The 230,686-nt window shown below is 36.6% G+C and carries 219 protein-coding genes, 4 pseudogenes, 1 riboswitch and 2 other annotated features; of the genes and pseudogenes, 172 read left to right on the top strand and 51 right to left on the bottom strand.

Translation table 11 applies throughout. The features are described from left to right. Positions 1 to 172: 172 nt before the first annotated feature. Positions 173 to 667: a DUF2798 domain-containing protein gene (locus BM012_RS08620; RefSeq protein WP_061805025.1), complete on the bottom strand. Its 495-nt coding sequence runs from the start codon at positions 665 to 667 to the stop codon at positions 173 to 175. 346 nt (positions 668 to 1,013) lie between these two features. Here BM012_RS08620 and BM012_RS08615 point away from each other — a divergent pair, with 346 nt between their 5' ends. The 6 genes from BM012_RS08615 to BM012_RS08595 all read left to right on the top strand — a co-directional run bounded on the left by BM012_RS08615 (position 1,014) and on the right by BM012_RS08595 (position 7,660). Continuing rightward, positions 1,014 to 2,891, top strand: coding sequence for a glycoside hydrolase family 3 protein (locus tag BM012_RS08615; RefSeq protein WP_061805227.1), 1,878 nt, complete (start codon positions 1,014 to 1,016; stop codon positions 2,889 to 2,891). Positions 2,892 to 2,905: 14 nt separating this feature from the next. Further along, complete coding sequence (locus BM012_RS08610) at positions 2,906 to 4,129, top strand: exo-beta-N-acetylmuramidase NamZ family protein (protein ID WP_061805026.1); 1,224 nt, start codon at positions 2,906 to 2,908, stop codon at positions 4,127 to 4,129. Between the two features lie 444 nt (positions 4,130 to 4,573). Further along, the gene (locus tag BM012_RS26350; protein WP_161939319.1) at positions 4,574 to 4,747 is read left to right on the top strand and encodes a hypothetical protein; all 174 of its coding nucleotides are present in this window, start codon (positions 4,574 to 4,576) and stop codon (positions 4,745 to 4,747) included. Between the two features lie 220 nt (positions 4,748 to 4,967). After that, entirely contained in the window at positions 4,968 to 6,218 is a 1,251-nt protein-coding gene (locus BM012_RS08605; RefSeq protein WP_061805027.1) for a M20 family metallo-hydrolase, read from the top strand. Positions 6,219 to 6,317: 99 nt separating this feature from the next. Continuing rightward, positions 6,318 to 6,842, top strand: a complete 525-nt coding sequence (locus tag BM012_RS08600) for a type 1 glutamine amidotransferase domain-containing protein (protein WP_061805028.1) — start codon at positions 6,318 to 6,320, stop codon at positions 6,840 to 6,842. Positions 6,843 to 7,042: 200 nt separating this feature from the next. Beyond that, positions 7,043 to 7,660 (top strand): cell wall hydrolase, encoded by a 618-nt coding sequence (locus BM012_RS08595; protein WP_061805029.1) that lies wholly within the window; start codon positions 7,043 to 7,045, stop codon positions 7,658 to 7,660. A 53-nt stretch (positions 7,661 to 7,713) separates the two neighbouring features. Here BM012_RS08595 and BM012_RS26345 read toward each other — a convergent pair whose 3' ends face one another. Further along, entirely contained in the window at positions 7,714 to 7,881 is a 168-nt protein-coding gene (locus BM012_RS26345; RefSeq protein WP_019395305.1) for a hypothetical protein, read from the bottom strand. Positions 7,882 to 8,319: 438 nt separating this feature from the next. After that, entirely contained in the window at positions 8,320 to 8,952 is a 633-nt protein-coding gene (locus BM012_RS08590) for a DUF1796 family putative cysteine peptidase (RefSeq protein ID WP_061805030.1), read from the bottom strand. A gap of 197 nt (positions 8,953 to 9,149) precedes the next feature. Between BM012_RS08590 and BM012_RS08585 the strand changes: the two genes are divergently transcribed. Then, positions 9,150 to 9,926 (top strand): class I SAM-dependent methyltransferase, encoded by a 777-nt coding sequence (locus BM012_RS08585; protein ID WP_061805031.1) that lies wholly within the window; start codon positions 9,150 to 9,152, stop codon positions 9,924 to 9,926. A gap of 4 nt (positions 9,927 to 9,930) precedes the next feature. Here the strand turns inward: BM012_RS08585 and BM012_RS08580 are convergent, their stop codons facing one another. Together BM012_RS08580 and BM012_RS08575 are read right to left on the bottom strand one after the other, a co-directional pair. After that, positions 9,931 to 11,046 (bottom strand): DUF418 domain-containing protein, encoded by a 1,116-nt coding sequence (locus tag BM012_RS08580; protein WP_061805032.1) that lies wholly within the window; start codon positions 11,044 to 11,046, stop codon positions 9,931 to 9,933. Further along, positions 11,043 to 11,597: a hypothetical protein gene (locus BM012_RS08575; RefSeq protein WP_061805033.1), complete on the bottom strand. Its 555-nt coding sequence runs from the start codon at positions 11,595 to 11,597 to the stop codon at positions 11,043 to 11,045. Before BM012_RS08575 ends, BM012_RS08580 begins: the two co-directional genes overlap by 4 nt. 86 nt (positions 11,598 to 11,683) lie before the next feature. On the opposite strand from BM012_RS08575, the gene BM012_RS08570 reads away from it, so the two are divergent. The 3 genes from BM012_RS08570 to BM012_RS08560 all read left to right on the top strand — a co-directional run bounded on the left by BM012_RS08570 (position 11,684) and on the right by BM012_RS08560 (position 13,118). Further along, the gene (locus tag BM012_RS08570; protein ID WP_061805034.1) at positions 11,684 to 12,274 is read left to right on the top strand and encodes a TetR/AcrR family transcriptional regulator; all 591 of its coding nucleotides are present in this window, start codon (positions 11,684 to 11,686) and stop codon (positions 12,272 to 12,274) included. A gap of 112 nt (positions 12,275 to 12,386) precedes the next feature. Next, entirely contained in the window at positions 12,387 to 12,674 is a 288-nt protein-coding gene (locus tag BM012_RS08565; protein ID WP_061805035.1) for a lipoprotein, read from the top strand. Between the two features lie 75 nt (positions 12,675 to 12,749). Continuing rightward, complete coding sequence (locus BM012_RS08560) at positions 12,750 to 13,118, top strand: VOC family protein (RefSeq protein WP_061805036.1); 369 nt, start codon at positions 12,750 to 12,752, stop codon at positions 13,116 to 13,118. A 26-nt stretch (positions 13,119 to 13,144) separates the two neighbouring features. On the opposite strand, the gene BM012_RS08555 is transcribed toward BM012_RS08560, so the two are convergent. Both BM012_RS08555 and BM012_RS08550 read right to left on the bottom strand, forming a co-directional pair. After that, positions 13,145 to 13,543 (bottom strand): hypothetical protein, encoded by a 399-nt coding sequence (locus BM012_RS08555; protein WP_061805037.1) that lies wholly within the window; start codon positions 13,541 to 13,543, stop codon positions 13,145 to 13,147. Between the two features lie 69 nt (positions 13,544 to 13,612). After that, positions 13,613 to 14,218, bottom strand: coding sequence for a LysE/ArgO family amino acid transporter (locus BM012_RS08550; RefSeq protein WP_061805038.1), 606 nt, complete (start codon positions 14,216 to 14,218; stop codon positions 13,613 to 13,615). A gap of 125 nt (positions 14,219 to 14,343) precedes the next feature. Between BM012_RS08550 and BM012_RS08545 the strand changes: the two genes are divergently transcribed. The 3 genes and pseudogenes from BM012_RS08545 to BM012_RS08535 all read left to right on the top strand — a co-directional run bounded on the left by BM012_RS08545 (position 14,344) and on the right by BM012_RS08535 (position 18,244). Then, positions 14,344 to 15,795, top strand: a complete 1,452-nt coding sequence (locus BM012_RS08545; RefSeq protein WP_061805039.1) for an aminotransferase-like domain-containing protein — start codon at positions 14,344 to 14,346, stop codon at positions 15,793 to 15,795. Positions 15,796 to 15,865: 70 nt separating this feature from the next. After that, positions 15,866 to 16,379, top strand: a pseudogene (locus BM012_RS08540) (YfiT family bacillithiol transferase). 65 nt (positions 16,380 to 16,444) lie between these two features. Then, complete coding sequence (locus BM012_RS08535; protein ID WP_061805040.1) at positions 16,445 to 18,244, top strand: right-handed parallel beta-helix repeat-containing protein; 1,800 nt, start codon at positions 16,445 to 16,447, stop codon at positions 18,242 to 18,244. Between the two features lie 55 nt (positions 18,245 to 18,299). Here the strand turns inward: BM012_RS08535 and BM012_RS08530 are convergent, their stop codons facing one another. Next, positions 18,300 to 19,349 (bottom strand): NAD(P)/FAD-dependent oxidoreductase, encoded by a 1,050-nt coding sequence (locus tag BM012_RS08530; RefSeq protein ID WP_061805041.1) that lies wholly within the window; start codon positions 19,347 to 19,349, stop codon positions 18,300 to 18,302. A 200-nt stretch (positions 19,350 to 19,549) separates the two neighbouring features. Here BM012_RS08530 and BM012_RS08525 point away from each other — a divergent pair, with 200 nt between their 5' ends. The 3 genes from BM012_RS08525 (at position 19,550) to BM012_RS08515 (ending at position 22,556) form a co-directional block, all read left to right on the top strand. After that, entirely contained in the window at positions 19,550 to 20,557 is a 1,008-nt protein-coding gene (locus BM012_RS08525; RefSeq protein WP_061805042.1) for a FecCD family ABC transporter permease, read from the top strand. After that, positions 20,554 to 21,567, top strand: a complete 1,014-nt coding sequence (locus BM012_RS08520) for a FecCD family ABC transporter permease (protein WP_061805043.1) — start codon at positions 20,554 to 20,556, stop codon at positions 21,565 to 21,567. The genes BM012_RS08525 and BM012_RS08520 overlap by 4 nt, the downstream gene beginning before the upstream one ends. Before the next feature lie 92 nt (positions 21,568 to 21,659). Continuing rightward, a complete protein-coding gene (locus tag BM012_RS08515) occupies positions 21,660 to 22,556 on the top strand; it encodes an NAD(P)/FAD-dependent oxidoreductase (RefSeq protein ID WP_061805044.1) in 897 nt (298 codons plus the stop codon). 44 nt (positions 22,557 to 22,600) lie between these two features. On the opposite strand, the gene BM012_RS08510 is transcribed toward BM012_RS08515, so the two are convergent. Further along, positions 22,601 to 23,119 carry a GNAT family N-acetyltransferase gene (locus BM012_RS08510; RefSeq protein ID WP_161939320.1) on the bottom strand — a complete coding sequence of 173 codons (519 nt, stop codon included), beginning with the start codon at positions 23,117 to 23,119 and terminating at the stop codon, positions 22,601 to 22,603. A gap of 147 nt (positions 23,120 to 23,266) precedes the next feature. Then, a complete protein-coding gene (locus tag BM012_RS08505) occupies positions 23,267 to 23,470 on the bottom strand; it encodes an alpha/beta-type small acid-soluble spore protein (RefSeq protein WP_061805046.1) in 204 nt (67 codons plus the stop codon). A gap of 144 nt (positions 23,471 to 23,614) precedes the next feature. Here BM012_RS08505 and gloA2 point away from each other — a divergent pair, with 144 nt between their 5' ends. Further along, entirely contained in the window at positions 23,615 to 24,007 is a 393-nt protein-coding gene (gloA2, locus tag BM012_RS08500; protein WP_061805047.1) for an SMU1112c/YaeR family gloxylase I-like metalloprotein, read from the top strand. On the opposite strand, the gene BM012_RS08495 is transcribed toward gloA2, so the two are convergent. Both BM012_RS08495 and BM012_RS08490 read right to left on the bottom strand, forming a co-directional pair. Further along, positions 24,002 to 24,454 (bottom strand): 2-thiouracil desulfurase family protein, encoded by a 453-nt coding sequence (locus BM012_RS08495; RefSeq protein WP_061805228.1) that lies wholly within the window; start codon positions 24,452 to 24,454, stop codon positions 24,002 to 24,004. The genes gloA2 and BM012_RS08495 overlap by 6 nt on opposite strands. A 141-nt stretch (positions 24,455 to 24,595) precedes the next feature. Beyond that, the gene (locus BM012_RS08490) at positions 24,596 to 25,000 is read right to left on the bottom strand and encodes a hypothetical protein (RefSeq protein ID WP_019395326.1); all 405 of its coding nucleotides are present in this window, start codon (positions 24,998 to 25,000) and stop codon (positions 24,596 to 24,598) included. Positions 25,001 to 25,169: 169 nt separating this feature from the next. Here BM012_RS08490 and BM012_RS08485 point away from each other — a divergent pair, with 169 nt between their 5' ends. Genes BM012_RS08485 through BM012_RS08475 form a run of 3 tightly spaced genes read left to right on the top strand, consistent with a single transcriptional unit; the run spans position 25,170 to position 26,476 of the window. Further along, positions 25,170 to 25,715, top strand: coding sequence for a TetR/AcrR family transcriptional regulator (locus BM012_RS08485; RefSeq protein ID WP_061805048.1), 546 nt, complete (start codon positions 25,170 to 25,172; stop codon positions 25,713 to 25,715). A 12-nt stretch (positions 25,716 to 25,727) separates the two neighbouring features. Further along, positions 25,728 to 26,087 carry a DMT family transporter gene (locus BM012_RS08480; protein WP_061805049.1) on the top strand — a complete coding sequence of 120 codons (360 nt, stop codon included), beginning with the start codon at positions 25,728 to 25,730 and terminating at the stop codon, positions 26,085 to 26,087. After that, positions 26,084 to 26,476 carry a YvaD family protein gene (locus tag BM012_RS08475; RefSeq protein WP_061805050.1) on the top strand — a complete coding sequence of 131 codons (393 nt, stop codon included), beginning with the start codon at positions 26,084 to 26,086 and terminating at the stop codon, positions 26,474 to 26,476. The genes BM012_RS08480 and BM012_RS08475 overlap by 4 nt, the downstream gene beginning before the upstream one ends. Here BM012_RS08475 and BM012_RS08470 read toward each other — a convergent pair. Further along, complete coding sequence (locus BM012_RS08470; protein WP_061805051.1) at positions 26,473 to 26,652, bottom strand: hypothetical protein; 180 nt, start codon at positions 26,650 to 26,652, stop codon at positions 26,473 to 26,475. The two genes, BM012_RS08475 and BM012_RS08470, sit on opposite strands and share 4 nt — an antisense overlap. A gap of 239 nt (positions 26,653 to 26,891) precedes the next feature. Between BM012_RS08470 and BM012_RS08465 the strand changes: the two genes are divergently transcribed. Then, complete coding sequence (locus BM012_RS08465; RefSeq protein ID WP_061805052.1) at positions 26,892 to 28,235, top strand: MATE family efflux transporter; 1,344 nt, start codon at positions 26,892 to 26,894, stop codon at positions 28,233 to 28,235. 30 nt (positions 28,236 to 28,265) lie between these two features. Here BM012_RS08465 and coaA read toward each other — a convergent pair whose 3' ends face one another. After that, entirely contained in the window at positions 28,266 to 29,201 is a 936-nt protein-coding gene (coaA, locus tag BM012_RS08460) for a type I pantothenate kinase (RefSeq protein WP_061805053.1), read from the bottom strand. A 216-nt stretch (positions 29,202 to 29,417) separates the two neighbouring features. Between coaA and BM012_RS08455 the strand changes: the two genes are divergently transcribed. Beyond that, entirely contained in the window at positions 29,418 to 29,642 is a 225-nt protein-coding gene (locus tag BM012_RS08455; RefSeq protein ID WP_061805054.1) for a DUF3951 domain-containing protein, read from the top strand. A 61-nt stretch (positions 29,643 to 29,703) separates the two neighbouring features. Here BM012_RS08455 and BM012_RS08450 read toward each other — a convergent pair whose 3' ends face one another. Next, a complete protein-coding gene (locus tag BM012_RS08450) occupies positions 29,704 to 30,654 on the bottom strand; it encodes a D-2-hydroxyacid dehydrogenase (protein ID WP_061805055.1) in 951 nt (316 codons plus the stop codon). Between the two features lie 117 nt (positions 30,655 to 30,771). On the opposite strand from BM012_RS08450, the gene BM012_RS08445 reads away from it, so the two are divergent. The 3 genes from BM012_RS08445 (at position 30,772) to BM012_RS08435 (ending at position 32,143) form a co-directional block, all read left to right on the top strand. After that, positions 30,772 to 30,948: a CsbD family protein gene (locus BM012_RS08445; protein ID WP_064505017.1), complete on the top strand. Its 177-nt coding sequence runs from the start codon at positions 30,772 to 30,774 to the stop codon at positions 30,946 to 30,948. 174 nt (positions 30,949 to 31,122) lie between these two features. Then, positions 31,123 to 31,521 carry a hypothetical protein gene (locus BM012_RS08440; protein ID WP_061805056.1) on the top strand — a complete coding sequence of 133 codons (399 nt, stop codon included), beginning with the start codon at positions 31,123 to 31,125 and terminating at the stop codon, positions 31,519 to 31,521. 142 nt (positions 31,522 to 31,663) lie between these two features. Next, a complete protein-coding gene (locus BM012_RS08435) occupies positions 31,664 to 32,143 on the top strand; it encodes a site-2 protease family protein (protein ID WP_061805057.1) in 480 nt (159 codons plus the stop codon). Positions 32,144 to 32,252: 109 nt separating this feature from the next. Here the strand turns inward: BM012_RS08435 and BM012_RS08430 are convergent, their stop codons facing one another. After that, positions 32,253 to 33,638, bottom strand: coding sequence for an amino acid permease (locus BM012_RS08430; RefSeq protein WP_372439984.1), 1,386 nt, complete (start codon positions 33,636 to 33,638; stop codon positions 32,253 to 32,255). Positions 33,639 to 34,247: 609 nt separating this feature from the next. Here BM012_RS08430 and pruA point away from each other — a divergent pair. The 3 genes from pruA to BM012_RS08415 all read left to right on the top strand — a co-directional run bounded on the left by pruA (position 34,248) and on the right by BM012_RS08415 (position 38,859). Next, a complete protein-coding gene (gene pruA, locus BM012_RS08425; RefSeq protein ID WP_061805059.1) occupies positions 34,248 to 35,810 on the top strand; it encodes an L-glutamate gamma-semialdehyde dehydrogenase in 1,563 nt (520 codons plus the stop codon). A gap of 73 nt (positions 35,811 to 35,883) precedes the next feature. Next, on the top strand, positions 35,884 to 36,798 hold the full coding sequence (locus tag BM012_RS08420; protein WP_061805060.1) for a proline dehydrogenase family protein: 915 nt from the start codon (positions 35,884 to 35,886) through the stop codon (positions 36,796 to 36,798). A 384-nt stretch (positions 36,799 to 37,182) separates the two neighbouring features. Continuing rightward, positions 37,183 to 38,859 carry a sigma-54 interaction domain-containing protein gene (locus BM012_RS08415; RefSeq protein ID WP_061805061.1) on the top strand — a complete coding sequence of 559 codons (1,677 nt, stop codon included), beginning with the start codon at positions 37,183 to 37,185 and terminating at the stop codon, positions 38,857 to 38,859. A 54-nt stretch (positions 38,860 to 38,913) separates the two neighbouring features. On the opposite strand, the gene BM012_RS08410 is transcribed toward BM012_RS08415, so the two are convergent. The 3 genes from BM012_RS08410 to BM012_RS08400 form a co-directional block, all read right to left on the bottom strand. Beyond that, a complete protein-coding gene (locus BM012_RS08410; RefSeq protein WP_268801488.1) occupies positions 38,914 to 39,456 on the bottom strand; it encodes a YIP1 family protein in 543 nt (180 codons plus the stop codon). Positions 39,457 to 39,559: 103 nt separating this feature from the next. Next, entirely contained in the window at positions 39,560 to 40,243 is a 684-nt protein-coding gene (locus BM012_RS08405; protein WP_061805063.1) for a hypothetical protein, read from the bottom strand. Positions 40,244 to 40,678: 435 nt separating this feature from the next. Next, the gene (locus BM012_RS08400; RefSeq protein WP_061805064.1) at positions 40,679 to 41,665 is read right to left on the bottom strand and encodes a YeiH family protein; all 987 of its coding nucleotides are present in this window, start codon (positions 41,663 to 41,665) and stop codon (positions 40,679 to 40,681) included. A 114-nt stretch (positions 41,666 to 41,779) separates the two neighbouring features. Between BM012_RS08400 and BM012_RS08395 the strand changes: the two genes are divergently transcribed. From BM012_RS08395 to BM012_RS08360, 8 genes are all read left to right on the top strand, one after another. Then, positions 41,780 to 42,658 (top strand): LysR family transcriptional regulator, encoded by an 879-nt coding sequence (locus tag BM012_RS08395; RefSeq protein WP_061805065.1) that lies wholly within the window; start codon positions 41,780 to 41,782, stop codon positions 42,656 to 42,658. 406 nt (positions 42,659 to 43,064) lie between these two features. Then, a complete protein-coding gene (locus BM012_RS08390; protein ID WP_061805066.1) occupies positions 43,065 to 44,390 on the top strand; it encodes an LLM class flavin-dependent oxidoreductase in 1,326 nt (441 codons plus the stop codon). A 25-nt stretch (positions 44,391 to 44,415) separates the two neighbouring features. Beyond that, positions 44,416 to 44,910 carry a GNAT family N-acetyltransferase gene (locus BM012_RS08385; protein WP_061805067.1) on the top strand — a complete coding sequence of 165 codons (495 nt, stop codon included), beginning with the start codon at positions 44,416 to 44,418 and terminating at the stop codon, positions 44,908 to 44,910. Positions 44,911 to 44,971: 61 nt separating this feature from the next. After that, the gene (locus BM012_RS08380) at positions 44,972 to 45,643 is read left to right on the top strand and encodes an amino acid ABC transporter permease (RefSeq protein ID WP_061805068.1); all 672 of its coding nucleotides are present in this window, start codon (positions 44,972 to 44,974) and stop codon (positions 45,641 to 45,643) included. Between the two features lie 12 nt (positions 45,644 to 45,655). Next, positions 45,656 to 46,393, top strand: coding sequence for an amino acid ABC transporter ATP-binding protein (locus BM012_RS08375; RefSeq protein ID WP_061805069.1), 738 nt, complete (start codon positions 45,656 to 45,658; stop codon positions 46,391 to 46,393). Positions 46,394 to 46,468: 75 nt separating this feature from the next. Then, positions 46,469 to 47,575, top strand: coding sequence for a M20 peptidase aminoacylase family protein (locus BM012_RS08370; protein WP_235862810.1), 1,107 nt, complete (start codon positions 46,469 to 46,471; stop codon positions 47,573 to 47,575). Next, a complete protein-coding gene (locus BM012_RS08365) occupies positions 47,566 to 48,909 on the top strand; it encodes an MmgE/PrpD family protein (protein ID WP_061805071.1) in 1,344 nt (447 codons plus the stop codon). The genes BM012_RS08370 and BM012_RS08365 overlap by 10 nt, the downstream gene beginning before the upstream one ends. Positions 48,910 to 48,989: 80 nt before the next feature. Further along, positions 48,990 to 49,787, top strand: a complete 798-nt coding sequence (locus tag BM012_RS08360) for a transporter substrate-binding domain-containing protein (protein WP_061805072.1) — start codon at positions 48,990 to 48,992, stop codon at positions 49,785 to 49,787. A 41-nt stretch (positions 49,788 to 49,828) separates the two neighbouring features. On the opposite strand, the gene BM012_RS08355 is transcribed toward BM012_RS08360, so the two are convergent. Next, positions 49,829 to 50,881 carry a sulfotransferase gene (locus BM012_RS08355; RefSeq protein WP_061805073.1) on the bottom strand — a complete coding sequence of 351 codons (1,053 nt, stop codon included), beginning with the start codon at positions 50,879 to 50,881 and terminating at the stop codon, positions 49,829 to 49,831. A gap of 338 nt (positions 50,882 to 51,219) precedes the next feature. Between BM012_RS08355 and map the strand changes: the two genes are divergently transcribed. The 4 genes and pseudogenes from map to BM012_RS08335 all read left to right on the top strand — a co-directional run. Next, the gene (gene map, locus BM012_RS08350; RefSeq protein ID WP_019395355.1) at positions 51,220 to 51,969 is read left to right on the top strand and encodes a type I methionyl aminopeptidase; all 750 of its coding nucleotides are present in this window, start codon (positions 51,220 to 51,222) and stop codon (positions 51,967 to 51,969) included. 64 nt (positions 51,970 to 52,033) lie between these two features. Further along, positions 52,034 to 52,252 (top strand): PNPOx family protein, encoded by a 219-nt coding sequence (locus BM012_RS08345; protein ID WP_061805074.1) that lies wholly within the window; start codon positions 52,034 to 52,036, stop codon positions 52,250 to 52,252. 605 nt (positions 52,253 to 52,857) lie between these two features. Next, complete coding sequence (locus BM012_RS08340) at positions 52,858 to 54,711, top strand: reverse transcriptase/maturase family protein (RefSeq protein ID WP_061805075.1); 1,854 nt, start codon at positions 52,858 to 52,860, stop codon at positions 54,709 to 54,711. A gap of 111 nt (positions 54,712 to 54,822) precedes the next feature. After that, a pseudogene (locus tag BM012_RS08335) lies at positions 54,823 to 55,248 on the top strand (MSMEG_1061 family FMN-dependent PPOX-type flavoprotein); the annotation flags it as partial. A gap of 40 nt (positions 55,249 to 55,288) precedes the next feature. Here the strand turns inward: BM012_RS08335 and BM012_RS08330 are convergent. Further along, positions 55,289 to 56,587 (bottom strand): MFS transporter, encoded by a 1,299-nt coding sequence (locus BM012_RS08330; RefSeq protein ID WP_061805076.1) that lies wholly within the window; start codon positions 56,585 to 56,587, stop codon positions 55,289 to 55,291. A gap of 555 nt (positions 56,588 to 57,142) precedes the next feature. On the opposite strand from BM012_RS08330, the gene helD reads away from it, so the two are divergent. Further along, complete coding sequence (helD, locus tag BM012_RS08325; protein WP_061805077.1) at positions 57,143 to 59,458, top strand: RNA polymerase recycling motor HelD; 2,316 nt, start codon at positions 57,143 to 57,145, stop codon at positions 59,456 to 59,458. A gap of 55 nt (positions 59,459 to 59,513) precedes the next feature. Here the strand turns inward: helD and BM012_RS08320 are convergent, their stop codons facing one another. Then, positions 59,514 to 59,942: a cell wall hydrolase gene (locus tag BM012_RS08320; protein ID WP_061805078.1), complete on the bottom strand. Its 429-nt coding sequence runs from the start codon at positions 59,940 to 59,942 to the stop codon at positions 59,514 to 59,516. A 322-nt stretch (positions 59,943 to 60,264) separates the two neighbouring features. On the opposite strand from BM012_RS08320, the gene cspD reads away from it, so the two are divergent. Together cspD and BM012_RS08310 are read left to right on the top strand one after the other, a co-directional pair. Then, positions 60,265 to 60,465, top strand: coding sequence for a cold-shock protein CspD (gene cspD, locus BM012_RS08315; protein ID WP_019395360.1), 201 nt, complete (start codon positions 60,265 to 60,267; stop codon positions 60,463 to 60,465). A 277-nt stretch (positions 60,466 to 60,742) separates the two neighbouring features. Further along, the gene (locus BM012_RS08310) at positions 60,743 to 61,114 is read left to right on the top strand and encodes a hypothetical protein (protein ID WP_061805079.1); all 372 of its coding nucleotides are present in this window, start codon (positions 60,743 to 60,745) and stop codon (positions 61,112 to 61,114) included. A 32-nt stretch (positions 61,115 to 61,146) separates the two neighbouring features. On the opposite strand, the gene BM012_RS08305 is transcribed toward BM012_RS08310, so the two are convergent. Then, complete coding sequence (locus BM012_RS08305) at positions 61,147 to 61,773, bottom strand: YitT family protein (protein WP_061805229.1); 627 nt, start codon at positions 61,771 to 61,773, stop codon at positions 61,147 to 61,149. A 177-nt stretch (positions 61,774 to 61,950) separates the two neighbouring features. On the opposite strand from BM012_RS08305, the gene BM012_RS08300 reads away from it, so the two are divergent. After that, positions 61,951 to 62,391 (top strand): Lrp/AsnC family transcriptional regulator, encoded by a 441-nt coding sequence (locus tag BM012_RS08300; RefSeq protein WP_061805080.1) that lies wholly within the window; start codon positions 61,951 to 61,953, stop codon positions 62,389 to 62,391. Positions 62,392 to 62,406: 15 nt separating this feature from the next. Here the strand turns inward: BM012_RS08300 and BM012_RS08295 are convergent, their stop codons facing one another. Beyond that, positions 62,407 to 63,984, bottom strand: a complete 1,578-nt coding sequence (locus BM012_RS08295) for a hypothetical protein (protein ID WP_061805081.1) — start codon at positions 63,982 to 63,984, stop codon at positions 62,407 to 62,409. A gap of 176 nt (positions 63,985 to 64,160) precedes the next feature. Between BM012_RS08295 and BM012_RS26765 the strand changes: the two genes are divergently transcribed. From BM012_RS26765 to BM012_RS08285, 3 genes are all read left to right on the top strand, one after another. Beyond that, on the top strand, positions 64,161 to 64,310 hold the full coding sequence (locus BM012_RS26765) for a hypothetical protein (protein WP_235606175.1): 150 nt from the start codon (positions 64,161 to 64,163) through the stop codon (positions 64,308 to 64,310). A gap of 11 nt (positions 64,311 to 64,321) precedes the next feature. Then, positions 64,322 to 64,465: a hypothetical protein gene (locus BM012_RS26760; RefSeq protein WP_235606176.1), complete on the top strand. Its 144-nt coding sequence runs from the start codon at positions 64,322 to 64,324 to the stop codon at positions 64,463 to 64,465. Between the two features lie 195 nt (positions 64,466 to 64,660). Next, the gene (locus tag BM012_RS08285) at positions 64,661 to 66,100 is read left to right on the top strand and encodes an aldehyde dehydrogenase family protein (RefSeq protein WP_061805082.1); all 1,440 of its coding nucleotides are present in this window, start codon (positions 64,661 to 64,663) and stop codon (positions 66,098 to 66,100) included. 73 nt (positions 66,101 to 66,173) lie between these two features. Here the strand turns inward: BM012_RS08285 and BM012_RS08280 are convergent, their stop codons facing one another. Continuing rightward, positions 66,174 to 67,469: a hypothetical protein gene (locus tag BM012_RS08280; RefSeq protein ID WP_139210315.1), complete on the bottom strand. Its 1,296-nt coding sequence runs from the start codon at positions 67,467 to 67,469 to the stop codon at positions 66,174 to 66,176. Between the two features lie 270 nt (positions 67,470 to 67,739). Here BM012_RS08280 and BM012_RS08275 point away from each other — a divergent pair, with 270 nt between their 5' ends. The 5 genes from BM012_RS08275 (at position 67,740) to BM012_RS08255 (ending at position 74,277) form a co-directional block, all read left to right on the top strand. Then, entirely contained in the window at positions 67,740 to 69,143 is a 1,404-nt protein-coding gene (locus BM012_RS08275) for a M20/M25/M40 family metallo-hydrolase (protein ID WP_061805084.1), read from the top strand. Continuing rightward, on the top strand, positions 69,143 to 70,384 hold the full coding sequence (locus tag BM012_RS08270) for an MFS transporter (protein WP_061805085.1): 1,242 nt from the start codon (positions 69,143 to 69,145) through the stop codon (positions 70,382 to 70,384). The genes BM012_RS08275 and BM012_RS08270 overlap by 1 nt, the downstream gene beginning before the upstream one ends. Positions 70,385 to 70,461: 77 nt before the next feature. Then, positions 70,462 to 71,574: an o-succinylbenzoate synthase gene (gene menC, locus BM012_RS08265; protein ID WP_061805086.1), complete on the top strand. Its 1,113-nt coding sequence runs from the start codon at positions 70,462 to 70,464 to the stop codon at positions 71,572 to 71,574. An 85-nt stretch (positions 71,575 to 71,659) separates the two neighbouring features. After that, positions 71,660 to 72,934: a D-serine ammonia-lyase gene (locus BM012_RS08260; RefSeq protein WP_235606179.1), complete on the top strand. Its 1,275-nt coding sequence runs from the start codon at positions 71,660 to 71,662 to the stop codon at positions 72,932 to 72,934. Positions 72,935 to 73,104: 170 nt separating this feature from the next. After that, positions 73,105 to 74,277 (top strand): iron-containing alcohol dehydrogenase, encoded by a 1,173-nt coding sequence (locus BM012_RS08255; RefSeq protein ID WP_061805087.1) that lies wholly within the window; start codon positions 73,105 to 73,107, stop codon positions 74,275 to 74,277. Positions 74,278 to 74,322: 45 nt separating this feature from the next. On the opposite strand, the gene BM012_RS08250 is transcribed toward BM012_RS08255, so the two are convergent. Further along, the gene (locus BM012_RS08250) at positions 74,323 to 75,519 is read right to left on the bottom strand and encodes a macrolide family glycosyltransferase (protein ID WP_061805088.1); all 1,197 of its coding nucleotides are present in this window, start codon (positions 75,517 to 75,519) and stop codon (positions 74,323 to 74,325) included. A gap of 341 nt (positions 75,520 to 75,860) precedes the next feature. Between BM012_RS08250 and BM012_RS08245 the strand changes: the two genes are divergently transcribed. Further along, the gene (locus BM012_RS08245; RefSeq protein ID WP_061805089.1) at positions 75,861 to 76,643 is read left to right on the top strand and encodes a hypothetical protein; all 783 of its coding nucleotides are present in this window, start codon (positions 75,861 to 75,863) and stop codon (positions 76,641 to 76,643) included. Positions 76,644 to 76,887: 244 nt separating this feature from the next. Here the strand turns inward: BM012_RS08245 and BM012_RS08240 are convergent, their stop codons facing one another. Further along, positions 76,888 to 77,400, bottom strand: coding sequence for a hypothetical protein (locus tag BM012_RS08240; protein WP_061805090.1), 513 nt, complete (start codon positions 77,398 to 77,400; stop codon positions 76,888 to 76,890). A gap of 457 nt (positions 77,401 to 77,857) precedes the next feature. Next, positions 77,858 to 78,089 (top strand) — a binding site (T-box leader). A gap of 43 nt (positions 78,090 to 78,132) precedes the next feature. Here BM012_RS08240 and thrS point away from each other — a divergent pair. After that, a complete protein-coding gene (gene thrS, locus BM012_RS08235; protein WP_061805091.1) occupies positions 78,133 to 79,329 on the top strand; it encodes a threonine--tRNA ligase in 1,197 nt (398 codons plus the stop codon). A 20-nt stretch (positions 79,330 to 79,349) separates the two neighbouring features. Here the strand turns inward: thrS and BM012_RS08230 are convergent, their stop codons facing one another. After that, complete coding sequence (locus BM012_RS08230; RefSeq protein WP_040057914.1) at positions 79,350 to 79,790, bottom strand: DMT family transporter; 441 nt, start codon at positions 79,788 to 79,790, stop codon at positions 79,350 to 79,352. A gap of 127 nt (positions 79,791 to 79,917) precedes the next feature. Here BM012_RS08230 and BM012_RS08225 point away from each other — a divergent pair, with 127 nt between their 5' ends. Beyond that, positions 79,918 to 80,211, top strand: coding sequence for a hypothetical protein (locus BM012_RS08225; RefSeq protein ID WP_061805092.1), 294 nt, complete (start codon positions 79,918 to 79,920; stop codon positions 80,209 to 80,211). Positions 80,212 to 80,386: 175 nt separating this feature from the next. Here the strand turns inward: BM012_RS08225 and BM012_RS08220 are convergent, their stop codons facing one another. Beyond that, positions 80,387 to 80,587 (bottom strand): cold-shock protein, encoded by a 201-nt coding sequence (locus tag BM012_RS08220; protein ID WP_019395379.1) that lies wholly within the window; start codon positions 80,585 to 80,587, stop codon positions 80,387 to 80,389. A gap of 472 nt (positions 80,588 to 81,059) precedes the next feature. On the opposite strand from BM012_RS08220, the gene BM012_RS08215 reads away from it, so the two are divergent. The 27 genes from BM012_RS08215 to BM012_RS08090 all read left to right on the top strand — a co-directional run bounded on the left by BM012_RS08215 (position 81,060) and on the right by BM012_RS08090 (position 112,839). Then, complete coding sequence (locus tag BM012_RS08215) at positions 81,060 to 82,511, top strand: sugar porter family MFS transporter (RefSeq protein ID WP_061805093.1); 1,452 nt, start codon at positions 81,060 to 81,062, stop codon at positions 82,509 to 82,511. Positions 82,512 to 83,079: 568 nt separating this feature from the next. Then, positions 83,080 to 84,030, top strand: coding sequence for an ABC transporter permease (locus tag BM012_RS08210; protein WP_061805094.1), 951 nt, complete (start codon positions 83,080 to 83,082; stop codon positions 84,028 to 84,030). Next, a complete protein-coding gene (locus tag BM012_RS08205; protein ID WP_061805095.1) occupies positions 84,023 to 84,973 on the top strand; it encodes an iron chelate uptake ABC transporter family permease subunit in 951 nt (316 codons plus the stop codon). Before BM012_RS08210 ends, BM012_RS08205 begins: the two co-directional genes overlap by 8 nt. Further along, positions 84,970 to 85,731: an iron ABC transporter ATP-binding protein gene (locus BM012_RS08200; RefSeq protein ID WP_061805096.1), complete on the top strand. Its 762-nt coding sequence runs from the start codon at positions 84,970 to 84,972 to the stop codon at positions 85,729 to 85,731. Before BM012_RS08205 ends, BM012_RS08200 begins: the two co-directional genes overlap by 4 nt. Before the next feature lie 86 nt (positions 85,732 to 85,817). Next, on the top strand, positions 85,818 to 86,771 hold the full coding sequence (locus tag BM012_RS08195; protein ID WP_061805097.1) for a siderophore ABC transporter substrate-binding protein: 954 nt from the start codon (positions 85,818 to 85,820) through the stop codon (positions 86,769 to 86,771). Positions 86,772 to 86,866: 95 nt separating this feature from the next. Further along, positions 86,867 to 87,724, top strand: coding sequence for an AraC family transcriptional regulator (locus BM012_RS08190; RefSeq protein WP_061805098.1), 858 nt, complete (start codon positions 86,867 to 86,869; stop codon positions 87,722 to 87,724). Positions 87,725 to 87,952: 228 nt separating this feature from the next. Next, positions 87,953 to 89,239 (top strand): MFS transporter, encoded by a 1,287-nt coding sequence (locus tag BM012_RS08185; protein ID WP_061805231.1) that lies wholly within the window; start codon positions 87,953 to 87,955, stop codon positions 89,237 to 89,239. Between the two features lie 22 nt (positions 89,240 to 89,261). Next, positions 89,262 to 90,185 (top strand): TIM barrel protein, encoded by a 924-nt coding sequence (locus tag BM012_RS08180; RefSeq protein ID WP_061805099.1) that lies wholly within the window; start codon positions 89,262 to 89,264, stop codon positions 90,183 to 90,185. Positions 90,186 to 90,217: 32 nt separating this feature from the next. Continuing rightward, positions 90,218 to 91,384, top strand: coding sequence for a Gfo/Idh/MocA family protein (locus BM012_RS08175; protein WP_061805100.1), 1,167 nt, complete (start codon positions 90,218 to 90,220; stop codon positions 91,382 to 91,384). A 321-nt stretch (positions 91,385 to 91,705) separates the two neighbouring features. Then, the gene (gene iolE, locus BM012_RS08170) at positions 91,706 to 92,605 is read left to right on the top strand and encodes a myo-inosose-2 dehydratase (protein WP_061805101.1); all 900 of its coding nucleotides are present in this window, start codon (positions 91,706 to 91,708) and stop codon (positions 92,603 to 92,605) included. Positions 92,606 to 92,616: 11 nt separating this feature from the next. Then, complete coding sequence (locus BM012_RS08165; RefSeq protein WP_061805102.1) at positions 92,617 to 94,023, top strand: sugar porter family MFS transporter; 1,407 nt, start codon at positions 92,617 to 92,619, stop codon at positions 94,021 to 94,023. Positions 94,024 to 94,287: 264 nt separating this feature from the next. After that, positions 94,288 to 94,419, top strand: a complete 132-nt coding sequence (locus BM012_RS27050) for a hypothetical protein (RefSeq protein ID WP_264158229.1) — start codon at positions 94,288 to 94,290, stop codon at positions 94,417 to 94,419. Next, the gene (locus BM012_RS08160; RefSeq protein ID WP_061805103.1) at positions 94,416 to 95,936 is read left to right on the top strand and encodes a spore germination protein; all 1,521 of its coding nucleotides are present in this window, start codon (positions 94,416 to 94,418) and stop codon (positions 95,934 to 95,936) included. Before BM012_RS27050 ends, BM012_RS08160 begins: the two co-directional genes overlap by 4 nt. 30 nt (positions 95,937 to 95,966) lie before the next feature. Beyond that, the gene (locus BM012_RS08155) at positions 95,967 to 97,073 is read left to right on the top strand and encodes a GerAB/ArcD/ProY family transporter (RefSeq protein ID WP_061805104.1); all 1,107 of its coding nucleotides are present in this window, start codon (positions 95,967 to 95,969) and stop codon (positions 97,071 to 97,073) included. Beyond that, entirely contained in the window at positions 97,051 to 98,277 is a 1,227-nt protein-coding gene (locus BM012_RS08150) for a Ger(x)C family spore germination protein (protein ID WP_061805105.1), read from the top strand. Before BM012_RS08155 ends, BM012_RS08150 begins: the two co-directional genes overlap by 23 nt. Before the next feature lie 291 nt (positions 98,278 to 98,568). After that, the gene (gene fba / locus BM012_RS08145; protein ID WP_061805106.1) at positions 98,569 to 99,438 is read left to right on the top strand and encodes a class II fructose-1,6-bisphosphate aldolase; all 870 of its coding nucleotides are present in this window, start codon (positions 98,569 to 98,571) and stop codon (positions 99,436 to 99,438) included. A gap of 54 nt (positions 99,439 to 99,492) precedes the next feature. Beyond that, positions 99,493 to 100,254 (top strand): DeoR/GlpR family DNA-binding transcription regulator, encoded by a 762-nt coding sequence (locus BM012_RS08140; protein ID WP_061805107.1) that lies wholly within the window; start codon positions 99,493 to 99,495, stop codon positions 100,252 to 100,254. 508 nt (positions 100,255 to 100,762) lie between these two features. Further along, entirely contained in the window at positions 100,763 to 102,697 is a 1,935-nt protein-coding gene (gene iolD / locus BM012_RS08135) for a 3D-(3,5/4)-trihydroxycyclohexane-1,2-dione acylhydrolase (decyclizing) (RefSeq protein ID WP_061805108.1), read from the top strand. 39 nt (positions 102,698 to 102,736) lie between these two features. After that, positions 102,737 to 103,555 (top strand): 5-deoxy-glucuronate isomerase, encoded by an 819-nt coding sequence (iolB, locus tag BM012_RS08130; protein ID WP_061805109.1) that lies wholly within the window; start codon positions 102,737 to 102,739, stop codon positions 103,553 to 103,555. Between the two features lie 12 nt (positions 103,556 to 103,567). Further along, complete coding sequence (iolC, locus tag BM012_RS08125) at positions 103,568 to 104,575, top strand: 5-dehydro-2-deoxygluconokinase (protein WP_061805110.1); 1,008 nt, start codon at positions 103,568 to 103,570, stop codon at positions 104,573 to 104,575. A gap of 40 nt (positions 104,576 to 104,615) precedes the next feature. After that, the gene (locus BM012_RS08120) at positions 104,616 to 106,073 is read left to right on the top strand and encodes a CoA-acylating methylmalonate-semialdehyde dehydrogenase (protein WP_061805111.1); all 1,458 of its coding nucleotides are present in this window, start codon (positions 104,616 to 104,618) and stop codon (positions 106,071 to 106,073) included. Between the two features lie 114 nt (positions 106,074 to 106,187). Continuing rightward, entirely contained in the window at positions 106,188 to 107,375 is a 1,188-nt protein-coding gene (locus BM012_RS08115; protein ID WP_061805112.1) for an MFS transporter, read from the top strand. Between the two features lie 35 nt (positions 107,376 to 107,410). Next, positions 107,411 to 108,448, top strand: a complete 1,038-nt coding sequence (locus BM012_RS08110; protein ID WP_061805113.1) for a bifunctional inositol 2-dehydrogenase/D-chiro-inositol 1-dehydrogenase — start codon at positions 107,411 to 107,413, stop codon at positions 108,446 to 108,448. Positions 108,449 to 109,076: 628 nt separating this feature from the next. Beyond that, positions 109,077 to 110,093, top strand: a complete 1,017-nt coding sequence (locus BM012_RS08105; protein ID WP_061805114.1) for a LacI family DNA-binding transcriptional regulator — start codon at positions 109,077 to 109,079, stop codon at positions 110,091 to 110,093. 106 nt (positions 110,094 to 110,199) lie between these two features. After that, on the top strand, positions 110,200 to 110,751 hold the full coding sequence (locus BM012_RS08100; RefSeq protein WP_061805115.1) for a peptidoglycan-binding domain-containing protein: 552 nt from the start codon (positions 110,200 to 110,202) through the stop codon (positions 110,749 to 110,751). 394 nt (positions 110,752 to 111,145) lie between these two features. Continuing rightward, positions 111,146 to 112,060: an SDR family oxidoreductase gene (locus BM012_RS08095; RefSeq protein ID WP_061805116.1), complete on the top strand. Its 915-nt coding sequence runs from the start codon at positions 111,146 to 111,148 to the stop codon at positions 112,058 to 112,060. A gap of 236 nt (positions 112,061 to 112,296) precedes the next feature. Further along, positions 112,297 to 112,839 carry a histidine phosphatase family protein gene (locus tag BM012_RS08090; protein WP_061805117.1) on the top strand — a complete coding sequence of 181 codons (543 nt, stop codon included), beginning with the start codon at positions 112,297 to 112,299 and terminating at the stop codon, positions 112,837 to 112,839. A gap of 208 nt (positions 112,840 to 113,047) precedes the next feature. On the opposite strand, the gene BM012_RS08085 is transcribed toward BM012_RS08090, so the two are convergent. The 3 genes from BM012_RS08085 to garD form a co-directional block, all read right to left on the bottom strand. Continuing rightward, on the bottom strand, positions 113,048 to 114,238 hold the full coding sequence (locus BM012_RS08085) for an MFS transporter (protein WP_061805118.1): 1,191 nt from the start codon (positions 114,236 to 114,238) through the stop codon (positions 113,048 to 113,050). Positions 114,239 to 114,267: 29 nt separating this feature from the next. Further along, positions 114,268 to 114,696 carry a MarR family winged helix-turn-helix transcriptional regulator gene (locus tag BM012_RS08080; RefSeq protein WP_061805119.1) on the bottom strand — a complete coding sequence of 143 codons (429 nt, stop codon included), beginning with the start codon at positions 114,694 to 114,696 and terminating at the stop codon, positions 114,268 to 114,270. A gap of 149 nt (positions 114,697 to 114,845) precedes the next feature. Continuing rightward, positions 114,846 to 116,381, bottom strand: coding sequence for a galactarate dehydratase (gene garD, locus BM012_RS08075; RefSeq protein WP_061805120.1), 1,536 nt, complete (start codon positions 116,379 to 116,381; stop codon positions 114,846 to 114,848). Between the two features lie 228 nt (positions 116,382 to 116,609). On the opposite strand from garD, the gene BM012_RS08070 reads away from it, so the two are divergent. The 8 genes from BM012_RS08070 to BM012_RS08035 all read left to right on the top strand — a co-directional run bounded on the left by BM012_RS08070 (position 116,610) and on the right by BM012_RS08035 (position 127,134). Continuing rightward, the gene (locus BM012_RS08070) at positions 116,610 to 118,511 is read left to right on the top strand and encodes a sigma-54-dependent Fis family transcriptional regulator (RefSeq protein ID WP_061805121.1); all 1,902 of its coding nucleotides are present in this window, start codon (positions 116,610 to 116,612) and stop codon (positions 118,509 to 118,511) included. A 146-nt stretch (positions 118,512 to 118,657) separates the two neighbouring features. Then, a complete protein-coding gene (gene kdgD, locus BM012_RS08065) occupies positions 118,658 to 119,590 on the top strand; it encodes a 5-dehydro-4-deoxyglucarate dehydratase (RefSeq protein ID WP_061805122.1) in 933 nt (310 codons plus the stop codon). A 40-nt stretch (positions 119,591 to 119,630) separates the two neighbouring features. After that, on the top strand, positions 119,631 to 121,097 hold the full coding sequence (gene gucD / locus BM012_RS08060; RefSeq protein ID WP_061805123.1) for an alpha-ketoglutaric semialdehyde dehydrogenase GucD: 1,467 nt from the start codon (positions 119,631 to 119,633) through the stop codon (positions 121,095 to 121,097). 144 nt (positions 121,098 to 121,241) lie between these two features. Further along, the gene (locus tag BM012_RS08055) at positions 121,242 to 122,627 is read left to right on the top strand and encodes an MFS transporter (protein ID WP_061805124.1); all 1,386 of its coding nucleotides are present in this window, start codon (positions 121,242 to 121,244) and stop codon (positions 122,625 to 122,627) included. Between the two features lie 33 nt (positions 122,628 to 122,660). Then, positions 122,661 to 124,031 (top strand): glucarate dehydratase, encoded by a 1,371-nt coding sequence (gene gudD, locus BM012_RS08050; protein WP_061805232.1) that lies wholly within the window; start codon positions 122,661 to 122,663, stop codon positions 124,029 to 124,031. Positions 124,032 to 124,197: 166 nt separating this feature from the next. Beyond that, positions 124,198 to 124,902 (top strand): FadR/GntR family transcriptional regulator, encoded by a 705-nt coding sequence (locus BM012_RS08045; RefSeq protein WP_061805125.1) that lies wholly within the window; start codon positions 124,198 to 124,200, stop codon positions 124,900 to 124,902. Between the two features lie 150 nt (positions 124,903 to 125,052). Further along, the gene (locus BM012_RS08040; protein ID WP_061805126.1) at positions 125,053 to 125,517 is read left to right on the top strand and encodes a MarR family winged helix-turn-helix transcriptional regulator; all 465 of its coding nucleotides are present in this window, start codon (positions 125,053 to 125,055) and stop codon (positions 125,515 to 125,517) included. Positions 125,518 to 125,532: 15 nt separating this feature from the next. After that, positions 125,533 to 127,134 carry an MDR family MFS transporter gene (locus BM012_RS08035; RefSeq protein WP_061805127.1) on the top strand — a complete coding sequence of 534 codons (1,602 nt, stop codon included), beginning with the start codon at positions 125,533 to 125,535 and terminating at the stop codon, positions 127,132 to 127,134. 26 nt (positions 127,135 to 127,160) lie between these two features. Here BM012_RS08035 and BM012_RS08030 read toward each other — a convergent pair whose 3' ends face one another. Both BM012_RS08030 and purT read right to left on the bottom strand, forming a co-directional pair. Then, positions 127,161 to 127,442, bottom strand: a complete 282-nt coding sequence (locus tag BM012_RS08030) for a hypothetical protein (protein ID WP_061805128.1) — start codon at positions 127,440 to 127,442, stop codon at positions 127,161 to 127,163. 55 nt (positions 127,443 to 127,497) lie between these two features. Then, entirely contained in the window at positions 127,498 to 128,661 is a 1,164-nt protein-coding gene (gene purT, locus BM012_RS08025; RefSeq protein ID WP_061805129.1) for a phosphoribosylglycinamide formyltransferase 2, read from the bottom strand. A gap of 237 nt (positions 128,662 to 128,898) precedes the next feature. On the opposite strand from purT, the gene BM012_RS08020 reads away from it, so the two are divergent. From BM012_RS08020 to BM012_RS07830, 39 genes are all read left to right on the top strand, one after another. Then, positions 128,899 to 130,317, top strand: coding sequence for a spore germination protein (locus BM012_RS08020; RefSeq protein ID WP_061805233.1), 1,419 nt, complete (start codon positions 128,899 to 128,901; stop codon positions 130,315 to 130,317). Between the two features lie 51 nt (positions 130,318 to 130,368). Further along, entirely contained in the window at positions 130,369 to 131,463 is a 1,095-nt protein-coding gene (locus BM012_RS08015; protein ID WP_061805130.1) for a GerAB/ArcD/ProY family transporter, read from the top strand. Further along, positions 131,460 to 132,566, top strand: coding sequence for a Ger(x)C family spore germination protein (locus BM012_RS08010; RefSeq protein WP_061805131.1), 1,107 nt, complete (start codon positions 131,460 to 131,462; stop codon positions 132,564 to 132,566). The genes BM012_RS08015 and BM012_RS08010 overlap by 4 nt, the downstream gene beginning before the upstream one ends. Positions 132,567 to 132,700: 134 nt before the next feature. After that, entirely contained in the window at positions 132,701 to 133,765 is a 1,065-nt protein-coding gene (locus tag BM012_RS08005) for a sensor histidine kinase (RefSeq protein ID WP_061805132.1), read from the top strand. Continuing rightward, on the top strand, positions 133,762 to 134,334 hold the full coding sequence (locus BM012_RS08000) for an ANTAR domain-containing response regulator (protein ID WP_061805133.1): 573 nt from the start codon (positions 133,762 to 133,764) through the stop codon (positions 134,332 to 134,334). The genes BM012_RS08005 and BM012_RS08000 overlap by 4 nt, the downstream gene beginning before the upstream one ends. Positions 134,335 to 134,409: 75 nt before the next feature. Next, positions 134,410 to 135,855 carry an ethanolamine ammonia-lyase reactivating factor EutA gene (locus BM012_RS07995; RefSeq protein ID WP_061805134.1) on the top strand — a complete coding sequence of 482 codons (1,446 nt, stop codon included), beginning with the start codon at positions 134,410 to 134,412 and terminating at the stop codon, positions 135,853 to 135,855. Positions 135,856 to 135,869: 14 nt separating this feature from the next. Beyond that, entirely contained in the window at positions 135,870 to 137,231 is a 1,362-nt protein-coding gene (locus tag BM012_RS07990; protein WP_061805135.1) for an ethanolamine ammonia-lyase subunit EutB, read from the top strand. Between the two features lie 14 nt (positions 137,232 to 137,245). Then, positions 137,246 to 137,953: an ethanolamine ammonia-lyase subunit EutC gene (gene eutC / locus BM012_RS07985; protein WP_061805136.1), complete on the top strand. Its 708-nt coding sequence runs from the start codon at positions 137,246 to 137,248 to the stop codon at positions 137,951 to 137,953. Positions 137,954 to 137,970: 17 nt separating this feature from the next. Further along, a complete protein-coding gene (gene eutH / locus BM012_RS07980; protein ID WP_061805137.1) occupies positions 137,971 to 139,209 on the top strand; it encodes an ethanolamine utilization protein EutH in 1,239 nt (412 codons plus the stop codon). A gap of 102 nt (positions 139,210 to 139,311) precedes the next feature. Next, positions 139,312 to 140,253: an agmatinase family protein gene (locus BM012_RS07975; protein WP_061805138.1), complete on the top strand. Its 942-nt coding sequence runs from the start codon at positions 139,312 to 139,314 to the stop codon at positions 140,251 to 140,253. 213 nt (positions 140,254 to 140,466) lie between these two features. Continuing rightward, positions 140,467 to 142,584: an ArnT family glycosyltransferase gene (locus BM012_RS07970; RefSeq protein WP_061805139.1), complete on the top strand. Its 2,118-nt coding sequence runs from the start codon at positions 140,467 to 140,469 to the stop codon at positions 142,582 to 142,584. A gap of 71 nt (positions 142,585 to 142,655) precedes the next feature. After that, positions 142,656 to 143,627 carry a glycosyltransferase family 2 protein gene (locus BM012_RS07965; protein WP_061805140.1) on the top strand — a complete coding sequence of 324 codons (972 nt, stop codon included), beginning with the start codon at positions 142,656 to 142,658 and terminating at the stop codon, positions 143,625 to 143,627. Further along, positions 143,620 to 144,006: a GtrA family protein gene (locus BM012_RS07960; protein WP_061805141.1), complete on the top strand. Its 387-nt coding sequence runs from the start codon at positions 143,620 to 143,622 to the stop codon at positions 144,004 to 144,006. The genes BM012_RS07965 and BM012_RS07960 overlap by 8 nt, the downstream gene beginning before the upstream one ends. A gap of 33 nt (positions 144,007 to 144,039) precedes the next feature. After that, positions 144,040 to 144,930: a UTP--glucose-1-phosphate uridylyltransferase GalU gene (gene galU, locus BM012_RS07955; protein WP_061805142.1), complete on the top strand. Its 891-nt coding sequence runs from the start codon at positions 144,040 to 144,042 to the stop codon at positions 144,928 to 144,930. Between the two features lie 156 nt (positions 144,931 to 145,086). Next, positions 145,087 to 145,413, top strand: a complete 327-nt coding sequence (locus BM012_RS07950; protein WP_061805143.1) for a DMT family transporter — start codon at positions 145,087 to 145,089, stop codon at positions 145,411 to 145,413. Between the two features lie 422 nt (positions 145,414 to 145,835). Beyond that, on the top strand, positions 145,836 to 146,843 hold the full coding sequence (locus tag BM012_RS07945; RefSeq protein WP_235606177.1) for an ADP-ribosylglycohydrolase family protein: 1,008 nt from the start codon (positions 145,836 to 145,838) through the stop codon (positions 146,841 to 146,843). A gap of 11 nt (positions 146,844 to 146,854) precedes the next feature. Then, positions 146,855 to 148,243, top strand: a complete 1,389-nt coding sequence (locus BM012_RS07940) for a purine-cytosine permease family protein (RefSeq protein ID WP_061805145.1) — start codon at positions 146,855 to 146,857, stop codon at positions 148,241 to 148,243. After that, complete coding sequence (locus BM012_RS07935; protein ID WP_061805146.1) at positions 148,224 to 149,138, top strand: PfkB family carbohydrate kinase; 915 nt, start codon at positions 148,224 to 148,226, stop codon at positions 149,136 to 149,138. Before BM012_RS07940 ends, BM012_RS07935 begins: the two co-directional genes overlap by 20 nt. Positions 149,139 to 149,380: 242 nt before the next feature. Continuing rightward, positions 149,381 to 150,418: an XdhC family protein gene (locus BM012_RS07930; protein WP_061805147.1), complete on the top strand. Its 1,038-nt coding sequence runs from the start codon at positions 149,381 to 149,383 to the stop codon at positions 150,416 to 150,418. Then, entirely contained in the window at positions 150,415 to 151,011 is a 597-nt protein-coding gene (locus tag BM012_RS07925; RefSeq protein WP_061805148.1) for a nucleotidyltransferase family protein, read from the top strand. The genes BM012_RS07930 and BM012_RS07925 overlap by 4 nt, the downstream gene beginning before the upstream one ends. Further along, on the top strand, positions 151,008 to 151,901 hold the full coding sequence (locus BM012_RS07920) for an FAD binding domain-containing protein (RefSeq protein ID WP_061805149.1): 894 nt from the start codon (positions 151,008 to 151,010) through the stop codon (positions 151,899 to 151,901). Before BM012_RS07925 ends, BM012_RS07920 begins: the two co-directional genes overlap by 4 nt. Then, on the top strand, positions 151,901 to 154,153 hold the full coding sequence (gene pucD / locus BM012_RS07915) for a xanthine dehydrogenase subunit D (protein WP_061805150.1): 2,253 nt from the start codon (positions 151,901 to 151,903) through the stop codon (positions 154,151 to 154,153). The genes BM012_RS07920 and pucD overlap by 1 nt, the downstream gene beginning before the upstream one ends. Continuing rightward, a complete protein-coding gene (locus tag BM012_RS07910) occupies positions 154,150 to 154,680 on the top strand; it encodes a (2Fe-2S)-binding protein (RefSeq protein WP_061805151.1) in 531 nt (176 codons plus the stop codon). The genes pucD and BM012_RS07910 overlap by 4 nt, the downstream gene beginning before the upstream one ends. A gap of 185 nt (positions 154,681 to 154,865) precedes the next feature. Further along, on the top strand, positions 154,866 to 155,381 hold the full coding sequence (locus BM012_RS07905; RefSeq protein ID WP_082802615.1) for a BclA C-terminal domain-containing protein: 516 nt from the start codon (positions 154,866 to 154,868) through the stop codon (positions 155,379 to 155,381). 144 nt (positions 155,382 to 155,525) lie between these two features. Next, complete coding sequence (locus tag BM012_RS07900) at positions 155,526 to 156,953, top strand: phospholipase D-like domain-containing protein (RefSeq protein WP_061805152.1); 1,428 nt, start codon at positions 155,526 to 155,528, stop codon at positions 156,951 to 156,953. A gap of 136 nt (positions 156,954 to 157,089) precedes the next feature. Next, a complete protein-coding gene (locus BM012_RS07895; protein ID WP_061805153.1) occupies positions 157,090 to 157,845 on the top strand; it encodes an ABC transporter ATP-binding protein in 756 nt (251 codons plus the stop codon). Beyond that, positions 157,846 to 159,780 (top strand): ABC transporter permease, encoded by a 1,935-nt coding sequence (locus tag BM012_RS07890; protein ID WP_061805154.1) that lies wholly within the window; start codon positions 157,846 to 157,848, stop codon positions 159,778 to 159,780. 15 nt (positions 159,781 to 159,795) lie between these two features. Next, positions 159,796 to 160,155 (top strand): YxeA family protein, encoded by a 360-nt coding sequence (locus BM012_RS07885; RefSeq protein WP_061805155.1) that lies wholly within the window; start codon positions 159,796 to 159,798, stop codon positions 160,153 to 160,155. A 142-nt stretch (positions 160,156 to 160,297) separates the two neighbouring features. After that, on the top strand, positions 160,298 to 161,005 hold the full coding sequence (locus BM012_RS07880) for a response regulator transcription factor (protein ID WP_061805156.1): 708 nt from the start codon (positions 160,298 to 160,300) through the stop codon (positions 161,003 to 161,005). 3 nt (positions 161,006 to 161,008) lie between these two features. Further along, entirely contained in the window at positions 161,009 to 162,418 is a 1,410-nt protein-coding gene (locus BM012_RS07875; protein ID WP_061805157.1) for a sensor histidine kinase, read from the top strand. A gap of 100 nt (positions 162,419 to 162,518) precedes the next feature. Continuing rightward, the gene (locus BM012_RS07870) at positions 162,519 to 163,541 is read left to right on the top strand and encodes a DUF3231 family protein (RefSeq protein ID WP_061805158.1); all 1,023 of its coding nucleotides are present in this window, start codon (positions 162,519 to 162,521) and stop codon (positions 163,539 to 163,541) included. 247 nt (positions 163,542 to 163,788) lie between these two features. Beyond that, a complete protein-coding gene (locus BM012_RS07865; protein ID WP_061805159.1) occupies positions 163,789 to 164,277 on the top strand; it encodes an S-Ena type endospore appendage in 489 nt (162 codons plus the stop codon). Between the two features lie 425 nt (positions 164,278 to 164,702). Beyond that, positions 164,703 to 165,053 (top strand): DUF3992 domain-containing protein, encoded by a 351-nt coding sequence (locus tag BM012_RS07860; protein WP_061805160.1) that lies wholly within the window; start codon positions 164,703 to 164,705, stop codon positions 165,051 to 165,053. Positions 165,054 to 165,198: 145 nt separating this feature from the next. Further along, positions 165,199 to 165,579, top strand: a complete 381-nt coding sequence (locus tag BM012_RS07855) for a hotdog fold thioesterase (protein WP_061805235.1) — start codon at positions 165,199 to 165,201, stop codon at positions 165,577 to 165,579. A 193-nt stretch (positions 165,580 to 165,772) separates the two neighbouring features. Beyond that, entirely contained in the window at positions 165,773 to 166,765 is a 993-nt protein-coding gene (locus BM012_RS07850; RefSeq protein WP_061805161.1) for a thiamine pyrophosphate-dependent dehydrogenase E1 component subunit alpha, read from the top strand. Between the two features lie 15 nt (positions 166,766 to 166,780). Beyond that, the gene (locus BM012_RS07845) at positions 166,781 to 167,815 is read left to right on the top strand and encodes an alpha-ketoacid dehydrogenase subunit beta (protein ID WP_061805162.1); all 1,035 of its coding nucleotides are present in this window, start codon (positions 166,781 to 166,783) and stop codon (positions 167,813 to 167,815) included. A gap of 20 nt (positions 167,816 to 167,835) precedes the next feature. Next, on the top strand, positions 167,836 to 169,044 hold the full coding sequence (locus tag BM012_RS07840) for a dihydrolipoamide acetyltransferase family protein (protein WP_061805163.1): 1,209 nt from the start codon (positions 167,836 to 167,838) through the stop codon (positions 169,042 to 169,044). Positions 169,045 to 169,055: 11 nt separating this feature from the next. Beyond that, positions 169,056 to 170,435: a dihydrolipoyl dehydrogenase gene (gene lpdA, locus BM012_RS07835; RefSeq protein ID WP_061805164.1), complete on the top strand. Its 1,380-nt coding sequence runs from the start codon at positions 169,056 to 169,058 to the stop codon at positions 170,433 to 170,435. 169 nt (positions 170,436 to 170,604) lie between these two features. Next, entirely contained in the window at positions 170,605 to 172,452 is a 1,848-nt protein-coding gene (locus BM012_RS07830) for a sigma-54-dependent Fis family transcriptional regulator (protein WP_064505018.1), read from the top strand. Positions 172,453 to 172,481: 29 nt separating this feature from the next. Here BM012_RS07830 and uraH read toward each other — a convergent pair whose 3' ends face one another. The 4 genes and pseudogenes from uraH to BM012_RS07810 all read right to left on the bottom strand — a co-directional run bounded on the left by uraH (position 172,482) and on the right by BM012_RS07810 (position 177,079). Continuing rightward, entirely contained in the window at positions 172,482 to 172,829 is a 348-nt protein-coding gene (gene uraH, locus BM012_RS07825) for a hydroxyisourate hydrolase (RefSeq protein ID WP_061805165.1), read from the bottom strand. Continuing rightward, a pseudogene (gene pucL / locus BM012_RS07820) lies at positions 172,826 to 173,819 on the bottom strand (factor-independent urate hydroxylase); the annotation flags it as partial. The pseudogene pucL and the gene uraH, both read right to left, overlap by 4 nt. Before the next feature lie 160 nt (positions 173,820 to 173,979). Next, positions 173,980 to 175,293, bottom strand: a complete 1,314-nt coding sequence (locus BM012_RS07815; protein WP_061805166.1) for a nucleobase:cation symporter-2 family protein — start codon at positions 175,291 to 175,293, stop codon at positions 173,980 to 173,982. 175 nt (positions 175,294 to 175,468) lie between these two features. Continuing rightward, complete coding sequence (locus BM012_RS07810; RefSeq protein ID WP_061805237.1) at positions 175,469 to 177,079, bottom strand: PucR family transcriptional regulator; 1,611 nt, start codon at positions 177,077 to 177,079, stop codon at positions 175,469 to 175,471. A gap of 251 nt (positions 177,080 to 177,330) precedes the next feature. Here BM012_RS07810 and BM012_RS07805 point away from each other — a divergent pair, with 251 nt between their 5' ends. Further along, positions 177,331 to 177,834, top strand: coding sequence for a GNAT family N-acetyltransferase (locus tag BM012_RS07805; protein ID WP_061805167.1), 504 nt, complete (start codon positions 177,331 to 177,333; stop codon positions 177,832 to 177,834). Here BM012_RS07805 and BM012_RS07800 read toward each other — a convergent pair. Next, on the bottom strand, positions 177,831 to 178,454 hold the full coding sequence (locus tag BM012_RS07800) for an SIMPL domain-containing protein (protein ID WP_061805168.1): 624 nt from the start codon (positions 178,452 to 178,454) through the stop codon (positions 177,831 to 177,833). The genes BM012_RS07805 and BM012_RS07800 overlap by 4 nt on opposite strands. A 215-nt stretch (positions 178,455 to 178,669) precedes the next feature. Here BM012_RS07800 and BM012_RS07795 point away from each other — a divergent pair, with 215 nt between their 5' ends. From BM012_RS07795 to BM012_RS07740, 12 genes are all read left to right on the top strand, one after another. Beyond that, positions 178,670 to 179,377, top strand: a complete 708-nt coding sequence (locus tag BM012_RS07795) for a DsbA family protein (RefSeq protein WP_061805169.1) — start codon at positions 178,670 to 178,672, stop codon at positions 179,375 to 179,377. Between the two features lie 376 nt (positions 179,378 to 179,753). Beyond that, entirely contained in the window at positions 179,754 to 181,025 is a 1,272-nt protein-coding gene (locus BM012_RS07790; protein WP_061805170.1) for a cation:dicarboxylate symporter family transporter, read from the top strand. A gap of 264 nt (positions 181,026 to 181,289) precedes the next feature. Next, complete coding sequence (locus BM012_RS07785) at positions 181,290 to 181,478, top strand: hypothetical protein (RefSeq protein ID WP_061805171.1); 189 nt, start codon at positions 181,290 to 181,292, stop codon at positions 181,476 to 181,478. 483 nt (positions 181,479 to 181,961) lie between these two features. Beyond that, positions 181,962 to 183,071, top strand: a complete 1,110-nt coding sequence (locus BM012_RS07780; RefSeq protein WP_061805172.1) for an S-layer homology domain-containing protein — start codon at positions 181,962 to 181,964, stop codon at positions 183,069 to 183,071. A 229-nt stretch (positions 183,072 to 183,300) separates the two neighbouring features. Next, a complete protein-coding gene (locus BM012_RS07775; RefSeq protein ID WP_061805173.1) occupies positions 183,301 to 184,683 on the top strand; it encodes a DEAD/DEAH box helicase in 1,383 nt (460 codons plus the stop codon). Positions 184,684 to 184,753: 70 nt separating this feature from the next. Next, positions 184,754 to 185,407: a GntR family transcriptional regulator gene (locus tag BM012_RS07770; RefSeq protein ID WP_061805174.1), complete on the top strand. Its 654-nt coding sequence runs from the start codon at positions 184,754 to 184,756 to the stop codon at positions 185,405 to 185,407. 20 nt (positions 185,408 to 185,427) lie between these two features. Next, entirely contained in the window at positions 185,428 to 186,393 is a 966-nt protein-coding gene (locus BM012_RS07765; RefSeq protein WP_061805175.1) for a DMT family transporter, read from the top strand. 51 nt (positions 186,394 to 186,444) lie between these two features. Further along, positions 186,445 to 187,071, top strand: a complete 627-nt coding sequence (locus BM012_RS07760) for an NAD(P)-dependent oxidoreductase (protein ID WP_061805176.1) — start codon at positions 186,445 to 186,447, stop codon at positions 187,069 to 187,071. An 80-nt stretch (positions 187,072 to 187,151) separates the two neighbouring features. Beyond that, a complete protein-coding gene (locus BM012_RS07755; RefSeq protein ID WP_061805177.1) occupies positions 187,152 to 187,448 on the top strand; it encodes a hypothetical protein in 297 nt (98 codons plus the stop codon). Between the two features lie 263 nt (positions 187,449 to 187,711). Continuing rightward, entirely contained in the window at positions 187,712 to 187,915 is a 204-nt protein-coding gene (locus BM012_RS07750; protein WP_019395464.1) for an IDEAL domain-containing protein, read from the top strand. Between the two features lie 299 nt (positions 187,916 to 188,214). Next, entirely contained in the window at positions 188,215 to 188,976 is a 762-nt protein-coding gene (locus tag BM012_RS07745; protein ID WP_019395466.1) for a threonine/serine exporter family protein, read from the top strand. Between the two features lie 25 nt (positions 188,977 to 189,001). Next, positions 189,002 to 189,433 (top strand): threonine/serine exporter family protein, encoded by a 432-nt coding sequence (locus BM012_RS07740; RefSeq protein ID WP_019395467.1) that lies wholly within the window; start codon positions 189,002 to 189,004, stop codon positions 189,431 to 189,433. Positions 189,434 to 189,464: 31 nt separating this feature from the next. Here the strand turns inward: BM012_RS07740 and BM012_RS07735 are convergent, their stop codons facing one another. Further along, positions 189,465 to 190,280, bottom strand: a complete 816-nt coding sequence (locus tag BM012_RS07735) for a Cof-type HAD-IIB family hydrolase (protein ID WP_061805178.1) — start codon at positions 190,278 to 190,280, stop codon at positions 189,465 to 189,467. Between the two features lie 330 nt (positions 190,281 to 190,610). On the opposite strand from BM012_RS07735, the gene BM012_RS07730 reads away from it, so the two are divergent. Both BM012_RS07730 and BM012_RS07725 read left to right on the top strand, forming a co-directional pair. Continuing rightward, positions 190,611 to 191,003, top strand: a complete 393-nt coding sequence (locus BM012_RS07730) for a hypothetical protein (RefSeq protein WP_061805179.1) — start codon at positions 190,611 to 190,613, stop codon at positions 191,001 to 191,003. Between the two features lie 136 nt (positions 191,004 to 191,139). After that, the gene (locus BM012_RS07725) at positions 191,140 to 191,829 is read left to right on the top strand and encodes an MgtC/SapB family protein (protein WP_061805180.1); all 690 of its coding nucleotides are present in this window, start codon (positions 191,140 to 191,142) and stop codon (positions 191,827 to 191,829) included. A 28-nt stretch (positions 191,830 to 191,857) separates the two neighbouring features. Here the strand turns inward: BM012_RS07725 and BM012_RS07720 are convergent, their stop codons facing one another. After that, positions 191,858 to 192,301: a YndM family protein gene (locus BM012_RS07720; RefSeq protein WP_061805181.1), complete on the bottom strand. Its 444-nt coding sequence runs from the start codon at positions 192,299 to 192,301 to the stop codon at positions 191,858 to 191,860. Between the two features lie 94 nt (positions 192,302 to 192,395). Here BM012_RS07720 and BM012_RS07715 point away from each other — a divergent pair, with 94 nt between their 5' ends. Next, entirely contained in the window at positions 192,396 to 193,388 is a 993-nt protein-coding gene (locus BM012_RS07715; RefSeq protein WP_061805182.1) for an LLM class flavin-dependent oxidoreductase, read from the top strand. 29 nt (positions 193,389 to 193,417) lie between these two features. Here BM012_RS07715 and BM012_RS07710 read toward each other — a convergent pair whose 3' ends face one another. After that, the gene (locus BM012_RS07710; RefSeq protein ID WP_061805183.1) at positions 193,418 to 193,804 is read right to left on the bottom strand and encodes a winged helix-turn-helix transcriptional regulator; all 387 of its coding nucleotides are present in this window, start codon (positions 193,802 to 193,804) and stop codon (positions 193,418 to 193,420) included. Positions 193,805 to 193,990: 186 nt separating this feature from the next. Here BM012_RS07710 and BM012_RS07705 point away from each other — a divergent pair, with 186 nt between their 5' ends. From BM012_RS07705 to BM012_RS07690, 4 genes are all read left to right on the top strand, one after another. Further along, positions 193,991 to 195,193: an MFS transporter gene (locus BM012_RS07705; protein WP_061805184.1), complete on the top strand. Its 1,203-nt coding sequence runs from the start codon at positions 193,991 to 193,993 to the stop codon at positions 195,191 to 195,193. 33 nt (positions 195,194 to 195,226) lie between these two features. Further along, positions 195,227 to 196,069 carry an aldo/keto reductase gene (locus BM012_RS07700; protein ID WP_061805185.1) on the top strand — a complete coding sequence of 281 codons (843 nt, stop codon included), beginning with the start codon at positions 195,227 to 195,229 and terminating at the stop codon, positions 196,067 to 196,069. A 103-nt stretch (positions 196,070 to 196,172) separates the two neighbouring features. Then, positions 196,173 to 197,909 (top strand): serine hydrolase, encoded by a 1,737-nt coding sequence (locus BM012_RS07695; RefSeq protein WP_061805186.1) that lies wholly within the window; start codon positions 196,173 to 196,175, stop codon positions 197,907 to 197,909. Between the two features lie 112 nt (positions 197,910 to 198,021). Further along, positions 198,022 to 199,047 carry an acyltransferase gene (locus BM012_RS07690; RefSeq protein ID WP_061805187.1) on the top strand — a complete coding sequence of 342 codons (1,026 nt, stop codon included), beginning with the start codon at positions 198,022 to 198,024 and terminating at the stop codon, positions 199,045 to 199,047. A 10-nt stretch (positions 199,048 to 199,057) separates the two neighbouring features. On the opposite strand, the gene BM012_RS07685 is transcribed toward BM012_RS07690, so the two are convergent. Beyond that, positions 199,058 to 200,275: a CynX/NimT family MFS transporter gene (locus BM012_RS07685; RefSeq protein WP_061805188.1), complete on the bottom strand. Its 1,218-nt coding sequence runs from the start codon at positions 200,273 to 200,275 to the stop codon at positions 199,058 to 199,060. Positions 200,276 to 200,453: 178 nt separating this feature from the next. Between BM012_RS07685 and BM012_RS07680 the strand changes: the two genes are divergently transcribed. Then, positions 200,454 to 201,200, top strand: a complete 747-nt coding sequence (locus tag BM012_RS07680; RefSeq protein ID WP_061805189.1) for a TraR/DksA C4-type zinc finger protein — start codon at positions 200,454 to 200,456, stop codon at positions 201,198 to 201,200. 19 nt (positions 201,201 to 201,219) lie between these two features. Here BM012_RS07680 and BM012_RS07675 read toward each other — a convergent pair whose 3' ends face one another. Next, entirely contained in the window at positions 201,220 to 202,128 is a 909-nt protein-coding gene (locus BM012_RS07675) for a DMT family transporter (RefSeq protein WP_061805190.1), read from the bottom strand. A gap of 96 nt (positions 202,129 to 202,224) precedes the next feature. Between BM012_RS07675 and BM012_RS07670 the strand changes: the two genes are divergently transcribed. The 4 genes from BM012_RS07670 to BM012_RS07655 all read left to right on the top strand — a co-directional run bounded on the left by BM012_RS07670 (position 202,225) and on the right by BM012_RS07655 (position 205,566). Beyond that, positions 202,225 to 203,631, top strand: a complete 1,407-nt coding sequence (locus BM012_RS07670; protein ID WP_061805191.1) for a Na+/H+ antiporter NhaC family protein — start codon at positions 202,225 to 202,227, stop codon at positions 203,629 to 203,631. A 17-nt stretch (positions 203,632 to 203,648) separates the two neighbouring features. Continuing rightward, positions 203,649 to 203,903: a sigma-G-dependent sporulation-specific acid-soluble spore protein CsgA gene (locus BM012_RS07665; RefSeq protein ID WP_019395482.1), complete on the top strand. Its 255-nt coding sequence runs from the start codon at positions 203,649 to 203,651 to the stop codon at positions 203,901 to 203,903. Positions 203,904 to 204,012: 109 nt separating this feature from the next. Further along, a complete protein-coding gene (locus BM012_RS07660; protein ID WP_061805192.1) occupies positions 204,013 to 205,137 on the top strand; it encodes an NAD(P)/FAD-dependent oxidoreductase in 1,125 nt (374 codons plus the stop codon). 57 nt (positions 205,138 to 205,194) lie between these two features. Beyond that, a complete protein-coding gene (locus BM012_RS07655; protein WP_061805193.1) occupies positions 205,195 to 205,566 on the top strand; it encodes a GIY-YIG nuclease family protein in 372 nt (123 codons plus the stop codon). A 156-nt stretch (positions 205,567 to 205,722) separates the two neighbouring features. Here the strand turns inward: BM012_RS07655 and BM012_RS07650 are convergent, their stop codons facing one another. Further along, complete coding sequence (locus BM012_RS07650) at positions 205,723 to 206,163, bottom strand: Hsp20/alpha crystallin family protein (RefSeq protein WP_061805194.1); 441 nt, start codon at positions 206,161 to 206,163, stop codon at positions 205,723 to 205,725. A gap of 217 nt (positions 206,164 to 206,380) precedes the next feature. On the opposite strand from BM012_RS07650, the gene BM012_RS07645 reads away from it, so the two are divergent. From BM012_RS07645 to BM012_RS07625, 5 genes and pseudogenes are all read left to right on the top strand, one after another. Then, entirely contained in the window at positions 206,381 to 206,842 is a 462-nt protein-coding gene (locus BM012_RS07645; protein WP_061805238.1) for a MarR family transcriptional regulator, read from the top strand. Positions 206,843 to 206,853: 11 nt separating this feature from the next. Further along, positions 206,854 to 207,074: a binding site (T-box leader), on the top strand. Positions 207,075 to 207,113: 39 nt separating this feature from the next. After that, positions 207,114 to 208,364, top strand: coding sequence for a tyrosine--tRNA ligase (tyrS, locus tag BM012_RS07640; protein ID WP_061805195.1), 1,251 nt, complete (start codon positions 207,114 to 207,116; stop codon positions 208,362 to 208,364). 128 nt (positions 208,365 to 208,492) lie between these two features. Next, positions 208,493 to 209,077, top strand: coding sequence for a DJ-1/PfpI family protein (locus BM012_RS07635; RefSeq protein ID WP_061805196.1), 585 nt, complete (start codon positions 208,493 to 208,495; stop codon positions 209,075 to 209,077). Positions 209,078 to 209,174: 97 nt separating this feature from the next. Further along, complete coding sequence (locus BM012_RS07630) at positions 209,175 to 209,903, top strand: hypothetical protein (RefSeq protein ID WP_061805197.1); 729 nt, start codon at positions 209,175 to 209,177, stop codon at positions 209,901 to 209,903. 152 nt (positions 209,904 to 210,055) lie between these two features. Next, positions 210,056 to 210,289, top strand: a pseudogene (locus BM012_RS07625) (alpha/beta hydrolase); the annotation flags it as partial. Positions 210,290 to 210,439: 150 nt separating this feature from the next. Here BM012_RS07625 and BM012_RS07620 read toward each other — a convergent pair. Continuing rightward, positions 210,440 to 210,910, bottom strand: coding sequence for a hypothetical protein (locus BM012_RS07620; RefSeq protein WP_061805199.1), 471 nt, complete (start codon positions 210,908 to 210,910; stop codon positions 210,440 to 210,442). 472 nt (positions 210,911 to 211,382) lie between these two features. Here BM012_RS07620 and BM012_RS07615 point away from each other — a divergent pair, with 472 nt between their 5' ends. Continuing rightward, the gene (locus BM012_RS07615) at positions 211,383 to 212,723 is read left to right on the top strand and encodes an amino acid permease (protein WP_061805239.1); all 1,341 of its coding nucleotides are present in this window, start codon (positions 211,383 to 211,385) and stop codon (positions 212,721 to 212,723) included. Between the two features lie 37 nt (positions 212,724 to 212,760). Here the strand turns inward: BM012_RS07615 and BM012_RS07610 are convergent, their stop codons facing one another. Together BM012_RS07610 and BM012_RS07605 are read right to left on the bottom strand one after the other, a co-directional pair. Then, positions 212,761 to 213,246, bottom strand: coding sequence for a CBO0543 family protein (locus tag BM012_RS07610; protein WP_061805200.1), 486 nt, complete (start codon positions 213,244 to 213,246; stop codon positions 212,761 to 212,763). Between the two features lie 165 nt (positions 213,247 to 213,411). Next, a complete protein-coding gene (locus tag BM012_RS07605) occupies positions 213,412 to 214,617 on the bottom strand; it encodes an MFS transporter (RefSeq protein ID WP_061805201.1) in 1,206 nt (401 codons plus the stop codon). A 296-nt stretch (positions 214,618 to 214,913) separates the two neighbouring features. On the opposite strand from BM012_RS07605, the gene BM012_RS07600 reads away from it, so the two are divergent. The 6 genes from BM012_RS07600 to cysI all read left to right on the top strand — a co-directional run bounded on the left by BM012_RS07600 (position 214,914) and on the right by cysI (position 222,627). Then, positions 214,914 to 215,132 (top strand): hypothetical protein, encoded by a 219-nt coding sequence (locus BM012_RS07600; RefSeq protein WP_061805202.1) that lies wholly within the window; start codon positions 214,914 to 214,916, stop codon positions 215,130 to 215,132. A gap of 299 nt (positions 215,133 to 215,431) precedes the next feature. Beyond that, a complete protein-coding gene (locus BM012_RS07595; RefSeq protein ID WP_061805203.1) occupies positions 215,432 to 216,232 on the top strand; it encodes an NUDIX domain-containing protein in 801 nt (266 codons plus the stop codon). An 80-nt stretch (positions 216,233 to 216,312) separates the two neighbouring features. After that, positions 216,313 to 217,218: a cysteine hydrolase family protein gene (locus BM012_RS07590; protein ID WP_061805204.1), complete on the top strand. Its 906-nt coding sequence runs from the start codon at positions 216,313 to 216,315 to the stop codon at positions 217,216 to 217,218. A 19-nt stretch (positions 217,219 to 217,237) separates the two neighbouring features. After that, positions 217,238 to 218,701, top strand: a complete 1,464-nt coding sequence (locus BM012_RS07585) for a nicotinate phosphoribosyltransferase (RefSeq protein ID WP_061805205.1) — start codon at positions 217,238 to 217,240, stop codon at positions 218,699 to 218,701. A gap of 360 nt (positions 218,702 to 219,061) precedes the next feature. Further along, entirely contained in the window at positions 219,062 to 220,876 is a 1,815-nt protein-coding gene (locus tag BM012_RS07580; protein ID WP_061805206.1) for an assimilatory sulfite reductase (NADPH) flavoprotein subunit, read from the top strand. 26 nt (positions 220,877 to 220,902) lie between these two features. After that, on the top strand, positions 220,903 to 222,627 hold the full coding sequence (gene cysI / locus BM012_RS07575) for an assimilatory sulfite reductase (NADPH) hemoprotein subunit (protein ID WP_061805207.1): 1,725 nt from the start codon (positions 220,903 to 220,905) through the stop codon (positions 222,625 to 222,627). A 12-nt stretch (positions 222,628 to 222,639) separates the two neighbouring features. On the opposite strand, the gene BM012_RS07570 is transcribed toward cysI, so the two are convergent. Both BM012_RS07570 and BM012_RS07565 read right to left on the bottom strand, forming a co-directional pair. Continuing rightward, positions 222,640 to 223,866, bottom strand: coding sequence for an FAD-dependent oxidoreductase (locus BM012_RS07570; RefSeq protein WP_061805208.1), 1,227 nt, complete (start codon positions 223,864 to 223,866; stop codon positions 222,640 to 222,642). 119 nt (positions 223,867 to 223,985) lie between these two features. After that, positions 223,986 to 224,213: a DUF3953 domain-containing protein gene (locus tag BM012_RS07565; RefSeq protein ID WP_019395502.1), complete on the bottom strand. Its 228-nt coding sequence runs from the start codon at positions 224,211 to 224,213 to the stop codon at positions 223,986 to 223,988. A gap of 249 nt (positions 224,214 to 224,462) precedes the next feature. On the opposite strand from BM012_RS07565, the gene BM012_RS26755 reads away from it, so the two are divergent. From BM012_RS26755 to BM012_RS07545, 5 genes are all read left to right on the top strand, one after another. Next, a complete protein-coding gene (locus BM012_RS26755; protein WP_328586486.1) occupies positions 224,463 to 224,822 on the top strand; it encodes a DUF3231 family protein in 360 nt (119 codons plus the stop codon). Positions 224,823 to 224,860: 38 nt separating this feature from the next. Then, positions 224,861 to 225,283, top strand: coding sequence for a DUF3231 family protein (locus BM012_RS26750; protein ID WP_061805210.1), 423 nt, complete (start codon positions 224,861 to 224,863; stop codon positions 225,281 to 225,283). Between the two features lie 88 nt (positions 225,284 to 225,371). Further along, entirely contained in the window at positions 225,372 to 225,824 is a 453-nt protein-coding gene (locus BM012_RS07555; RefSeq protein WP_201030250.1) for a hypothetical protein, read from the top strand. A gap of 419 nt (positions 225,825 to 226,243) precedes the next feature. Continuing rightward, complete coding sequence (locus BM012_RS07550) at positions 226,244 to 226,879, top strand: suppressor of fused domain protein (RefSeq protein ID WP_061805211.1); 636 nt, start codon at positions 226,244 to 226,246, stop codon at positions 226,877 to 226,879. Between the two features lie 116 nt (positions 226,880 to 226,995). Next, positions 226,996 to 227,074, top strand: a riboswitch (ZMP/ZTP riboswitch). A gap of 183 nt (positions 227,075 to 227,257) precedes the next feature. After that, positions 227,258 to 228,457: a phosphoglycerate dehydrogenase gene (locus BM012_RS07545; protein ID WP_019395505.1), complete on the top strand. Its 1,200-nt coding sequence runs from the start codon at positions 227,258 to 227,260 to the stop codon at positions 228,455 to 228,457. A gap of 62 nt (positions 228,458 to 228,519) precedes the next feature. Here the strand turns inward: BM012_RS07545 and BM012_RS07540 are convergent, their stop codons facing one another. Continuing rightward, entirely contained in the window at positions 228,520 to 229,422 is a 903-nt protein-coding gene (locus BM012_RS07540; RefSeq protein ID WP_061805212.1) for a LysR family transcriptional regulator, read from the bottom strand. A 110-nt stretch (positions 229,423 to 229,532) separates the two neighbouring features. Here BM012_RS07540 and BM012_RS07535 point away from each other — a divergent pair, with 110 nt between their 5' ends. Beyond that, positions 229,533 to 230,147: an NAD(P)H-dependent oxidoreductase gene (locus tag BM012_RS07535; protein WP_061805213.1), complete on the top strand. Its 615-nt coding sequence runs from the start codon at positions 229,533 to 229,535 to the stop codon at positions 230,145 to 230,147. Positions 230,148 to 230,686 lie beyond the last annotated feature (539 nt).

Here is a 230,686-nt window from a genome sequence, read left to right as displayed (position 1 = left end):
GAGGAAGTAACGGTTCATAAAGTTGGATTTGCAGATTCAAAACTTTTTTCTCTATCATTTTTTTTGATTTTGCAGAAACATAGTTTAGAGTGCATTGATAAACACGATTAATAACAGAGCCCCTTGTTCCTCAAGGGGCTACTAGTTTTTAATAAAATTCCTAACACTTATGCTAGCTTACCCCATCCGTTTGAATTGATTTCTGTCCTTTCACAAATTTAGCAAATGAAAAGCGAACTAAAGGTCCGATAATGAGAAGTTGAAGCGGAAGAGCAAAAATAAAATTTTTACCTACTGTTAAAAAATAGTGTTTAAGCAATGAACCTTCTCCTAATGAATTGGCAAAATACGCCATTGTTACTCCATAAATAGACATTGAGAGTACCATGCCAATGACCATACAAAAGGCAAGAGATAAAATGACAAAAAGCTTGTTCGATTTGTCATATGGTAATGAGAAAGCCACTTTATGTGCGATAGGTCCGATAATAAATAGTTCTAAAATAAAAGCAATTATGAACCCTAAAATAAGTTGAAGCAGCATTCCTTGTAATGAGATAGTACCAATTAAGTCATTTATAACGAGGTTATAAAAAGTCATACCGATAACCATTCCAATACACATCATCATTCCGAAATAAAAGTTTTCTTTTTTTGTTGTTGGCAATGTTGATCATCCTTTCTTTTCAATCCTTTGCTATTATAGCGAGAGAGGGATACTCTTCATAAGTGAACATTTTGTGAACAATTTAATTTATATAATTTTTGTATCACAGCATTTGGATCTTAAAAAAGAAAAGATAGAAAGAAGTGTTATGAAGTTTATCGGCGTAGGAATAAGGCGATATATACATCTATACCTTATATATGGTAAATTTTATTTAACAGATTTTTTTCTTTATAAAAATAGCAGAACTTGCCAAACTACTCAGTAATGATGTGAGAACGAAAACCGAAAAAGAGGAGGAACAGCCTTGAAAAAAAGAAAGGTAATTAGTGTCTTCATCGTAGGAATGTTAGCGCTCACAACGTTTGGATGTAGTGGAGAAGCTAAAAAAGAAGAAAAAGCGAAAGAGAGAACGGCGAAAGAAATTGTGCAAGATATGACAGTTGAAGAAAAAGTAGGGCAAATGATTATGCTAGACTTTAGAAATTGGAAAGAACAAGGAGCAGAGAAAGCAACAGGCTTTACTGAGATGAACGAAGAAGTAGGAAGTCTTATTGAGAAGTATCATCTTGGTGGGGTTATTTTATTTGCAGAAAACGTTGTAGATACAGAGCAAACAACAAGGCTTGTGAACGGATTAAAAAAGAGCAGCAACGATGTGCCCCTTTTTGTAGCGATTGATCAAGAAGGAGGAATTGTGACAAGGCTTCAATCAGGAACAAATCTTCCAGGAAATATGGCATTAGGAGCAACAAGAAGCGAGAAAAATGCCCATCAAACAGGAGAAATCATTGGACGTGAACTTCATGCGCTTGGGATTAACGTGAACTTTAGTCCTGTCCTTGATGTGAATAACAATCCAAACAATCCTGTTATCGGTGTCCGCTCTTTTAGCTCTAACGAAGAACTTGTTTCAAACCTCGGTGTTCAAACAATGAAAGGACTGCAAGGAGAAAAAGTAGCGACAACTGTCAAACATTTTCCTGGTCATGGAGATACGGCAGTTGATAGTCATTATGGTTTGCCTGTTGTTAATCATTCTAAAGAACGCTTGCGTCAGGTGGAGCTAGCCCCTTTTAAAAAAGCAATTGAAAATGGTACAGATATGATTATGACTGCTCACGTGCAGTTCCCAGCTTTCGATGATACCGTCTATAAGAGCAAAAAAGACGGAGAAGACATTATTGTTCCTGCAACACTATCGAAAAAAGTATTAAATGATTTGCTTCGAGGAGAAATGAATTATGACGGCATTATTGTGACAGATGCGCTTAATATGAAAGCAATTGCTGATAATTTCGGGCAAGAGGAAGCAGTTATTATGGCGATCAATGCAGGGGTTGATATTGCGCTTATGCCTGCTTCTGTTACATCGCTTAAAGAAGAAGAAAATTTAGCGAACGTTTACAATGCAGTTGTTGAAGCTGTTCGGACAGGTGAAATTAAAGAAGAAGAAATTGATGATTCAGTTGAAAGAATCCTTGATTTAAAAATAAAAAGAGGATTGTATGAGGAGAAAAGTGTCTCAGAGGACCAGAAAGTTAAAAATGCACTGAAGGTGGTAGGAAATAAAAAACATAAGAAGCAAGAAATGAAGATGGCCCAAGAAGCGGTAACCGTTGTGAAAAATGAGAAAAAAACGTTGCCATTAAACCCGAAAAAAGGGGAAAAAATTGTTGTATTTACTCCATATGATTATCAAGGGGAAGCGGTAAAGAAAACAGTTCAAAATATGATTAGTGAAAAGAAAATAAAAAATGTTGAAGTTGACGTTGTCCCATTTGAGAAAAAGGTGTTTAACGAAGAGATGAAAAGAAAAATAGATGAAGCAGACTATGTTTTGACAGGTTCATATGTTATACAAAACGACCCCGCTGTAAACGACGGAGTTATTGAGGACGAAATTAATGAACCTTCAGCATGGGCAGTTTCTTTTCCTCGTGCAGCTATGATGTATACCCAAAAGAGTGAGAAGTCTTTCGTGCTCATGAGTCTGAGAAACCCATATGATGTTGCTAATTTTGAAGAAGCTCATGCTGTTTTAGCTCTATATGGTTTTAAAGGCTATAGTAACGGAAGATTTCAACAGCCTAACATTTCAGCAGGAATTCACGTTATCTTTGGTGAAGCAAAACCAAAAGGAAAATTGCCTGTTGCCATCCCTTCTGTAACAGCTAAAGGAGAAACACTTTATCCGTATGGCCATGGAATCAAGCTTAAATAAGGGGAGGAGAAAAGATGAGAAAGAAACTGACGTTGTTAGCCCTTTTTCTACTTGTTTTTTCGTCATGGAATACAGTCGAAGCAAAGCCGGGCCAAAAGAAAGTTGAGCTTGGTGTTGAAACCCTTTTTCGTGAGCATAAAAACCTTTTAAAAGGAAAGCGAGTCGGCCTTATTACAAACCCAACAGGAGTGGATTCAGAATTAAGAAGCAGCGTTGATTTATTTGCTGAAGACCCGGATATTGAGCTAACTGCTCTTTATGGACCTGAGCATGGTGTAAGAGGAGATGCTCAAGCTGGAGATAAAGTTGACTATTATATTGATGAAAAAACAGGGTTACCTGTTTATAGTCTTTATGGAGACACGAGAAAGCCAACACCTGAAATGTTGAAAAACGTAGATATTCTCGTTTTTGATATTCAAGATGTTGGTGCACGTTTCTACACTTACATTTATACAATGGCTTATGCAATGGAAGCTGCAAAAGAACAAGGAATTCCGTTTGTTGTTCTAGATAGACCAAACCCACTAGGTGGAGAAGTTGTGGAAGGACCTGTTCTTGAAGAAAAGTATTCTTCATTTGTTGGGAAATATCCTATTCCACTTCGACATGGAATGACAGTTGGAGAGCTTGCTCAACTTTTTAACAAAGAATTTGGGATTGGTGCAGATTTAACAGTTGTTAAAATGAAAAAATGGAAGCGATCTTTCGACTATGATGAAACAAACCTTCCGTTTGTGATGCCTTCCCCTAATATGCCAACTCTAGAAACGGCGTTTGTTTATCCAGGAACAGGTCTTATTGAAGGAACGAACGTGTCAGAAGGAAGAGGAACAACAAAGCCATTTGAACTGTTAGGAGCGCCGTTTATTAATGGAACAGAGCTCAGTGAGAAGTTAAATAATTTACATTTAGATGGAGTGAAATTCAGAGCTGCTTCATTTACGCCTTCTTTTTCAAAGCACAGCGGACAGCTTAGTCATGGTGTTCAAGTTTATGTAACAGATAGAGAGAAATATCAATCGGTTGAAACAGGTTTGCACATTGTTAAAACGATTCATGATTTGTACGGAGAAGAGTTCTCGTTTAATAAGAGTGGAAACTTTGATTTATTAATCGGAAACAGCTGGGTAAGAGAAGAGTTGGAAAAGGGAACAAATGTAGAGGATATTATAGCAAAGTGGCAGAAGGATACAAAAGCTTTTAAAAAGATCAGAAAACAATATTTACTTTATTAAAATAGAAAAAGCTCTCCTCTTGAAGAGGAGAGCTTTTTACTGGACAAAGGAGCCCATTCGTCTATAATGGGCGATTGTTAATGTAAAACACACATTAGCTTCTTTTCTAGTATATCATTTTGCTGGAATAAAATAAATAAAAAAAGTTTAGTTTATTAAATCTATAATGCGAAGATAACTGTAAAAAGCATGTATAAATTTAACGTAATGTTAAGCTTATACATGCTTTTTATGCCAAGAAAAATATTGTTTATGTAAATCCCTTTGTTTGTCCCCATTTGTTATTCTAGCACATTTCATTAATAAATAAAATATTTTAATTAAAAAAAGTTGATAGATCAATATGTTAGAAAACAAGATCGTGTATATTTCTTTATGTTTACAATAACCTAAAAATATCGTAAGCTAAAGAAAATAAGCTGTATAAAGGGGAGGGAGTTAGCAATGAAAGTGCAGCAGCTTGTACTACTTAGTGTGTTTGTTGGACTTTTATTTGCAAGCGCTATCAATTTTATAAAAGAAGGCTCTATCCCTATTGCTTTTTTAGCAAGCGGAGTTAGTCTTGTTCTTATTGTATCTCTTACATTATGGGCAGCGAAATGGCGCCATGAATCATAGGAAGAGTCTATGCATTTGCATAGGCTCTTTTTTATAAAGAAAGAGTTGCTTCAGAGACGGAAGGATGTTGCATACATATTAAAAATAGTCTCTTTCACATGAAGAGCAATGAGGAGACAGTGTATTCACTTAGTTTCTTCTATTTAACATTATGTCTAATGTGGATGAAGAGAAGCTATGCTATATTTTTTAATAATCTTATCATCTAGGAGGGGTTGTTATTCTTACATCTTCTATTATTAATCATAAAAGGGTAGAAAGCAGAATAAAAGAACTATCAGCTATAGGGAAAATTGAGGAAACTGGGGTTTGTCGCTTAGCTCTATCAAAGGAAGACAGGCAAGCTGTTGAACTTGTTCAATCATGGATGAACGAAGGGGGCTTGAAGACTCATATTGACAATTTTGGAAATCTTGTTGGCCGCTTAGAAGGTCGGGATAAAAGCGCCCCTGTTCTTAGAATTGGCTCACACATTGATTCCCAGCCATATGGTGGAAGATTTGATGGAGTTATTGGCGTTATTGGTGGATTAGAGGTTGCCCAAACGTTACATGAAAAAGGTGTTGTTCCCCCTGTTTCAATTGAAGTTGTTGCCTTTTGTGATGAAGAAGGATCACGGTTCAATAAAGGCTTGTTTGGTGTGCGGGGGATGCACGGAAGATTAGAAGAAGACGAACTCCAGCGGAAAGATCAACATGGAACAACAAGAAAAGAAGCACTCATTGAGTTTGGATGTGACCCTAATCAATTTTCAAAATGGGAGTACAAGGATGAAGAAATAGGGGCATATTTAGAACTTCATATTGAACAAGGCCCTGTTCTTGAAGAAAAAGGACAAGGAGTAGGAATTGTAACCGGCATATCTGGGCCGTTATGGCTGACTGTTGAATTGGCAGGGTTTGCAGGACACGCAGGAAGCGTGCCAATGTCAATGAGACAAGATGCGCTAGTTGGAGCAGCTGCCATTATTACAACTCTTAACAACATAGCTTCTCAAAACATCGAAAACCCTACAGTAGGTACAGTAGGAAATATTGAAGTGTTTCCAAACTCCCGCAACATTATTGCTGAAAAAGTACGGTTTACCATTGATTTACGAGATATGGATATGGAAAGACGAAATGCTTATGAGCGAGATCTTCGTAAAGCAATTGGAGACATTTGTGCAGAACAAGGCTTAACTTATACAATTAAAGAAGATACAAACTCAGAGCCTCGCTACTGTGCCAAATGGATTAAAGATTGTATGAAAGAGGGGGCTGCGCTTATGAATATTTCTCCACCAGAACTTATGAGCGGGCCTTTTCATGATGCATTAGTTATGTCTTATGTTTGTGATTACGGAATGATTTTTGTTCGTTCTAAAGATGGCATAAGTCATAATCCAAAAGAGTATTCTTCATATGAAGATATTGCATTGGGAACAGAGCTTCTTTATCATACAACTGAAAAAGTATTGGAAAAGCTTTAGGAGACGGAGAGCTGGATGCGTTAAAGCCAGCTCTTTTTGTGCGTTCTTCTTTTTCTATTGCAAAAGACAATGTTATACTAAAGCCTGGAGGTGGGAAATGTGAGATTACAAAATAAGAAAGTAATTGCCCTTGTTAGTGATGAATTTGAAGATTTAGAACTTTGGTATCCAATTCTTCGTCTACGTGAAGAAGGAGCAATCGTTCATGTTGTAGGAGAGGAAAGCAATAAAACGTACATAGGAAAATATGGCGTTCCTATTCAGTCTGACTACAGTTTCAAAGAGGTTGCCTCGTCTGACTACGATGCTGTGTTAGTTCCGGGAGGATGGGCTCCTGATAAGCTCCGTCGCTATGACGAAGTTATTACCATTATTAAAGAAATGAATGAAGCGAAAAAGCCAATCGGTCAAATTTGTCATGCTGGATGGGTCCTTATTTCAGCTAAAATTTTACAAGGTGTAAATGTAACAAGTACGCCAGGTATTAAAGATGATATGGAAAATGCCGGAGCTGTTTGGCATGATCAACCTGTTGTAACAGATGGTCATATTGTATCAAGCCGCAGACCTCCTGATCTACCTCCATATGTAAAAGAATTTGCCGACGTTTTAGCAGCTAAATAAAAAGAAAGGGGGAACCCTTTCTTTTTTTATGGGTCAAACTGAGTGAATGACTTACTTTATATAAGGTAGCTTCTTTTTTTTGAGTAGAATTTACCTTTTTTAGATTTCTTTACATTTTAAAGTGTTGCTTTCCATAAAACTGTGTTTTAATAGACAAGAAGACTTCCAATTTCAAAATTAAGTTATAAGGAGGAAAGGTGATGAGACATCTAAAGAAGATTATTCCTCTTTCTATGGGGCTAAGTTTGTTCGCAAGTCCTCTAGGAGCGGATAATACAGTAAGCGCTGCAAGTACAGATACAAATGCTGATATTATGCAGCTTCAACGTAAACTCAGTTTACTTGGCTACTTTAATACAACACCAACGGGATACAATGGAGAGATTACGAGAAATTCTGTAAGTAATTTCCAACGAGACTTTGGACTTGGGATAGATGGAGTTGCAGGTCCATTGACATTGCAGAAGTTAGAAGACGTAGAAAAAATTGCACATGTTGTATATGGTGAGGCACGAGGAGAATCTTTTGAAGGACAAGTTGCTGTTGCGGCTGTTGTGATAAACAGAGTTCATTCTCCAGAGTTTCCAAGCAGTGTCGCATCTGTGATTACCCAACAAAATGCGTTTACAGCTGTGAGTGATGGGCAATATTATCTTTCACCAAATGCAACTGCTTATAAGGCAGTGAAGGCTGCTTACAAGGGATGGGATCCTTCTTATGGAGCGACTTATTATTACAATCCTGTCGATTCAACAAATACGTGGATTTTCTCTAGAAAAGTTATCCGAACAATTGGTAAACACAATTTTGCATACTGAACTTATTGTCTCTTATACATAAAAAACGAATTCCGCATAGGGATTCGTTTTTTTTATATAATCAAATGACAAACAACCAAAAGTCCAGAAATCATGCCTACACCAATCAAACGCATCACCCATTTTTGAATGGAGGACGACGATTTCGGAAAAATAAAAAACAGTTGAAAAGCAACTGTCGCAACTATAATAGCAATAGCTGCCCAAAGAAGATGAATCATAACAATTCCTCCTATTCATGATGGAAAAACCACCGTATTTTTCTAATACAGAATTCGCACTTATTCGTCATTTTTGGTCCGTCTTTGAAAAAAATTTTTTAAAGACGGACAAAAGCAGAAGAGAAGTCCAACCAAAGATGGTGATAAACTTTTGTAAGAAAAACGAAATTATAAAAAGTGGAAAGAGTCTCTAATTAGCTTTTATAATAGAAAAGGTAATAGTCACAATATAAACCCCTTTGTTTGTGACTCCCATCCCCTGAAATAGAAGATAAGAAGCCTTTCAAATTGAAAGGCTTCTTTTTTTTGAAAAAAAAATCTCCAAGAAAACTTGGAGAGGGCGCAATATCTAATATTTTTTAGGGGGAAATATCAGATATATCAATGTTCATTATTTTTATACCCGCTATAATAATATTTAAACCCTTTTAAAAAAAATTACTTTAATGACATTCCATCAAAAAGTTTCGCCCATTTTGCTTCATCCCGAAGCTTATCCATATCAAAAATAGGATACTGAAGAACGCAAGTATGAGCCAAATTCCACTGTAGTTCTGTAAAATCTTCTACCTCTCCATTTATGACTAACAGCACTTTGAAGTTTCCCTTCACTAAACTCGCAAGAACGCTTTCAAGTCGTCTTGCATCTTCATACGTGCCTCCAAGTCTTACAAAGAGAAGATCGTCACTTTTCTCAAGCGTATCTAGAAAACGTTCAGCACGTCGCTTATATTTGGCATATACTTCATCATATTCTGGCCAAGATGTTGGCGTATTGTTTTTCGCTAAAAAATCGTGTGCTGAATCAATACTGTAAAGGTTATCACGAATTTTAAGAGTCAGACCGTTTGCAAAATAAGATTCAAATGTGAGATTTTCTTTCTTGAGAAAGTTAGCAAAACGATTTTCTAAAAGCTTGTTCACCTCGCTTAATGAAAAGCTAATCATCCAGTCTAACACCCCTGCAAAAGGGCGTAGATTATGATTACGTAAGTAGATTGCAGGAAAACAATTATGCCCTAAACTAAATGCAGCGTCATAAGGTTTTTGGATATCTTTTAAAGTAGCCATGTTTTATAATATGAAGTAAAAAAAGAGTGGAAACGGCGCCTGTCCTTATCCTTAGGTCACTTTTCAAAAGAACGAAGAAATGTATGGTGGAGAGGGCGCATAAGATTAAAAGAGATTATGAAACTCGAGTGACCAAGGAACCCTGTACTTTATAGAAGCTTTAGCGTATAACTTTGTGAAAGAATGGAGAGGAGTTTATGGACAATAAAGATGTTGTGCGAAAACAGTTTGGAGAAAATGCTGAACAATACATTAAAAGTCCAACACATGCAAAAGGTCAAGATTTAAACGAAATGGAACAAATTATAAAAAGACAAGACTGTTCTTATCTTCTTGATATTGCAACAGGAGGAGGACATGTCGTGAATAAACTTGCCCCTCTTTTTAAAAAAGTAGTAGCTCTTGATCTTACAGAAGAAATGCTTCAAAAAGCAGAATCATTTTTAAATAAAAACGGACATAGAAATGTTTCATATGTTTGTGGAGATGCTGAGAACCTTCCTTTTGAAGATAGCACGTTCACTGCTGTTACTTGTCGTATTGCCCCACACCATTTTTCTAATGTTGAAGCTTTTATTTCTGAAGTACAGCGAGTACTCACTCCAGGAGGGGCATTTGTCCTTATTGATAATGTGGCACCTGAGCAAGAAGAGTACGATAAGTTTTATAATAAAATCGAAAAATTTCGTGATCCGAGTCATGTTCGAGCTTATAAAAAGAGCGAGTGGTTTTCTCTTATTGAGAAAAATGAGCTAAAAATAGAAAGCGCCACCCTTTTCCCTAAAGAGTTTCAGTTTTATATCTGGTGCAACATGATGAAGTTAGCACCTGAAAAGGTGGATAAATTAGAAGACGAAATGAAGAATGCTTCCCATGATATTAAACGCTATTTCTCTATTGCTATAAAAAAGGAGAAGCTCCATTCATTTAAAGGAGAAGCGCTCTTATTAACAGCTCATAAAAAAACGAACTAGATTTCTAGTTCGTTTTTTTAGTAGGCAAGTATGAAAGCCATCTCCACAAAGATTCAAAAGGTCCTCTAGGAAAGAAGCTAAGCCAGACATTAGAGAAAAGAGCGAGGAGGCATGAAATGATAAGGAGAACTGAAACGGTAAGAAAAGCGTTGTCTCTACCGCCTAAACCGAGTCCCCAGCCATAAAATATATAAGAGGAAAGTATATTTTGTAAAATGTAGCAGCTTAAAGCAGTTCGCCCAATCTCGGAAAGTCTTGTGAAGAAAAAACGGTTTTTCTTTCTTTCATATAACATGATTACAAGGCTAATATAGCCTAACGAAAGAAGAGGAGCAAATAAATAACGCACAGGAAACATAAAAAGCTCGCCTTGCACTATAAGAAGAAAGTTAAGCGGAAGTGCTCCTATTCCAATCTTTAATAGCTTCTTTCTCCATCTTCTTCCACTGTCGTCAAAAGCGAAAACTCCAAGATGTAAAAGCTTTCTGCCAAGCAGAAAAAGAAAAACGTTAAGAGGAATAATGAAAATAGACTCAGATCGATAAATCCAAAAAGAATCAAAACGATACATAATTTGATCGATCCAGCTACCATCTCTGTATAAATTTAGATTAACTTCATCAGAAAGCGCTGGAGAAAGTAATGTGAGGAGGAAGACAGAGACTACCATTAAAAAGTGAAGGCCTCCTGCGCTAATCATTACTGTTTTGGCTGCGCGATCACTTTTTGTAGCAACGAATGAGACAATGATTGCTGTTACGGCATAGCTCATTAAAATGTCATATTCCATCACAAGAAGATAATGGACGTAGCCTTCTATTAAAAGTAGAAAACAAGACCAGAGATAAAGTCCAGGCCAGCGTTCACCTCGTTTCAGTGCTCTTTTTCGTTTTAGTTCCAAACCAGCACCGAAAAGGAGTGTAAGCATTCCAAGAAACTTTCCGTTTACAAGGAAGAGTACCAATGCTTGAAGAATCCCGTTTGCTGTCTTCCAAAACTCTTCATCATTTCCAAAAAGCACGCTCGTATCTCCAAACGAGGAAAAGAGCCAAATATTTGTGCCTAGCGTTCCAATAATGGCTAATCCGCGCAGTATATCAAGTGATTCTAATCGCTTCATTGAGATGCCCTCTTCGAACGAGGTTTTTGACGTGGCCAAATGGTGTAGCTAAAGCTAATGAAGAAATCAATGAGCAGGATGATTCCCCAATATTTTAGGAGAGAAGCAAGCCCAGCTGTTTGACTGTTATTTCCTATAAAAAAGATGAGGGAAAGGATAAAAATAGAGCTAACGAGAAATGAAACAGCATGCTTGTAAAAACCAAGTCTCTCAAATGAAGCATGCTCTTTTCCATAAAGGCGTCTTTTTTCAGGTTTTTGTTTTTTCATAAATCGATAAGAAAACTGTTTATCAGCCCACTGAATCATACTATGACCATAAATAAGACTTACGCCAATGTAAACGGCTGCTAATCCATGTAGAGAAGTAGCGGTAGCACCATTTTTTAAATCAATATAAGTGAAAATAAGTAATAAAAGGTCAATAAGCGGTGTACAGGAAAGAACGATAATACTTAGCTTTTTTTTTCTCCATTTATATCTTAGGAAAAGACCTCCTAAGATAAATATCCAAAAGCTAATCTCACATAAGACAATGAAAAATCCAATCATATACCTGTCTCCCTTTTTTAATACAGTTGTGTTAAAAACAATATAGCACAAGTGTATTAAAAAAGTAAATATGTTATAATAAAGTTATGCCAAAAATCGTCGATCATCAAAAACAACGTGAAAAAATCGCAGCAGCTGCATGGGAAGTAATCCGAACGAAAGGTATGGATCAAGCCTCAATTCGCAATATTGCGAAACAGTCGGGATTTTCTGTTGGCTCTATTCGTCATTATTTTCCTTCTCAAGCTAGCTTGCTGACATTTGCAATGAACTTAGTATCAGAGCGGGTGAATGAACGAATTCACTCTATGTCTTTTGAAGGAGAACCTTTTAAAGTAATGAAAGAATTTCTCCTGCAGTTTCTACCAACTACAAAAGAAAAAGAAGTCGAAATGGAGGTATGGATGGCCTTTATTATTAAATCTTTGTCAGACGATTCGTTGAAAGAAGCGAGTGACGAAGTATATAAAGGAATCAAGTTTGGAGCAGCAAGTGTTATTGATGCTTTAAAAAAACTAAAACTGTTAAGGGACAACCTTGATGAAGAATATGAAGTTGAGCGACTTTTTGCTCTTCTAGATGGACTTGCTCTTCATGCGATCTTACAGAAAACAGAATTTTCAACGGAGAAGCTTGAAGGTATTATTGAGCAGCATTTAAAGTCTCTCTGTAAATAATAGAAGCCCTAGTATGCTAGGGCTTTTGTAATGTTTAAATTAAGAAGAATTAGTATTTCTGCTTCAGTAGGGAAAGCTATTTCATAAATACATTGATTTGGAGAGATGGAAAATGAAAAAATGGTTTTTCTTACTTGTGTTTGTTTTCTCAACTTTAACTTTACAAGCATGTGCTCCTAGTAAAGGGGATCCTTCTACATCAAACCGGAAAGAAGAAAATGAACAAAAAGACGGAAATGGGGAAGAGTCAAAACAGGAAAAAGAAGACGAGAAGAAAGAGGAAAAAGAAAAGAAAAAAGAGGGAGAAGATGAGAAAGAGAACAAAGAAGTAAATATGGACGATTACCAAGGTGACAGTGATGATAGTGACGAGAAGAAAAAGAAAAAAGATGATGATTAATCGTGCATTTTTCTCTAGGCGTTCCTCTTCTTTTTTATTAAAATAAAGAGAACTGAAAAAGAAAGAAGGGTACATATGCTATTTTCATTTTCTCGTATTGACCACGTTCAACTCACAGGGCCAAAAGGGTGTGAAGAAAAAGCAAGGCGCTTTTACAATGGGGTTTTAGGTTTGAAGGAAATTTCAAAGCCGCCAAGTGTTAAAAGTAGTGGAGGATGCTGGTTTGTGATAGGAACACAGGAAATTCATATTGGCATTGAAGATCCGTTTACGCCTCCCGTTAAAGCTCATCCTGCGTTCGTTATTCAAAATATAGAAGAGTTAAGAAATCATCTCAAGGCGTTAGAAATTGAAATACAGGAAGATCGTCCGATTGAAGGAAGAACGCGTTTTTTCGTTCGCGACCCCTTTGGTAACCGCCTTGAATTTCTAGAATATGAATAAGCGCAGGAACCTCCTGCGCTTATATTCTAAAGCGGTAATGAAAAAGCAATATAGTCTAAAGCTAAAGCTTGTTTTTCTTCATCCTCTGAAACATGCTGTTTTTTAACGGCTGCTGAAAGAACATCTCCAACTGTTTCATATTCCTCAAAGTGTTCTTCGACTGTATTGACAAAAGAATCTCGATCAAAAGCAGAACTTAACGCATCTGGCAACTGTTTTACAGTATTGCCAACCGCTTCTAACAGTTCTTTTTTATCAACAGCGAGCTTTGTTGCTGGCTGTATTGTTCCATGACTTTCTCTGTGCTCAAGTGGTGTTTGTTTTTTCGCATTGATGATGCTTTGTTGTTCATCTGTAAATGAAAGATGTGAAATGCCTTCATTAAGCTGTTGTTCTTGTTCATTTGTTAGTTCAGTTGTAGCCATGATATCTCTCCTTCATTTTCAGTGTTACATAAAAAATACCACAATAAGAAAAAACTAAACGTCCTATGCTTAGAAAGAATGTATAATCATATAAATGACAATCCCCCAAATGATAAGTGCAGCACTTTTATTTAAGAGGTATACGGTTTTTCCAGAGGAATCAATGGTTTGTACAAAACGACCTGCAAAAGCCAGAAAGAAAAACCATACCCATGAGACTAAAATCGCAGCAAGAGTAAACCAGATTTTAGTTTCTCCGCTATAAAGAAGCGAGTTAGAACCAATAACGCCGACTGTATCTAAAAGGGCATGAGGGTTAAGAAGAGAAACGGAAAGGGCAAAGCTTATCTGTTTTTTTGAAGATAAAGCTTCTATTTTTTCGTTTTCTTGCTGCTTTGTTTGCCAAATTGTCCATCCCATATAAGCTAAAAATATAATTCCACAGCCATAAAGCACAGTTTTTAAAAAAGGGACTTGCAACAACAGGATAGAAAGGCCCAAAACAGAAGTTAAAATAAGAACTGTATCACATACTGAAGCAGTAATAACAGAAGGAAAGGCTTTTTTTAAAGCAGGTTGACTTCCTCCTTGATTAAAAATAAATACATTTTGAACTCCAAGTGGCAAAATAAGCCCTAAAGCTAAAAGAACTCCATGAATAAATGCTTCAATCATCATTTTCTCACCTTTTCTTTATATTCTTTCTTTAGAATAGTAAAAGAAAAGGATCTTGTCCCCATCCATTTAAGAGAGCATTAACCCAACCAAATGCTAAAATAAAGAAAGAAGGTGGTGAATTTTTGGATTGGAAGCCAAATCGCTATGAAGAGAAACCGCTATATAAGCAAATTACAGACTATATGAAAACGAAAATTGAAAGGGGAGAATGGGGATATGATACAAAAATCCCTTCACAGCGCGATCTTGCATCTCATTTTAATGTAAATAGAAGTACGATTGTCTCAGCTCTTCAGGATCTAATAGCGGAAGGATATGTTGAAGGAGAGCATGGGGGAGGAACAAAGGTCACATACGGAAAATGGGAGAAGCAATCACCGTTGCCAAATTGGAATGCATATATCGAAAAAGGGAGTCACTATCCAAATCAGCCTTTTATTCAGAAGATTAATCAATATGAATTTGAAAAAGATCTGATTCGGTTAGGAACAGGAGAATTAAGCGCGGATTTACTTCCGAAAAAGCTTTTTCAACAGTTGATGAGTTCCGCAGATGAAACAGACTTTCATCTCGGCTATTCTGAGCCTAAAGGGGATTTACAGTTAAGAGAAGCGATTAGCAAACGATTGCGAGAAAAAGAAATTTATACAACACCGTCTTCTATTTTAATTGTCTCAGGAGCCCTTCAAGCTATTCAACTTCTGTCCCTTAGCTTACTAGAAAGATCAGCCCGTATTTTAGTAGAACGTCCTTCTTATTTATATTCAGTAAATGCGCTTCAGTCTGCTGGGATCAAATTAATTGGAATAGAAAGAAGCATTAACAAGCCTTTATCAATTGAAAAAGTTGAAAAGTTAAAAAATCGTTTTGATCTTTCACTGTTTTATGTGAACCCAACGTTTCATAATCCAACAGGAGCTTTAATGGGGGAAGATGAAAGAAAAGCCCTTGTTAAGAACAGCATTCGCATGGGGCTTCCTATCATTGAAGATTCAGCATACGAAGATTTATGGATTGATAAAAAGCCACCTCTTCCGCTTAAGAGCTATGATAAAAGTGGACAAGTTCTTTATTTAGGAACGATGTCCAAGCTAGTAAGTCCAGGGCTAAGGATAGGATGGGTTGTTGGACAAGAGGGAGTTATTGAACGTTTAGCAGATACAAAGATGCAAACAGACTATGGATCAAGTACAGTTTCACAATATGTTGCTAAAAGGTGGATGTTAAGCGAACAATATGAAGAACATAGCGCATATGTAAGAAAGATGTTAAAAAAGAGAAGAGATTTTATGCAATTTCTTCTAGAATGCTATTTTTCACATCTTGCTACATGGAGTATACCAAAAGGCGGATTTTATATATGGATTGTTTTTCACTTTCGTTTGAACTTTGATAAGTTGTTTAAAAAAGGAGTCGAAAAAGGCATTTTAATTGCACCTGGACATATATACGACAGACTAGATCGTACATCGCTGCGTCTTTCGTATTCTTATGCTTCACTAGAGGAAATGGAGAAAGGACTTAGAATACTAGCAGAGCTTATTGAAAAAGAGATGATAAGTAAGAAGATGTAAAGCAGCGAGAACATAAAAATAAATTTTGTCAATGAAGACGTTTACGTATAAGCATTAGGAGGGAAAAGAAATGAAAAGACGTTATCCAATTGGAACATTTGTTAAGCCAAGTACGTTCACTCAAGAAGATAAACATTCTTACATAAATGAAATAAAAAACTTGCCAGAGCGACTAACAAAAGCTGTTGAATCGCTTGAGGAAAGAGCACTTGAGAAAGCATATCGTGATGGAGGTTGGACGGTTCGCCAGGTTGTGCATCATGTGGCTGACAGTCACATGAACAGTTTTATTCGATTTAAGCTAGCGTTAACAGAAGAAAATCCGACAATTCGTCCGTATGATGAAGGAAAGTGGGCGGAACTTTCAGATTATAAAGCAGACGTGCATGAATCTTTGCTTCTTCTACAAGCCCTTCTTAGACGCTGGGTAACCCTTCTAGAAAGGATGACTGAAGAAGATTTATGGGCGAACGTTTAGACATCCTGAAACAGAAGAAACGCTAACATTATACGAAGCTCTTGCTCTATATGCATGGCATGGAAATCACCACCTTGCGCACGTGAATGTAGTTAGAGAGAAGTAAGAGTGTAAAATAAGATCGAAAAAGTAGAAAGTAATTAAAAATTGATGAGTTATGAGGTGGCTTTCATGATTAACGAAAACGTTCTTTTGGTGTCCAAGACATCTTCTGATTCTTTTAAGTCTGTTAGTGAGGCAATTGCCAATGCAGACAATGGAACCAAAATTATCATTGAACCTGGTATATATTATGAAAATGTCCCTCTTAAGATTGACAAAGAAATCTCCCTTGTTGGACGTGGACATCCCTCTGAAGTAATTGTTTGTAATATTTTAACGCCTGTTGCGTCTGTCTATGCGAAAGAAGCAAAAATCCAAAACATAACCTTTTACCGCGGGACAGAAAAGAAACAAAGCGATTTTGGAGTTGTTGTCTTAGCTGGAGAGAGCATTTTTGAAAATTGTCATTTTATATCTGAAACGGCTTATGGTATAAAAGTCGCTGGAATAGAAGCAAACCCACTTTTTAAAAACTGTCAGCTTTATTTCTGTAACGGAGTTGGAGCGCATCTTACAAGCAATGCAAAGAGCCGATTTGAGAATTGTTCCATTTATCACAATAGAGGTTCAAATGTTGTTGCAGATAATGGGGCACATCCTTCCTTTGAAAACTGCCGTATTTGGGGAAGCAAGCAAACAGGTGTGTATGCGAGTGGAGAAAGCATTGTATCTATTCGCTCCTCTAAAATTTTTCAGAATGAGAATACAAATCTTGTTGTAACAGATGAAGCTAGAGGGGACATTTATTCATCCAAAATTTTTGAAGGAAAAACGCGGGGAATTGTTGTAGAAAACAACGGTCATGTTTGGATTGAGCACAGTGATATTTACGAACACCTTCATTCTAATATTGCTGTTCTTTCAGATAGTACATTTCGTGCCACTCGCTGCCGTATTCATCATAGCGTATACGAAGGAATTTTTATTACACAGCGAGGTGAAGCATTTTTAAAAGAATCCTCTGTTTATAGTAATAAAGGTCATAATATTTCTGTTTCGGAGAAAGGCCATATAAGTATGAGTGATTCGCAAATTTATGATAGTAAGCAAAACGGACTTCTCCTTGAAAAAAACGGAGAAGGCACGCTTGAGAGATGTGATATTCATCATAATCACTATGCAAATATTAAAATAAGAGAAAAAGGAAGCATAACGGCAAGTGAATGCTCTGTTTATAATAGTGAACAAAATGGTCTTTGGATTAAGGAAGAAAGCTCGGCTTTTTTCTACCGTTGTCGCTTATTTAAAAACGGTTATTCAAATATTCATTCAAGGTTGAACAGCCATGTTACGCTTTCCCATTCTGAAAGCTATGAAAGTCGGGAAAATGGCATATGGGCAACAAGATCAGCAAATGTACATTTGAAAAAGTGTCATATTTATAAAAATGAAGCTGCAAATGTTCAAGTTGAAAAAAGATCTGTAGTTACAATAGAAGATTGTCATATTTACGATGGCGAGCAAGAAGGAGTTCTCGTTAACGAATCGGCGAAAGTGCTTGTTTCACACTCGAAAATATATGCTCATGAATGGGATGGCGTTGTTATAAGAGAAGGAAGCTACCTTTCAATGGAGCATAGCGCTATCTATGATGGTGCACAGCATGGATTGTTCGTTGAAAGGGAAGGAACGTGTGAAGTGATTCATTGTGAGATTTATAATCATCAAGGTTCAAATACAGGTGTTGCAACAAAGGGCTTTTTATCTCTTAAAAAATCTTTTCTTCACAACGCGAACAAATTTGGTGTTTTTGCTGTCGATGAAGGAGAAGCAACAGTAAGTCAATGTGAAATTCATCATCACCAAGAAGGCGACTTCCGTGCAACTGAAGAAAGTCAAATTTATCGAAACGAAAAAAAACAAGAATAACAAAAAAGGTGAAAAAGCAAGAAGAGCTCTTTTTCACCTTTTTTAAAGGGAAAATCTATTTTACAAGTTGTTTTACAAGTTCTTTGTTTCGTTTTTTAAATATTTCATTATGAGAAGATACCATTGCGCTTTTATGAGCGGTTGGTTCAATAAACAATTTTGCTTTATTAACAGCGTTTGCTGCATCTTGGAATGCTCCAGCAATTAAATGCAGTTTTCCCTCATGGTGGAGAATATCTCCAGCAGCATAAAGTCCTTCAATAGAAGATTCGCTGTTTGAACTTCCTGAAATAAAGTAGTCTTTTGCAATATCAATATTAAGATCGCTATTTTTGAGCAGAGCCTGATCTCGTTCATATCCATGATTAATGATGACTTCGTCAATTGAAACAATAGTCGTTTCACCTGTTTTATGGTCAGTTAACTCAACGCGTTCAACTGTATCTTGTGTATCTGAAGCGATAAGCTTTGTAATAGATGTATTGAAAAAGCAGTGAGCAGAGCTGTTTAGTAGTTGGTTGACTTGTGCTTCATGTCCTGTTAATATCTCTTTTCGGTATGTAACATACACTTTTTTAGCAATTGGCTCAAGCTCATTTGCCCAGTCTACAGCTGAATTTCCGCCTCCAGAAATAATAACGGTTTTATCTTTGAAACGCTGCAGAGATTTTACAGTATAGTTTAAATTTGAAACTTCAAAACGCTCTGCGCCTTGAATGTCTAATTTCTGAGGATTTAAAATACCGCCTCCAACGGCAACGATTACTGTTTTTGAAATATGCTCGTTTCCTGAAGCTGCTTTTAGCACAAAAAATCCTTCTTCATTCTTTGAAATAGAAATAATTTTTTCAGACAGCACAACAGTAGGATCAAACGTTAATCCTTGTTCAACAAGTTGCTCAATTAATTTCGCTCCAGGAATAGGAGTAAGTCCACCAATATCCCAGATCATTTTTTCAGGATAAACATGCACTTTTCCACCTAATACTGGCTGGTATTCAATAATTTTTGTTTTCATTTCGCGAAGTCCGCTATAAAAAGCTGAGTAGAGTCCAGCTGGTCCGCCGCCAATAATTGTTACGTCAAAGAGTTCTTTTTCCCCCATATGTTGTGCACTCCTTTTAAAAAACCGATAGTATTGATTATCATTATCAATTAAATAGTACACCTTTTTTGCTTTTTTTACAATCCTAAATCATATTGACAAGAAAAAAGAACAAGTATAACATTGATAAAGGTTATCAATTAAAAGAGCTTTTCCTAGTTATTGTCATACATAAAATTAAAAAGATATGAGAGGATATCATGAATAAGAAAAGGGGACGTATTGCTTTTACATATAAAATGATTGCCTGTATGATCATTTTAATTGGCATATTTATAGCAGGCTGTGTATTTGGAGCAGCAGAAACGACCATTAAAGACGTTTGGCTTGCTTTTACTTCAGATGTAAAAAATGAGCAAATTACAATGCTTCGTGAAATTAGGTTGCCGCGCGAAGTAGCAGCTGTTCTTGTTGGAAGTGCACTTGCTGTGGCAGGAGCGATTATGCAAGGATTAACGAGAAATCCGCTCGCAGATCCTGGACTTTTAGGATTAACAGCAGGAGCGAACGCGGCCCTTGCTATAGCCGTTGCTTTTATTCCTGGCGCAAGCTATATGGGAACAATGGTTGCTTGCTTTATTGGAGCTGCTGTCGGGTCTATTATTGTATTTGGAATTGGCTCTGTTAAAGGAGGGCGTTTTTCACCTCTTCGTATTGTTTTAGCAGGTGCTGCAGTTTCTGCTTTCTTGTATGCTGTTGCAGAAGGAGTAAGCCTATATTTTAAAACATCAAAAGATGTCTCAATGTGGACTTCAGGAGGAATGATTGGAACAACGTGGACACAGATAAAATTCATGGCCCCCGTTGTGATAATTGGCATTCTTCTTTCTCTTCTTCTATCTAAACAGCTTACGATTTTAAGCCTTAGTGAAGAGGTAGCTGTTGGATTAGGGCAAAAGATTGGGCTTATTAAAGGGCTTCTCTTTATCGTCATTATTTTACTAGCAGGTGCAGCTGTATCACTAGTAGGGAATATGGTGTTCATTGGCCTTATGGTTCCTCACATCGTTCGAACGATTGTTGGAACAGATTACAGGTTTATTTTGCCAGTCTCAGCTGTTGTGGGAGCTGCTTTCCTTGTCCTTGCCGACTTGATTGGGCGGACGATTAGTGCTCCTTATGAAACGCCTGTAACTGCTGTTGTAACTGTAATAGGATTACCCTTCTTTCTATTTATTGTTCGTAAAGGAGGAGGGAAGTACTTATGATTTCACCATCTTTGCAAAAAAAGCAGCGCCTTTTGTTTAGTTTGTTTGTACTTGTTCTTTTGATTACTATTTTTATTTGTCTTGGTATAGGTTCTTCTTCTCTTTCGTACAATCGTCTTCTTCCTGTATTTTTAGGAGATGGAACGTTTAAAGAAGAATTTATCTTATTTTCCATTCGTCTTCCACGCATTTGCATAACCATTTTAGCGGGGATAGCTCTTGCGTTATCAGGTTCTATTTTACAAACGATTACAAGGAATGATTTGGCTGAACCTGGTATTATTGGTATTAATTCAGGCGCAGGTGTAGCTGTAGCTCTTTTCTTTTTATTTTTACCAATTGAAGCTGGCTCATTTATTTATATGCTTCCACTAGCTGCTTTCATTGGAGCGCTTGTTACCGTATTGCTTATTTACTTTTTCTCTTATGATCGTTCGTCTGGCTTACAGCCTGTTCGGCTTGTGCTCGTTGGAGTTGGTTTTTCATTCGCTCTTTCGGGACTGATGATTGTGCTTATTTCATCGGCAGGACGGGAAAAAGTAGACTTTATTGCAAAATGGATTAACGGTAACATTTGGGGAACAGATTGGCCGTTTGTTTTGGCGCTGCTTCCATGGGTTGTTATTCTTATTCCATTTACAATGTACAAAGCAAACAAGCTTGATGTTTTAACATTAAGTGAATCAGTTGCAATAGGAGTGGGACTGAGAATTGAAAAAGAGAGAGTTATTCTGCTGCTAGCTTCTGTAGCACTAGCTGCATCAGCTGTCTCGGTTACAGGGGGAATTTCATTTATTGGCCTCATGGCTCCACATATTGCGAAAACGCTCGTTGGACCGAGAAGCAGAATGTTTATTCCACTTGCAATTGTCTTAGGAGGATGGCTACTTTTTGTAGCAGATACAATTGGTCGAAATATTATCGAACCAAACGGTCTTCCAGCAGGAATTGTCTCTGCACTGATTGGTGCTCCATATTTTGTTTATTTACTTCTAAAACAAAAAAAATAAGTAAAAAAGGCTTCTGTACATAGCAGAGGTCTTTTTTATGTATAATTTGTTCCCTGTTAATGAACGTTAATAAACAATAGAGGAGGGATAATATGATGCTATATGACTGTATCATTGTAGGTGGGGGAATTGCTGGTCTTCAAGCTGCCATTCAGCTTGGAAGATATCGCTATAAAATTCTTGTTCTGGATACAAGTGAAGGTCGTTCAACATTATGCAAAGGATACCATAATTTGTTAGGGTGGCCACAAGGAGTAAGCGGTGAAACGTTAAGGAAGTTAGGACGAAAGCAAGCTTTATCGTATGGAGTTGCTTTTGAAGAGGAAAAGGCTGTTTCTGTTGTAAAAAAGCAATTCTTTGAAGTACAAACAGAGCAAAACACTTTTGTAGGAAAAACACTCCTATTAGCGACAGGGCTTCGCGATCATTTTCCTCCTATTTCTTCTTTAAAGGCTTGTCTAGGAAAAAGCATATATGTTTGTCCAGACTGTGATGGGTACGAAATTATGGGAAAAAAAACAGCCGTATTAGGGGCTGGAAAAGCTGGAGCTTCCCTCTCATTAGAACTTGCATACTTTGATCAACCCATTACATATATTAATCATGGTGAAGAACTCGATCTAGAAATGCAAAAAACTCTCCATGAACATAACATTTCCATTCGTTCTGGTAGTGTAGCCTCTATTAAAGAAGAAAATGGGATAATCAAATCAGCTCTTTTAAAGTCAGGAGAGAAAATAGAAATGGAACGCGCTTTTTTAGCTTTTGGTGGAAATAAAATTCATAATGAGCTCGCTCTTATGCTGGGGGTTGAGCATGAAAAAAAGGGACATGTTATTGTTAATCCACGCACGAAAGAAACAAATATAGAAAACGTATGGGCAATTGGGGATTTAGTTGCTCATTCTCAGCAGGTAGCTATTGCTTTAGGAGACGGAGTGCAGGCAGCTATTTGGATTCATAAACGCTTAAAAAAACAAAACAGCTAATCAAAAACCGTACTCTTCAGAAGACGAAAAGTACGGTTTTGTTGTTAGAATGATTTTACGTTTCTTTTTTGTCTGATAAGCTCCCAGTATGTCCGTTCTCCGCTGTTACTAGTATTACAGAACCCGCATTTTTCAAGTACTCTTGCTGATGCTTTATTTTCTATCACACACTCAGCAACTATTGTATGTATATGTTCATGTGAAAAGAGCCATGAAATAAATGCTTTTACAACCTCACTTCCATATCCGTATCCTCTGTAGTCTGTCACAACTCCGTATCCAATCTCAACATGATCCTTTTGGTCAGGATACTCGTAACAGCTTATTTGTCCAACAAGCAGTCTTTGTTTCTTGTGTACAATGAATCTATTCCACTGTTGTTTAAAAGGATGGTTAAGAACATCTAGAGCAATGATAGGAAGGAGAAGAGAGTAGTTTGCATTTGGCCACTGAGGAGAGATAGCATAAGGAAAAAGTCTTTCTAAATGTGAGCGACCTTTCAAAACTGCTTGGGCATACGAACTTTTAAAGGAGACGAGCTGCAAGCGCTCTGTTTCAATCATAATATTTCCTCCAGCTTGTTCATTCGCGAAATAACGGGAACCAACAGAACAAAAAAGCATTAAGCTCTTCTCTAAATATAAGGAAGAAGGTAAAGGAAAACAATGTTAGATGTTCTAAGAAGAAAAAGAGGGATAAAAAACGTCCCTCTAGTGGTAAGCTGATCCGCCTAATTTTTGTTCAGCCATTTGAACTAAGCGTTTTGTAATTTCTCCACCAACTGAACCGTTAGCGCGAGAAGTAGTGTCAGCACCTAGCGTTACACCAAATTCAGAAGCAATCTCATGCTTCATTTGTTCAATAGCAAGTCTTGCTTCATCACGAAGTAAATCATTTGAACGATTGTTAGCCATAAAGGTCACCTCCTTTTTTATATAATTTCACCATTTTTTAGAAATATGTATAAAAGAAGATTTTTTTTTGTAGATTATGATAAATCTCAATGTAGGATAGGAGATTTACCGTTATAATAAAAGAAAAAAAGAGAGGGGAAACATATGAATATTAAAGGAATTCATCACGCAGCAATTATTTGTTCAGACTATGAAAAATCCAAAGATTTTTATATGAATGTGTTAGGATGTGAAATGATTCATGAAAGCTATCGGGAGGAGAGAGACTCTTTTAAATTAGACTTAGAAATAGGCGGAAAGGATAGAATTGAACTGTTCTCTTTTCAGAATGCGCCAGAGCGTCCAAACTATCCTGAGGCAAGAGGGTTACGTCATCTTGCTTTTGAAGTGGAAAATTTACAAACATGTATAAAACATTTAAACAAACATGGCGTTCAAACAGAACCTATAAGAGTGGATGAAATTACAAATAAGCGATTTACTTTTTTCAAAGATCCAGATGGATTACCGCTTGAGCTTTATGAAGAAGGTTTATAAATAGTAAAGATCTTCTTCACTTAGTACGATAATGCCCGTTTTGCTTAATAGAGCGCTTGTTACACCTTCTCCTTGTATTATCTCGCCGGAGAAAGTTCCGTTATATATAGCTTTGCTTCCACATGATGGGCTAAACTGTTTTAAGACAACATGAGTTACCTGAAGTTTTAAGGCCATTTCTAACGTTTTGTAAGCACCTTTTACATACAGATCTGTCACATCTCTTCCCGATTTTTCAATAACTTTTGCGTTTCCAGCCAAAACGTCTTTACCAGTACCACCAACAATTTCTGCAGATTGTCGGGGTGTGAAAAATCCACCTAGGAGTTCAGGACAGACGGTAACCGCTTTTTTTTCTTCCACTAAACAACGTATTTTCTCTTTCAAACGATGAGTGCCGTCATACCGGCACTCTATACCTGCTAAACATGAACTAACTAAAATCAAGAACAACACCTGCACTTTCTCCTCTGGTAGTAAAAATATAAAATGAGATGAAAAAAACAAGAGGATTTCCAAAAAAGTTGGAAGGTATAGCGAAAAATAAGAAAGGCTAAAAGAGGACGTATAGGTAACACTCAAAATCCATTATACAGAAGCTTCAGCATAGATTTCGTGTGATAAGGTCATATAAAGATCTTCAAGTTCCTTATGATATTGACGAGTATGATGCATTGTATCTTCAACTGCAAATGAATCCAAAAACTCATGATCAAACATTTCAAACTTTTGAATAAACGCTTCAAGCAACCTTTTGTTCTTTTCAGAAAGGAAGTAATAATATGTATCTTCTATTGTTTCCTTGAGTCGATACGCTCTACTTAATAGTTCAAGAGCAACTTGTCTGCTTGAAATAGATACAGCGGATGGATAGAGATGATTATACGAAATTTTTAAGTAGTATAAAGCATCTGCAGAGAGAGACATAAGCTTAGCGAGCTTGTTACGCAACGCCTTCACTTTGCAATCTTTCACTTCGCCATTTTCTGTCAACTAAGATTCCTCCTTATAAATATTTCTTCCCTTATTCCATTCGACACGGCCTCTAAAAACCCTTTTAATATTCAGAAGATTGTGCAGTAATTAATTAGGAAAAGAGTGGAAAAAACTGATGGTACTAAAAAAACTTTTGTGGTACCATTAGTTTTAGGAGGTGGAAAATATGGAAAATAGAATAATGGAGGAAGCGATAAAACTTTTAAAATTAAAAGGAGTAAAATTTACAATGAATGAGCTTGCTACTGAACTATCTGTAAGCAAGCGAACGTTATATGAACATTTTCCTTCTAAAAACCATCTTATCAATAAGATTGTGGACTGCTTTTTGGCGGAAATAAAAGTAAAGGAGGAGAAAATAGCGTTAGATACAACACTCTCTCTTATAGAGAAAATCAAACTGTTACTTGTTTGCGTTCCAGCAGAAGGGGAAGCAATGGATGCAAGACTCCTTCTTGAACTAAAAAAGTATCACTATGATCAATGGGAAAAAGTTCAGCTATTTTTAAAAGAAGAGTGGAACATCATAACACATTTATTAGAACAAGCAAAAGATGAAGGGATTCTTAAGGATATATCGATTCCGCTTTTTATTGAAATGTACATTGGAGCTTTTAATAATGCTTATACTTCCTTGTCCGAACACAATCTTACGCTAGGGGAGCTTCTTCAACAGATTGTGGAGATTTTAATGAACGGAATTAAAGCTTAGGAGGAGAGAATTTTGCATTGGATATATTTAAGTATAGCGATTATTTTGGAGCTCGCAGGAACTATAACAATGAAACTAACAAATGGGTTAGAGAAATGGGGGCTTAGCCTCCTTATGCTCACATTTTATGGAGGAAGTCTTACTTTTTTAACACTTGCCTTAAAAAACATAGAAATTTCAATTGCTTATGCTATTTGGTCTGGAATGGGAATCGTCCTTATTACAGGGATCGGCTTTCTATATTTTAAAGAAGAAATAAGCATAGTAAAAGTTATCGCTATTCTTTTTATTTTGATTGGAGTCATAACGCTAAACATCACATCAAGCGAGCATGAAGCTTATAAAGATGAGAAAGTTGTGGAAAACAGATGAGATCTCTTCCTTATTTTTTTCTCGTTACAGATATCGGTTTTGTTCTTTATTGGTTGCTCACGCTTTTTCATTTTATTCCTCTTCACTATGCATTCAAAGATTACGAAAATCCCATTCTTGTAGCATGGAATTGGTCGTTCTTTCCACTAGATATCCTTATTTCAATTACGGGGTTTATAAGCTTAGCTTTATATAGAAGAAACAATAGAAACTGGGAATCTTTTGCTTTTTGTTCTCTTCTTCTTACTTTTTGTGCAGGACTTATGGCGCTTAGCTTTTGGATTGTAAGAAAAGACTTTGACATCATGTGGTGGGGAGCGAATTTATTTTTGCTCATTTACCCATGTTTCTTCCTCAAAAGCATGTTCACTTTAAGAGGAAGGAGTTAAAATTTCTGCTTTTGAATGTCTTGAAAAGTTAGAGGACCACCGTGGCCAACATAGATTTTACTTGGTTTCTCATGAATCAAACGTTGAACACTTTTTCGAACAGCATCCATATTATGAGCAAAGTAATGGTGTCTCGGTTTATGAGGAAGAAAAAGGCCGCCAATGTGTCCACCCACTAAAAGATCTCCTATAATCATTTTACTGTTTTTTAAACATTTTTCTTAGGGGCCCCTGTATCAACGATAATTGTTTTTTCTTCTTGAATGACGAACACGTTTGCTTGCCCAACTTTTAATGAATGAATCATCTTTACGCTCCTTTTTAAATGTATTAAAAAATGTGAAGTCAAATAGCATGAATTACCTTCTTCTTTTTGGCATAATAGGGAAAGACAATAAAAAGGGGGAGGATAAATATGGCACGGTATGACTTTACAGAGGGAAATATATTTAAGCAAATGTTATGGTTCTCAACCCCCATTTTACTAACAAACTTGCTTCAGACGTCTTATCAGTTTATTGATAGTTTGTGGGTTGGTAATTTACTAGGGGCTCAGGCGCTTGGAGCTGTTGCAGTATCAGGTACCGTGATTTTTACGATTTTATCATTTGTCATTGGAGTAAACAATGCCTCATTAACCATTTTATCTCAGCAAAAAGGGAAAGGAAATGAAGAAGGCTTAAAAAACTATTTAAATGCCTTCGTTGTTACGCTTACATGTTTAGCATTTGTGCTTGGAGTTGTTGGTTATTTCTTAGCTCGTCCAATTTTAATGATGCTAGGAACGCCGCCATCAATGGTTGATGAAGCTACGTTATACTTAAAGATTAACTTCGTTGGGATTCTCTTTTTGTTCGGCTATAATTTTATCGCAACTGTTTTACGAGCATTAGGAGACAGCCGAACACCGTTAAAGTTTGTATGTATTGCGGTTCTTCTTAATACAGTGCTCGCACCATTGTTTATTATACAGTTTCATCTTGGAATAGAAGGAGCTGCATATGCAACCCTTATTTCACAAGCGTTTGCTTTTCTGTATGGACTAGCTTTAATAATTAGGAAAAAGCTTGCTCCATTCACAAAGCCGAGTTTACCTCAAAAGGAAGAAATCCTGCTTATTTTAAAGCTTGGTATTCCTGCAGGACTGCAAATGATGGTGATTTCTTCAGGGGTAATGGCCATTATGAGCGTTGTGACAAGTTTTGGAGAGCATACTGTAGCTGGTTTTGGGGCAGCACAGCGTCTGGATTCGTTACTAATGCTTCCAGCAATGGCTCTTGGTACAGCTGTTAGCAGTATGGCTGGTCAAAACATAGGTGTTTCGAAGTGGGATCGAGTGCATAAAATTGCGCGGTATGGGGTTTTATACAACTTGGTCATTATGCTTGTTGTTTCTGTTATCATTTTCTTCTTTGCTCATGAAGCTGTTAGTCTTTTTACAAATGACGAGAGTGCTATTAAGTTTGGAGGAGAGTACCTCCAAATTATTGCCTTTTTTTATCCGCTCCTTGGGATTAATTTTATTTTAAATGGAGTTGTCCGAGCTTCGGGAGCTATGATTCAAATTTTACTTTTAAATGTTGTTTCCCTTTGGGTGCTACGCTACCCACTAACATATGGTTTATCTGCTTTTTTTGGAGAGATGGGAATTGGTCTTGGAATGGGCATTAGCTTTTTAATTAGCAGTATAGTTGTCTATTTCTATTACAGATATGGAAAATGGAAAGAAAAAGAACTTTTTGAAAAGAAGAGAATGTGAAAAGAGAGCCACTTGTAGTGGCTCTCTTTTTTATAGTTGCTTCATGCGGATTTTCTCTACTCCATGATCTTGTCCTTTACGAAGGATAAGATCTGCCCTATAGCGGGTTGGAAGAATGTTCTCATGAAGGTTCTTTTGGTTAATATCTTTCCAAATATTTGTCGCTATGTTTGTTGCTTCTTCTTCAGAAAGGCCTGCATAGCGATGGAAATAAGAATCTGGGTTTTGAAAAGATGTTTGACAAAAGATTTTAAAACGTTCTACATACCAACGGAAAATATCAGACTCATCAGCATCTACATAAATCGAGAAATCAAAGAAATCAGACACGGAGAGCTGAGGAGTCTCAAAATTTTGCATTTGTTGGAGAACGTTAATGCCTTCCAAAATTAAAATGTCAGGCTGTGAAATATGAGTATATTCATCTGGAACTCTATCGTATAGCACATGTGAATAAAGAGGCGCATTAACATGTGGGTCTCCAGATTTTACAGCTGTTAAAAAATCAATTAAATATTTTGTATCATAGCTTTCAGGAAAACCTTTGCGGTGCATGAGTCCTTTTTCTTCTAACACATGTTTAGGATATAAAAAGCCATCTGTTGTTACAAGATCAACGCGCGGATGTTCAGGCCAGCGAGACAAAAGCGCCTGAATAACGCGTGCTGTTGTGCTTTTCCCAACGCCGACACTTCCGGCAATTCCGATAATGTAAGGTACTTTACTGCCTTGTTTACCAAGAAAGTCGTGTGTACCTTTGAAAAGCATTTGAGAAGCTTTTACATAAAGATTTAAAAGACGAGAAAGCGGTAAGTAAATGTTTGATACTTCACGGACGGACAGTTTATCATTAATGCCTCGGAAGTTTTCGACTTCTTCTTTTGTTAATGGAAAAGGTGTAACAGAGCGAAGCTTAGACCATTCCTTTTCCGTGAACGTTATGTATGGAGAGTATGTTCCATTCATGATTTAATCCCTTCTCTACTACTAATAATGTAATTATAAAAACTATAGCACATAAAAAAGAAGATGAATAGAGGAGAAAGAAAACGTATACAAAAATGAATGGATCTTTCTAGTCTTTCTCTTGCTTTCTTTGTTCATCCATAATTTTCATTTAGTCGATTTTATTGAAACCAACAAAGTGAAGAAAACGTATAAAAATAGAGGAGGGGAAGCTCGTTGCTTTTTTTATCTCTTATGTTTCTTACTTTTACAATGGTTTTTATTTTGATAGTTTTGGTTGCGTGCTACAAATTTTTTATTTTAAAACGTATGGTTTCTAAAAGCCACTATACGCCATTTGATTATATTACAGGACAAAATACTGTTGAATTTCATGAAGAAGAAAATAACAGGGAAGAAAATAAGGATAATGGAGAAAAATTTAAAAAAGCTCCCTATTAGAGCAGTATTCCATTAAAAGCTTAGAAAGGCTTTTGATGGAATACAGTGTCTCTTTGCGGAATTAGTAGCCTTTTTCATAGTCCACTGTATTAATAGAAGGTGTTTTTCCACTGAGATAGTCTTTTACATTTGGAAGAAAAATATCTTCTACAACTCTCTTCGCATAATATTCAGTAGCGCCAGAAGTATGTGGAGTCACAATCACGTTTGGGAGTTCCCAAAGCGGGCTGTTTTCTTCAAGTGGTTCTTGTTCAAAAACGTCAAGCCCAGCTCCTGCAATTTCCGCGTTTTGTAAAGCGTGAATAAGTTCTCTTTCACGAACAAGCTCACCTCTGCCAATATTCACAAGAAATGCTGAGTTTTTCATTTGTTTAAACTGCTCTTCACCGAACATTCCGTGTGTATCTTCAGTGAGAGGAAGTGTAATCACAACATAATCACAGTGAGGCAAGAAAGAAGGGAGATCTTTTGTTGTATACATTTCATCAACATACTTTTCTTCTTTACCTGAGTGGCGAAGACCTAGCGTTTTCATATTAAAAGCTTTCGCAATTTTAGCCGTTTCTTTACCAATGGCGCCCATTCCAATGATCCCAATTGTTTTCTCATGAAGTTCTAGGCTCAATCCGCTATTATGCCACTTTTTCTCGAGTTGATTTCTTACATATGTATGAATTTTTCTTGTTAAAGATAAAAGAAGTCCAAAAATAGTTTCTGAAATAGGATAAGCGTGAACGCCACTTGCTGTAGAAAGAAAAACCTTCTTTTCTTTAAGTTCTGTAAGTGGAAGTGTATCAACACCAGCGCTCCAGCTTTGTAAAAAGCGAAGATTCTTAAATTCTTCAACATTCATCTCTTTTCTCCAACCGAGCATAACTTCTGCTTCTTCCACGTAGTTTTTCCATTTGCTTTGGTCTTTTTCAATAATTACATTAAATCCTTCAGCAACTTCTTCAATTGCGGAACGGTATTCTACGACATCGTGTACGATAAGCATTGTTTTCATATTCATTCCTCCTTAGAGCTAGTCTATCATAAAGCTCTTTTCAATCAGAATTTATAATATGTTTGATTTTTTTAAGAGAGGGAAAAGAAAAAATAACAATTTAAAAAGGAGAAGGTGATGTAAATGAGTAAAAACAACGGACTTAGTGAAAAAGTGAAAAGTGCAGTGAATAAAGTAAAGGGAGAAACAAAAGATCAAGTCGGGAACGCCACGAATGATCGTCGCATGCAGAATGAAGGTAAAAAAGATAAATTAAAAGGCGATGTTCAAAAAGAAATTGGAAAAGTAAAAGACCGCTAAGAATAAGCTCTTCTCTTCAGAGAAGAGCTTATTCTTATGTGAAAATGCATTTTTAATAGAGATATAGGTCTTTAGATAGAGGTGAAGAGGAAAAAGAGTCTTTTTTACCATCCAATATCTTACTTTATCCCTTTATAATGGAAAGATAGAGTGGTATGGAAGGAAGGATAAGATATGGCAAGACAGCAAGGATTAGAGCATCTTACACATGAGGTTAGCGATGCTGCACATAAAGTAGGGGATGCGCTACACCATGTGAGTGATACAGTAGGAGAGGCAATTGAGCGAGAATTTCTAAAAGCAAAATATTTAGCACAAGCTCTTGTCCTTGAAAGCTATGCAAACACGGTAAGAAGAGCTGTTAACCACTTCAATGAAGGTGCTCAAGAAAACGTAAATGCTTGTGGTGTACATGCGAGCTCTTGGCTTGGACATCAAAAAGACGTTTACATAGAGCATCAGGCTCAGCTTACGATAAAGTCTCAAAAGGCAAATGAAACAGGCTCAACTCTTATTCAAAAACTAGAAACACTTGCTGCTGACTTACGGAGCAAGGCTAAAAATATAGCATAGCGTATGTAAAGAACACATCTTTGTGTTCTTTTTTTTCTTTTCTATTTAAAAAAAGGTTTTGAACAAAAAAAAGGTGGAATGTAGGAGAGAAAAGGAAACTTTTTATAAGCTTCCGTCCATTAAATTAACAGGAGGGACCATCATGTTTGGGTTTGAAGATTTACCGAAGTTTTTCTTTTCCTTTTTAATTGTCCTTCCACTTGTCGCCATAACTCATCAACTAGGACATTTAATCGTTGCTATTCTTTTTGGGGGAAGAGTAGATTTTACAATTGGTCGTGGTAAAACGATTTTTAAGAAGGGGAAATTTAAAATTAAGTCTGTCTATTTTTTAGATTCCTTTTGTGTTTATGAAGGATTAAAGATTGATAATCGATTTACCCATGCTTTTGTATATGCAGGAGGAATAATTGCTAACCTAGCTTCTATTTTGATTATGAATGGGTTAGTAGTATACAGTGCAGTGGAGCCTTCTCTATTCTCTTATCAGTTTGTTTATTTTTCTGTCTACTATATAGCATTGTCTCTTTTGCCTATTAAGTTTTCAGAAACAACGTCAAGCGATGGTCGAGCGATCTATGATGCACTTCGCTATGGAAAGATTGCCTGTAATCCAGACTGAGTCTAAGTTTTGCGTAATAAATAAAACTTAGAAAGAATGTCTCATCGTGAGAGAAAATAATGAAGAGATAATGAAAAAGCCCCTTACATGAAAGTAAGGAGCTTTTTCATTATGAAATTTCTTCTTTTGTAGTCGTTGCAACGCTTGTTACATTTTTCTTTTTAATTAAGAAATAAGAGGCTACAACACATAAAGCAATCAATGTTGTGAGATAAAACTGTGAGCGAAGCGAATCAATGAATGCCATTGCAAAGAAAATACTAGCCATTGCAGCGATTGTAATATACGTTAAGTAAGGGAAAAACCACATTTTAATTTTAAGCGCTTCGGGATTTGTCTTCTCATACCTATGGCGCAGTCTTAATTGTGAAAAGGCAATAACGAGATAAACAAGTAGCGCAACTCCGCCAGAAGCATTCACTAAGAACAAGAAGATTTTATCTGGTGAAAGATAGTTAAAACCAACGCTAATATAGGAAACAATTGTACAACCTATAATGGCATTAAAAGGGATTCCTTTTTTGTTTACTTTTAAGAACATGCGAGGAGCATCTCCTTTTTGAGCCATTGAAAACAGCATCCGTGAGCTTGTGTAGAGACCTGAGTTCAAGCAAGAAAGGACAGCTGTTAATACGATAAAGTTCATAATTTGGGCTGCTCCTGGAACGTTTACCATTTCTAAAATGGAAACGAAAGGGCTCTTCAGAAGAGTTGGAGAGTCCCAAGGAAGAAGCGTAACAAGAATCATCATTGATCCAAGGTAAAAAATAAGAATACGATAAATAACTGTTCTTGTAGCAATTGTAATTGCTTTTTCAGGATCTGCTGATTCTCCAGCTGCTGTTGCCACAATTTCAGTTCCCATGAATGAAAACATAACAAGTGCCACACCTAAAAGTACGGAGCTTATGCCATTTGGAAGAAAGCCGCCATGTTCAACTAGGTTAGTTGTTCCTGGTGATTCAACGCCTGGGATAAGGCCTAAAATAATTGCTCCTCCAAGAATTAAAAATAAAGCAAGACTAACTACTTTTATAAGAGAAAACCAGTACTCAAATTCTCCAAATGACTTAACGGAGTACACGTTTGTAAGGGTTAATAAGAAAGTAAGAATGAGACTCATAGCCCAAGAAGGAATGCCTGGAAACCAATATTGAATAATATTTGATCCTGCAATGGCTTCAACAGCAATAACGATTACCCAGAAAAACCAATAAAGCCAGCCAATCGTATATCCTGCCCAAGGACCTAGAGCTTGTCTTGCATAAGTAGCAAAAGAACCGCTGGACGGGTTAGCTGTAGACATTTCACCAAGCATTCTCATAATGAGAATAACGAATAAACCTGCAAAAGCGTAAGAGAAGATAGAGCCTGGTCCTGTTTGACCGATAAGGGTTCCACTTCCTATAAAAAGCCCAGCGCCGATTATTCCTCCTAAGGAGATCATTGTAATATGACGAATTTTTAATTCTTTCTTTAGTTGCGGTTGTTCCATATTCATTATGTAGTTCCTCCTTTGCGACATCGAAAATAGAAAACGCTTTCAAAATCGTAGATTTGTTAGGAAACGAGCTATATTCCTCCTTTACTAAAAAGATAAATAAAAATAGTGTTCATAAAAATTTCTTAATTGTATGATAATTTAAATTATACAACATTGTCTACTGTTTTTAGTAAATTAAAGTATTTTTTATACAGTTTCACTTGTAGATGATCTTAAGTATATATAAGAAATAAGAGAAAGTATAATACATTGTTCGACTTTCTAACATGAAATTTTACATTTTTAGATTTAAAAGGCAATTTTTCTCTTTGAGTTACTTTTTTCTATAGAAAAGAATGTTAGAAAAAGGGAGAAGAGGTTGTGTATTTTTTTAAACACTTTTGTTCAAAAACAAAAATTTGAACATTTTTGTTAAAAAAAGTGTATACAAACGAAAACGAATGTGTTTATAATAAAGCATAGAAAATTTAATAAATTATAAAAAGTCAGATAACTGAGGTGGAGATATACTCCAAAAGATGTTTTTAAAGAGATGGCTTTACACGTAATTTGTTATGAAAGTGGTTTTACAAAATTGACTGTTTAAAAGGAGAGAATAAAATGACAACAAATACAGAAATCAAAGCGTACAAACATGAGCCATTTACAGATTTTACGGTAGAGGAAAATAAGACACAGTTTCAAGAAGCTTTAAAGCTTGTTCAATCATCTCTTGGAAAAGATTATCCACTTGTTATTGGTAAGGAAGAAATTGAAACAGAAGACAAAATCATTTCTGTGAATCCAGCAAACAAGAGGGAAGTTATTGGTCGTGTTTCAAAAGCGGATCAAAAGCTAGCGGAAAAAGCAATGGAAGTAGCATTAGAAACTTTTAAAACATGGAAAAAAGTTGATCCTACAGAACGTGCAGAAGTACTATTTAAAGCCGCTTCTATCATTCGTAACCGCAAGCATGAATTCTCAGCTTATTTAGTAAAAGAAGCAGGTAAACCATGGAAAGAAGCTGACGCTGATACAGCTGAGGCAATTGATTTCCTAGAGTTTTACGCTCGTCAAATGCTGAAACTAAAAGATGGTGTTCCTGTTGAAAGCCGTGAAGGAGAGAAAAACTCATTTGGCTATGTACCATTAGGAGTTGGAATCGTTATTTCTCCATTCAACTTCCCATTTGCAATTATGGCTGGAACAGCAGCTGCTGCGGTTGTAACTGGTAACACAGTGCTTCTTAAACCTGCAAACAACACTCCTGTTATTGCGGCGAAGTTCATTGAAGTAATGAAAGAAGCAGGTCTTCCGGATGGTGTTCTAAACTACATTCCTGGAAGCGGCGCAGAGCTAGGTGATTATCTTGTAGATCATCCAAAAACTCGCTTCGTATCTTTTACAGGATCTCGTGAAGTTGGTTGCCGTATTTATGAGCGTGCTGCAAAAGTACATCCTGGTCAAATTTGGCTAAAACGTGTTATTGCTGAAATGGGCGGAAAAGATACTGTTGTTGTTGACCGTGATGCAGACCTAGATTTAGCAGCTTCTTCTATTGTTTACTCTGCGTTTGGCTTCTCTGGACAAAAGTGTTCAGCAGGATCTCGTGCAGTTGTACACCAAGATGTGTATGACGAAGTATTAGAAAAAGCAGTTGAGTTAACAAAAACATTAACACTAGGAAATCCAGAAGACGTAAATACGTATATGGGTCCTGTTATTGATCAAGCTTCATTTGATAAGATTTCAAAATATATTGAAATTGGAAAAGAAGAAGGAAGATTAATGATTGGTGGTAAAGGAGACGATTCAGAAGGCTACTTTATTGAACCAACAATTTTCGCAGACGTAGATGAAAAAGCGCGTCTTATGCAAGAAGAAATCTTTGGCCCTGTTGTTGCTTTCTCAAAAGCGCGTGACTTTGATCACATGATGGAGATTGCAAATAATACAGATTATGGTTTAACAGGAGCTCTTTTATCAAATACAGAAAGCCATATTGAACGTGCGAAAGAGGAATTCCACGTTGGGAACCTTTACTTTAACAGAGGTTGTACAGGAGCGATTGTTGGTTACCATCCATTTGGCGGTTTCAATATGTCTGGTACAGATTCAAAAGCTGGCGGCCCTGATTATTTAATTCTTCACCTACAAGCTAAAACAACGAGTGTGACTCTTTAATTAAGAAGAAGGAGAGCATTTTGCTCTCCTTTATTAAAAAAGTGTAAGGAACATAGAGAGGGGAGAGAATCATATGTTAGCAAATGTATCGAAAAATGTGTTTCTTCACGCTTCACAAAATAGAGTGCTAAATAAAGCAGCTAAAAAATGGGGACTTCGATTCGGTGCTGGGCAAGTTGTTGCTGGAGATACAATCGAAGGGGCGATGAAAAAAGTCCGCGAACTTAATGAAAAAGGATTAGTTTGCACACTGGATCATTTAGGTGAATTCGTCTCAAGTAGAGAAGAAGCAACAGAAGCCACTCAATATAACGTACGAACATTAGAGGCAATGGCCGCTAATGGGGTAGACTGTAACTTATCTGTTAAAATGACGCAGCTTGGACTAGACATTGATCGAAGCTTTTGTTTAGATAATATGCGTCGTATTTTGGACACAGCGAAACAGTATAATAACTTTGTGCGAATTGATATGGAAGACTATGCTCATTGTCAAATGACACTTGATATTTTACGAGAACTGCGAGAAACATATGATAACGTTGGGACTGTTATTCAATCATATTTGTTCAGAGCAGAGCAAGATGTAAAAGATTTGAAAGGAGTTCCGTTACGGCTTGTGAAAGGAGCGTATCAAGAATCTCCAACAGTTGCTTTTCAAAACAAAGAAGATGTTGATAAAAACTACGTACGCATTATTGAGGAACATCTATTAAGTGGAAGTTATACAGCTATTGCTTCTCACGACCATAATATTATTGAGAAAGTGAAAGAAATGGTCGAAAAGTATAACATTCCTCGTACGCAATTTGAATTTCAAATGTTATATGGATTCCGTTCAGAGCTTCAGCTAAGTCTAATTCAAGAAGGCTACAAAGTGCGTGTTTATGTTCCTTTTGGAAAAGACTGGTTTGGCTACTTTATGCGTCGTCTAGCAGAAAGACCGCAAAATGTAGCATTTGCTCTTAAAGGATTCTTCTCAAAATAAATAAAATAAGGGTGTCATTTTTCGGAAGAATTGCCTACATTAAAACAACAACGAAAAAAACACCCTTCTAAATAATATACCTTTTCCTTCTATTATATAGTTATCTATATAGTCATCATTTATAACCTTCATTTTCTCCCGAAAAATTCTTGATCCATTCGTCTTACTTCAATACATTCACTTTTCTTATTAGAGATATATTGGTTCCTTTCGTAATTATTTGTTATGCTAAAATTACAAAACTTTCTTCATTTCTTATGTAATGTTAGAATTATTAAAATAAGCGAGTTCTCTATATTGCAAGAGAAAAACGCTAAAAACGAGATTAAGCATAGCATCACATATATATATTAGATGAAAAATATAGAATGAAAGGAATCTCATATGCTCGAATTTGAACAAAATAATCTTCACACGTCTTTCCTTATTACTTCTTTGAATCAAGACATTTCTGAGATAAAAAATAAACTAACAGAATACTCGTTCGTTGTTGTCGAAGGAGAGAAGTATTATGTTATCTCTCGCAATGAACGCCATTTCCTTCCGGGTGATGATATATTAGTAAAGCAATGGATTGAACAAACAGAATGGCCATCATCTCCTATTTATATAGAAGAACTTTCATTAAGCGATCTGGATTGGAATCGCCCCCTTCTTGTTTCAAACAGGGAAGGAAAAATAAAAGGTATCATAACCGCAACTTCCTGGATTAAAACATTGGAACGAAGAAACGAGAATTTAGAAAATGCTTTTTTTACGCTTGCTGAAACGATTAATGATGCTGTGACAGCTGTTGATCGAGATGGAAACGTTGTTTGTTGGAATACAGCGGCTGAAAATACATATAAGATTAAGCGGGAAAATATTATTGGCCAGAAGATAGGTGAGCATTTTCAGTCCGATTCTATCGTCTTGCATCGGATTTTAAATGAAGGACGTCCTGTTCGAGGAACCTACCACAGGCCGAACAGCGATAATCATGTCCTCATTAATGCCTCCCCAATTACAAGTCAGAATCAGATTATCGGCGGTATTGCGACAGAGCAGGATATCACGCAGATGGTCCGGCTAAATGAAGAGCTCGATTCTTCGCTTCCGCTCTTAATTCAGCAGCCTAAACCTTTTTCGTCCATTGTTGGCACAAATTCAGATCTTCATCAAGCGCTAAAAGTAGCTCAAAAAGTAGCGTATGCAGAAATTCCTGTTCTTTTAACAGGGGAATCTGGGTCTGGAAAAGAGATGCTTGCTCAAGCTATTCATTATGGTGGTTCAAAACGTACAGGACCTTTTATAACCTTAAATTGTTCAGTTGTTCCTCCAAACTTTCTAGAGTTTGAGCTTTTTGGATATCAAGAAAGAACGTTTACTGAAGATGAACAGGTTACTCAAGAAGGGAAGATTCAACAGGCATCTAATGGAACGCTTTTTATTGAAGAACTTGATAAAATGCCGCTCGATGTTCAGCAAAAGTTCTTAAATTATTTGGATGATCAAGCCTTTTATCGTGTAGGGGAGAATGAACCTGTTACCCTTTCAGAGAATACGCGTGTTATTGCATCAACATCACAAAATTTAGAAGAAATGATGCAAAATGGAGAGTTTAACGAAAGTCTTTATTATCATTTAACAGTTATGAATATTTATATTCCACCGCTTCGTGAACGTAAGGAAGATATTCAAGAACTTGTCGAGCAGTTTATGCAAGAATTTAGTGCAAAATATAAGAAAAAAGCACCTGAAATTTCCGAAGAAGTCATGGAAGTGTTGCATACTTACAGCTGGCCTGGAAACGTCCAAGAACTTAGAAACGTTATCGAGCGATTTATCTTACTCTGTGACGGAGGTCATGTTAGTGTTAGTTACCTTCCACATAACATGAGAGAAGATTTTTCTTTGCCAGAAGAGGAAAAGGAAGTAGAAGAAAATGAAGAGAAAAATGAAGCTGTTCTAATTGAGGAAGCACTCAAGAAAACGTATGGCAATAAAAGTGCAGCAGCGAACTTATTAGGGATATCGCGAGGGACGTTATATAATAAGTTAAAAGAATATGGACTAAACTAGCGGTATTAAAAAGAAAAGCGACATAGCGTCGCTTTTTCTTTTTTTATGATGAAGTTATATGAAAAGTTGAATAATGTGAAAAGTAATATAAGAAATAACGAAAAATGAAGCAATGAAAACAAACGGTAAAATAATAAGAACAAATAAAGCTACCCATTTGCGGACTTTTTCAATTTTGCTAATATTTACCGTCCAGTTAATTAAACTCCATAAAGCTAAAACCAATCCTAGCATCGTAGCAATAAATATTAAAAGTGTATCTGTAGGGGTTCCGTAGTAAGATATGTATTCAGCTGGATAGAAATAAAGGGCACCTGTAATGGAAACAACAATGATTGCCACTAAATTAGCGGGAATACAAGGAAAGAACTCAATTAGCAATGCTTGTACATGTTCCTTATATATTGCTCCTTGGCCACCTAGTCGTTTTATGAAAAGTTTGACAAGAAAGCTGCCAACGAAAGTGTAAATAAGTCCTACAACAAGACCAAGCCCAAATATAGAGAGAAAAGCTTCTCCTAAAGAAGTATAATCGAAGCGTCTTGAAAATAGAGGGCTTAACCCGACATTAAATAAAAGTAAAATCATTACTGGGATGCTGAGCTTTGTTTTATAATGGTGAAAAGCTGCGCGCTATTTGAAAAAAATGCGCAGATAATTTCGCATATGTATTCTCTCCTAATGTTTTATCTTAGTTTTTTTAAGAGGAGAAAGGTACTGAAGCAATCGAAAGAATAAGTATAACACTCATTAAGATAATCCATAATCCGATTATCGTCACAATAATCGCAAGGAATCCTTTCCACGCTGACATTTCTTCCGCTCTTCCAATAGAAATACACCACACAAAAATTGACCGTATACTTGCTACAATATGCAAAATGATCCATATCCCTATTAGCACAGGTAAAAAAGTAAAATCACGTTCTACATAGACTTGTTCTGGGTTTTGTAAGAAAAGAATGGTAGATAAGACTGCTACTATAAGCAAGGCAATATTCGATGGTAAATAAGTTAACATGCTAAATAAATAAGCTTTGCGATGGTCTTGTAGCATATGGCTTTTCCCACCTATCCACTTTGAGACCGTTTTAGTGGAAAATCCTAAGACATATGAAATAATAAAAGCAATGAGCCATGAGATTAAAAATAGGACAAGAAAGCTCAGTGGGATAAAAAGTAAACTAGTTTCAGAAACATCGCCAAGCATCATAAAACCATAAAGAAAAAAGCCGAGGGCAAGAGTTAAAACAACTCCATAAAAACCAACACTTGTAAAGCCTGCGTTTAATAATAGAAGAAATATAGCCCACTTACTTTTAATTACTTTATTCTGTTCCCAGAAGGCTGATGGGCGATAAAAAAGATACCAGTAGTTTTTCATTGTATTCCTCCTTTTAAAAATTCAAAATGTTATCTTAAATAGAAAAAAATGAAAAAAGACAACAGAAACAATCGTAGCAAAGGGAGAAACTCTTTCACAAGAGGCCTTTAGCATATTTATACAATTAAGGAGAGTGATTACAGAAAAAGAGATAGGGGTATTATGATCTATTAATAAGGAAGTAAATGTATAAAAAACTCATTTCTTCTCTGGTGAACAAGGAGATCATGATGAAAGTTTTAAAGTAATAATTATCTATTTTAGTTATTAAGAACTATATAATATTTCTAAAAACAATCTTTTTCCTCTCTTTACGTGCATTGTTTATAGGTATAAAAGGCATTGTAAGGATAAAAAAACGTTAAGAAAAGAAGGATCGTATACGATCCTTCTTTTCTATACTACATGCTTTAAATTTGACCTATGAAATACAGATTAATGAGTCCAAAAAACGATGAAAAACCCAGCAATAGATAAAACTAAAGAACCGAACAAACAGGCAAAGAAAGCACTTTTCCCTTTTTTTATTAAGGTTTCTATTCTCACTTGTAACCCAAGAGCTCCCATAGCCATGGAAATGAGCAGGTAAGCAATTGTTTGTAGATAGGATTTTGTTTCTTCTGTAAAAAGCCCAAACGTATTGAGAATACTCATGATAAGAAATCCAATGATAAACCAAGGAAAAGTAATGGTCGTACAGTGGGATATTTCTTTGTTCTTATTAAAAAATAAACCTACTATAAAGGCAATTGGCACAAGCATGAGTACTCGAGAAAGTTTAGCGATAAGAGCTGCTTCAACAGCTTCTTGACCAAAAGGAGTGGAAGCTGCTATAACATGGGCAATTTCGTGAAGCGTTCCACCTGCAAAGAGGCCATACTCCGTTTTAGAGAGTGGTAACAGGGGGAAAAGTGAAGTGTATAAAATGGTGAAAAATGTGCCAAGCAGTGCTACAACTGCAATGCTTGTTGCTGTTTTTTCATCTTGAGCTTTTATTTGAACAGCAATTGCTACAACAGCAGCTGCTCCACAAATAGCTGTTCCACACGCTGTTAAAAGTGAGAGGGTTTTATCCACTTTTAACAATTTAGCAAAGAAGATAACCGCAACAAATGCTATTAAAATGTTTGTAAGTGTAGAAAGAGAAAGAAACCATCCCCCTTCATAAATATCTACTATATTTAATTTTGCTCCGAGAAGAATAATTCCCATCTTGAGCAATCTCTTGTTGGAGAAAGAGATTCCGCTATTTAGAGAAATGGGGACAGAAATAAGTGTTTTTAACAACATACCAATCATAATAGCGATAACGAGCTGCCCCACAACAGATAGATATGGAAGTTTCGCTAACAAATAGGAGAATGCTGCAATGATAGCCGTAACAAATACTCCTCCTATAAAAAATAAACGCTTCTTATCCATAAATGCTGCTCCTTCCTCTTTTAGCTATTATTAACTTTACGTAAAGAAAAAGGATAAGTAAAATACATATAAATGATAGTAATGATTAGTTTTTTTAATAATAGGAGGGGCGTTATGTACTATGATGCTTTGAAAACATTTGTTAGTGTAGTCGAGGAAAGAAATTTTACAAAAGCAGCCGAGAAACTACGGATTTCTCAACCTAGCGTAAGTTTACATATTAAAAACCTTGAAGAAGAGTTTCAGACAACACTTCTCAAAAGAACGCCTAAAATGGTCACAGTAACTCCTACGGGAGAAATGCTTTATGAAAGAGCAAAGCAAATTCTTCATTTATACAAACAAGCAAAACAAGAGATTTACGAATATCATCATTTTGTTCAAGGAAAATTAACGATCGGGGCGAGTTTTACAATTGGTGAGTATGTGTTGCCAAAGTTACTCAGTGAATTTCATCAACTATATCCACATGTAGAAATTGAAGTACTGATTGATAATACAGCGCAAATTGCTGAACATGTGCGACTTTTTCAAGCTGACATTGGTCTTATTGAAGGACGAGTCAATCATACTGAACTTCAGATTTCGCCATTTTTAGAAGACGAGCTTTCTATTATTGTAAAGGAAAACAGTTTGTTTCTGACTCAAAAAAATCTTTCTTTGTCAGATTTACAAAATCAAACATGGATTACGCGAGAAAAGGGGTCAGGCACAAGAGAGTATTTAAAACATGTGCTTGATTCTAACGGTTTAAAAGCACGTACATTTATTACAATGAGCAGTAACCAAGCTATTAAAGAAGCAGTGTTGAATGGAATGGGAATGTCCATGTTATCTACATATGCTCTTAAAAAGGAGGAAAGGATAGCGATTCTTCCAGTGAAAGAAGCGGTGTTTAAACGTAAATTTTCTTATATAGAAAGTCCTGTTGTAGAAGAAAACAAAAATAAAGCTCTTTTTCTAACATTATTAAAGAAACTAACGAAAAAATAACTAAAGTAAAATGACCTTTATATTTGTCGAAATTTCTCGAAAAATTAGCGTTAAAGCGTTGAACCCGACTAACATTATCGGTATAATCAATCATTAAGCGACAATTTCAGAAAACAAGAGACTTTTGCAGTGATTTTTGTTTGACAGATAAGGGCCTGTCATATAAATTATAGGAAGGACTTTAAAACTGATAATACATATTAGAATACTTGGTTTTAAAACCTTTATATTATAAAGGTTTTAAAAAGACTGAATATCTCGAATTCAATATGATTAGTTGTTCATTTTTCTACATAACCTAAGGGAGTACATGAAACACAAAGTGAAAAATTGAACATATAAGTGCCTTTAACTTTTGTTTATAAAGAGATTAAACGTAAATTTTTTATAGGAGGAAATCGTTGTTATGAGTAACAAAAAGGAAATAAAAGTTGGCCTGTTTCTTGCTGGTACTGGTCATCATATCGCATCTTGGAGACATCCAAAAGCAATTGAGGATGGAGCCATGAATCTCCCTTATCTAATCAATTTAGCTCAGACAGCTGAAAAAGGGAAATTAGACATGATCTTTTTAGCTGACAGTTTATCTGTTAACAAAAATTCTCATCCAAATATTATTACACGCTTTGAACCGCTTACCCTTTTAACAGCTATGGCAGGGGCAACAAAGCATATTGGCTTAGCTGCAACAGCTTCTACAACATATAGCGAACCTTTTCACATTGCAAGACAGTTCGCTTCTTTAGATCATTTAAGCAGTGGGCGTGCTGGATGGAATGTTGTAACATCTTCTATCCCTCAAACAGGTCTAAACTTCAGTAAAACCGAGCACCTTGAACATGACAAGCGCTATGAGCGTGCAGAAGAGTTTGTGGAAATTGTCAAAGGCCTTTGGGATTCATGGGAAGAATTCGCGTTTATTCGCGATAAAGAAGACGGTAAGTTTATTAATGAAGATAAAATGCACGAGCTTGGACATAAAGGTGAATTTTTCTCTGTTCAAGGTCCTTTAAATATTGCCCGTGCTCCTCAAGGATATCCAGTTATTATTCAAGCAGGTTCATCGCCGGCAGGACAGGCTCTTGCAGCGCAAATTGCTGAAGTGATTTTTACAGCACAAAATAATATCGAAGATGCTAAAAAGTTCTACAAGGGAATTAAAGAGCAAGTACGTTCTTTTGGTAGAAATCCTGATGAAGTTCTTGTTATGCCTGGGATTTTTCCGATTATTGGTGATACGGAAGAAGAAGCACATGCTAAATATCAAGAACTTCAAGATCTAATTCCTGTTGAGCTTGGATTAAGCATTTTATCCAATTACTTAGGTGGTATTGATTTAACTCAATATCCACTCCAAAGTCGTTTTTCTGACTTGAATATTGAAAAAGTAGACGGAGTCCAAAGTCGCTATGAGCTTATTAAGAAAATGGCTGAAAAAGATGATCTTACACTAGAACAATTATATAAGTCTGTAGCAGGTTCACGTGGACATCATATCTTCATTGGTACACCAGAACAACTTGCAGATAAAATGGAAGAATGGGTTGAAAGAGAAGCTTGTGATGGTTTTAATCTTATGCCGCCACTTCTTCCTGAAGGTTTAGAAAACTTTGTTGAAAAAGTCGTTCCGATTCTTCAAGAAAGAGGCGTATATCGAAAAGAGTACGAAGGTAAAACGCTTCGTGATCATCTTGAATTAAAAGAACCTAAAAATCGCTATGCTTCTAATTGATTTTAAAAGATGCTGAGGTGACAAAATGAGAAACTATCGACTAGCAACTGAAGAAGATGCAGAGAAGCTTTTAGACTTAACACTTCGAGCATATGAGCCGATTCGAGAACTAGGAATCAACTTTGCGGCAGCAACAGCAGACCTTGCGTTCGTAAAGAAGAACGTTCGAAATAATATGTGTTATGTGTTAGAAGAGGATGGAAACATTATTGCAACAGCTTCACTTAGGATGCCATGGGGGCCTCAGCCAGGACCCTTTGAATATCCGCATATTTGGTGGTTTGCAGTAGATCCAAGCTATGGTAAAAAGGGCATTGGGAGCTTAATGATGGAATGGTTAGAAAATACGGTACTAAGAGAAACCTTAAAATGTCCAGCCGTTTCTTTAGGAACGGCTGACAAACATCCTTGGCTTATTGAAATGTATGAACGCAAAGGATATGAAAAGGCAGGATCACACGACTTAGGAAAAGGACATATTACCGTATATTTAGTTAAGAAGCTTCGTGAAGATTTTTAGTAAATCTTTATAGAGGATAAAAATAAAAAATGCTATTTAGAGAAGTAAGGTGGTGTGGAATATGAATTTTGATTTAAATTATTTTATTAACGTTTTTCCGGACGTTATCCCGTATATTCCGGTTACATTGTTAATGGCCGTAGTTGCGATGATTGTTGCGATTATTGTAGGACTCGTACTCGCTCTTATTACAAAGAGCAAAATCCCTGTTTTGCACCAGTTAGCAAGCTTATATATTTCATTCTTTAGAGCGGTACCAACGCTTGTGCAACTTTTCTTAATTTATTATGGACTTCCACAGATTTTTCCTGGACTTCAGGCAATGCAGGCTTTAACAGCTGCGATTATTGGTCTAAGTGTGAAGAACTCCGCATATTTAGCTGAGATCTTTCGCGCAGGATTAGATTCTGTTGATAAAGGGCAGCTTGAAGCATGTACATCTGTTGGAATGACAAAGTTCCAAGCATATAGAAGAGTGATTTTACCACAAGCAGCAAGAAATGCAATTCCTGCAACAGGGAATACGTTTATTGGATTGTTAAAAGAAACGTCTCTTGCGTTTACACTAGGTCTAACAGAACTTTTTGCACAAGGTAAGATTTTAGCGTCTGCATCTGCTCGTTACCTTGAAACATATTTAGCAATTGCTATTTTATATTGGTTATTAACAATTATTTATAGCATTATTCAATCTGTAATCGAAAAAATCATTGGGAAACCGTACCGAAACTAGGAGGTGTAACAATTGATCGTTGTAAAAGATTTGGTGAAAAAATTCAAAGATTTAACGGTTCTAGATGGAATAAGTATAGAAGTTGAGCGAGGGGAAGTTGTTGCGATTATCGGTCCTTCTGGTTCTGGTAAATCAACGTTTCTCCGCTGCTTGAACTTGCTTGAGACTCCTAATAAAGGAGAAATTCAAATTGGGGATGTTAAGCTGAATGCAGAGAGATATAGTCGCAAACAAGCGCATGCTTTAACAAGGCAAACAGCGATGGTTTTCCAACATTACAATCTTTTTAAAAACAAAACAGTGCTTCAAAATGTAACAGAGGCACTTATTATAACGAAAAAAATAAAACCAAAAGAAGCGAATGAGATTGGAATGAATCTTTTAGAGCAAGTTGGACTTGCTCATAAAGCAGACAGTTATCCTATCACACTTTCAGGTGGACAGCAGCAGCGAATTGGAATAGCAAGAGCACTTGCTATTGATCCATATGCTCTTTTGTTTGATGAACCTACATCCGCACTTGACCCTGAACTTGTATCTGGAGTGCTTGCAGTTATTAAAGAAATCGCAGAAAGACAAACAACCATGCTGATTGTAACTCATGAAATGGACTTTGCGCGTGAAGTAGCAGACAAGGTTATTTTTATGGCGGACGGCCATATTGTCGAGCAAGGAACACCAGAGGAAATTTTTGACTTCCCAAAACATGAACGCACAAAAAAATTCTTACAGCAAGTTGGTAGTCAGTAAACAAAAAGGAAAGGAATGAAGAACGTGACTTTACATCAACAAGGAAATGAAAAGCTTTTAGAAAAGCTTACAAACATGCGTCGTGAACTTCATGAATATCCTGAGCTTTCTATGATGGAAATTGAGACAACAAAACGAATTCGTCGCTGGTTAGAAGAGGGCGATATTGATATTCTTCCTTTTGAAAACCTTGAAGTTGGGGTTATCGCAGAAATTAAAGGGGCAAAGCCAGGACCAACGATTGCGATTCGCGCAGACATTGATGCATTACCTATAAAAGAAGAAACAAACCTTCCGTTCTCATCTAAAGTAGATGGAGTGATGCATGCTTGCGGCCATGATTTTCATACAGCTTCCATTATCGGAACAGCTCTTCTCCTAAAAGAGAAGAGAGATCAACTGCAAGGGACTGTGCGTTTTATTTTTCAACCAGCAGAAGAAATAGCTTCTGGTGCCAAGAAAGTCATTGAAGCAGGAGCGCTTGAAGGAGTGGAAGCTATCTTTGGTATGCACAACAAACCAGATCTTCCAGTTGGAACAGTTGGCATACGCGAAGGGGCCTTAATGGCAAGTGTTGATCGTTTTGAAATTGACGTCATTGGTGTTGGCGGTCATGCAGGTATCCCAAATAGCAGCATTGATTCGATTGTGACAGCAAGCTCTATTGTGACAAGTTTGCAATCTGTTGTAAGTCGAAACGTAAGCTCGTTGCAAAATGCGGTTGTAAGTATTTGTAATATTCATGGAGGAAGTTCATGGAACGTTCTCCCTGACAAAGTGAAGCTTGAAGGAACTGTGAGAACATTCCAAGATGACGCACGCGCAAAAATTCCAGAGTTTATGCAGCGAACCGTTGAAGGAGTTGCAGCAGGATATGGAGCAAAAGCTGAATTTCGTTGGTACCCATATCTGCCTTCTGTGCAGAATGATGCTCGCTTTGCTGAAGTTGCAACAGAGGCAGCGATTGAATTAGGATATGAAGCAGTTGAAGCAGAAAAGAGCCCAGGTGGAGAAGATTTCGCTGTATATCAAACGAAAATTCCAGGTTTCTTTGTATGGATGGGCACAAACGGTACTCAAGAATGGCACCATCCAGCCTTTACATTAGAAGAAGGTGCGCTTGAAGTTGCATCTTCCTATTTTGCCAATTTAGCGTTGAAAGTGTTAGAAACATGGAAATAACAAAAAAACTATCCGAGCTTGTGTATTCTTCACATCCGCTTGAAGATAAAAGAGCACTAGAAATGGCGAAGCTTGGAGTAATCGACTATCTTGCTTCAAGCTTTGCAGCCCGAGATGATAAAGGAGTTCAAAAGCTGTTAAAACTCATTGAAGAAGAGGGAGGTTATCATAACGTCCCCATTATCGGTCAGAACAAAAAAGCAAACTTTTTGCAAGGTGCTTTAATAAATGGTTTTCTCGGTCATGCGCTTGATTACGACGATGTTCATTCAGATGTAAGAGGGCATCCGAGCACTGTTATCTTACCGGCGCTTTTGTCTCTTTCCTCCTGTGAAGATGTAAGTGGGGAACGTTTCTTGAGTGCTTATGTGATAGGTGTAGAAGTTATGGCGAGATTAGGACAAGCTATTGGCAGTGATCACTATATTAAAGGGTGGCATAATACAGCAACGCTTGGAACAATTGCTGCAAGTATAGCATGTGGATATTTAAAAAATGTTTCAGTAGAAACACTTCAAAAAGTTATCGGTTTTGCAGCAACGCAGACTGGGGGAATGAGGGCTCAGTTTGGAACAGAAACAAAGCCCCTTCATGCAGGGCTTGCAGCACGCAATGCTTTGCAAGCTTTAAAACTTGCAGAAATCGATTTTGGAGGAACACAAAATGCATTAGATGGCAATAGCGGTTTCTTCGCTCTCTATGGAGAAGATCCTGCTCCATCATCTCTTTTCTTCTCACGTTGGGGAGAGGAGTGGAAAATTTATTCACCAGGTCTTTGGTTTAAGATTTATCCCTTTTGTTCTGCTGCTCATCATGCGGCAGATGCTGCTGTTAAGCTTTCACACAAAAATGAATTTCGTGTAGAAGATGTGACAAGTGTTAAAATCTCTTTTCCAAAAGGAGGAGATGCTGCACTTGTAGAACAAAATCCGCAAACTGGTGAACAAGGCCGCTTTAGCGTTGAGTACGTTGTTGCGCTTGCTTTACATAAAAAAGCACTTGGATTAGAAAGTTTTAAAAATAAACCGATTGATTCTAGTATAAAAGCTTTTTTACCTCGTATTGAGAGAGTGTATAGAGGGGACGTAGTGCCTTCGCCAACTGCAGTTCCAAAAGGCCGCTTTACGATTGTTGAAGTTGAAGCGAGAGGTGACACTTTCACAGAACGTGTTGATCTTCCTAAAGGAGCACCTGGAAATGGATTATCTTTTGAAGAACTACACAAGAAGCTTTCCAGCGCTTTGCAGGATGAACCAAAAACGGTGAAAATAGTAGATGAAATTCAACAGCTTGAGAGAAGCCAAACAATGCGAGAGCTTCTTGACGTATTATAAAAAGAAAAAAAGAGCACATAGTATGAAGAGATTGAAAAATTTTAAAAGGGTATTTTAGGTGAAAGAAGGGAGTTCATTAAATGAAAAAGCTATTAACGCTTGTTACTGTAGTTCTATTATCTGTGGCACTTGCCGCATGCGGAAATTCTTCAGATGAGAAAAGCAAAGGTTCAGATGAAAAAGTAATTAAAGTTGGAGCAACAGGTCAAAGTTTTCCAAACGCATATCAAGAAGATGGTAAACTTGTTGGTTATGATGTAGAGGTAATGAACACAATTGCTAAAAATCTTGGGTACAAAGTAGAATGGACAACAACAGATTTTAGTGGTCTAATGGGACAGCTGAATTCAGGTCGAATTGATACTGTGGCAAATGCGGTAGCAGTGACAGCTGAGCGTGAAAAAATGTATAAATTTACTGATCCATACTCTTATATTGGAACACAAATTGTTACAAGCAAAGATAATAAGAACGTAAATCAAATTGAAGATTTAAAAGGAAAAACAGTGGCAGGTGTCTTAGGTTCTAACCATGTCGAAAAGCTTCAAGAGTATAATACGAAAAATAAAATGAACCTTAATATCAAAACGTATGAAACACGTGAAGGAGCAATGAACGATGTTGAATTAGGCCGTATTGACGGATATGTAAATTCAGGTTCTGTTCTTTCAGCTGAAATTAATAAACATGATTTCAAAGCAAAGCTTGTTGGAAAGCCAATTGATGAGGATGCAACAGCATTTCCTTTCCAAAAAGATAACGATGAGTTAAGAGAAAAAGTAAACACAGAGCTTAAGAAACTTAAAGAAGACGGCACACTAGAAAAACTTTCTCAAAAATATTTTGGTACAAACACTGTTGAAAGTCAAACAAAATAAAAAAAGAACTCTTACACAACGTGTGTAAGAGTTCTTTTTATTTACGTATAGTTGAGTTTTTTTAAAGCTGGTTCACAAATATTTTGTAGTTCTTTTTTCTTTTCTTCTGGTAAAGTTGGCCACGTATCAGGCTTGGGGCGGAATATTGGTGCTGCTTTTTCGACCCACATATCGTCTGTTTTCTCATCCCAGCCGTTATTTATAAATGTAATAAGTTGTTTTAAGTTGTCTTTAGGATTTTTCACAAGCTTTTCGTAGCACAAGTGATGCACTTGATGTGAAGGGAGCTTAGCGAGCGTTTCCTCTGTGTGAAGAACAGCAGAAGCGAGTTCAGCACCGAAAGTTTGAAAAGGAATCTCAAATTTATTTAATTTTTCAATACTAAACTGATCTGGATGAAGCCATGAAAGGTCCCCGAAATCTTCAGGTCGGGTGTTATTATCTGACGGCTTTAATCCTGTTTCTTCATAAGCTTGTTTAAATGCCATGCCAAGCTTAAATCCTTGAAAACGATTAAATGCCATAATATTTTCTCTGACGTCTCGATACAGAAAAACAAACTTTGCATCTGGAAACATCTTAAGAAGTTGATCTACAAAGAGAATGGATAAACCAGAGCGTTCAATCCAAACCTCTTTTTGAAATTTATTTAAAAGCCAAGAAAATAACCGGTTATATTGATTTGAAAGATGATCTTTAGGAAAATGCTTAACAACGGTTTCCATTTCCTCAAAAAGAGAATCAGGATCATTTGTAATGTGTGGCAATGGCATTGATATAATCCCAGGTATGCCTGTTTTTTCGTTAAATTTTGACGTTTCGGTTATGTTGTACAGAAATTCTTTGAATGAAACACCTTTCTTCATATAGAAAGGAATAAGACTTGGTGCTTTTTCGGATAAAAAGGCCCAAAACTTTTCTCCATCCCATACTTCATCTGAAAGTCCAATCCACTTATCTTCTTGACTTGCTTGAAAATGAATCGACATAAAAAATTCTGATAAGCTTAAAAGGTGTGGGTGCATGTTAATGCAATTAGAAAGAGCTGTTGACCCACTTCTTCCAGCTGAAATAATGAACGTTTTTTCACTCATGCTCTCCATCTCCTTTGTTCAGTGTTCAGAGTTCATTTGAAGAAATTTTCATTTTTGCTTTTATATGTATATTTTAACAACTTTACTTAATTCACTTCAATTTTGAACTGTATTAAAAAAGAATAAAATAAATGGTTGCGGTCTTTTTTTCTAACTCATACTACAAAAGACCGAAAAAGCACAGAAAAACAAAATCTCAAAATATAAGCCTTCACGTATTATGTTTCTGTAAAGCATATGTTAATATAGTAAAGATGTATCTTTGCGTACGGACGAATGAAGTAAAGCAATGCTACAAAAGAAATGTGAATTTAATTCATGAGTTAGGAGTTATGAGAATGATTACTTTAAAATCAGCAAGAGAAATTAACTTAATGCACGAAGCGGGAAAGCTGTTAGCTTCTTGTCATAAAGAAATTGCAAAAATGATCAAACCGGGCGTAACAACGTTAGAAATTGAACGTTTTGTTGAAGGGTTCTTAAAAAAGCATGGTGCAACAGCTGAACAAAAAGGCTACAAAGGTTATAAATATGCAACATGCGCATCTATTAATGATGAGATTTGTCACGGTTTTCCGCGCAAACAACCCTTAAAAGATGGAGATATTGTTACAATTGATATGGTTGTAAACTTAAACGGAAGTCTAGCGGATTCTGCTTGGACATATGAAGTTGGAAATACAGATGAAAAAACAAAACATCTTTTAGAAGTTGCAAAAGAGTCTTTATATAAAGGAATTGAAGTAGCACAAGCAGGGAATCGTTTAGGTGATATTGGCCATGCTATTCAGTCTTATGCAGAGGGAGAAGGCTTTTCTGTTGTAAGAGATTTCACAGGTCATGGTATTGGGCCAACAATTCACGAACCCCCTCACGTTGCTCACTACGGGCCAAAAGGAAAAGGTCCACGCTTAAAAGAAGGCATGGTTATTACAATCGAGCCAATGATCAATGAAGGAACATGGCAGGCGAAAATGGACGATAATGGTTGGACAGCGCGAACTGTAGATGGCAAGCTATCTGCTCAATATGAACACACAATTGCCATTACAAAAGAAGGTCCTATTTTATTAACAAATCAAGATTAACATAAAAGATCCTAATTTTTAGGGTCTTTTTTTGTTAAAATGAGGAAGTAAAGGGGGATTGTTTATGACGTTACTTTTCTCGCAGAAAGTTAAAACAGAAGGAGAGCTTTTATCGCTTATTGGTGAATCAAATGAAATGGCCCGCAAGAAAGTGATTAATTGCGTTGATCAACACTGTCGCGATTTTATTGCGCAGTCACCGTTTATTATTTTATCTTCTTCAAGTGGAAGTTGTTGTGACGCCTCTCCACGAGGTGATGGTGCGTCCATAAGGATGTGTTAGGGATTGCTGTCGTAGCAAACAGCTGATGTGGTCATAACATCATAAGGTCAAAGACTTATTGATATTATTAAGATATCAAGACACTTGTGTTGGGAAACCAACATGGGGACAATAGCATGTCTATAAAGCCACAAGTTACTGGCGTGTTACAGTACGACTGGATGGCAAGACCAAAGTAATAGACAAGGATGAAAGCTACACTGCTTGAATGATAGCCAGAGGGGTTGTATCGTGGACCATAGTAAACAACACGTGAAATGCTATGCAAGTGGGGATTTTAATGGATGTGTGACGCATTGAAATATGACCCCCCACTGACCAACATCTGTAAGATGATAAATGGCGAAAGTCACATCCGATACTATTACAAGCTTCCCTGCATAATCTAAATGGAGATTGTCTAAGTCGATATGCCCTTACGGGCTATATCCATGTGGGATTGAAAAATCGATATGACAACGGAGTCTTCGTACTAGTTTGAGATAGGGAAAACCTATTACGCTAACATCAGATAACGCATGTTAGGTCATAGCTGAGAAGCTAGGATGGCGAAGGAGGACAGTTAACTGAATCCAATATTATAAGAAGAAGGAGCGAGAGGCTCTATGAGAAATCCTCGAGTAGTATTGGACAATCTAACAAGTAAGTCCAATGACGAAAATTACAAGTATCAAAGAGTATACAGAAACCTATACAATCCTGAGTTTTACCTTATGGCATATGATGAAATTTACCCTAACCCTGGTAACATGACTAAAGGGTCAGACAATACAACAATCGATGGCATGAGCATGAAAAGAATCCATAATATTATTGATTTACTCAAGGATGAAAAGTATCAACCGACTCCAGTAAGAAGAACCTATATCAGAAAAAAGCGTGATAATGGCAAAAGACCACTTGGTATTCCATCATTTGATGATAAATTGTTACAAACTGTAGTGAAGTCTATTCTGGAAAGTATCTACGAAAGTTCGTTTAGTAACAGTTCTCATGGTTATCGACCAAACAAAAGCTGTCACACAGCCATCAAGCAAATCGCTGACACCTTCAATGGAGTAAAATGGTTTATAGAAGGAGATATAAAAGGGTTCTTTAACAACATAGATCATTCGATCTTGATTAATTTACTACGTAAAAGAATCAAGGATGAAAAATTTCTAAGACTTATCTGGAAATTTCTTAAAGCAGGATATGTAGAGGATTGGAAGTACCACAATTCTTACAGTGGCGTACCTCAAGGAGGTATTATCAGCCCCATCCTTTCTAACATCTATCTTAATGAATTAGATCAATTCATTGAGGGATTCCGAGATAAATTCAATAAGGGCAAACGTAAGGTGGAAAATCCTGATTACAAAAAACTGCACGCAAAAAGTATGATTCTTAAAAAGAAATTAAAGGATAAGGTTGCCAAAGGAACACTGAAAGAAGGCGAACGTGAAGAAATTATTGGTTACATCAAAGAAACCAATAATAGAAAAATAAAGTTACCTTCAAAAGATCCTATGGATCAAAATTACAGAAGATTGAAATATGTCAGATATGCGGATGATTGGCTAATTGGTCTTATTGGCAGCAAGGAAGATGCAGTCATGATAAAAAAAGAACTAACTGAGTTCATCGGTCATAAATTGAAACTCGAACTCTCTCAAGAAAAGACACTTATCACAAACAGTAGTAAGTTCGCTAGATTCTTAGGTTATGACATTGCCATTAGCAGAAATCAACAACCAAAACCCTTAACAAGACCAGCTGGACAACAAAAGAAGGTTCTCTCGCGTTCTAACTCTGGAAGAGTTTCCATTTACATGCCAAGAGAAGCTTGGGTGAGTAAACTTATAGAATACAAAGCTATAAAAATGGATGGACGCAATTGGAAACCGATGCATCGGAGGATACTGGCTAATAACGATGATTTGGAAATCCTCACTCGTTATAATGCTGAAATCAGGGGTATATACAACTACTATAGGCTAGCGCATAACGTAAGTGGACTTAATAAATTCAAATACTTTATGGAATACAGTCTTTACAAAACTTTTGCCAACAAATACAAAAAATCAATAGGTAAAATAAAAAACAAATATTGCATTAACGGAGTCTTTGCGGTTAGATACAAAACGAAGAAAGCTAACAAAATCCGATACTTTTATAATGATGGGTTCAAAAGAAACACCTCCATAAAGGCAGACCACACTAATACAGACCTACCTATCAGTAAATTTGATCATGGTAGAACTAGTCTTATTTCAAGACTAAAGGCAGAACCCTGTGAATGGTGCCATGCGGAAAACGTCGATTTAGAAATTCATCATGTAAGAAAATTAAAGGATTTAAAAGGTAAAAAGCGATGGGAACAAGCGATGATAGCCAGAATTCGCAAAACAATAGCACTTTGTGCCCTGGGACAGGGCAATGACTGTCATCGCAAACTCCATGCTGGACTGTTAGATTGAAGTAAGTTAATGGCGAGCCGTATACATGGAGACGTGTACGTACGGTTCTGGGGGGGATGCATGGGAACCTACCATAGAAATATGGCAAGGCACTGGGTATCTACGCTACCACCTGGATTTGTTTCTGTTTTGGATAACAATCATTTATTAATTCCTGAACGAAGAGGAAATAAACGAATGGATTCGCTCCGCAACATTTTAAAAAACCCTTACGTTGGCCTCCTTTTTCTCATCCCAGGAATGGGAGAAACGCTACGTGTAAATGGAAAAGCAACTTTAGTAAAAGATGAAGAATTACTTAAACAACTAGAAGTGGAAGGAAAAGTCCCGCTTATCGGTATTTTAGTTGAAGTTGAAGAATGTTTTATTCATTGTGCGAAAGCCTTTAAGAGGTCTTCTCTTTGGGAACCTGAACATTGGCCTAAAAAATATCCATCAGCAGCTAAAATGTTAGCACATCATGTTAAGCTTCCTAATGCAACAGAAGAAAGTATTCAAAAAAGCCTTCAAGAAGGCTATGAAAAGCGACTGTATTAGCAAAAAAGCTTTGAGCGATTGTGCTCAAAGCTTTTTATGTTCATTCTTTTTCGATGTAGGAGTTTTTAGAGGATTCACCCATTCGCCAGTAAACAAGAAAACTAATAGCGATACATCCTGCAACATAAAAGAAGAAAAGGGATTCAACTCCAACATTTTTTAATCCAAGTGCAATGAATTCTGCTGTTCCACCAAAGATGGCAACTGTGACTCCGTACGGGAAGCCAACTCCTAATGCACGGATTTCTGTTGGGAAAAGTTCCGCTTTTACAATGGCATTAATGGACGTGTAGCCTGTGACCATTATCAGTCCTCCCATCATAAGTAGAAAAGCTATAATAGGACTGTTTGTCTTTTGGAGAAGAAAGAAAAGCGGTACTGTTAAAATCGTTCCTGCGATTCCAAAAAACATAAGAAGAGGGCGACGTCCGATTTTATCAGAGAGTGCTCCCGCGAGTGGTTGTAAAATCATGAAAACGAGAAGAGCAACAAAGTTAATAATACTAACAACATCTTTTTCTAATCCTGTTGTGTTGATCATGAATTTTTGTAAGTATGTTGTATACGTATAAAAAGCAACCGTCCCACCAAGCGTTAGTCCAACAACCGTTAAGACTGCTTTAGGATGTTTCATTAGTTGTTTTAACGTTCCTGCTTCTTTAGGATGTTTTGATTTCTCTTTTGTTTTAGTGAACTGTTCAGATTCATCCATTGTTCGGCGGAGCCAAAGAACACTCAGTGCACCAATAGCACCGATAACGAACGGAATTCTCCATCCAAAAGCGAGCATATCGCTTTCAGAAAGCGTATTTTGAAGAATAATTTGTACGCCAAGTGCTGTCATTTGCCCACCAACAAGAGTTACATACTGAAAACTTGAATAGAAGCCGCGGCGTCCGCTGCTTGCCATCTCAGAGAGATATGTGGCAGATGTTCCATACTCTCCTCCAAGTGAAAGCCCTTGAAGAAGACGAGCCAATACTAAAATAATAGGAGAAAATATTCCAATACTTTCATAACTCGGTGTACAGGCGATAATCAAAGACCCACTTGCCATAATCGTAATGGAAAGCGTTAATGCAGCTCGTCTCCCATACTTGTCTGCATAGCGTCCAAAAATTAAACTTCCAAGCGGACGCATAAGGAACCCAACAGCAAAAATGGCTGCTGTATTTAAGAGTTGAATTGTCGAACTACCTTGAGGGAAAAATTGAGAAGAAAAATAAATAGCAAAAGCTGAATAAACATACCAGTCATACCATTCAATTAAGTTCCCGACAGATCCTTTAAAAATATTGCTTGTGATACGTTTTGTTGACAGATTTTCGGATGGATTCATTGCTACGCTCCTTTCTAAAATGATAATAACGATTTTTTAGAATTTTCGTTATTATTACACAACATTTTACCATTTAAGAGATTGTATCGGTACCTTTTTTTAAAAGTTGAGGAATTAAAAGGAGTTTAGGTCTTTTCTATGAGAGAAGAGTTAAAAAGAGAGGAAGACATTAGAAATACTTCAATATCAAGAGGATGCTAGCAGCGATAGCGGAAAATTTGGTTACAAGATGTTGGCTTCGAGTTTGAACAAGTAATCGAGTTTTTTTAACTTAAAGATGATAAAGTTTCTTTATTAGGGATTATGTTAGGCGAAAACAAGGAAACAATGCAAAGAATAAGAGGGGATAGGAAACTAATTCGCAAGTTTGTTATCTAGTAGGAGAAAATCAAAATGGCAGAACAGCGCTGTTCTGCCATTTGCTTATTGTTAATATAGTCTAAATAGGTTATCATAGATAAGGATACGTTTAAAATACATGAAAATAAACTTATCCAATATAATTATATAATAAGTTTATCTATATGTCAAACTTTTTAAGGGCGTGAGAACAAGATGGAAAAAAGTGAAGAACGTAAATTTGAAGAAAAGAGAATAGAGAAAGTAAAAAAGGAAATTGAACGTCAGCTTAATACGATTACTTCTTATTCAGGAGATTTAAAAACAGATGTTGTCCATTTGCGCAAAACGTTTTGGGATGATGTGACAGTAAACATTGAGAATGATGAAGATGCTGTTGAAACGTTAGCAAGCATAAAGCAACAGGCTGAAATGCTTTCAGAGCGGGAGCGCACTCACGGTCAGTTACATAAAAGATTTAAAACTCTGTCAAGATTAAAAGATGCTCCGTATTTTGGTCGAATTGATTTTCGAGAAGATGGGGAGAAAGATAAAGATATTGTGTATCTTGGCATTTCCTCTTTAATGGATGAAAAGCAAGAAAACTTTCTTATTTATGATTGGAGAGCTCCTATTTCAAGTCTTTATTATGATTATTCACCAGGCTATGCTAAATATGAAACAGTCGAGGGAAGTATTGAAGGCTCTATGTTGTTGAAACGACAATTCATTACAAAAAACGGTAGAATTACAAGCATGTTTGATACAGGAGTAACAATAGGGGACGAATTATTGAAAGAAGTGCTTGGAAACAACGCTTCAACACATATGAAGACAATTGTAGCTACGATTCAAAAAGAACAGAATGCGCTCATTCGAAATGAAAAAAGCCGCTATTTAATTGTTCAAGGTGCAGCGGGAAGCGGGAAAACGTCAGCTGCCCTTCAACGTGTAGCTTATTTATTATATCGTCATCTTCATGATTTAACAGCTGAAAATCTTATGCTCTTTTCTCCAAATCCGCTTTTTAGCAGCTATGTTGGTACAGTACTTCCAGAGCTTGGAGAAGATAATGTTAAGCAAACCACATATCGGGAGTATATTGAAAAAGAGATTGGCGGTCGTTTTAAAATAGAAAATCCATTCAAACAGCTTGAATATGTTTTAACATATGAAGAAAATGATTTTTATGAAGCAAAGTTAGCAGGCATTCAATATAAAGCAACGCTTTCTTTTCAGAAGCTTATTGATTCTTACATTGACCATCTTAAAGAACAAGATATGATTTTTAAACATATTCGTTTTCGCGGTAGAATGCTCATTCATGCTGTTAAAATAAAAGCTTACTTTTATTCTCTTGATTCCTCAATATCTATTCCAAATCGAATTAACCTTGTTGTTCAGTGGCTTTTAACGGAGCTTTCGAAGAAAGAAAGAGAAGAAAGGGAAGAAGAATGGGCACTAGAGGAAAGTGAACTTTTAGAAACAGAAGATTACGTGAATGTCTACGATCAGCTTCAAAGGGAAGAGGCGTTCTCAGAGAATACGTTTAATGATTTTGAAAGAGAGCAAAAGAGACTTTCTCGAAAGATTGTTAAAAAGTATTTCAAACCGCTAAGAGCGGCAGTGAAAAAATTAAAATTTATTGATGATGTTGCTCTTTATAAGCAACTCTTCAAAGTGAATGGGCTTCCTGTTCCACATGACTGGGAGAAAATAAAAGCTTATACTTTAAAAAACTTGCGTAAAAAGCATCTTCCGTATGAAGATACAGCTCCATATATATATTTCCTCGGAAAGCTTCAAGGACAAAGACGAAACCTTCTTGTTCAACATTTGTTCATTGATGAAGCACAAGACTATTCGCCGTTTCAGCTTATGCTGTTTCAAGAGCTTTTTCCGCGATGCCAAATGACGATTTTAGGAGATAAGAATCAGGCGATTTATGCTCATGCGATGAATGGAGAAACATTGCTGTCACCGACTCTTTATAACAAGGAAGAAAGAGAAGAAATGACGCTTTTAAAAAGCTATAGATCAACAAGAGAAATTGTGGAGTTTACAAAGCCGTTAATCCAAGAAGGAGAGAAGATAGAACCTTTTAACAGAAGAGGACCAAAGCCTGTTGTTAGCGTAGTTGACGATTCTTTTCATCATAGAAGGATTGCTGATTATGTGAAGGGATTTATTGATAAGGGGCATACGACAATCGCGATTATTTGTAAAACAACTCGAGAAAGTCGCGAAGCTTATGAAAAATTAGAGAGTCTTTTTCATGTCCAGCTTATGGATGAGGAAACCTATTCTTTTCAAAAAGGAACGATTATCTTACCTGTTTATTTAGCAAAAGGAATCGAATTTGATGCTGTGATTGTTTATGACGCCTCTTCTCATAAGTACGAGAAAGAGTTTGAGAGAAATCTGTTTTATACTGCTTGTACAAGAGCAATGCATGAACTTTGTATTTGCTCAAGAGGCCCTGTTAGTTCATTTATTCAACAAGCAAATCAAGACACATACAGGGAAGAATAACAGTAAAGAAAACTAAAAAGCTCAAATACAGTATTTTGAGCTTTTTAGTTTTCTTTTAAAATGTATTATACACATTCTCACATGTTTCAGCTGTTGGTTGATAAAAGCAGTGAAGCTTAAAGCGAGCAACAAGCGGCTGATCGTACCATGTTGCAGGGCAATCTCCTTCAGGACGGAAATACCAAAGGCTATACCGAGCAGGCCATGCATATTCTCCGCCAATAACGCGACGAGCTAATCGTCTTTCTTTTTCACGTGCTCTTTGATAAAAATAGCCGTGTGTCACAGCTTCAAAAGCGTGTGGCTGATAAATCATTTGAGGGATTGTCCGGAGCCCTTTAAAATCAGAGCAGTTTGCACGAATTCGATTAATGCCGACATTTCCAACGAGAAGCATTCCTTGTTGTCCTTCACCTTCCGCTTCTGCTCTGAGCAAGCGGGCGAGAAGATCAATATGTGCATTTGTTGCTTTTACAACACCCATTTATTCACCTCCGTGATCTTGGTCATTCTATTTTATGTTTTTGAACGATTGTCTCATGAACTTTTAGGGAAACAGGCACAATTCTACATTTTTAAAAAAAGTTTGCGATATTTTTTGCTTTTTCTTGGGTAGCGTGTTATAGTTTATTTAAACCATTTTACTTTTAATAATATAGAGATTTAAATAAGCTGTAACTGAGGAGGGGATAGCAAGGTTAAATCTCCAGATTCTGTTGCAGCTTTTTTAATTGCCTATAATTATAAGTAGATGGTTATAATAGGATATTGTACATATAGGTACAGTTATTTAGGAGGATTTTTTCATGCAAAACGGTAAAGTAAAATGGTTTAACGCAGACAAAGGTTTTGGATTCATCGAAGTTGAAGGTGGAGACGATGTATTCGTACATTTCTCAGCTATCCAAGGCGAAGGTTTCAAAACTTTAGAAGAAGGTCAAGAAGTTACTTTCGACGTTGAAGAAGGCAACCGTGGACCTCAAGCTACTAACGTAGTTAAAGCATAATTTTATAAAATTATGGCTAAAAGCGAAGGAAATACGTTTCCTTCGCTTTTATTTATTATAGAGACCTTTTTATTTCGATTCTCCGATATGAAAAACAGTATAACCTTACCCGATAATACTTCTAATTTACTTCCTCAGAATAAAAGAACCCCTTGTAAAAGCTTTACCTTATTGATATAGTACGGTTTTTTTCTAAGAATTAAAAAGTAACTCTAGCGCATTGCAAGGTTTCAAGTTAAATGTAAGAGGGGAAATGCTGTAACAGAGGTGATAAGACATGTTAGAATTGCAAGATATAAAAAAATTAAGAGAAACCGTTCAAGAGAATTTTGCTTCACTATCTACAACATATCATGAAGATTATGCTGGCGTTCCTATGATTAAAGCGGAAGTTGAAGAAGGAAAAATTCGTGGTGGTTTTGATGTATTAACAAAAAATCGTGAGCTATACGCAACGAGAACAGGATGGGATCTTTTCGAATATGAAGGGAAAACACATTCCTATGAGTATTCAGGAGAACAAATCACCAAATCATCTCATGCTCCCTTAACAGATGAAGAACTTTTGAATTTATATGTGCAGCGCATTTTCAACGAGAAAGAGCTCAAGCAGTTTGAAGAAAGCTATCATAAATATTGCAGAAAATAAGAAAAACCGAGCCAAACTTTGTGCTCGGTTTTTTAAGCTTCTGCTTTATGTTGAAAAGGCGTTTTTATCGAAGATTGTATAGCTTGTTCTTTGCTGCTAGCTGCTATTTGACGTTTGAAATAGCCGATGATAAAAGAAGTCACAGCAATAGAAGCAACGGAACATAGTCCTTTGAAAATGCCGATGCTATACATGCTCAATAAAACAACAGCAAAATCAAGCAAAAAGTTCACTTTTCCTGGGTTTAGTTGAAATCGCTTTTGAAAATAAAGAGTTACAATATTAAATCCACCAAGAGAAGCTCCGTTTATAAAAAGAAAAGATAATCCGAGACCAATTACTGCTCCACCAATTACAGTCCCGAGGATGCTTGGAACTTCAAAATAAGGGAGAAAGGGATTAACAGCTGTTATTAAAGATAACAGTGTTACAGCACAAATCGTTGTAACTGTAAACTTCATGCCCATTTTGAAAAAGGAAAAAATATAAAAGGGAATGTTAATAAGAAAAAATAAAATAGTAAAAGGGGCGTCCGAAAGATACGCCAAGCTTAACGATAAACCTGCAGTTCCTCCTGTTACAACATGTGAATGATTTAAAATAATAACGCCTGTTCCTGTAAGAAGGCAAGCGAGTAAAATGCTAAAAATTCTTTTCATCATATCCTCCATTAATAAGTCTTCTTTATTTCTAAAAGAATAGTTTGATATGTCATAATTTAATGATATGATGACAGGGAGAAGAATTACATATCAAAAGGAAGGGAATAAAAGTATATACTTTCTCTTTTGAAATATATTTTGAATTTTTGTTTTTATTTTGAAGGAGTTGTTCGTATGGATGTAATTGATGTAAAGCTATTAGAACTTTTGCAGAGAAATAGCCGCATGACCGTTAGTGAACTTTCTAAAAGGTTAGCTCTTAGCAGACCGAGCGTTTCAGAGCGCCTTCATCGTTTACAACACAGCGGTATTATTGAAGAATTTAGTGCGCGCATTTCATTAAGCAAGGTTGGTTTAGATATTCAGCTCTTTATCCAAATTGGGGATTTAAAAAAGTCTCCAGCTGAGATTGAAAAGTTTATTGAAAAAGAGGAGGGAATTATTGAAGCACATCGCGTAACAGGTACATCAGGCTATATTCTAAAAGCCGCTGTTCCGGATATGGCAAAAATGAGGATGCTAATTGATCGACTTATGCCGTTTGGAGCGTTAACAACGTCTGTTATTCTAGCTTCTCCTGTACCTCATCGTCATGTGAAAATAGAAGCAGAATAAAAAAGCTAGCGCATTTTAAAAAAACGCGCTAGCTTTTTTATTTGATTGTGTAGTTTCTAGCTTATTTGCACTTGCTGTAAAAATAAAGGAAGCGAGTAAAGAAGTAATCATAGCAATAATAAACCCTGGTGTATGATTGGATAGAAATGGAGCAATAAAGGAAGGAACGTAAGCTGTACCATGTAAGTCATAAAGCCCAACAATCATCCCCCCAATTCCTGACGAAAGGAGTGCGCCGATAAAGACTAGTTTGCTTGCGAACATAAATGGATAAGCAGATTCGACAAACGTTCCAAACCCAATGTTGATAAGGAATGAGGGAGCTGCTGCTGCGGATTCCCCTCGTTTTTTAGGGAAGATAATATTCGCAAGATTAATACCAGCTGCAACCATAACGAGTCCGACCATATCGACAGATCTTAAAAAACTGTTTCCTGTTTTCTCCATTTCTAAAATAACAATAGGTAAAATAGCTGCATGATAGATACCAGCTAAAATAGCCGGCCAAATGAGCAATCCTGCTAAAGTTCCAGCTACGATTGGATTAAAATCAATCATACTTTCAATCGTGTTTCGAATGAGATTGCCGGCTTTGAGAGCAATAGGACCAAGGATAAAGTAGACGGCAAGACCAGGTAATAGTCCTCCTAATCCACCTGCAACAATATTAACAGTTGTGGTAGGAAAGCGCCATTTTGTACACAGTGAGAACAGAGCTGGCACAAGATAACCTGCACAAATTCCTGCAAGTAACCCACCTAAGATACCGCTATCTGTTGCCATCACCCCAGCCACAACACCTGCGACAATTGATATTTCATCTAAGTCAGCTATTTGTCGAGCTGCAATAACCGCAATTACAACAGGAAGAGCTGCAATTAATAAATCAAATATATCTTCAACTTTCTCAAGACCTGGAATTTTGCTTAATGCTAAAATAATAGCTAAAGAGATAAAAGCAGGAAGTGAAGAGGTCATAATGCTTCTAAAATTCATCTTTTTGCTTCTAGAAGATAAATCATTCTTATTTTGTTTTTCGTTTAGCACTGGTCGATATTTTACATCCCAGTGTTTAGAAAGTGACGTAACAAAGCCAATGGCTCTTGTCTTATTTGAAGTACCTGTTGTACCTGATTGTGAAATAATATGAGCTCCGAGCGATCCAAAGGCTGCCATTGATGTTCCTCCTGTTCCAACAAGAGGAATCTTTTTTTCAGCTGTCGCTTTAGCAGCAAATTTGTTTGCTCCTTTCGGATCAGCACTCATCGCGATAACACCATCAATATTTCCCTCATAAATGCTTTTGGCCACTTTTTGATCTATTTCTTTAGCCTTTTCATTGACAGCTTCTAAACTATCTTCTAAAACGAGCGTCAGCTGTTCTTTTTCTTGATTCCACTCGAGTAATCGTGCTTTTGTATTCTTTTTTAGGGCATCCATAGAAGCATCTGTTGCAATAAATTGAGCACCTTCAATTATAAAACCAGCTTCTTTTACTTGTGTATTTAATTCTCTCATCAATTGATCTGGACTGCTGCCACCTAGATGATATAAATTACCCCCACTGCTTGCCATTACAAAAATCTTTTTCATATTTGTTATCCAACCTTTACTATTTTATCACTCTAATAGTTTACTACGATAAAGTATGAAATGAAAGATATTTCTGAAAAATTTAACAGAAAAGAAAGTTAAAGCAGGGGAAACAAAAAGAAGAGAACAATCGTATAAAGATTTAAATGAAAACTGAAGGATAAGGAGGGTACTTTTTGATGATTAAGCTGTTTTTAGTGATTCTTATGAGTCTTTTTATCATTTATGTAGGGGTTAAAATTGGGAAAAGAGAAAAGGTTGATTTCATTGCAGGCTATAACATTATTTTCAAACCTCGAAATGAAAAAAGCTTGCAAAGAGGGTAGGAGCTCTTGTGATGTTGTTTGGTATCGAAACCATTATTTTTATTACTCTATCTTTATTACTTTCAAATTTGGGTGGTTTTTATGGAACTTTTGTGGTTCTTAATGGCTTATTCCTAGGCATTTTTATAATTATAGATCAAATGTCAAACTTCTAAAATAGGAGATGTTCTATTTTTTGCATCCTATCATTAGAAAAGATACTAGACTTAACATAAGAGCGCCTCGAACAGTTCTTTTTCAATTTTCTTGTTTTAAATGTATAGAGACGGGTAAACAAAGACTAGACAACATTATAACAGGATAACATTTAAAAATAGAAAAGAGTAAATTGAAAAGGGAGAGATGAACATATGTATACAAACTTAAAACATTTTATTAACGGTGAATGGGTAGAATCAACAGGTAACGAAACAGAAGATGTCATCAACCCAGCAACAGAGGAATCGATCGGTCAAATTAGCCTAGGAACAAAAGAGGATTTAGATAAAGCTGTTCAAGCGGCAAAAGCGGCTCTTCCAACGTTCTCAAGAACATCAAGAGAAGAACGAATTGAAATGCTTGAGAAGATTGCAAAAGGATACGAGAAACGTAAAGACGAGCTTGTACAAGTAATGACGGACGAGCTTGGCGCTCCGCTTAAATTTTCTGAGGAAGTTCACTACGAAATGGGTCTTGCGCATTTCAAGAAAACGGCGGAAGCTTTAAAAGACTATAAATTTGAAGAAGATTATGGAAATTACAAAATAATTAAAGAAACAATCGGTGTTAGCGGTCTTATTACACCATGGAATTTTCCAACAAACCAAACGTCTACAAAAATTGCGAGCGCCATCGCAGCAGGAAGTCCAATGGTATTAAAACCTGCTGAGCTTACACCATTTGCAGCGATGATCCTTGCTGAGATTATTGACGAAGCTGGGGTACCAAAAGGAGCGTTTAACCTTGTGAATGGTACAGGCAGCACAATCGGAGACGGCATTAGCTCACACCCTGATATTGACTTCGTATCCTTTACAGGTTCTGCAGGTGTTGGCGAAAAAATTATGCAAAATGCAGCAAAAACAATTAAAAAAGTAGCACTAGAACTTGGCGGTAAATCTCCATTAATCGTATTGGATGACGCTGACATTGAAGAAGCTGCCAAAATTGCCGTATCTCATATTTCATTGAACTCTGGACAAGTTTGTACAGCAGCAACTCGTATTATCATCCCAGAATCTATGAAGAAAGATTTTGAGGAAGCGATGAAAAAAGCTGTTCCGTCATTCCCAGTCGGAGATCCGTTAGACAAAAATGTTGTAACAGGTCCTCTTGTAGCTAAAAAGCAATGGGATCGTGTTCAATCTTATATTGAAAAAGGAATTGATGAAGGAGCAACGCTTCTTACAGGTGGTACAGGAAAACCTGATGGATTAGAAAAAGGTTATTATGTGAAACCAACAATCTTTACAGATGTGTCAAACGACATGGTCATTGCCCAAGAAGAAATTTTTGGACCTGTAACAACAGTGATTACGTACAAAGACCTTGATGAAGCATTAGAAATTGCGAATGATACTGTATATGGTCTAGCAGGCTATGTAGTTGGTGAAGATCAAGAAACTCTTGATTATGTGGCTAAAAACATTCGCGCAGGTCAAATTGTTGTAAATGATGCTGAACAAGATCGCAGTGCACCATTTGGAGGCTTTAAACAATCTGGTATTGGCCGAGAATGGGGAGCATTTGGGATTGAAGAATACCTTGAGCCAAAATCTGTATTTGGTGTTAAAGTACCTGCTAAAGCATAAGAATAGAAAAAGGAAGGAGATTTTCTCCTTCCTTTTTTTATGCAATGAAAATTAGAGGTTACGAGAAGCTTATTTAAAAATTTACTTTATAGATGGAGCGAGGTCTTCCTTTTTGGTAAGGTTGTTCTTCTCCTACAATTTGAGCTAAATGATGATCCAGAAGTTTTTTGAGCATTCGTTCGGCACTTCGTTTACTTAAATGTAAGTAATCAGAAAGGTCATTTGCCGAGAAATGATCAAAATTACGGAAATTTAGAAACTCTACAATTTTGCTTACGTTTGATACGCTTATCCCTGTTTTTTTAGAGATTGAAAGAATATCTTCATCCATGCTTCTTAAGGCATATTGTTGAGGTTGACTGTCTAAAGGGCCAATGACTACTTTTTTATCTGTCACAACATAAGCTTTTCCTTGTACTGAATTTCTTGAATGATAAAGAGCGATATTAGCATTTTCCTGTGCTTCCTTTGTTGTTAACCCAAATCCAAACCCAAAGCTGATTGAAACCTCTAGTCTTTTTTCCATTTCAGCAGCGATAGGAAGCTCACTATAACCATTTGTTATTTTCTCTATAGCGCCCCTTGTTGCATAAAGGATAAATTGATTCTCCTCTAACTGTAAAACGGATGCGTTAATCTTTTTCACAAATTCTTTTAATATTTGATAGGCTTTCATCGATGGGTTATGATGAAGCTCATTTTCAGCGTTATGAAAAGAACAGGAAGGATCTTCAATTGTAACAAGACCTACAACAATTTGTGCTTTCTTACTATTTCTAATTTTCCCTTGATCAATAGCGCGATCTAGAGCATCGGAAATGTTTTTTTGAGGTTTAATAATGTGCATACTTTTTACGCCGAGTTCGTTTAATTTTACATATACAGCTTCAACACTTGTGAGAACAAAGTCAACTTTACCTTGTTTCCAAAGGTTGTAATGAAAGGCTACAAGTGAGCCCAGGTTATAGTTTCCTTCATATTCTTTAACAAATAATGAGTCTTTACTTATATCTAGTTCATCAAACACGTTATATACATAATCTTGGTCTGATATATCAATAGAAATGCTCTTTGTTTCTTCTTGTAAAATATAACGAATATGATACAAGGATAAAATAATGCTATATTCATCTGATGGAATATAAACGGAGGGAAGACCGCTTTTTTGAATTTCCTGCTGAGACAAAAAGTAAGGAATGGGACCTGCGAAAAATAACACATGAGTGTTGTTCTTTACTTCTTTGACGAGAGCAGGGGCATCCTCAGGAGTTTTATATATGCATGGCACGAGTTCAACATCATCTTTTTTAGTCTTTAACACGTGTTTTATAAGTTGTTCAGAACCAATAACAGCAATACGTATCATCATTTTCCCCTTCTCAACGTTAGGATGTAATAATGTCATCATAAAGCAAACTATAAAATTTTGGAAGAAAAATAAAAACGTTTACTAATAAAATACTAAAAAATAATATTGTAAATATTCTGAAAATTATTTATAATACTTTTATCGGATTATTTAGCGACAATATAGCGTCAATTTAACGGTCTTGTATTTATAACATCAAAGGTCGTTAGTTCCGATCTATTAAAGTTTGAGTGAAAACCTTACATTGAATGAAAAAAGGGGAGATGGATGATGACCTTAAGAAACGTTTCAGCAATGATTGAAGAGAGAAAAGAAGACTATTTAAATCAATTGTTTACTTTACTTCGCCAAAAAAGTATAAGTGCTCAAAATACAGGAATAAGGGAGTGTGCAGTTTTACTTAAAGGAATGATGAATGAATTTGGCATTAATGCACGTCTTATCGAAACAGATGGTCATCCTGTTGTATATGGGGAGCTGATGAACAGTAAAAATGATTTTACTCTCTTAATTTATGGACATTATGATGTCCAGCCTCCAGATCCGCTTGATGAATGGGTTTCTCCTCCATTTGAGCCGACAGTTAGAAACGGGAAGATTTATTGTCGCGGTGCAGGAGATAATAAAGGACAACTAATGGCACATGTACTAGCTGTTAAAACATATTTAGATGCTGTAGGGGAATTGCCGATTAATATTAAATTTGTTTTTGAGGGAGAGGAAGAGAATGGAAGCGTCAATCTTCCTTCATTTGTAGAAGAGAATAAAAAGCTTTTAAAAGCAGATCTTGTCTATAGTTCCGATGGCTCTTCTCACGAAAGTAATGCACCACTTATGTTGCTTGGTGTGAGAGGAATGCTTTATCTAGAACTTACAGCTAAAGGAGGAGAGTGGGATAATCATTCAGGTAACAAAGGGAATATTGTGCCAAATCCAGTATGGAAACTTTTTGATTTGTTATCAACAATGAGAGATTCTTCTGGACGAGTATTAATTGAAGGATTCTACGATAATATTTTGCCTCTATCTTCAAAAGAGACAGAGCTACTAAAATCTATTCCTTATGATCAAGAGGAAATAGGGGAAAAAATCGGTTATCCGGGTTTGAAAATGGATGGAGAGACGTACTATCGAAAATTAACAATGGAACCAACTTTTAATATATGCGGGATTCATAGTGGGCATACAGGAGAGGGAGCTAAAACGATCATTCCTTCTAAAGCGACACTAAAGATGGACATTCGTCTTGTTGTTGATCAAAGTCCTGATGATATCTATAAGAAATTTTGTACTCATGTAAAAAAATATGCTCCAGATATTAATGTTAAGAGAGTTGGCTCTTTCAAACCTTCTCGAACGTCAGCAGAATTGAAATGTGTTGAAGTTGTAACAGAAGCATTGCGAGAGGCTTATAACGAAGAGCCTATTATACAGCCAAGTCTTGGAGGGAGCTTGCCAGACCATGTATGGACAGAATTATTGCAATTGCCATCTATCCTTGTTCCATATGCAAATTTCGATCAAGGAAATCATTCGCCAAATGAAAATATTGAAATTGATTATTTTCTTAATGGGATAAAATGTACGTGTCACGTCATTCAGAAGCTAGGAGAATATGAAAAAGATCTTAAGAAGGAAGGCGCAATCTCAATAGATAAAGGGGGAATGTTTTAATGCATAACTCACCCGCCAAATCGTCCGGCAAATACTCGGTTTTAGCTTTTTTATTTCTTGGTTGGTGTATTTCTTATATTGATCGAGCTGCAATTAACATCGGGATTGCCGCCATTGGCAGTGAGTTTAATTTGAGTACAACAGTGCTTGGGGTAGTATTAAGCAGTTTTTTTGTTGGTTATGCAATTATGCAGCTACCAGGTGGATGGCTCGCTGATAAGTTTGGTTCAAAAAAGATTATTATCAGTGCTATTTTAATTTGGTCTGTTTTTACAATATTCACTGGACTCTCTTGGTCATTAGCTTCACTAGTTGTGATACGTTTCTTATTTGGAATTGGTGAAGGAGCTTATCCATCTGCTAGCTTAAAGGGAATCGCAGAAACGTTCCCTAAAAAAGAGAGACCTAGAATGGCTTCTATTTTGATGTCCTCTAACTATGTTGGAAGTGCTTTTGCTCCCCTTATTATTGCTCCTATGATTTTATGGTTAGGATGGAGAGAAACATTTTTCATTATTGGAGCAGCAGGGATTGTTTTTGTCCTATTTTATTGGCTTTTCATAAAGTCCCCTGTACAGAAAGAAGAAAAACAAAGTAAAAAAACAGAAGAGAAAACGTCTTTAAAACAACTATTAAAAATGCCGCTTATGTGGCAACTCGTTATCGCTTGGTTTGGATTAAGCATGGTCAATAAGGGTCTTGATTCTTGGATGCCAACGTATTTGATGAATGTACGTAATTTAGATCTGAAAGCCATTGGGATTTTAACTCCGCTTCCTTTTGTTGCAGCAGGAATTGCTATGACAATTGGCGGATGGATTATGGACAAATATTTTAGCGGCAAGGAAAAATATTTGTTGATTTCTAGCGCATCTTTAACAGCTATCTTTCTATACCTCATGTATAATGCTTCTTCTGTTGCAATGGTTATCACCTTTCAAGCTCTTGTTTATTTCTTCAAATCTTTCGTTTTTGCAACAGTTACAGCTCTCCCTCAGAAAATGTTTTCAAAAGATATTATTGGTTCAGCAAGTGGAATGATCAATCTTGGCGGTCAATCTGCTGGATTTGTCTCACCACTTATGATTGGAATTTTAATTAGCGCATTTAATGGCTCATATGACGCAGCTTTTTGGTTTCTTATTGCGTCAGCAGGACTCTCCATTATCTCAGGTTTAACAATTCAAAGAGTGCGAAAGTCAACCGAGATAGACGATGCTCCGACGCCTACTGTTTCGTAATAGTAAATTTCTTTTGCGATACGAGAAACGTTTATTTTTAATAGCAGATAGAGGATATGAACATTAGGAGGACAAAGATGAAAATTGAAAAAGTAGTCTTGCGAAAAATGAAAATGAGATTGAAAAAGCCGTTTAAGGTTAGCTTTGCGGTTATAAAAGAAAGAGATTTCATTGTGGCAGAAGTTTATTCTAGAAACTATGTAGGATATGGTGACTGTTCAGCTCTTCCTTTTCCTTTTTATAATGAAGAAACAAATCAAACTGCTTGGCATATTCTTAAAGACTATCTGATTCCTCTTCTTTTTGAAAAGCGAACGATTGATCATCCGGAGGAAATGAATAAACTATTCTCTCATATCCGGCGAAATCAGATGGCAAAATCAGCCTTAGATTGTGCCGTATGGGATTTGTATGCTAAAGAAAATAATATGCCATTATGGAAAGCTCTAGGTGGGGAGCGTTCGCAAGTTGAAACAGGAGTCAGTATTGGAATACAACCAACTACAAATGACCTCTTGCGCGTTATAGAAGGTCACTTAGAAGAAGGGTACCGCCGTGTGAAAGTTAAAATTAAGCCAGGTCAAGATTTGTCCTATTTAGAAGAGGTTCGTAAACAATTTGGAAACATTATGTTAATGGCAGATGCGAATTCTGCCTATACCTTAAAGGATATAGAGCTACTAAAACAGCTAGATGATTTAAACTTATTAATGATTGAACAACCTTTAGCACATGATGATATTGTGGACCATGCAAAACTACAAAAGGAAATGAAAACAAGAATTTGCTTAGACGAAAGTATTCATTCTGTAGAGGATGCAAAAAAAGCTATTGAGTTAGGAAGTACAAAGACTATTAATATCAAAGTAGCACGTGTAGGAGGACTAACAGAAACCAAAAAAATTCACGACTTGTGTGCTGATCATAACATTCCTGTATGGTGTGGAGGAATGCTAGATACAGGTATTAGTCGCGCTCATAATATTGCTGTCGCAACTCTACCAAATTTTAAGTTTCCAGGTGACATTCCTGCCTCAAACCGTTACTGGGAAAAAGACTTTGTCTCTCCTGAAGTTGTGATTAATCAAAATAGTATGATTGAAGTGCCAAAAGGGGAGGGAATAGGATTTCAACCAGTTTCATCTTTGTATGAGGAATTCACTTATAAAAAGAAAGAGTTTGTACGATAATGGTTTCATAGTAGAAAGGAGTGAGCAAGATGTCATTAACAAATATAGCCGAGACTTGGAAAAAAATCTCCTTGTACAACAAATTATGGATTATAAAGAAGTATTATGGCTCAATAGCGACTATTTTATTAATGATGAAGCAACAATGAATCTATCTTTAAGTGAAAAGGATATTCTAGAAGCTGAACAGCGGCTCAAACGTTTTGCTCCATACATTGCAAAAGTGTTTCCAGAAACAGAAGAGAAGGATGGAATGATTGAATCTCCCTTAACGAATATAGTTTCTATGAAAGCAGAACTAGAAAGCCGATATAACGTGTCTATACATGGCCAGATGTTTTTAAAGGAAGATAATAAACTTCCCATATCAGGTTCAGTAAAAGCGAGAGGCGGTATTTATGAAGTTTTAAAACTAGCAGAAGATTTGGCAATGAAAAATAATATGATTCACCATGATGATGACTATACGAGATTTTCTCACTATCAATTTAAATCTTTCTTTTCCAATTATTCTATTGTCTGTGGATCAACAGGGAATTTAGGATTAAGTATAGGAATTATGGGATCTGTATTAGGATTTAATGTGATTATCCATATGTCTAAAGACGCCAAACAGTGGAAAAAAGATTTATTAAGAAGTAAAGGTGCGAAAGTGGTAGAACATAGTGATGATTATAGTAAAGCAGTAGAAGTAGGGAGAAAACAGGCTCTTCAAGATGAGAAAAGCTATTTTGTTGATGATGAAAATTCAAGAAACCTATTTTTAGGGTATGCTGTTGCCGCCTTACGATTGAAAGAGCAGTTAAAGGAAAAAAATATAACAGTTAATGAAGAAAATCCGCTTTTTGTTTATTTACCTTGTGGAGTAGGAGGCGCTCCTGGAGGTATTACATTCGGTTTGAAGACTGTATTTGGACAGGGTGTTCATTGTTTCTTTGTTGAGCCTACTCATTCTCCATGTATGTTACTTGGTCTTATGACGAAGCAGCATAGTGGTATATGTGTACAAGACTTTGGATTAGATAACCAAACAGAGGCAGATGGTCTTGCAGTTGGTAGGCCTTCTCGTTTTATTGGAGAATTTTTAGAACATCTAATTTGTGGTGTGTATACAATATCAGATAATGAGTTGTTTTCTTTGTTGCATCTCTTAAAAGATAAAGAAGCGATTAAAGTAGAACCATCTGCAGCAGCTGGAATGGCTGGTCCGGTCGTTTTACATAGGAATAAGGGAAACCATCTTGTTACCGGTCAGTTAGAAAAAGCAACCCATATTGCGTGGAGTACAGGAGGTAGCATGGTACCAGAAGATATTTGGGACTCTTACTATGAAAAAGGCAAAATCATAACCCATAAATAGTTTTACCTGAGAAGGCTATCATAAATAGCCTTCTTATTTTTTAGTTATGTAAATTTTGTGAAGATGTAAACAATCTCCTTGAATTCTTGCATTAGAATGTTTATAATAGCACACCTGTGCACAAGTTATAACAGTGCTTGCAAATTTATAAAATGGAGAAGATTATACATATGGAAAATTTCACGTATCATAACCCGACAAAATTGATTTTCGGAAAAAATCAGCTTAACGTTTTATCAGAGGAACTAAAAAACTACGGAAAAAATATTTTGCTTGTTTACGGAGGCGGCAGTATTAAGCGAAATGGCTTATATGACAAAGTGATTAGCCTTCTAAATGACGCGGAAGCTAGCATATTTGAACTTGCTGGAGTAGAACCAAACCCACGTTTATCAACGGTAAGAAAAGGAATTGAAATTTGCCAAAATGAGAAAATTGATTTCCTGCTTGCTGTTGGGGGAGGAAGCGTAATTGACTGCACCAAAGCGATTGCAGCAGGAGCTTCATATGATGGTGACGTATGGGATATTATCAATAAAAAAGTAACAGCTACAAAAGCATTGCCATTTGGCACTGTGCTAACTTTAGCAGCAACAGGTTCTGAGATGAATCCAGACTCTGTTATCACAAACTGGGAAACAAATGAAAAATACGTATGGGGTAGCGAAGTAACGCATCCGAAGTTTTCTATTTTAGACCCTGTTAACACGTTCTCTGTTCCTCGTGATCAAACAGTGTATGGCATGGTAGATATGATGAGTCATGTTTTTGAGCAATATTTCCACAATGTCAAAAATACAAAGCTACAAGACCGTATGTGCTATTCTGTACTGCAAACGGTTATTGAAACAGCTCCAAAATTGCTTGAAGATCTTGAAAGCTATGAGCATCGCGAAACGATTTTATATTCAGGCACAATTGCTTTAAACGGTACGCTTCAAATGGGGTACTTCGGAGATTGGGCTTCTCATACAATTGAGCATGCGGTATCTGCTGTATATGATATTCCACATGCAGGTGGACTTGCCATTCTCTTCCCGAACTGGATGAGACATACGATTGATCAAGACGTAGACCGTATGAAACGTCTTATGACAAATATGTTTGAAATAGAATCAGAAGGAAAAACAGATAAAGAAATTGTACTAGAAGGAATTGATAAGCTAAGTGCATTTTGGTCAAGTCTAGGAGCTCCGTCTCGATTAGCAGACTACAATATTGGCGATGACCGACTAGAAGAAATTGCAGAAATTGCAGCTCGTGAAATGGAACACGGTGGATTTGGAAACTTTAAAAAGCTGACGAAGGAAGACGTACTTTCTATTCTTCACGCATCATTATAATAAAAAAACCTCCAGCTTAACAATTGGAGGTTTTTATTGCATATTTTAGGATGAAACAGAAAGTTTTCCTTCCATATAACCAATAATTCTTTCTGCTTCTCTAACAGGTCCTGGGGCTTTTTCAAAACTGCGCTTGATAGCCTCAATTCCTTTTTTATACTTTTCATCTTTTAATACTTCTTCGACAGCATTTCTTAAAATAGCCGAAGTGACCGTCTCTTTTTCGATTCGATATCCTGCCTCAAGATCAACAAGGCGCTGTGCGACCATTGGCTGATCTTTGTCAAAAGGCATTACAACAAGCGGTACTCCGAAATGAATGCCTTCGTTAACACTATTCATTCCTCCGTGTGTAATAAAAACATCTGCTTTTTTCAAAACATCAAGTTGAGGAACATAGCTGAAAATAAGAAAGTTTTCAGGAGCTTCTTTTAGTTTTGAAAAGTCTGTTCTTTCACCAGCTGCGATGACCACTTTGCCATCGAAATCTGCAAAAGCTTCAATGCACTTGTTGAAGAATCCTTCGATATCATCTAATACAGTGCCCATTGAGATATAGATCACTTTTTCATTTTCAAGCTTCCAAAGTGGAAAAGAATGTTCTACATTTCGGTTAGGGAAGCTTGGTCCGATAAAGTGACATGTACTGTCAAACAGTTCTCTCGTAGGTTGGAAAAATTCACTTGTATACACAACTGTTAGTTCTCCCTGATTGTTCATCAGCTGAAGAAGGCTTTTTAGTTTGACGCCATATTCACTCTCAAATTTATCAATATTGCTTTGAACTTCCTCGCTAGGGAGAAAGTTAGCGGCGTTATTTGGATGAAGAGGGATGGCCTCTAAACGATTTTCAGGCATTAAGAAGGATGCAGAAGATACAACTCCAGGAATGTTCAAATAATCACGTACAAGTTCGCCAGCACCAAATTTATCATAAAAAACAAAGTCAAATTGAATGTTTTGTTTTAAAGTACTAACAATTTCAAGAACATGAAGGCATGTTTTAACTTGAATATTTAAAAATGCGTTAAGACCTTCAGGTGTAAAAGGTTTAATCGAGACACCTGTTACTAAATCAGGATGCGTATGTACAGAAGCGCCGACTCCTTCAAGACGAGTTCTAAAGCGTTCGGTTGTAACATAATGGACGTTATCTCCTCGCTTTTTGAAAGCTTCTACGATACCAAGGGTAGGATTTACGTGTCCTTCAGCAGGAAAATTCACCATTAAAATATTTGCCATTATATTCACTCCGTTTCTTTGTTCTCTTTTATCGTAACGAACTCTGTTTACTTTTACAACTGAAAAGGATATAAATAACGCTCTTATAATACATTGTCAATGAAAAAATATTTACAAAAAAGGATAGTCTAGCCTAAAATTCTTTGTTGAAATGGATTTCACTATGTTAAAATTTAAGTATTAACTAAAAGCTATTTTTTAATAAAGATGTAGATTGATATAGATTTCTGTCCTAATAAAAAACGGAAATCCATTTTATTTTATTCCAAAGTGATGAGCTAAATTAAAAAACTAGTATCGGAACATATTCAACGCTCATAAATTTTGGGAGGTCGTTTTTAATGTTAGATTACATCAGCTCTGTGGCCTACTTTGGATCGATTGCTGTAACGATGATGTTCATCCAAATTCTTCCGTTGGTTTCTCTTGTTATAGCCCTTACCCAACTCTTTTTTAAAGTCCGAGTTAAAACATCATTCTTGACTGTTTTAACAGCTATCTTTATTAAGGTTGGCCATGATAGAGGAGTATTAGAGAAAGGGCAAATAGAGATAGGAAGACTCATAGATCATATTTACGCTCCTTCTTTGTTAGGGTATACGCTCCTACTCTCTTATATATACTTATTTTTTTGGTTCATTTACTCGCTTGTATGGTGGCTAAGAAAATACATAGAAAATCGTTTTAAAGAGGGAAATGACAGGAAAGATAAAGATCAAGCAAAAGTTAATAGGAAAAGAAAAGTGCTCGTTTTTTTCTGTATCCTCGCCTTTCTTCCGTTTATTCTTTTCACAGGCTATTATTCCCATCAATATTATTTACAAAAAACTCTGATTGTAGAAAGTCATTCTCCAAGGAATATAAATAAAATAGAAGTTTTTGAGACGGGAAAGCCAACATTTATTGGTCCCTCAACGATAGAGGCTAGGGGTCATTCCTTTGTTTATATAAAACGTCCTGTTTTTAACGATGGAGATGCGCTTTCCTCACGTAATGTACTTGTCATATGGCAGGGTGATTATCGAGCGACGATTATTCTCCAAGGCAAAGGGCAGGAAGATGAAAAAATACAATTTATGATTTCTCCTAAGACGGGGGAAGAGACATTTAAAGTGTTGCGTTAACAAAATCTCGTCTATTTTGTAAAAAAGAACTCCACCTTCAAAGGAAGGGGAGTTCTTTCTCATAGAAGGAGATAAAACGAAAAGGAACGGTCATCGACCACAATTGCAAAAGTTGGTTATTTGTAAAAGGTAAAAGTGTGATTGGTCAATAGTCATTGGTTTTGCTAAATCCATCACATGAACCAAACTTATTTTGGGAGGTTTCTCCTTCTATGCCTTGAAGGGAGTCTCACCGCTTCAAGGTTTAAAAATATTTATCGCGATCAAATGGAAGATAAACAGCGTAATTTTTAGCATTAATGCTATTTGATAAACGATTAGCTCTTTTTTCTGCTTCCAAAGCTTTTAGGCGATATTCCTCTGGATCAAACATTGCGAGCTTAACAATTTGTACTCCATCTCCATAGTATTGGTATTCTTCAATAGAAGATGAAGCATATGTTTTATATTTACGTGCTTTGGCTCTAAGTTGAGTAGCGAGCTCAATCGCTTCTACAATTGTAAGTGGAGTTTCATCAAACATAACTTCATTTTGTACATTTGCCTCATACATAAGGCGATCAAGCAAACGTAAATCTCTTCTTACTTCTTCTACATCATTTTCAACATGTTCTAGCGTACGAGATTGTTTAGGTGGTTTTTGATCTTTTTCAATTTCTACAAAAGCGACACGATCCATTTCTTCCTCTAGTTCATGAATACGTGAAGATAGAACGCTTTTTAATTTTACAGCTTCAGCTAATGAAATAGTTGCCATCTTATATTCTCCATTTCTTTCTCATTTTTTATGAATATATAGTTTGTTTTTTTTATTTTTTAGCTTGCTTTTTGAAGAGAACAACATAAAATATACTAGGAAAAAGAACAGCAGAAAATAGGGGAACAGAAATTTTTCAAGAAGAGAAGACGATAAAGAAATAAGAAGTCATAATTACGCCTTCTAAAAAAATATATAATAGCGTTTCTTAGCATTTTAGACATATTGTACCATAAAATCCTTTTTTGAGGAGTGGAACATTTGAATATTTTTTCCTAGATGGTGATAGCGTCTTATCATTACAAAAGGAGTTTCATATACTAACTAGTGAGTAAGATAAGAAAGGAAAGTTGTAATGAAACTCATTTCTTTATAAAAAAGATGTGATTGATTCTAAAAAAACTTGACTTTTTAAAAAGATGTTCGCTATAATCACTACAACATAACGTCGAATAATGATTTAGCGATGAAAAGGACATGAATTGTTTTTACCTTTCTTTTTCAGAGAAAAGGGCCTTTGGCTGAGAGCCTTTAAGAGAGAAAAACAATTTACCACCTTTGAGCTTTTGCGGGGAAATAAATAGTTAGAGTATCTGCAAACGGAATAAACCGTTATCAAATCTTTGAGCATAAAGCTGTTTTTGCTTTATGGAACTTAGGGTGGAACCACGACCGCACTCGTCCCTTGTATTGGGATGAGTGCGGTCTTTTTATTTTTAAGGAGGAATAGAGATGGAACAACAAGCAAAGGAAAGAAAAAGTCACCAAAAGCTAGGAAAGGAGCTTGATCTTTTTACAACAATGGAAGAAGCACCAGGGATGCCTTTCTTTTTACCAAATGGGGTGATTGTACGTAATGAGCTTGAAAATTATTGGAAAAAAGAGCATTACAAAGCAGGTTATCAAGAAATTAAAACACCAATTATGATGAAACAAGAAATGTGGGAAAAATCAGGACATTGGGACCACTACGGAGAAAATATGTATTTTACTTATATTGATGAGCAAAATTATGCAATTAAGCCAATGAGCTGTCCAGGAGCAGTGTTAACATTTAAACATAAAAGAAAAAGTTATCGTGAACTACCGCTTCGCTATGCAGAACTTGGGCTTGTGCATCGTCACGAGCTGTCAGGCTCGCTCAATGGTCTTTTACGTGTACGCTCTTTCACACAAGATGACGCACATATCTTTGTAGCAGAAGAGGGAATTCATCGTGAAGTAGCCGATATTTTAACTTTGATCCATCAGTTTTATACTCACTTTGGTTTTCAATACAAAGTTGAACTTTCAACAAGACCAGAAGATTTTATGGGCGAAATCGACATGTGGGAAAAAGCAGAAGAAACATTAGAGAGTGTGCTCAAAGAAAAAGGTGTGTCATATAGCGTAAATGAAGGAGATGGAGCTTTTTACGGCCCTAAAATTGATTTTCACATTTTAGATTCTTTAGGCCGAAGCTGGCAGTGTGGAACAGTTCAACTTGATTTTCAAATGCCTGAGAAATTTCAATGCACATATATTGGGGAAGATAACAAATCTTATCATCCTGTTATGATTCACAGAGCAATTTACGGTTCTATCGAACGCTTTATGGCCATTTTAATTGAACATTATAACGGTGCTTTTCCATTTTGGCTCGCTCCTGTTCAAGTGAAAATTTTACTTATTAATGATGCTCAACTTCAGTACGGAGAAAAGGTAAAAGAAAAGCTAGAAGAATTAGGATACAGAGTTGAAATAGATGACCGCACTGAAAAAATAGGTCTAAAGATTAGAGAAGGGGAGATGAAGAAAATTCCGTATATGTTTGTAATCGGAGAGAAAGAAAAGAATGATAATGCTGTCGCTGTGAGAAAACGTGGCAATGAAAATAGGGGAGTAATGAAAATAGAAGAAGCTATAAAGCTAATCCAAGAAGAACTCTAATCTAGTAGAGTTCTTCCTTCCTAAAACTTTTGAATAATAATAACCCCTAAAGCAACGAGCCCTACACCCGCTAACCGAGGAAGGCTTAACTGATGAGTATGAACACCAAGAAGTCCATAATGATCAATCAGTACAGAAGCAATCATCTGCCCGCCTAAAATGTAAGCGACAGTAGCAGTTGCTCCAATCCGTGGAATAAGAATAACGGTCGCTACAACGTAAAAAGCGCCAAGAAGTCCTCCTGTCCATACCCACCATGGTGCATGTAGCCATTCTTTTTTGGCTTGCAGTCCTTTTCCACTTATGGAAATGATGAGCAGAGCTAGAGCCCCGACAATAAAAGAAATCGTTGAAGCAACAACAGGGGACCCAACGACATGACGAAGTTGAGCATTGATGCTAAACTGTGTTGGTAAAGCCATCCCAGCAATAAGAGCAAATAAAATTAAGATAAGAGCCAAAACGTTTCATCTCCTTTTCACGTCCTCTTTATCGTACAGCATTTTTGCACTGAAAAATAGAGGGGGTTTGCTTAATTAGGAAAGGAGCGAACATTTATGGTAAATTTGTAAGAGGAGGTTTTGGCTGATGCGTAAAAAAATGTATATAAGAGCTATTATTGAACTTGCTCTTTGTCTTATCGTTGGATGGCTACTAACAACAACTATGTTGAAAAACATATATGAAAGTGAAGGGATTTCTTATGGAGGTCATGAGGGAGTTGTGTGGCTTGGCGTTTCTTTGCTTTTATTTTGTCTTTATACGGCAGTTCGGCAAATATTTCAAAAGCGGAATACACTCATCAAGTCTGCTATGTTTTGGATTGTAGTTGTGTTCTCTCTCTATATCATTGTGGCACCTTTTATAAAAGGTCATATGTAAAAAATAAAATCTATAAAAATAAAACACCAGCGCGAATTTTTGTGCTATACTTAAGCATACCATTTGCTTTACACATTACTATTTTTGCTTTAACGAACCCTATTCATAGTGAATAGGGTTTTTTACTTGAATGAATGCACAAAAAAAGCAGACTCAGAGGAGTCTGCTTTTATAATTATGCTTTTACAACGTTAGTTGCTTGTGGTCCGCGTTGGCCTTGTTCTACTTCAAACGTTACGTCTTGACCTTCGTCTAAAGATTTGAAACCTTCGCTTTGGATTGCAGAGAAGTGTACGAATACGTCGTCTCCACCTTCACGTTCGATGAATCCAAAACCTTTTTCTGCGTTAAACCATTTTACTTTACCTTGTTCCATAGTTGTTGCCTCCTCGTGCATTGTGCACATACGTTAATACTATCCTTGTCCAAATCTTAAGACGAAAATTACTTAACTTCTAGATTGTTGCCGAACAAAAATAATTCTTCTTAACTTTAACAGAAAGAAAGAGGAATTACAAGGAAAGAAAAGAGATAAAAATAAAATAAGTTTATCTTTTTTAAAAGTTGAGGAATTTTATTCTCTGAAATACCATTTGAAATTGAAGAGAAATATTATATTAGAAGGATATAAAGCGCTTTCTTTGAAAGAGTTTGTGAAATATTAAAATCCTTTCGAAAAGTGAATCGTTATTACAGCAACAAGTGATTTTTACGAAAAATCATAATCTATTTCTCGTAAATTGAATTCTTTTCACATGTTTTGTTTTTCTATCAAATTTTGTGGGTATAGTAAAAAACACAAGATACACATTTTACTAGTCGATATTAAAAAGATAGGAGCAGTGAACATGAATAACAATGGAAATGAAAAATCAACGCTGAGGATGATTATCCTCGTTGCTACGTTCGGTGGGCTTCTATATGGCTATGATACAGGAGTAGTAAATGGAGCCTTACCCTACATGTCTAGGGAAGATCAATTGAATCTTACTTCACTAACTGAAGGACTTGTAACAAGTGCTTTACTCTTAGGTGCAGCGTTTGGAGCCGTAATTAGCGGGAAATTATCGGATCGCTATGGACGTCGTACAACCCTTTTATATAGTGCTATTTTATTTTTTATTACAACGCTTGGATGCACGTTTGCTCCAAACGCAGCTGTTATGATTACTTTTCGCTTCTTATTAGGTCTTGCTGTTGGAGCAGCTTCAACAATTGTACCAGCATACTTAGCAGAAGTTTCTCCCGCTGAACGCAGGGGCGGAATTGTAACCCAAAACGAATTAATGATTGTAAGTGGTCAGCTTTTTGCTTTTACATTTAATGCCATTATCGGTAATACACTTGGCCAATATCCAAATATTTGGCGCTTTATGTTGCCGATTGCTGCTATTCCAGCTGTTATCTTATTCTTTGGAGGACTAAAACTTCCAGAAAGCCCGAGATGGCTTGTAGCAAAAGGAAAAAGAGAAAAAGCGCTATCTGTCTTAGAAAAGATGCGCACAAATGATCGTGCAAAAACAGAACTTCATGATATTGAAATGGCTATAAATCGTGAATCAGAAATTAAAAAGGCATCTTTTAAAGATTTAAAAATTACGTGGATTCGTCGTCTCATTTTGATTGGAATCGGAATTGCTGTTATTCAACAAATTACAGGTGCTAACTCTATTATGTATTATGGCACAGAAATCTTAAAAGATTCTGGATTAGGTACTGAAGCAGCTCTTATTGGAAATATTGCAAATGGCATTGTTTCTGTATTAGCAACTTTTGTTGGAATTTGGCTTCTTCAGCGAGTAGGTCGCCGAAAAATGTTGATGGGAGGCCTTATCGGCATTACAGTGACGCTGATTTTAATCGGAGTAAGCTCACTATTCTTAGAAGGAACAACTGCTCTACCTTACGTTGTTTTAGCCTTAACTGTTACGTTTTTAGCATTCCAACAAGGAGCTGTTTCTCCAGTAACATGGTTGATGCTTTCAGAAATATTCCCTCTACGATTAAGAGGGATGGGAATGGGGATTACAGTCTTTTGTCTCTTTACGGTCAACTTTCTCGTTGGCTTAACATTCCCAATGTTAAAAGGAGCAATCGGGCTATCCTCAACATTCTTTATTTTCGCAGTACTAGGTGTAGGCGCGCTTCTTTTCGTTAAAACGTGGGTTCCTGAAACAAAAGGAATGACGCTTGAACAACTTGAACAAAAGTTTCGTAACTATAACAAAAAGAAGCCAAAAGTGCTAAAAAAGACAGAAGATGTTCTTAACAGAAATAAAGAAAGCAACAACTATTTGTAGATCTTTTATGTTAAAAAAAGCACAAAGAAACATTTTTCGATGCAAAAAAGGTGCTCCATTATTGTTATATAGAAAGAAAAAGTAGCTCTTAACTAGAGCTGCTTTTTCTTGATCATACTTATTCTAATGAACTTTTCCTAACTGAAATTTGTACTGCATTAGGAAGTATATAAAAGGTATTTAATCGTATTAATGCTGTGCTAACAGCATAAGAATAAGTTAGCTCCCTAAAACAAAAGGAAGAATGTTATAGGAAACAAGTTCTGTTAAAGTAAGAAATAATAAAGGAAATTTTCATTATCTAGTAATATAGTTTTGATAGGTTTTAGAATAAAAAAAACTATTTTGTAAATAATCACTTGCATAAAACCGCTAATTCCGATAATATAAATTCATAGTTATACTTTATATGTCTTCTTCCAGAGTGGGGATAATGTCCCTTTTTGATGAAGAACATCCAAAATAATTCAAACGAATTATTTTATTTTTTAATATCAATTGAGAATGATTCTCTTTATTAAAAACATTATTTTCGAAAAATAACATATATAAAGGAAGAGTTTGGACAGTGAAGAAAAGGTATCTCGTTGCAGCACTAATCGTACTATCTCTTGTGTCCCTTTTTATTGGGGTTACAAACATTAGCCCTTTTGATATTAATAGTTGGACAAAAGACGAAATAGAAATTCTCCTTATCAGTCGAGTACCGCGGCTTATAAGCATTATCATTGCGGGAGTAAGTTTGAGTATTGCTGGACTTATTATGCAGCAGCTTACGCGGAATAAGTTCGTATCACCAACAACAGCAGGAACAATGGACTCGGCTCGCTTTGGTATTCTAATTTCTCTTATGCTGTTTTCCACAGCAGGGCCAATGGTAAAAATGCTTGTGTCCTTTTTATTTGCTTTGTTGGGCACGTTTATTTTTATGAAAATCTTAGACAGAATAAAATTTAAAGACAAAATTTTCATCCCACTTGTTGGCCTTATGTTTGGAAATATTGTGAGCTCTATCACAACATTTTTCGCTTATAAAAATGATCTTATTCAAAACATTGCATCATGGCTTCAAGGAGATTTTTCTACCATCATTACAGGGCAATATGAACTCATCTACATAAGTGTTCCTATTATGATCTTAGCCTACATTTATGCAAATAAGTTTACAATCGCCGGAATGGGTGAAGATTTTGCAGTTAATTTAGGCTTGAATTATAAAAAAGTCGTGAACATCGGTCTTATTATCGTTGCTTTAATCTCATCCGTTGTTTTACTAACGGTTGGAATGATTCCTTTCTTAGGACTTATTGTTCCAAATATTGTGTCAATTTATGCTGGAGATAACTTAAAAAAGACGCTTTCTCATACAGCATTAGTTGGAGCCATTTTTGTTCTCCTATGCGATATTTTAGGAAGAGTCATCATTTATCCATACGAGATTTCAATAGGTTTAATGGTAGGGGTTATTGGAAGCGGAATTTTTCTGTACATGTTAATTAGGAGAAAGGCATATGAGTAATCGAATTAAACTTCTTATTTTATCTATAGCAGCTATTACACTAATTTCTATTTTCTTATTTTATCAAACAGGTGGAAATTGGGATTATATTTTACCAAGAAGAATTACCAAGATCTTAGCAATTGTTTTAACCGGTTATTCTATTGCGGTTTCTACCGTTATCTTTCAAACGATTACAAATAATCGGATTTTAACGCCGAGTATTCTAGGACTAGATTCGCTTTATCTTCTTGTACAAACGGTAATTATATTTGTGCTTGGTTCTATGAATGCCGCCGTGATGAACCCAAACATTAATTTTATTCTTTCCATTGTCTTTATGGTGCTTTTTACAAGCATCCTTTATAAGATATTGTTCAAAAAAGAAGGAAACAACAACATCTATTTTCTTTTGCTTGTTGGGTTAATATTTGGAACGTTCTTCCAAAGTATCTCTTCTTTTATGCAAGTACTCATTGATCCGAACGAGTTTTTAATTGTGCAAGATAAGATGTTTGCAAGTTTCAATAATGTGCAAGTCGAGCTTCTTGTTTTCGCAGGTGTTCTCGTTATCTTACTTTCTCTCTATCTATTCCGTTTCTTTAAGTATTTAGATGTACTTGGGTTAGGAAGAGATGAAGCAGTCAATCTAGGGGTTCCCTACGATCGTGTTGTGAAGCAACTTCTTATTATTGTAGCGATTTTTATCTCTATTTCTACAGCACTTGTTGGACCTATTACATTTTTAGGGTTGCTTGTTGTAAATATCGCTTATGAAATGTTTAAAACATACAAACATTCCTATTTACTTGTTGGTTCTTCATTAATTAGTATTGTAGTTCTCGTCGGAGGATTGTTACTTGTTGAACGATTATTTACATTTTCCACAACGCTTAGTGTGATTATCAACTTTATTGGTGGAACCTATTTTCTTTATCTTTTATTAAAGGGGAGTAAATCATGATTGAAGTGAAAAATGTCTCTAAAGCATATGGTTCAAAAAAAGTCGTAGAAAACGTTTCGATTAACGTTGAAAAAGGAAAGATTACGTCTTTTATTGGTCCGAATGGAGCCGGTAAAAGTACGCTTCTATCAATGATTAGCCGCATTCTTTCTAAAGAAGAAGGAGAGATTGAGATTGATGGAAAAGAAGTGAGCGAGTGGAAGAGCACTGAGCTTGCTAAAAAGATTTCTATTTTGAAGCAAACAAATCACCTGACAATGCGACTTACAATCCGAGAGCTTGTTTCCTTTGGGAGATTTCCTTATTCCCAAGGAAAGCTCACAAAAGAAGATTGGAAGTATGTAGATGAAGCCATTCAATATATGGAGCTTGAGAATATTCAGCACAAATATATTGATCAACTTAGCGGTGGACAGCGCCAGCGCGCTTATATCGCAATGGTCATTGCTCAAAATACTGAATATATTTTGCTTGATGAACCGCTCAATAACTTGGATATGAAGCATTCTGTTCAAATTATGAAAGTATTAAGAAGACTTGTTGATGAACTTGGAAAAACGGTGATTATCGTTATTCATGACATTAACTTTGCTTCTTGTTACTCTGACTATATTGTAGCTTTGAAAGATGGAAAAGTTGTCGAAGAAGGAGCAACAGCTACTATCATTTCTGAAGAAGTATTGGAAGACATTTATGATATGCATATTCCAATACAAACAATTAATGGTAATAAAATTGGCGTTTATTTTTCAGCCTAGTATTTCATAATGAGGAAAATGGTTGAGGTGATTTTCATAAAAGGTCATCTCAGCTATTCATATAAAATTTTTTAGAGGTGAAAGACATGAGAAAGTTCCTATCTATCTTTTTAGTCGCTCTTGTTGCACTAGTAGTTGCAGCGTGCGGCTCAAACAATGAAAGTTCGTCAAGTAAAGCGGACGAAGAAAAAAGCAGTAAAACAGAGGAAATTACTGTTAAACATAAGCTTGGAGAAACAAAAGTTACGAAAAACCCTGAAAAAGTTGTTGTATTTGACTTTGGTGCTCTAGATTCTTTAGATGAGCTAGGTGTAGACGTAGCAGGAGTTCCACAGGACAGCATACCATCATACTTATCAAAATATGAAGAGAAAAAGTATGAGAATGTTGGAGGCTTAAAAGAACCAGACTTCGAGAAAATCAGCGAAATTAATCCAGATTTAATTATCATTTCAGGTCGTCAAGCAAGCCAATATGAAGAGTTTTCAAAAATCGCTCCAACAATTGACCTTGAGCTTGATACAACAAAATACATGGATTCATTTGAGCAAAATCAAGAAACATTAGGAAAAATCTTTGGTAAAGAGAAAGAAGTAGAAAAGAAAATTGCTGATGTAAAAGCAAAAATGACTGAAGTGAAAGAAAAAGCAGAGAAATCGAATAAAACAGGCTTAATTGTATTAGCAAACGAAGGAAAAATCAGTGCTTATGGTCCAAACTCTCGCTTTGGTATTATTCACGATGAGCTAGGCGTAAAACCTGCTGATCCTAACATTGAAGCTTCTACACATGGACAAAGTGTTTCATTTGAATATATTTTAGAAAAAAACCCAGACTACTTGTTTGTGATCGATCGCAGTGCTGTAGTAGGTGGGGAAGCTTCAGCTAAAAAGACGATTGAAAATGATCTTGTAAAGAAAACAAATGCATATAAAGAAGACCATATTATTTACCTTAATCCAAACTACTGGTACTTATCAGGTGGAGGACTGCTTTCAGTACCTGAAATGGCCAAGGAAGTAGAAGAAGGATTAAAATAAAAAACAGGTGCCTCGCTTCATAAGCGAGGCACTATTTTTTTCCACCATTTTAACCTTATAATAACCTTATATAATGAAAAACTGGAGGAATAGAGATGAGTCAGTATTTTATTAACTCGATGAGTAGATCACATTTTAAAAATGGAGCAACTCCTCAGCTTGTACATATGTGCAACGTAGAAACGAAACATACGATGTGGCCTCGTGTATTGCATATGCATGAAGATATAATGGAAATTGTATTTATTAAAGAAGGAAGCGGATTTCATCTTATCGGAGAAAAGCAGTATTCTGTATGTGAAGGAGATATATTGATTTATAATAGCAATGTTCTTCACGACGAATATACGAATCAGGATCAAAATATGAGTGTTTACTGCTGTGGGATTTCAAATTTACATATAGAAGGGTTGCCTGCAAATCATCTTGTATCTCAAAATCAATCGTATGTATTAAGCAGCGGGGAAAAGAGAGAAGAAATCGAGAATCTTCTTCAAATTATGTTTTCCCAAGTTCAAAAAGGTGAAGATGGGTATGAAGAAACATGTCATTACCTACTATGCGCTCTTATTTCAATCATTTTACAAATTTCTCAAGAAAATGCTTCTTTGCCAAGAGAAGAAGAATCCGTTTTATTTAATCAAATTAAAAGCTACATTGATAAATATTATAGAGAGGAGCTTACACTAGCATCTATTGCTAAAGATCTTTCTATAAGTTCCTATTATTTAGCTCATTTATTCAAGAAAGAAACGGGATTTTCACCAATTCAATACATAATGCGACGGAGAATTGGAGAAGCACAATCATTGCTCATTAATACCAATTACAATGTAACGATGATTGCTGGCATAGTTGGATATGATAATCCAAACTACTTTACAACCCTTTTTTCTAAAATAGTTGGAATGTCACCAAAAAAATATCGTCAGCTTTGGAGCATCAGTCCTTAATTTATCTATTTGTGTAGCGCTTTCATTATAAAGCAAGATAGTAAACTTTCTCTCAAAAATAAGTTCAAAATAATAGGTTTTACTCATGAATTTCAGCAATAATGTGAAGGATTTTAAGCTTCCCTCTCTTTATACTGAATATAAGCGAAATAAGTAGATGAAAAAGTGAGTAGAGCGCTTTTTTGATAACTATTTGTATACGCTTTCTTTTAGGGGGGGAAGACAGTGATGAACGAACGGGGGATAAAGAGAGAAGGAATTTGGAGTAAAGTAGGAATACCGTCTTCTTTAAAATGGGGATATTTAGGAATGATTATCTTTATGATTGGAGATGGGTTAGAACAGGGATGGCTTTCGCCTTATCTTGTTGAACAGGGGATGTCTGTTACACAGTCAGCGAACTTGTTTGCGGCTTATGGACTTGCTGTTGGAATTGCAGCATGGATTTCTGGTGTAACAGCTCAAATTTGGGGAGTCCGTAAAACAATGTGGTTTGGTTTTATGATGTTTATTCTTGCATCCATACCATTTGTCATGTTTGGCGTAGTACAGCTTAATTATCCAGTTATGCTAATTACCTACGTATTACGAGGGTTTGGATATCCCCTTTTTGCATACTCTTTTGTTGTTTGGATTACATATCGTGCTGAAAATAAAATATTAGCTCGATCTGTAGGCTGGTTCTGGTTTGTGTTTACATGTGGATTAAACGTAATTGGTCCATTCTATTCTAGTATGATGATTCCTGTGATTGGACATATTAACATTCTTTATACAGGAATACTGTTTGCTGCTATTGGCGCTGTCTTAGCTTTAGTTATAAACAAAGACGAAATTATACTGAGGAACAAAAACACAAACTCTATGTCTTCAGAACTACTGCACGGATTTGTATATATGTTTAAAAATCCTCGGATAGGAATTGGAGCTATCGTTAAAATTATCGGAACATTAGGACAATATGGTTTTGCTATCTTTCTGCCAAGCTACATGGTGACGTACGGATATTCAACAGAAGAGTGGTTGAAAATTTGGTCTTCTATCTTTGCCGTTAATATTTTATCAAATATTTTGTTTGGCTTTATTGGGGATAAACTGGGATGGCGTAAAACAATCATCTTATTTGGGTCAGTAGGGTGTGCTCTTTCGACAATAGCTCTTTATATTGCCCCAATGATCATTGGTCATCACTTTTTCGCTATGCTTTTTATTGCTTGTTTATTTGGATTCTTCCTTGCTGGATTTGTACCAATTACAGCTTTGATACCGTCCATGGCGCCTCCTGAAGATAAAGGAGCGGCAATGTCTGTTCATAATTTAGGTTCTGGATTAAGTGTGTTTGTCGCTCCATTTATTGTGAGTTTGCTTATTGAACCTTTTGGGGTGGGAATTGTGATTTATACATTTGCAGCTCTTTATCTATTAAGCGGAGTTTTAACAACATTTTTAAAAACACATGAAGAAATGCTAGAAAGTCAACAAAAAATCGATCAAAGTATCTCTATTTCAAAATAACAATCTGTAGGAGGGAATTTATATGACTATTAAAATTGCTGGAGCGCCTTGTTGTTGGGGTGTTGATGATCCAAAAAATCCATACTTGCCTCCATGGGAACTTGTCTTAGAAGAAGCATCACAAGCTGGATATAAAGGAATTGAGCTTGGGCCTTATGGATATATTCCAATGAACATTAAGAAAGTCAAAGAAGAACTTGCAAAACACGGTTTAACAATTATTGCGGGAACTATTTTTGATAACTTAGTTGATGAAGAAAATGTAGGAAACTTACTGCATCAAGTAGATGATATATGTTCACTTATTACCCAATTACCACAAGTGCCACAAGTACAAGGTCAGCATTTCAAAACACCATATCTTGTCATTATTGATTGGGGACATGATGAAAGAGATTATAGAGCAGGACATTTTGACAAAGCAGAACGTTTATCGGCAGAGAGATGGGCTGGCATGATGAAAAACATTAGAACCCTTTCCCAATATGCGCGAGACAAGTATGGCATTCGTCCTGTTATTCATCCTCATGCTGGTGGATACATTGAGTTTGAAGATGAAATAACAAAGCTTATGGAAGATATTCCTTATGAAACAGCTGGCTTATGTTTAGATACAGGTCATTTATATTATTCTAAAATGGATCCTTATTTATGGATCAAAGACTGTGCTGATCGCTTAGATTACGTTCACTTCAAAGATATTAATTTAGAAATATATAAAGAAGTGATGAATGAAAAAATCCGCTTTTTTGATGCTTGCAAAAAAGGCGTCATGTGCCCTATTGGACAAGGAATCATTGATTACTCATCAATTCATGAATTATTAAAAGAAATTGATTATCACGGATATATCACAATTGAACAAGAGCGAGATCCGAGAAACTATAGTACAAGTTTACGAGATGTAAAACAAAGTGTTGATTATTTAACAAGCGTTGGTTATTAACATAATGGAAGCTAACAAAGGAGGAAATACAGATGATTAATGGAGAAAAGAAAATTAAACAACCAATTCGCTGGGCAATGGTAGGGGGAGGACGTGGAAGTCAAATCGGCTACATCCATCGATCCTCTGCTCTTAGAGACCATAACTTCCAACTTGTTGCAGGTGTTTTTGATATTGATCCTGTGAGAGGAAAAGATTTTGGAATCAACATTCATGTTGATCCTAAGCGTTGTTATCAAGATTATCAAACGCTATTTCGAGAAGAAGCAAAGCGAGAAGACGGTATTCAAGCAGTTTCCATTGCAACTCCAAATGGAACACACTATGAAATATGCAAGGCGGCGTTAAATGCAAATCTTCATGTTGTATGTGAGAAACCCCTTTGCTTTACAACAAAAGAGGCAGAAGAATTAGAAGCACTTTCAAAAGAAAAAAATCGAATTGTAGGAATAACTTATGGTTATTCAGGACATCAGGCAATTGAACAAGCCCGTCAAATGATTGAAAATGGAGACCTTGGGGAAATTAGAATCGTAAACATGCAGTTTGCTCATGGTTTTCATTCAGAGGAAATTGAAGTTGATAATCCAAGTACAAAATGGCGAGTTGATCCAAAAGTTGTTGGGATGAGTTATGTTTTAGGAGATGTAGGAACACATCCTTTATATCTCTCAGAAGTGATGTTACCAGATATGAAAATCAGAAAGCTATTGTGTACTCGCCAAAGTTTTGTGAAAAATCGTGCTCCTCTTGAGGATAATGCTTATACAATTATGGAATATGATAATGGAGCTGTCGGCACAGTTTGGTCCTCTGCTGTTAATGCAGGTTCGATGCACGGTCAAAAAATTCGCGTTATTGGTTCAAAAGCAAGTATTGAATGGTGGGATGAGCAACCAAATCAGCTTCGTTATGAAATACAGGGCAAGCCGGTGCAAATTTTAGAGCGCGGCATGAACTACCTCTACGAATCAGCTTTGATAGAGGACCGAATTGGTGGAGGACATCCTGAAGGTTTGTTTGAAGCATGGTCTAACTTATACACACGCTTTGCAGAAGCAATGGAAGCAGCAGATGAAGGGAAAGAGTACACGGGTATTTGGTATCCTGGAATCGAAGCAGGTGTTGAAGGAGTTCGATGGGTTGAAAATTGCGTTCGTTCAGCTAACGAAGGAGCAGTATGGGTAGAGTATCAATAACCATATACAAGGAATGAAAAAGAAAAAGCTTGTTCAGAAAATGAACAAGCTTTTTCTTTTTTAATAGATTAGAAAACTTTTATGAAAAGAGATTTAATGAAAGTTTACTTTTCATAGGGGTGTAAAGAAATAGGAGTTGATGGAAAAATTCTGATTTTTTTGTTGACTGAAAGCGCTTTTAATATTAAAATTAAAAACAAGTTAACCAATAGGTGACAAAGAGATAACAAAAAGTTAGTATTTTTCTTGTTTTTTTATCTCTGAAAGCGTATTCAGTTAGAAAGAGAAATGAAAACACGTTACATGAAAGAGGGAGAACAGATGAAAACAGAGGATATTTTATGGGGGATTGCTCCAATAGGTTGGAGAAATGATGATATTCCTGAAATTGGCGCGGAAAATACATTGCAACACTTGTTGAGTGATATTGTCGTAGCGGGGTTTCAAGGTACGGAAGTTGGCGGTTTTTTTCCTGAAGCCAAAATTCTAAATAAAGAGCTTGAACTTCGTAATTTAAAAATAGCTGGTCAATGGTTCAGCAGCTTCATTATTCGTGATGGAATAGAGAAGGTAGAACAAGATTTTCATCAATATTGCAAATTCCTTCAAGAGGTACGAGCAGATGTTGCTGTTGTATCAGAACAAACATATAGTGTTCAAGGTACAGATAAAAATGTTTTTGATGAAAAACCGTATTTTACAGATGAAGAGTGGTATGTTTTATGCTCTGGATTAAACAGATTAGGTGAAATTTCTGGTGAGTATGGGTTAAAGCTAGTTTATCACCATCATATGGGAACAGGAGTTCAAACGCTAAGTGAGATTGATCGCTTAATGGAAAATACGAATCCAAATGTCGTTCATCTTCTTTATGATACAGGTCATATTTACGTATCAGATGGAGATTATATGACGCTTTTGCATAAGCATATCAACCGTATTCGACATGTTCACTTTAAAGATGCAAGAAGAGAAATAATGGAGAGATGCAGAAAAGAAGGAAAATCGTTTCAACAGTCGTTTCTAATGGGTATGTTTACAGTACCTGGAGATGGATGCGTTGATTTTACAGAAGTTTATCAAACTCTCCTTGAATACAACTACACAGGATGGATTGTTGTCGAAGCAGAACAAGATCCATCAGTTGCACATCCTTTAGAATATGCTTTAATAGCTAGAAAGTATATTAACGAGAAGCTCAATCCACTTGTAAAAAGATAGGAGAGGTTGATATGAATCGAAATTCCTCATTGAGTATGGTCATTATTATTTCAACGTTTGGCGGTCTTCTTTTTGGTTATGATACAGGAGTTATTAACGGGGCATTGCCTTATATGTCAGAAAAAGGCCAACTTGATTTAAATTCTGTTACACAAGGTCTTGTAACAAGTGCCCTACTCTTTGGTGCTGCATTTGGTGCCATTTTTGGTGGAAGGCTTTCAGATCATCATGGTAGGCGTACAAACATTTTATATCTTGCTGTTTTATTCTTTATTTCAACATTAGGATGTACATTTGCTCCGAACGCTACTGTCATGATTATTTCTCGCTTTGTACTAGGACTTGCTGTAGGGGGAGCTTCTGTAACGGTTCCTGCATATTTAGCAGAAGTGTCTCCATCTGAAAGAAGAGGTCGAATCGTAACTCAAAATGAACTTATGATTGTAACTGGTCAACTTTTAGCGTTTACGTTTAATGCTATTCTCGGTACAACACTTGGACACAATCCAGAAGTTTGGCGCTATATGCTTCCAATTGCTGCGGTTCCAGCTGTTATTCTTTTCTTCGGTATGTTAAAAGTTCCTGAAAGTCCAAGATGGCTTGTTTCAAAAGGAAGAAGTCAAGAAGCATTAACAGTTTTAGAAAAAATGCGTGAGAAAAAACGAGCTAAAGAAGAAGTATTAGAAATTGAAACAGCGTTTAAACAAGAAGAGAACATGAAGAAAGCAACATTAAAAGATCTTTCTGTTCCATGGATTCGCCGCCTCATTTTTATCGGTATTGGGATTGGGGTTGTTCAACAAATCACAGGTGTTAACTCAATTATGTATTATGGAACTGAAATTCTAAAAGATTCAGGGTTTGGAACAGAGGCAGCTCTTGTTGGGAATATTGCCAATGGTGTTATTTCCGTTCTAGCTACGTTTGTCGGAATTTGGCTGCTTGGTAAAGTTGGGCGTCGTCCAATGCTTATTACAGGGCTTATTGGTACAACATCAGCACTTCTTTTAATTGGAATTCTTTCCTTAACGCTTGAAGGGTCACCGGCTCTTCCATATGTTGTTCTAACGTTAACAGTCACGTTTCTAGCATTCCAGCAAGGAGCTGTTTCGCCTGTAACATGGCTCATGCTTTCAGAAATTTTCCCGCTTCGCATGCGTGGAATGGGAATGGGAATTACCGTGTTTTGCCTATGGATTGCCAACTTCCTTGTTGGCTTAACATTCCCAATCTTGCTCGCTGCTATTGGACTTTCTACAACGTTCTTCGTTTTTGTTGTATTAGGAATTGTAGCTATTACATTTGTGAAAAAAGCTCTTCCTGAGACAAAAGGTCTTACACTAGAGCAAATTGAGGAAAACTTCAGAAACTATAAACAAGCTCCTGCTATAGCAGACAAAGAAGTTATCTCAAAATAAATAACTGAAGATTCTATTATTTTTAATCTTGAGGAACGAATAAGAGTGGTGAAAGTTCTAATTTCATTGTGAGATCAACCATCATAAAGTCTTTCGTAAGAAGTAATGAGGAATATAAGCGAAAAAGGTTTTCTGGAAACTTCCAGAAAACCTTTTTGCTTTGTTTAGATTGAAAAATGAATAGCTTTGTATAAGAGGTACGTTCGCTTCTTATACTAATTGAAACTAGTAAAGATGTAACTACCAATTTATAAGGTGATGAACATGTGGAAAACAATAGTGAATTATATCCCAGAATGGACGGCTTTTGTTCAGGCATTTATTGTCTTTATTGTTCCGTACGGTATTTATAAGGTGTTTGAATGGATTCAGCGTGAAGAAGAAGGTGAAGTATGAAAGATCAACAACAGAAAGGTAAAAAGACGGAGAATAAGAAGCAACAAAGAGAAGCTAGTAAAAACAAATGCGAAATAGATGTTGACTTGCTTCAAGAGGAAATAGGTCATAATTCAGATGTTCAGTTTAGAGATTTTTTTCTTGGCTGTAAAAATATTAAAGCTTCCCTCATTTATATAACAGGTTTGGCTGACAAAGATTTAATTGATAGACATATTATGCCATCGCTTATGAATCGTTTTTTCGACCTTGATGAAGTAGAAAGAATAGCTTTGCCGTCTTTTATTAAAGACAACGTTTTATCGATTAGCGATGTCAAAGAGGAGACTTCTGTAAACGAAGTAGTTTCAAAAATTTTATCCGGTTCAGCAGTTCTTCTTATCCATGGATTACCTTCTGTCCTTATATTAGGAACGGAAAAGCTAAAAACAAGAACAATTGAGGAACCGATCTCAGAAGCTGTTGTAAGAGGACCTCGAATTGGCTTTACAGAGTCATTAGATGACAATACGTCAATACTGAGAGGCTACGAACATATTGAAAAATTATCTTTTGTACCGTTTCAAGTCGGAAAACGTGCCAAGCGAAACTTAGTTGTTGCATATGTTGAGGAAATTACCAATCCTGAGCTTATAGAAGAGGTTGAAAAAAGAATAAAAAAGATTAATCTTGATAATGTTCCAGAATCAGGATACGTTGAACAACTTATTGAAGATAATTACCTTAGCCCGTTTCCGCAGCTTCAAAGCACTGAGCGCCCTGACAGAGTTGTTGCAGCTTTAATGGAAGGAAGGGTCGCCATTTTATTAGAAGGAACACCGTTTGCCTTAATTGCTCCTGTAACGTTTAGCATGATGCTGCAATCTCCTGAAGACTATTATGAAAGATGGATTGCAGGTACTTTTATTCGCTTATTGCGATATTGTGCCGTATTCCTTGCTCTCTTTACTCCTGCTTTATATATTGCATTTATTTCTTTTCATCCAGGTTTGATTCCAACAAAGCTAGCGGTTTCTATTATTAGTACTCGATCTGGAGTGCCTTTTCCATCTCTTATTGAAGCATTATTTTTGGAAATTGCCATTGAAATATTAAGAGAGGCAGGCTTACGATTACCAAAACCAATTGGACCTGCCATGGGCATTGTTGGAGGTCTTATTATTGGAGAAGCTGCTGTGCAAGCTGGAATTGTTAGTCCTATATTAGTTATTGTTGTAGCTTTGACCGCAATTTCCTCTTTCACTATTCCCCAATACAATGCAGGGATACCACTGCGGATTCTTCGTTTTGTAGCGATGCTTTGTGCAGCAGTTCTTGGTCTCTATGGAGTTATTCTTTTCTTTTTGTTTCTGATCAGTCATGTTGTAAAGTTAAAAAGCTTTGGAGTTCCTTATTTAAGCCCTGCTGTTCCTTATCGATTAAGTGAATGGAAAGATTTAATGATAAGAATGCCTCTTATGATTATGAAAAAGCGACCAAAAATGATGAACCCGAAAGATTCGACGCGTGAAAACTAACTCTTTTGGCAAAAGGAGGTTCAGCTTGCGATGCTAAGGCCGATTGATCGTCTGACAACCCCTCAAACAGTGATTATTTGTACAAATTTCATTCTTGGAACTGGTATATTAACATTGCCAAGAACTGCGCTAGAGAAAGTAAAAACCCCTGACATTTGGCTAACTATTATTATAGCAGGACTAATTTCCATGGCAGTTGGCCTTATTATCATAAAATTGAATGAACAGTTTCCTGAAAAAAGCTTTTATGAATATAGTGGAGAAATTATGGGGAAATGGATGGGAAAAATCTTTAACTTTCTCTTTATTTCTTATTTTCTTCTTATTTGTGGGTTTCATTTACGTTCTTTAGTAATGGTTACATCGTATTTTTTGTTAGAAGGAACGCCTTCGTGGGCTATTATGATGCCGTTTATGTGGCTGAGTGTTTATTTAGCAGTCGGAGGAATCAATCCGATTGCGCGTGTATTTGAAATTATTTTTCCAATTACCGTTATTTTGCTTCTTCTTGTTCTATTAATGAGCTTAAAATTATTTGAAGTAGATTATATTCGGCCTTTCTTAGGTTCAGGAATACTTCCAGTGCTACATGGTATTAGAACGACTTCACTTTCCTTTACAGGTTTTGAAATTTTTCTGTTTATCGGAGTGTTTATGAAAAATCGGAAGAAAGCTAAAAAAGCCGTATTGTTTGGGATAGGCATTCCGGTTGTTCTCTATATTATCACGGTGATCCTTGTCATAGGTGCGCTATCTATTGATGGAGTGTTAGGAAGAACATGGCCAACTATTACGCTTATTAGAAGTTATGAAATAACGGGATTAATTTTTGAACGGTTTGATTCTTTATTTCTAGTTGTATGGATTATGCAAATGTTCGCCTCTTTTAATATTAGTCATTATGTTGCATCACTCGGATTAGCAAAAACAACGCATAAGGATAGAAAGCTTTTTGTGTATGTTACGCTTCCTCTTATTTATGTTATTGCTATGATTCCTAAAAATGTTGACGATGTTTTTCATCTCGGTGATTTTGTGGGAAATATTGCTCTTTTATTAATAGGGGTATTACCGTTCATTTTACTTGTAATTTTAAAAATGAAAGGAAAGAAATATGAAGAACAACCATCATCATAAACGTAGAGGAAGGAGAAGGTGTGTTATTGTTTCTGTGCTTATGTTAATCATCCTTACAGGGTGCTGGAGCAGTCACGAAATTGAAGAACAAAGCTTAGGGGTAGGGTTAGCTTTAGATAAAGCAAAAGAATCAGAAATCGAAAGAAAATTAGATGAACAAGAAAATATGTCAGACAATAAAAAGATGATTACATCAACATATCAAATTATTACTTCTCAAGTTGCGCGTTCTACAAATACTCAAGCAGATCCTACTCAAAAGTCTTATATGAATGTGAGTGAAACAGGAAACTCTATTCACGAAATGGTGCGAAACGTTTCATTAGAAAACGATACGCCCATTATGAGCTATCATATGAAAGTGATTGTTATTAGTCAAAAGCTTGCTTCAAAGTATAGTCTTGAAAAACTGTTAGATCAAGACCTTCGTGATAATGATTTTAGACCAAGCTGTCTTGTTTTAATTAGTAATGGAAGAGCAAGCAACACGTTGAAATCTAATGTTCCGGGAGAAACTCCAGCTTTTCGCTTAGCAGGAATTGTAGACAACAGCTATCGTACAACAAAAATTCTGGCGCCTGTGACTCTTGTAAAAATTGAAAGTAAGCTGCGAACAAACGCTAGTTTCCTGCTCCAAAATGTTCAAGCTGAAAAAGGAAAAGTGAAATTTGGAGGAGCAGCTATTGTAGATGGAAAAACAAAAAAAGTGATAGGGATATTAGATGAACAGGATCTTGAAGGGATTACATGGATGACTGGAAAAGGAAAAGGAGGAACAGTTGAAAGCGTTCATAAAAAAGGGGAAGAGCTAGTTGTATATGAGGTTATCTCTATGAAAAGCAAAATTAAACCACATATCAAAGGTGGGGAAATATCTTTTGACGTTAAAGTAAGTTCTAAAGGTCGGTTATCTGAAAGATGGTCAAAATCTGATACAGCCTCTACTAAGAACGTTCTAAAAAAGGTAGAAATTTTAACTGAAAAAGAAATTGAAAAAAAAATAAAAAACTCTGTTGAGAAGATGCAGGGGAAATACAAAGTTGATATTGCGGGATTCGGAGAGCAGTTAAGAATTCACTACCCGAAAACATGGGATAAGGTAAAAGATAATTGGGATGAGATATTTAGCGGAAGTTCTGTACGTTATAAAGTCGACGTAGAAGTTGAAGGTTATGGAACATCAACAGAAACAAAAAAGGGATAAAAAGAGAACTTTCTTTCCAAATAAGAGAAAGTTTTCTTTGTGTTTATTTTATCCCTATAAACTTAACCAAAAGAGGAGAGTTCTTTGCTGGAAAGGAAAAAAATATTGACTGATAACGCTTTTATACTTATGATAAGAATAGATATAACCAAAACATAACCAAGAATTAATAATAAAGTGATAATATTGAAAGTTAATTCTAATTTTTAAAAGTTTTAATGAAAGTGCTTACAATGTATTTGTTTTTAAGTAAGTTTAAATTTAATACTTTGATAGAAGAGGTGCTGTATAATGACGGTAGTGCAAACGAAACTAATTTCAATGAAAGAAATACTAGTAAAAGCGAAAGAAGAAAAATATGCAGTTGGACAATATAACATTAATAGTTTGCAATGGATACAAGCTATTTTACAGGCAGCAGAGGAAGAACAAGCCCCTGTTATTGCGGCTGCATCAGATCGTCTTGTAGATTATCTCGGTGGATTTAAAACAATCTCAGCAATGGTGAGAGCCCTTGTCGAAGAGATGAATATTACTGTTCCTGTTGTTTTACATCTTGATCATGGAAGCAGTTTTGAACGGTGTAAAGAAGCTATTGATGCAGGTTTTAGCTCTGTTATGTTTGATGGTTCTCATTCTCCAATTGATGAAAATATTGCTGTTACTAAAAAAGTAGTCGAGTATGCTCATGCAAGAGGAGTTTCAGTTGAAGCAGAAGTGGGAACTGTTGGTGGTATGGAAGATGGACTTTTTGGTAATATAGTGTATGCAGACCCTCAAGAATGTTTGCGTCTTGTACAAGAGACAGGAGTAGATGCGTTGGCTGCTGCGCTTGGCTCTGTTCATGGTCAATACAAAGGAGAGCCAAAGCTTGGGTTTGAAGAAATGAAGGTCATTTCAAACTTAACGAATGTTCCTCTCGTATTACATGGTGGTTCTGGAATTCCAAATTATCAAATTCAAAAGGCTATTGACTATGGTCATGCTAAAATCAACGTAAATACAGAATGTCTCATGTCATGGACAAAAGCCGTTCGTAACGCTCTTGAACAAAATACAGAAACATATAATCCACATGATTTCTTAATTCCTGGAAAAGAAGCTGTTATGAATACAGTAAAAGAAAAAATGAGAGAATTTAAAACGAGCGGCAAAGCATAAAAGGGAAAGTGGACATTTATGAACTCAATATTATAAAAGAATAGGAAGATAGAAATGTTAAAAGCTAAACGAATTCAACAAATTCAAGACTACGTTCTTGAACATCAGTCCGTCTCTTTAGATGAGCTTGTAACTGTATTTGACGTTTCTAAAAATACTATTCGAAGAGATGTACAAATGCTCGTTGATCAAGGGGTAGTAAAAAAAGTATATGGTGGAGTTGCGGTTGATCATGCTCAGCTTGAGTCATTTAACGATCGAAAAACCCGCAATCAGCTTGCAAAGCAAGCAATTGCTAAAGAAGCGGCAGATTATGTAGAGGATGGAGACGTTATTTTTATCGACTCAGGTACAACAACGCTTGAGATGTTAGAGTTTGTGAAAAATAAAAATATAACCGTTATTACAAACAATCTTGATTTCATTGTATATGCCCTTCCTTATGAGAATTTAAAAGTCATTTCAACGGGTGGGGCACTTGAACGTGAAACAAAATCATTTTCAAGTTTTAAAAACATGGACTTATTAAAAACGTATAACGTGAACAAAGCTTTCATGGCTTCAACAGGTGTTTCCATTTCCAACGGGGTTACAAACTCTTCTCCTGTTGAAAGTGAAATTAAACAAGCCGTTGTAAGGAGAAGTGTTGAAGTGTTTTTACTTATTGATCATACAAAGTTTGATAAGTATGCGCTTATTACGTATTGTGAATTAGCGGAGTTAGATTATTTAATTACAGATGCTTCGCCAAATGAAAGCTATGGAAACTACGCAGAAAGAAATAACATAAATATTGTAATTGCTCAAAATGATTAGAGAATGATATGAAAAAGGGCATCCATTTCTTATGGATGCTCGATCATAAAGAGTATATTTTAATAGTAGAAATTTTTAAAAAAAGGTTTACAAAAACGTTTTCATATTATACACTAAGACCATAGAAGAAAGCGTTTTATTATTAAATTAATGAAATCGATTTCAGAAAAGTTTCACTTTATCTCTACAAATCCTAAGTTATCTGTTAAGTTGTAAAGTTGCTAAATATGACAGCGTCCAACAAAAAGGATTAAAAAGTGACAAGGAGAAAGTGAAATAAAGGATAAATAAAGGATAAATAAAGGATAAAATGAAATCGATTTCTTTGAAAAGAGGATGATAGTGCTTCTGTTAGTTTCCTTTTTGAATGAGAAAGAGCTTAATAATAATGATTTATAGTATGTTAAAAGAAAAAGAGATTTATATTTTTTAAGTTAAAATGAAATCGATTCCATTGCATTTCATATAAGATGGAATCAGCAATCTACAAAGATAAGGTAGGAATGCTATGAAAACAATTCGTTTAACAACAGCTCAAGCATTAGTAAAGTTTTTGAATCAACAATATGTAGAGTTTGATGGTAAAGAAGAGAAATTTGTACAAGGAGTTTTTACAATCTTTGGTCATGGAAACGTTTTAGGGCTAGGACAAGCACTTGAAGAAAATGCTGGCGATCTAAGAGTTTATCAAGGAAGAAATGAACAAGGAATGGCTCTTGCTGCAACAGCTTATGCCAAGCAAAATCATCGCAGAAAGATCATTGCTTGCACATCATCAGTAGGGCCAGGAGCAGCGAATATGGTAACAGCAGCTGGAACAGCTTCAGCAAACAATATTCCACTTTTGCTTCTTCCAGGAGACACTTTTGCAACACGTCAACCAGATCCAGTTCTGCAGCAAGTTGAGCACTATCATAACTTAACGGTAACAACAAATGATGCGTTTCGTGCGGTAAGTAAATATTGGGACCGCGTAAGTCGTCCGGAACATTTAATGACAGCTATGATTAACGCGATGCGTGTATTAACAGACCCTGCAAATACTGGAGCTGTTACGGTTTGTCTTCCACAGGATGTGCAAGGTGAAGCATATGAATTTCCAGAATACTTCTTTAAGAAACGTGTTCATCGTATTGATCGCCGTGTTCCAACAGAAAGCGATATCAAAGAAGCGGTGGCTCTTATTAAAGAAAAGAAAAAGCCAATTATCGTTTGTGGTGGCGGGGTACGTTACTCAGAAGCTGCTGAAGCTCTTAAAAGCTTCTCAGAGAAATTTAATATCCCTTATGGAGAAACACAAGCTGGAAAAAGCGCCGTTGAAAGCTCTCACTCTCACAACTTAGGGGGTATTGGAATCACTGGAACACTCGCTTCTAACCTGATGGCAAAAGAAGCTGACCTTGTGATTGGTGTTGGGACTCGCTATTCAGATTTCACAACAGGATCTAAGCAGCTTTTCCAAAACGAAAATGTTCAGTTCTTATCTATTAATACATCTGAATATCATGCTTACAAACTTGATGCAACAAAAGTTGTGGGTGATGCGAAGTTAGCTCTACAAAAACTTGAAGAAGAACTTTCAAACATCGACTACAAATCAAGCTATAGTGATGAAATTCAAAAAGCGAAAGAAGCATGGAACAAAGAAGTGGATCGTTTATACAGCATTCGGTATGAGGAAAATGAATTTATTCCAGAAGCAGGAGATCATCTTCCACACGTATTACCTGAGTTTGCTGAGCAATTTGGCTCAACGATTACCCAAACAGAAGTGCTTGAATTTATAAATGAACATGTAGCAGATGATGCAATTGTTGTAGGTGCTGCAGGAAGTCTTCCAAGTGACTTACAAAGAATGTGGAAGTCGCGCACACCAAATACGTATCATATGGAGTATGGCTATTCTTGTATGGGTTATGAAGTTTCAGGCGCGCTTGGTGTTAAGATGGCTGAGCCTGAAAAAGAAGTATATGTAATGACAGGAGACGGAAGTTACCTTATGCTTCACTCTGAACTTGTGACAAGTATTCAAGAACGAAAAAAAATCAATATTGTTCTTATCGACAATGCGGCATTTGGATGTATTAATAACCTACAAATGAACAACGGAATGGGAAGCTTTGGTACAGAGTTCCGTTACCGCAATGAAGAAACAGGAAAGATGGATGGCGATCTTATCAAAATTGATTTTGCCAAAAGTGCTGAAGGATACGGAGTGAAAACGTATCAAGTAACAACAATAGAACAGTTGAAAGAAGCGCTTGAAGATTCTAAAAAACAGGAAGTTTCAACGCTTTTAGATATTAAAGTATTGCCAAAAACAATGACAAGAGACTTTGAGTCATGGTGGAACATTGGCGTTGCAGAAACGTCTAAAAAGCAAGCAATTCAAGATGCTTATGAAAGAAAAGAAAGCGTATTACAAACGGCTAGAAAGTATTAAGCATGTCGTTAAAATTCTTAAATAGGAGCGTGACAAAGTATGCCAGATTTAATTGTACCAAGTCAAACACCTGATGAAGAAGGAAAAGTATTAAGTATTACACCAGAATCAGCAGGTTGGGAATATATCGGATTTGAAGTGTACGCTTTAGAAAAAGGAAAAAAACTTAAAAAAGAAACAGGAAATCAAGAAGTATGCGTTGTGTTACTAACAGGTAAAGCGAACGTGTCTACTAAAAAAGAAACATTCGAAAATATCGGAGAGAGAATGAGTGTTTTTGAAAAAATCCCTCCATACTCTGTTTACATTCCAAATGAAGATGAGTACGAAGTTGAGGCTCTAACAGATTTAGAAATTGCCGTATGTGCAGCGCCTGGTAAAGGTACATACGAAGCTCGCCTAATCGGCCCAGAGGATGTAGGTGTTGAAGATAGAGGAGCTGGCAATATTTCAAGAAAAGTGCAAAACATTCTTCCAGAACAAAAGCCAGCTGATAGCCTTCTTGTTGTAGAAGTTTTTACACCTGAAGGAAACTGGTCAAGCTATCCTCCACACAAGCATGATCAAAATAACTTGCCACACGAGTCATATTTAGAAGAAACATACTACCACCGCGTGAATCCTGGTCATGGATTTGCCATACAGCGCGTCTACACAGACGACAAATCGCTTGATGAGACAATGGTTATTAAAGATGGAGATGCTGTGTTAGTTCCAAAAGGGTATCATCCTGTATCAGCTCCTCCAGGATATGAAGTATATTATTTAAACGTTATGGCTGGACCTGTTCGTACATGGAAATTTAACAATAGCAAAGACCATGAGTGGATTATGGAAGATAAGCTAGCGCTAAAGTAAAGGGAGGATAACATGAGCTATTTAACATTCGATTCTGAAAAGAAATTTGATTTAGTGGCTATTGGCAGACTTTGTGTTGATTTGAATGCAAATGAAATCAATCGTCCAATGGAAGAAACAATGACGTTTACAAAATATGTTGGAGGTTCTCCTGCAAATATCGCGATCGGCTTATCTCGTTTAGGAATGAAAACAGGCTTTATTGGTAAAATTGCCGATGACCAAATGGGTCGCTTTATTACAAGCTATCTAGAAAAGAACGAGATTAATACAGATAGCGTCATTACAGATAAAACAGGAGCTGTAACAGGGCTTGCTTTTACAGAAATTAAAAGTCCTGAAGAGTGCAGTATCCTTATGTATCGAGACAATGTAGCAGATTTAAAATTAGAACCAACAGAAGTATCTGAAGAGTATATTAAACAATCAAAATCTCTTCTAATCTCTGGAACAGCTCTTGCTAAAAGTCCTTCACGTGAAGCTGTGTTTATGGCACTTGAATATGCACGAAAAAATAATGTCCCAGTTTTCTTTGACATTGACTATCGTCCATACACATGGACATCTGAGGCTGAAACAGCTGTTTACTACAACTTAGCTGCGGAAAAATCAGATGTGATTATTGGAACACGAGAAGAATTTGACATGATGGAAAAACTGTTAAATCTAGAAGAGTCAAATGATCAAGTAACAGCAGAGCGTTGGTTCTCACACAATGCCAAAATTGTCGTCATTAAACATGGTGGAGATGGATCTATTGCGTATACAAATGACGGTAAATCTCATCGTGGCGGCATCTTTAAAACAAAAGTGCTGAAAACATTTGGTGCTGGTGACTCATATGCTTCAGCTTTCATTTATGGACTCATGCATGATTACTCTGTTACAGAAGCGATGCGCTTTGGCGGAGCTTCCGCATCTATCGTAATTTCTAAGCACAGTAGTTCAGATGCAATGCCAACTGTAGAAGAAATTAAAGGATTTATGGAAACGGCTGAAGAAGTATTGCAAAAAGCGTAAAAATCACTAACTATTAAACAACTAAAAGGAGAGAATATTCATGTCACAAACAACAGTAAAAGAAGTTCAAAACTATATTGGTGGACAATGGGTAGCATCATCTACAACACTTACAGAATCTGTTTACAATCCAGCAACAGGCGAAGTAATCGCAGAAGTACCTCTTTCTACAAAATCAGACGTTGATCAAGCGGTTCAAGTAGCAAACGAAGCTTTCAAAACATGGTCAAAAACAGCGGTGCCAAAACGCGCTCGTATTCTATTTAAATATCAGCAGCTTCTTGTTGATAACTGGGATGAGCTTGCAAAGCTTGTTACAATTGAAAATGGAAAAAGCTTTAATGAAGCTCGTGGTGAAGTACAGCGTGGAATCGAATGCGTAGAATTTGCTGCAGGTGCTCCAACGCTTATGATGGGAAAACAGCTTCCAGATATCGCAACAAATATTGAATCTGGTATGTATCGTTATCCAATCGGAGTTATTGGTGGAATTACACCGTTTAACTTCCCAATGATGGTACCATGCTGGATGTTCCCACTTGCAATTGCTTGCGGAAATACATTTGTATTAAAACCATCTGAAAGAACGCCGCTTTTAGCAGCTCGTCTTGTAGAGCTATTTGAAGAAGCTGGTCTTCCAAAAGGCGTTTTAAATATCGTAAACGGTGCACATGATGTTGTAAACGGACTTCTTGAGCATAAAGACGTAAAAGCTATTTCATTTGTAGGATCTCAGCCAGTTGCTGAATATGTATACAAAAAAGGAACAGAAAACTTAAAACGCGTTCAAGCACTAGCTGGAGCGAAAAACCATTCTATCGTGTTAAATGACGCAGATCTTGATAGTGCAACAAAACAAATTATTGGCGCTGCTTTTGGTTCTGCTGGTGAGCGTTGCATGGCTGCATCTGTTGTAACGGTTCAAGAAGACGTAGCAGACGAGCTTATCGCTAAACTTGTAGAAGAATCTAATAACATGGTAATTGGAAATGGATTAGATGAAGATGTATTCCTAGGACCAGTAATTCGTGAAAACCATAAAGAGCGTACGCTTGGCTACATCCAAAACGGCGTTGAAGAAGGTGCGAAACTTGTTCGCGATGGCCGTAATGACGAAGCTGTAGAAGGCAACGGATATTTTGTTGGGCCTACAATCTTTGATAACGTAACACAAGAAATGAAAATTTGGCAGGATGAAATTTTTGCTCCTGTACTTTCTATCATTCGTGTGAAAACGCTTGAAGAAGGAATTGAAATTGCAAACAACTCTCGCTTTGCAAACGGTGCTTGCCTTTACACAGACAGTGCATCAAGCGTTCGTACATTCCGTGAGACGATTGAATCAGGCATGTTAGGTATTAATGTAGGAGTTCCAGCTCCGATGGCCTTCTTCCCATTCTCAGGATGGAAAGATTCATTCTATGGAGATCTACATGCAAATGGCACAGATGGTGTTGAGTTCTATACAAGAAAGAAAATGGTTACAGCTCGCTACTAAAATAAAAGCCAGGAAGGGGAAACCTTTCCTGGTTTAATAAAAATTGAAATGAAATCGATTACAAATAGGGTTTACCTTTATAAAACCTGTGAGTAGATAATTGGAAGTGATTGATTGAAAGCTTTTCATAGTGTCAGAGATATCGGCGTTTTTGCTGTTGTATCTTTTCTTTTTTGGTTTTCGCAGTTTATCTATGTTCCTACATTTTCTCCTTATATGAGTTCATTAGGTGGAAACTACGCTTTTATTGGGCTTGTTTTAAGTAGCTATGGTCTGATGCAGCTGTTTTTCCGGCTTCCGCTTGGAATTTTTTCAGATCTTACGCGTGTAAGAAAACCGTTTATTATTTTGGGAATGTTGGCAAGTTCAACAAGCTGCCTTTTGTTCACTTTTACAGATAGCTTAACCCTCGTTTTCATTTCACGCTGTTTAGCTGGATTAGGTGCTGCAACGTGGGTAGCATTTACAATTCTCTATGGGAGCTACTTTAAAGGAGAAAAATCAAACAGAGCGATGAACAGCATTTCCTTTATCGTTGTGCTAGCACAGCTGTTAGGGATGATGCTGAGCGGCTATGTTGTAAGTCATTTAGGCTGGCATGGACCATTTTGGATTGGAAGTGTTTCGAGTTTGATCGGACTTCTGTTGTCTTTCATGCTTTTTGAAGATAAACAGAGCAGTGAAAGAGAACCAATTAAAATGAAAGAACTTCTTTCAGTTATGCGGAATCCTACTTTGTTGAAAATATCATTTTTATCAATTTTGGCACATAGCATCATCTTCTCCACCATGTTTGGTTTCACTCCAAACTATGCGCTGAATATAGGTCTAACAGAAAACGAACTAACATTAATTGTTTTTTCTTTTATGATTCCACATGCTATTGCGCCGCTTGTTATTGAAAAGGTATTTCTTTCAAGGTTTAGAGAATGGACAGTTTTAAAGCTAGCTTTTCTTACCGCTGGATGTTTTACATGTCTTATTCCATTCGCTGATACTAAGCTTTTGTTATGTATTATTCAGAGTGTTAACGGTTTTTCACTAGGAATCATTTTTCCACTTATGCTTGGAATGAGTGTTAAGTCCATTCCAGAACAGAAAAAAGCAACAGCAATGGGAGCGTATCAAGCTCTATATGCAATAGGGATCTTTGCCGGACCATTTTTTGCAGGCTTGTTAAATTCACATCTAGGGATTGAAGCAGGGTTTTATTTTGCAGGAAGTTTAGGGATAGTGGCTACATTAGCCGTGGTTTTATGGAGAAAGAAAACATCTTCGTATGAAGTTTCTAGAGCCAAATAAAGCAGAGGGCGCTTTATCTTAAAGGAGGAAAAAATATGACGTTGAAAATTGGTGTAATTGGTACAGGAGCAATTGGACAAGATCATATTCGCAGAATTACGAATGTTTTATCAGGGGGAGAAATTGTTGCTGTAACAGATGTAAATCAAGAACAAGCAAAACAAGTTGTAGAAGTAGAAAAGTTAAATGCTAAAGTATATGAGGACGGTCATGCGCTTATTCAGTCAGAAGATGTTGACGCTCTCATTGTAACATCATGGGGACCAACACATGAAGAGTTCGTGCTTGCTGCGATTAAGGCAGGAAAGCCGGTTTTCTGTGAAAAACCTCTTGCAACAACAGCAGAAGGATGCAAAAAGATTGTAGATGCAGAAATGGCTTACGGAAAGCCACTTGTTCAAGTTGGTTATATGCGTCGCTATGACAAAGGGTATCAGGCGCTAAAAAACGCGCTTGATCATCAAAAAATTGGAGAACCGCTAATGGTTCACTGCGCACACCGTAATCCAACGGTTCCTGATACCTATATCGGTGACATGGCGATTACAGATACGCTTGTTCATGAAATCGATGTTCTACGCTGGTTGTTAAATGATGACTACGCTTCTGTGCAAATTGTTACCCCAAGAACTTCGTCTCTTGCTAAAAATGGATTAAAAGATCCTATTATGGTTCTGTTAGAAACGAACAAAGGGATTCGAATTGATGTTGAAGTATTTGTAAATTGTCAATTTGGTTACGATATTCAGTGCCAAGTTGTGGGAGAAACAGGTACAGCTAATTTACCTGAGCCTTCTAGCATTATTATGCGAAGCGAAGCTAAGCTTTCAACGGAAATTTTGGTAGACTGGAAAGATCGCTTCATTGAGTCTTACGATATAGAGCTTCAAGACTGGATTAATTCTACGAAGAAAGGTATTGTAAGTGGCCCAACAGCGTGGGATGGTTATGTTGTCGCAGTTGTATCAGATGCTTGTGTTGAAGCAAGAAATTCAAAAGGAATTGTTTCAATCGCAACAGGTGATATTCCTGAATTTTATAAGGGTAATTTAAGCATCGTAGGAGAAGTATAAGCATATAATTTGTGCTAGATTTGTATCCGTATCATCGACCTATTTTGAAGATAGATAAAATAACGAGGCTATGTATATACTAAGCTTTGATAGCGAAAAAATGATATGGTAACTTGAATGCTCCTTGTAAAGATCTTATTAGATATTTCTACTATAAAATGAAAGCTTACACATATTTCTTTGCTAATATTTTCGTCAGTGTATGAAGATTGGTAAAGGAGAGATCTATGAGAACGTTCTTTTCTCAAAGGTTCGTGAAATTGAGTTTGATGGAATCACAACAGTAGCCATATTGAAGAAGATCGAGCAGATGAATCTAGTCGCTATACGCTTGAAAGAGCTTTAGGAGAGCTAGCGTTTAGTTCAAAAAGTTAATCTTTAAAAGCAGCTGGTGTGAAACATTTTTTGAATAATGTTTCATACCAATTTTTATATCAAAATAGCTTTTCTCTGTTGAAAATAAGAAGGGTGGTATAGAGCCAAAAGCCATTAATCCGTCATGCATCTTTGGAGAAAAGAAAGCTTTCCTTGTTTTTTGTCCTTGATGAACGTGCTAAAATAGAATAGTTGAAAGTGAACGTGAACATTATAAAAACTATGTGCTACAAATACAAAGGTGAGTGAACGTATGACGAAAATGAGCGATGTGGCCAAGCTAGCTAAAGTAGCGCCTGCGACTGTTTCTCGCGTTTTAAGACACCCACATTTAGTGAGTGATGAAACAAGAGAGAAAGTTCAAAAGGCAATCCACGAGCTAAACTATAAGCCAAATATGATTGCAAGACAGTTTAGAACAAAAGAAACAAAAACAATTCTTGTTGTGGTACCAGATATTACACAACCCTTTTTCTCCCAAGTTTTAAAAGGGATTCAGCATACAGCTGCAGAGCATGGGTACAGGGTTCTTTTAGGAGATACAGAAAACGATGTTGAACAAGAAAGAGAACTTGTGGATCTTATGTTTCAAAGACAAGCTGATGGAATGATTCTATTAACCGCTCGAATGGAAGAGGAGAAAATTGAAGAGCTTTCAAAACAATTTCCTATTGTTCTTGCCTGTGAGTATATTGATGGATTAGATGTATCAACAGTGTCTATTGATAATATTGGTGGGGCACGAAAAGTCACGGAACATTTAATTCAGTTAGGACATACGAAAATTGCTCATATTGCAGGAGCAATGAACGTTATTTTGAGTCGTGACCGTTTAAAAGGTTATAAACAAGCTATGATAAGTCACGACTTAGAAATTCACTCTTCTTATATTCAAGAAGGAGAATCAAATCTTGAGTCAGGGTACCATCAAATGATTCGCCTCCTATCCCTTGCAGATCCTCCAACGGCTGTGTTTGTATTTAATGATGAAATGGCTATTGGTGCTATTAAAGCGGCAAAAGACAGCGGATTATCTGTTCCTCAGGACATAGCTATCGTAGGTTTTGATAATCTTCAAATGTCCTCCATTATTGAACCTCACATTACAACGATTGATCAGCCAAAATATGAGATTGGTAAAAAAGCAATGGAGCTTCTTGTTCATCAAATGAAAGGTGAGCCTTTAAAGAGAAAAAAATTTGTATTAACAGATGAGCTTATTGTAAGAGAGTCGTGTGGATTTACGGCTAAACGAATGAGCATAAGGTAAGGAAGAGAATCCTAATTTTTAAGGATTCTCTTTTTTTAATAGGTTTAAAATTCTTCCGATTAGGTAACGTAACATATAAGACGGAAAATAAAGGAGACGTTTAACAATGAAAAAGAAATGGTTAGCCGTTGTACCTGCAATAGCTCTATTTGCGGCTCCGTTTGCAGCGAGCGCAGAAGCTCATACTACAAATATAAAAGCAACAACAGAAAATGTTACAAACACTGTCCTTTATGAAGGCATTCTTTCACATTCAAAAGAGGTTCAAACACTTCAAGAAACGTTAACACGTGTAGGGTATCCAACAGTTGTAAGCGGGGAATTTGAAGCAGGAACAAAACAAGCTATTGAAGTATTTCAAGCGAGCCACGGTCTAAAGGTTGATGGCATTGTTGACGAAGAAACATGGAACATGCTTGCTCAAGATGAAGCAACAATCGATTACTCTTTCACAAAAGAACAAGCAATATCATATGCAAAAGCAAAGTTTGGAGAGGGATTTGTTTTTAGCTCAGATTGGAAACCGAAAGCAGATCAAGATGGACAAACGTACTATCGTGTTCACGTAGCGAGTCAGGAGTTTATTGATGAAGGGGGCACAGGAACAGTAGGTTTCTACTATGTGTATAAAGACGGAAGAGTTATAGAAGAACAATAGGAAAAAGCACTGTAGGATTGTTTTCTACGGTGCTTTTTCAATGCCTTTGATGTAATGGATTTACTAAATAGTAGGATAATATTGCTCATACCTTGGATGACAATAATAGGGAGGTCTAGGTCCTATTTTGGGCATTGACCAAGTATATGGATTTGCATTATATAACAGTTGAACTTTCTCGTCTGAATGGTTAACTAACAATAATTTTACTTCGGGATTGTATTCATAATCTTGCATACAGAACCTCCTTAAAGCATTACTTCCCTTTACCATATTCAATTTTTACAGCATTGAGCCCGTACTAAGCTTACATATTTTAAAAATAAGAATCTTGCACTATATGGGCTTCTGTGACATAAAGTAACCAGAAGATTGTTGATTAGGAGGATTGCTTATGTCATATGATGAACAAAAAGGTTATCCAATGCACCCTAACTATGGGAAAATAACACGCTATGAAGAGATTCCAATTACAGTACCAGAACAACGTCAACTTCGCCAGCCTGGTGTAGAAAAGCTGATGGTTCCACGACCAATCATTGAAAATCCAAATTATAAAGGAAGCGGAAAATTAAGAAAAAAGGTTGCCTTGATTACAGGAGGCGACAGTGGAATTGGGGCGGCGGTTGCTATCGCTTTTGCTAAAGAAGGAGCTAATGTAGCTCTTTCATATTTAGACGAACATGAGGATGCGAACAGAACAAAGAGCAGAATTGAAGAGCTTGGAAGGCGTTGTTTGTTGTTACCAGGGGATTTAAGAGAGAAACAGCAGTGCGTTGATATCGTGAAAAAAACAATTCAAGAATATGGAAAGCTAGATGTGCTTTGTAACCATGTTGGAATCCAGTTTCAGCAATTAGATTTACTAGATATTACGGATGAACAATTTGATGATACTTTTAAGGTAAATATCTACTCACATTTTTATACAACGAGAGCTGCACTTCCATATTTGGATAAGGGGAGTTCGATTATAAATACAGCTTCTGTTGTAGCATATATAGGAAACAAACAATTGATTGATTATACAGCGACTAAAGCAGCTAATGTTGGATTTACCCGTGCATTGGCTAACAATCTTGTAGATAAAGGGATTAGGGTAAACGCGGTTGCTCCTGGAAGAGTGTGGACACCTCTCATTCCTGCAAGTTTTTCTGCAGATCAGGTTTCACTTGTTGAAAATTCAATGCAGCGTCAAGGTCAACCATTTGAGCTCGCCCCAACGTATGTTTATCTTGCTTCAGATGATTCACGGTTTGTAACCGGTCAAACTTTTCATGTGAATGGAGGAGAATGGACGTCATCTTAATTTCGGTGAATAAAAACTTCATAATACCTAATTTTCACGTTAATAAAGCGCGTCAACATAATAAGGTGTATCTGAAACATATTAATTTTAAACTAGGCAGTCTTGATGACTGCCATTTTTTTTAGGCATAGATAACTTAATAAATCATGAGAATAAATCTTTCTAGTCGCTCATTTTTTCTTAAATTCTTTTCTTTTTTACTTTATAATAAAGAAAAATATGGAAAGTGGGAAAATATGAAGATTGGGTTAGTGCGACATTTTAAAGTAAATCATGCGTATCCTACGAAAAGAGTTGAAAGAATTGAGCTGCAACAGTGGTTAAACGGATATGATGAAGCAGACATAGAGGAAAAGGACATTGACCTTTTAGGGATTGATTGGACATGTTGTTTTGTAAGTGATTTGCCTCGTGCGCTTACAACAGCAAAATCAATTTATAATGATGAGCTTTTTGTGCGCTCTGAGCTCCGTGAAATCCCGGTTTCTCCTTTTTTTAAAAGAGGCATCAAGCTTTCTGTGAAAAGTCATGCTGTGATTATGCGTCTTGCCTGGATTTGTAATCATTCTTCTCAGACTGAGAAAAAAGCAGAAGTGAAGAAAAGAGTGATTACAGTTGTAGACGAAATTTTGGCTGAGAAAAGGGAGAATGTATTAGTTGTAAGTCACGGGGCTGTGATGATTTACTTGCGAAAAGAACTGTTGAAAAGAGGTTTTAAAGGCGAAAAGTTTACACGAGCTCATAATGCTAGGGTTTATTTATATGAAAAAGAAGAGTAAGAGTTTCTTTCATCATTTTCGTTTCCATAGTGGAAATGAATACCGAGAAAGAATTGCTTCCTCCTTTTTTGACTATCAGAAAGTAGACGATTTTTAACGAAGTTTACTAAAATTTGGTGATTTTTTCTCTCAAGGATAAGTATGTTTTTCAGAGAGAATAATCTCCTTAGATAGTAAAAAGGCGCTAATGAGAATTAGCGCCTTTTTGTTATGAAGCTTCTGTATGGACCGTATTTTTGTTCGATTTTTTAAACGTTGTGAGTGCAAAATAAATAAGAACCATTGCAACGACAAGGATTGAAGACCAAGCGTACATGGCACTGTATCCTAGTGCACCAACTGCTTGCCCTAAAATAACGGCACCAATGGCAACTCCTAAATCCATAAAGCTTAGAACCATTGCATTTGCTGTTCCTTTTTTATCTGGAGTAACACGGCTAACAGCCCAAGCTTGGAATGTTGGCTGCATAATTCCGTATGCAATCCCATAAAAAATACCTGAAACAACAAGCATACTAAAGTGTGCTGTATGTGAAAGTAAAAGAAGACCAATAATACCTGTGATACACGCAGGATAAATTAAAAACTTATGACCAAATTGATCATAAATTTTACCTGAAAAGGGTCTTGTTAAGACGAGCATCGCTCCAACGATAAGAAAGAAGAAAGAAGTTTTTCCTCCAAGACCTGTATCAGCTCCAAGACCATCTAAATAGTTCACAATACCGGAAAATGTAATATAAAAAATCATGACAAGAAAACACGGTAGAAGTGCTGCTCGTGCAAAAGCATGATCAAGAAGTGATTTTGTATGTGAAACTTTTGGTGGCGTGTATTTATAACGAAGGGCGATTCCACCGACAAATGTCAATACTGTTAAAATGATAGAAAAAGTAAGAAGAACATTAAAACTGTATGCATGAATAAGTGATAAAGCAATCATTGGACCAACAGATGTCCCGATACTTGTTGAAAGCCCAAAGTACCCAATTCCTTCTCCAATACGATTTGGCGGAATTAAATTAGTAGCGAATGTTGCTAAAAGGGTTGTAATGATACCAAACCCAACTCCTTGAATAATACGTAAAACAATTAAAAATGAGACAGATTCATTGTTAAAGCTTAATGCGACAGCTGCAATAAGAAAGACAAGAGTGATAAGCATTGTTTTTTTCATATTTAGTCTTTCAAGAAACATCCCGATAAATGGTCGAGATAGGATCGCAGCAACCATGAATACTGTTGTCATTAAACCACCTGTTGTTGCATTGTGACTAATTTCACCTACAAAAACAGGGAACCCTCCTAAAAGGGATTGAAGACTTAGGAAGAACAAAAATGTAATAACAATAATCATTACATATTGACCTGTCCATAGTTTTGTTTTTTCGTGTTCCAAAATATTACCTTCTTTCTTTTTTTGAAAAATTAATGTAACTTATTCTTCACATTAAACTGAATGTCTTGAAGAACACTCACAAAAGAACGTAGCTTTTCTTCCGAAATCCCCTCAAATATTGTTGTGTACAAATTCTCAATATGTGGAAGAACCTTTTCCGTAAGAACGCGCCCCTCGTTTGTAATTTCAATAAGGTAAGAGCGCCGGTCATCAGGATTTGGTAAACGTTTTACAAGATCACGTTTCTCAAGTAAGTCTAAAATTTTCGTTAAAGTTGCTTGATCTTTGTCAGCTTTTTCTGCTAATGCTTTTTGTGTTAAATGCTCAACAAAAGAAAGCTGTTTTAAAACGGTCCACTGTTCAGCTGTAATATTGAACGGCTTTAGTGAATGTGTTACAGTACTTCGTAGCAATTTACTTGTTGTGCTCGTGCAAAATCCAATATCATCCTTTAGCATCTTCTCATATAACCCCCTGAGTAAAATCACATGTTTCCTATTATACATCTTAATATTGTTTGTGTAAATATAGTTTGTATACAAACTATTTGTTTAGAAGGAACGTTTTTAGAACGTAGAAAAACCGTCCTTTCAAAAGGACGATTTTTTTAAGTGAGTGGAGCAGGATTGAATAAGCAAAGATCATTATGAAGCTTCCAGTAGTCTGCCCATGTTTTCTTTTTACCGCTTGCAACATCAATCATATAATGAAAAAGCTCTGTGCCAACATCTTCGATTGTCGCATTTCCAGTTGCGATTTCTCCTGCATTAATATCAATTAAATCATGCCACTGCTCTTTCAAAGCATTTCGTGTGGAAACTTTTATAACAGGAGCCATTGCTAAACCATAAGGAGTACCGCGTCCTGTTGTAAAAACGTGCAAATTCATCCCTGAGGCAAGTTGCAACGTTCCGCAAACAAAATCACTTGCAGGTGTTGCTGCATAGTGAAGACCTTTTTTAGTTGCTTTTTCTCCAGGTGCTAATACATCTACAATTGGACTTCTTCCAGATTTAACGATAGAACCAAGTGCTTTTTCCACAACGTTTGTTAAACCGCCTTTTTTATTTCCTGGTGAAGGGTTTGCACTTCTATCAGCTTTTCCTCGTTCTAAATAGCGATCATACCATTCCATTTCTTTTACTAACTTTCTTTGGACATCTTCGTTTGCCGCTCGTGGTGTTAACAAATGAACAGCATCACGAACTTCTGTTACTTCAGAAAAGAAGACAGTCGCCCCAGCACGGACGAGGAGATCTGCTGCATATCCAACAGCAGGATTAGCCGTTACTCCAGAGAAAGCATCGCTTCCTCCACATTGTAATCCAACAACTAAGTTGGATAGAGAGCATAATGTACGTTCTCGTTTATTTAACCGCTTTAATTTCTCTTCAGCCATTTTCATAATTGTTTCAAGCATGCCATGAAATCCTTGCTCTTCTTGCAGGAGAACAACATCTCGTTTATCGTCGTTTGATAAAAGCCGACCTGTTGTTAGCTTTTCACATCCAAGTCCAACAACCATCACTTCTCCCCCAAAGTTTGGATGCTTCATTAAATTTTGGACAGTACGAATAGGAATGGCAGCATCAGCTGCATCAATAGCAACTCCACAGCCATAGTTATGGTTTAAAGCTACAACGTCATCAACGTTTGGATAATGGGGGAGAAGTTCTTTCTTTACACGTTCTACGGCATAATCTAGAACACCGACAACACATTGGACACTTGTTGTAATTCCGAGGATATTTTTCGTTCCCACACTGCCGTCGTTGTTTTCATAGCCAAGGAACGTATATCCATTAAGAGGCTTCATTTCTTCTGTTTTGGGACTTTCTTGAATCAGCTCTGCTAATGTTGGAGGAACAGGGAGCGAGACAGCACTTTCTCTAATGCGGCTTCCTTTTTGTAACGGTTCACGAGCATACCCAATAATTTCTCCATATCGTATAATGGGTTCTCCAATGGATAAAGAGGTAAGCGAAACTTTATGACCTTGTGGAACATCATCGATGAGTTTTAAACCACATGGGAAAATGGTGTCTTTTGAAAGACCACCTTCATTTACAACAATGGCAACATTATCATTTTCATGTACTTTAATATAAAGAGGGCTACTCTTTTTCTGTTTATTTATTGACATTTTTCCATCTCCTTTTTATAAAAGCTATTATTGTAATATGCAATAAACGTGCCAAATAAAATGAAGTCGCTTTCTTAGAGGATTACAGAAAAAGAATAGGAATAAGTGTATCGTTTTGCAACATATGTTGGCGACACTTGTTGTATTTTGCGAGAGATGAGAAAGGAGAAAGAGAAAAAAAGACGAAAAAAGATAGAATAATGATCTTAGAGAAAAGGGGAGAAAACAATGGGGAAAATAATCTTTATTGCACCAGATAAAGCTCTTTATAAAAAGGGACAAGACATGATAAAAAGATTGTCTTTAGAGAACGAAGTAGAAATCTACTTATCAAGGCTTGGGAGAACAGTTAAACTAGCTTGTAGCTTACAAAATGACCATGTAGATGTCATTATTTCAAGAGGTGGAACAGCTTCTCTTTTAAGAAAAGAAAACTTAACTATTCCGCTTGTTGACATTCGAGTTACTGGGCAAGATTTAGCAAAGTGTTTTCATGAAAGCAAGAAAAAAACAGGTCTTGTTTCGCCTAAAATAGCACTTTTCGCTTTTGAAAATATGAAAGAAGAAGTAGAAGGCTTATCCTCTATTTTAAATGTGTCGCTTTCCCTTTATAAACTAGAGAAAAAGGAAGATATTTTCACAAAAGTTAATAATCTTTTATTTAAAGATGCAGACATTATTGTAGGGGGAATGAGTACTGCTGTTTATGCACGTAAAAAAGGATTTCAAGCTTGTGTGATTCATTCAGGAGACTTTGCCATTAAGAACGCTCTTTTAGAAGCTAAACGAATTGTAAATGGTCGGAAAATAGAGAAGAAGAGAACCCAAATGTTTAAAGCGTTGATAGATTACTCCACACAAGGAGTAATCGGGGTAGATGATAAAGGGTTGATTAACGTATTTAACGAAGCAGCGGAGAAGCTTTTAGAAATAGAGGCTAAAAACATCATTGGAAAATCTCTTTCCACTCTTTTTCCATTCTACTCTTTTCCCGACTTGAAGGAGAAAAATGAGCTAGGAGAAACAAAAATATATGGAACAAAAACTTTTCTATTTCATAAAATTCCTATTATTGTGGACGAAAAGATGGTAGGAGGAATGATTGCTTTTCAAGATATTACCCACATTCAAAAAATGGAGGAGAAAATTAGAAAAGATATAGGAAATAAAAACTTGACAGCTTCTTATACGTTTCAAGATATGTTCGGTATTTCAGAAGAGTTAGACTGTGTAAAAAGGACAGGACTTAGAATGGCTAAAACAGAAGCCACTGTTCTTATTTCAGGAGAATCTGGAACAGGGAAAGAACTTCTAGCTCAAAGCATTCATAGCGAAAGCGAGCGAAGAAATGGTCCATTTGTTGCTATAAACTGTGCTGCTCTTCCATCTTCTCTTCTTGAAAGTGAGCTTTTCGGATATGAAGAAGGAGCGTTTACAGGAGCAAGACGCAAAGGGAAGAAAGGGTTGTTTGAATTAGCTCATAGAGGAACAATATTTCTTGATGAGTTAGGTGAAATGGATGCGTCTGCACAAAGCAGGTTGTTAAGGGTGCTTCAGGAGAAACAATTTATGCGTGTAGGAGGTCATCAGTACATCTCAACAGATGTTAGAGTTATTGCCGCTACAAATCAAAACTTAGTTGAAAGTATACAAAAAGGAACGTTTAGAGAAGACTTGTTTTATCGATTGCACGTTTTATCAATTACGATTCCACCTCTTCGTGATAGAAAAAGCGACATTCCTTATCTTGCTAGGCTCTTTCTTCAGCATTATAACGAGAAGTATAAAAGAACATTCTCCTTAAGTGAGGATGCATATAAGATGTTGGAGAAGCAACAATGGTTAGGGAATGTAAGGGAATTAAAGCATTTTATAGAGAAACTTGTTGTTGTAGAAGAAAAAGATAGAGTGAAGCGAGAAGATATTTCACACTACTTCGGAGTGAACTCAATGGTTAAGGAGCAGGAAGAACAGCAGTCACTAAAAGAAAACGAAAAGGAAAAGATTAGAGAAGTAGTGAAGGGATGTGATGGAAATATCTCGAAAGCAGCACGTCTTCTAGGCATTAACCGAAGTACCCTTTATCGAAAGTTACGAAAATATCATATTAAAGTAGAGAAGTCCTATTGAAAAGACAAGTATGCTCTTTTTTTAGCCTGGTAGAGGAGTTTATAAAAAAAGAAAAGAATAATTTTTTGTAACCGTTGACAAAACAATTTAATTTGTCTTACAATAAAATTGTAAATTATCAGAATGTTTGGAAAGGGGAAGAAGATATGCCGATCACAAGAAAAGCACCAACGGGGATTCTAGGTTTTCCTGTTGCTCCATTTAATGAGCAAGGGAAAATAGACGAAAAAGGATTAGAAGCTAACATTCAATTTTTATTAGATGAGGGATTAGAAGCTATTTTTATTGCCTGTGGATCTGGAGAATTCCACGCTTTAAATACAAGTGAGTATGAGAAAATGGTCGAGGTGGCTCAAAGTGTTGTAAATGGTAAAGTACCTGTTTATACAGGAGTAGGAGGGAATTTATCAACGGCACTTGAGTGGGCGAAGATTTCAGAAAATAAAGGGGCAGATGGTTATTTAATTCTTCCTCCTTACTTGATTAAAGGAGAGCAGGAAGGACTGTATGAATATCTCAGAACAATTATTGATTCTACAAGCTTAAATGCAATTGTGTATCAAAGAGACAATGCGATTCTGCAGCTTCCAACGCTTCAAAAATTACTTGATCTTCCACAGCTTGTTGGTTTAAAAGATGGCTATGGAAACATGGAACTCAATATTCAGTTAACACAAACAGTTGGAAAAAGATTAGGATGGCTGAACGGAATGCCGATGGCGGAAGTGACAATGCCTGCATATGCTCCAATTGGATTTGATTCATATTCTTCAGCCATTTCAAACTACATTCCACACGTTTCAAGAATGTTTTATAATGCAATCTTAAATCAAAATCAAGAGCTTGTAACAGAGCTGTATCAAAACGTTATTCTACCTATTAATTCGATTCGTCATCGAAAATCAGGCTATGCTGTATCACTTATTAAGGCAGGAATGGAGATTATCGGATTGCCTGTAAAAAATACGGTACGCCCACCTGTTGTACCTGTTGATAAAGAAGATTATCGCGATCTTGAAAAAGTAATCGAAAGCACATTCCAAAAATATCCAAAAACACAAAAAAGCGTTCTTTCTTAAGTCTGTACAAATTGTAAACGCTTAATCAAGGAGGAGAACTATGAGTATTCATACAGAAGAAAAGCAATATCCAAACTTTATTAATGGAAAAGAAGTTTTCTCATCTTCGAGTGAAGTGATTGAAGTCATCAATCCAGCAAACACAAAAGACGTTGTTGGATATGTTCAAAAATCAACGGAAGAAGATTTAAATGAAGCAGTTCAAGCAGCTGCAGCAGCACAACAGAAATGGAAGAAACTATCAGGATCTGAGCGAGGACAATATTTATACGCTGTTGCTGATATTATGGAAAAGAAAATAGATGAAATCGCTCATTATGCAATGCGTGAAATGGGAAAAACGCTTGGGGAAACAAAAGGTGAAACAATGAGAGGAATTGCTATATTACGCTACTACGCTGGTGAAGGTATGCGTAAAGTAGGCGATGTGATTCCTTCAACTGATAGTGATGCGCTTATGTTTACAACACGTGCACCGCTTGGCGTTGTTGGTGTCATTACCCCTTGGAACTTCCCTGTTGCTATTCCAATTTGGAAGATGGCACCTGCGCTTATCTACGGAAATACAGTTGTAATTAAGCCTGCAACAGAAACTGCGATAACGTGTGCTAAAATTATTCAATGTTTTCAAGAAGCTAATGTTCCAGAGGGAGTCATTAACATGGTAACAGGCTCTGGCTCTGTTATTGGACAAGGAATTGCGACTCACCCGGGAATTCAAGCAGTAACTTTCACAGGATCAGACGGAGTTGGAAAGAGAATCGGTCAGCAAGCACTTGCACGTGGAGCGAAGTACCAGCTTGAAATGGGTGGAAAGAACCCGGTTATTGTAACAAATGATGCAGACTTAGATTTAGCTGTTGATGGAACAATTAGCGGGGCATTTCGCTCAACAGGTCAAAAGTGTACAGCAACAAGTCGCGTTATTGTCCAAAGCAGTGTTTATGAAGAGTTTAAAGAAAAGCTATTAGCCAAAACAAAAGAACTTACGGTAGGTAATGGAGAAGATAGCAGCACATGGATGGGCCCATGCGCAAATGAAGGTCAGCTCAATACGGTTCTTTCTTATATTGAGAAAGGAAAAGAAGAAGGAGCAACACTTTTATATGGTGGGGAACGATTAACAGAAGGCGAGCTTAAAGATGGTTATTATGTTCAACCTACAATTTTTGAAAATGTAAACTCCAAGATGACGATTGCTCAAGAAGAAATCTTTGGTCCAGTTATTGCGCTTCTTAAAGTGGAAAGTGTTGAAGAAGCTCTTCATATTGCAAACGATGTGGAATACGGTTTAAGTGCTTCTATTTTCACAACAAACATTAGCTCTATGCTGTCATTCATTAATGAAATGGATGCAGGGCTTGTACGGATCAATTCAGAAAGTGCGGGAGTAGAGCTACAAGCGCCGTTTGGAGGTATGAAACAATCAAGCTCACATTCTCGTGAACAAGGAGAAGCGGCAAAAGAATTTTTTACAGCTATTAAGACTGTTTTTGTTAAAGGATAAATGGCTTCTCCTCAATATATAGATGGAAGAAAAGCGGGGGTGATTTCTTCCATCTATATAAAGAGGAAGCGCTTTACAAAAAGGATAAGCATCAGGGGGGAACATGGGGAAAGCGCTAGATCATAGTGCAAGGGGAGGATAACAATGGGTCAAGCAAAATTAAGCATCGAAAATACAAGAAAAAGTCGGGTTCGCTGGTTTGTTGTCTTTATGCTTTTTGTTTTAACAACAATTAACTATGCTGACCGTGCAACGCTTTCAATTGTTGGTGACTCTGTACAAAGAGATCTTGGATTAAGTGCTGTATCAATGGGCTACGTCTTTTCAGCATTTGGTTGGGCATATGTTATTGGACAGCTTCCTGGTGGATGGCTTTTAGATAAGTTTGGATCAAAGATAGTCATTGCTGCAAGTGTCTTCTTTTGGTCTCTTTTCACTTTTTTTCAAGGATTCATCGGCTTTTTTAGCGCAGGAATTGCTATAATTATGTTATTCAGCTTGCGTTTTATTGTAGGGCTTGCTGAAGCTCCTTCATTTCCAGGGAACAGTCGGATTGTTGCCTCATGGTTTCCAAAATCTGAAAGAGGAACAGCCTCAGCAATCTTTAATTCCGCTCAGTACTTCGCATTAGTATTGTTTTCACCGTTGATGGCATGGATTGTACATAGATTTGACTGGCACATGGTTTTCATTGTGATGGGTGTTCTTGGAATGATTCTAGCAGGCGTATGGTTAAAAGTTATTCATAGTCCTAAAAAACATCCTCGTATAACTAAGGAAGAAATAGCCTACATAGAAGAAGGCGGCGGCTTAGTTGATATGGATGAAGGAAAAGAAAGAAAAGAAGGAAAAGAGAAAGAAACAAAAAAAGGACCGCAGTGGTCTCAAGTGAAGCAGCTACTAACAAATCGGATGCTTGTTGGAGTTTATCTTGGGCAGTACTGCATTACAACACTAACCTACTTTTTCTTAACATGGTTTCCTGTCTATTTAGTTCAAGCGCGCGGCATGTCTATCCTAGAAGCCGGATTTATTTCTTCTCTGCCTGCCATTTGCGGGTTTGTCGGTGGGGTGCTAGGAGGAATTGTGTCTGATTTCTTCTTGAAAAAAGGGCGTTCTTTAACCTTTGCACGTAAAACGCCAATTGTAATTGGAATGCTGCTTTCCTGCAGTATGATTGCTTGTAACTATGTTGATGCAGAGTGGCTTGTTGTTGTCATTATGTCACTTGCGTTTTTTGGAAAAGGATTTGGTGCATTAGGCTGGGCTGTTGTTTCAGATACGTCGCCAAAAGAAATTGCAGGATTAAGCGGCGGACTTTTTAATACATTTGGAAACATTGCTTCTATTACAACACCTATCATCATCGGATATATTGTAAATGCGACAGGCTCTTTCAACGGAGCACTCGTTTTTGTCGGAGCAAATGCGATTGTTGCTATTCTAAGCTACTTGCTTCTTGTTGGTGAAATTAAACGAGTGGAGTTAAAAGGTGCAGGAATGAAACCTGAAAGCAATCTTAAGATGTAAGCGTGTTCAAAAGACAAAGGGGAGTGAATGGATATGACAAATTACGCAATTCAAAACAGTGGGATTCAAGGAGAAAAAGAGAAAACAGCACATATTACAAGTATGGAAGTGATTCCTGTTGCAGGTCATGACAGTATGCTATTAAATTTAAGCGGAGCGCATGGTCCTTTTTTTACACGGAACATCGTTATTCTAAAGGATAGTGCAGGAAATACGGGCGTTGGCGAAGTACCAGGAGGAGAAAAAATTAGAAAGACCCTTGAAGATGCTAAGTCACTTGTTATTGGGGAGAGAATTGGGCGATACAACGCTATTTTGAATAACGTGCGGGAGAAATTTGCAAACAGAGATGCAGCTGGGCGTGGATTTCAAACGTTTGATCTTCGCGTTACAATTCACGCTGTTACTGCATTAGAAGCAGCTCTTTTAGATCTTGTTGGGAAGTTTTTAGGCGTTCCTGTTGCTGCTCTTCTAGGAGAAGGTCAGCAGAGAGAGTCTGTGGAGATGTTGGGTTACTTATTTTATGTAGGAGACCGTAAAAAGACAGATTTAGCATACAGAAGTGAAGAAGATCAAAAAAATGACTGGTTTAGACTTCGCCATGAAGAAGCGTTAACACCAGAAGCGGTTGTCCGTCTTGCTGAAGCATCGTACGAACAATATGGATTTAACGATTTTAAGTTAAAAGGTGGCGTGCTAGCAGGGGAAGAAGAAATTGAAGCTGTTACAGCACTCTCCAAACGTTTTCCAAATGCAAGAATTACTCTTGATCCAAATGGAGCATGGTCACTTGAAGAAGCTATTTCTCTTTGTAAAAATAAACATGACGTTTTAGCATATGCTGAAGATCCATGTGGAGCAGAAGGTGTATATTCAGCGCGTGAAGTAATGGCGGAATTTAGAAGAGCTACAGGTTTGCAAACAGCGACAAATATGATTGCAACAGATTGGCGCCAAATGGGCCATGCTATTATGCTCCAATCTGTTGACATCCCACTAGCAGATCCACATTTCTGGACGATGCAAGGTTCTGTTCGAGTTGCTCAAATGTGTCACGAGTGGGGATTAACATGGGGGTCTCATTCAAACAACCATTTTGATATCTCATTAGCGATGTTTACTCACGTGGCAGCAGCAGCACCTGGAAATATTACGGCAATTGATACACATTGGATTTGGCAAGATGGTCAACGATTAACAAAAGAGCCGTTCCAAATTAAAGGCGGGGTTGTAGAAGTACCAAATTGCCCTGGCCTTGGTATAGAAGTTGATATGGAAGAAATCGAAAAAGCTCATGAGCTGTATGAAAAAATGGGTCTTGGAGCAAGAGACGATGCAAAAGCAATGCAATATTTAATTCAGGATTGGAAATTTGATAACAAGCGTCCTTGTTTAGTTCGATAACAAAAGGTGAAACAAATGTTCTTGAAAGCTCGAACAGTCCTCATATTGTTCGAGCTTTTTCCTTATAATACAAAGAAAAGCAAGCATAATTTTGGATGATAGATTGGTAATATGCAACATTCTTTCTTATAATAGAAGAAGTAGGATTCAAAAAGGAGGAATACGTATGACGGGGCCAATGAAGAAGGTTTCATTTAAATCTGTGAATCGAAATACGCTTGCTAAACAAGTTGTTGACCGAATTATTGAGCTTCTCATTAGCGGACAGCTGAAACCGGGTGACAAACTTCCAACGGAGATGGAGCTTCTTGACGTTCTCCATGTTAGCAGACCTGTATTAAGAGAAGCATTAAGTGCTTTAGAGATATTAGGGGTAATTACGCGAAAAACACGCGATGGTACATATTTTAATAACAAAGTAGGTACACAGCCTTTTTCAGTTATGCTTGCCCTTGCGGTTGATAACTTACCTGCTATTGTGGAAGCTCGCATGACATTAGAGCTGGGTCTTGTAACAATGGCTGCTGAGAAAATAACGGATGAACAACTTCAGCAGCTAAAGAAAACAATTGAAAGTATCAAAAACAGCAAAGACCATAACTATGGTGAATTTGATAAAGAATTTCACCGCATTATTGCCACAAGTGCAGACAATCAAATTGTAGAAGGAATGATACATTCTTTGCTCCTTACACATGAAAAGACGGATAATGAAATAACGTTTAGAGAACCACAATTAACAGCTCAGCATCATACAGCGATCTATAATGCTCTTTGTAATCATGATCCAATTGATGCTTTCCAACAGATGTATAAACATCTTAAGTATGTAAGAGATAAAGTATTGAAATCATATAATCCTCCTCAATAAAAAAACCCTCCCTTTCCTCGTAAAGGGAGGGTTTTTTATAAGGAAATAAAATGATTGACTTTAAAGAAGATAGGGATTAGAATATAAAAGTTCTAAAAAAAACTGTTCTAAATGGAACAATTAATAAATTTAATATTAAGTGAGGTAAATATGGAAGGTAATGAACTACGTGAAGGACGTCCTGTAGAGCTTCTTAAATCTTTTTGGAACGTGCAAAAAAATATGATGCAGCTTATTCAAAAAACAGCGGTAAACCATGGACTGTCTGTTCCTCAATATGTCATTTTAGTAACCATTGCGCCATATGGGGAGATGCTTCAAAAAACAGTTGTAGAAAAAACGTTTCTTCCGAAAAGTACGTTAAGTCAAGCTGTTGAAGGACTTGTTTCAAAAGGATTTATCGAGCGACATCATGTAGAAGGAAACCGCAGGGAAGTAGAACTTTTGTTAAGTGAAGAGGGAAAACGCTTTTTAAAAGAGCTTCATGTTCAAAAAAGTGGAATACACGATGTTTTTCAACAAGCAGCAGATGTATTAACAGAAAAAGAATATGAAGGAATTTTACGAACACATAACGAGATTTCTGCGCTTTTAGAAAGAAAAATAGTAGAATAGGAAAGAGGGAAAATAATGACAGTTGAAAATAATAAATCAGGCAGTCGTAAGCTTGTTTTGACAGGACTTATTATTGCTATGTTTTTTGCTGCTCTTGATGGCACAATTGTTGGAACAGCAATGCCGAGAATTGTCGGAGATCTTGGCGGGCTTAGCATGATGACGTGGTTAACAACGTCATACTTATTAACATCAACAGCTGTTGTACCTATCGCAGGGAAGCTAGCTGATTTACTTGGAAGAAAAACAGTTTATGTATCAGGTATTGTTATCTTTATGATTGCTTCTGCATTGTGCGGATTAGCAACAAACATGACAGAACTTATCATTTACCGAGGATTGCAAGGAATTGGCGGCGGCATTATGATGCCAATGGCGATGATTGTAATCGGAGATTTATTCACAGGGAAAGAAAGAGCGAAGTTCCAAGGGGTTTTTGGTGGTATTTATGGTTTAGCTTCTGTTATTGGTCCGCAGATTGGCGGTTGGATTGTTGATTCTCTGAACTGGAAATGGGTATTTTATATTAATCTTCCTGTTGGGATTTTAGCTGCAATATTTATTGCTATCGGTCTTGAAAAACATGAACGAAAAGGCAAGATTAAATTTGATATTGCTGGAATGTTTACGATGATTGTTGGAGTTGTAAGCTTGCTTTTAGCGCTAAGCTTTGGTGGGAAAGACTATGCTTGGGATTCATGGCAAATCCTTGGATTGTTCGCTCTTGCTCTTGTTGGTTTAGTAAGCTTTGTTATTGTTGAGAATAGAGCAGCTGAGCCTATTTTACCGATGTACCTTTTCAAAAATCGAACGTTTACTCTTTTAAATTTAATCGGATTTTTGATGAGTGTTGGGATGTTTGGTGCTGTTACGTTTGTTCCATTCTTTATGCAAGGCATCGTTGGAGTAAGTGCAACAGAATCTGGCACAATTATGACACCAATGATGATTGCGATGATTGTAACAAGTATTATTGGTGGTCAGCTTGTCTATAAAATCGGTGTGAAAGCACAAATTATTACAGGTATGATTGTCATGGCATTCGGTTTCTTCCTATTAACAACACTAAATCTTCACACAAGTCAGCTTACTGCCATATCATATATGGCTATTATTGGTCTTGGTATGGGACTTGTAATGCCTATTATTACGCTTGCTTTACAAGAAAGCTTTTCAAAAGCAGAGCTTGGAGTTGTGACATCTTCAAGTCAGTTTTTCCGTTCGATTGGTGGGACATTTGGAATTACAGTGTTAGGAGCTGTGATGAATGCAAAGTCTGGTACGCTTTTAACAAACGACTTAGTTCCATACCTAGATACTCTTCCTTCTCAAGCAAGCGCGCTTGTTACAAAGCTAAAAGAAATGATTAGCACAAATCCACAAGGACTTCTGCAGTCATTATTTAGTCCAGACTCTGTTAAAGGTATGCCTGGAGAAATAGTTCCTATTTTAAAAACATCTTTAATGGAATCTTTGCACAGCGTATTTTTCGTAGGGTTTGCACTTATTATCGTTGGTGCTTTATTTACGTTGTTTCTTAAAAAAATTAAACTTGAAAATAAAAAAGGGGAAGCTTCTTCTGAGCAAGAAGAGGGAGTTCCTTCCGCATCACATTAAAAAAAGAGAGCCTAGGCTCTCTTTTTTTAATGTAAGGAATCAACATATTGCTTTGCTTCAAGAAGAGAAAATCCGAAATGTTCGCGGGCCTTTTTTACTGCTTTTACGTTTTCTCCATCTTTTACGAGCTGCTTTAGCTCATCTTTTACCTCTTCTTCATATTGAAAGAAAGCATCATGCTTATCTTTTGTGATGAAGGCTTCTAACCTTTTCATTCTAAGGTCCATCTTTTTTTCCAATTGCGAGATACGACTTGAAATATAAAGAACTCCAAGCACTACTATAAAAAGTATGGTGAATATATCCATAGAAAAACCTCCCTTTTCAAATTTTACCATGATGAAAAGGGAGTGTATATGGTGATTAATCCAAACTATTAATATGTAAAAAATCGTGAGCTGTTTTAGCTGTTTCACGAGCTTTTTCTACGCTTTCAGCACCGCACAGGGCAACAGCTAAACGTCTCCCTACAGTAGCATTTGGCTTCCCAAAAACACGTACTTCTGTATGTGGAAGAGCAAGTGCATCCTCCAATCCTCTCATTTCATATTCTTTCGTTTCTTGCGATGATTTCAATGGTCGGCTTGCGCCATGTGTGCTGAGTTTGATTTCAGGAATAGGAAAACCTAACAGGGCGCGCACGTGTAAAGCAAATTCTGACAGTTTTTGAGTTGCAAGTGTTACAAGACCTGTATCATGAGGACGAGGGGAAACTTCGCTAAAATAAACACGATCTCCTGCTAGGAAAAGCTCAACTCCAAAAAGCCCATATCCCCCTAATCCGTCCGTTACTTCCTTTGCAATTCTTTCTGCTTCTTTAAGCTGTTTTTCTGTCATATAGTGTGGCTGCCATGATTCAATATAGTCTCCGTTCTCTTGTTTATGGCCAATTGGAGCGCAAAATTTAGTTCCATTCACAGCTCTCACTGTAAGAAGGGTAATTTCAGAGTCAAAAGAAATAAATTCTTCAATAATAACGCGCGTGCTTTTTACACGTCCGCCTTCTAAAGCTATGTTCCAGCATGATGTTAAATCTTCTTCACTACGACAAATACTTTGTCCTTTTCCAGAAGAACTCATAAGTGGCTTAATGACACAAGGGTAGCCTATTTGTGATACAGCTTCAGTAAATTCTTCATATGTATTTGCAAACTGATAGTGAGCTGTGGGGATGTTCAGTTCTTCAGAAGCAAACCGGCGAATTCCTTCTCGATCCATCGTTAGTTTAGTTGCTTTTGCATTTGGAACAACGTTAAATCCTTCCTTCTCAAGACCAACAAGTTCATCTGTTGCGATGGCTTCAATTTCCGGAACGATAAAGTCCGGCTGTTCTTTTTGTATGATGTCACGGAGGGCGTGTGAGTCTAACATATCAATTACATAATGTTTATGAGCAACATGCATTGCTGGAGCATGTTCATAGCGATCAACAGCAACTGTTTCAATACCAAAACGCTGGGCTTCAATCATTATCTCTTTTCCAAGTTCACCTGCACCTAATAAAAGCATTTTCTTTCCGCTAAACATAATAAAACTCCTCCTTGTCTAAAAACAAATTATGAATCTTGAATATTGTTTAAAGTTCGGTTTTTAAGTTTATTTAATTCATCAATAAGATTAATTTCTTTTATTAACCTTATTTTAACGTACATTTTATTTTTGCGAAAGAGTAATGTTCAGACTCTTTATCAGACTTAGCAAAACGTATAATATTTACCTTTTGTGACAAAATAAAAGCGATATTGGGAAGAGTTGGTGATGATAATGAGTGATATATCTTCGTTAAGCACTGGATTAGAAAGGAATTTAGCATATCTTACGCCTTTATTAAAAGACCAGGCAGACATGTCGCGGAAAGATATTTATATAAAAAAACATGATAGAGCATGTACCATTTTATATTTGCAAAATACGTTAAATAGTGAAGCGCTTGAAAAGCTCATCGATTCATTAACTTCAATTGATTACTTAACAGAATTCGAATATCCATTTAAAGAAATTTTATTTTCTAGGATTGGACTTCTTAAGCAAACAGAGCTTTCTTCGTATGAAGCAATATTAGAAGCTATTTTCAATGGAATGTCTGTCTTGCTTGTGGATGGAATGAATATAGCTTTTTCGTTAAATACAATAATGCCTAAAATGAGAGCATTTGCTGAACCAACAACAGAACGCGTTGTCCGCGGTCCAAAGCTTTCCTTTATTGAAAATACGGATGAAAATATCGGGCTTATTCGTCAGTTTATGAAGGATCAAAATTTGATGATTGAGCAAGGTGAAGTTGGTTTGCACGGAAAAGTAAAGATCACCAAACTTTACATTAAAGGTACAGCTGATGAAAAGCTGCTTCAGATAGTAGAAGAAAAGCTTTCGAAAGTTCAGGAGAGAGATATTGAAGATTCGGGTATGCTTGGTGAACTTCTCGAAGAAGTACCGTTTTCTCCCTTTCAACAAATTCAAAATACAGAGCGGATGGACATTGCCTTAGCAGCTTTAAAAGATGGAAGAGTGATCATTATGGTCGATGGATCACCATTTGTTCTTGTTGTTCCCACGACAATTAACATGTTGTTAAAGTCTCCTGATGACTACTATGAGCGGTGGATTGCGGGAACGTTTTTGCGCATACTTCGGTATGTATCTTTATTTATCACGCTTTTTTTATCTTCGATTTATATTTCGCTTGTTTCATTTAATCAAGGATTGTTGCCAACTGAACTAGCGTTGACAATTGCACAAACCCGTGAAAATGTGCCATTTCCACCTTTTATTGAAGCAATTATTATGGAAATGACGATTGAATTATTGAGAGAAGCTGGAATACGACTTCCAACCCCGCTTGGTCAAACAATTGGGTTAGTTGGAGGGGTTGTTATTGGGCAAGCGGCCGTACAGGCTAATCTTGTAAGTTCAATTATGGTCATTATTGTTTCCATCACAGCAATCACTTCATTTATTGTGCCTCAGTACGGGTTTGGTCTTGCATTCCGGGTTTTACGTTTTGGAGCAATGATTAGTGCAGCGCTTTTAGGAATTTATGGAGTCACTCTTTTCTTTATTATTGTAACGATTCATATTTCAAAACTAGACAGCTTTACGATTCCATACTTTGATCCGGGGGCCTCAATTCAAAAAGGGAAGTGGAAAGATTTTATTATGAGGTTTCCATTCCCCAAAATGTAGAGCAACAGTCGGAAATTGATTAAAAAATGAGGCTTGAATGGAGGGAATCAGATGGGCCGAGATGGTGGACAGCTTACAACATTAGATTTTATAGCTTTGATTTCATCTACAATGTTAGGTGTTGGCTTATTAGTACTGCCACGAACAATTACAATTAAAGTTGGAACACCTGACGGATGGCTTGTGCTTGTCATCGACGGCCTCCTCTTTTTTGCGATCATTTATATACTCCTCCAAATCTTAAAGAAGCATAACGTGAAGAATTATTTTGATTATACACAAGAAGGATTCGGAAAAAAACTCGGAAAACTCGTTAATTTAATGATGGTTGTTTATTTTGTAGGAGTAGCAAGCTTTGAAGTCGTAGCAATGAGTGAAATGGTTCGTTTTTTCCTTTTGTCTGAGACACCTGTAGAGCTTATTATACTTACGTTTATTTTAACGTCTGCTTATTTAATTAATAGCAATCTCAAGATAATTGCAAAAGTGTGCGTTTTTTTCTTTCCAATTACAATTGCTGTTATTCTACTGATATATGCTTTTGGTCTACAAATTGTAGATGTAAAAAACATTCAACCTGTTCTTGGGCAAGGGATTATGCCAGTTGTCAAAGGAATGAATACAGTTATGCTTTCTTTCTTTGGGATTGAACTTCTGCTCATTTTAAAAGGGTTTACAAGCAAAGATACAAAGCTTGTAAAAGGTGCCTTTGTTGGTTTTGCCGTCCCGCTGTTTTTATATATTTTAACGTACGTGCTTGTTGTAGCAGGAGTCACTGTTCAAGAAGTAACAACTGTAACATGGCCAACGATTTCTTTCGTGCAATCGTTTGAAGTAAAGGGAATCTTTATTGAACGGTTAGAGTCTTTCTTACTTATAACATGGATTCTGCAATTTTTCACAACGCTTACACTTTACTATTTCTCAGCTGTCACAGGATTGCAGTCAGTCTTTCGAAATGGATATAAACCAAACATTTATATTCTTATTCCGATTATCTTTCTCTTGGCTAATTGGCCGAAAGATACTATTGAAATTTTAAAAATGAGTGATATGTTAGGATGGATTTTTCCATTTGTTCTACTAGCTATTCCCATCATAAATTTCCTGCTTGTAGCAATAAAAAGGAGAGTGAAAGCGAGATGAAAAAAATCTTAATCTTGTTTGTTCTTCTTTTTTTAGTTGGGTGTGGAGACAGTCAAAACCTTGAGGATGTTTCTTTGCTAGTTGGTTCTGGAATTGATGCAGGAAAAAAGGGAGAAGTTCATCTTACACAGCAGATTATCATTCCTTCTGGAGGGGGAGGAAGTGAGGCAACTAGGCCTTCTTATAAGAACTATTATACAAAGGGAGACACGATTCAAGAATCCATTCGGGATATTGCTCTTAAAACATCCCCAGTGATGAGCAACCACCAGCGTGTGTTGATTTTTAGTAAAAATGCTCTTGACAAACACCCTCTTGATGTGTGGATTAATGAATATATTAGAGACGACAATACAAGAAGAAGTGCGCTCGTGTTTGTGACAAGGGAATCAGCAAAAAAAATCTTGTCAACAGGATCAAAAGAAGACATTCCATCTAATAAAATCTTTGAAATTGCAAATAACAAAAGATCTTCTAATAAAATATTAGAACCGATTACACTTGGACAAGTATCAGCAAAGCTTCAGTCAGACGGAAGTTTTGCCGTACAAGATCTTAAAATTAAAGATGGGGAGCTAAGTCTTGATGGAGTAGAAGTCATTGATGATGGAAAACCCATCGGACATATGACACCAAAGGATGTGAGCCATTTAAATTGGCTTATTGGCGATGTTCAAGGTGGAGTCGTTCCGGCAACATATAAAGGAGAACCCATTTCCTTTGAAATTTTTCATATGGTGAGAAAAGAGATTAAGACCAAAATTAAAAATGGAAAACTTCACTTCGACATTTCATTAGAATGTAAGGGTCGAATTTCGGAGAACTGGTATAGAAAAGAAAACTCCTTTAAAAAACAAGATCTCGAGGAAATGGAGAGAGCAATAGAAAAACAAGTAAAAAAAGATGTAGAAGACATTATTCATAAGCTCCAAACAAAATATAAAACAGGTGTTGCGGGTCTTTATCAATATGTCCAAATTCAGCACCCAAAATATTGGAAAAAACATAGTAAAGAGTGGGGAAAAGAGTTTAGCGAAGCTGAATTTAATTATGATGTAAACATTGAAGTTATCGATTTTGGAACAAAAGGATCAACGTCATAAGAGATGTCAAAAGAAAGAGAAATTGGACGAAAGATGTTATATTGTTAGAAGTTTTGACATTAAAATTGAGCATTTCTTTTCATATGGTATAGTAATGATATAAAAGGTAGAATATTTTGAAAAAGAGGAGAAAAATGAACACACTTTCTTGCTTAGAAGACCTCCATCATCTATCTTTATCTCAGAAAGAAAGAATCATGGAAGTTGCACATACTCTCCAACTTACAGCAGATATTGCAAAGTCAGATATGTTTATTGATTGTTCGCTTTCTGAAGATAAAGCAATGATTGTTGCACAAGCTCAGCCTGCAACAGTTTCTTCTTTATATAAAAGAAATATTATAGGAGAAACAGCAACAGAACAAAATGAACCAGGGGTGTTTTTTAGCTTAAGAACGGGTAATCCCATTACGAACTCACGCGGTATCACCCAAGAATGTGTTATCGTTCAGCAAGATATCGTACCTATTTTTGATAACAAAGGAACTACTATTGGGGTGCTCATAAGAGAGCGAGATATTTCAGAAGAAATGATGACTAATAAACGGGTTGAAGAGCTGTTAGTTCCAAAAGAGAATGTAGACAGAGAAGGAACGGTAAAATCTCTTATTCAAAAAGAAATTCATCACCGGGTTAAAAACAACCTGCAGATTATTTCAAGCTTGCTTAGATTGCAAACACGCCGAGTTCATTCTGAAGTATCGGATATCTTGCAAGATAGTGTAGCAAGGATTGAGACGATTTCAATTATACATGATTACTTAGCGCAAGGTGGAATAGAAGCCGTAAACATTGTGCTTGTAATGGAGCGAGCCGCTGATATGCTTCTAAGCCTAGCCTATGTGTCAGAAAAAGAAATCTCTCTTTTCGTTAAAGGGGAGCCTACTTTTTTACCATCTAATCAAGCAACATTTGTTTTACTTATTGTGAATGAACTTGTTCAAAATTGTCTCAAACATGCTTTTGAACAACGAAAGAGTGGAAAAATCAGTATTACAGTCATCTGCCGTAAACAAATAGCAAACATTACGGTTGAAGATAATGGTAGAGGAATAATTGAGGATAAGCCGTCCTCGCTTGGACTGCAGCTTGTACATACGTTGGCAGCAGAGCTGAACGGCATTCTATCCACTTTTTCATCAGAAGACGGAACAAAAATGACGCTCACATTTCCTATAGCAAAAGCGGTGATGTTATGAAAGACCGAGTGATGGTTGTAGATGATGAACCTATTACACGCTTGGATATAAAAGAAATGCTTGAAGAGCGCGGTTATAACTTGGTTGGAGAAGCTAAAAACGGTGAAGAGGCCATTGAAAAAGCTAAACATCTTGCTCCAAATCTTATCATTATGGACATAAAGATGCCTATTTTAGATGGTATAAAGGCTTCTTCTATTATAAAGAAACAATCGGATTGTGCAATTTTACTTTTAACAGCTTACAGCGATCAAGAATTAACAGTAAAGGCTAAAAAAGCAGGAGTGACAGGATACCTTGTTAAACCTGTGAAAGAAAGAGAGCTTATTCCAGCTGTTGAAATTGCTTTAAGTCAACGGGAGAAAGAGCTAGAGCTCTCTAGAAAAGTTGCTCTTTTAGAAGAAAAAATAGAACATCGTAAAAAAATTGAAAAAGCAAAAGGAATTCTAATGAAAGTAAAAGGATATTCAGAGGAAGAGGCATACCGAAAAATCCAAAAAAAGAGTATGGAAACTCACGTATCAATGGTGAAAATAGCGGAACACGTTATGGCAAAAGTGAATAAATAAAAGCAATGGCGCTTTGAAGATCCTCTACATGTTGTAGGGATTCTTCAAAGCGCTTTTTCGTTAGGAGGAGGAGCTTTGAGCGAGTATTGGATAAAAAGTATAGGAATTGACATTGGCACAAGCACAACAAAAGTCATTTTAAGCAGGCTTCTTATTAATGAAAGGAAGGATGGTTTTAGCCTTCCTGTTTGCCACATTATTGATCGAGAGGTGACCTATACAGGTTCTTTATATGAAACACCTTTAGAAACCGAAGATATGATTCATATTGAAAAGCTAAAGAGTCTTCTTTCAAAAGAGTATCAAAAAGCTAACGTTAACTTAAAAGACATTAAAGGAGGAGCTGTCATTATTACAGGGGAAACAGCTCGAAAAGAAAACGCTGAAAGTATTATTCACTACTTGGCGGATAAAGCAGGAGATTTTGTTGTTGCAACAGCAGGAGATAGCCTAGAAGGTATTCTAGCTGGAAAAGGATCAGGAGCTATGAAACGTTCAGAAGAGATAAATGGAACAGTTGCAAATGTTGATATTGGGGGCGGAACCGCAAATGTAGCTTTTTTCCAAGATGGAAAAGCTGTAACTTCTCTTACTTTCCATGTTGGGGGACGCCTTGTTCGTTTAACAGAAGATGGAGAAGTGCAGTATATAGCACCATCGCTCTTTAAATGGCTTTCTTATCAATCTATTAACCTAAAAAAAGGAGACATTTTATCATACAAGCAAGCTCAAAACCTATGTCAAAAAATGAGCGAAGACTTGTTTTCTTACTTATTAAGGAACGACAAACAAGGTGGAAAGCTTTTGCTGACAGGTGCACATAATGAAGTGCTTCCTAAGCCTGATGAAATGATGATTTCTGGGGGAGTTGGGGCAATGATGAATGATGCACAAATTCATACAATGAAAGAGGCAGCGAGATATGGAGATATTGGTCCGCTCTTAGCGTCTGTAATTCCTACTGCTTTTCCCTTATCAAGTGTGCGTATTAAAAAAGCAGTTGAGACAAATAGAGCAACGGTGATTGGGGCTGGTATGCAAAGTATGGAAGTAAGTGGAGCAACTGTTCATGTACAAAAAGAACTTTTACCAATCAGAAATATACCGCTTTTAAAAGTGAAAACAAGTAAAAAAGGAGAGTGGAGTTCTCTCGAGTTCTTGAGGAGATTGAGAGAAAAAATAGAGCATGCAAAAGAAGTGTTTGATACAAAACAAAATCCACCGTTTGCCTTAACGCTCCTTGATATGCCTTATTGTTCGTACGTGATTCTACAGGAAATTGCCCAAGCTATTCATGAAGAAATGAAAAAAGAGTTTCAAAAGGAAAATATTGTCGTCATTTGTGAAGACGATGTAGCAAAAGCGCTCGGGCAAGCCCTCAAAAAACGGTGTGCTGAGGATGTGAATATTGTTTGTATTGATGGCGTGCAGGTTGCTGATGGAGATTATATAGATCTTGGGATGCCTATTGGAGGAGAAGCCATTTCGGTTTCTGTTAAAACACTTGCATTTCATCAATAGAAGGAGGAAAACGAATGAACAAAAAAACAACTATTCTCGGACAAACGTACTCTTTTAAAAGTTTAAAAGAAATTATGGCAAAAGCAAATGAAGAAAAATCAGGAGATGATCTTGCTCGTGTTAGTGCTGAAAATATGAAAGAAAGAATGGCAGCTAAAACCGTACTGTCAAACATTACACTTGCAGATTTTCGCAACTATCCGCTTCTTGAGGATGAAGTAGCTAGAGTGATTGAAGAAAGCGTTGAAGAGAATGTATACAGAGAAATAAGAACATGGACTGTTGCCGATTTAAGGGAGTATATCTTACATGACGAAACAACAGGAGAGCATTTATTAACCATTTCAAAAGGGTTAACAAGTGACATGATTGCAGCAGTAGCAAAGCTGATGTCTAATTTAGACTTAATTCAAGCAGCCGCTAAAATTCAAGTTATTACCCATTGTCAAACAAAAATTGGACAGCCAAAAACTCTTGCTTCCCGCGTTCAACCTAATCATCCGTCAGATCGATTGCAAGGAATGCGCGCCTCTTTATATGAGGGGTTAAGCTATGGAATTGGAGATGCAGTAATCGGGATTAATCCTGTTATTGATACGACAAACAATATTTATGACCTTCTCTTGGAAACAAAAAATATTATAACGGAATTTTCCGTTCCAACTCAAAACTGTGTTCTTTCCCATGTTACAAGCCAGATGAGGGCAATTGAAAAAGGAGCCCCTGCTGATCTTATTTTCCAATCACTCGCAGGTACAGAGGAAGGAAATCAGTCATTTGGTATATCCATTTCTCTGCTTGATGAAGCGCACCATCTGATGCAAGAAAAAGGCACAGCACTTGGACCAAACAGATGGTATTTAGAAACAGGGCAAGGATCTGAACTTTCCTCAAACAGCCATTATGATATTGATCAACTAACTTTAGAAGCACGCTGCTATGGCCTTGCTAAACGTTATAATCCTTTTATTGTGAACACGGTTGTTGGATTTATTGGACCAGAGTATTTGTATGATAGCAAGCAAGTGATAAGGGCAGGGCTTGAAGATCATTTTATGGGGAAAATGCATGGACTTCCTATGGGTGTTGATGTTTGTTATACAAATCATATGAAGGCAGATCAAAATGATATGGATAACTTGAGTATGCTGCTTGGCACAGCAGGTGTGAATTTTGTTATTGGTGTACCAATGGGAGATGATTGCATGTTGAACTATCAGTCATTAAGCTATCACGATATCGCGACATTGCGAAATGTACTTAATTTAGCTCCTGCTCCTGCTTTCTCAGCTTGGCTTGAACATCAAGGGATCATGGAAAACGGAAAGTTAACTAGGGTAGCAGGCGATCCTACCATTTTTATGAAAGTTAAATAGAGGAGGAAAAGAAGATGAGAGAAAAAGAAGAGAAACTTGCTCACTTAAAACAATATACACCAGCACGAATTGGAGTAGGCAGAACAGGTACAAGGCCTCTCACACAAGATTTTTTGTCATTCCGGATTGATCACGCTGCTGCGGTTGACTCTGTTTATGGAGAAGTTAGTGAAGAAACATTAGCGGAATTTAATCTCTTTTCTGTGACAACCCGTTTTCAAACAAAAGAGCGGTATTTAAAGCGCCCTGATGAAGGGAGACTTCTTTCATTAGAAGGACGCAATCTTATTAAAAAGGAGTGCATAATGCATCCTCAAGTTCAAATTGTGATAGCGGATGGATTGAGTGCAAATGCCATTGAAGAGAATATCCGAGATGTATATCCTGCCTTAATAGATTCGCTAACATCATATGAATTAACTGTTGGAACTCCTTTCTTTTTAAAGGGGGGAAGAGTTGCCTGTATGGACGATATTGGTGAAATTTTAAAACCCGAAGCTTTTATTCTTCTCATCGGAGAAAGACCTGGGCTTGTTTGTGCTCACTCACTAAGTGCTTATATGTGTTATAGACCGAGGAAGGGAACGAAAGAGTCAAACCGAATGGTCATTTCAAATATTCATCGTCAAGGTACATCGCCTGTTGAAGCGGCAGCACACATGGGTACGCTTATAGACCAAATGTTAGCCCAAAAAACGAGTGGCGTAAGTCTTGTTGTTTAAAAAAGGGGGGGATAAGAGTGGAGAAAATTGGAACATACGTTATTTATATTTTAATGATTTCTGCTATTATTGGAGGAATTGCCGCTATTAAAAATAAAGAAAGAGGAGTAGGAAAGGAATTTATGGAAGGCATTCATTCCATCGGTTATATTTTTATCCCAACTGCAGGCATTATGGCGTCTATTCCATACTTATCTCAATTTATTGAATCCGTTTTTGGTCCACTTTTTGTAAAGCTTGGAGCAGATCCATCCATTGCAGCAACATCTCTTATTGCCGTTGATATGGGCGGTTATCAGCTAGCAGAGGCATTAGCTCAAACAAAGGAAAGTTGGATCATGGCTATGATTATTGGATATATGGCAGGAGCAACCATTGTATTCTCTATTCCAACAGGTCTTGCTATGCTTCAGAAAAAAGATCACAAGTATATGGCGCTTGGGATAATGTCAGGGGTTTTAGCTATTCCGATTGGCGTGTTAGTAAGCTGTTTACTTATTGCCTTTACAAATCCAACTATTCGATCTTCCGTTTCCACAAACTCTTCGGCAGTGTATGAGCTTAGTCTCAGCCTTGGAATAATATTCATGAATCTCATTCCGTTGATTGTTTTTGTAGGTTCTCTTGCAATAGGATTGCGCTTTTTCCCAGATAAAATGATTAAAGGATTTATGATATTTGGCCGCGGTCTTGATGCTTTCTTAAAGCTTGTTCTCCTGTTCTCCATTGTTGAACACTTTACAGGAGCATTTAGCGCTCTTTTTGGAAGTTTTGGATTTAGTCCGATTGTAGCTGATGAACAAGATCAATATAGAGCACTTGAAGTAGCAGGATATATTGGGTTAATGCTAGCTGGGGCTTTTCCATTTGTATACTTAATGCAAAAGTATTTAGCCTTACCTCTTGAAAAAATAGGAAATAAATTTGGTATTAGTAAAGAAGGAAGCGCTGGTATTCTTGCAGCATCCGCGAACATTTTAGCAATGTTCCGTCTTGTAAAAGATATGCCTGCTAAAGATAAAGTAATGAACATTTCCTATGCGGTTTGTGCTGCTTTCTTATTCGGGGATCATCTTTCATTTACAGCGAATTTTCAACCTAACTTAATTTTGTATATTATGATTGGAAAATTCGTAGGAGGGGCATCAGCTCTTGTTCTTGCAAAATACCTTTCTGTTCCAAAAGCACTTGAACTTGAAGAAAAAGAGAAAAAAGAAGAGTTGGACATTGAAACTGTAAATTCAGCGGTTATATAAAGTGCTCATTTTTGAGCGCTTTTTTATTTTATAAGAGTATTTTTATTCATAAAGGGTAAGGAGACCATAAAAGAAAATAAGGAAGAGAAAGGATGATAAAGAATGAACAAAATCTATGGGAATACGCCCCCTTTTTTAGGAGCAAAAAATGTGTCGACGGGAAAAGGGATAGAAGAAACAGACGTTTTAATATATGGAGTGCCATGGGAAGGAGCTGTAACATGGGGGGACTATACAGGATGTGAACTTGGTCCAAAAGTAATTCGACTTTCTTCTGCTCGTTATAGCGGCTATTTGCCTGAATTAAATCATATTGATGTTTTCGGACATTTAAGTTTAGGAGATATGGGAGACGTTGACGTTGTTCCAGCTAGTGTAGAAGAAACAATGGAGCGGATTGAAACATTTTCTAAACGAGTATGGGAAGAGAACAAATTTCCGGTTGCATTTGGAGGAGATCATGGGATTACATATCCAATTATGAAGGCCCTAACGGAGACGCAGCAGGGAAAGAAATTTGGAATCATTCACCTTGACGCTCACTATGATAATATGGTTTCACACGAAGGAGATGAATTTGCCAGATCAACTCCTTTTGCAAGAATATATGAACTAGATGGAATCCGTAATGAAAGTATTATTCATACAGGGATTCACGGGCCGCGAAATAAACCTGAAAGTGGTCAGTATGCAAAAGAAGCAGGAGCAGAGACTGTTACAATTCGGGACATTAGAGAATGTACAAACATAAAAGAGCTTGCTGAAGACGTTTATAAAAAAGCAAGTCACAATGTTGATGGAGTGTATTTAACTATTTGTAGTGATGTTTTAGATTATGCTTTTAACCCAGGCGGTCCTGTTGATGGAAATGGGTTAACATCTTATGAACTATTAACATTAGTTCATGAATTTGCAAAAAGGGGAATTGTAGGAATGGACTTTGTTGAAGTATACCCTCAGCAAGATCCAAGTCAGTTTTCCGCCCATTTTGTCTCAACGGTTGTTCTCTACGCGCTTGCAGGAAAAATAGAAGGAGAAAGCTAAAGTTTAAGATTCTTAAACTTTAGCTTTTTATTTCTCTAAAAACTTTTTTTGACATCTTTCCGACATAATTGCTTGTTATAGTCTAAATACACTCAAGGAAACGTTAAAAACGTTGAATTGATAAAAACATGATTTAAGAGATCAAAGTTAGTAGAAGTCCGGACTCTATTAGCCTCAATAAATCATCGTTTTAAATGATAATGAGGTGAAAAAATGAAAAAGTTTATGTACAAAAGAATTGATCTTATCCTGCTAGGGATTATCCTTCTTTCTGCTTTCTTAAACATCTATAACATTTGGAAAAACGATTATGCGAATGCTTATTATACGGCAGCAGTAAAAAGCATGCTCGAAAATTTCCACAATTTCTTCTATGCTTCTTTTGATCCAGCAGGTTTTGTAACAGTTGATAAGCCGCCGCTTACATTTTGGATTCAAACATTAAGCGCTGCAATTTTTGGTTTGCACGGATGGAGTGTTATGTTACCACAAGCTTTAGCTGGAGTTGGATCTGTTGTTCTTCTATACTTCCTTCTAAAACCAACCTTTGGAATTACAGGAGCTAGAATCGCAAGTTTGACAATGGCGATCACACCAATTGTTCCTGCCATAAGTCGTTCAAACAACATTGATAGTATGCTTGTTTTTACTCTTTTAATTGGGGTATGGATGCTATTTAGAGGTGTTAGAAAAAACAAAGCTATTTGGGTAATTGGAGCTTTTGCCATGATTGGACTTGGCTTCAATATGAAAATGATGCAAGCTTTCATGGTTGCTCCTGCATTTTATCTTTTCTACATAACTGCAGCAAAGGTGAAGTGGAAAAAGAAAATCGGGATATTAGCAAGCGCAACAGCTGTTATGATGGCATTGTCTCTTTCATGGGCTGTTGTTGTTGATAGTGTCTCAGCAGGCGATCGTCCTTATATGGGCAGCAGTCAAACGAATTCTGTGTTAGAGCTTGCCTTTGGATATAATGGCGTAGCTCGTTTAACAGGTCAAGGACAAAGCACACCAGGAGGTGGTGGTGCTGATAAAGGAAATGGAAACGAGATGCAGGCTCCTCCAAATGGAATGGAACAAGGAGAAGCGCCAGAGGGGATGCCATCAGGAGCTCCACCAAATGGTCAAGGTGGACCAAATCAGGCTAATGGCGCAAATACAACAAATAGTGATGATTCATCTTCTACACAAGATAATACAAACTCAGAAACTCAGACGTCTGAAGATAATGGACAGCGTGATTTTCTAAGTAAGGGAGATCAAGGTGGACCAGGTGGTCAAAATGGGGGAGGAATGTTCAATACAGGCACTCCAGGGTTCTTCCGTTTGTTCCAAATTGGGTTAGCCGATCAAATTAGTTGGGTTCTTCCGTTTGCTCTTTTTGGATGCGTTGGTTTACTTTCAGGAATTCGTTTACGAAAACAGTGGAGTGATGAGGAAAAAGAAAGCCTATTCTGGCTTGCTTGGCTTGGTCCTGTTGGTGTCTTCTTTAGTATCGCAGGTTTCTTCCATCAATACTACCTGATCATGTTAGCTCCTCCAATTGCAGCATTTGTTGGGGCAGGATGGGTTAAACTATTTAAGCTTTATCAAACAGAAAAAGGATTTAAATCAATGTTGCTTCCTATTGCAATTCTAGCAACAACTGCTTTTGAAGTCTTTACGTTGAAGTCTTATATAGATCAAATTGGGATGGTTTGGAGTATTGGAGTAGGAGTAGCAGGGACATTGCTTTCACTAGCGCTATTCTTCTTCAAACAAAAAGAGAAACGAGCGACATATTTTGTGTCCTTAGCAGCCCTTCTTGCCATTCTTGTTATTCCTGCTTTTTGGGCAAGCACTCCTATTATATACGGAGATGGAAATAGTGTAATGCCAGCGGCTGGTCCTACAACGATGGGAAATGGAAATATGAAGATGGGTGAAGGACAAAACAGCATCAATGAAAATTTAGTTTCTTACCTTAAGAAACATAGCGATGGAGAAACTTACTTATTTGCTACATCTAATGCCTCTTCTGCTGCTCCTTACATTATTGAAGGTGAAACAGTCATGGCGATGGGTGGATTTTCAGGCTCAGATCCGATTTTAACAACAGAGAAGCTTGAAGAAATGGTTAAAAACAATGAAGTGAAATACTTTTTAATTGGTGGCGGAGGTCCTGGCGGTAGCTCAGATTTACAAACATGGATCAAAGAGCATGGAGAAGAAGTGCCACAAGAAGAATGGAACGGTACGTCGTCGAACAGTGATTCTGATAGCGATTCAAATAGTGGAATGCCTGGTAGAGGAGGTCAAAGCGAAACACTTTACAAAGTAGAGCTATAAAAGATTTAGATTTGTAAAAGGAGAAACGTTTCTCCTTTTACAAATTCTATTCATAGGAGGTTATAAATGAGATGGAACATATAAAATATTCGATTATTATTCCTGTTTATAATGAAGAAGAAGTTATTGAAACAACGTACGAACGTTTAAGTAATGTCATGCATTCTACAAAAGAAAAATACGAGCTTTTATTTGTAAATGACGGAAGTCAAGATAAGACGGTAGAAATTTTGAAAGAGATTAGCTTACGTGATTCATCTATTAAACTAATTGATTTTTCAAGAAACTTTGGTCATCAAATTGCGATTACAGCAGGAATGGATTATGCAAAAGGAGAGGCGGTTGTTGTAATTGACGCAGATTTGCAAGATCCCCCAGAACTTATCCTCGATATGATTGACAAATGGAAACAAGGGTATGAAGTTGTATATGCAAAAAGAACAAAGCGAAAAGGAGAAACATTTTTTAAAAAGCAAACAGCAGCCATGTTTTATAGAACGCTCCGATCTATGACAGACATTGACATTCCTATTGACACAGGAGACTTTAGACTTATTGATCGTAAAGTATGTGAGCAAATGAAAGGTCTTCAAGAAAAGAACCGATTTGTTCGTGGGCTTGTTAGCTGGGTTGGTTTTCGTCAAACAGCTGTTGAATATGAACGTGATGAGCGAGCTGCAGGCGAAACAAAATATCCCCTAAAAAAAATGTTAAAGTTATCTCTTGATGGGATTACATCGTTCTCTTATAAACCATTGAAATTAGCAACGTATGCGGGTTCTCTTTTTTCAGGAGCAGGATTTGTTTACATGCTGTATGTTTTATATTTGAAATTCTTTACAGAGAGTACTGTAACAGGTTGGGCTTCACTTGTTATTATTCAGCTATTTTTTAGTGGGGTTGTGCTCATTCTTCTTGGCGTAATTGGAGAATATATCGGACGCATCTATGATGAATCAAAAGGTCGACCTTTATATATTGTGCGTGATATATATAGTGCAGAAACGTCTGTAAAGAAAGAGAAGCAAATGATTCATGAATAAAGGAAGAACGTTTATCAAGTTTTGTATTGTGGGAGCTTCTAATACGATGATTGATTTTCTCGTTTTTACCCTTCTCGTTTTCGGGGGTATGCCAGCTGTTCTTTCTCAAGTAATCTCTTATAGTTGCGGGCTTTTTAACAGCTATATCCTAAATCGGAAATGGACGTTTAAACAATCATCTAAAGCTCAAAGAAGTGAACTATTCCGCTTTGTTCTCATCAACATGCTAACGCTTTTAATAACAATGAAATGTTTGCTTTTATTTTCAGAACAATTAGGATGGTCTCTTTTGATCAGTAAGGGTGGAGCTACCATCATCGGTTTGGGGATCAACTTTATAGGAACGAAAGCGTGGGTATTTACAGCACAAAATGGATAGAAAAAGAAATCAAATAAAATGGAGGAGAAAAAGATGAAGAAAGTAAGAAAAGCCGTTATTCCAGCAGCAGGGTTAGGTACTCGTTTTTTACCTGTTACAAAATCAATACCAAAGGAAATGTTGCCGATTGTCAACAAACCGACAATCCAAATTATTGTAGAAGAAGCGCTGAAATCGGGAATTGAAGATATTATAATTGTGACAGGAAAAGGAAAACAAGCAATTGAAAATCATTTTGATTATGATGCTGAGCTTGAAAGACATTTAAGTGAACAAGGAAAAGAAGAACAGCTTAATGCCATTCAACATGTTTCAAACTTAGCTAATATTCATTATGTTCGTCAAAAAGAACCAAAAGGTCTTGGCCATGCTATTTCTTGTGCTCGCACTTTTATTGGAGATGAGCCATTTGCAGTCCTTCTTGGAGATGATTTAACTTACTCTGAAGAACCTTGCTTGAAACAGCTCATTAAGCAATATGAGAAAAAAGAGTGTTCAGTTGTTGGCGTTCAGCCTGTCCCAACCGAAGAGATCAGCAGATACGGAGTGATAGATCCGGCTGAGAAAGAACACCGCCTTTATAGGGTAGATTCATTTGTTGAAAAACCGCAGCCTGAAGAAGCTCCTTCAAATTTAGCTATTATTGGTCGCTATGTTTTTACACCAGAAATTTTTACTTACTTAGAGAAACAGAAAGAAGGAAAAGGAGGAGAAATTCAGCTCACAGATGCTATTGAAGCAATGAATGAGTTACAATCTGTTTTTGCTTATCAGTTTGAAGGACAAAGATATGATGCAGGCGAGCCGCTCAGTTTTCTTTTAACAAACATTTCTTTCGCCTTAGAAGATAAGGAGCTTCGGGAACCAATGTTGAAGGAGCTTAAAAAGCTGATCGAAAAAAGTGAACTTCATCATACATCCTAATGTAAAAAAACACGAAGTTGTTGGATTTTTTAACAACTTTGTGCTTTTTTTGTGAACAACACCAATTTTGAATAAAAACACTAGCGTAGTCTTGCTCACATGTGATACGATTTTCTTCGGAAAAATGTTATAGGAAAGATGAATGAGGTGATGATTGTGCAACCTTATTTCTATTTAGCTCTAGCTATTATTTTAGAAATTATCGGCAGCTCTATGCTTAAATCGTCAGCAGGATTTACGAAGCTTATCCCAAGTATAGGAGCCGTTGCTGGCATAGGAGCTGCTTTTTATTTTCTTTCTCTATCTCTTCAAAACATACCATTAAGTATGGCTTATGCTATTTGGTCTGGCGTTGGTACGGCTCTTACAGCTCTTGTTGGCATTATGATTTGGAAAGAAAATATAAGCATATATAGTGTAATAGGAATTATCATGATTATTGGTGGAGTTATTGTTTTAAATATGAAAGCTGCACCACATTAAAAACGCTTAAGCTCAGTTGCTTAAGCGTTTTTTAGTCACCCGACAACCCCGCCGACCTGGTTAAGTGTCCCGCAACAAGCGAATAATATGGGGAGCGGGTGACATATATAGCGTGTGTAAAACACGCAAAAATATACTTCCCTTTTTTCTTTCTATCTAAACTCTTTTTTATTTGAAAGATAAAAAGTTCAACTTTAATTTAATTTTTAATGAATTCATAAAGGATAATAAAAAAACAAATTTCAGAATATTGTAATTTTTTAGATAAAAAGTAGAAAATTAAGATAATTTGGCAAAAAAGCAGGGGAAATAAAATAATTGTCTAATTTAAGTAGATGGGAAAGAGAAATGACATTTGATGGTAGAAAAATAAAGAAGATAATTTAGTAATAAAATGAGTGACAAACATGGGGGAACTGGTAGTGGACATATTAATGGATAAAACATTAGGAGCGCTATATGGTTTAGCAATTGGCGATGCAATGGGAATGCCTGGGGAACTCTGGAGCAGAAGGAGAATTAAACAACACTTTGGTAAAATTGATACGTTTATCTCAGGACCACAAGAAAATGAAGCTGCACGCTACTATAAAAGCGGACAATATACAGATGATACAGCCCAAAGCATCGCTATTTTAGATGCTTTAATTGAGTGGAATTTTATCCCATCAACAACAGCAATTGCCGATCATCTTATTGAGTGGGCTGAAAAAAATCAAGCTTTTGAACACAATATTCTTGGCCCAAGTTCAAAAATAGCGTTACAAACAATTCGGACAGGGGGGAATGCTTCTCCTGTTACAGCGAAAGCTGAAACAAACGGAGCAGCAATGCGAATTGCTCCTATCGGATGTCTCATTCCATCTACTTGCATGGAAGAAATTGTAAGGTATGTTTATGAAGTTAGTCGAGTAACGCATGGGTCAGATGTTGCTATTAGTGGAGCAGCCATGATTGCGATGGCTGTTAGCGCGGCGTTTGAAGATTGCAGTTGGGAGGAGATTATACAAAAGGTAAAAGATACTTATAGTTGTTCTCTTAGCTTATATGGGACAGAAACATTTAGTCCATCATTAAAAGCAAGACTTGATCTTTGTTTGCAATATGCAGAGAAATTTAAGAATGAAGAAGACGCTTTTGCTGATCACCTTTATCATATTATCGGAGCAGGGACATTAACGTGTGAATCCGTGCCAACAGCTTTAGCTTTGGCGTATTATACAAAGGATGTTCATAAATGTAGTATCATGTGTGCCAATTTAGGAGGAGATACGGATACTATTGGAGCTATGGCAACAGCAATATGCGGAGCGAAGGTAGGAATTACAGGAATTTTACCAGAATGGATTGAGACGATTAACAGAAGCAATGGAGTCGATTTTACTTACTATGCTGAACATCTTGTGAAATATCGAAGATTTCATTATTAAGGGGGAGGAAAATGAGTAAACCATCTTCATCTATTTTTTTGTCACCTTCTGAGCGATCGGGAAAACCAAAGGAACTTTTTTTTATTTGGTTTGCAAGTAATATTGGAATTTTAGGTGTTGTATACGGCACAATGATTGTAGGATTTGGCCTTAGCTTTTTTCAATCGCTGCTTGCGGCTATGCTTGGATCGTTATCTTTTATTCTTGTTGGATTAACAAGTATTGCGGGTAAAAATACGGGAGCAAATATGCTGACGTTATCTCGAGCCGCTTTCGGAAGAAAAGGAAACTATTTTCCAACGTTGATGGTGTGGATGAGTTTTGTTGGTTGGCTTGCTGTTAATGTTATTACAGGGACTTTAACATTGTTGTCATTACTTAATGTTTGGGGTTTAAATACAACGTCGTTATTAACAGTTGTCAGCCTTTTTGCTTTTTCTCTTCTTGTTTTACTTTCAAACTTATTTAGTCAAAAGGTACTTGTAAAAGCTCAAACCATTTTCACATACGTTTTTGGTTTGTTAACTCTTTTGGTAATAGCCTTACTTATCCCGAAAACAAACTGGCAAGCTTTGTTTCAAATAAATAACGGGGATTGGTTAACGTCTTTTCTTCCTGCTGTTTCTATTATTATTGCAGGAACTGGCATTGGATGGGTAGGGGCTGGTGCTGATTATAGTCGTTATCAACATCCTAAAACTTCTTCTCAATCCGTTGTTATGAGCGTAACTTTAGGAGCGTTTTTTCCGTTATTTATCATTATGAGCGCTGGTATTTTAATGACCACGTCGGTTCCGTCATTAGGAACAGCGGATAATCCAATTAATGTAATTAGTCAAGCTCTTCCATCTTGGATGACGGCTCTTTATTTTCTTACAGCTTTAGGTGGGTTAATTCCACAAGGTATTTTAAGTTTAAAATCAGCGCGTACAAATTTACAGACGTTAGATATTCATGTGAAAGACTCCACAGCGGTTTTTATCCATGCTATCATTATTATTGCTCTTCCTGTGTATGTTTTGTTTTTCTCTCAAAATTTCCTAGGAGATTTTCAGGTTTTCTTAGGGCTAGTCGGAATTGGGTTAGCTTCTTGGGGAGCTACGTTTCTTGTTGATTTTGCTCTTGTTCGGAGGGAATTTGGGTATGATGAAAAACTGTTGAGCAACAAGGCAGAGGCAATAAATCCAGCGGGACTTTTAAGTTGGTTGATAGGAATCGCAGCAGGTCTGGCGTTTACGAATACGTCATTTTTTACTGGGCCATTTGCAAGAGGGATTTTTGAGGATAGTAGTTTAGGTGTATTATTAGCATTTATTGTGAGTGGAGTTGTACAAGCTGTTTTAGTAAATGTGCAATCTTCAAAGAGTAGAGGTGTAGAAAGTGGAAAAATGGCAAAATGAAGACACGAACGAGCCTGGACCGAAAGGAAAGGTACTTATTATCGGTGCAGCTATTATCGATGTAATCATTAAAGTAGCAGAGCTTCCTAAAAGCGGTCAAGATATTTTTGGAAGAGCGGATCAAGTGACGGTTGGTGGTTGTGCTTATAATGTATCAAGTGTGTTAAAACAGCTTTGTATTCCACATGACTTACTTATTCCTGTTGGAGAGGGGATTTGTGCAAAGGTCATTAGAGAGGAGCTTCTGAAAGAAGAATATCCGCTTCTTATTGAAGAACCATATGACAATGGCTGGAGTTTATGCATTGTTGAAGAAGGTGGAGAACGAACGTTTATAACTATACCAGGGATTGAAACACAGTGGAGAGAAGAGTGGTTTCAAGTTATTGAAATTGAAACATACGACTACATTTATATATCAGGATATGAATTAGAAGGTCCTTCAGGCTATATCGTGACAAAAGCGCTTGAAAAGCGGAAGAAAGAAGCTAAGCTAATTTTTGATCCGAGTCCAAGAATCAATTTTATCGATGAAAGCGTTATAAAAAAAGTTTTGACGAAAGGAACAATTGTTCATTCAAATAAGGCAGAACTTCTTTGCTTAACAAGTGAAAGCTCTGTTGAAGACGGAGCACGCGCTATTTTTGATAAAACGGATGAACCTGTAATTATCACATTAGGTGCTGAAGGAACGTTCTTTTACACAGAAGAAGAAAGTGACCTTATTCCATCAGAGCCTGCCCTTGTCGTTGATACAATCGGTGCAGGAGATTCGCATCTTGCTTGTTTTATTGCAGGTCTTGCTGTTAATTTGTCGTTAAGAGAAGCATGTGCAGTTGGAAATGGTATTGCAAGGCTTGTTGTACAGCAATCAGGTAGTAAACTTGTTTTATAAAGGAGACGATGCGAATCTCGCATCGTCTCTTTTTTTAGTGATTTTTTCTAAAGAGAAACAATACAAATTACATTTTCTCCAAAAAGAAAGAATTATTGTTAAAAGATATGACAATGGTGAGGTTTGAATTTAGAATATCGTCTATGATTTATAAAAGATTACTAAAGAAATCATTTTTCGTAAGGTTATATAACATAATTTGCGTTTTTTGAAAGGGAACAGGAAGGAAAGGAGAAAGAGGGATGGAGAATATATACGACATTCTAGCTTTGTTGAAATGTTCTAAACAAAAAGCTGTTTTAGCTACTATTATCGAAGTAGAAGGATCATCATATCGCAAGGAAGGAACTTCAATGCTCTTATTGGAAAATGGAGAAAAAGCAGGGGTTTTAAGTGCCGGCTGTTTAGAAGAAGATTTATTTCAACGTGCTGCAGACTTCTTTGGAACATCAAAATCGGCTACCCTTACATTTAACATGAAGAGCGAAGATGACTTGCTATGGGGAACCGGAGCTGGATGTAATGGAATCATTCACGTGCTTGTTCAAGGAATAGATGAAAAACTGCGTGAGCATTTACTAATGCTTGAAGAATTTTTAAAACAGAGCAAAACTGTAACTGTTGTGAAGAAGATCACGCACGATTTAAGAGTTTCTCACTATCTGTTTATTTCAGAAGATGAATATGTTTTTGGAGAGTGGGAAGGAGCAGTTTCGCCAAATGTAAAAAAACTGATGTTATATGGAAAAGAAAAGAGTGGTGTGGCATTTTTTAACGAACATGCCTCATATGTATATGTTCACTGTTTTTATCCAAAACCACGACTTCTATTATTTGGAGGTGGAGAAGATGCTATCCCCCTTGCAAAACTTGCAGCTCAAACTGGTTTTTCTGTTACAGTAACAGATTGGAGAAGAAGTTTTTGTCACAGAGAAGCGTTTCCTCTTGCAGATGAGCTCATTGTCTCTTTTCCACATGAAGTGATCAATAAAATGACTATTCAGTCTAAAGACTTTGTTGTCATCCTCACCCACAATTTTCAACGTGACCAAGAAATTTTATCTCTTCTAGAAAAGAAACAGCTTCATTATGTAGGAGTACTAGGATCTGCAAATAGAACGAAGCGGCTCTTTGAAGGAAGAGACGTTCCCCCTTATATATACAGTCCAGTTGGTCTCTCAATTGGAGCAGAAGGACCTGAAGAAATTGCTGTTAGCATTGTAGCGCAGCTTGTACAGCAACAGCGTTTAGCTGTGAGAGAAAGCCGTACATCAGCATGAAAATAGTAGGAATCTTTTTAGCCGCAGGTTCTAGCAGGCGAATGGGGGTAGATAAATTATCTTTACCTTTTCAAACCTCTACCATCGGGAATACATCTCTTTCACATGCTCTTTTATCTCAACTTCATACAATTATCGTTGTTCACCGTCCAAATGATCATCTTTTTTGGATGAACGAAAGGGATAAAAGAGTTCGTTTAGTTTCTTGTATAAGAGCTGAAAAAGGGCAGGCATATTCATTAAAGTGCGGTGTGCAAGAAGCGATACATCAACAAGCAGATGCAGTTGTTGTTCTTCTGGCAGATCAGCCTTTTGTAACTCCTGCAATGATTAATCATTTAATGTTCACCTACTCTAAGCAACCATTCCTTTCCTTTATTGCCCCTCGTTTTCAAGGGATGATGGCGCCTCCTATCTTATTTACGGCTAGTATGTTTTCTCTTCTTTTAAGCTTAGAAGGAGATACCGGAGCTAAGAAAATCTTGAAAGACAGACGTGATGGTCTCTTTCTTTTCTATAAGGAAAAGAAGTGGCTCTATGATATTGATACAAAAGAAGCATATGAACATGTTTTGGGGGAAAGGAGCAAATGATGATTAACGAAGCAATGACAAGCACACCGTATGTTTGGGTGCCAAATACAATTACAGAAGCTCTTGATATGAAGAGAAAGCTAGGGCTAAAAGCAGAATTTATTGCAGGAGGTACCCTCCTTCAAATTCAATGGGAAAAAAGTGGAGAGATGCCGAAGCATTTAATTAGTTTAGAAAACATAATAGAACTTACAGGCATTACGGAATGTAAAGAAAAAGAACTTTCTATTAGACTAGGCTCTCTCTCAACTCTCTCTCATTGTCTTAAAAATGCCCTTATTAAAAAGTACGCTCCTCTCTTACAAGAAGCTCTTAGAGAAATCGGCTGTGTTTCTGTTCGGAACAGAGGAACAATTGGGGGAAACATAGCTGGTGTTTATGGAGATCTTCTTCCTCTTTTGGTTGCACTTGATGCAGAAATTGAAGTATTTACTTCAAAGGGTTATGAACAAAAGAAAATCGTGAAATGGTTAGAGGAGCGGAAACTTAATCGTATCTATGAAGAAATAGTAACGGCCATTTATCTTAAAAAGCAATATGAATCCACCTTTTATCAAAAAGTAGGCGGCAGGGAAGCTTTTACACTTTCAACGCTAACAGTTGCTGGGTACATCGAAAAAGATAAGAAAGAAATAAAGGAAGTTCGTCTTGTAACAGGCTATGCAAACAATGAGACAAAGCGCCTTTTTGATTGTGAAGACTGGATTAAAAGAAAGGTGAGAAAAAGAGAAGATTTAAGGTCATTAAAAGAAAAGATAAAAAAAGAATTTCGCCCTTATACAGATGGTATTGCTTCTGGGACATATCGCCAAAAGCTTGCTTGTAACATTATTGAAGCAAAAGTACACAAAATTTTATTTGGCGAGAAGATGAAAGGGGAGGGGCTTTGATGAACGAAACAATAAAAGACAGAGTTCGTCCTGATGGAAAAGAGAAAGTAACAGGGGAACTTAAATATTTAACAGACTTAACTTTTCCAAATATGCTGTATGGAAAAGTACTCAGAAGTAAGTATCCTCATGCAAATATCATCTCAATTTGTACGAAAAAAGCTGAAGAATTAGCAGGAGTAAAAGCGGTTGTAACAAGTAAAGATGTGAAGGGAATGAATCGATTTGGAATTGTTTTTCCTGATCAACCGGTTTTTTGTGAAGAGCGAGTTCGCTATATAGGAGATGCTATCGCAGCGGTAGCGGCTGAAAGTGAAAGGATAGCCGAACAGGCGTTAGAGCTTATTGAAGTATATTATGAAGAGCTTCCTATCATTTCTAGTCCAGAACAAGCCTTAGAGAAAAGTGCTGTAAAACTTCATCCAAATGGCAATGTTTTATATCAAGCACAGTATGAAAAAGGAGATGTTGAAGAAGGATTTGCAAACTGTGACGTCATTATTGAAGAAACATATAAACTTCCTAGGCAAGCCCATCTTTATATGGAAACAGAAGGAGGCGTTGTTGTTCCAGAAGAGGATGGAAAGATTACGGTTTACATGGGAACACAGCATGGCTACAAAGATCGTTTTCAGCTTGCTCGCATTCTTGCCATTCCCGAACAGGATATAAGAGTTGTTTCAAGTCCAATGGGAGGATCTTTTGGCGGGAAGGATGAGCTCAATGTGCAACAATATGGAGCAATTCTTGCCCTGAAAACGCAGCAACCTGTGAAAATTCATCAAACTAGACGTGAATCTATTCGTTCAAGTATAAAACGCCATCCAATGAAAATTAGGATGAAAACAGGGGCAACAAGAAAAGGGAAAGTGCTTGCTCAAGAGACAAATATTATAGCAGATACAGGAGCATATGCAACATTAGGGCCAGCAGTATTGGATTTTGCAGTTGAACACGCTATAGGTCCTTATCTTATTCCACATGTTAAAACAAAAGGAGTTTCTGTTTTTACTAATAATGGTGTAGCAGGGGAGTTTCGGGGGTTTGGAGGAAATCAAATTACGTTTGCACTTGAGGGTCAAATGGATCGTTTAGCTGAGGAGCTTAAGTTAGAACCTCTTCAAATTCGAGCTCAGAATCTTAGAGAAACGTTCGATCCAGGCCCTTTAGGTCAAAAAATTGCGCCAACAGATGGAGCGCGAGATGTGCTTTGTGCTATTGGAGAATCGCCTATTTTACAAAAAGATAGAAGAAGAAAAGAAGGAAAGCTAATTGGAGTAGGAACAGCTATAACAATGCATGGTGGTGGGTTAGGTTTTGGGCGACTTGATGCAGCAGGTGGACGACTTTCTTTAACGAAAGATGGAGAAATTGAAATATCTTTTGGATTTGAAGAATGTGGGCAAGGATTGCTATCTGTCATTGAAAACATTACAACAGAGGAGCTTGGGTGCGCTCCAGAAGACTTGAAAATTGTGATTGGAGATACTAAATATGTTCCTTCTTCTGGATCTTCAACGGCGTCAAGAGGCACAAGTATGGTATGGCAAGCAATTCAAAGAATGAAAGGAGAATTTAAAGCTCAATTACTACAAGGAGTTTCTCAATTTCTCAATTTGCCGACAGATCTCCTTTTATTAGGAGCAGGAGGGGTATGGTATAAACAAGGCGAGTGTGAACATAGTCTTTGTCTAACATACAAAGAAGTGGCTGAGCGCGTTTTTTCCCCCAGACTCCCTCGTGTTGAAACTCATTTTCATTTTCCAACAACTCCTGACGCTGTTGTTGGAGGTCATTTTCTATACGCATTCGGGGCTGTTGCGGTTGAAGTTGAAGTAGACGTTATAACAGGAATGGTAAAAGTGTCAAAAATGGACCATGCTATTGCTGCAGGGCCTGTTATAAGCGAACGAGGTTATCAAGGGCAAATTGAAGGAGGAGCGGCAATGGCTCTTGGCTATACGCTAATGGAAGATTCACATATATGTAGTGGGTTATATACAAGAGATAACATTGACACGTACCTTATTCCAAGTATTTCAGATGTGCCTCTTCAAATGAACATAAGCAAAATTGAAACTCTCTATAAAGAAGATAGCTATGGTCCTCGAGGCGTTGGAGAAATCGGAACAATTGCTGTTGCTCCTGCTATTGCGGCAGCTGTTTATGATGCTATCAAGTGTTTTGTAAACAAACTCCCTCTTCAACCTGAAAATATATTAGATCAACTTGAGGAAGGAGTGAAAAAATGAGCTACGAAAAAATAGAAAAGCGTAATTTGAAAGAAGAACGAGAAAAATTAAAGCTTACTTTTTCTGTAAATGGTGAAGAGTTTACAATCACTGTTTCTCCAACAAAAAGACTTGTTGATATTTTGCGAGATGATCTCTCTTTAACAGGTACAAAAGTTTCGTGTGGAATTGGTAGGTGCGGAGCATGTTTGATTTTAATGGATGGGAATTTAGTGAATTCCTGTTTATTGCTCTCTTATCAAGTTCAAAATGCGCACATTACTACAATTGAGGGATTAAAAAAAGGGGATTTAGATATTTGTCAAAAAGCTTTTTTAGATGAAGGTGGGTTTCAGTGTGGATATTGTACATCAGGAATGATTATGGCCACTAAATATTTGTTTCAAGAAAACGAAAATCCCACAGATTGCGAAATTAAAGAAGGCTTGTCTGGGAATCTTTGTCGCTGCACGGGGTATGGAGGAATTTACAGAGCAGTTGATAGCATCAAAAGAACGCTTGATTCTCAACCAAAGATAGAATCATAGTGTAATCGCTTCACTATATTCTTTTATTTTTATAGATGAAAAATGTGTTTCTTCATTTTTTATTTTCGCTTATATTCTATTTTTTCTCTGTTCATTTTTTAGTAGGTTAAATACCGTTTCGTCCTTCACTAAGTTGAATAAATTATAAGAGCTAAATAAATGTACGAAGTGGAGGAGGAAGACAGGTGTCAGGGATAAATTTTTGTGGACCTCTAGGCAACTGTGGGGGGGAAGGAGCGACGGGGGCAACGGGAGTAACGGGGACAACAGGTACTAGTGTAACAACAAGTGGAATATTTGCTTCAAACACGCTTGGATCTATTATTGTTGTTGCCCTAGGTGGATCAACAAATATTCGCCTTCCAAACAACCAAAGTTTAGGAAACTTTATCGTAAGTATAAATGATACAGTTTTCACTGTTCCTGAAACAGGTCGCTATTATATTACGTATCAAATTAATACAACAGTTGGCCTTGGTCTTGGCGCTGGAGCGAGAGTAACGGCAAATGGAACGCCTATTCCAGGTACAATCCTAGTTCCGGCTGTTAGTAATGCGACATTTTACAAAGATTGTATTGCACCGCTTACAGCAGGGAGCACGCTTTCTCTTCAGCTTTTTAGCAGTATTTTATTAACGGATACCCTGATATCTGGTGGAGGAACAATCGGAGCTTCTCTCAATGTAATAAGAATTCAATAGGAAAATGAAGAAGACCTTGCTCAAGTTAAAGAAGGTCTTTTTAACATGTACAGCTATTCTGACAAAAAGAGAAATTTATCGTATAAAATAGCTCTTTTTTATAAATTATAAGAAGAAATTGAAACATAAAGAGATGAAAAAAATATGAAAGCAAAAAGCATAGTGAAAGGACTAGTATTTGTTTTATTTTTATATGTTACATACGCTATAGTAACAGCAGTTGCTTTGTTTTATCTTCCTATTGAAAAAAATGATGAAGATAGTAGAAGTACAGCTCATGTTTGGAAAGAACAGCATTCTAAAGATGACCGGGTTCTGCTCCTTGAAGACGGTTATAACTCAGGAATTGCTCGAATAAAGATGATTCAAGAAGCAAGGGATTCAATTGACATTGCCTATTATTCCATTGGAAAAGGAGAATCTACTGATTTCGTTTTAGGAGCGCTGTTTCAAGCAGCAGACCGAGGGGTGCGTGTACGCGTGCTTTTGGATAGTATTTGTCATAATTTACGAGGAAAAAGAAGTGATGTTCGCTATGCTTTAGCTTCGCATCCGAACATTGAGCTAAAATATTATGAGCCATTTACACTATTGAAGCCATGGACATGGAATAATCGCCTTCATGACAAAATAATGATGGTAGATGAGGATTTAGCCATTATTGGAGGGAGAAATATAGGAGACAAGTACTTGGCGAAGACTCCTTCTGATGATTTTGTTTATGATCGGGATACGATAGTATTTAATGAGACACAGCGCAAAGATAGTGTTATCATTCCAATGAAAAACTATATGAATGAACTGTGGAAACATCCCTATACAAAGACTGTTTTCCAAGATATTTCAGAAAGTGAAAAAGAAAAGGGAGAACGTGTGAGAGATCGTTTGAAAGATAAATATCAAAAAGCAAAAGAAATTCAGAATGAATTTGTGAGTCCACTTTTTCAGTGGAAAACATCAACAGTGCCTGCTCATAAAATTGCTTTTATTCATAATCCAATCGAACGGTTTCATAAAACACCTGTTGTTTGGGAAAGTTTAATCTCACTCGGAAAACAAGCTCATACTTCTATGGTTATTCAAAGTCCGTATATTGTTCCAACTAAAAATATGGAAAAATATATGCCTCGTAAAAGAAATGAAAAAATAGAGACAACCATTCTTACTAATTCGTTAATTTCTACGCCTAATGCTCTTGCTTTTGCGGGATATATGGCATCAAGAGATCGTGTTGTTCAAACAGGATCTACGATTTATGAATATGGTGGACCACATTCTATACATGGAAAGTCCATTGTTTATGATCAAAGTCTGAGCGTTGTTGGGTCTTTTAATATTGATTCACGTTCAGTTTTCTTAAATACAGAATCTGTTCTTATTATTGATAGTAAGGCATTTGCATCAGAGTTAACGAAAGCTATTGACGATAAAGTAGAGCATAGTGCACTTATAGCGAAAGATCAACAGTATGTACGAAAACCTTATGAAGAGAAACAAAAAGCACCTTTTTTAAAATCTACATTCCTTCGTGCACTTTCCAAAATGACTGTATTATGGAAAGAGCTTATTTAACTCACATATTATAAATGCCTAAAACCCTTATCAGCTTTGATAAGGGTTTTTTAAGGTTTATGTAAGGTTTACATTAAAATGATGTAAGGTTCGGCATCTATAATCGTTCTTGTAGATTAGTCAGGGAGGATAACAAATGAAAACCATTTTAAAAGCAAGAAACATCCAAAAGGTATTTGGAACTAAAGGGAATGTATATAGAGCATTAGAAGACATCAATTTAGAGATTCAAGAAGGAGAATTTATCGGCATTATGGGACCCTCTGGTGCTGGTAAGTCAACATTACTAAATATTTTTTCAACCATTGATACCCCAACAGCTGGAGAGATTATGATCTCAGAGCAAAACATCGTCAAAATGAAAGAAAAGGAGCTTTCGGACTTTAGAAGAGACAAACTTGGCTTTATTTTTCAAGACTATAACCTTCTTGACACATTAACAGTAAAAGAAAATATTCTTTTGCCTCTTGCCCTAGCAAAAGTCTCAGCAGCAGAAATTGAAAAACGGGTGAACGATATTGCTAAAACGTTCGGCATTAGTAATCTTCTCGATAAGTATCCTTATCATATATCAGGTGGTCAGAAACAGCGTACAGCAGCAGCGCGAGCGATTATTGCAAATCCTGCTTTAGTATTAGCAGATGAACCAACAGGAGCACTTGACTCTAAATCTGCGAAAAGTCTGTTAGAAAGCTTAACGAAATTAAATAGAGAAAGAGAAGCAACGATTATGATGGTTACACACGACGCTTTTGCAGCAAGTTTTTGCAAACGTGTGTTGTTTATTAAGGACGGCAGCATTGCTGCTGAAATTTATAAAGGTGAAAAAGATCGCCAAGGTTTCTTTGAACAAATTCTATATGTTCTCGCTTCCATTGGAGGTGGAGCATAGATGAGCCTTTTTAGTATTGCTAGAAAAAACATGAGGAAAAATTTCAAAAACTATTTTTTATATTTCACATCTCTTATTTTTAGCATTGTTATCTATTTTACGTTTATTTCGTTAAAATACGATAAAACCATTCAAGCAACTTCTGACTCTTCACCAAAAATTAGCTCTGCTTTTAATGGAGCATCTGTTATTTTAATCATTTTTGTAGCCATTTTTATTTGGTATTCCAATACTTTTTTTACGAGAAAGCGAAAAAAAGAAGTTGGATTATATGCTTTACTTGGTGTGCGTAAAAAACAGATTGGGCGCATGCTCTTTTATGAAAATTTCATTATGGGAATAGGTGCTCTATTTGTAGGGATTATACTTGGAGCAGTACTATCTAGATTTTTTGTGTCTCTTTTAATGAGTGTTATGGGATACGAAGTGCTTGGGAATTTTGAGATTTCTTTTAGCGCTGTGATAAACACCGTTACTGTATTTCTTATTATAACGCTTATTGCTTCTTTTCAAGGTTATCGTCTAGTTTATCGTTTTCAACTTATTGAACTTTTCCGCGCAGATCAAGAAGGAGAGAAAGAGCCAAAAGCATCTCTTTTCATCGCACTTTTATCGCTTATACTCATTGGTATTGGTTATTGGCTTGCGCTTCAAAACCTATTGCAATCGGAAGTTTGGAAAACGATAGGGTTTATGGTGACTCCTCTCGTTATCTTGATAACGGTTATACTAGGTTCGTATCTATTATTTAATACATTCTCTCTTTATGTACTAAAGCTTGTTAAGAAAAATAAAAGCTATGCTTGGCGGGGAAGTAATCTGATTGGTGTTTCTCAGCTTCTATATCGAATAAAAGGAAATGCTCGTATGCTGACGATTATTGCAATACTTAGTGCAACAACCTTAACAGCCGTTGGAACAGCATACAGTTTTTATTATAACAATAAAAGCAATGTAGAAATCAATGACCCGAACAGTATGATGTTTAGAGATGAAGATAAAAGTAAAGCAAAAATCGTGCAAGATTTAATCTATCAAAATAAAGATCATAAAGTAGTGTATCATAAACAAATTTCAACACTTGAGTTAAAAGGAGATATTACAAATCTAAAGGATAAACTGCCTTTTAATACAATGATCTACACTGTAATTTCATCTAAGGATTTCAATGAATTAGCAAAAGAGCAAAAAAGGAAAGATAGGCTCTCTTTAAAAGGGGATGAAGCAGCTGTATTAGAGCCGGCCTATTTTGAAGGGATATCACCTAAATATGTAGGCTCAACCGTTTCTTTCAAAGGAAATGAGCAGACAAGAGAAATTACGTTTACAAAGTTGAAAAAGTATAATGTTTTAAATACGTATACAGCGGGAGCAACCGTTGTTGTAAGTGATGATATGTTTGCACAGTTAGCAAAAAATGAGAAACAAGTGAACATGGAAGTTTATGAAATTACAGACGAGGAACACGCAAAACAACTTACGGAAAGTATTAATGCTGTTCTTGCTGATCGTGCACAATTCTCAAGCTTTTATGAAGATTATGCTTCAGGACTAGAGGCTGCGGGCTTGATGATTTTTATGGGAGGTTTTTTAGGACTAGTATTTCTGGCCGCAACAGGAAGTATTATTTATTTCAAACAATTAGCAGAAGCAAATGCAGATCAAAGTCGCTACGTCATTTTATATAAAATTGGTGTAGATAAAAGGCAAATTAAGAAAACAATAGCGAAACAGCAGGCATTTATATTTACGCTTCCTTTAATTGTAGGGATTGCTCATTGTAGTATAGCTTTAACAGCCTTATCAAAGTTATTACAAACAAATCTAGTTGTGCCTGTTCTTATATGCATAAGTGCATATGCTTTCATGTATGTGTTGTATTACATTTTAACTGTAAACTCGTATTACAAAATTGTGATGAAAACAAATGAATAGAAAAGGAGACAAATAATGAAAAAAACGGCAATCATTCTTATATCGTTCTTGGTTGTATTAGGTGGAGGATTTCTATTTCTCCAGAACGTAAATATTAATAGATTAGGTACTGACAAATATTATACACAAATTATAGGTGAGGGTAAAAAGTTAGAGGAAAGAGCCACTAGTGGAGAAGTATATGTGAGATATGAATATACACTTCAGGCAGTAAAGGAAGACGGTGAAGCCAAAACCGTAACATTTACGTCTCAAAACCAACTCCGCCAGCAAGCTTATTTAGAGCTATTTATAAAAAGTGATAAAGGTGTTACATCATATGAAGAAATAAAAGGAGATAAAGTTCCTCAAAAAGCAAAAGAAAATTTAATGTGAGTCACTTTACGCCCTTTGCAAAATACTTCTTTTGTAAAGGGATTTTTTTATAGAAAGAGAAGGAAATATGGCAATGTTTTATAAGGACAGAAATTTCTATATAATAGGGAACATGATACATTTTAAAGGTGGTTGTTAATATATGGTGAATAATGAAAAGATCCTTGTCATAGATGATGAGGAAGATATTTTGCGTCTTATAAAAACGGTGTTAAAAAAGGAAGGAATTGAGCACGTATTAACAGCTGCAACTGCAAAGGAAGGGATGGCTCAATTTCGCCAGCAGAAACCAGATCTTATTTTACTAGATATTATGTTACCTGATGGAGAAGGATATGACGTATGTAAAGAAATTCGAACAGTGTCAAGAGTACCGATTCTCTTTTTATCAGCCAAAACAGAAGAAATCGATAAGATTTTAGGTTTTGCAATTGGGGGAGACGATTATATTACAAAGCCGTTTAGTCCAAAAGAGGTTGCTTACAGAGTGAAAGCTCAATTAAGAAGAGCAAGTTATGGAAAGGAACAGGAAAAAAGCGATCCTATTATTGCAAAAGGTCCTTTTATACTCAATGAAGAAAAAGCAGAGCTAATCAAAAACGGAGAAACTGTAGAGCTTAAGCGAAAAGAGCTTGGACTAATGAAGCACTTTCTTGAAAATCCAAATAAAGTAATTAGTAAAGAAAGACTTTGTGATGTTGTATGGGGAGAAGACTTTATTGGATTTGATAATACAATTATGGTTCATATAAGAAGACTGCGCGAAAAAATAGAGGATCAGCCTTCAAAACCCATTTACTTAACGACTGTAAAAGGGTTAGGATACAAGCTTGTTATCGAGGATGAATAAGAGATGAAATGGAAGCTAACAGGCCGGTATTTATTATCCATTGTACTTGTCGTTATTTTAGTTGTGATTATTAATATTGTGACACTCATTGGATTGTTCCTCATTGAAATTAATACAGGAAAGCCGGTATTTCATGGTGGAGAAATATCAGCCGAGCGGTTTACAAGAAATTTTGATCGTTATATTACTGTAGCAAATGGAAATATTGATGTTACTGAAAAAGGGAAAGAAAAGCTTGACCAAAAAAACGCGTGGATTCAAGTTGTTGATGAAAACGGAAGAGAAGTTTACGGCTATAAGCTTCCAAAAGCAGTGAAGAAAAAATATACGCCGTTAGAAACGATCAATAGATATAAATATAAAGAAGAAGATATATTAGCGACCGTTTTTGCAGGCGGAAAATCGATGAATAATCGGGAATACAGCTATTTCGTTGGCTTTAGTGATCCAAACATTAATAAATATGTTTTTACATTTGATATAGAGAGCATTCTCCACAACTTTAAAGTAGGAATACTTATTTTTTTACTTATCGATAGCTTGATTGCTTTTTTCATTGGCTATTTATTTAGCAAAAGACTAACATCTCCATTAAATAGCTTAATTGATGGAATTAAAAGACTTGCAAACAAAGATTATAGCGTGAATTATAAACCAAAAGGCATTTATAAAGACGTTTTTTATAATGTGAACTACTTGTCAATTGAGCTAACCGCAAATGAGAAGGAGCGCAAGAAATTAGATCATATGAGAGAAGAATGGCTTGCGAACATTTCTCATGATATTAAAACGCCGCTTGCCTCCATTCAAGGATATGCCGAAATGATGAAGAACAAAGAATATCATTTTTCATTAGATGAGATGCGAGAATATGCCGACATTATTGAAAGAAAAGCGCTGTATATGAAAGAAGTAATGGAAGACTTGAATTTAACAACAAGACTAAAAAACAAAGAACTTATGTTGAATAAAAAGAAAGTCAATATTGTTGCAGTGCTTCGCAACATTGTCATCGATATTTTGAATGATGCAAGATATACTAACCGTCATATTGAATTTGAAGTAGAGCAAGAAAAAGTAGAAGTAGAGGTAGACGAGATTTTAATTCGTCGGGCGTTGCACAATTTAATATACAATGCGGTTGTACACAATGATGAGAACGTAAGAATAATGGTTCGGATTGAAAAGAAAGCACGACCATATATTGTCATAAAAGATAATGGAAAAGGGATTAAGAAAGAAGAGCTGGATAAAATTTTTGATCGTTATTATCGAGGGACAAATACAGGGGAGCTTCATAAAGGGTCTGGTCTTGGTATGGCTATTGCGAAAGACGTTATTAAAGCACATGATGGAGATATTGAAATGAAGAGTATGGTTGGAATGGGAACAACAATTAATATCTATCTCTAGTCTCTCAGATGATTTATAACTATTTATCCTTTTTATATGTATTTCCTCCACTGTTTGTAAACACTAACTACAATAAGCTTAATTTTAGGAGGTTACTACAATGGAGGGAAAGAAGGTTTATTTAACATCGGCTGAGATTGCTTCTCTTTGGACGGCTTATATGAATGATAGTATGTCAAAATGTATTTTAGGTCACATGCTGAAACATATTGAAGATGAGGACATAAAACCTGCTATTAGGTATGCTTACGATATTTCTTCACAGCATTTAAAACAGCTAGTTGAGATATTTAATGAAGAAAATTATGCTATTCCAAACGGTTTCACGTCTCAAGATGTTAATGAAGAAGCTCCATGGCTTTATACAGATATTTTTTGTTTAGATTATGTTAACTTTATGGCTAGAGTAGGGATGATAACATATAGTGGCGCTATTTCAATGAGTTCAAGAGGAGATATTCGTCACTATTTCACAACAGCCTTAACTGAAACGAGTGGACTTTATAATATGACAACAGATATTGCTCTTTCAAAAGGAGTATTTAACCGCCATCCATATATCCAAGTTCCTAAAGAAAGCAGCTATATAAATAGTAAAAAATATTTGAGCGGTTTAAATCCATTTAGCTCTAAACGGCCATTGAATGCAGTTGAAATTTCTCACTTGTTCATGAATATTGTCACAAATGTGATTGGTGTTCAGCTTTGCCTAAGCTTTGGACAAACTTCATCCTCAAAAGAAATCCAACAGTACATGCAGCGTGGAAAAGAAATCTCGAACAAGCATATTAAAGTATTTGCAGATACGCTGCTTGATGATGATATCCCAACCCCAAGGCTACCTGATATGGGGGTAAGCAACTCTACAACTCCAACATTTTCAGACAAATTGTTAATGTTTCAAATGTCTCTTTTAAGTGCGGCAGGGACGGGAAACTATGCGACTGGGGCAGCCGCTAGTCAGCGCAGTGATCTTGCTTTAAACTATGAACGGTTATCATTAGAAATTGGTCAATTCGCTAAAAAGGGAGCTGATATTATGATTAAACATAACTGGCTAGAACAGCCTCCTGGAATAGAAGATCGCGACATGTTAGTTAGTAATAAAGAACGCCAAGAATAAAGAAAAACCTCTTATTTAAATAAGAGGTTTTTCTTTTTAAATTCCTCACTTTTTCTAATCCAATGGGGATTAAACACTTCTTTACTTTAAATAAACGCTTTCTTTTAGAAAAATAACCTCAAAAAGGCTAACCAATATGGAAAAAAGTTCATAAATTAGTTGTATAGAACAGGGGGATTGCATGTCTTCTATTCAAGCTGAGCACCCTGAATCCCATTGTATAAGAGTTGCGAAGGTGTTTGACTAGATGACTCGATCCTCTACAATTCAATTCGAGCGGGCTGTTTTTAAGAAGAAAAAGCACAAAATACAGCATGAAAAAATATGCCGTCACTTCCGAATCGCAAATCCCGCTGAGTATCCAGCTATACTTTGGGAACATCATTCTTCTGTTCCTACGACGGGCACGATTTGGATATGCAATAATTCTCAACATGGAGAAGAGATGAGCGTTTTTGTTAATCATGAGTTTGTTTTCTCCGTTTCAAGGGGACAATCAAGAATCATAACAGTTGCAAAGCTTCATTCTCTAGCTGTTACAAACGAAGAGAAACACGAGGTAAAAGGGATGTTCCACATTGTTGTGCATAGGAAACTATCTTTCGTATCAGATGAAGAGTTTGATATTTCCGTTTTGGAAAATGCACTCTGCTTCTTTAGTGATGAAAAAGGGTATCCTCTGTCTTCAGAACAAGAAAAAATAACGTGTAGAGAAAAAAGGGATTCTTCAGAATGAAAAAGGAGAAGAGTTGTTTCGCCAAATGGGGAGACTATCCTTCTTCAAGAAATTCAGTTTGTACAAGAAGGATACGTATGCATCGAATTTGAGGATGGTATTATAGGTCCTTTTACTTTTTCACATGAAGAAATATATCTTCTATATGCTCCAACTCAAACTATTGTAATCGCTGCTATTCAAAATGCTCATTGTTATAGAGAGTTTCTAGAGAGTAATGAGAAAGAAGTTTGTTTTATTGTTAATTTGATGATTCATTTTGATATGACAATAGAAGTTCTAAAAGATGAAAATCGAAGTATAAATGGGACATTTGTGATGCCTAGAAGAAAGTTTCTAAAAATCGTTTTTTAACCATTCCGAAAAAACAAATTAACATATAATGGCACCAAAAAGAATTCATTTTACAATGAGGAGGAAATGAAATGGCTCAATTAGGAGGTTGTAGCAGTGATGAACTTGGCGTTGTAAATGATGCGGTCTGTGTAACTATTGATTTACCAGTGACAACAGTTGGAACGCCTATTCCAGTTTGGACTGATACAAGCACATTTGCGATTAATGAAACAATTGTAGTTGAAAACAATGGAACAGTAGGGATTTCACCAACAGCGAGTTTGGAAGTTAATGGAACAGATGTTACTGATTTTACAGTTGGACCAGGCGAAGCACAATCCATCACATTAAACAATATCGAGTCCATTGCAATTGCAGGTACAGGGGGAACAGGAACGGCAAGTGTAAAGGTTGCTTTTTCCTTAAACTATAAGTTTTAATCGTGAAGAAAGCTTGGATTATTCTCAATCCAAGCTTTTTTATATCCTTTTAGCTTATTCTTTGGAAGAAGAGATAAAAACTGTTATCCTAAAGTGTACACATTTTTATTTTTCGGAGGCAGTTGTAATGGAAGCGCATTTTAACATGAAAAATACTCTTATGGAAAGTCTAGGGATAGAAATTTTAGAAGTAAAAGAAAACGGGACATGTATAGCAAAGATGCCTGTTGATGAAAGAACACGTCAGCCATTCGGTTTTCTACATGGTGGAGCGTCTGTAGCCCTTGCTGAAACGGTTGCAAGTCTTGGAGCCGCAAGTTTAGTTGACCTTAAGGAAAAAGCAGTTTTTGGACAAGAAATTAATGCAAACCATATTCGCTCTAAACAAAGTGGTTTTGTAACAGGAATAGCAACTGTTATTCACCAAGGTCGGACAAGCATGGTATATGAGATTCGCATTGTTGATGAAGAAGAAAAGCTGATTTCAATCTCAAGATGTACGATTGCGGTTGTTGATAAACGCTAAAAAACATCCTTTAAGCCTTAGCGCTTAAAGGATGTTTTTTTTGAAACAAAATGAGACAAAGTGACGCAAATGTGCCATTTTGTCTCATTTTTTCAGAAGGAAAGTGAGACAGAAAGCTTATAAAACAACATTCTTTTTTTGGCATGCTTCTTGCATTTATGTATAGTGAGATATTAAAAAAGGAGGCTGTACAATGAAAATGACTGAGCAAAATCAAAAACACCTTTCTTGGGAGAAAGCAACGTGGATGTATCAGAAGATGGTTGAAATTCGCAAGTTTGAAGATAAAGTTCATGAAATCTTCGCACGAGGCGTTCTACCTGGATTTGTTCATTTGTATGCAGGGGAAGAAGCTATTGCAGTTGGAATGTGTGCTCATTTAACAGATAAGGACAGCATTACAAGCACACATAGAGGGCATGGACATTGCATTGCAAAAGGATGCGATCTTGACGGGATGATGGCGGAGCTTTTCGGAAAAATTACGGGTCTTTGTAAAGGAAAAGGAGGGTCAATGCATATTGCAGATTTAGATAAAGGAATGCTTGGAGCAAACGGAATTGTTGGCGGAGGATTCCCGCTTGCGTGTGGGTCTGCATTAACAGCAAAATATAGAAAGACAAAGGATGTAAGCGTTTGCTTTTTTGGTGATGGGGCTAATAATGAAGGAACATTTCACGAAGGAATCAATTTAGCAGCTGTTTGGAAATTACCTGTTATTTTCGTTGCTGAAAACAACGGATATGGAGAAGCAACACCTTTTGAATCTGCTTCAAGCTGCTCAACAATTGCAGAAAGAGCAACATCATACAACATTCCAGGAATACGCGTTGATGGAAAAGACATTTTAGCTGTTTATAAAGCAGCAGAAGAAGCGGTCCAAAGAGCCCGTAACGGAGAAGGCCCAACGCTCATTGAATGTGTAACATATAGAAATTATGGTCATTTTGAAGGTGACGCTCAAACCTATAAGAAAAAAGAAGATAGAGAAGAACATTTACAAGAACGTGATGCAATTGCTTTGTTTAAAAGCTATCTTATTTCAGAAGAAATTGTTAAAGAACAAGAGCTTAATAATATTGACAGAAGAGTAGAAGAAGCCGTTTCACGAGCAGTAGAACTTGCTGAAAACAGCGAATATCCAGATAAAAAAGAGCTGTTTACAGACGTATATGTTTCATATTAAAAGGAGGAGAGAAAAATGAGCAGACAACTAACAATGTCAAAAGCGATTAATGAAGCACTTCAGCTTGCAATGAGGAAAGATGAAGACGTTATCATGCTTGGAGAGGATATTGCAGGTGGTGGAGGAGTTGACCATCTTCAAGATGATGAGGCATGGGGAGGCGTTCTTGGGGTTACAAAAGGACTTGTTCAAGAGTTTGGGAGAGATCGAGTGTTAGACACCCCGATTTCAGAAGCAGGATATGTTGGGGCAGCAATGGGGGCAGCTGCAACTGGACTTAGACCTGTTGCAGAGCTTATGTTTAACGATTTCATCGGATGTTGTCTTGATCAAGTGTTAAATCAGGGAGCGAAGTTTCGCTACATGTTTGGTGGAAAAGCAAAAGTCCCTGTCACAATCCGCACAACACATGGAGCAGGATTTCGAGCAGCAGCACAGCATTCCCAAAGCTTATATGCTTTATTTACAAGCATTCCAGGAATTAAAGTTGTTGTTCCTTCTTCCCCCTATGATGCAAAAGGACTGTTGTTGTCAGCGATTGAAGATGATGATCCTGTTATTTTCTTTGAAGATAAAATTTTATATAATGCAAAAGGAGAAGTTCCTGAAGGATATTACACAATTCCACTTGGTAAAGCAGATATTAAGCGAGAAGGAAGCGATTTAACAATTGTTGCAATTGGAAAACAAGTTGGCACAGCGCTAACAGCGGCAGCACAGCTTTCAAAACGCGGTATTGAAGCAGAAGTTGTTGATCCACGTAGCCTCTCACCACTTGATTCTGCAACAATTCTTTCTTCTGTTGAAAAAACAAACCGCCTTATTGTTGTTGATGAAGCAAGCCCAAGATGCAGCGTTGCAACAGACATTGCGGCACTTGTAGCAGATGAAGCGTTCGATATGTTAGATGCACCAATTAAGCGGATTACAGGTCCACACACCCCTGTTCCATTTTCGCCACCTCTAGAAGATGAATACTTACCAACGCCAGAAAAAATTATTAAAGTTGTATCAGAACTGATCGGGGACAAATCTCTTCTAAATGTATAGGAAAAAAGGGGGAAAAGAAAATGGCAGTCGAAGTTGTCATGCCAAAGCTCGGAATGGCGATGAAAGAAGGAATAATATCGTCTTGGAATAAAAGAGTAGGAGATAAAGTGACAAAAGGAGAGCCTATTGCGAGCATTAACTCAGAGAAAATTGAGATGGCAGTGGAAGCGCCAAGTGACGGAGTCTTACTAGATATTAAAGTTGAAGAAGAGGAAGGGGTTCCTCCAGGTACTGTTATTTGCTACATTGGAGAACCGAATGAACAAATTGTCCAAAAGAAAGAGAAAGAAACAAAACGTCTTTCTTTATCTTCTTCAAAAGAGGAAGTGGCAGCAACAGTTGCTATAGAAGAACGACCTATAAAAAAGAATCGCCTTAAAATTTCACCCGTTGCTAAAAAGATAGCATTAGCTTCTGGACTTGACATTGACACTATACAAGGAAGCGCTCCAGGAGGTCGCATTACAAAAGCTGATGTTGAAAAAGAATTGAAAAAGCAAGGTGAAAAAGAGGATGAGAACAGAGAAGAAGCAAGAGGAGAACAAACGAAAATACCTTTAGCAGGAATGAGAAAAGTGATTGCAGAACGTATGCAAAGCAGTTTATTAAACAGTGCACAGCTTACAATTACAATGAAAGCAGATGTTACAAATCTTGTTAAACTAAGAGAGGAAGCGAAACAATCCTTTGAAAAAAGGGGGGAAGAAAAGCTTTCTCTGAACGACTTTATTGTGCGAGCTACTGTTTTAGCGCTAGGAAAACATAGAGAAATGAACAGTAGCTATGATGAGGACGGCATTATTTATCATGAAGGCGTACACGTTGGAATTGCTGTTGCTATTAAAGATGGCTTACTTGTTCCTGTTGTAAGAAATGCCGAAAAGCTTTCCCTAGTGGAAACAGCGACAACGATTAGAAAACTGTCCTCTTCAGTTCGGCGAGGAGAGATGGATGGAATTGAAATGACAGGTTCGACCTTTACAGTGACAAATCTTGGCACATACGGAGTAGAATTTTTCACTCCTATTTTAAACCCACCAGAAACAGGTATTCTTGGTGTTGGGGCAATTGAGCAAGTTCCAATGTATAAAGGAGCAGAACTTCAAAAATGCAGCATGCTACCACTTAGTTTAACATTTGATCATCGTGTTGTAGATGGGGCACCTGCTGCGGAATTTTTACAAACCATTAGAGGATACTTAGAAGACCCAATCGCAATCCTTTTGTAGGAGGAAAAAACATGTCAACATTAGTTGTAATTGGAGGAGGTCCTGCTGGTTATGTTGCCGCAATCAAAGCTTCCTCACTCGGAAAAAAGGTGATATTAATTGAAGAAAAGGACCTTGGAGGTACGTGCTTAAATGAAGGATGTATGCCAACGAAATCCTTACTTGAGAGTGCTTTAACATATGAAAAAGTAAAGAAAGCAGGACGCTTTGGTATAGAAGTTCCAAACGAAGCCGCCGTTAATTGGAGTGGTGTTCAGGCTTATAAGCATAGGGTTGTTCATCAGCTTGTGCAAGGAATTAAATACTTAATGAAGAAAAATAAAATTAACGTTATAAATGGAAGAGCTTCTTTCATCAATCATAATCGAGTAAGAGTGCAAAAAGAAGACAGTGTTGACGAAATAGAAGGAACAGAGTTTATTATTGCCACAGGATCTGTTCCTGTGCCTTTACCGTTCGCTCCATTTGATGGAGACTGGATAATCCATAGCGGGCAAGCAATGTCGCTTTCAACTCTTCCATCTTCCCTAATTATCGTTGGAGGAGGGGTTATTGGATGTGAGTTTGCTAGTATTTATAGCCGTCTTGGAACAAAAGTAACCATTATTGAAGGAAGTCCAAATCTTCTTCCACATGAAGATGAAGATATTTCAGCTCTTTTACATGAAAAGCTTGCAGAAGATGGAGTAGAAATTTATACAAATGCTCGATTAGAAAGTGTAGAGAAAAAATCTAAAAAAGTAAATTTTATAACAAGTGAGGGAAGATGCGAAGAAAGACAAGGTAATTATGTACTTGTTTCTGTTGGAAGAAAGCCAAAAACAAGCGATCTGGGTCTAGAGAGAGCTGGAGTGAAATTTACGGATGAAGGAGTTACCGTAAATGAACACATGCAAACAAGTGTCCCAAACATTTATGCATGTGGAGATATTATAGGAGGCATTCAGCTAGCACACGTTGCTTTCCATGAAGGAGCAGTTGCAGCACTCCATGCTTGTGAAGAGAAAGCCAAGGTGAATTATCGAGCAGTACCTCGGTGTGTCTATACTTTTCCAGAGGTAGCAAGTGTCGGTTTTACAGAAAGAGAAGCAAGAGAAGTATATGATAGAGTAAAAGTTGGAGAGTTTTCATTTGGGGGAAATGGAAAAGCCCTTATTACAGGTGAACCGTTTGGAAAAGTGAAAGTAATGATAGAAGAAGAGTTTAATGAAATTATTGGTCTTTCTATCGTTGGTCCAAAAGCAACAGAGCTCATTGGGCAAGGAACAGTAATGATTCACAGTGAACTAACAATAGATATAATGAAAGATTTTATTGCTGCTCATCCAACACTTTCAGAAGCTATTCATGAAGCGCTCTTGAATACGACAGGAAGTGCGGTACATGCATAAGAAAATGGACTGCTGTTAACAGCAGTCCATTTTCTTATGCTACAGATTTTGTTGAAAACGCTTTCTGAAACTTCTATAATAAAAGAAGAATACATGATTAAAGGATGAAATCAACTTTCTAGAGCAGGCACCTTTCTTATGTAAAACAACGATTATAGGAGAGGATTTGATGATAGAGGGAAGTTTTTCTTTAAATATGTGGGAGCGTTTTATAAAAGAAGGCACATTAGAAGAAAGTCGTCTAAATAAGAGAATTATAGAGTCTTGGTATCGCTGTAGAAGCGAAGAAGTGAATCCGAATTTAAAAGTTGGACAGCACGTCTTAAATCAAGAGCAGTTAGAAAAACAGCGAAGCAAAAATTCTTTTTTAATTCATGCAGCCCTACCATATATGAATGAAATAGAAAAGTTTATTCGGGAGACAAGTATGGTTTCGCTGTTGATCGATGCAGAAGGATATATTTTATCAATGAATGGAGCTCAGCACGTTTTAGAAAAAGCAAGGGAAATTAATTTTATCGAAGGATCATGCTGGACAGAGAAAGAAGTCGGGACAAATGCCATTGGCACAGCTCTCCAAAACAAGGAAGCAATGATAGTGACAGGAGCTGAACATTATGCAAAAGCTTCCCATGAATGGAGCTGCTCTTCAGCTGTTATAAGAGGAGTAGAGGGAGAAGTTCTTGGTGTTTTTAATATTTCGTGTCCTGCTGAGCATGCTCATCAGTCTATGATTGTGACTGCTACTTCAGCAGCCTATATGATTGAAAAAGCACAAGTACATCTAAAAAGGGAAGAAGAGGTTGCCCTTTTACACAATACAATGGAATGGATTGAAAGCGAGCGTCCGCTTATTGTATGTACAAATGAGGGGAACGTCGTAGGAGCAAGCAAAAGCGTAAGGGAGAAGAAGGGGAACTGGGCTGAGATATCGAAGGCGAGTTTATTAAATGAAGGGTATGATGTACAGTTTGAAGTCCCTGTATTCTCGAAAAATCGGTTGACGGCTATTGGATATATTGCCTATTTAACACCTAAAAGACATAAAAATAGAGATTCATTTTTTGTTTCCGCTCCTTTTATATTTAATGGGGCAAAAAGCGTCAGTAAAGCTTTTCAATATACCCTCACAGAGGCAAAGTGTGCTGCACCAACAGAGGCAAGTGTCTACCTTTCTGGTGAAACAGGGGCAGGAAAAGAAATGATTGCAAGAGCCATTCATGAAAACAGCGGACGAAAAAATGGTCCCTTTATTGCATTAAACTGTGGAGCGCTTCCAAAAAACTTGCTTGAAAGTGAGCTTTTTGGATATGAAGAAGGAGCATTTACAGGAGCAAAGCGCGGAGGATATAAGGGGAAATTTCTGCAAGCGAACGGCGGTACCCTATTTTTAGATGAAATTGGTGACTTACCTTTTGCGATGCAAACCGCTCTTTTACGTGTTTTGCAAGAACGTGTTGTTACTCCTCTTGGCAGTGAAGAGGAAAAATCCATTGATGTTCGAATTATTACAGCAACACATCAAGACTTAAAAGTTCTTGTTAAGCAAGGGAAGTTTCGGGAAGATTTATATTATAGACTTCATATTTATCCAGTCCATGTTCCATCATTAAGAAGTCGAAAAGAAGATATCCCCCATCTCGTTCAGTATTTTTGTGAAAGATATAATTGGGATGTAACTTTATCTCCTCTTTTTTTGAAGAAACTTGCTCACTATGATTGGCCAGGCAATATACGTGAACTGTTTAATATGCTTCATCGAATTAAAATTGTGGAAGAAGCAAAAGGAGAGGGAGTAGAAAACATTTTAGAAAATATTCTATTGAATTCGCTCTCTTCGTATTCTGAAAGAGAAGAAAAGAAACTTCCCTCTCTTTCATTTCGAGAAGAACTTCAAAAAGAGAAAATGAAGACGGCACTTCGTGAAACAAATGGAAACATTACGCTTGCTGCAAAATTAATTAATGTCCCGCGTAGCACGTTCTATAGACGTCTTCAAAAATATAATCTCCATTAAAAAAGTCAGGGTTAGAGTCCCTGACTTTTTTAGCGTCCGCGATAAATTTGGTATCCCAAAGGAGAAAGGAGAAGAGGTACATGATAGTGTTGTGTACTGTCATTGATATTAAAACGAACAGGAATTTTGTTTAAGAAGGGAGGTTGCGCTAGAGAAAGATGTGTTTCTCTAAAATAGTCACCAATATAAAACAACAGCTCAAATTCTCCTTTCTTCATCTCGTTTTCGGTTAGAAGAGGAGATGAAAGTCGTCCATCTTTATTTGTATGAACTTTTTTCAACAATTTCCCAGTACTATTATAGAGCTCAACTTTCACAAGATTTGCCGGTTTTCCACTTGCTAAATCTAAAATATGTGTTGTTAGGCAAGCACTCACTTCAACTTTGTTTCTTTCTCTCTTGAAGAGTTTACTTTTAAATCTTCCTTCGTGACAGAGAAAAGTTGGAAGCCAAACGGTGGCTTTGGTTCTGTATATACTTTTCCTTTCTCACCTGGAATCTCTTCAACAACTGTATCCCACGTATGGTTCTGAGATTGAAAGTTAACACTTTGTAATTGTGGAAAACGCTCTAGTATACGGCAGCCGATGCGGTAAATTAAATTTTGGATAGAGGGTGTTTCAAGTTCGTGAAAAACAGAGGAGGCAATGTCATGAATCTGTTCAGATGCAACATAAAGTGATGGAGTTTCTCCTAGCGCATCTTCACTATTTTCATAGTTCCAGCCAATGTTTAAATAGATGAAAAGAGGAAGGTTTCCGTCTTCAGGAAGTGTTGTATATTCATCACGGATAAATCCAACAAACGAATTGCCGCTTACTTTAATAAGCTGAAGATCACAAATTGAGCTTTCTCTACTTTCAACATTAATGTCTTGACCATGACGAATAAGATGAATAGAAGAAACTGCTTTTTTATTTCTTGAATGATTAAAAACAAGAGGGCTCTTTTTTATTTCCTCATTCTCAAACATGTTTGCTTCTTGGAATGATAAATGTTCGCCGGTAAGTTTTACACTATCTATTTGAGAATACTTAAGGAGAAAGGATCTTCCCACATAATCAAGGAATCCTTCCATTGTTGTTCCACTGTATGATGCAAGATGCTGTTGAATAAAATTCTTCATAGAATCTGTTTGCTACAACGAGACGATTATCTCCTTCTGTAAAAGAAGAAAGAAAAGCAGAACCTCCAACTTCAACACGAATATTAGCTCCAAATATAATGTTAGAGCGTCCTGTGAAATTTGATTCCGGAATTTCTTTAACACCTTTTAAAGGGGCTAAGTGCGTACGATAAGCAAAAACGTCTCCTTTTCCATAAGCCATTATCCGGTTATTATTTTTCATCACCTTTATCTCTCCTTTGTTGTACATGTATACGAATTAGAGGGTAATTTTATATCACTGATAACTCGGAAAAGCAACCCATTGGAAATGCTCAAAGATATCGCCGAATTTATTCCTGAACTTCTGTAAACTAAAGGAATCCGGCGATGTTCATCTATGAAGCTCCTTTCATTTTTACTCAAGCTTCTTCTGCCTTTAAAGAGTTAGGAAGAGAAACGTCTCCTTTTTTCTTTTTAGCGTTGAAAAACAAATTCAGAATAATAGCAGCAAGACTTCCTGTAATAACGCCGTCACTTACAAGAATGCTTAAAAAAGATGGAAGGGATGAAAAGAGATTAGGAACAGCAGTTACGCCGAGTCCAAGTGAGATAGAGCACGCTATAATAAGCAAGTTATTGTTGGTGAATTCAACATTGCTCAACATCCGCATCCCAGAAGAAATCACCATCCCGAACATGATAACGGTTGCCCCTCCAAGAACAGCATTTGGAATAATAGTCGCAAATGCGGCGATCTTTGGAATAGAGCCAAGAAAGATTAAAATACCGCCTGCTGCAACGACAACGTTACGTGTTTTAATTCCAGATAGTTCTACAAGTCCGACATTTTGAGCGAACGTATTGTAAGGGAATGCGTTAAAAATACCGCCTAAAAAGATAGCTAAACCTTCCGCTCTGTAGCCATTTGCAAGTTCTTGTTCTGTTAAAGAACGATCGCAAATCTTTGCAAGGGCAAAAAACACTCCTGTTGATTCAATCACAATGACAAGTCCAACGATAAGCATTGTCAAGATAGCTCCAGGTTCAAAAGTTGGCAAACCGAAGTAAAAAACTTGTGGGAAGTGAAACCATGAAGCTTCTTTTACAGGATCTAGATTCACTTTACCTAAAAAAGCAGCAAAAATAGTACCGGCGATAATGCCAATTAAAACGGAAAGGGAGCGCATAAATCCTGAGAAAAAACGGTTCATAGCTATGATAAGAAAGAGAACACTAAAAGCTAACAGCAAGTTCTCACTAGAACCGAAGTCTGAGCTATTTGCTCCGCCTCCCATGTTTTTAATTGCCGTTGGAACAAGGGATATCCCAATAATCGTAACAACCGTTCCTGTGACAACAGGAGGAAAGAAGCGGACAAGTTTTCCTAGAAAAGAAGAAGCAAAAAAGATAAAGAGACCTGTGATAATAATAGCTCCATATATAGCAGGAACTCCGTACTGAGAACCGATGCTAATCATGGGTGTTAAGGCTACAAAAGAACTGCCAAGAATAACAGGTAATCCAATACCGAGATATTTGCTTTTTAATGTTTGGAGAAGGGTAGCAATTCCGCATGTTAACAAATCAATCGCGACAAGATATGCTAATTCTTCTGCATTTAAACCAAGCGCTCTTCCTACAAGTAAGGGAACAAGGATAGCTCCGGCGTACATTGCTAAAACGTGCTGAAGACCAAATGAAAAAATTTTTCCTCGTGACTGCCGAGTGTTCATTAATCAACCTCTCCTCTTTTAAAATGCTTTTATGTGTTACATTAAGTAACATGTTACGTTAGAAAAGGGGTTAAGTCATTAGTTAAAATAACTAATATTTTCATATTGATTATAAAAAGGTTACGAAAATTCTGAAATAAACGATTTTTATGTTATGAAATATAACATTTGAAATTTACAACATTGTTCCAATGCGAAGAGCTAGTCTTAACTTTAGCGTTGTATCAGGATCTTTTAAACTTTTGCCAAGCAGTTCCTCGCATTTTTCAAGACGATAAATAACAGTATTGCGATGCACGTATAATCGTTTTGCTGTTTCAGATATTTGACAGTGGGTTTCTAGAAAAACAGAGAGTGTATGCAATAAGCGTTGTTCCTCATCTTGGGTGTGAGAAGAAAGTTTTTGAAGCGTATGATCATAAAACTTTTTTAAATCCTGTCTAGGAACGACTCTTAGAAGTTCTGTGACATCTTTTGTTTGATAGGTTTGAATAAACTGCATACTTCCAGAGAAATGACCTGTATCAAGGGCATCGAGAGCTTCTTCGTAAGCACTTTCTATTTCAAATAAATTTTGAGTAATGCTGCTTATCCCGAAAGAAATCGTCCTCTGAAAGCTTGCTAAAACTCCTTTTTGAATATGTTGTAGGGCTGAAATGATTGTTTCATGAAGACCAATCCATCTATCATTTACTTCTACAAAAATAACGCCAATCGTTCCCTTAAGAAAAAAGTGACAAGGCCATGGAATAGATTCAAGCTCTTCCTCTAAAAATTCATATACAACGTCGGTTTCCATTTGGTGAGCTGTAAAGCTGATGCCTTTTTCATTTCGATCAAGTTTTGTTGCGATAAGAATATATTTTTGCTCACAGTTTAGTCCAAATTCTTTTGTGCGGTTTCTTATTTCATCTCTTGATGTGAATTTTCCATCTACAAAATTAGTGAAAAACTCATTTTTTGCTCTTCGTTCGTATTGTTTTAAAGCACTTTCCTTCATCAGTTCAAAAGCAATAACATTTGCTGCTTGTTCAATCATCAAAATCTTTCCTTGATCAAGTTTGGCAAGATTTTCTTTGACTAGTAGAGAGCCGCATCTCTTTTCATGTGTTGGAACTGGGAAAGCGGAAAAAACTTCATGTGTATCTCGAATAGAGAAACATGAATAAGGAGTTTTTTTTAGGAAAAAAGAAGTGTTTTGCGTGTTCCATTTCTTTGAGCTTTCTGAAGCTTTTTCATCATAATGGGTTTGAGTTAAAAGTTTGAAATGTTGGTTAAGAAGTAGAACAGGATAGCCAATCATAAGGGATAGATTTTGTAACAACTCATCAATGCTGCGTCCGCTTAAAACATGATTTGTGAACTGTTGATGAGCATGAATGGCTTGTTGAAGCTCATTTGTTCTCGTGTTTAAAATAGTGCCTAAGGTATTGTTTACGACATCTCCAAGGGCAACGCTTTCAGGTATTTCAATAATTGGAAAAGAGAGTTTATTCGCGAGTGCTAAAACATCAGATGGAAGCTCTTTTAAAAACCGTTTTGTTTTTACACAAAGACCTGCACAGTTTCGTTCATGCATTTTTCTAATTAACGATAAAAGCGCTGAAGGATCATCTTTGAAATGATAAGCTGTTGTGAGAAGTAAGTCGTCTTTTGATAAATAGTGAATAATGTCAGGAGCGTCCATCATGTTCACATGCTGAACGTTTCTGTAAAGCCCTGAGTGTCCTGCTAACGTGAACGCTTCTTCTAGAGAAGGAAGCTCTAATACGTCTTTTACCTTCACATTCTCACCTCTTTCTTTAAAAAACATAAACATAGTGATCTAACCTTTTGGAAAATTAGCTAGTATAACTAAAAAAATGCGTAAAAACGAACATTTTTACCGATGATTATTTTCTATATTAGCAGTAAAGTTCAGAAGATAAATCATTAGTGTTAAGAAACTTAACATAAAAAAAGAAACAAGAAGGAATACACTGTTAAAAAAAGAATACATAAAAAGAACGATTAAAATTTTAAAAAAGGAAGGAACATATGATACGTATTCGTAAAGCTACCGAGCAAGATGCAGCACATATTGTAGAAATTAAAAATGAGATTGCAAGAAACACGACATTTTTTCTTCGGTCACAAGATGATGATGAAGAAAGGGAGGAGGACTATAGAAGAAAGATAGGAGAGCGAGAGAAAAAAGGAGGATTAACGATTGTAGCAGAGGAAGGTGGAAAGGTGATCGGATTTCTATCGTTTTCGAGAGTTCCTTACGTTCGCTTCTGTCATACTGGAACATTCGGAATGGGTGTAAAGAGGGATTTTAGAGGAAGTGGTGCTGGAAGTTCTTTGCTTCAGTATCTTATCAGATGGGGGATAGAAGAAGAAGGACTTGAAAAAATTGATCTTGAAGTTTTCTCCCACAACGAAAAAGCCATCCGACTTTATCAGAAATTTGGTTTCTGTGAAGAAGGACGACAAAGGAAAGTGATGAAAATACGAGAAGAACAATATAGTGATGTTATTTTTATGGGATTGTTTGTTTAATATACATAATGAAAAAGAGCTTTTACATAAGCCGTAATAGTAAGTTCTCCTTTTTCAATCGGAGGGCCACCTTCAGCACTTAGCGCTTTTTGAGCAAAAGGAGTGAATACTGTTCCTTCTTCTATTCTTCTCTCCACTATTTTTAATGGAATAGGATTTACTTTTACGCCAATAGATTTACTTAAGCTGCGTGCTTTATGTTGAACGCCGAGAAGTGCATTACTTAAAGCTTCTTCATAAGCGGTTTCAGTATTTGATAGACTAAGCCGCATACTATGAGTTGTTGTCGCTCCGTTCTCAAGAGCTGTTTCATAGACAAGACCAAGAAGAGACAAATCTTTCACTGTAACAAGGAGAAGATGTTGAACTTCATAGTCTTTTAAAGTTGATACTCCTTCAATGTAATCATAGCGAGGGTAAATAGAATATGAGCTTGTTCTAATGTTTTGCTCTGAAATTCCTAAAGTTTTTAAAGCTCCAATAACGTTATGGGAGCGGGTAGTATTTTCTTCTTGGGCTTTCACTGGACTTTTATTATTTGTTACAATTCCAATGATCAATGAAGCTTGATCAGGTTCCATAACTGCTGTTCCTTCTCCTTCAAGAAGCATTGTATTCATCAATAATCCTCACTCTCTTTCTTTAAATATAATAAACTTCTCCTATTTCTAGCATATGTTTCTTTTTCTTCTCTATGAATAGAAAGAGAGGATGGTGGTCGTAATGCTTGACACCTTTTATCATCAATACGTATAGTTACATTGTGAACTTATGTAAGTTTAAAAGAATAGATGAGAAGTGTGGGCAAAAGCAAAGAAAAAGACGGAGGGAATTCATGAGCAAAAAGAAAAAGCAAAAGCAAGGATATAAAAATACGTCCAAAACAAAATCATCAAATATATGGTTTTATATTATTATTGCCGTTTTTGTTATTGGAGCTGTTGGATTAGTTGTTCTAAACAACATGGGAGATGAAAAGGCTTCTTTTGATTATAAAAATCAACCTGTTCTAGGGGAAGAATCAGCGCCAGTTCAAATTGTAGAGTTTGGAGATTATAAATGTCCTGTTTGTAAGACATTTAACGAAACATACTTTCCTCAAATTGATAAAGAGCTTATTCAAACAGGGAAAGTTCAGTTTCACTTTATGAATTTCCCGTTCATTAACAATGATTCAACGCGTGCCGCTCAATTTGCAGAAATAGTGTACAAGGAGCTTGGTGACGAAACATTTTGGAAGTTTCATGAAAGTTTATACAAAAATCAGCCTGCTGATTACAAATATGAAAAAATTGACTTTTTAACAGAAAAAGAATTAACAGAGCGTCTGAGTGAGTTTGTAAGTCAAGAAGAAGTAGATAGAGTTGTCAAAGCCTTTAAAGATGGAGAAGGAGAAAAGCCGGTTAATGAAGATCTAAAGGTTGTTAACGATCTTCAAATCAACTCTACTCCAACTGTTTATGTGAATGGAAAGCTTTATGAAGGCAAATCATATGAGGATTTAAAGAAAATGGTTGAAGAAGAACTAGAAGATGCAAAATAATATAGATATAAAAAGGCTAGCTCATCGTGAGTTAGCCTTTTTGTTTTTATTTATAGCAAAGAAATATAGCAACGAATAGTAAAACATAACATTTATTAAAATTTATGGATTTTTTTACATAAAAATGAAAAAAGTACTTTATCATTCTTTTTATAATATGATGTGGATTCCATACGTGTAATATTATATTATTACATAAGAAATAGAGAAAATGAATCCTTGTTTAATTAATATAAAACATTTATAATTAAACACATTTAGGTATGAAGATTCATATCTAATTGTTCTCAAATTGAGCTCTAATGGTTTTACAGCTTAGAAACGAGATCATCAAAAGACAACATTTAAGGGTAAATGTTTGAGAGGGGTTAAGAAAATGAAAAAGTTTGGGTTAGCTACACAAATTTTTGTTGGCCTAGCCTTAGGGATTGCTGTAGGTGCCATTTTTTATGGAAATGAAACGGCGATGGCAATTCTTCAACCAATTGGGGATATTTTTCTAAATCTAGTTAAAATGATTGTTATTCCTATTGTCGTATCAGCTCTTGTTGTATCAATTGCTGGAGTAGGGGATATTAAAAAATTAGGTAAACTAGGTGGGAAAACGCTTCTTTATTTTGAAATTGTGACAACAATTGCTCTTCTAATAGGGTTGCTTGCTGCTAATTTATTTCATCCTGGTACAGGGATTGAAATGGGGAACCTTGAAAAAAGCAATATATCTTCCTATGAAGAGACTGCTCAGACAGAAGAGAAGGGAAGTATTGCGGATCAATTTGTTCACATTATACCAAGTAATATTGTGCAATCTTTAGCTGAGGGAGATTTACTAGCGATTGTCTTTTTCTCGGTCCTATTAGGCTTAGGCGTAGCGGCTGTTGGAGAAAAAGGAAAGCCTGTGCTAAGTTTTTTTGAAGGCTTATTAGAAGCTATGTTTTGGATCACGAACTTAGTTATGAAATTTGCTCCTTTTGGAGTTTTTGCTTTAATTGGTGTGAACGTAGCGAAATTTGGAATAGGTTCACTGATTCCATTAGGTAAGCTTATTCTTGTTATCTATTTAACAATGTTCTTCTTCGTTTTTGTTGTCTTGGGGATTATCGCTAAGATGGCAGGAGTAAATATCTTTGTAATCATAAAGATTTTAAAAGAGGAGCTTATCTTAGCTTTTACAACAGCAAGTTCAGAAGCCGTTTTACCAAAATTAATTGATAAAATGGAGAAATTCGGCTGCCCAAAAGCTGTGACATCGTTTGTTATTCCGACAGGTTATACATTCAATTTAGACGGCTCTTCCATTTATCAAGCTATCGCAGCTATCTTTATTGCTCAAATGTATGGAATTCACCTGTCTATCGGAGAGCAAATCACTCTTCTACTCGTACTCATGTTAACTTCTAAAGGGATGGCGGGTGTTGCAGGTGCCTCATTTGTTGTGGTAATAACAACACTAGGTTCAATGGGATTGCCATTAGAAGGAATGGCTTTCATTGCTGGAATTGACCGTATTTTAGATATGCTTCGTACATCTGTAAACGTAGTCGGTAATGCTTTAGCTTCTATTGTGATGTCAAGATGGGAAGGTAGTTTTGACAAACAAAAAGCAGCAGAATATACAGCATCACTTAAAAAATCGAATGCCGCTTAAAGAGAGATGGATTTATCTTAATTATAGCGTGTATAAAAACCTTTACTCTATTAGAGTAAAGGTTTTTTTAAGCCTATATTTTTAAAGAACGAGAAGAAGACTTAGAAAATGTTAGGTTTAGAAACTTTTTTAATTTTTATTATTTTAAACAATGCCTCATATATTCTTGTTTTGTTAGTTGGACAACAATATATAAAAGACTTTTTGAATGGTTACTAGACGGGTAAAGGTTAGTAAAGAGAAAGGGGGAGAAGGGAGGAGGAAATGAAACGAACAGTTAAAGGTAAGTTTGTGTTCGCAATTGGCCTTCTTTTATTTATTATCGGCTTTGTTGGATGGATGAATTTTTTTGATTATAGCGTTATACAAGACAACGGAATTGTGAAATTTACAGCTATTTTAGGACTTCTTCTTATTCTGATCTCTAATTTCTTAAGAAAGAAGGGAGCTTAAGTGAGTAAGAGTGGGAAACGAAAAAACCCTCTCTCATAGAAAGAGAGGGTTTTTTCGTTATGCTTTAATAGCAATATAAATCAACAATCGCATTTTCTCTATTGTGGCTCTTTTCGGTATATTCCTCAAAATCTCCTGTGTAAGCATGATCATAATGGTTTCCTTCTTTCTTAAACAATTGCCAAAGGTTTTTGTCGTACAGCAGGAACGACTTCGGAAATAAGTCCTTTTCTTAATGGGAATTTTACATATCTAGCAGATGGGACTTTCCTGCTAGATATGTTTTTAGGATGACCCTCATAATGAAATGAATAAATAGAAAAAAGTATTTTGAAAATTTTTGAAAGAGAAAAAGGGACTAAATCTTATAGTAATAAATTACCACGTTTTCCACATTAAAATTATGTTGACTTTTTAAAGAAATGGTGTAATAAATTAGTAATGTAAGTTTAATATTTTAGTAATATTTTAGGAGGAGTAAGATTGAAAAAGTTTGGGCGCATGTTGCTAGCCCTAAGTCTTCTAATGACGGTTATTATTCCGTTTCAGCACGCAGACGCTAGCAGCACATTTAAAGACGTTACTCTTTACGAAAAAGAGATTAATTTCCTTGCAGATAAAGGAATTATTAACGGGTATGAGAATGGTACTTTTCAACCTGAAGCATCTATCAAGAGAATTCAAGCTGTACAAATGCTTCTGCGTGCAAAAGGAATAAAGGATTTAAGCGGGGCTCCAGATCCGAATTTTGCCGATTTGAAAAAAGGAGATTATGGCTATGAGGAAGCAGCTAAAGCTGTTCAGCTTGGCTTTATTTCGGGGAAGCAAGATTCAAAAACAGGCAAAAAATATTTTAATCCATGGAATACTCTTACAAGAGGACAAATGGCTAAGGTTTTAAGTCTTGCTTATAATCTAAAAGGAACGACTGTTAGCGAGTTTTACGATGTGCCAAGCACAGATGGATTTTATACATACATCAATGCATTAGCATACAATAACGTAACAACAGGTTATTCTAACCATACATTTAAGCCATATCAGTCTATTTCACGTCAGCATTTTTCCGTTTTTCTAGCTCGTACGCTTGATTCTTCTTTTAAAGAAGATGCGGCAAACCGTGCTATAACAGGTGGATTGAAGCCAAATCCACGCAAAACTTACGTTTATAGTTATTCGTTTGATGAAAATTATAGTGAAACGGTAAAGTATACAGGTACAGATTCGGGTATTGACAACTGGACAGGCCGAGACACAGACGGAGATACGTACGATTATGCTTATAGCGAAGATAAGGACGGCTTTATTGCTGGATGGCAAGACGGCTTTATTTCTTCGACAGTCCCATATCCGCTTAAATTAAATACAAAGTGGACAGATGATTTCTACGAAGATGAAGATCCTATTACGTATGTAGTTACTTCAATGAACAAAACAATTACAACTCCAGCAGGTACTTTCAAAAATGCGATTGAAATTAAAACTAATTTTGATACGTCTGAATACTATGTACAAGGTGTTGGACTTGTGTTAATGCTTGATACTTCTGTCAAGCCGGTTGATAAAATTCAAGAACTTAAAAAGATTTACTAATGTGAAAAGCTAGTAAGAGGCCTTCCTTTTGCTAGCTTTTTCGTTATATGTCAACATGCATAGAACAAGGCTTTAAAAAGGGCATATTCTCATAAAAAACTAGCTTTTCTATCCATTCATGGTACAATACGAAAAGTAACTATTCTTCATAAAAAACATAGAAAAATGGTTTCGCATGTGCTGAAGCCATTTTTTGTTTTATGAACGTAAAAAGCAAGGAGTGCTAAATATGAGCTTTCAATCACTAGGAATTAGTATAGAAGTATGTGAAAGATTAAAAGCAGGAGGAATTGTAAAACCGACGCCAGTGCAAGCGAAAGCGATTCCTGCAGTTTTAAAAGGACAAGATGTTATTGCAAAAGCGCAAACAGGAACAGGAAAAACGCTTGCGTTTCTTCTTCCAATTTTAGAAAAACTAGATCTTGAAGATGAAAGTGTGCAAGCCTTAATCGTTGCTCCAACGCGTGAGCTTGCTCTTCAAATTACAGATGAGAGCAATAAGCTCACTAAGCAGCTTGGCTTGCCAGAGGCGCTTGCTGTTTATGGAGGACAAGACGTTGAACGTCAAATGAGAAAACTGCAAGGAAACGTAGGAATTGTTGTGGCAACACCCGGTCGACTTCTTGACCATTTGCGCCGAGGAACGATTAGCCTGCAGAAAGTTCGAACGCTTGTTTTAGATGAAGCAGATCAAATGCTTCATATTGGCTTTTTAAATGAAGTGGAAGAAATTATTGCTCAAACGCCAAAAAATCGTCAAACGCTGTTGTTTTCGGCTACGATTTCGGATGGAGTGCGTAAATTATCGAAAAAACATTTAAAACAAGCTGTTGATATTACGATTAAAGCTGAAAAAGTAACAGTTAAAGAAATTAAACAGTTTATTATTGAAACAACAGACCGTAAAAAACAGTATGATTTATTAGAAACATTAAAAACACATAGACCTTTTTTAGCCGTTATTTTCTGTCGTACAAAGCGTCGTGCTGGCGTCTTAAATGATGCTTTAAAACGTAACGGTTACAAATCAGAAGAGCTTCACGGAGATATTACGCAAGCAAAGCGTGAAAAAGTAATGAAGAGCTTTCGAAATGCAGAAATACAGCTTCTTGTCGCAACAGATGTAGCAGCCCGCGGTCTTGATGTAGAAGGAGTAACACACGTTTTTAACTACGATATTCCAGAAGATGCAGAAAGCTACATTCACCGAATTGGTCGAACAGGAAGAGCGGGTGGAAAAGGACTAGCGATTACTTTTGTTGCTGAGAAAGACGAAAGAACAATGACGCTTATTGAAAAGGAAATTTGCTTTAAGCTTAATCGTAAAACTGTGGATGATGAGCCACTTCGTTCTCAACAAAAAAGAGCGCCTCAAGGGGAACGAAAGCAAACGAAAAAAGAGCCGAAGAGAGAAGGAAAGCGAGAAAATCATTCAGCTTCTACTTCAAGAGGGAAAAGAGGCAAAGGAACAGACTCCCCAAAAAGAGGGCGAAAAAAAGAAGATAAAGGTGGCAGAAGCAGCCGTGGGAGCAGCAATGATCGTCAAAGCAACTTTGGAAAAAACAGCGGCCGCAAAACTGGAAAGCAAAGTCGCACAAAACGATCAAGATAAACAGGGAGAACTTCTTCAACATGAAGAAGTTCTTATTTTTTTAAAAACCTAAATGTGATATATTGGTTTTATGGATAAAAATCAGAAAATAAAAAAAATTATTCGTCCGTCATTGCGCGATCAAGTTTATGAAGGTCTTAAGTCAGCTATTATGACGCTAGAGTTTCAGCCTGGTGAACGATTGCATGATCATCAGCTAGCAGAGGACTTTGGGGTTAGTCGCACTCCTGTGCGTGAAGCGTTAAAAAGACTCGAAGATGAAGGTCTTGTTGAATCTTCCCCAGGATCTTCAACAAAAGTTGCTCCTTTATATAGCGAGGAGGCGAAACATACCTTTGTTGTTGTGGCAGCTTTACAAGCTCTTGCAGCAAGGTTAGCATTTCCATTCATAGGAGAGGAGGAAATAAAAGAGCTCTCAGACGCAAATAAAAACTTTAAATACCGAATGAGAGAGAGAGATGCTCGAGGTGCGATTGAAGAAGATTATCGTTTTCATAACGTATTTGTGAGAGCTTCTAAAAATCCAGAAATTGAAAAAATGCTCGCACGCCTTATTGGAAATGTATATCGGCTTGAGCTTTCTAAATTTAGCTCTGTAGAAGGAGAAAGTTCATACAGAGATCACCAGGAAATTATTGAAGCTGTTCAAAAAGGAGAGAAAGAGAAAGTAGAGAAGCTTGTTGAAAAAAACTGGCTTACTCTAGGGGATAAACTCGCTCGGTAATAGAGCTAGGAGGAGATAAAATGCGTCCTATTTTCTTAGGGATTTTAGCTTCTCTCTTTTTTGCTTCCACATTTGTGTTAAATCGCTTTATGGAAGTAGAAGGAGGAAGCTGGATTTGGAGTGCTGTACTTCGCTTTGTTTTTATGATTCCCTTTCTGTTGTTCATTGTCTATCGTAAGCGAAAAGTATTTCATTTAATAAAACAAATAAAACAAAAGCCTTGGAGCTGGCTTTTATGGAGCACTGTTGGCTTTGGCTTATTTTATGCACCGCTTTGCTTTGCGGCTGCTTATGGTCCTGGGTGGCTTATTGCAGGAACATGGCAAATTACCATTTTATCTGGATCATTATTAGCTCCGCTCTTTTACGCAAGAATTAAAAGGGGCTCAGAGTATGTTTTAGTAAGAGGGCGTATTCCATATAGAAGTCTTTTATTTTCTTCTTTTATTTTACTAGGTGTTATATTTATGCAAATAGATCATGCAACCGAAATTTCTTTACGAAGTATGATTCTGTGTGTTCTTCCTATTCTAATCGCTTCTTTTGCCTATCCTCTTGGCAATCGTAAGATGATGGAAGTTTGCGAGGGAAAGGTAGATCCATACGAGCGCTTGTTAGGAATGACGCTTGCAAGCATGCCATTTTGGGGCATTTTAACAATCTATGGACTCTTTGAAGAAGGAGTGCCAAGTGTAAATCAAACGGTTCAGTCACTTATTGTTGCGTTACTTTCGGGAGTTTGTGCTACAGCGCTCTTCTTTGCGGCAACAGATCTTGTGAAACATGATATGCAAAAGCTTGGAGCAGTGGAAGCAACGCAGTCATTTGAAGTTCTTTTTGCTCTTTTGGGAGAAGTTTTATTGCTTTCGGCTCCGTTACCAACAGCGATTTCATGGATTGGGATTTTGTTTGTTGTCGGCGGTATGATGGCCCAAAGCTATGCTTCAAATAGAAAGATTAAAAAAGATCAAAGTTTATCTGTTTAATCCATAATATATATTTTAATAAAATTATGTTCTAAAAGAAAAGTAAGAAAAATGAATAAAAAGATTGCTATTATTGGCGGAAGAGGTACAGTAGGGAAAAAAATAAGTAAAAAAGCATTAGAAAAAGGCTATAGCGTCAAGATGCTAACACGATATCGAGAAGAAAGTGGAAGTGGGGATAAAGTTTGCTTCATTAGGGGAGATGCTAGGAATAAAGATGATATAAAAGAGCTGATAAAAGGGTGTGATGCTGTTATTAATACTGTTGGACATCCTAAAAGTGAAAAGCCTTTTTATAGGACGGTAACTTCACATATTATACAGGGAATGAAAGAGCTAGGAATAAAACGTTATATTGTGGCAACAGGAGCGTCTTTAACGCTGAATGGGGACGAAAAAACATTTCTAAATCAAGTAGGCGCAAATTTGTTTCAACTCTTTTTTTCGCCGATGATGAAGGAAAAAGAACAGGAATACGAACTTTTAAAAGCAAGCTCGCTAGATTGGACGCTTATTCGTCTTCCTTTTGTTGTAGACAAGAAAGGAAAAGGAGATATTAAAGTAGCGACAAAAAATATGCCAGGAAAAGTAATTACAAACGAAGATATAGCGAGTTTTTTGATTTCTCAAATAGATAGTAAAAAATATATAAGAGGTACGCCGTTTATATCGAACTAATCGTTGGTAATCTTATACTAGACATGATAAAATAGCGCTTGCAAACAAAAGGTAAACTTAGATAGAAAACAGGTGAAAGTATGGCTTTCGGTATTAAACGAAAAGAGTTAGAAAATTGGAAGAGAGCCGTTGAGGAGGGCGAAATTGCATTTTTGACCCACTATTGGCTTGATGATCGCTTTCCAAACGCTAAAACGGTCACAAAAGTAGGCTGCAGCAATATAGAACGTTTAATCTCTTGGGGAGAGAAATATAATCTTCCTAAAAAAGCTATTGATAACCGTTCAGGGTACCCTCATTTTGATTTGTTAGGAGAAAAACAAATTGAGATTATGACAAAGGAAAACCGTCTAGATCAGCTTAAGCGGTTTACATAATTTAAAAGAACACCTGCCTACAGGTGTTCTTTTAAATTTGCAACGATAAACTTTACTAATAGTGAAGGAGTTTTTTAATTTTTGTTTAACGTTTACATTTTTTTGTTTAACAAGTAAGAAAAAAGGGAAGAGAAGGAGTAAAGAAACACCAACATCCTCAAAAAATAAAGAACATTTTTGAAGCTTAAAAATAATTATTAAAATAAGTTGAATTATCTGAAATTTCTGTTATAATGTAAAAAAGGACAAGGAGTTGATTTCTTATGAAAGACAATGCAGTTAATCCTTCTCAATCCCCTAAAGTAAATGTTACGGACTCGCTTATTGCTGAAATGGTATTGGATCAAGCTTTAAATGCGTTTCGAGAGCAACAAATCCAAAAGGAAATCGACCAGTCACTAGAGAATCAGAATAAAGAAGAATTTTTACGGTTAACGGAAGAGTTGAAAAACCTCTCTGCCGTATAGCTTAATAGATGAACGTTAAAAGAAGAAGCAACTCTGCTTCTTCTTTTTTGTATTGTTTTACATCATAACAAATAGGGTAAGAAAATGCAGGGGCTTGAAATTAATGGGAATAAGTTTTGCTAGGAAAGCTAACGATGATAAAAAGATTCAATTTATTTATAATATGAAATTCTTTTCACATAAAGACGGTAAAATAGATTGCTAAGTTGAGCCTTTTTGTTTTACACTGTAAGAATGCTAAAATATTGTAGCGCTTATTCTTTACTAAAAGCATACTAATCATTGTGGAGAGAGATAAAATGGAAAATGAAACCCCAAAAACGTATAATGTCATTGAACTCTGCTTACTTGCCGGAAAATTGATGCTTGAAAGTGGAGCAGAGACAAACCGAGTCGAAGATACGATGATGAGAATTGCCGCTTCATATGGAATAGGTCGTACACATAGCTATGTTACCCCAACAGGTATTATTTTCTCTGTTGAAGGCCAAGGAGAACCAACAAAGTTAATTCGCATCTCAGACAGAACAACAGACCTGCATAAGGTGAGTGTTGTGAACAGCATTTCCCGTGAAATTAGTACAGGGACAGTGCCTGTTGAAGAAGCGTTCAAACGATTAAAAGAAGTTGAAACAGACAGCATGACATATCCTGTTCGCATCCAGGTTCTTGCAGCTTCTATTGCAAGTGGCTGTTTCTTATTTTTATCACAAGGCGGATGGAGCGATTTTTTTCCTGCTCTTATTACAAGTGGTATTGGATTTTCTTGCTTTATTTATTTTCATCGTATTGTCCGCGTTAAATTTTTAGCTGAGTTTCTAGCCTCTCTTATTATTGCTCTTATTGCTTATGCTTTCGTTACAAAAGGGCTTGGAAACGAAATTGATAAAATTATTATTGGCTCACTTATGCCGCTTGTACCGGGACTTTTAATTACAAATGCAGTAAGAGATCTTATGTCAGGGCACCTCATTTCAGGGCTTGCAAAGGGAGCAGACGCCTTTTTAACCGCTTTTGCTATTGGAGCAGGCGTTGCCGCGGTTATTTTTACAGTTTTATAACTTACAGAGGAAAGGAATATGTAATATGATGATTGATCAGATTTTAACAAGTTTCGTTGCTTCCGCTGCCTTTGGCATTATTTTTAACGCACCGAGACACTCAATCATTAAATCGGGCTTTGTTGGCATGTTTGGCTGGTGCATTTATAGCCTACTTGTAGCGGATGCTGATACAGATTCAATAGTGGCCACACTTGTGGCTGCATTTGCTATTGCAATTGTCAGCCAAGTATTTGCCAAGCTTTATAAGACACCGATTATTATTTTTAACGTAGCTGGAATCATTCCTCTTGTACCAGGTACGCTTGCTTACAATTCAATGCGAAATATTGTTGAAAATAACTATGCGTTAGCAGCTCAGTTCGGAGCAAAAGCGCTTATGATTTCAGGAGCTATTGCAATGGGGCTTGTACTATCCGAGATTTTCAATCAAATGATTCGCCGTGTAAGGTTATAAAAAAGCGCAGGAAATCTCTCCTGCGCTTTTTTTAGTGTGCTGGTGTTAAAACAAATTTTTCAAGAGCTTTTGGAATACCGTCATTCATGTTTGTATCTGTTACATAGTCTGCTTTTTCTTTAATGTCATCAGGGGCATTACCCATAGCAACTCCAAGCCCTGCGAATTCAAGCATAGCAAGGTCGTTATAGCTATCACCAAACGCAATAACTTCTTCACGTTCAATACCAAGCTTTTTAATAAGTTGGCTCAAGCTCGTTCCTTTTGTTACCCCAGCCTCTGTAAATTCTAAGAAATAAGGCTTCGATCTCATAACGCTAAGAATGCCGTTCAGTTCTCTTTGGAGTTTCTTTTCTACAAGGGCTAGCTTTTCGGGATTACCCACCATAAGAACTTTTACAACAGGAGTTGTGATGGCTTCTTTAAAGTTAGAAACTTCATTAATTGGCAATCCTGTAATTTGTCCCTCAATCTCTGTAAATTCATTGTTTTTTTGCGTTACAATGGTATCGCCTACATACGTATGAATGTCCACGTCTTCTTTGCTACTTAAGTCGTATAAATGGTGCACTGTTTCAGGAGAAAGGGTACTACTGAAAAGTTCTTCCTTAGTTTTATAATTAATAATCTTAGCTCCATTGAAAGATAAGATAAAACTTCCATACTCATCTAAATGAAGTTCCTTCGCAATATCAAGCATTGCATATGTAGGACGTCCAGAAGCTAAGACGACTTTTACACCGCTCTTTTGTGCATCCATTAGTGCTTTTTTTGTTAATGGTGAGATGGTATGATCGTCACGCAAAAGGGTATCATCTAAATCTAGCACAATCATTTTATAGGCCATTATTTTCGCTCCTTTTCTTTTCTATGTTCATATCGTACTATAAATCTCTCTAATAGAAAATAAAAAAAAGATTGTTATTTTTTATGAATGATGTTATATTAATAAAGCGATGAGCTAATTGCATAAGACGAAAAATGAGCTTTTGCTCAACATATGAATGTGGTCATATGGTTTTTCGCCGCAATACGTCAGAGAGGCCGTTTATACGGCCTCTTTTTGTTTTGTACAGAAATCCGTGAAGAAGTAGTCTCTTCATGGATTTTTTGTGTTTCTATTAAATTAAATAGGGTAAAGAGAAGAAAAGCCATAACGATAGGGGGAGAAATAATCGTGAATAAAGAAAACTATATTGAAGCAAGAGAGGAGCTTCAAAGAAGTTTAACGAATATTTCAAACGCATATATTTCTTTAAACCAAGATTTAATGGAACAAAGAAAAACGATAAAAGAAGTGAATATAGGATATAGGGAGCTTTTAAAACAATATACCTCTTGCTTAGAAGACATGAAGAAGTTAGCTGTACCAGAACAGTATAACAATAATCATCAAAGCGCTCTGAAAACTGTCCCAATGTTTATAGAATCTGTAGAAATGTTACTTAAAAAAGCACGCTTTGATGAAGAAGCATTGAAGCTTTCCTTTGCTAAAAGAAAGCAAGCAGAGATTGAGATGAACACGTTGGAGAATAAGCTAAAAGAAACAGAAAAAGCATCCATTGCATAGGATGTTTTTTTATCCTATTCATTGTTAAGTACATTCTATATGTAAATTATACTTGATAAATTAATGATAAAAGGGCAAACTTTTAATAGAACGGATAATGCAATAAGAGAGAAAAGTTCTTTGGAGGAGCAAAAGGATGAACCTGTATAACCATGAGTTTATTTTTAACATTGGGGTTTCTGCTATTTTATCTATCATTATTGGCCTTGAACGTCAGCTAAAGAAAAAACCGTTAGGACTCAAAACATGCGTTGTAATTGGGATTACAAGCTGTTTATTAACAAGTGTGTCCATTGAGGCTGCCTATCAGTTCGCAGAAGAGTATGAGCGACCGATGGATCCTCTGCGATTGGCTGCTCAAATTGTATCTGGAATCGGATTTTTAGGCGCAGGTGTAATTTTACGCCGAAATAACGATATTATTTCTGGATTAACAACAGCAGCAATGGTATGGGCAGCAGGAGGAGTCGGAATTGCTTGTGGAGCGGGTTTTTGGTTCGAAGCCATTCTGGCAACAGGATTGCTTATTATAAGCGTTGAAATTTTACCTGTTTTAATTAAAGGAATCGGTCCGAAAAAGCTTCGTGAAAAAGAGCTAAAAGTAAAGATTGTAGTAGATAACGATGAAAAAATGACGGATATCTTGAAAGAACTAAAACAGCGTAAAATGAAGGCACAAAAAGTCCGAATTAAAGATTTAAAAAATAGTGATCTTCTTCAGCTTGAGCTAAGTCTTTTAGTAGATGAAAATGTTTACACAACAGAAGTGTATTATGAGCTGAAACATATTGAGCATATTGTAAGCGTTGAAATGGAATCCTTATAAAAAGCGAAAGCCTACAGGCTTTCGCTTTTTATTCTGGTTCGTTTTTATTATGGATATCAGTTTCTTTTGCCATTTCAGTACTATAAGCAGGACGGCGTTTGAAACGCATATCTTTCACTTTTCTTTCTTTCGGTACATAATTAAGGAAATAGCGATGAACAAGTACTTCAGCTCCTGTAATAATTAGCGCAGATAAGATACTTCCCCAAGCTACTTGCGGGTAGCTGTCAAAGAGAATACTTCCAAAAATCCACACGCTCATATACGTTAGCAAAAATTCGACAATAATAGCTTCCCGGTTGCCAAGACGGCGCAGGATGATTTGATCGCCAATTAAGTATGAAGCAACTGTTACGAATAAACTAAATGAGAGAATATCAACAATTGTGGCATCAAAAAATAAATCAAGTGCAATTGCAAAAGCAACGATAGAACAAATAAATTTTACAAGCAGCGCTTTTAGATGATTCATATCCGAACCTCCTTTTTATTTTTAGTGTGAACGGAAGAATAAAGTTTTATACTCGGGTAACATGCCCATAACGTTAGGAAGGAATGAAACTGAAATGAAACTAAGCATACTCGATCAAGCACCGATTTCAAAAGGACAAGACGCTCACCAAACACTTGAGAAATCAGCACAGCTTGCTTTATACGCGGAGTCATTAGGATATAGCAGATATTGGTTTGCAGAACATCATGGAACAAGAGGGCTTGCAAGCACAGCTCCTGAAATATTAATGAGTCATATTGCAGCTAAAACCTCATCTATTCGTGTTGGTTCTGGAGGAGTGCTTTTACCACAATATAGTCCATTTAAAATTGCCGAAGTATTTCAGCAGCTGGAAGCTCTTTATCCAGGACGAATTGATCTTGGCATTGGGAGGTCTCCAGGTGGGCCAGAGAAAATTAGAAGAGCGCTCGGAGATACGGAGGAAAATGGGTTGAAAGCTTATCCAAGAAAGCTTCAAGATGTTATTCATCATCTTCATCGAACGCTTCCAGGAAGTCACTTATATAACGGCATTAAAGCCGCCCCTCTAACAGACAAGCCTCCTACACTTTGGACGCTAGGGCTTGGGGAGAATAGTGCTTCCCTAGCTGCAAGTTATGGAGTAGGCTATGTTTTCGGCCATTTTATTTCTCCGAACAGAGGAGTAGAAGCGTTAAAGACGTATAAAACATTGTTTAAACCTTCCATGTACTTGAAAAATCCTGCTTCAATTGTAGCGGTTTTTATTATTTGTGGGGAAAGTGATGAGGAAGCAGAGTTGCTTGCTTCAAGTCAAGACTTATGGCTCCTTCAGGTTGAGAAAGGGTTAGACAGTCGTGTTCCGAGCATAGAAGAAGCAAAAGCTTATCATTACACAGAACGAGATCAAGAGAAAATACGTCAAAATCGAAAGCGAATGATCATTGGTTCACGTGAAACAGTAACGAAAGAGCTTTTTAATCTTATGAATCGATATGGTGCAGATGAAGTGATGGCTCTTACGAATATATATGATTTTGAAGAAAAGAAAAAATCATTTAAGCGTTTGGCAGAGCTTTTTCTGTAAAATAAAAGATCCCGCGTTAGCGGGATCTTTTATTTTAATTTATCGTTTAATACACTCTCTTCCAAGACAGAAAACTTGTCTCCATAAATCTTTGTAATATGAGAAGCTCCCCAGTTGCATAGTGCATCTAGAATGCTTTCTAAGCTTTTTCCATACTCGCTTAGTTCATATTCCACTTTAGGGGGCACTTGCTGATACACGATGCGATTTACAATGCCATCTTCTTCAAGTTCTCGAAGCTGTTGAGTGAGCATTTTTTGCGTAATGTTTGGCATAAGGCGCTTTAACTCACTTGTTCTTTTTTTACCGTGCGTTAAATGACAAAGAATAACACACTTCCATTTTCCTCCGATAACTTCAAGCGTTGCTTCTACTGAAATGTTGTATTTCTTTTTTGTTTCAAGCTTTTTTTCCATTTTCTTCTCCTTTTCTATAGGCACTAAAAAGTACCTACAGCACTTTAAAGTGCGTTCTTCCTTTTTCTATTCTTATCTCCCATAATAACATTTACCGGCGGTTTATTAGATTTTTTTTTACTGTACCTTGTTTTTTGATAAAAAACAAACAAACCAAAAATCAATAGATAAAGGAGGAAGTTTTTCATGTCTTTAAGTAAAAAACAAAGTACGTTTGCACTGCTTGCTTTAGCAGTGAGTGCTTTTGCTATAGGAACGACAGAATTTATTAGTGTAGGACTTTTGCCGCTTATTTCCGAAGATCTGAATATTTCGGTTACAACAGCAGGTCTAACCGTTTCTTTATATGCACTAGGAGTAACATTTGGAGCACCAATTTTAACGAGCGTCACTTCTAATATGTCAAGAAAGTCACTTTTACTGTGGATTATGATTGTCTTTATTATCGGAAACATAATCTCAGCAGGGGCTATTCACGTTAACATGCTTCTTATTGGAAGAGTTATCGCTGCTTTTTCTCACGGTGTTTTTATGTCAATTGGTTCAACAATTGCCGCTGATCTTGTTTCAAAAGACCGCCGGGCAAGCGCAATTTCTATAATGTTTACAGGGTTAACGGTTGCGACTGTTACAGGAGTGCCGTTTGGAACTTTTATTGGTCAGCAGTTTGGATGGCGTCTTGCTTTTGTAACAATTGTTGTCATTGGAATGGTTGCTTTTCTAGCAAATAGTATACTAGTGCCAGGAAACTTGTCAAAAGGACAAAAAACAACAATTAAAGATGGAGTGAAATTAGTAACAAACGGTCGTTTATTGCTTGTCTTTGTTATCACAGCTCTTGGATATGGGGGAACATTTGTTGTCTTTACGTACCTTTCACCACTTTTACAAGATGTAACAGGTTTTAAAGGAAGTACTGTTGCTGTGCTTCTTCTTCTTTATGGAGTAGCAATTGCGATTGGAAACATGGTTGGTGGGAAACTTTCTAACCAAAACCCGGTAAGAGCGCTGTTTTACATGTTTATTTTTCAAGCACTTATTCTGTTAGCATTGTTTTTCACTGCGCCTTTCAAAGGGATAGGGTTAGCGACCATCTTGATGATGGGGCTTTTCGCATTCATGAACGTTCCCGGTCTGCAAGTATATGTTGTAATGCTTGCAGAGAGATTTGTACCAAGTGCTGTGAATGTGGCGTCTGCGATTAACATTGCAGCGTTCAATGCAGGAATTGCGATTGGCTCTTATTTTGGAGGAGTCGTCACAAACTCACTTGGCCTTGTTCATACAACATGGGTTGGAGCCTTGATGGTAGCTGGCGCTGTTCTTCTAACAGGGTGGAGTCGTTCTTTAGAAAGAAAAGATCAAAAAACAGGAAGAAACATTGCTTAGCAAGGATAAGAAAACTTTTTTAGGAGGATTTTAATAATGAAAAACTTACAGGATACGGTAACACTATACAATGGAGTCAAAATGCCTGGATTTGGACTAGGCGTGTTCAAAGTAGAAGAGGGAAAAGAGCTTGTAGAAGCTGTGAAAAATGCAATTAAGCACGGGTATAGAAGCATTGATACAGCTGCTATTTACGGCAATGAAGAGGGAGTTGGAGTTGGCGTTAAAGAAGCTTTAGAAGAAAATAATTTACGTCGTGAAGACCTATTTATCACATCAAAAGTATGGAATGATGGTTTAAGTTATGAAGAAACAATATCTGCTTATGAAGAAAGTTTGAAAAAACTTGGTCTCGATTATCTTGACCTTTATCTTATTCACTGGCCAGGAAAAGATCAGTATAAGGAGTCTTGGAGAGCACTTGAAACTCTTTATAAAGAAGGAAAAGTGAAAGCAATTGGCGTAAGCAATTTTGAAGTTCATCATTTAGAGGCATTATTGCAACAAGCTGAAATGAAACCAATGATCAACCAAGTCGAGTACCATCCTCGCTTGACTCAAAGTGAAGTAAAGGCTTTTTGTGAGGAGAACGAGATTCGTTTTGAAGCATGGTCACCACTTATGCAAGGAGAGCTTTTACAAAATGAAGAGTTGACTCGCATTGCCAAACATCACGGAAAATCTGTTGCTCAAATTATTCTTCGCTGGGATGTTCAAAATGGAGTGATTACAATTCCGAAATCAACAAAAGAACATCGCATTATTGAAAATGCCAACATTTTTGATTTTCAATTAACAAAAGAGGAGATGAAACAAATTAGCTCCTTAAATGAAAATCGTCGTGTTGGTCCAAATCCAAATGAATTTAACTTCTAAATGAAGGTAGAGAACGCATATAACTTTAGTTGTATGCGTTTTTTTTATGGAACTTTTTTCTTGTTTTTTCGTATATATTATAGAAAAAAAAGGAGGAGAAAAAATGAACGAGCTTAGCGGTTTTAGAGCCTTTCTAGAAGAAGAAATGAAAGCGTGGGAAGTACCAGGAGCTGCTGTTGCAATTGTCAAAGACGGAGAAGTCATATTTTTAGAAGGACTTGGGTTGCGCGATATCGAGAAAAACCTTCCTGTCACAGAAGAAACCTTATTTGCGATCGGTTCATCTACAAAAGCATTCACAGCCTCAGCCCTTGCACTTCTTGTTGATGAAGGAAAGCTTGCATGGGACGAGCCTGTTCGTACGTATTTACCTTCCTTTAAATTAAAAGACCCTGTAGCATCAGAACGTATAACGCCGCTTGATTTACTAGTTCATCGCTCAGGTTTACCTCGTCATGAACTAGTATGGTACGGGGCAGATTTATCACGAGAAGAACTGATTCAACGTATTCAGTATTTAGACGGAAACGTAGATTTTAGATCAGAATGGCAGTATCAAAACTTAATGTATTTAACAGCGGGTTACTTAGCAGGAGAAGTTGCTCTTTCTTCTTATGAAGCGTTAATCAAAAAACGCCTTTTTACTCCTCTGCATATGAAGAAAAGTAATTTTTCAATTGAAGATATGAAAAAAAGCAAAGATTATTCTCTTCCATATAAAGAAATCGACGGAAAAGTAACAAAAGTCCCTTTCCGAAACATCGATGAAATTGGTCCAGCAGGATCTATTAACTCAAATATAAAGGAAATGGTGAACTGGTTGAAGCTTCATCTTCAAAAAGGAGAGTTTGAGGGAAAACGAATCATTTCAGAGCAAGAGATCAAAACTCTTCATACACCTCATATGTCTTGTGAGCTCATGTTCCCAACAAAAGAAGTGCCAATTTCTACTTATGGAGGAGGGTGGTTTATTTCTCCGTACAGAGGGCATCATCATATTCATCACGGCGGAAATATTGACGGTTTTACAGCTCTTGTGTCATTTCTTCCGTATGAAAACATTGGAGTAGTTGTATTAACAAATAAAGATGCAACATTTTTCCCTGATACAATTGTCTACAATATTTATGATCGTCTTCTTCACCTAGAGGAAAAGAAGTGGAGTCAAGAACTGCAAGAAAAGCTTAAAGATTTGAAAGCAACAATGACAGGCATTGGAGAAAAGGAGGAGAAGGGAAAAGTACCAAATACTCAGCCATCACATCTGTTAAGAGATTATGAAGGTACGTATCATCATAAAGGATATGGGAATATAAAAATCACCTATCAGGATGGCAAACTAGAAGCAGCATTAAACTCTTTTCACTCAGAGTTAACTCATTATCATTATGATGTTTTTCAAATGAAAATTGAGGCATTCAATCATACGCTTCTCCTCTCTTTTCAAGGAAATGTATATGGAGAGATTGCGTCGCTTTCAGGTCCGTTCGCACTTGAACCTGGAACAAAAGATATTGTATTTGAAAAAGTTCCTGATGAACGTCTTCAAGATAAAGAAGAGCTTATACGATATATTGGTCAATACAAGCTTCAAGAAGGGATTTTAGCAACCGTTTCTCTAAAGAAAGAGAGTGTGTTAATTCTGTCGCTACAAGGTCAACCTGATTATGAGCTTGTTCCATATAAAAAAGGTGCTTTTTATTTTAAAGGACTAGATGGATTTAGCGTGCAGTTTGCGGAAAATGAACAAAAAGAAGTTCAACGTATTACGATCGTTCAGCCAAACGGGGAGTTTGTTGGTGAAAAAGTAAATAAAGAAAAGGAAAAAGTGGATTGTTAGATAAGAGGAGCCTTCATTTTGGGCTCTTTTTTCTCGTTATAAAGATAGTAAAGATAAAAACGATTTGAATGGTTTCGTTTCGCTCATACTAAGAAAAAAGAAGGGGTGCGTTATGGAGCGAAATGAAGCAATTGATTATATAAAGTTTTTTGCTATATTAGCGGTTGTTATCATTCATACATTTCCGATTGATGGCGAAGTTGTTCTATTTATTCTCGATAACTTTGCTCGTTTTGCTGTTCCTTTTTTCTTTACAGCTTCAGGATATCTGTTTGGCTTAAAAATGCTGACCACAAAATATTCGTGGACATACACATTTAAGTATATTTTTAAGCTTATAAAAATCTACGTTTGCTGGTTCATTTTTTATGCTCTTTACGATCTTTTTATCATATATGAAAAAGGAGAGAATGTAACCAAAGAAATTTCCTCTTATTTTGAAAAGCTGACATTGAAAAATGTTTTTTACTATGGAGAAGGAACAAGTGCTTATCAGCTTTGGTTTTTAACTGCTCTTATTTGGAGTACTCTTATTGTTTATATGTTCGTAAAAGTAAAAAAACTGTATATGCTTTTACCGATCAGCTTTTTTTTATATATAGCAGGACTTTTCGGTCAGTCTTATGCGCTTTTTTATAAGGTGTCCGTGAGTACAAGAGACGCGCTTTTTTTTGGCTTGTTTTATACAACCCTTGGCTGTTTTTTTGCTCTTCACCCAGGCCTTTCAGCGCCAAGACCTATTTCCTCTTCCATTTATAGAACGTTCTTTTTTCTATTTATCCTGCTTCAAGCAACAGAAGCATATGTGCTTCGCTATGTGTTACACGCTCCTTTTGGAGAGTACTTCTTATCTACTTTCTTTCTGACTTTCTGTCTTTTTTCTTTTGCTCTTTCATATCCCCAGTATGGGAAAGGAAGCTTGCTTGCTAAAGTAGGAGCAAATGCTTTAGGAATTTACGTTATTCACGTCTTTTTTATTCGTATTTTAGATTTCCTCTTAAAGATGATTGGCATTGAAAGTCTTGAAGGCCATTTGTTATTGAATATTGTTTATACGCTCTTTATTTTTGTATTCTCATATATGACCTATGCTGGGCTCCAAAAAACCAAAAAGGCTGTAAACTTAAAAAACAGCTGAAGGAGGACCTTCAGCTGTTTTCGATAACACGATTTTTTCCTGCACCCATTCCGCATAAAAAAAGAAGAAGCGAAAAGAATAGCAAAAGGAAAAGGGGAATTGTCCATCCATGTGTTACATCGTGAAGTAACCCAAACAAAAATGGTCCAAGTGCGGCTAACAAATAGCCTAACGACTGAGCCATACCGGAAAGTTCAGCTGCCTCCTTGGCATTGCTTGTGCGAAGAGTAAAAAACATCATCGCAAGACTAAAAGCAGATCCTATTCCAATTCCTGATGAGATAATAAAAAGTTTTATAAAAGAAAGAGGTCCATATAAAATTCCAATGATTCCAATACATAAAAGAACTCCAGAAATGGTGACAAGGCCGCGCTGGTTGTTAAGCTTGCCTGCAATAATTGGAATAAGGAATGTAAAAGGAATGATAGCGAGCTGCATAAAAGAAAGAGTCCATCCCGCATCATCTGATGTTAGTCCTTGTTCTTTCAAAATATCAGGCATCCAAGCAATGATCGTATAAAATAAAACAGATTGAAGTCCCATGTAAAGCGAGATTTGCCAAGCGAGTTTTGATTTCCAAAGGGAGAGTGACGGCGTCTTTTTAAGCGTTTTGGCTTGTCTTTGGTAACCTGGTTTTTTAAGTTGCGGCAGCCATAACAAAAGCGCGATAAACGATAAAATTCCCCAGCATCCAAGCGCTCCTTTCCATCCTAAGCTTGTGGCCACTGAGATAGGATGACTTATTCCAGAACCAATTGCTCCGCATAAGTTCATTGAAACCGCATAGACTCCAGTCATTAAACCAACATTATGAGCAAAGTCTTGTTTAATTAAACTTGGCAAAAGAACGTTACACACTGCAATAGCGAGTCCAATGAAAAGAGTGCCGATAAATAAAAGGCCTACCCCACTTGTTGAACGAATAAAGATTCCCATTGTTAAAAGAAGTAGGGAAAGAAAAAGAGTAGCTCCCATCCCAACTTTATTTGCCACTTTTGCTGCAAACGGTGAAAGAGCCGCAAAAGCAAGTAATGGAACAGTTGTCAACATTCCTCCTGCAGTGCTTGAGAGATGTAGCTGCTCTCTGATCGAAGAAAGCAAAGGACCAACAGATGTGAGAGGTGCACGTAAATTTGCACCAATAAAGATAATGCCAATTAAAAGAAACACTTTTGTCTCAGCTGCTGTGCTATTTGAATTTCTAAGTGTTTTTGTACTGTGCTCCATTTTTTATCCTTCTTTCTGTACGTGTTTCATATTCCTTCGTCAGATTATCACAATGAGCACAACCTGTATAGTAGAAAGCGCCAATTATTTCTACGTAATCTTCCTCCTTCTTTTAGGGAACGCTAAATGAGAACCTCATTTTATAAAGAGCGAAAAACAACAAAGGGAGGATGTCAAAATGCTAACATCGCGCCAGCTTTCAGAGTTTAAAAACCAGCTTTTAGAGCGCAAAAAAGAATTATCCGTTCATTTTGAAGACAATGATCACTTTAATTTACAGAGAAGCTTAAGAGACTCAACAGCAGAGCTTTCCCTTTACGATAATCATCCAGGTGACCTTGCTACAGAAGAGTACGAACGTGAGAAAGACGTTGCCCTAAATGAAAACTTTAGAGCTGAGTATGAAGGAGTAGAAAGAGCGCTTGAAGCGATTTCAAAAGGAACATATGGAATTTGTGAAGTATGCCAAGAGCAAATTCCAGTTGAACGATTAGAAGCGTTACCAACAGCAAGATATTGTGTAGAGCATGCCCCTGACCAGTTTGTGTCACATGGACGTCCGATTGAAGAGGATGTATTAATGCCTCCGTTTGGACAGTATGATTTAGACGATAAATTTGAGAATGTGGCATATGATGCGGAAGATTCTTGGCAAGACGCTTCATCATATGGTACATCAGAATCTCCAGCAGATTTTTATGATCCTCCTGAAGATTATCAAAACACATATATTGAGTCAGATGAGAACTATGGATATGTAGAAGACTACGAAAACTTTGTTGGGGTTGATATCGACGGGAAAAATATTACGATCTTCCCAAACAAAGAGCATGAGGAATATGAAAACGTGTTGGATGAAGAAGGTATTATGACGGAGTTTGGCGATTTAGAGCCATACGAAAAAGATCCATATACAGAAGACTAAAGGCTAAAAAGCCAAAATCTTATAGGTTTTGGCTTCTTGCTTTAAATAGCGGTTTTGTTGAGGAAGATGTTCCAACAATAACAATGGAAGAAATAACGAGAATAATGCCGAAATATTGAAAAACATCAAGGCGTTCATGAAAAAATAGAAAGCTTGCCAGAGCAGCTACAACAGGTTCAAGCGTAGCTACAATTGAGGCTCTGCTTGATTCCACGTAGCTTAGTCCCTTTGTATAGAGTAAAAAAGCAAGCATTGTGGAGAAGAAACCAAGTCCTATTCCATAAAGTAAAACGTCTATGTGAAGTAAGCGCTGTGGTGAAGACAGCAGGCCGCTAAACGGCATGATAGCGATTGCAGCAAATACAAAGGTATAAACAGTCACAGTGATTGATTCGTACTTTTTTAATGCAAATTTGCCAAAAATGCTGTAAAGAGAATAAAAGAAACCAGAGCCAAGCCCAGCAAGTAAACCATAAAGTGAAATGGTTGTATCATTTGAAAAAATTCCTACAACAAAAGCGCAGCCGCAAAATGTCATAAGGAGTGCGATTACTTTTTGAAGGGTAAACGCTTCCTTGAATAAAAGGTAAGATAAAATCATCACAAAGGCAGGAGCTGTGTAAAGAAGAATCGCTGAAATAGAAACGGACGTTTCTTTAATAGCTGTGAACATACAAAGATTAAAGAAGACAATACTAACAATACCTGTTCCAACAAAATAACGGCTGTCGCGTATATGAATTTTTAACATCTTCTTATTATGTATAAAGGTATAACAAAGAAGAAAAATAGCCGCCATTAATGTGCGAATAGCAACAACTTCAGCTGGAGTAAAACCAAGTTCATAAAGTTTTGTAACAAAGACGCCAATAATTCCCCAAAGAGAAGCTCCCCCTACAATATAAAGATAAGCGAGCTTTTTATTCATAAAAATCCCTCCTTATTCGTTTTTCTAAATTGTAATCGACAAAAGGAGCTGTTGCAATGGGGATAAAAGAGACATTTTCTAAGATAGGTGATAAACATGGAAGGTAGCTGGATTTCGATTCTCCCATTTTTAGTTGTCATTCCGATTGCTGTGTGGACGAAACAAGTGTTACCAGGGCTTTTGGTTGGTTTATTAATTGGCTCCTATCTTCATACCCCTTCACTTATTGGAGGGATGGAGACGATGCTTCATTATATTGTACAGGCACTAATTGATAAAAATAATATTGAAATTATCGTATTCCTTTATTCGTTTTCTGGTTTAATTGGCATGATTAAAACATCAGGGGGAATTAAAGGGTTTGTAGAAAAAGCAGCTGAAAAGATTGATACAAAAAAGAAAGCGCTGCTGCTCACATATGTTTCAACAATTGGAACATTTAGTGCACCAACGTTTCGATTTGTCACAATAGCGCCTATTATGCGTGCCCTTTTAAAAAAGGTGAAAATGACGACAAAAGAATTAGGATTTGTTATTGAAACAACTGCAACGCCCATTATTGTATTGATTCCTGTTGCAACCGCTTTTGTAGGGTATATGGTTTCAATCATCCAAATTTCACTGCAAAACCAAAAGATTACGGAAGATCCGTATACGATGTTTATTAAAAGCATTCCATACAATTTTTTTGCTTTCGTTATTATTTTGGTTGGCATTTATTTAAGCTTTTTTCACCACTCAAAATCAAATGCTCCAACACAAGTTGAAACAGAAGCAGAAGAAGAAGAAGACTGGCATACGTGTCATCCTGCTGTTTCAAAAGATTTACCGTCCAAACCGTGGAATCTTCTTGTTCCTCTTATTCTTGTTATTTTATTAACGCTTTTTTTAACATGGTGGAGTGGTCACACGAAAGCTAATAGCTTTTTTGGAGCATTTATTAAAGCAGATGTTCTTCAAGCAATGGTTGTATCTCTTCTTATAACTATTTTGCTTTCAGCCTTTTTCTTTCTTTTTCAACGTTTTAAGATTAATGATCTTATTACAAGTTTTGTTACTGGAGGAAATGATTTAATGTCAGTCGTGCTGCTCCTTTCAGTTGTATGGGGGCTTTCCTCTGTTGCCGAAGACTTGGGGTTTTCTCAGTTCATCACAGCTCACTCGGGTTGGATTCCACAAATGTTTGTAACTCCGCTTCTTTTTTTATTTGGAGCAGCTGTTTCTTATTTTATTGGTTCAGCATGGGGAACGTGGGGAATTCTTATGCCTCTAGGTGTTTCCATTGCCTCTGTTTCTGGCGTTTCACTTCCATTAATTATAGGAGCAGTATTTGCGAGCGGATCTTTTGGGGCTTTTTCATCCCCGCTTAGCGATGATACAAACACAATCGCTAAAATTTTGAATTTATCTGTTGTTGATTACGCACGCTATAAATTAAAGCCTGCTTTGATTGCGGCTGTCATTGCAGCTGTCCTTTATACAGCAACTATTTTCTTTATATGAAGACAAGGAGTGAAGATATGGAACAATCATTAAAGTATTTGCGTGAAATTTTAGCGGCACATGTTGACAGAGATGTGCTAGGGAGAACCATTTATGAACGTCTCTCAACATATGAATACGAAACAGAAGAAGCATTTGTAGAAGATTTAACAACAAAAGAAAGTCACTATTTGAATGCCATTTTAACAGAAGCGATTGATTACTCTAATCAAGAACAAGACAAAGAGCGCGCGCGTCAGCTTAGTGATATTTATGAAGTTTTATTTATTTAAAAAGAAACGAGCGATTTTTTCGTTCGTTTTTTTTTCTTTCCTTCCTTTGAAAAAAACGGAGTGTATTTGTAGAATAGAGAGGAGAAGATAAAAAGAAAAAGGTGTAAAAATGAAAAAATATATTGTCGTTGGAGCAGGAATTCTTGGTGCTTCAACAGCCTATCATTTAGCAAAAAAAGGAGCAGAGGTTGTTGTGGTTGATCGAAAAGATCGCGGGAGAGCAACAGATGCTGCAGCAGGTATTGTTTGTCCGTGGCTTTCACAGCGTCGTAACAAAGTGTGGTATGCACTTGCTAAAGGTGGAGCAAAATACTATCATCGTTTAATTTCTAATCTTGAAGAAGATGGAGAGTATGAAACAGGCTATAAAAGAGTTGGAGCTATTAGTCTTCATTATGATGAAAAGAAATTAGATGGAATGGAAAAGAGAGCATACAAACGTCGAGAAGAGGCACCTGAAATCGGCGAGATTACAAGGTTAAACAAGGAAGAAACAAAAAAGCGATTTCCTCTTTTAAGTGACGAATATAGTTCTGTACATATAAGCGGAGCAGCCCGTGTAAATGGACGGGCGCTTAGAGAAGCTCTTCTTAATGGAGCAAAAAAGCATGGTGCAACACTCTTAGAAGGAAATGCCGCTCTTTTGGAAGAAGAGGGAGAAGTTACGGGAGTAAAAATAAACAATGAAGACATTTATGGTGGAGAAGTCATTATTACAGGTGGAGCATGGGCAGATGAGCTTTTAAAACCATTAGGGCTAGAATTTTTAGTAACGTTCCAAAAAGCGCAAATTGTCCATTTACACGTGGAAGAAGATACAGGGAACTGGCCTGTTGTGATTCCACCGAATGATCAATATATTTTAACGTTTGAAGACGGGAAAATGGTTATTGGAGCAACGCATGAGAACGATACAGGCTTTGATTACCGGGTAACAGCAGGTGGACTTCACGAAGTATTAGATAAAGCTATCTCTGTTGCACCAGGCATCTCAAATAGTGAAATTGTGGAAACAAGAGTAGGTTTTCGACCGTTCACACCAGGGTTCTTGCCTGTTTTTGGCCCTGTTCCAACTATTAAGAATGTATTTGTAGCAAATGGACTTGGTGCATCGGGTTTAACGTCGGGACCTTATCTTGGGAGTGAACTTGCCAAACTTGTTCTTGGAGAAGAAACAGAGCTTGATCATAATAATTATTCTGTTGAGGAAGCTCTCACTTCAATAAAAGCATAGCTTTTTATAGTTTCGTGTGTTACGATTTATTTTTACTGAAGAATAGGACGTGAAATGATGATTAAAATTAGTATTCCAGCACCAGATGTAACAATTACAAGAAGAAAACAGCCTGAAAACGCAGAACCAAAAATTCGCCCAATTAACGGCTTTATTGATCTTCACGAAATTCCACGTGATAAAGGTGGGATGATTTTCTTCTATAATAAAGAAGATGAGGTGCTTTTTGTCGGAAAAGCGCGCAAGCTAAGACAGCGTGTGAAAAGACATCTTGAAGATAACGTATCACCATTAAAACCTTACAGAGATGAAATCTACAAAATTTCCGTATCTTTTGTAGAACGTCCTGTTGACCGTGAAATTTATGAAACATATGCAATTAATGAACTAGAAGCAAAATATAACATTGATAAAGTGTTTTATAAATAAGGGAAGAAAAGCGCGCGCAAACCTTTCATATCGAAAGGTTTGCACTCGCTTTTTTTTATAAGAAGGTAGATGAATATGGTCAAGCGTCAGGTTCATCTAGTCTTGCAGAAGAATAGGAGTAAGATAAGGAAACGACCTTTAGGTAAGGTCGTTTTTTTATTCAATCTCAATTTTTCGCTGTTTTTGCTCGCCCTTTTGCAAAATGACTTTTAAAATGCCGTCTTGATAAAGCGCTCGTGCTTTTTCTTCCTGAACAGAGCATGGGAGAGCAACAAGTCGTTCTGTTTTTTTTATGGAAGAGCTCCTCATTGAAACATATTCTTCACTTACATCTTCAACAGTTTGGTTGTACTCTGCTGAGATTTTTAAATGATCTCCAATAAGTTTAATCTCAATATGTTCTTTGCGGAATCCAGGAACTTCTGCTTCCACAATCACTTCATCCTCTGTTTCATAAACATCCACATAAAAGGATTGTTGATTCAATAAATGGCCAAGCTGCCCTGCAGATTCTTGAAAAAGAGAGTCAAACGATTTTACAACGTTCTGAAGAGAACTTTCAAATAGCTTTGAAAGCTTATTATCATTAGAGTCCATTCTAATGCCTCCTCTAGGTATTTTTACTACAGAGTATGCATCCGGATTTCAAAACGTACGTGCAATAAAAAAACAATATAATTTATTTTAAGCTTGCAAGAAAAATATTTTCTTGTTAAAATCGTTTCATAGCTAACGATTTTGAAAATTCGATGAGGTGAGTCATATTTATTCATTTGATAAGGAAGGAAAGCTTTTGCAAGAAGAGAAAGAAATCATGGATGTCTTAACAAATGCCAAAGTTGGCTCACTTGATTTGAAAGCCATTGCTGTTGTGACAAACATTTATCGAGTTGCACAAGGACTACGGAATAAAATGGAGAGAGAAGTGCTCTCTCAATATGGATTATCATGGACTGCTTTTTCACTTCTTTATGATTTATGGGTAAGAGAAGGAGAAGAAACAAAAGCATTAGCCGAGTCAGCTGGCGTAACAAAAGCTACAATCAGCAATATTACGAAGACGCTTGAGCGTAAGGAGCTTTGTTACCGTAAAAGTGATGTTAGAGATCGGCGCAAAACATATGTTTTTTTAACAGATGAAGGAAAAAAAGTGATCGAAGAGCTTTATCCTCATTTTCATCAAGGTGAAGTTGAGATTGTCTCAAGTTTAGACTCGGAGGAGAAAGACTATATGTCACATCTGCTTCGAAAAGTAATTCGAGCGAACAAATTTTAAAAGTTCATATTTAAAAAGCAATGAGAGGAACTCTAGTAGCGGTTATCTCCCTATTTCAGAGAGTCGGCGGGTGGTGTGAGTCGATATAAAGATAATGCGAAATACAGTCCTTGAGCTTTCTTTGCCTGATAAAAAAGCAAAGAACGGAAGAACCGTTAATCATGAAGTGGAAGAATACTTGTATTCTTCAATAAGGGTGGTACCGCGTGTCAACAACAACCACGTCCCTTTTTAGGAGACGTGGTTTTTTTATATTTAAGGAGGAAGAAAAATGGAAAATTTCATCGAGAAATTAACAAGAGAACAAAAAGAAGAAGTAAAGAGACAAATGAAGTTGTACACTCAAGGTGTGCAAGAAATCATTCCAGCAGAAGAATTAGAACAGAAGCTCGCTAAGTCTATTCTTAACAATGAACCCTTAAAAATTAAACTAGGATTGGATCCTTCTGCTCCTGATGTGCATCTCGGACACACGGTTGTATTGAATAAAATGCGTCAGTTTCAGGAAAATGGACATAAGATTCAGCTGTTAATTGGGGACTTCACGGGGAAAATTGGGGATCCAACAGGAAAATCAGTAGCGCGTAAACAGCTTACAGATGAAGAAGTAAAGAGAAATGCTAAAACATACTTTGAGCAATTTGGAAAAGTAATGGATATGTCAAAAGTAGACCTTTACTACAATTCAAAATGGCTCTCAAAGCTAAATTTTGAAGAGGTTATCGGCTTAGCTGGTAAAATAACAGTAGCAAGATTATTAGAAAGAGATGACTTTGAAGAACGTATTGCATTAGGGAAACCAATTTCCTTACATGAATTTTTCTACCCTGTGATGCAAGGATATGATTCCGTGATGTTAGAGTGTGATATTGAATTAGGTGGAACAGATCAACATTTTAATATTTTAATGGGTAGACATTTTCAAGAGAAGTTTGGAAAAGAAAAACAAGTTGCGCTTTTAATGCCTCTGTTAGAAGGGCTTGACGGCGTTGAAAAAATGTCGAAATCTAAAAATAACTACATTGGAATTGACGAAACTCCTGAGGAGATGTATGGAAAAGCTATGTCTATTAGGGATGAGCAGATGATTAAATACTTTGAGCTTGTGACAAAGTTCACTCCAGAGGAAATAGCTAAAATAAAGGCGGATTTAGAAACAGGTGAGCTTCATCCGAAAAAAGCTAAAATGCTTCTCGCTGAAACGATTGTAAGCATGTACCATGATAAAGAAGCAGCTAAAAAAGCAGGCCAACACTTTGCTTCCGTATTTCAACAAGGAGCGATCCCAACAAATGTTGCTGAAATAGAATGGAATGCAGGAGAAACAGCATCTCCTATTGATCTTATTATGCATGCTAACTTACTCGGTTCTAGAAGCGAAGCTCGGAGAATGATTGACAATAACGGCGTGAAAATAAATGGAGAGAAAGTTGTCCACAAAGATGAGCAGTTAGTAATCTCTGATGGTTTAGTTATTCAAATTGGAAAACGCAAATTTGCAAAAATAAGAGTAAAAGCTTAAAGAAAGAGAGGAATCCTCTCTTTCTTTTTTTTGCGAACATAGCCATTCTGTAAATAATCTTTACGCTATTAGCTTATGATAACAACAGAAGAAAGCATTATATATAGGGCGAAAAGGAGAAGGTCAAAATGAAAAGAGTGTTGCTTCTTTTAGCAGACGGATTTGAAGCTGTTGAAGCGAGCGTGTTTACAGATGTTTTTGGATGGAACGAAATAGAAGGTAACGGTGAGACAGAACTTGTGACAGCAGGGCTGAGGGAAGAACTAAAATGTACGTGGAATTTTCGAGTGAAGCCTGAAATGCTTTTACAGGACGTAAAAGTAGAAGATTTCGATGCCCTTGCTATTGGTGGAGGATTTGAACAAGCAGGGTATTTTAAAGATGCGTTTTCTAAAGAATTTCAGGATATTATTCAACAGTTTCATCAGCAGAAAAAAATAATCGGAGCTATTTGCATAGCCGCTTTAGCGCTTGGGAAAAGCGGGATTTTAAAAGGGAAAAAAGCAACAACATACAGCTACCCTGGAAATACGAGAAAACAGGAGTTACAGCAGTTTGGAGCAGAGGTAGTTCAAGCGCCATTTATTGAGGAGGGAAACATTATTACATGCGCAAGTCCATCGGTAGGCTTTGATGTTTCCTTTCTTATGTTAGAAAAGTTAACTTCAAGAAAAAACGTTGAGAAAGTAAGAGGTTTAATGGGTTTCTCATAAACTTATTATGTAAACAATTTTTAAGAAAAAAATAGTAAAAGTGGTAACCTTTCTCTCCCTTTTTCGTATATGATAAGAGAAGGAGGTGGGCCACACTTTGGGTAGATTGCTCTTTTTATTTTTTATTGCCCTGCTTGGCATTATTTTACGTTATATTATTTTGGGGGAATTTGAGTGGGAGCATATTGTGATAGTCTCTTTCTTTTTAGTTGGAGCGTTTTTTCTTTTAATTTTTATAAAGTGGAGAGTCAGCCTTGATGAAAAGTACATACCAGCACAATCGGAAAAAAAGCTTTGGACAACCCGAATAGGTGAGCGACATTCAAAAGGAAGAAAAATGCTTTACTTCGGTGAAACAAAGCGGGGAGAATACCGCCGTTACTATGCGAAGTGGTGGCATAAAATAATTGTGGATATTCTTGAAGGAGACGGACAATGGTATATGAACCTAGCTGTAAAATGGGAGGATGGAGATGAAATCCGATTTATTGACCAAACTGAAAAAGTATGGAAGCTGAATTGGGGATGGAAAATTATCCAAGATAGCAAGGAAATCGGAATGATTAAAACTGATTTTTCACTGAAAAATTCGGCCAAGTTGAAAGAAAAGTTTTGTTTACATTATAACGGCTCTCTTTATGAATTCTACTCTTCTAGTATTGGATCAAATATAAAGGTGAAAAAAGGGGGAGAAATGGTAGCAGAAGGCGGCCAATGTGAATTTTTGAAGAATCGGTACTATTTTGACGTGAAAGAAAAGTTTCAGCATCATGAAAACTTGCTTGTTATGACCTACCTTTTATTTAACTATGTTCATAAGCAGTAAAAAAAAGAAGGCTTTTTAAAAGCCTTCTTTTTCAATAAAAACCACAATTTGAGGAAGCGATCCCTCCTAAAGTAGCAGAACTTTTCAATGATTTCTATGTTTCAAAATGACAAGAAACGTTAAATTTGCTCCTTTAATCCCTTTTTGCGGAGGATCTTAACAGAATGACTTCTGTGCTGATCATTACAGCAGAGCAAGACTCGCTTGCAAAGGAAGCAGATTTATATGCAGAAAAATTACAAAAGGCTGGCATAGAGGTGACATATAAAAAATATAAAGGAACAGTACACGGTTTTATACATAGCGGAAGTTTAGAAAAAGCTGAAAGCGCATGGCACTTTATTCGTGATACATTGAAAAATAAAAAATATACCCTTTTTAAATAAATAAAATTTCCTCTTTTATATCTTGACGCTCTATAGTGAACGTCAGGATTTTTACTATCTAACATCTCTGTTATAAATATGGGAATTAATAAGCTGTGCACGTATTTGTCGCTTCGTTTGATATGTTAAAAAACAGTTATAGCGTAAAATTTATTTTTGAATGGCACGTTCTTCTAAGCGAGATATTAGTTTATAATAGCCAAGCAAAATTAGTAGCAAGAAAGGATCAAGAATTGCAGCATGCCATAATCTCCACCAGCCATAGTGAAAATACCCCCATGGTTCAGGTAACTTTGTTATTACTTCATAGAGAAGAATGAAAATTACCCAAAGGACAATATAAGCTGCTTTTTGAATCAATGTTTTATGAACAGGATACCAATTTAAAAACATAATATTTACAGGAGGAATCAACAGCGTATGAGGAAGAAGCCCTAGCCAGTCAATTTCCCGATCAAAGTACCAATAACCGTGATATTTATATTCAATCATAAGATCAAATAGTTGCTGAAAGGCGATGGTAAACATCCAAATATGTAAAATTTGATGAGCTGTTAACGTTCTATTTGTTTTAAAGGCGATCACGTTAAATACAATAATAGCAACAATCAGTCCAACCATACTCTTTTCCTTTCAGCAAAATTTTATAAAAAAATCCGTGTTTTCTTAGAATGAACGTTATAGAGGGAAGTTATACAAAAGGAGAGGAAAGGTTAGAAAAGGGAAAGAGTTATCTATTAGTTTTCTGAATATTTAAATTTAATTATATTCTTATAAGGAAATATTTGAAAAATAAAAATCTTTTTTAATTTCTCTATTATTATAAAAAGGATATATTGTTCTCCTGAAAAAAACAATTGTATTTTTAGGAGGAATTTATTATTATAGAATAAGTAATAAAGTATTGCACTTATAAATAATAAGCATGTTCTCAACTATTCCAGTAAATATAAAGATGATTTTGGAAGGCAGCTTTAGTACAAGCAGAAAAAGCTTAGCCCTCTTTCATCACGTGGAGACTACAGAGAAAAGAGGAGGAACAAAAGTGGAGAAAGAAGAGCTACAAAGAGGACTGAAGTCGCGTCATATTCAAATGATTGCTCTAGGAGGAACAATCGGTGTTGGTTTGTTTATGGGATCAACAAGCACAATTCAGTGGACAGGCCCGTCCGTACTCCTAGCATATGCGATTTGCGGTATTTTTATCTTTTTTGTTATGAGAGCAATGGGGGAAATGCTTTACGTTGAACCAAGCACAGGTTCTTTTGCCACATTTGGTCATAAGTATATTCATCCATTGGCAGGATATATGACAGCATGGAGCAACTGGTTTCAGTGGATTATTGTTGGAATGTCTGAAATTATTGCGGTTGGAGCATACATGAAGTTTTGGTTTCCAGACTTGCCGGCTTGGATTCCAGGGATCGTAGCTATGGCTATTCTTGGAGCAGCTAATTTAGTGTCTGTTAAATCATTTGGGGAATTTGAATTTTGGTTCGCGATGATTAAAATAGTTACAATTGTGCTTATGATTATTGCAGGAATTGGCCTTATCTTCTTTGGACTTGGAAATGGCGGAGATGCAATTGGAATTTCAAATCTTTGGGAGCATGGCGGCTTTTTTGCTGGAGGTTGGTCTGGATTTTTCTTTGCCCTTTCTCTTGTAATTGCCGCTTATCAAGGAGTAGAACTTATTGGAATTACAGCAGGAGAAGCACAAAATCCACAGAAAACATTGAGAAGTGCTATTCAAAGTATTATCTGGCGTATTTTAATCTTCTACATTGGAGCTATTTTTGTTATTGTAACTGTGTATCCTTGGAATGAGCTTAACTCATTAGGCAGTCCATTTGTGTCTACATTTGCAAAAGTGGGTATTACAGCAGCAGCAGGGATCATTAACTTCGTCGTCATTACAGCAGCGATGTCAGGATGTAACAGCGGAATTTTCAGTGCAGGGCGCATGCTCTACACATTAGGTCTAAATGGACAAGCACCAAAGTTTTTTACAAAAGTTTCTCGCAATGGTGTTCCACTATACGGTACGATAGCTGTGCTTATCGGCTTAGCAATTGGCGTTGTATTAAATTACGTTGCACCTCCTAAAATCTTTGTGTACGTATATAGTGCAAGTGTTCTTCCAGGTATGGTGCCTTGGTTTGTGATTTTAATTAGTCAAATCCGTTTTAGAAAGGCTAAAGGAGACGAAATGAAGAAACATCCATTCAAAATGCCTTTTGCTCCTTTCACAAACTACTTAACAATTGCCTTTTTATTAATGGTTCTTGTTGGAATGTGGTTTAACGATGAAACGAGAGTATCGCTAGTTGTCGGGATTGTTTTTCTTATTATTGTAACGCTTAGTTATTATGCTTTTGGAATTCATAAGCGTTCCACATTAGCTAAAGAAAACGAGCAGCATAAAGCAGGATAAAAAAAGCGTGTGAAATATCTATTTCACACGCTTTTTTTTAGGTTGTTTTCTCTGTTGTTGTTTTGCGTAATGATCCGATAATCATCCTATTTAGCAATGATTTTACCGTCATGCTAAGGAAACTATAATACCAATTCCATTTCCTGCTCCATCGAATCAGCTTTGTATATTTTTCAGCCCACGTTTCGACTAGGACAATGACACTGACAAAAGATAGAGTTTTATAAACCGTTATTATTACGCCGTCCTTCTTTGTTGTTTCGTTTATAAGGATGGACGTTACAGGGTATAAGAGAAAATCAAACAGGACGTGAATTCTGAAATCCCGTTTTAGCAGTCTAACAGGATATTTGATCAATTTTCGGTTAACAATAAACTTATCGATAATGCCATTTGTAAAGCCATTCAGCAAGAAAGTTAACAAAAAGTTTTTCATTCCCATTCTTTTTAATAAAAAAGGGCATAGTAGCAATGTAAAGAAGAACAAAAATTTCAAAAAGCCTTTCTCAAACGTTTTGCTCATATTTTCAACCACCTTTTGCGATACTTGATAATAAGGGAATGCCGTTATGATAATAAGAGGCTTAGCTTCTGTCGCTTATTGTGGATGAGAACTAGGCGTATTATACAGAGAAAAAGAACAATAGAAAAAAACCGTCTGACTTTTTAAAAACAGACGGTTTTTTCTTTATGCTTGAACACGGCTTCGCCCTTTACTTTCAACGACATAAATTGAAAATCCTATTATAAACGCTACTGCAACGAAAGTAGCTCCAATCCATGGAAGAGAGGTGAGCCCCATATGAGTAATAACAACTCCTCCAAGAAAAGCTCCAAATGCATTTCCTAAGTTTGCTGCAGAATGGTTAGATGTTGAAGCAAGAGCAGGGGCTTCGTGCGCAAGATTCATAATCTTAACTTGAACACCAGGCATAACAGCGAACGCTGCCGCTCCCCAGAAGAACATTGTAATCACTGCTGCCACAGGGCTTTTTACTGTAACAGTGAATATTAAAAGAAGGACACAAATTGTCGCAAATATTCCGAAGATAGAGGGCATAAGCTTCCAATCTGCCAGTTTTCCTCCTACGATGTTTCCTAACGTAACACCACAACCGTACAGCACAAGAATCCATGTTACGCTATGTTCATGAAATCCAGTGACGTCTACAAGCAACGGCGTAATGTAAGTGAAAACAGTAAATAAACTTCCACATCCTAATGCACTAAGCAGAAGGAAAAGAAGAAGCTTTGGCTGTTTAAATGCGCTAAACTGTTTCGTTAAGTTTGAAGACGCTTCTTGACGAAGTTTTGGAATAAAAATAATGATGCCAATAAAAGCGATAAGCCCCATTATTGTAATTGCTCCAAATGAAGCTCTCCATCCTAAATGTTGCCCAATGAAGGTTCCAACAGGCACGCCGACAATATTAGCAATCGTTAAGCCTGCCATCATTGTAGCAACAGCACTTGCACGTTTGTGTGCTTGAACAAGCTTTGAAGCAATAACAGCTCCAACACCAAAAAATGTACCGTGACATAATGCAGTTAAAAGTCTAGCGCCCATTAATAATTCATAATTTGGAGCAATGATAGCAAATGCATTTCCAAGAATAAATAAAAACATGAGTAAGCAAAGCAGCATTTTTTGAGGAACCCTGTGTGTGAAAATCGTTAGGATAGGAGCCCCAATGGCAACGCCTAACGCGTAGCCTGTAATAAGCTGCCCTGCTTTTGAAATACTAACGTGAAGGTCTTCCGCAACGTTTGGAAGGATGCCCATAATAACGAACTCTGTCATTCCAATGGCAAAAGCACCTAACGTTAGGGAAAGAAGAGCAATTGGAAAAGGCTCTTTTTTTCCGCTAAGCTTTTGAGCTTGTGAAGAATTCATAACCTATTCAGCCTTTCTTTATAAAATAGAATAAAATATATCTAAAATGCAGTCCAGTTATTTATCATACTGAATTCATAGGAATTATACAAGGGAAGAAATTAAAATAACCATTAAGTTTAATAGAATAAGAGCGAAAATATGTAATGTAAAGCACACAGACAGAGAAGGGCTATAAATATAAAAGCCCCGACTTAGAAGAAAGGATAGCCTTCGCTAAGTCAAGTTCCACTTTAGGGTTAGATTTTTATAAACATCCTTATTTGTAATAAAATAGGGGTATGAGCAAAGGGGGGATGTCACTTTACAAAACTTTGTTTCAACTTTCCCTTTGTATGATGGTTATTTTTGGAGGGACGTTTGTTCTAAAGTATGTAAAAACAGGAGAAGTATTTGTAGATCAATTTTCTGGCTTTTTTATAGGCCTTGTTCTGTTTTTTCACTGCTTTTTTGGAAGGTTTATGATAAGAAAAGAACGTGAGGAGCGTCTAGATTTAGACGCTCTTTTTGCATGAAAACTTAACGGGCTTGATACGGTGACAAGTGTCAATTTAGATTATAAACATTGAAATGAAATATAAAAGATGTAAAAAGAATGAAGGATAAACGAACCTTCTTTACTTTTTGATTAACTTTGCAATAGAAGAAGAGTAAGGAACTCTAGTTTGGGGTATTAACAACCATAAACAAGTCGTATATTTATCATGTTTTCCGAAAAACTAGTTGCAAATAGAAAAGAATAAGCGTATGCTGTATATATAAATAGTAATTTAAGAAATACAAATTACTAAAATGAAGAAAAAGGGGAATTCGTGTGGCGAAATACAAGACAGAAAAAGAGATGTTAGATCATTATCGTTCATCAGACTATATTACACCTGATGGCTATACGTCAGACATCGCCATTTTCACCATCCAGTCATATAAGAAAGAAGAAAAAGCACCACCGGTTATGAAGCTTTCTCTTATGCTTATTAAACGAGCTGAAAAGGACAAAGAAGGAAATCCAAATGTTGAAGGAGGAAAATGGGCAATTCCAGGAGGATTTGTTGATGCGAATCATAAGGAAACAGCTTTGGAAGCAGCAAAAAGAGAGCTCAAAGAAGAAACAAACATAGACGGTCTTCATATTCAGCATTTTGGAGTGTATGATCGCATTGGCCGAGATCCGCGGGGATGGATGATTTCAAATGCTTTTTATGCTGTTGTACCTGAAGAGCTTGTAGAACAGCGAAAAGCAAGTGACGATGCAGCAGAAGTAGAGCTCTTCACAATGGAAGAAGTATTCAAGCTTGATCTTGCTTTTGATCATCGACAAATCATTGAAGATGCTCTTTCCTTTATAAAAAAAGATATGATTCAAACAACGCTTGCTAAAAATTTTCTACCGAGTGAATTTTCGCTATCTGAACTGCAACGTGTTCTGTTAACAGTTGGAGAAGATCCTCGTATTTCAACAGATTCTGTTTTTTTTACAAAGGCACCAAAACTTCCGTTTATTGAGAAAGTATTGGATGAAAAAGGTCAGCCGAAAAAAACAAAACGCAATTCATTTCGACCGTCACAACTTTACCGTTTCAATAGTATTGAAATCGTTCAGTCTGTTTATCATTAGGGAAGAGTTTCTTTCCTAATCAAACTTTAGTTTCACTAATTTGTAATTTGATAATTACCAATTAATAGAGGAGGAAGAAGATGAGAAAGGTGCCTTTTGAACACATTGTGGAGATAGAAAAAATCGGAAAGAAGAATGAAAAAAAACTTGGTGATGTATTAACCCTGTCCTCAAAAGAGAAACTACCAATAGAAGAAAGACGGAAAAAAGTTTTATTTATTGGAATCGACTATCAATACGACTTTATGGAAGATGGAGCACTTCCTGTTCTCGGTTCACACAAAGATGTGGAAAACGTAACGCGTTTTATTTATGAAAACTTAGAAAAGATTACAAACATCTCTGTTTCGCTTGATACACATGAACCTTCTCAAATTTTTCACGAATGTTGGTGGGAAAATGAGCAAGGGGAACACCCGCAACCATTTACAATCATTACAGCAGAAGATGTGTTAACGAATAAATGGAAACCTCTTTATGAAAGAGAGAAAAGTTTAAAATATGTTCAAAACTTAGAGAAATATGGTAAAAAACAGCTTTGTATTTGGAACTACCATTGTATAAAAGGAACAGAGGGAGCTTCCTTAGAGGGCCAGTTTGCAAACATGATTCATTATCATAGTTCAGTGCATAAAACACCGATTGAGAAAATTGTAAAAGGAGAAAATCCCCTAAGTGAAATGTACGGCATTATTAAGTCTGAACATGCTGAAAAAGATGATACAAATTATAGCTTTCTTAATCATTTAAAAGAGTATGACAGAATTATTATTGCAGGGGAAGCAAAGTCTCACTGTGTGTTGGAATCTATCAAGCAAATTACGCATTATTATAGAAACGATTATAATTTAACTTCAAATATTATCGTACTGCAAGACTGCATGTCCTCTATTCAGGGTTTTGAGGAAGAAACAGAAAAAGAATATGCACATCTTGCGAGAACGCACGGTATTAAACTGATGAATTGGAAAGATGTTCGACTATAAAAAATATGGAGGAATAACAATGAGCGGAAAATATAGTGATGATAGTATTATGCTTCACCTTGATCTTTATCAAATTAACATGGCTGAAACGTATTGGAGAGACGGGATCCACAATCGTAAAGCAATATTCGAACTTTATTTCCGTAAGAGCCCTTTTGGTAATGCATATGCCGTTTATGCAGGGCTTGAACGTGTTTTACAATTTATAGAGAGCTTTGGGTTTTCAGAAAGTGATATTGAATATTTACGAAGCGAAGGATATGGAGAAGATTATCTTACTTTCCTAAGCGAGATGAAATTTACAGGAAGCATTCGGTCAATGAAAGAGGGTGAGCTTGTTTTTCCAAATGAGCCGCTTTTAAGAGTTGAAGCGCCTCTTGCCCAAGCTCAGCTTGTTGAGACACAGCTCTTAAATATTGTGAACTATCAAACCCTTATCGCAACAAAAGCTTCAAGAATTAAGCAAGTTATTGGCGATGATGTTGCAATGGAGTTTGGAACACGCCGAGCGCATGAGATGGATGCAGCGGTATGGGGAACGCGAGCTGCCTATATTGGTGGATTTTCAGCAACAAGTAATGTGAGAGCAGGAAAAATGTTTGACTTACCAATTGCAGGTACGCATGCACATGCAATGGTTCAAGCTTATCGAGATGAATATACAGCATTTCGAAAGTATGCAGATACACATAAAGACTGCGTATTTTTAGTTGATACGTACGATACGCTTCGCTCAGGAGTTCCAAATGCTATTCGCGTCGCAAAAGAGTATGGAGAAAAAATTAATTTTATTGGCATTCGCCTTGATAGCGGGGATCTTGCCTATCTCTCTAAAAAAGCTCGTAAAATGCTTGATGAAGCAGGGTTCCATGATGCGAAAATTGTAGCTTCAAATGACTTAGACGAATATACCATTATGAATTTAAAAGCTCAAGGAGCTAAAATTGATGTATGGGGTATTGGGACAAAACTGATTACAGCTTACGATCAAGCTGCGCTTGGAGGAGTATACAAGCTTGTTTCCATTGAAGACGAAGACGGAGAGATGATGGACACAATTAAGATTTCAGCAAACCCAGAAAAAGTGACAACGCCAGGAAAGAAGCGAGTATATCGAATTATTAATAATGAAAATCAACACTCTGAAGGAGATTATATTGCGCTTGAACATGAAGATCCCGAAGCGGAAGAAAAGTTAAAAATGTTTCATCCTGTGCATACGTACATTAGCAAGTTTGTGACAAATTTTACGGCAAAAGAGCTTCATGAAGAAGTTGTAACAGATGGGAAAATAACATGTACTCGTCCTAAATTGCCTGAAGTTCAAGCGTTTGCACGTGAGAACATGAGCCTGCTATGGGACGAATATAAACGAACCCTTAATCCTGAAGAATATCCTGTTGACTTAAGTCAAGAGTGCTGGGATCATAAAATGCGCTGTTTTAATGAAATGAAAGAAAAAGTTAAAAAGAACAACTTGTAAAAGAAAAGAGAAGATTAGTTTGGCTAATCTTCTCTTTTCTTACCTTTTTAAAACTAAGTAAACAAGTTGGAATAGTAGTTTTAAGGGGGAAACGACTGATTTTTCAACTTTTACAAGATAAATTGTTCTTACTCTCTTGTATTTCTCACCCTTTTTGTACTATTATAGTAGAAATCTATTTTTGAATTTTGAAGAAAATCCAAAGATAACTTTAAAACCGACTTGACTTATAGGAATAGTGAAATTATGATTATAGTAATTACTTCTCTCTTTGAAAGGTGAATAGAGAGAATTTTTGAAAAAGTCATGATACATATGATGGCGAAAAATTAAGCTTATATTTTTGTGAGGTGGATAGTGTTGCAACTTCAGGTAATAAACAGTCCGTTTAATGAGGAGCAGGTAGAGCTTCTAAATCGTCTTCTACCAACATTAACAGAAACCCAAAAAGTATGGTTAAGCGGTTATCTAGCTTCAAGTGCCGTAAACAGCGGTGCAGGAGCTACACCAGTGGCTACACCTGCTGCACCAGCGCCAACTATTTCAAAAGAAGTAACAGTTCTTTACGGTTCGCAAACTGGTAATGCCCAAGGCTTAGCAGAGCAGGCGGGAAAAACGCTTGAAGGAAAAGGGTTTAAAGTAACTGTTTCATCTATGAGTGATTTTAAACCAAACAGTTTGAAAAAACTAAAAAATCTGCTTATTGTAGCGAGCACGCATGGTGAGGGAGACCCACCAGATAATGCCTTATCATTCCACGAATTTTTACATGGAAGACGTGCTCCAAAGCTTGAAGATCTTCGTTTCTCTGTTCTTTCTTTAGGGGATAGTTCATATGAGCAGTTCTGTCAAACAGGAAAAGAATTTGACGCTCGTCTTGAAGAACTTGGCGGCACACGTATTCATCCGCGTGTTGACTGTGACCTTGACTATGATGAGCCTGCTGAAGAGTGGGTGAATGGAGTTATTGAAGGGCTAAATGAAGGGCAAGAACAAAATGAAGGATTAGCACAAAGTGCGGTAGCAGTAGAAGCCGCTGTAGAATCCCCATATTCAAGAAAAAATCCGTTCAAAGCGGAAGTTCTTGAATCTATTAATCTAAATGGCCGTGGTTCAAATAAGGAAACACGTCACTTAGAATTATCGCTTGAAGGTTCAGGCTTAACGTACAAACCAGGTGATAGCCTTGGAATTTATCCAGAGAACGATCCAAAGCTTGTTGATCTTCTTATCGAAGAGTTAAATTGGGATCCGGAAGAAATTGTTACAACAAATAAACAAGGAGACGTTCGTCCCTTAAAAGAAGCTTTAATTTCTCATTTTGAAATTACTGTTCTTACAAAACCGCTTCTTGAGCAAGCTCTAAAACTTTCAGGAAATGATGATCTTGCAGAGCTATTAGCAGCAGGAAACGAGGAAAAGGTAAAAGAGTATATTGATGGACGCGACCTACTGGATCTTGTCCGTGACTTCGGTCCGTGGCCTGTTTCTGCGAATGATTTTGTTGCTATTCTTCGTAAAATGCCTGCTCGTCTCTATTCGATTTCAAGCAGTTTAGAAGCAAATCCAGAGGAAGTTCATTTAACAATTGGAGCTGTTCGTTATAATACCCACGGTCGTGATCGCAATGGCGTATGTTCGATTTTATGCGCAGAGCGCTTAGAACCAGGCGATACACTACCAATTTATATTCAAAATAACCAAAACTTTAAGCTTCCTGAAAATCCAGATACACCAATTATTATGGTTGGACCTGGAACAGGTGTAGCTCCTTTCCGTTCTTTTATGCAAGAGCGTGAGGAAATAGGAGCAGACGGAAAATCATGGATGTTCTTTGGAGATCAGCATTTTGTAACAGACTTTTTGTATCAAACAGAATGGCAAAAATGGCTCAAAGATGGTGTGTTAACGAAGATGGATGTTGCCTTTTCTCGTGACACAGAGGAGAAAGTATATGTTCAGCATCGAATGAAAGAACAAGGAAAAGAGCTATTCGAATGGCTTGAAGCTGGAGCTTCATTCTACGTTTGCGGGGATGAGAAACATATGGCACACGATGTTCATGAAACACTTATTGATATTATTGAAAAAGAAGGCAATATGTCTCGTCAAAATGCAGAAGAGTATGTAGCAAATATGCAACAACAAAAACGTTATCAACGCGACGTATATTGAGCTTGGATTGAAAGGAGTAATTCAACATGGGGAAAGTGAACCAACTATTAAAAGCACCAGAAGGACCACCTAGTGATGTAGAAGAAATTAAAGAACGAAGCGATTATTTGCGTGGAACGTTAAAAGAAACGATGCTTGACCGCATTAGTTCTGGAATCTCGGATGATGATAACCGTCTAATGAAATTCCACGGAAGCTACTTGCAAGATGATCGAGATCTTCGTAATGAGCGACAAAAGCAGAAGCTTGAACCAGCTTATCAATTTATGCTTCGTGTTCGTACACCAGGAGGAGTTTCAACACCAGAGCAGTGGCTTATGATGGATGATCTTTCTGAGCAATACGGAAATGGAACGCTTAAATTATCAACACGTCAAGCTTTCCAAATGCACGGTATTTTAAAATGGAACATGAAAACAACGATTCAAAAAATTCATGCCTCCCTCTTAGATACGATTGCAGCCTGTGGCGACGTTAACCGTAACGTTATGGCAAACCCTAATCCATACCAATCTGAAGTTCATGCAGAAGTTTATGAATGGTCGAAGAAATTAAGCGATTATTTGCTTCCTCGCACGAGAGCATATCATGAGATTTGGTTAGACGAAGAAAAAGTGGCTGGAACACCTGAAGGGGAAGAAGTAGAGCCAATGTATGGTGCTCTTTATTTACCTCGTAAGTTCAAAATTGGTATCACTGTTCCACCTTCAAACGATATTGATGTATTTTCTCAAGACCTGGGCTTTATTGCCATTGTTGAAGATGGTGAGCTAATTGGTTTTAACGTTGCAATTGGGGGCGGAATGGGGATGACCCACGGTGATAAAGCAACGTACCCTCAGCTTGCTAAAGTGATTGGTTTTTGTACCCCAGATCAAGTGCTTGATGTAGCAGAGAAAGTTATTACAATTCAGCGTGACTACGGAAACCGCTCAGTTCGTAAAAATGCTCGTTTTAAATATACAGTTGATCGACTAGGGCTTGAAACTGTAACAGAAGAGCTTTATGATCGTCTTGGTTTCAGACTTCAAGAAGCAAAACCGTACCATTTTGATCATAATGGCGATCGCTATGGCTGGACACAAGGGATCAATGGAAATTGGCACTATACGCTCTTTGTAGAAGGCGGCCGCGTTGGCGACTTTGAAGACTACAAGATGAAAACAGGTTTGCGTGAAATTGCGAAAATTCATACTGGGGATTTTCGCTTAACAGGAAATCAAAACTTAGTGATTGCTAATATTACAGAAGAAATTAAAGACGAAGTAACAGCGCTTATGAATCAATATGGTCTTACAGATGGATCACATCATACAGCACTTCGCCGCAATTCACTAGCATGTGCAGCTCTTCCAACGTGTGGCCTAGCAATGGCTGAAGCTGAGCGTTATTTACCGAAACTTATCGATAAAATTGAAGAAATTGTAGATGAGAACGGTCTTCGCAATGAAGAAATCAACGTGCGAATGACAGGCTGTCCAAACAGCTGTGCGCGTCCAACGCTTGGAGAAATTGCTTTTATCGGAAAAGCGCCAGGCAAGTACAATATGTATCTTGGTGCAGCTTTTGACGGAAGTCGCTTAAGCAAAATGTACCGTGAAAACATTGGAGAAGCTGAAATCTTAGAAGAGTTGAAAGTACTTCTTAGTCGCTATGCGAAAGAGCGTGAAGAAGGAGAACACTTCGGTGACTTTGTTGTACGCGTTGGAGTCGTAAAAGCCGTAACAGACGGAACAAACTTTCATGATTGATAAAAAAGGCTGCTAATTGGCAGCCTTTTTTTCTTTAGTTTTTTTTCTTCTAAATCGGTCTTTTATCATCATGCTTTGGTGAGCAAGGGGAAGAAAACATGACATGGCAAATGTTCTAATAACAGGATTAGCAAATCTCCGCTGCCAAAAAAGTGGAGGACGTGCTTCATCTACAGCTTGTGGAGCATAATGGAGCATTTCAGACTGATAAGCTTTAAGAGCTAAGCTGATTTGATCACGGTTTGCTAAATTTTGAGCTAAGTTTACTGCATCAATGATCGCTGTACTTGCGCCAACACCTCCTGTAGGCGGCATTGGGTGAATCGCATCACCAATAACAGTTACTTTCGAATTTCGCCAAGGTTCAAGTGCTGCTGGAAAGTAAAAATGAAAAAAAGCAATATTTTGAGCAGGGGAGAGAGAAACTAGTTTTTGGTAACAGTTATTCCATTTCGAAATAAGGGAAAGTGCTTCGTTTTGAAGTTCTTGTGAAGAGAGTTTGTTATGAAAAAAAGATGAAGGTGCACCAACAGACCAAACAACATATGGAGATTCGTTTTGTGCTAGCTCGTTTCCTGTAGATTTCAACTGGTTGTGAACAGTCAGAAACATTCCAATTCCTTTTGGACCTATCGCAAAGGCTGGCCCATGAAATATGTCATTAGGGAGGAGTTTTTTTACTTCAAGTGTTAAAGGAACTTTCCCTGCAATAGCAGCTGTATCAGCACTTTTTGCACTTTTTTTACCAAGAAGCTGGTTGGCAACGGCTGAATGAACACCATCTGCTCCAACTAATACATCAACTTCAACACTTTCACGATTGGAAAAATGAACAACAACCTGATCTTTTTTCTCTTCGTAGTGTGAGAATGCTGTGTTCCAGTGTATAATATGGTCTAAATTTGAAGCTAAAATTGTTCTAAGTGGCACTCTCCCAATCATAAGTACTTCTTCCTCTTCAACAGGAAAAGAGAGCTTTGTGTTGCCGTGATGATCCAAGAGAGAAAACTTTGTGAATGACTCTTTGCCTGTGCCGCTAGACAGCAGTGCCTCCATAAGTTTTTGAGGGAGAACTTTACGGAGTGCATTCAACGCATCTCTATGAAGGTGCAAACGATATCCACCGGTTTGTGTAGGCTTTTGATCACGTTCAAATACAATAACATTAATATTTGCTTCGCGAAGAGCTTGAGCAAGCGTAAGGCCTCCGATGCCACCTCCGATAATGCCTACAAGCATATAAGTCTCCTCCATCCCCAATACATCTTTTTTAATATTTTATGATTCAATTCTCTTTATAGAAGAAAAAAGGTCTTAAAAAAAGAACGGTTATTATACCGTTCTTTCATCCCAAAAATTCATCCGTAAGAAATATAAATCGTTGTTATAACAAGAAAAAGGCCAACTAAGAACATAAAAATGGCATAGCCTTTTCTTTTGTTTTGTAGCTCGATAAAACCTGAAATAAAAATCAAGATACATAAAGAAACTTGCATAATAGAAAGGGAAGTAGAATTGTTAAAAAAAAGTGTGTAAAGAGCAGAACAGATAACAATAATCGCGACCATAAAACGTAGTATCTTCACTGGTGACCTCCATCATATGTATGTAATCTCATCATATCAAAACTCCGAGCTTTATAAAAGAAAACGCAACAGTAAGTCAATAAAAGCGCTTTATTTTTTGGGGAAAAAGCTATGAAGAAATGTAAAATAAGATGAAAAATGCTTCCTTTATAATGTATGTTTTAGCTTGTGAGGCAAACGATAATAAAAACTGCCTTGTTATAAAGTATCGCTAAAATATAAGAAAATAAAATTTGAAATTATGAAGAAATTAACCCATATATAGAGAAAATAGAAGGAATATTTCAAGAAGAAGGAATTCCTATTCAGATAGGTTTCACAGCTGAAGATGTGTATAAAGAAGCACCTAAGCTATATGACAACGGATTTGATATTATGTTTGTTCGATTAATTAAAGAAATTAGTATAGGGATTCATACTTTGAACTTGTCATATCGAAAAGATTTAAGAGAAATATTTCGTGAATTATCGATTGTTACTCAAAAATATTTTGATTTCTGTACAGAGTATTTAATTGAGAGAGGGATCATTCAGAAGTCACCTTTTGTTAACCTTATAAAGTCTGTCGAATTTGTTAAGGATGCAAGTTATTTAGGCGTACTGAACTGAACCCTATTAAAGGAAAAAGACCGTTAAACACTGTAGAAATGGCTCATATCTATCATGCTATTGAATCAAATATGATGGGAATGCAAATGATTTTTGGATTTGCTCAGTGTGCTGAAAACAAAGAGGTTGGAAAGTTTTTTTCTAAAGGAGGAGAACTTGCTAAAAGGATGATTAAAGAGTTAGGAAACTTCTTTTTAGAAGATAACATCCCTGTTCCAGGAATAGCAGGAGGGAACGTCACAACGTCTACAATTCTTCCTTTTTCAGATAAATTGATGCTTTATTGTGTAAGTCTTTTTTGTAGCTTTTCGCTAGGAGGGAATTCGCTTGGCACGGCTTTTAGTTTGAGAAATGATTTACCTAGAAAACTGTCTGTTTTTATGAAAGATATTTTCCAATATGCCCATGAAGGAGCAAAAATTATGACCAAACATGGATGGAAGAACCGGCTCAAATTTTGAAGAAATAATATTAACAAACCTTGTGCTTTAAAAAGTACAAGGTTTGTTAATGTTAACGTCTATTTGGTTGAAAAAGTAAGGACGATTCTTGAAAACGGTCTATTTACATGTTTACTTTCCGTCCGAGGGTGAGAAACAAAAACGGAATATTTTTCGTGGTCGTTCACGTGCTGGAGGCTGTTCTTCTCCACAAGGCTCTACCAAATTTACGATTTTAGGATTTATTATAGATAAAATTATCCCGTTCAAAATTCCTGTTGTTATATGTGTTTCTCTTCTTGCTTTGTTTGTCTCTTCACCAATTTGTCCGGGGAATGATTTTATTGTAGAACAAACAGAGAAAATTAATTTTATGGCTATTGCTACTCCAATTCTTGCTTATGCTGGTTTATCATTTGGAAAAGATTTAAAAGAGTTTAGAAAATTAAGCTGTCGAATTGGTGTTATTTCAATTGTTGTTTATACAGGTACATTTGTACTTTCAACTCTTATTGCAGAGGTTGGATTTCGTTTAACAGGGAAATTTGTTATCTTTTTGTAATCGGAAATTTACAGAAATTATAGAGGGTAATACTTTATAATAGCTTATAAAATAAACTTCAATTTTCTAGTGGTAAATAATATCTAAAAGGTTATGTAATGACTATAATTCACTTGATTTTCTCTTTTATTCCTTTACTAATAGGGGTATATATACGCTAAGTAAATGCTTTTCTTATCAAGTATGAATAAGCTATATTTAGTTTTTCTTATATATATTCCCCTCTTTAGACCTGTGAGAATGTATTCATTTTCCATAAAATATGCCAGAAAGGATTTATTGTATTCGGAATTGCGATAAAATAAAAAAGTAGATAAAAATGAACGGGAATAGAGAAGCGGAAAATAAGTGATTAAAAGTAAAAGCATAGAAAAAGAAAATGCTTTTATAGGCTGTACTTTCGGAGGAGTTGATGAGGCATGATAAAGCATGAAGAGTTGCTTTCGCATATAGAAAAACACGTTGGGGAAATTGATGGATCGCTTGGAGAGATCGTTCCTGGAAGCGATGTCACAGTGAACCTACATATTATTAAGCCAACTGAAAAAAGAGAATGTACAACTCTTGTTACAACAGGAATGAGTGATTTACCAATGAAAGGAGAAAGAGTAGATGATGAGCTTCAGTTTGCTGAACTGATGATCTGTCTTCCTTCTACATGGCCAATTACAAAAGAGGAGCTTGTAAAACCAGAGAACTATTGGCCACTTGGATTCTTACGACAAACTGCTCACTTGCCACACCTTTTCGAAGGATGGATTGATGAAGGAGTGATCATTCCAAATGAGGAACCACCTATTCCTTTTGCTCGTAATACAGAGCTTTCAAGCTTGCTTGTAATGCGACCAGAAAAGGAAGGGCTTCGTGTTTTTGAAAAGAACGGCAAAATGGTGAATTTTTATCAGCTTGTTCCTCTTTATGAAGATGAAAGAAAGTTAGCGATGAAAAAAGGTTCTCAAACTTTAATTCATAAATTAAAAAAGCACGTAGATACTCCCCATGTATTAGATATTGATCGGAAAAATATGGCAAAACCATTTTGGAAAATAGGTTAGAAGCATAAAATAGAGGCTAATTTAGAAAGAAAATATTGATAATTTAAAGAAATTATAAAAATTTCACAACAGTTATTGAAAATCACTGAACAATTTGGTAAAGTAAAATCATTCAAAAGGCTGTATGTGACTGGCGAAACGCGGATTACCGTGAGGGAGCATGCAGTGTCGTAGCCGTTCGCCTGGGCAGAGGTAAGGGAGTTTATTTCCCTTGCCTCTTTCTATTATAGGAGGCTGATAAAGGCAGTTGCTACTATATAAAAACTCTATTATGATAAAGTTACAGATTGTAAAAAGATGAAATAGCCATATTATTTTTAATTTTTATTTTATTAAGAATTCGTAAACAACTATTACGAAAAAAGAGGAGCCAATACAATGACCACAACGATCTTAGAAACAGTAAAAACGATTAAAACTTTAAATGCAATTGCTCAAACAGGCCTAAATGTATTCAATCAACCAAATTTCAAAGTTGATGATGAAAGTGAAAATCCAGATGCATATGTTCTTCGCAGCTTTAACATGCATGAGATGGAACTTGGAAACAACGTAAAAGCAATTGCGCGCGCTGGAGCTGGTGTAAACAACATCCCAGTTGATAAATGTACGGAAAACGGTATTGTTGTTTTCAATACGCCTGGAGCAAATGCTAATGCAGTTAAAGAACTTGTTCTAACTTCTTTAATGGCTTCATCTCGTAATCTATTTGATGGAATTAGATGGACGAGAACGTTGGAAGAAGAGGGTGAAAAGATTCCAAAGCTTGTTGAAGCAGGTAAGAAGCAGTTTGTTGGAAAAGAAGCGAAAGGAAAAACATTAGGGATTATTGGTTTAGGTGCTATTGGAGCGCTTGTAGCAAATGATGCTCTTGATTTAGATATGGATGTTATTGGCTTCGATCCATTTATCTCTGTTAACACAGCATGGAACTTATCTCGTAACGTACAGCGTGCAATGACAATTGAAGAGCTTTTTGCAAACTCTGATTACATTACAGTTCATGTTCCGCTTACAGATAAGACAAAAGGAATGTTTAATAAAGAAACATTTAGCATTATGAAAGAAGGCGTTCATATTCTAAACTTCTCACGTGGTGAGCTAGTAAATGAAGATGATATGAGATTAGCTCTTGAAAGTGGAACAGTTGGAAAATATATTACTGACTTCCCGAATGAAAATGTGTTAAAAATGAACAACGTTATTCCGATTCCACACCTTGGTGCTTCAACAAAAGAATCAGAAGAAAACTGCGCAAGAATGGCAGCACATCAAGTGAAAGACTTTCTTGAAACAGGAAATATTAAAAACTCAGTAAACTTCCCAAATGCTTACATTCCTTACACAGGAAAAAATCGTGTTACAGCATTCCATAAAAACGTACCAAACATGGTTGGTCAGATTACGAATGCTATTTCTAGCTATAATTTAAACATTGCCGACATGGTGAACCGCAGCAGAGGCGACTATGCGTACACAATGATCGATATTGAAGGTGATGTGAGTGATGAAATCATTCCAGGTCTTGAAGCGAAAATTAGAGAAATTGGTGGAATTGTAACAACACGTATTATCTAATACACATTTATTAAAACCCTTCCGTTCTTTCATAGAACGGAAGGGTTTTTTTGAGCATGGTTTTAGCAAAAGTTTTCTTTTCGCTGAAAATAATCAGTTGTCATATTTCTAAAATCATGCAAAATAGGAGAAAGCCATTTGTTTTCATGAAAAGCCATTTTTGTGATAAGCGGTGGAAGAGAAGCGTTCCAAGAAAGAGATTGTAAGTCTCCATTTTCTATTTCTCGCCTTACCGTCATTTCGGGAAGAAGAGCGATGCCAAGGTTGGCAGCTGCACATTTTTTAATCGCTTCAATGCTTAAAAATTCGATGGCATTCGTAAGAGAAACTCCGTATAGTAAAAGCTCTTTTTCGAAAAGCGTGCGATAAGAGCATCCGCTCTCTGTTAAAAGTAGTGTTTCATTTTGTAAATCTGACGTTTCAATAATAGAAGCTTTACTTAAAGGATGTTCAGGAGATGTAACAAGTAAAAGCTTTTCTTCTAAAAGTGTTTCTGTTTGAATATTGGGGTGCTCTTCCTCACGATCTGTGATAAAGGCAACATCAAGCGTTCCTTCTTTTAAATCTTGGGCTGCCTTTTTGTCAGAATGGGCCGGCTTAAATACAAGGCGAACAAGTGGGTACTTTTGTTTGAATTCTTTCAAAAGATGTGGCAAGCGGTATGTACACTGACTTTCTTGTGCGCCAATCTTAATTGTCATTGTTTCTTGACTATTGCTAATCGTTTTCTTTGCTTCTTCACTCAAATTTACGATGCTTTTTGCATAACTTCTAAATTTATGACCTCCTTCAGTCAAAATCAATCTTTTTCCAAGTCGGTCAAACAGCGGAGTTTCGAACTCTCGTTCAAGTGCTTTAATCTGAGCGGTAACACTAGACTGAGCATAGTTTAGCATTTGAGCTGTTTTTGTGAAATTTAGCGTTTCACTAGCCATTAAAAAAGTATAAAGCTGTTTCAACTCCATTTTTTCTCCTCCTTAATCGATAAAAGCGATTGTTGTTATCGAAACTATCATCTGTAACGATTATAACCTTTCTTGTAGTCTTATAGTAAGAGAAAAAGGGAGGATGAAAAATGAAAAAGATTCTACTTATTAATGGACATGAGCCTTTTAAAAAAGCGCAAGGAAAATTGAATCAAAATTTTTTTAAGCATATGGAAGTTGTCTTGAAAAACTTTGAAATCGAGAAGACCGTTGTTACTGAAGGATATTGTGTAGAAAAGGAAATAGAAAAATTTAAGTGGATGGACGCTGTTATTGTTCAAACCCCTATTTATTGGTTCAGTGTTCCAGGTCTTTTTAAGACATATATTGATACTGTTTTTTTAGAAGGAGCCTTTTTCGAAAAAGCGAAGAAATTTGGGCATGGTGGTCTTTTGACCGGAAAACAGTATCTTTTCTCAACAACATGGGGAGCTAATGAGGCTGTTTTTAATCGAAAATCATCCTTTTTAGAAGGGAAAAGTGTTGATGATGTGCTCTTTCCGCTTCATAAAACATTTCAATATTGTGGAATGGATGCTCTGCCGTCTTTCTCTGTTTTTAACGCAATGAGAAATCAGCATATACAAAATACATTAGAAGATCTTTCAATACATCTTAACCATCATATAAATCAATCAAAAGAGAAAAGCACTTTTACAAAAGAATTAGCACAAATTGCTAAGGGAATGTTGCCATATCATTGAGAACGTGTAAAGGTGACTGTAGTTCTTCTTCAAGAAGTTGTTAAACTGTTTTTAGTGATTTTATTTTGATCAATAGGAAAGCTTTACTTTTTAAAGATGAGGAGTAGAAGAGCAGGAAACTTCTTGCTTTACTACTCTTCAGAATGGTTAACTTTTCTTCTAGATAAAAGTAGTGTAAGAAGAACGGCAAGAAAACATATGACCCTAATAATCTCTGAAACTCCATTATTTTCAATGAAGAAGCTGCTCACAATCGAAATCCCTATAAATAGAAGCAGTAAAAAAAGTCCAGTTATTCACTATCGTCCCCCCTTTTGATTTTTAAGTTGCATAATGGGAATTTCCTCTTTCAGGTGAGAAGTGACATAAGGGCTGCTTCATCAAACGGTGAAGCTATTAGAGGGTGTAGCAGATGATTGAATGTTGCTGACAGATCCAAAAGATGGTGCGACACGTTCCTAAGTGAAAAGCTTAGGCATTATTGAACTCATTAAGTTCAATAATGAACTGTTATTCCGAGAAGTCAAATGAGGGGGTAA

Source organism: Priestia endophytica DSM 13796 (genome assembly GCF_900115845.1).
Classification (GTDB): Bacteria; Bacillota; Bacilli; order Bacillales; family Bacillaceae_H; genus Bacillus_I; species Bacillus_I endophytica.
Note: the sequence above shows the minus strand (reverse complement) of the source record. Positions and strands in the feature narration are given on the sequence as shown.

What these genes read in the sequence shown, in the direction of transcription:
- BM012_RS08615 (WP_061805227.1), top strand. Translation starts at nt 1,014, where the DNA reads ATGTTAGCGCTCACAACGTTTGGATGTAGTGGAGAAGCTAAAAAAGAA.
- BM012_RS08610 (WP_061805026.1), top strand. Translation starts at nt 2,906, where the DNA reads ATGAGAAAGAAACTGACGTTGTTAGCCCTTTTTCTACTTGTTTTTTCG.
- BM012_RS26350 (WP_161939319.1), top strand. Translation starts at nt 4,574, where the DNA reads ATGAAAGTGCAGCAGCTTGTACTACTTAGTGTGTTTGTTGGACTTTTA.
- BM012_RS08595 (WP_061805029.1), top strand. Translation starts at nt 7,043, where the DNA reads ATGAGACATCTAAAGAAGATTATTCCTCTTTCTATGGGGCTAAGTTTG.
- BM012_RS26345 (WP_019395305.1), bottom strand. Translation starts at nt 7,881, where the DNA reads ATGATTCATCTTCTTTGGGCAGCTATTGCTATTATAGTTGCGACAGTT.
- BM012_RS08590 (WP_061805030.1), bottom strand. Translation starts at nt 8,952, where the DNA reads ATGGCTACTTTAAAAGATATCCAAAAACCTTATGACGCTGCATTTAGT.
- BM012_RS08585 (WP_061805031.1), top strand. Translation starts at nt 9,150, where the DNA reads ATGGACAATAAAGATGTTGTGCGAAAACAGTTTGGAGAAAATGCTGAA.
- BM012_RS08580 (WP_061805032.1), bottom strand. Translation starts at nt 11,046, where the DNA reads ATGAAGCGATTAGAATCACTTGATATACTGCGCGGATTAGCCATTATT.
- BM012_RS08575 (WP_061805033.1), bottom strand. Translation starts at nt 11,597, where the DNA reads ATGATTGGATTTTTCATTGTCTTATGTGAGATTAGCTTTTGGATATTT.
- BM012_RS08570 (WP_061805034.1), top strand. Translation starts at nt 11,684, where the DNA reads ATGCCAAAAATCGTCGATCATCAAAAACAACGTGAAAAAATCGCAGCA.
- BM012_RS08565 (WP_061805035.1), top strand. Translation starts at nt 12,387, where the DNA reads ATGAAAAAATGGTTTTTCTTACTTGTGTTTGTTTTCTCAACTTTAACT.
- BM012_RS08560 (WP_061805036.1), top strand. Translation starts at nt 12,750, where the DNA reads ATGCTATTTTCATTTTCTCGTATTGACCACGTTCAACTCACAGGGCCA.
- BM012_RS08555 (WP_061805037.1), bottom strand. Translation starts at nt 13,543, where the DNA reads ATGGCTACAACTGAACTAACAAATGAACAAGAACAACAGCTTAATGAA.
- BM012_RS08550 (WP_061805038.1), bottom strand. Translation starts at nt 14,218, where the DNA reads ATGATTGAAGCATTTATTCATGGAGTTCTTTTAGCTTTAGGGCTTATT.
- BM012_RS08535 (WP_061805040.1), top strand. Translation starts at nt 16,445, where the DNA reads ATGATTAACGAAAACGTTCTTTTGGTGTCCAAGACATCTTCTGATTCT.
- BM012_RS08530 (WP_061805041.1), bottom strand. Translation starts at nt 19,349, where the DNA reads ATGGGGGAAAAAGAACTCTTTGACGTAACAATTATTGGCGGCGGACCA.
- BM012_RS08525 (WP_061805042.1), top strand. Translation starts at nt 19,550, where the DNA reads ATGAATAAGAAAAGGGGACGTATTGCTTTTACATATAAAATGATTGCC.
- BM012_RS08520 (WP_061805043.1), top strand. Translation starts at nt 20,554, where the DNA reads ATGATTTCACCATCTTTGCAAAAAAAGCAGCGCCTTTTGTTTAGTTTG.
- BM012_RS08515 (WP_061805044.1), top strand. Translation starts at nt 21,660, where the DNA reads ATGATGCTATATGACTGTATCATTGTAGGTGGGGGAATTGCTGGTCTT.
- BM012_RS08510 (WP_161939320.1), bottom strand. Translation starts at nt 23,119, where the DNA reads ATGATTGAAACAGAGCGCTTGCAGCTCGTCTCCTTTAAAAGTTCGTAT.
- BM012_RS08505 (WP_061805046.1), bottom strand. Translation starts at nt 23,470, where the DNA reads ATGGCTAACAATCGTTCAAATGATTTACTTCGTGATGAAGCAAGACTT.
- gloA2 (WP_061805047.1), top strand. Translation starts at nt 23,615, where the DNA reads ATGAATATTAAAGGAATTCATCACGCAGCAATTATTTGTTCAGACTAT.
- BM012_RS08485 (WP_061805048.1), top strand. Translation starts at nt 25,170, where the DNA reads ATGGAAAATAGAATAATGGAGGAAGCGATAAAACTTTTAAAATTAAAA.
- BM012_RS08475 (WP_061805050.1), top strand. Translation starts at nt 26,084, where the DNA reads ATGAGATCTCTTCCTTATTTTTTTCTCGTTACAGATATCGGTTTTGTT.
- BM012_RS08465 (WP_061805052.1), top strand. Translation starts at nt 26,892, where the DNA reads ATGGCACGGTATGACTTTACAGAGGGAAATATATTTAAGCAAATGTTA.
- coaA (WP_061805053.1), bottom strand. Translation starts at nt 29,201, where the DNA reads ATGAATGGAACATACTCTCCATACATAACGTTCACGGAAAAGGAATGG.
- BM012_RS08450 (WP_061805055.1), bottom strand. Translation starts at nt 30,654, where the DNA reads ATGAATATGAAAACAATGCTTATCGTACACGATGTCGTAGAATACCGT.
- BM012_RS08445 (WP_064505017.1), top strand. Translation starts at nt 30,772, where the DNA reads ATGAGTAAAAACAACGGACTTAGTGAAAAAGTGAAAAGTGCAGTGAAT.
- BM012_RS08440 (WP_061805056.1), top strand. Translation starts at nt 31,123, where the DNA reads ATGGCAAGACAGCAAGGATTAGAGCATCTTACACATGAGGTTAGCGAT.
- BM012_RS08435 (WP_061805057.1), top strand. Translation starts at nt 31,664, where the DNA reads ATGTTTGGGTTTGAAGATTTACCGAAGTTTTTCTTTTCCTTTTTAATT.
- BM012_RS08430 (WP_372439984.1), bottom strand. Translation starts at nt 33,638, where the DNA reads ATGGAACAACCGCAACTAAAGAAAGAATTAAAAATTCGTCATATTACA.
- pruA (WP_061805059.1), top strand. Translation starts at nt 34,248, where the DNA reads ATGACAACAAATACAGAAATCAAAGCGTACAAACATGAGCCATTTACA.
- BM012_RS08420 (WP_061805060.1), top strand. Translation starts at nt 35,884, where the DNA reads ATGTTAGCAAATGTATCGAAAAATGTGTTTCTTCACGCTTCACAAAAT.
- BM012_RS08415 (WP_061805061.1), top strand. Translation starts at nt 37,183, where the DNA reads ATGCTCGAATTTGAACAAAATAATCTTCACACGTCTTTCCTTATTACT.
- BM012_RS08405 (WP_061805063.1), bottom strand. Translation starts at nt 40,243, where the DNA reads ATGAAAAACTACTGGTATCTTTTTTATCGCCCATCAGCCTTCTGGGAA.
- BM012_RS08400 (WP_061805064.1), bottom strand. Translation starts at nt 41,665, where the DNA reads ATGGATAAGAAGCGTTTATTTTTTATAGGAGGAGTATTTGTTACGGCT.
- BM012_RS08395 (WP_061805065.1), top strand. Translation starts at nt 41,780, where the DNA reads ATGTACTATGATGCTTTGAAAACATTTGTTAGTGTAGTCGAGGAAAGA.
- BM012_RS08390 (WP_061805066.1), top strand. Translation starts at nt 43,065, where the DNA reads ATGAGTAACAAAAAGGAAATAAAAGTTGGCCTGTTTCTTGCTGGTACT.
- BM012_RS08385 (WP_061805067.1), top strand. Translation starts at nt 44,416, where the DNA reads ATGAGAAACTATCGACTAGCAACTGAAGAAGATGCAGAGAAGCTTTTA.
- BM012_RS08380 (WP_061805068.1), top strand. Translation starts at nt 44,972, where the DNA reads ATGAATTTTGATTTAAATTATTTTATTAACGTTTTTCCGGACGTTATC.
- BM012_RS08370 (WP_235862810.1), top strand. Translation starts at nt 46,469, where the DNA reads ATGCGTCGTGAACTTCATGAATATCCTGAGCTTTCTATGATGGAAATT.
- BM012_RS08365 (WP_061805071.1), top strand. Translation starts at nt 47,566, where the DNA reads ATGGAAATAACAAAAAAACTATCCGAGCTTGTGTATTCTTCACATCCG.
- BM012_RS08360 (WP_061805072.1), top strand. Translation starts at nt 48,990, where the DNA reads ATGAAAAAGCTATTAACGCTTGTTACTGTAGTTCTATTATCTGTGGCA.
- BM012_RS08355 (WP_061805073.1), bottom strand. Translation starts at nt 50,881, where the DNA reads ATGAGTGAAAAAACGTTCATTATTTCAGCTGGAAGAAGTGGGTCAACA.
- map (WP_019395355.1), top strand. Translation starts at nt 51,220, where the DNA reads ATGATTACTTTAAAATCAGCAAGAGAAATTAACTTAATGCACGAAGCG.
- BM012_RS08345 (WP_061805074.1), top strand. Translation starts at nt 52,034, where the DNA reads ATGACGTTACTTTTCTCGCAGAAAGTTAAAACAGAAGGAGAGCTTTTA.
- BM012_RS08340 (WP_061805075.1), top strand. Translation starts at nt 52,858, where the DNA reads ATGAGAAATCCTCGAGTAGTATTGGACAATCTAACAAGTAAGTCCAAT.
- BM012_RS08330 (WP_061805076.1), bottom strand. Translation starts at nt 56,587, where the DNA reads ATGAATCCATCCGAAAATCTGTCAACAAAACGTATCACAAGCAATATT.
- helD (WP_061805077.1), top strand. Translation starts at nt 57,143, where the DNA reads ATGGAAAAAAGTGAAGAACGTAAATTTGAAGAAAAGAGAATAGAGAAA.
- BM012_RS08320 (WP_061805078.1), bottom strand. Translation starts at nt 59,942, where the DNA reads ATGGGTGTTGTAAAAGCAACAAATGCACATATTGATCTTCTCGCCCGC.
- cspD (WP_019395360.1), top strand. Translation starts at nt 60,265, where the DNA reads ATGCAAAACGGTAAAGTAAAATGGTTTAACGCAGACAAAGGTTTTGGA.
- BM012_RS08310 (WP_061805079.1), top strand. Translation starts at nt 60,743, where the DNA reads ATGTTAGAATTGCAAGATATAAAAAAATTAAGAGAAACCGTTCAAGAG.
- BM012_RS08305 (WP_061805229.1), bottom strand. Translation starts at nt 61,773, where the DNA reads ATGAAAAGAATTTTTAGCATTTTACTCGCTTGCCTTCTTACAGGAACA.
- BM012_RS08300 (WP_061805080.1), top strand. Translation starts at nt 61,951, where the DNA reads ATGGATGTAATTGATGTAAAGCTATTAGAACTTTTGCAGAGAAATAGC.
- BM012_RS08295 (WP_061805081.1), bottom strand. Translation starts at nt 63,984, where the DNA reads ATGAAAAAGATTTTTGTAATGGCAAGCAGTGGGGGTAATTTATATCAT.
- BM012_RS26760 (WP_235606176.1), top strand. Translation starts at nt 64,322, where the DNA reads ATGTTGTTTGGTATCGAAACCATTATTTTTATTACTCTATCTTTATTA.
- BM012_RS08285 (WP_061805082.1), top strand. Translation starts at nt 64,661, where the DNA reads ATGTATACAAACTTAAAACATTTTATTAACGGTGAATGGGTAGAATCA.
- BM012_RS08280 (WP_139210315.1), bottom strand. Translation starts at nt 67,469, where the DNA reads ATGATGATACGTATTGCTGTTATTGGTTCTGAACAACTTATAAAACAC.
- BM012_RS08275 (WP_061805084.1), top strand. Translation starts at nt 67,740, where the DNA reads ATGACCTTAAGAAACGTTTCAGCAATGATTGAAGAGAGAAAAGAAGAC.
- BM012_RS08270 (WP_061805085.1), top strand. Translation starts at nt 69,143, where the DNA reads ATGCATAACTCACCCGCCAAATCGTCCGGCAAATACTCGGTTTTAGCT.
- menC (WP_061805086.1), top strand. Translation starts at nt 70,462, where the DNA reads ATGAAAATTGAAAAAGTAGTCTTGCGAAAAATGAAAATGAGATTGAAA.
- BM012_RS08260 (WP_235606179.1), top strand. Translation starts at nt 71,660, where the DNA reads ATGGATTATAAAGAAGTATTATGGCTCAATAGCGACTATTTTATTAAT.
- BM012_RS08255 (WP_061805087.1), top strand. Translation starts at nt 73,105, where the DNA reads ATGGAAAATTTCACGTATCATAACCCGACAAAATTGATTTTCGGAAAA.
- BM012_RS08250 (WP_061805088.1), bottom strand. Translation starts at nt 75,519, where the DNA reads ATGGCAAATATTTTAATGGTGAATTTTCCTGCTGAAGGACACGTAAAT.
- BM012_RS08245 (WP_061805089.1), top strand. Translation starts at nt 75,861, where the DNA reads ATGTTAGATTACATCAGCTCTGTGGCCTACTTTGGATCGATTGCTGTA.
- BM012_RS08240 (WP_061805090.1), bottom strand. Translation starts at nt 77,400, where the DNA reads ATGGCAACTATTTCATTAGCTGAAGCTGTAAAATTAAAAAGCGTTCTA.
- thrS (WP_061805091.1), top strand. Translation starts at nt 78,133, where the DNA reads ATGGAACAACAAGCAAAGGAAAGAAAAAGTCACCAAAAGCTAGGAAAG.
- BM012_RS08225 (WP_061805092.1), top strand. Translation starts at nt 79,918, where the DNA reads ATGCGTAAAAAAATGTATATAAGAGCTATTATTGAACTTGCTCTTTGT.
- BM012_RS08220 (WP_019395379.1), bottom strand. Translation starts at nt 80,587, where the DNA reads ATGGAACAAGGTAAAGTAAAATGGTTTAACGCAGAAAAAGGTTTTGGA.
- BM012_RS08215 (WP_061805093.1), top strand. Translation starts at nt 81,060, where the DNA reads ATGAATAACAATGGAAATGAAAAATCAACGCTGAGGATGATTATCCTC.
- BM012_RS08205 (WP_061805095.1), top strand. Translation starts at nt 84,023, where the DNA reads ATGAGTAATCGAATTAAACTTCTTATTTTATCTATAGCAGCTATTACA.
- BM012_RS08200 (WP_061805096.1), top strand. Translation starts at nt 84,970, where the DNA reads ATGATTGAAGTGAAAAATGTCTCTAAAGCATATGGTTCAAAAAAAGTC.
- BM012_RS08195 (WP_061805097.1), top strand. Translation starts at nt 85,818, where the DNA reads ATGAGAAAGTTCCTATCTATCTTTTTAGTCGCTCTTGTTGCACTAGTA.
- BM012_RS08190 (WP_061805098.1), top strand. Translation starts at nt 86,867, where the DNA reads ATGAGTCAGTATTTTATTAACTCGATGAGTAGATCACATTTTAAAAAT.
- BM012_RS08185 (WP_061805231.1), top strand. Translation starts at nt 87,953, where the DNA reads ATGAACGAACGGGGGATAAAGAGAGAAGGAATTTGGAGTAAAGTAGGA.
- BM012_RS08180 (WP_061805099.1), top strand. Translation starts at nt 89,262, where the DNA reads ATGACTATTAAAATTGCTGGAGCGCCTTGTTGTTGGGGTGTTGATGAT.
- BM012_RS08175 (WP_061805100.1), top strand. Translation starts at nt 90,218, where the DNA reads ATGATTAATGGAGAAAAGAAAATTAAACAACCAATTCGCTGGGCAATG.
- iolE (WP_061805101.1), top strand. Translation starts at nt 91,706, where the DNA reads ATGAAAACAGAGGATATTTTATGGGGGATTGCTCCAATAGGTTGGAGA.
- BM012_RS08165 (WP_061805102.1), top strand. Translation starts at nt 92,617, where the DNA reads ATGAATCGAAATTCCTCATTGAGTATGGTCATTATTATTTCAACGTTT.
- BM012_RS27050 (WP_264158229.1), top strand. Translation starts at nt 94,288, where the DNA reads ATGTGGAAAACAATAGTGAATTATATCCCAGAATGGACGGCTTTTGTT.
- BM012_RS08160 (WP_061805103.1), top strand. Translation starts at nt 94,416, where the DNA reads ATGAAAGATCAACAACAGAAAGGTAAAAAGACGGAGAATAAGAAGCAA.
- BM012_RS08155 (WP_061805104.1), top strand. Translation starts at nt 95,967, where the DNA reads ATGCTAAGGCCGATTGATCGTCTGACAACCCCTCAAACAGTGATTATT.
- BM012_RS08150 (WP_061805105.1), top strand. Translation starts at nt 97,051, where the DNA reads ATGAAGAACAACCATCATCATAAACGTAGAGGAAGGAGAAGGTGTGTT.
- fba (WP_061805106.1), top strand. Translation starts at nt 98,569, where the DNA reads ATGACGGTAGTGCAAACGAAACTAATTTCAATGAAAGAAATACTAGTA.
- BM012_RS08140 (WP_061805107.1), top strand. Translation starts at nt 99,493, where the DNA reads ATGTTAAAAGCTAAACGAATTCAACAAATTCAAGACTACGTTCTTGAA.
- iolD (WP_061805108.1), top strand. Translation starts at nt 100,763, where the DNA reads ATGAAAACAATTCGTTTAACAACAGCTCAAGCATTAGTAAAGTTTTTG.
- iolB (WP_061805109.1), top strand. Translation starts at nt 102,737, where the DNA reads ATGCCAGATTTAATTGTACCAAGTCAAACACCTGATGAAGAAGGAAAA.
- iolC (WP_061805110.1), top strand. Translation starts at nt 103,568, where the DNA reads ATGAGCTATTTAACATTCGATTCTGAAAAGAAATTTGATTTAGTGGCT.
- BM012_RS08120 (WP_061805111.1), top strand. Translation starts at nt 104,616, where the DNA reads ATGTCACAAACAACAGTAAAAGAAGTTCAAAACTATATTGGTGGACAA.
- BM012_RS08110 (WP_061805113.1), top strand. Translation starts at nt 107,411, where the DNA reads ATGACGTTGAAAATTGGTGTAATTGGTACAGGAGCAATTGGACAAGAT.
- BM012_RS08105 (WP_061805114.1), top strand. Translation starts at nt 109,077, where the DNA reads ATGACGAAAATGAGCGATGTGGCCAAGCTAGCTAAAGTAGCGCCTGCG.
- BM012_RS08100 (WP_061805115.1), top strand. Translation starts at nt 110,200, where the DNA reads ATGAAAAAGAAATGGTTAGCCGTTGTACCTGCAATAGCTCTATTTGCG.
- BM012_RS08095 (WP_061805116.1), top strand. Translation starts at nt 111,146, where the DNA reads ATGTCATATGATGAACAAAAAGGTTATCCAATGCACCCTAACTATGGG.
- BM012_RS08090 (WP_061805117.1), top strand. Translation starts at nt 112,297, where the DNA reads ATGAAGATTGGGTTAGTGCGACATTTTAAAGTAAATCATGCGTATCCT.
- BM012_RS08080 (WP_061805119.1), bottom strand. Translation starts at nt 114,696, where the DNA reads ATGCTAAAGGATGATATTGGATTTTGCACGAGCACAACAAGTAAATTG.
- garD (WP_061805120.1), bottom strand. Translation starts at nt 116,381, where the DNA reads ATGTCAATAAATAAACAGAAAAAGAGTAGCCCTCTTTATATTAAAGTA.
- BM012_RS08070 (WP_061805121.1), top strand. Translation starts at nt 116,610, where the DNA reads ATGGGGAAAATAATCTTTATTGCACCAGATAAAGCTCTTTATAAAAAG.
- kdgD (WP_061805122.1), top strand. Translation starts at nt 118,658, where the DNA reads ATGCCGATCACAAGAAAAGCACCAACGGGGATTCTAGGTTTTCCTGTT.
- gucD (WP_061805123.1), top strand. Translation starts at nt 119,631, where the DNA reads ATGAGTATTCATACAGAAGAAAAGCAATATCCAAACTTTATTAATGGA.
- BM012_RS08055 (WP_061805124.1), top strand. Translation starts at nt 121,242, where the DNA reads ATGGGTCAAGCAAAATTAAGCATCGAAAATACAAGAAAAAGTCGGGTT.
- gudD (WP_061805232.1), top strand. Translation starts at nt 122,661, where the DNA reads ATGACAAATTACGCAATTCAAAACAGTGGGATTCAAGGAGAAAAAGAG.
- BM012_RS08045 (WP_061805125.1), top strand. Translation starts at nt 124,198, where the DNA reads ATGACGGGGCCAATGAAGAAGGTTTCATTTAAATCTGTGAATCGAAAT.
- BM012_RS08040 (WP_061805126.1), top strand. Translation starts at nt 125,053, where the DNA reads ATGGAAGGTAATGAACTACGTGAAGGACGTCCTGTAGAGCTTCTTAAA.
- BM012_RS08035 (WP_061805127.1), top strand. Translation starts at nt 125,533, where the DNA reads ATGACAGTTGAAAATAATAAATCAGGCAGTCGTAAGCTTGTTTTGACA.
- BM012_RS08030 (WP_061805128.1), bottom strand. Translation starts at nt 127,442, where the DNA reads ATGGATATATTCACCATACTTTTTATAGTAGTGCTTGGAGTTCTTTAT.
- purT (WP_061805129.1), bottom strand. Translation starts at nt 128,661, where the DNA reads ATGTTTAGCGGAAAGAAAATGCTTTTATTAGGTGCAGGTGAACTTGGA.
- BM012_RS08020 (WP_061805233.1), top strand. Translation starts at nt 128,899, where the DNA reads ATGAGTGATATATCTTCGTTAAGCACTGGATTAGAAAGGAATTTAGCA.
- BM012_RS08015 (WP_061805130.1), top strand. Translation starts at nt 130,369, where the DNA reads ATGGGCCGAGATGGTGGACAGCTTACAACATTAGATTTTATAGCTTTG.
- BM012_RS08010 (WP_061805131.1), top strand. Translation starts at nt 131,460, where the DNA reads ATGAAAAAAATCTTAATCTTGTTTGTTCTTCTTTTTTTAGTTGGGTGT.
- BM012_RS08005 (WP_061805132.1), top strand. Translation starts at nt 132,701, where the DNA reads ATGAACACACTTTCTTGCTTAGAAGACCTCCATCATCTATCTTTATCT.
- BM012_RS08000 (WP_061805133.1), top strand. Translation starts at nt 133,762, where the DNA reads ATGAAAGACCGAGTGATGGTTGTAGATGATGAACCTATTACACGCTTG.
- BM012_RS07990 (WP_061805135.1), top strand. Translation starts at nt 135,870, where the DNA reads ATGAACAAAAAAACAACTATTCTCGGACAAACGTACTCTTTTAAAAGT.
- eutC (WP_061805136.1), top strand. Translation starts at nt 137,246, where the DNA reads ATGAGAGAAAAAGAAGAGAAACTTGCTCACTTAAAACAATATACACCA.
- BM012_RS07975 (WP_061805138.1), top strand. Translation starts at nt 139,312, where the DNA reads ATGAACAAAATCTATGGGAATACGCCCCCTTTTTTAGGAGCAAAAAAT.
- BM012_RS07970 (WP_061805139.1), top strand. Translation starts at nt 140,467, where the DNA reads ATGAAAAAGTTTATGTACAAAAGAATTGATCTTATCCTGCTAGGGATT.
- BM012_RS07965 (WP_061805140.1), top strand. Translation starts at nt 142,656, where the DNA reads ATGGAACATATAAAATATTCGATTATTATTCCTGTTTATAATGAAGAA.
- BM012_RS07960 (WP_061805141.1), top strand. Translation starts at nt 143,620, where the DNA reads ATGAATAAAGGAAGAACGTTTATCAAGTTTTGTATTGTGGGAGCTTCT.
- galU (WP_061805142.1), top strand. Translation starts at nt 144,040, where the DNA reads ATGAAGAAAGTAAGAAAAGCCGTTATTCCAGCAGCAGGGTTAGGTACT.
- BM012_RS07940 (WP_061805145.1), top strand. Translation starts at nt 146,855, where the DNA reads ATGAGTAAACCATCTTCATCTATTTTTTTGTCACCTTCTGAGCGATCG.
- BM012_RS07930 (WP_061805147.1), top strand. Translation starts at nt 149,381, where the DNA reads ATGGAGAATATATACGACATTCTAGCTTTGTTGAAATGTTCTAAACAA.
- BM012_RS07925 (WP_061805148.1), top strand. Translation starts at nt 150,415, where the DNA reads ATGAAAATAGTAGGAATCTTTTTAGCCGCAGGTTCTAGCAGGCGAATG.
- BM012_RS07920 (WP_061805149.1), top strand. Translation starts at nt 151,008, where the DNA reads ATGATGATTAACGAAGCAATGACAAGCACACCGTATGTTTGGGTGCCA.
- pucD (WP_061805150.1), top strand. Translation starts at nt 151,901, where the DNA reads ATGAACGAAACAATAAAAGACAGAGTTCGTCCTGATGGAAAAGAGAAA.
- BM012_RS07910 (WP_061805151.1), top strand. Translation starts at nt 154,150, where the DNA reads ATGAGCTACGAAAAAATAGAAAAGCGTAATTTGAAAGAAGAACGAGAA.
- BM012_RS07900 (WP_061805152.1), top strand. Translation starts at nt 155,526, where the DNA reads ATGAAAGCAAAAAGCATAGTGAAAGGACTAGTATTTGTTTTATTTTTA.
- BM012_RS07895 (WP_061805153.1), top strand. Translation starts at nt 157,090, where the DNA reads ATGAAAACCATTTTAAAAGCAAGAAACATCCAAAAGGTATTTGGAACT.
- BM012_RS07890 (WP_061805154.1), top strand. Translation starts at nt 157,846, where the DNA reads ATGAGCCTTTTTAGTATTGCTAGAAAAAACATGAGGAAAAATTTCAAA.
- BM012_RS07885 (WP_061805155.1), top strand. Translation starts at nt 159,796, where the DNA reads ATGAAAAAAACGGCAATCATTCTTATATCGTTCTTGGTTGTATTAGGT.
- BM012_RS07880 (WP_061805156.1), top strand. Translation starts at nt 160,298, where the DNA reads ATGGTGAATAATGAAAAGATCCTTGTCATAGATGATGAGGAAGATATT.
- BM012_RS07875 (WP_061805157.1), top strand. Translation starts at nt 161,009, where the DNA reads ATGAAATGGAAGCTAACAGGCCGGTATTTATTATCCATTGTACTTGTC.
- BM012_RS07870 (WP_061805158.1), top strand. Translation starts at nt 162,519, where the DNA reads ATGGAGGGAAAGAAGGTTTATTTAACATCGGCTGAGATTGCTTCTCTT.
- BM012_RS07865 (WP_061805159.1), top strand. Translation starts at nt 163,789, where the DNA reads ATGACTCGATCCTCTACAATTCAATTCGAGCGGGCTGTTTTTAAGAAG.
- BM012_RS07860 (WP_061805160.1), top strand. Translation starts at nt 164,703, where the DNA reads ATGGCTCAATTAGGAGGTTGTAGCAGTGATGAACTTGGCGTTGTAAAT.
- BM012_RS07855 (WP_061805235.1), top strand. Translation starts at nt 165,199, where the DNA reads ATGAAAAATACTCTTATGGAAAGTCTAGGGATAGAAATTTTAGAAGTA.
- BM012_RS07850 (WP_061805161.1), top strand. Translation starts at nt 165,773, where the DNA reads ATGAAAATGACTGAGCAAAATCAAAAACACCTTTCTTGGGAGAAAGCA.
- BM012_RS07845 (WP_061805162.1), top strand. Translation starts at nt 166,781, where the DNA reads ATGAGCAGACAACTAACAATGTCAAAAGCGATTAATGAAGCACTTCAG.
- BM012_RS07840 (WP_061805163.1), top strand. Translation starts at nt 167,836, where the DNA reads ATGGCAGTCGAAGTTGTCATGCCAAAGCTCGGAATGGCGATGAAAGAA.
- lpdA (WP_061805164.1), top strand. Translation starts at nt 169,056, where the DNA reads ATGTCAACATTAGTTGTAATTGGAGGAGGTCCTGCTGGTTATGTTGCC.
- BM012_RS07830 (WP_064505018.1), top strand. Translation starts at nt 170,605, where the DNA reads ATGATAGAGGGAAGTTTTTCTTTAAATATGTGGGAGCGTTTTATAAAA.
- BM012_RS07815 (WP_061805166.1), bottom strand. Translation starts at nt 175,293, where the DNA reads ATGAACACTCGGCAGTCACGAGGAAAAATTTTTTCATTTGGTCTTCAG.
- BM012_RS07805 (WP_061805167.1), top strand. Translation starts at nt 177,331, where the DNA reads ATGATACGTATTCGTAAAGCTACCGAGCAAGATGCAGCACATATTGTA.
- BM012_RS07800 (WP_061805168.1), bottom strand. Translation starts at nt 178,454, where the DNA reads ATGAATACAATGCTTCTTGAAGGAGAAGGAACAGCAGTTATGGAACCT.
- BM012_RS07795 (WP_061805169.1), top strand. Translation starts at nt 178,670, where the DNA reads ATGAGCAAAAAGAAAAAGCAAAAGCAAGGATATAAAAATACGTCCAAA.
- BM012_RS07790 (WP_061805170.1), top strand. Translation starts at nt 179,754, where the DNA reads ATGAAAAAGTTTGGGTTAGCTACACAAATTTTTGTTGGCCTAGCCTTA.
- BM012_RS07785 (WP_061805171.1), top strand. Translation starts at nt 181,290, where the DNA reads ATGAAACGAACAGTTAAAGGTAAGTTTGTGTTCGCAATTGGCCTTCTT.
- BM012_RS07775 (WP_061805173.1), top strand. Translation starts at nt 183,301, where the DNA reads ATGAGCTTTCAATCACTAGGAATTAGTATAGAAGTATGTGAAAGATTA.
- BM012_RS07770 (WP_061805174.1), top strand. Translation starts at nt 184,754, where the DNA reads ATGGATAAAAATCAGAAAATAAAAAAAATTATTCGTCCGTCATTGCGC.
- BM012_RS07765 (WP_061805175.1), top strand. Translation starts at nt 185,428, where the DNA reads ATGCGTCCTATTTTCTTAGGGATTTTAGCTTCTCTCTTTTTTGCTTCC.
- BM012_RS07760 (WP_061805176.1), top strand. Translation starts at nt 186,445, where the DNA reads ATGAATAAAAAGATTGCTATTATTGGCGGAAGAGGTACAGTAGGGAAA.
- BM012_RS07755 (WP_061805177.1), top strand. Translation starts at nt 187,152, where the DNA reads ATGGCTTTCGGTATTAAACGAAAAGAGTTAGAAAATTGGAAGAGAGCC.
- BM012_RS07750 (WP_019395464.1), top strand. Translation starts at nt 187,712, where the DNA reads ATGAAAGACAATGCAGTTAATCCTTCTCAATCCCCTAAAGTAAATGTT.
- BM012_RS07745 (WP_019395466.1), top strand. Translation starts at nt 188,215, where the DNA reads ATGGAAAATGAAACCCCAAAAACGTATAATGTCATTGAACTCTGCTTA.
- BM012_RS07740 (WP_019395467.1), top strand. Translation starts at nt 189,002, where the DNA reads ATGATGATTGATCAGATTTTAACAAGTTTCGTTGCTTCCGCTGCCTTT.
- BM012_RS07735 (WP_061805178.1), bottom strand. Translation starts at nt 190,280, where the DNA reads ATGGCCTATAAAATGATTGTGCTAGATTTAGATGATACCCTTTTGCGT.
- BM012_RS07725 (WP_061805180.1), top strand. Translation starts at nt 191,140, where the DNA reads ATGAACCTGTATAACCATGAGTTTATTTTTAACATTGGGGTTTCTGCT.
- BM012_RS07720 (WP_061805181.1), bottom strand. Translation starts at nt 192,301, where the DNA reads ATGAATCATCTAAAAGCGCTGCTTGTAAAATTTATTTGTTCTATCGTT.
- BM012_RS07715 (WP_061805182.1), top strand. Translation starts at nt 192,396, where the DNA reads ATGAAACTAAGCATACTCGATCAAGCACCGATTTCAAAAGGACAAGAC.
- BM012_RS07710 (WP_061805183.1), bottom strand. Translation starts at nt 193,804, where the DNA reads ATGGAAAAAAAGCTTGAAACAAAAAAGAAATACAACATTTCAGTAGAA.
- BM012_RS07705 (WP_061805184.1), top strand. Translation starts at nt 193,991, where the DNA reads ATGTCTTTAAGTAAAAAACAAAGTACGTTTGCACTGCTTGCTTTAGCA.
- BM012_RS07695 (WP_061805186.1), top strand. Translation starts at nt 196,173, where the DNA reads ATGAACGAGCTTAGCGGTTTTAGAGCCTTTCTAGAAGAAGAAATGAAA.
- BM012_RS07690 (WP_061805187.1), top strand. Translation starts at nt 198,022, where the DNA reads ATGGAGCGAAATGAAGCAATTGATTATATAAAGTTTTTTGCTATATTA.
- BM012_RS07685 (WP_061805188.1), bottom strand. Translation starts at nt 200,275, where the DNA reads ATGGAGCACAGTACAAAAACACTTAGAAATTCAAATAGCACAGCAGCT.
- BM012_RS07680 (WP_061805189.1), top strand. Translation starts at nt 200,454, where the DNA reads ATGCTAACATCGCGCCAGCTTTCAGAGTTTAAAAACCAGCTTTTAGAG.
- BM012_RS07675 (WP_061805190.1), bottom strand. Translation starts at nt 202,128, where the DNA reads ATGAATAAAAAGCTCGCTTATCTTTATATTGTAGGGGGAGCTTCTCTT.
- BM012_RS07670 (WP_061805191.1), top strand. Translation starts at nt 202,225, where the DNA reads ATGGAAGGTAGCTGGATTTCGATTCTCCCATTTTTAGTTGTCATTCCG.
- BM012_RS07665 (WP_019395482.1), top strand. Translation starts at nt 203,649, where the DNA reads ATGGAACAATCATTAAAGTATTTGCGTGAAATTTTAGCGGCACATGTT.
- BM012_RS07660 (WP_061805192.1), top strand. Translation starts at nt 204,013, where the DNA reads ATGAAAAAATATATTGTCGTTGGAGCAGGAATTCTTGGTGCTTCAACA.
- BM012_RS07655 (WP_061805193.1), top strand. Translation starts at nt 205,195, where the DNA reads ATGATTAAAATTAGTATTCCAGCACCAGATGTAACAATTACAAGAAGA.
- BM012_RS07650 (WP_061805194.1), bottom strand. Translation starts at nt 206,163, where the DNA reads ATGGACTCTAATGATAATAAGCTTTCAAAGCTATTTGAAAGTTCTCTT.
- BM012_RS07645 (WP_061805238.1), top strand. Translation starts at nt 206,381, where the DNA reads ATGGATGTCTTAACAAATGCCAAAGTTGGCTCACTTGATTTGAAAGCC.
- tyrS (WP_061805195.1), top strand. Translation starts at nt 207,114, where the DNA reads ATGGAAAATTTCATCGAGAAATTAACAAGAGAACAAAAAGAAGAAGTA.
- BM012_RS07635 (WP_061805196.1), top strand. Translation starts at nt 208,493, where the DNA reads ATGAAAAGAGTGTTGCTTCTTTTAGCAGACGGATTTGAAGCTGTTGAA.
- BM012_RS07620 (WP_061805199.1), bottom strand. Translation starts at nt 210,910, where the DNA reads ATGGTTGGACTGATTGTTGCTATTATTGTATTTAACGTGATCGCCTTT.
- BM012_RS07615 (WP_061805239.1), top strand. Translation starts at nt 211,383, where the DNA reads ATGATTGCTCTAGGAGGAACAATCGGTGTTGGTTTGTTTATGGGATCA.
- BM012_RS07610 (WP_061805200.1), bottom strand. Translation starts at nt 213,246, where the DNA reads ATGAGCAAAACGTTTGAGAAAGGCTTTTTGAAATTTTTGTTCTTCTTT.
- BM012_RS07605 (WP_061805201.1), bottom strand. Translation starts at nt 214,617, where the DNA reads ATGAATTCTTCACAAGCTCAAAAGCTTAGCGGAAAAAAAGAGCCTTTT.
- BM012_RS07600 (WP_061805202.1), top strand. Translation starts at nt 214,914, where the DNA reads ATGTCACTTTACAAAACTTTGTTTCAACTTTCCCTTTGTATGATGGTT.
- BM012_RS07590 (WP_061805204.1), top strand. Translation starts at nt 216,313, where the DNA reads ATGAGAAAGGTGCCTTTTGAACACATTGTGGAGATAGAAAAAATCGGA.
- BM012_RS07585 (WP_061805205.1), top strand. Translation starts at nt 217,238, where the DNA reads ATGAGCGGAAAATATAGTGATGATAGTATTATGCTTCACCTTGATCTT.
- cysI (WP_061805207.1), top strand. Translation starts at nt 220,903, where the DNA reads ATGGGGAAAGTGAACCAACTATTAAAAGCACCAGAAGGACCACCTAGT.
- BM012_RS07570 (WP_061805208.1), bottom strand. Translation starts at nt 223,866, where the DNA reads ATGCTTGTAGGCATTATCGGAGGTGGCATCGGAGGCCTTACGCTTGCT.
- BM012_RS26750 (WP_061805210.1), top strand. Translation starts at nt 224,861, where the DNA reads ATGGCTCATATCTATCATGCTATTGAATCAAATATGATGGGAATGCAA.
- BM012_RS07550 (WP_061805211.1), top strand. Translation starts at nt 226,244, where the DNA reads ATGATAAAGCATGAAGAGTTGCTTTCGCATATAGAAAAACACGTTGGG.
- BM012_RS07545 (WP_019395505.1), top strand. Translation starts at nt 227,258, where the DNA reads ATGACCACAACGATCTTAGAAACAGTAAAAACGATTAAAACTTTAAAT.
- BM012_RS07540 (WP_061805212.1), bottom strand. Translation starts at nt 229,422, where the DNA reads ATGGAGTTGAAACAGCTTTATACTTTTTTAATGGCTAGTGAAACGCTA.
- BM012_RS07535 (WP_061805213.1), top strand. Translation starts at nt 229,533, where the DNA reads ATGAAAAAGATTCTACTTATTAATGGACATGAGCCTTTTAAAAAAGCG.